Here is a 230,686-nt window from a genome sequence, read left to right on the forward strand (position 1 = left end):
CCCTTACAGAGGGATAGCCTCGGGAAACCGGGATTAAAACCTCATAACACATCATAAACACATGTTTGAGATGTCAAAGATTTATCGGTAAGGGATGGGCCTGCGTCTGATTAGCTAGTTGGTAGGGTAACGGCCTACCAAGGCAACGATCAGTAGCCGACCTGAGAGGGTAATCGGCCACATTGGAACTGAGACACGGTCCAAACTCCTACGGGAGGCAGCAGTGGGGAATATTGCACAATGGGCGAAAGCCTGATGCAGCAACGCCGCGTGAGCGAAGAAGGCCTTTGGGTCGTAAAGCTCTGTCGGAAGGGAAGAAACAAATGACGGTACCTTCTGAGGAAGCCCCGGCTAACTACGTGCCAGCAGCCGCGGTAATACGTAGGGGGCAAGCGTTATCCGGAATTATTGGGCGTAAAGAGTGCGTAGGTGGTCTTGTAAGCGTGGGGTGAAAGGCAGTGGCTTAACCATTGTAAGCCCTGCGAACTGTGAGACTTGAGTGCAGGAGAGGAAAGCGGAATTCCTAGTGTAGCGGTGAAATGCGTAGATATTAGGAGGAACACCAGTGGCGAAGGCGGCTTTCTGGACTGTAACTGACACTGAGGCACGAAAGCGTGGGGAGCAAACAGGATTAGATACCCTGGTAGTCCACGCCGTAAACGATGAGCACTAGGTGTCGGGGCCGCAAGGCTTCGGTGCCGCAGTTAACGCATTAAGTGCTCCGCCTGGGGAGTACGCACGCAAGTGTGAAACTCAAAGGAATTGACGGGGACCCGCACAAGCAGCGGAGCATGTGGTTTAATTCGAAGCAACGCGAAGAACCTTACCAGGACTTGACATCCCTCTGACAGGACTTTAACAGGTCCCTCCTTCGGGCAGAGGAGACAGGTGGTGCATGGTTGTCGTCAGCTCGTGTCGTGAGATGTTGGGTTAAGTCCCGCAACGAGCGCAACCCTTGTCAATAGTTGCCAGCAGTAAGATGGGCACTCTATTGAGACTGCCGTGGATAACACGGAGGAAGGTGGGGATGACGTCAAATCATCATGCCCCTTATGTTCTGGGCTACACACGTGCTACAATGGCTGGTACAGAGAGACGCAAGACCGTGAGGTGGAGCAAATCTCCAAAACCAGTCCCAGTTCGGATTGTAGGCTGCAACTCGCCTACATGAAGTTGGAGTTGCTAGTAATCGCAGATCAGAATGCTGCGGTGAATGCGTTCCCGGGTCTTGTACACACCGCCCGTCACACCATGGAAGTTGGGGGTGCCCAAAGTTGGCCAGCAAATAGGCTGCCTAAGGCAAAACCAATGACTGGGGTGAAGTCGTAACAAGGTAGCCGTATCGGAAGGTGCGGCTGGATCACCTCCTTTCTAAGGAGACTATAACTTTTGCACTATGAGTTTATATGGGCTTGTAGCTCAGGTGGTTAGAGCGCACGCCTGATAAGCGTGAGGTCGGAGGTTCGAGTCCTCCCAAGCCCACCAGAACTTTTAAAAGGGTTCTAAATGTACTTTGAAAACTGGATAATATGCAAAATATCAGAAAGTGTTAAAAAACACAAATATGACAACGAAATCGAGGTTATCGAAAGATAACAAACAGTTATAGAACTAAGACAAAAGTCTTTTCGGACAGAGATGTCTAAAAGAATGATGTCGGGTGTAAAATAACTACGATTTCAACCGAGAAACCAGAGAATTACGAGTTAATTAACAAGTAAGTCTAAAAAATATAAGTCTTATCTAACGCTAGATAAGCAAAACGCTTATGGTCAAGCGAATAAGAGCATAAGGTGAATGCCTTGGCACTAGGAGCCGAAGAAGGACGTGGCAAGCTGCGATAAGCTGCGGTTAGGAGCAAACATCCGTCAACCCGCAGATGTCCGAATGGGGAAACCCACTTATGGTAATGCGTAAGTATCCTGTGATGAATAAAATAGTCACAGAGAAGGTAACCCGGGGAACTGAAACATCTAAGTACCCGGAGGAAGAGAAAGAAACATCGATTTCCTAAGTAGCGGCGAGCGAACGGGAAAGAGGCCAAACCATAGTTTACTATGGGGTTGAGGACACTCATCACGTATGGCGTGTATAGTCGAAGCTGTTTGGAAAGGCAGACCGAAGAAGGTAAAAGTCCTGTAGACGAAATGCACAAAATGCAGAGTGGATCCAGAGTACCACCGGACACGTGAAACCCGGTGGGAAGCCGGGGGCCCACCCCCAAGCCTAAATACTACCTAGTGACCGATAGAGAATAGTACCGTGAGGGAAAGGTGAAAAGAACCCCGGGAGGGGAGTGAAAAAGAACCTGAAACCTTATGCTTACAAGCAAAGGGAGCGCAAGTGACCTTGTACTTTTTGTAGAACGGGCCAACGAGTTATGGTATGTAGCAAGGTTAAGGTGCTGGAGCACTGGAGCCGAAGCGAAAGCGAGTCTGAACAGGGCGTCAAGTTATATGCTGTAGACCCGAAACCGGGTGACCTATCCATGTGCAGGTTGAAGCGAGAGTAAAATCTCGTGGAGGACCGAACTCATGTCTGTTGAAAAAGGCTGGGATGACGTGTGGATAGCGGTGAAATTCCAATCGAACCCGGATATAGCTGGTTCTCCTCGAAATAGCTTTAGGGCTAGCCTCAAGATTGAGATACTCGGAGGTAGAGCACTGAATGTTCTAGGGGCCTTCACCGGTTACCGAAAACTATCAAACTCCGAATGCCGAAGTATTATACTTGGGAGTCAGACTATGTGAGATAAGTTTCATAGTCGAAAGGGAAACAGCCCAGACCAACAGCTAAGGTCCCAAAATGTAAGTTAAGTGGAAAAGGATGTGGAGCTGCATAAACAGCTAGGATGTTGGCTTAGAAGCAGCCACTCATTTAAAGAGTGCGTAATAGCTCACTAGTCGAGTGGCTCTGCGCCGAAGATAAACGGGGCTAAAACTTACTACCGAAGCTTTGGAATTACAGTAATGTAATTGGTAGAGGAGCATCGTATACGGGCAGAAGCTGAGATGGAAGTCTTGGTGGACTGTATACGAGAGAGAATGTTGGCATGAGTAGCGTAAGGCAGGTGAGAATCCTGTCCACCGAAAATCTAAGGTTTCCTGAGGAAGGTTCGTCCACTCAGGGTTAGTCGGGGCCTAAGCCGAGAGCGAGAGCTGTAGGCGATGGACAACTGGTTGAGATTCCAGTACCACCGAAATTCGTTTGAGCGAAGTGGGGACACAGAAGGATAAGCTGAGCGCACCGTTGGTTGAGTGCGTCTAAGCGTCAAGGGAGAACAGGCAGGCAAATCCGCCGGTTCAATTCTGAGGCGTGATGGGGAGGGAAATTAAAGTACCGAAGCAGCTGATTTCACACTGTCAAGAAAAGCCGCTAGTGAGAATGTAGGTGCCCGTACCGTAAACCGACACAGGTAGATGAGGAGAGAATCCTAAGGTGAGCGAGAGAACTATTGTTAAGGAACTCGGCAAAATAACCCCGTAACTTCGGGAGAAGGGGTGCCTGCGAAAGCAGGCCGCAGTGAAAAGGCCCAGGCGACTGTTTACCAAAAACACAGGTCTCTGCTAAAGCGAAAGCTGAAGTATAGGGGCTGACGCCTGCCCGGTGCTGGAAGGTTAAGGGGAAGTGTTAGGGCAACCGAAGCACAGAACTTAAGCCCCAGTAAACGGCGGCCGTAACTATAACGGTCCTAAGGTAGCGAAATTCCTTGTCGGGTAAGTTCCGACCCGCACGAAAGGCGTAACGATCTGGGCACTGTCTCAACAATAGACTCGGTGAAATTGTAGTACCGGTAAAGATGCCGGTTACCCGCAGCAGGACGGAAAGACCCCATGGAGCTTTACTGCAGCTTGATATTGGATTTCGGCGTTGCATGTACAGGATAGGTGGGAGGCTACGAACCCAGTACGCCAGTATTGGGGGAGCCACCGTTGGGATACCACTCTTGTAACGTTGAAGTTCTAACCATGTACCGTGAACCGGTACTGGGACAGTGTCAGGCGGGCAGTTTGACTGGGGCGGTCGCCTCCTAAAGAGTAACGGAGGCGCCCAAAGGTTCCCTCAGCGCGGTCGGAAATCGCGCGAAGAGTGTAAAGGCAGAAGGGAGCTTGACTGCGAGACAAACAGGTCGAGCAGGGACGAAAGTCGGGCTTAGTGATCCGGTGGTTCCGAGTGGAAGGGCCATCGCTCAACGGATAAAAGCTACCCTGGGGATAACAGGCTGATACCGCCCAAGAGTCCACATCGACGGCGGTGTTTGGCACCTCGATGTCGGCTCGTCTCATCCTGGGGCTGAAGTAGGTCCCAAGGGTTGGGCTGTTCGCCCATTAAAGAGGTACGCGAGCTGGGTTCAGAACGTCGTGAGACAGTTCGGTCCCTATCCGCTGTGGGCGTTGGAAATTTGAGTGGAGCTGTCCTTAGTACGAGAGGACCGGGATGGACATACCTCTGGTGCACCAGTTGTTCTGCCAAGAGCATAGCTGGGTAGCCACGTATGGACGGGATAAGCGCTGAAAGCATCTAAGTGCGAAGCCCCCCACAAGAATAGATTTCCTCCAGAAATGGTAAGACCCGTGAGAGACTATCACGTTGATAGGTCGGAGGTGTAAGTGCAGTAATGTATTGAGCTGACCGATACTAATAGGTCGAACGCTTGACCAAAATGGTTTCAAGAAGGAATAAAACTGATAGAAAAGTATGTTATCCAGTTTTGAGAGTACACTCTCAAAAAAAGAATAGACAAAATCCGGTGACAATAGCGAGGAGGCTCCACCTGTTCCCATCTCGAACACAGTAGTTAAGCTCCTTAGCGCCGATGATACTTGGCGGGCAGCTGCCTGGGAAAGTAGGACGTCGCCGGTTTAAGACTTCAGTTTTTACTGGAGTCTTTTTTTATTGCTGATTGCGGTATGTTCTTTCTCTGGCAGATGCTTTTATTAAGTCTGAATGGTAAATTGTTTTGTAAAAGCCTTATGAAATATGCTATAATATTATAGTTAAATGATAAAAAATATTTGAGGTAAGAGTATAAGTAAGGGAGGAAAGTACAATGACTTTTTTGAAGATTATTTTTATAGCATTGCTATGCTTTCCTATATTTTGCGTGTCTGTTTTACTTACATCTAAGCTGATGTTGGAGATCGTTAAAAAAAAATAGTTTAGGAGTTTTAAATGATGAAAAGGGGACTGTTTATATCAATTGAGGGACCAGATGGATCAGGAAAATCCACTCAGATTAGATTATTAAAAGAGTATTTAAGTAAAAATGGCAGACAGGCAATATTGACAAGAGAACCTGGCGGAACAATTATAAGTGAAAAAATCAGAGAAATTATCTTAGATAAAAAATATATTGAAATGGATCCAATGACAGAGGCACTCTTATATGCGGCTTCAAGGTGTCAACATGTAGCTGAAGTAATCAAGCCGGCATTAGAAGAAGGAAAAACAGTAATTTGTGACAGGTTTGTTGACTCAAGTATCGCTTATCAAGGGTATGGCAGGCAGCTGGGTGAGGCTGTAAGAATTATAAATGAATATGCAGTTGCAGGGTGTATGCCAGATATTACTTTTCTACTGAAGGTAGAACCTAGTGTAGGAAAAAAGCGTATCAGAGAAGAAGAACAGGACAGACTGGAAAAAGAAAAACTTGAATTTCACAATGCTGTATTTACAGGATATTTAGAACTTGAAAAATTATATAAAGATAGAATAATAGGGATAGATGCATCAAAAGGCATTGATGAAATCAGCAATGAGATAATACTACAAATACAGAACTTTATAGAAGGCTGAGTTGAGAGAAAATGGTTTTAGGGGAAATAGATAACAATAATAAACTTGTAGAAAGATTAAGATATTTATCTGCTTCAGAGAATCTATTTCATGCTTATGTGTTTGAAGGAGATTCTTGTGTAAATAAAGCTTTGTTGGCGGATTGTTTTATAAAGGCCATTCTCTGCGAGAATCATAGGGGCATGGATGTGAAGAGTGCGTTACCTGCAATAAAATAAATCATGGTAATCATGAAGATATCATATATGTTGAAGCAGATGGCAAGAGTATAAAGGATGAGGCGGTAGAAGAGCTTCAGACTAAAATAAAGAAGAAACCTTTTTTTGGGAATAGGAATATTGCGGTTATCAAGCACGCAGATACAATGACTATCCGGGCACAGAACCGTTTATTAAAAACGTTAGAAGAACCTCCTGAAGGGACAATTATCATTTTATTATCAGAGAATGTTGAAAATTTAGTTTCTACTATTTTGTCCAGATGTGTGGTATTCAGAGTAAATCCGTTTGAAACACCTGAGTATGGTGAGATTAAAGAACATGCACAGATGTTAGTCAGAATGTTATTAAATAAAGAGCCCTTTTATTCATTGAAAAGTAAATTGAGTGAGTTCGCTGACGACAGGGAAAATGCAATGAAACTGTTAGACTCTATGGAACTAATTTATAGAGATCTGTCAATAATAAATAATAAGGAAAGTAGAAATTATACAAAGGATTACATTTACAGGGCAGTTGTGTTGATTGAAGAAGCAAGAAGAGATTTACAGCGTGGAATTAACACAGGCTATGCCATGAGAAATTTAATCATAAAAATTGGAGGATAAATGATGGTAAAAGTAGCAGGAGTGCGTTTTAAAAGGGCAGGCAAAGTATATTACTTTGATCCGGATGATTTAGACGTAAAACAGGATACAAATGTAATAGTCGAAACTGCTCGGGGATGGAGTATGGGACTGTTACTTCAGATATAAAGAGTGTAAGTGAAAAAGAGATTGTAGCACCTCTGAAAAAAATTGTTCGTATAGCCAATGAACAGGATACAGAACAGCATAAGGAAAATTTAAAGAAAAAGGAAAAAGCAATTGCACTGTGCCAGGAAAAGGTAGACAAACATAAATTGGAAATGAAACTAATTGACGTGGAATATACTTTTGATAACAGTAAGATTATCTTTTATTTTACTGCAGATGGCCGGGTTGATTTCAGAGAATTGGTAAAGGATCTGGCTGGAGTATTTAAAATGAGGATAGAACTTCGGCAGATTGGAGTAAGAGATGAAGCTAAAATGGTGGGAGGCATAGGAAGCTGTGGAAGAGGCCTTTGCTGCCATACTTGGTTGCCTGAGTTTGAGCCAGTCTCCATTAAGATGGCAAAAGTTCAGAATCTGTCTTTAAATCCAACTAAGATTTCTGGAATTTGTGGAAGATTAATGTGTTGTCTGAAATATGAGAATGATGTTTATATGCAATTAAGAAAGGGAATGCCTGAAGTTGGAGAAAGAATAAAAACAGAGGATGGCATTGGAATTGTCTTCGATTCAAATATATTAGAAAACAAAATTAAAGTTCGTCTGGTTCTGGAGGAAAAAACGGAAGATAAGCCAGAAAAACTCAGTGTAGATTTTTATACTTACAAAAAAGAAGACATAAAGAGGCTGGAAAGTCATCGTAAGAAGGAAAGCAACAGGGATATCTTAGATGATCTGGATGAAGAACTATTAGATGAAATAAAGAACCTGCTGAAGGAGTAAATGTCTTGATGGAAGAAAACTTACTAATGCAGGGGGAGCGGATGGATGAAATTGGGTTTGGTAATTTGAAACTAATTCAAAAACCTGAAGAGTTTTGTTACGGTGTGGATGCGGTAATCCTTGCAGATTTTGCATCAAAAGCTGTTCAGAGAAACGGCAGCAGGTATAAAAGGGCTATGGATTTAGGCACGGGAACCGGGATTATACCACTCATATTGAGTCACAAGACTCTGCTGGAAGAAATTTATGCAGTAGAAGTGCAACCGGACTCATTTAACAGGGCATGTCGAAATATTCAATTGAATAAACTCCAAGGCAGAATTTCTATTATAAATGAAGATGTTTCAAAAATTGAAGTCAATTTGTCCGATTTAGAGGGATCTTTTGATCTGGTTACCGCCAACCCACCTTACATGATTGGAGGAGCCGGACTGATAAATGAAAACAAGGCGAAAAGAATCGCAAGGCATGAGACAACGGCTGATTTAGCTGCATTTATAAGAGCATCTGCAGTCCTGCTAAGAGAAAAAGGAGAGCTATTTATGGTTCACAGACCCAGTAGACTAGTGGATATTTGTGAAGCATGCCGCAAATATAAAATAGAACCAAAAGAATTAAGGTTCGTATCACCAAATAAAAATGCAAAACCTAATATTCTGTTAATCCACTGTGTTAAATCAGGAGGACCAGAATTAAAAATGCTTGACCCATTATATGTATATGAAGACAATGGAAATTCTTATACCGATGAATTAATGAAAATATATGAGAGATAATAAAAAATATTCTGCCTGCATAGATTAATGCTGCAGAATATTTTTTAATTTTATAGTTATACTAAATATATTGGTTTACATAAATTTACATATATACACAGAAGCAAGGACACTGACTATATATCCTATCATGCCAGCAGCAAAAGCATGTCGCATTTTTTTCACTGCAGTAACACCAAAATATAAAGCTAAGACATAAAAAATGGTTTCACATGTGCCAACCATTATAGCAGAACATTTACCAACAAAAGTATCCACTCCATTATCCGACATGATACGTTCCATGAGCACCAGAGATCCACTGCCAGAAACCGGACGTAAGAGTATTAGGGAAATAAGTTCTTTTGGTATATGTAAAACAGAAAATACTGGAGAAAAAATGGTCTCAAAAAATTTCATGGCACCTGAAGAAACTAATGCCTCAATTCCTATAAAAATAGCTATAATAAATGGCATTATTTCTACTGCAGATTTTAACCCATCTTTTGCTCCTTCAATAAAACAGTCGTAAATTGAAACATGTTTATATAATCCGTAGAGAATAACTAAGCTGATTATACCTGGAATAAAAGCATAGGAAATGGTACTTAACAATTGCGACATTTCTGGCCCTCCGTTTCTTAATCTTATGGTTTTGATTGCTTTCTCTCAAAATATTTGCATGCGATGACTGATGCAACCATTGAAATCAGGCCAACGATAATGGATGGTATAATGATAGAAGCGGAGTCCGTTGAACCCAATTGAGATCGTATTTTTATTACAGTAATAGGGACAAGCTGAATCATAGACATATTTAGTGCTAAAAACATACACATAGTATCACTGGCGGTATCACTATAATGATTTTCTATATCCAGCCTTTCCATGGCTTTTAATGAAAAGACAGTTGCACTGTTGCCAGCTCCAAATATGTTAGCCATAAAACTCATAAGCATAATTGCAATTGTTTCAGAGTTTCTTTCTTTTGGGAAAAGAAATTTGATGAGAGGCATGACTTTATGAGCTGCGGCATCAATAAGTCCAGATTTTTCAGCTATTTTCATGATTCCACACCATACGGCCATAATGCCTGATAAACCAATTACAAATTCAACAGCTTCGCTGCAGCTGTTTAAGAGACCATCTGTGAAGGCAGAAAGGTTATTGTTTATGATTGAAAAAAATACACCCACAAAAATCATTCCGGCCCATATGTAGTTCATCAATGTATATCACCCCAGTTATTATAATATTCAGTAATTGAAAATAAATGTTGAAATTTTACAAATTTGGGTAGATAATATACATACTGGAGTGGAGGTGAAAGCTTTGGAAATAACGTTGACCTTGAAGGATTTAGGGTTAATTTTAATAGGGGCTGGCATTATTGTATTGCTGGTATATTGCATAAGCTTTGTTAGAAGTTTAATAGTGACTGTCAGACATACCAATAAAATCCTGGAAGATACGCAGGTCATAACGGCTATAGCTGCTGCAAGGGCACAGGATGTTGATTTGGCAGTAGGAGATGTTGCGGAATCTGTGAGCAAAATTTCAGAGGCACTTAAAGGGAACCAAAGTACGATTGCGGCTTTATCCTCAATTGTGAATTCGTTAGTATCCCTGAAGAGTATCTTTACAAAGAAGGAAAAATAGGGGTTTTTAAATTAAAATTCTTACGTTGACATTGTATAACTTGAATGTTAAAATTAGGAAGTATAAAATGAGATGTAAAGAGAGAAGAGCTTTGCAGAGAGAGGAGGAGTGAAAAATGAAGGCTACGGGAATAGTTAGAAAAGTTGATGAGCTGGGGCGTATTGTGTTGCCAATTGAATTAAGAAGAACGCTCAATATTGAGATTAAGGATCCGATTGAAATCTTTGTTGAAGGGGAATATATTCTGTTAAAGAAGTATGAACCGGCCTGCGTTTTTTGTGGAAATGCAAAGAATGTTAAGCATATTAAGGACAAGAACATTTGTGAGGATTGTATCAAGAAAATTAAAGAATTGTAGTCACTAATTTTAACCGATTAAAATGGCATCTTATGATTATAATATAATTGTAAGATGCTTTTTTTACCACAAAATTGTAAGTGAATTTCACAAAACAAAAGCAAAATCTTACAGTTATGTTACAAATACCTTTTTTCTAACAAAGACCGGATTTTATGTGCTATTATCATATAAAGTAAATAATTAAATATATTTTGTATTGTATATTACTAAGAAGAAGGGGATTAAAATGAAGACAACTAAAACAATTGTGTGTGTTGGATTGATTTTTGTATTAATTGTTGTAACGTTACTGGTAGGATGCGGAGATAAGAATCGAAGCGGGTCTACTATTGATGAGCCCGAAATCACAGTGGAATATCTGGAAGGTGATTATGTAAAACAATTGTTGCGTGATGGAGCTGAGCATGTGTTTGGAAGCATTGAACTTTCTAAAGGTCAAGATGACTCAGTCTTAGTGAATATTGAGGCAAAAGAATATGTGGAAGACTCTGAACAGCCAAAGGGTTTTTACATTGAAGATAAAAATTATAGTTTATCCTCTGTGCTTGCCCCTGATGCAAGATGCACATTTATGACAGGAGGAGTAAGTCTGCCACAGATTATGACAACTGAACAATTTATAGACGCTTATAAAAAAGATGTGGATGAGTACAGTAAAAATAATCCCGATTATCAGAATCATAAATTATATGATATATATATTATGGGAGACCAGATTGAGCTTATTCTTGAAAGATATATCCCATAGTATATAAGCGATATTCAATTAGAGATATCTGAAATAAATTTTTATAGGGAAAATTGTAAAAAGGTGTGGCGGATGCTGCACCTTTTTGTATATAATATAATATTGGTGGGTGAGAGATGATTTAGAATTTATTTTGAAGATTAATGCTTACTTACTATTAAGTTTTGACACTATTTAAATAATAGAAATAAGGAGGAAATTAAATGCCGGTTCCAAATCCAATTGCATTTACAATTTTTAACATAGATATAAGGTGGTATGGAATTTTAATTGCTTTAGGCATTATTCTTGCCACATTACTGGTATATAAGAGGGCTCCCCAGCATGGGATAGAATCAGAGCGTTCTTTGGATTTTATTTTGATTTGTGTCCCTATAGGGATAATAGGTGCAAGATTATACTATGTTTTGTTTAACTGGGGATATTACGCAGGAGATTTCTTTAAGATTATTAATCTCAGAGCAGGAGGCTTAGCTATACATGGCGGACTAATATTTGGATTGCTGACTGCGGCAATACTATGTAAGATATGGAACTATAAGCCTCTTAATCTTTTAGATTTGGCTATGCCTGCTGTGGCTTTGGCCCAGGCTATAGGAAGATGGGGAAACTATTTTAATTCTGAAGCACATGGGGGGCCAACTAATCTGCCGTGGGGTATTCTTGTGAATGGACAAACTGTACATCCTACATTTCTGTATGAATCAATATGGTGTTTAATTATGTTTGGCATTCTCCTGATTATTGATAATAACATAAAATTTACAGGTCAGGTATTCTTATTATATGGTATACTATATTCTTTGGAGAGATTTTTTGTAGAATATTTAAGAACAGACAGCTTAATGCTATTTGGCGTAATCAAGCAGGCAATGCTTCTTAGCGCTATAGTATTTATAGTATGTATTGTGGCATATATTATTTTAGGCAGAAATTCTAAACGTGCAGGAAAAATATTTTATGGTGGCTACAGTAAATATACTGGAAAGTTCAAACAATAGATAAGGAGAATAAAATGAAATTAGGAATAGTTGGATTACCCAATGTAGGAAAAAGTACATTATTCAATGCTATAACCAAGGCTGGTGCAGAAGCAGCGAATTATCCTTTTTGTACCATAGAACCCAATGTAGGTGTTGTAGCAGTACCTGATGAGAGATTAAAGGTACTTACAGAAATGTATAATGCTAAAAAGACTGTTTATACATCCATTGAATTCTATGATATTGCAGGCCTTGTAAAAGGTGCATCTAAAGGAGAAGGGCTTGGAAACAAGTTCTTGGGACATATTCGTGAAGTTGCTGCAATAGTACATGTGGTAAGGTGTTTTGATGATCCCAATGTGGTTCATGTTGATGGTAAAATCAATCCGCTTTCTGATATTGAAACGATTAATATGGAGCTGATACTTTCCGATATGGAAGTAGTAGAAAGAAAAATCCAGAGAACCCAGAAAAATTTAAAGGGAGATAAATCTCTTCAAAGTGAATTAGATATGCTTCAAAAGGTTATGGATACTTTAGAAAAAGGTTTATCCGTAAGAACCATGGAAATGACAGAAGAAGAGGAAGACTATGTAAAATCACTGGATTTGCTTTCCTTTAAGCCTGTTATATATGCAGCAAACGTGTCAGAGCAGGAAATTGCAGATGGCAGTGAAAATGAGTATGTTAAACAGGTAAGAGAATTCGCGGAGACAGAGGGTTCAGAAGTTGTTGTTATCTGCGCAAAAGTTGAAGCAGAAATTTCTGAACTGGAAGAGGATGAGAAAGCTATGTTTCTGGAAGAATTGGGCATTAGTGAATCGGGCCTGGATAAACTTATAAAATCTTCATATCATTTACTTGACCTGATTTCATACCTGACAGCAGGTGAGCCTGAAGTGCGGGCGTGGACAATCAAAAGAGGTACAAAAGCGCCTGGAGCAGCAGGTAAAATTCATACGGATTTTGAAAGAGGATTTATCAGAGCAGAGACTATTGCATATGATAAATTGATAGATTGCGGTGGAAATCTTGCGACGGCTAAAGAGAAAGGTCTGATTCGTTCTGAAGGAAAAGAGTATGAAGTTAAAGATGGAGATGTCATTCATTTCTTATTTAATGTATAGATAAAATAAGAAAGATAAAAAAGTCGATTCTTTATCTGTGAAGGAGGATAAAAATGGAAGATATAAAAAAATTAAATAACTATTTTGACCATACCTTATTGAAAGCCGAGGCAACTGAAGCAGATATAAAAAAACTGTGTGCTCAAGCAAAAGAATATGATTTTTACTCTGTTTGCGTAAATGGATGCTATGTTCCACTTGCTGTAGAAGAATTAAAGGACACAGATGTGAAGGTTGCTGTTGTTGTTGGGTTCCCTTTGGGAGCTGTATCTACTGAAGTGAAAGCTTTTGAAACAGACTGGGTTTGTGGACAGGGAGCAAAAGAAGTGGACATGGTTATTAATGTGGGAGCTTTAAAAGAGGCAAGATATGAATATGTAAAAGATGATATCTGTGCAGTTGTTGCTCTGGCAGATGAGCATGACGCAATTGTGAAGGTGATTCTTGAAACATGTCTTCTTACAGATGAAGAGATAATCAAGGCTTGTGAACTGTCTATGGAGGCAGGGGCACAGTTCGTGAAAACTTCAACTGGATTTTCAACAGGTGGTGCAACGGAACAACATGTGGCGCTTATGAGAAAAACGGTTGGTAGTCGTGCTAAAGTGAAAGCGTCTGGTGCCATCAGGGATTTGGAAACAACTCTTAAAATGATTGAAGCCGGTGCAGACAGAATTGGTGCAAGCGCATCAGTAGCTATTATGAATGATTATTTAAAAAAATAAATTGTCTTAATATACGGGAAATTTCATTTTGCAAGCTTTTCAAGTTTTAAAAATTGTAGGATTCAGGAATTTTCCGTATTCAATTTAAAACGGAAAAAAGAGATTAATTTTACCCTAAAAACCTACTAAAACTATAGAATATATATGAAAAGGAATGATTAATATGTTAAATCAGTTCTCAAGAACTCAATTATTACTTGGACAAAATGTCATGGAGAAATTGAAGCAGGCAAATGTTGCAATCTTCGGAATAGGAGGGGTAGGTGGTTATACCGTAGAAGCATTGGCAAGAAGCGGGGTCGGTTCATTCCATTTAATTGATGATGATAAAGTATGCCTTACCAATCTTAACAGGCAGATTATTGCAACCACAAAAACTGTAGGTAAATATAAAGTTGATGTCATGAAAGAGAGAATATTGGATATTAATCCTGAAGCGGAGGTAAATGTGTACAAGTGTTTTTATCTGCCTGATACTTCTGATGAATTTGATTTTTCCCAGTATTCCTATGTAGTAGATGCTATCGACACCGTTGCAGCTAAAATCCTCATCATTATGAAGGCTAAGCAGGCGGGGATTCCGGTTATCAGCTGCATGGGAGCAGGAAATAAGCTGGATCCTTTCAAATTAAAAATTGATGATATTCATAAGACTTCTATGTGCCCATTGGCAAAAGTCATGCGACAGGAATTGAAAAAACGAAATGTGAAAAATGTGAAGGTTATATATTCCACAGAAAAGCCTGTTAAACCAGTGGAAGATGTGTCAAGCAGCTGCAGAATACATTGTATATGTCCACCTGGGACACAGCATAAATGTACAGAAAGAAGAAATATACCTGGCAGTGTATCTTTCGTACCATCGGTAGCTGGGTTAATGATAGCAGGAGAGGTAATAACAGATTTATCGGATATAAATAATATAAGGTAGTAGCTAGGTGCTTCATCTGGTTATAAGTATGACTTATAACCAGATGAAGTTTTTTCATATTTGCTCTTTCAGAACTAAGATTGGTATAATATAATAAGTTTAATATTATTTAGGAGAATGCTATGAAAATTAAAGAGATTTATGAGAAAAAACAGGTATTATCATTTGAGATATTTCCACCCAAAAGGGATATAGCCCTGCAAAATATAGATGAGACATTAGAGGTGTTGTGTTCCCTTAACCCTGATTTCATCAGTGTTACTTTTGGTGCAGGAGGAAGTTCAAATAATAATAGAACCATAGAACTGGCTAAGAGAATCAAAAAAGATTATCACATTGAACCTTTGGTTCATTTAACTTGTCTTACATACGGTAAAAATGAAATTGATGAATTTATTTATCAATTGAATGAAAACGGAATAGAAAATATTTTAGCCTTAAGAGGGGATAGAAACCCAGAACTTAAAGAAAAAGAAGAATTTTTGCATGCATCGGATTTAACAGGTTATTTAAAGAAAAAAACCAATGTATGCATTGCAGGGGCCTGTTATCCTGAGTGTCATCCTGAATCAGAAAATCGGATAGAAGATATCAAAAATCTGAGGACAAAGGTCTCTGCCGGGGCAGATTTCATGGTAACGCAGTTGTTTTTAGATAATAATCGGTTTTACTCTTTTTATGAAGATACTAGAATAGCTGGAATAGATATTCCAATTTCTGCGGGGATTATGCCTGTTATCAACAAAGCACAAATTGAAAAAATGATTTCATTATGCGGAGTATCTCTTCCGGAAAAGTTCCGAAGAATAATGAATAAGTATGAGCATAACAAGGAGGCTCTTTTTGATGCAGGTATGTCATATGCCATAGGCCAGGTCATTGATCTTCTGGCTAGTGAAGTAGATGGCATACACCTGTATACAATGAATAATCCTAAAGTGGCAAAAAAGTTATGCGATGGAATAAAGACATTTATTTAAATAGTTTACTGGGAATTAAGATAAGGGCGATAGTCTTATGAGAAAGACTATCGCCCTTGAATTTTGCTTTGAACAGTAGTTAGTCTGCAGACATTTGTTGAAAGTATCTTATTATTTTATTGATTTACTTTGCTGAATTTAAATTCCTCTGAGGCATCTGGAGCAAGTTGAGTTTGTTCCAAGAGCTATTGTATTTCCACAGTTAAAGTTGTTTGATGCAGATTCAACATCATTATTGGTGCCACAATGGCATTCCTGATCTAATTCCGCTTCTTCTTCTTCCTCTTCAACAGCACTTTCTGTACCTTCACAAGGGAATATGGCTTCACAGGCATTGATACATAAAAGAGCTTGCTTAATGACCTGAACATCCACAGTAGGTTCTACTACAACTGGTGTAGAGAGTACCAGGAATAAAGAATCCTCATCCGTATCGGATACTACTGTAAGAACAGGGTTAAGAAGACTCATATTAGCGCCAAAACTGAAGACGATTCTAGGTGACATGCCACCTGAAACGCAAGGAACACTGATTTTATCAACAGCAATATTGCTTACCGGGATATTAGCGCATATTGGAGAAGTTGAAAGTGTTCTGAATATTGCTCTGAAACAGCAAATGTTGCCGTTTGTATTGACAGTTCCTTCAATAACGAATTCAGCCTGGAATACCCAAGGCCCTACACAGGAAATCAAGAAGAATGCTTTAGTAGGTAGACCATTTTCTGCGCAAGGAGGTTTAATAATATTTGGCAGACTGGAGTTTAGCGTAGCTTCAAATGAACCATCTAAGTTGAACAAGCTATCAACTGGAAAGCCGTCAACCGTTACCTGATTAGGTGAAAGACCTGACGGATTGGCAAGATTAAAAGCTGTTACTCTTACGTGGCTTTTTAATACTTCAAATACTGCGTTTTCATCCAGCTGGCAAGTGGATGCCCCTAACACGTTATTACAGTTACAATTGCAATTACAACCAGTGTTTCCTACACAATTTTGTGTATCCTGATCCCAGGAGTGATCGTGATTGTGACAACGGCAACTAGTACCCAGTACTTCTTCACAAAGATTTTCAGCAGCAGGAGAAGTTAAAGGGGACAATAATAACTGAGTCTGAAATTTGGCTGGTGAAGTTGTCAGATTAAAAACTAATGGGCTAGCTGTACCCTGACCTTTTGAAAATACTTTATTTACATATACTAAATGGTTTCTTGACTGTGCAAAATTCAGGTCGTCAAGATCTATGGATGTGCCACAGATGCTTGCAAGACCGTTTGTGCATCCTGTATGACAAGAATGGTTTTTCATAATACATACCTCGCTATATTTAGTTTTATAGCAAAATTGAATTATATTTTGCTATGTATATTTCAAACAGACCAGTAACCCAGATTGCCATATTTCAATATATGAGAGTAATTTATGAATGGTTACATATATAGGAACTTCTATAGATAAATAACTTATATTAAAATATAAGGCTTGGACAATATATGGAGCAGAATGATAGTTACGCATACTAGATATTGTTACAATAACAAAATTCAAGCAATAATTATTTAATAATTTGTTAAGAAGTGGATGTATACAAGCAATTTTTGCATGTATTTTGTTGCGAAGTGGAGCGTAGTGGAGTATAGTGGAAGAAGCTATAAAATAGGGTGGAGAAGATTCTTTAAGTTGTAATTTGTAGGTGCGCATATGTTGATGGGAAAATACCAAAACTCAATAGATGCTAAGGGCAGAATGATAGTCCCTTCAAAATATCGGGAGGAATTGGGATACCGGTGTGTACTTACAAGAGGTATCGATAAGTGCCTGTATATTTATCCCATGCCTCAATGGGAAAAATTTATGGAAAAACTAGCAGCACTACCGACAACAGACCCGAATGCCAGAGCATTTGTTCGTCATTTTTATGCCAATGCGGTGGAATGTGATATAGACAAGCAAGGCAGGATGGGAATACCACAGGAACTTAGAGACTATGCAAATATTGAAAAGGAACTGGTAACTGTTGGATTATTAGACAAAATAGAAATATGGAGCAGAGAAGAATGGACAGAAGCTGAAACAATTGCTGAGCTCACTCCAAATGATTTTGCAGCAAAGATGGCTGAATATGGCATTTAATTAAGGAGGATGGAACATGGAATTTAAACATGTATCTGTTCTGTACGACGAATGCATGAGTGGTCTTAAAATCAGGCCTGATGGGATTTATGCAGATGGCACGCTGGGAGGCGGTGGACATGCTTCCGGAATATGCAGTCTGCTAAATACAGAAGGAACATTGATAGGAATTGATAAAGATCGGGATGCTTTGGATGCCGCAGAAAAACGGCTGCAGAAGTTTAATTGCAGAAAACAGTTCGTACAGGACAATTATTCAAACATTGAAGAGGTGTTGGACAGGCTTGGAGTTCCTGGGATAGATGGAGCATTACTGGATTTGGGTGTTTCTTCTTTCCAGCTTGACAATTTTGAGCGGGGATTTTCATATATGCAGACAGCCCCTTGGATATGAGAATGAACGCAGAGGATACCCTGACTGCGGAAGAAGTAGTGAATAGCTATTCACAGGAAGAACTCACAGAGATCATACGAAAATATGGTGAAGAAAGATGGGCTTCAAGAATTAGTGATTTTATAGTAAAGGCGAGAAAAAGTAAACCAATAAAAGATACTACAGAATTAGTGGATATTATTAAGGCCGCCATACCCGCCTCTGCAAGAAGAGACGGACCACATCCGGCTAAAAGAACCTTTCAGGCAATAAGGATTGAAGTGAATGACGAACTGGGACATCTTGAAAAAGCGGTGGAAGCATTTTGCAACGTCCTTAATCCTGGAGGAAGACTTTGTATTATAACTTTTCATTCCCTGGAAGACAGAATTGTTAAAGAGTATTTCAATCGTAGATTGAACCCTTGTACGTGTCCAAAGGAATTTCCAATCTGTACTTGTGGAAAAGTTACAGATGTAGTTAAAGTGACGGGGAAACCAATTGTTTCTACAAAAGAAGAACTGGAGGCTAACCCCAGAGCCAGAAGCGCAAAGCTTAGAATCATTGAGAAAAAGAGGTAAAGAAATATGATGCCTGCTGAACAGTGGTACGAATACCAGGATAGTTATAAAAAGTATGGTTTCGATATGAAGCCTAAAAAAGTACGTACAGTTAAACAGAAGAAGAAATCAAGTGTAACGTCCAAGGACCGGGTTGCTATGATATTTCTTACAATTGTTATTGGTGCTCTTTGTGTGTCAGTTATTATTACGACTGCGTATGCTGCAAGTATAAAATATAATATTAATGATATTATTAAGAAAAATGAAGTAATAACCGGGGAAATTGAAAACTTAACGGTACAATTAAACCAGGCAAATAATATTCAGGCTATAGAGTATAAAGCTACTACACAATTAGGGATGGTTAATCCCGATCCAAACGATTTTATATATGTTACACCGAAGGAAAAACCGGCTAAGGATTTTGCATTACTTCTGAAAGAAGAAGCATATAATTAGCTTAAATTGGAATAATAGTTTTTAATATTAAATATAATAAATTGAAATCTTTTAACTGCATATTGAATATAACCGGACAATTAAATTAACAAAAATTTTTGAGTCCGGTTTAGTTTTTATATGTGGCAAATACCACTTTGTGGTAATAATCAGATATGATGGTCAATGGGACCGGATGGAAGCTAGAAGAATATTGAAGAGGACTTAGGAAGGAATAAATGAATAATCCAACACCAAACAGCGTTAAAAAAAGAATAATAATAGGGTTTTTGATTATCTGTCTTACTACTGTGGGGCTATCTTTCAGAGTCGGCTGGGTTCAGATTGTTGATGGAGGAGAGCTTTCAAAAAAGGCAATAGAATCACAAACCAGAGACGTACCGATTCCGGCTAAAAGGGGAGCTATTTATGATAGAAATGGTAAAGAACTGGCTGTTAGTGCAGTTACCTTTTCAGTATGGGCCAGACCAGATAAAGTAAGATATGGCAGCAAAAAACATACCCCGGAAGAAAATATAGATAAAACTGCTGAGTTTCTGGCTCAGAAGCTCAATATGAAAAAGGCTGATGTAAAAGATATAATAAGTGAAAATAAGGCTTTAGTAAAAGTGGCTAAATATGTCCAGAAAAACGTAGCTGACACCATAAGGCAGGAGGATTACCTGGGGTTGAAATTGCAGAGGATGTTAAACGTTATTATCCTCTGGGCAGTTTCGCTTCGCAAGTTCTTGGAAGTGTAACGGATGATAATAACGGCCTTGCAGGCCTGGAACTTAAATATAATCAATATTTAAGCGGAGTTCCCGGCAGGTGGATAAAAAACACGGATGTAAATGGAAATGGTTTAGCTTATGGTATGGAAAAATATTATAAGGCAGAAGATGGTCTCAATCTGGTTCTTACCATAGATGAGGTTATACAGCACTATGTGGAAAAGGCACTGGATACCGTTCAAAAAAATACCATGGCTGATCGTGTGCTGTGTATTATGATGGACCCTAAAACAGGGGATATTTTAGCTATGGCTATGACTCCTGATTATGATCCCAATAATCCGAGAGTACCGACAGACCCGGAAAAAGCAGCTTATGTAGAAACATTATCCGACAGCGAGAAACTGGAATATTGGAATGCAATGTGGAGAAATCCAATGGTCAGCGACTCATACGAACCAGGTTCTACTTTTAAGCTTCTAACTACATCTATGGCGTTAGAGGAACAGCTTACAACATTGAATGAGCACTTTGTCTGCAAGGGGAAATATTCCATTGCAGGGACACCTTTAAAGTGCTGGCGTTGGTATAATCCCCATGGGGATGAAACTCTTGTTCAGGCAGTAGGTAACTCATGTAATCCGGTATTTGCTACCCTGGCTACAAGATTGGGAATTGAAAAGTATTATCAATACTTGGAGCTCTTTGGGATAAAAGATAAAACAGGAATTGATTATCCGGGAGAAGGCAATGCAATACTACAGAATAAAGAGACTGCAGGCCCAGTGGGAATTGCAACTATGGGATATGGTCAGGGAATTGCTGTAACACCAATCCAGTTGGTCACAGCAGTATCCTGTTTTGGTAATGATGGTAAACTAATGCAGCCGAGACTGGTAAAAGAGCTTACAGACAGTGATGGAAATGTTGTAGAAAAGTTTGATACGAAGGTAGTGAGACAGGTAGTCTCTAAAAAAACTGCTGAAGAAATGCGATTAATCATGGAAAGCGTAGTTTCAAAAGGCGGAGGCGGAACAGCAAAAATCCCTGGTTACAGAATAGGAGGGAAAACCGGTACTGCAAATAAAGCAAAGAATGGAGGCTATAGTCAGGAGACCTACTCATCATTCATTGGTATGGCGCCAATGGATGATCCAAAGGTTGCTATTCTGCTAATTGTAGATAACCCTAAAGGGGTAAAATTCGGAAGCCAGACTGCTGCTCCCGGTGTTAAACTGATTTTGGAGGATACCCTCAGATATTTAAATATACAGCCTTCTTACACACAGGAAGAAGCAGCAGAGATGAATAGTGGAAAAACTACGGTACCTGATTTAACTGGCAAAAATTTTGATGAGGCTATAGGTATTTTGGGAGGAGCGTCACTGACATATACTATATCACCTGCTTTGGGAGAAGGAGAAAATTTAGGAGAGGCCGCTGTAGTTGACCAGTATCCTAAGGCTGGCGAGAAGATAAGCGCAGGAGGAAGAGTATATTTATATAGGGAGTGATAATGGGTGACCATAGAAGTTTTCGGCATTACGGGAACTAACGGAAAAACCACAGTATCATACATGCTGAAAAGCATATTAGAAGAAGCCGGCAGAGAATGCGGCTTAATAGGAACCATAACCCACACCATAGGTCAGACAAAATATGATGCATTAAATACCACACCATCCAGGGAAGTTTTAGATAAATATTTTAATGAGCTGGAACAACAAAATATAGGAACCTGTATTATGGAAGTTTCTTCCCATGGCCTGGATCAGGGAAGGATTGATAATGTAGATATCCATTATTCAGGTTTCACTAATTTAACCCAGGATCATCTTGATTACCACATAACAATGGAAAATTATTTTAATGCCAAGACAAAATTATTTTATAAGACTCAAAAGGGAATGTGTATTAATGTTGATGACCCTTATGGTAAAAGGCTTTATGATAAAATGAAAGAAGAGCAGGCTGCAGGAGGAGTTCTAGCCCGTGATATAAAAATAAGTTCATTCTCTTTCAAAGAAGAGGATGCAGAATATTTCGGAAAGATAATAAAAACTCTATACATGGAATTGTACTTGAACCTTTTGAAGCTGGTGAATCATGGGGAGAAATTGAAATAGAACTGCCTGGCAGGACTACTGCATATAATGGACTTCTTGCACTGGCCATGGCAAGGTTAGCAGGAATTGAAAAAAAATCTGTCATAAAAGGCCTAAAAAAACTAAAGGGTGTTCCAGGTCGATTCCAGAAAGTCCAAAACAGTAAAAATATTGATGTAGTAATTGATTTTGCACATACTCCTGATGCACTTGAAAATCTTTTGAAGACTGCTGATGAATTGAAAACTGGAAGGCTCATATGTGTATTTGGATGCGGTGGCAACCGGGATAAGGAAAAAAGAGGAATTATGGGCAGAATCGCAGGCCAATACAGCGATTTTTGTATCATAACTTCGGATAACCCAAGGTTTGAAGAACCAGAATCCATAACAGCAGAAATTGAAAAAGGAATGTTACAGACAGATTGTGAATATCTGGTAGAGATTGACAGGCATGAGGCAATAAAAAAATCTATTGATATTTTTAAAAAAGGTGATTTAATTGTAATAGCAGGTAAAGGTCATGAAAAATACCAGCTTGTTAATGGTAAAAAGCTGCCGTTTGATGATTATATGGCAGTTAAAGATATAATCGATATGAGAGAGTGATAAGATGAAAAAACTAAGGATGAAAGAAATCTGCCAGGAACTGAATGGCAAATTCGTTTTAGGAAAAGAAGAAAGTTATATTCAGAGAGTATGTACAGATTCAAGAAACGCCAAGGAGGGGGATTTATTTTTCCCCCTTTTAGGCGAAACTCATGATGCGCATAAATTTATTCCCATGGCCATTGATCAGGGTTGCAGAGACTTTGTTGTTTCAGATCAGAAAGAAATAATGAATCACCCGCTTAAAGAACAGTTAACTGTAATTTTGGTGGAGGATACTACATGGGCATTACAAAGACTGGCGTCTTACTATCTTTCCACTTTTGATATAAAAAAGATAGGGGTCACAGGAAGTACAGGAAAAACCACAACAAAAGATATGCTGTACTATATCTGCAGTGAAAAATTTAAAACTGCAAGAAATGTAGGAAATTTTAATAACCACATCGGATTACCTCTTACTGTTTTGGGATTTGAAGAAGGGACAGAGGTTGGAATCCTGGAAATGGGTATGAGTGAGTTTGGAGAGATAAATTTGCTGGCTGACATTGTAAGACCAGACATCGGGATTATAACAAACATAGGAACTTCTCACATAGAAAATCTGGGAAGTAGGGAAGGTATACTTAAAGCAAAGCTGGAAATAACAAATTTCTTTCATGAGAATAATGTACTGGTAGTAAATGAAATAAATGATCTTCTCACCAGGGAAAACACAGAAGGTGTATATAAGAGACTATCCGTAGGCAATAATGGTAAAAGTGATTTTATTATTTCGGATATAACAGACAGGGGAGAAGAAGGGATTGCTTTTACGGTTGAGCACAATTTAGATACCCAGAGGTTTGAACTTACCATTCCAGGCAGACATAATGCTATAAATGGAACTCTGGCTGTAGCAGCGGCCATGGAACTAGGTATAACTATGGAAGAGGCTGCAAGAGGCCTTAAAAAAATGGAATTGACTGATAAAAGACTAAGTATAAAAGGTAAAAATGGTGTAAAAGTTATTGATGACACCTACAACGCCAGTCCTGATTCCATGAAAGCAGGTCTGGATGTTCTTATGTCAACGAAAGGCTTACGAAAAATTGCTATTTTGGCTGATATGCTGGAAATGGGCAAAGAAAGCCCTAGATATCATGGTGAAGTGGGAGAGTATGCAGCCAGTCAAAAGGTGGATCTGTTAATAGCTGTAGGGATAATGCAAAATATATAGCGGAATCAGCCAAAAAATACTAGGAGAAGAAAAAGTCTTATATTATAATGACAAAGAAGAATTAATGAGTGAAATAAGAACTATGATACAACTGGGGGATATTATCCTGGTTAAGGGTTCCAGGGGGATGGCTATGGATCAGGTAGTTAAGAAAATTATGGAATAGTTTTAGGAGTGGTTATGAGTTATTTACAAATTGGAATTTTAATTATAGTGGCATTTTTCATAAGTTTAGTACTTACCTATGTAGAAATACCCATTTTACAGAATTTAAAGGCAGGGCAGAACATCAGAGAAGAAGGTCCTAAATCTCATAAAGTTAAAGCGGGGACTCCTTCTATGGGCGGACTTGCAATAATAGCTGCAACTACTATAACCTGTCTGACCTCTGGAGGAATATCCAAAGATATGGGAGTAATTCTGGCAGCATTTATTCTCTTTGGATTATTAGGTTTTTTAGATGATTATTTGAAAGTAGCCAAAAAACAAAATCTGGGGTTAAGAGCATGGCAGAAGCTGGTACTTCAGATTATAATTTCAGCTGCAGTAGCTGCATATCAATCCAGTGTTTCTGTTTATGGAACTTCAGTATATATACCATTTATAGACCAGCATTGGAACTTTGGAATCTGGTATATACCTTTTGTGGCTTTTGTAGTGGTGGCAATGGTAAACAGTGTAAATCTTACGGATGGACTGGATGGCCTGGCATCAGGGGTCACTACTCTGGTAGCTTTGTTCTTTGCTATTATTGCTGTAGATTTTGGCATGAATGCCGGAGGAATCTTTAATTCGGCTTTAGCGGGTGGATGCATGGGATTTTTGATGTTTAACAAAAATCCGGCCAAGGTTTTTATGGGAGATACAGGGTCTCTGGCTTTAGGAGGCGGATTAGCCGCAGCAGCAATCATTATGAATATGGAATTGATGCTTCCCATTGCAGGATTATTATTTGTTATTGAGGCGCTTTCTGTGATGATACAGGTAGTAAGTTTTAAAACTACAGGAAAAAGAGTTTTTAAAATGGCACCACTGCACCATCATTTTGAGCTATGTGGTTTGAAGGAAACACAAGTTGTGGCATTATTCTGGGCATTTACACTGATTTGTTGTGTAATTGGATTATTAATTCTGTAGAGGTGAAATAATGAAAAATGATATAGAAAATAAAAAAGTTTTAATTGTAGGAATGGGAAAATCAGGAGTTGCAGCCACGCAGGCTCTTCTGCGTCTTGGGGCAAAAGTTTATGTCCAGGATTCAAAATCTGTTTCAGATATGGAGCCTCAGTTAGTTAATTTTTACTCAGCCGAGATGTGAAATGTTATTTTGGTGAGGAGCCATCATGCATTGATGAAATTGATATGATGGTGTTAAGTCCAGGAGTTCCAACGGAACTGGGTTTTGTAAGAAAAGCTGTGGAAAAAGGTGTTGAAGTAATAGGTGAATTAGAAATAGCTTACAGAGTAGGAAATGGAAATTATGTAGCCATTACTGGAACAAATGGAAAAACTACCACCACCACACTGGTCGGAGAGATCTTTAAAAACTCAAAGAGAAAGACTTATGTAGTGGGTAATATTGGTGTTGCGGTTATATCAATGGCTATCAGTGCAGAATTAGATTCATGGCTTATAACTGAAACAAGCAGTTTTCAGCTGGAGACGATTAAATATTTTAAACCTAAGATTTCTGCTATTCTAAATCTGACGCCAGACCATTTAAACAGGCATCACACTATGGAAAATTATGCAGCAGCAAAAGCTAAGGTTTTCCAAAACCAGGATGAAGAGGGATATTATATTGCTAATTATGATGATCCTGCCAGCTTTGCTTTGAGCAAGGAGTGTAAAAGAGCCAGAGTAGTTCCTTTCAGTGTGAAACAAAAGCTTTCATATGGGGCGTTTATTGCAGACGGACATATAGTAATTATTAATGATGCTGGAGATCTGATAACCCTGTGCAGGGCAGATGAACTGCAAATTCCGGGGACTCATAATCTGGAGAATGCCCTTGCAGCAGCAGCAATTTCTTATTTTGCAGGAATTGACCCGGCTGTTATTACAGAGACTCTAAGGAATTTTCAGGGAGTAGAGCACAGACTTGAATACTGCGGACAGGTAGATGGGGTAAAATTTGTAAACGACTCCAAAGGAACCAATCCTGATGCATCCATGAAGGCCATTGATGCTATGAAAAACAATATTATCTTAATTGCTGGAGGATATGATAAAGGCTCTGATTTTACAGAATTTATAAAGGCCTTCCATGGAAGAGTAAAGCATATGGTGCTACTGGGAAAAACTGCTCCCATAATTAAGGAGCAGGCTGAAGCTGTAGGATTTACCAGCATAACCATGGCCAAAAATATGGAGGAATGTGTAGGGTCAGCATTTAAACTTGCAGTACCTGGAGATACCGTATTGCTGTCTCCTGCATGTGCAAGCTGGGATATGTATACTTGCTTTGAACAGAGGGGTGAACATTTTAAAAATTGTGTTCATGGTCTGGAAAAATAATTTACTGAGGTTGGAAATGTAAATGGCAAAAATAAAAAGAAGAATGAAATCTGGAGACTTTGTTCTGGTACTGATTACTCTGGCACTTGTGATTTTTGGAATAATCATGGTGTTTAGTGCCAGTTATTATACTTCAATAAATACAAGCGGCAATCCTTATTCCTATCTGGTTAAGGATACTGTATGGGCTATGCTTGGGCTTGGTGCCATGCTGATTACCGCATCTGTTGATTACAGGTTCTACGCTAAAATTGCAAAGCCTGTAATGATTATAAGTATTATACTTTTATTACTGCTTTTCACTCCACTGGGGATAGAATTAAACTATGCAAAAAGGTGGCTTGGAGTCGGAGGTATAACCATCATGCCCGGAGAGCTGGCAAAACCGGCAGCTATCGTATTTACTTCGTGGTTTTTAAGTAAAAATCCTAAAATAATAAAATCACTGACAAAGGGAGTTGCACCATTGTTTGTGCTATGCGGAATTTATGGGGGCCTAATCATTCTACAGCCTAATTTGTCTACGGCAATTACTGTCTGCATCATCATCATAGGCATAATGTTTGCAGCAGGTCTTAACTATGTTTATCTGGGTGGACTGATAGGAGTAGGTGCTTTTGGCATATGCGCATTGATTATTACTAATCCTGAAAGTCACTGGATGAAACGTCTTACAAGTTTTATGGACCCTTTTGCAGATCCGTTAAATACTGGATATCAAGTTGTCCAATCCTTATTGGCACTGGGATCCGGAGGCCTGTTTGGATTGGGCCTGGGTAAAAGTATACAGAAAAACCTGTATTTACCGGAACCACAGAATGATTTTATTTTTGCAATAATAGGGGAAGAACTGGGATATATCGGATGCCTTATTTTGATTGTTGCCTATATCATTCTCGTGTGGAGAGGAATCCATATAGCCATTAATGCAGCAGATTTATTTGGAACGCTGCTTGCAGCAGGAATATCTATAATGATTGGGGTCCAGGTCATATTAAACATTGCTGTTGTTACTTCTTCGATGCCACCTACAGGTGTTACCCTTCCCTTTGTCAGCTATGGAGGAAATGCATTAATGATTTTCATGGCTTCAATAGGAGTATTGCTGAACATATCACGGCATACGGCTGCAGTAGAATAAGAAAACTGATAATATGTCATTTGAAGAGAGGTAGTAAGTTATGAAAGTTATTATGACAGGCGGAGGAACCGGAGGTCATATTTACCCGGCTATAGCCATAGCAGAAAAGATCAGAGAAAAGAATCCTGAAGCAGAAATACTTTTTGTGGGCACAAAAAGAGGACTGGAAAAGGATTTAGTACCACAGAATGGGTATCCGATTAAATTTATAACAGTCAGTGGATTTAACAGAAGAAATATGCTGAAAAATGTAAAGGTTGTAAAAGATCTTCTAAAGGGTAACAAAGAAGCAAAAAAAATTATTAAGGATTTTAATCCAGATATAGTAATAGGCACTGGAGGCTATGTATGCGGACCAGTGGTAAGAGCAGCTCATAAACTGGGAATAAAAACATTTATACATGAACAGAATGCTTTTCCGGGAATGACCAATAAAATGCTTGAAAAATACGTTGACCATGTATTTATCAGTTTTACAGACGCAGAAAAGTATTTCAAAAATAAGGATAAACTCGTATTGTCTGGAAACCCTGTGAGACAGGCATTCTTTAATGCAGATAAAATGAATTCTAGAAGTTTTATAGGTGAAAGTGAAAATAACTTTGTTATTTTGTGCTTTGGAGGAAGTCAGGGCGCTGGGAAGATAAACGATGTCATGCTGGAAGTAGCAGAAAGTTTAAGTGGAGTCAAAGATATTTCATTATACTTTGTAACAGGTAATGCATATTATGACAATATAACAAAAACCATGAATGACAAGGGCCTGACAAGTGGGGGCAATATACACATAAAAAAATATATAAATAACATGCAGGATTATTTAAGTGCTGCAGATCTGGTTATAAGCAGGTCTGGTGCATTGACTGTTTCTGAAATAACCGTATGTGGGAAAGCCTCTGTTTTAATTCCTTCACCAAACGTTACAGGGAATCATCAGTTTCACAATGCCAAGGCTGTGGCAGATAAGGGCGGAGCAGTAATTATTGAGGAAAAAGATTTAACTGCAGAATCTCTTCTGAAGGTTATTTCAAATTTCAAATCAAATCCAGAAAAACTAAAGGATATGGAACTGGCTAGTCTGAAGACTGCACCCAGTGATGCAACTAAAATTATTTATGATCATCTAGGAATATAAGAAACTAAATTGTAACAAAACTGACACCTTTTCATATTATATATTAATAATAGTGGAGGTGTATCTGTTTTGGAATCATATCATATACGGGGCGGCAACAAGATTAGTGGTGAATACAGTGTAAAAGGAGCTAAAAATGCAGCACTGCCGATTTTGGCGGCCACCATATTGAGTGGGGCTGAATGTCAACTTTCCAATATTCCGCAAATAACTGATGTTTGTAGCATGAAAAAAATATTAAATGAATTGGGATGTAAGATAGACACAGGCGACGAGACTATAACCGTGGATTCAAGGGAGCTGGTGGCTGACACCATTTCCTTGAAGCGGATGCGAGAAATGAGGTCATCCGTTTTTTTGTTGGGTGCGTTGCTTGGCAGGTGCGGGAGCGCAGTAATCAGTCAGCCCGGGGGCTGTAATATAGGCAGCAGGCCAATCGATTTGCATTTATACGCATTAAGAAAGTTAGGGGTCGAAATAACAGAAGAGGATGATGTGATTACCTGCAAAGCAAATAAACTTAGAGGTGCAGTAATTGATTTGTCCTTTCCCAGCGTAGGGGCCACTGAAAATGCAATCATGGCAGCAGTAACCGCTGAGGGCCATACAGAATTGAATAATTGTGCCATGGAACCTGAAATATGTGACCTGCAGGATTTTTTAAATTCCTGTGGTGCTGATATTAATGGCGCAGGAACAAAAACCATACATATTAACGGCTGTTCCTCCTTACATGGAGGAAATCACCGAATTATACCAGACAGAATAGAATGTGGAACCTATCTGGTTGCAGCAGCAGCTACTGGGGGAGAAATTACAATAAATAACGTTAAAAGCCAGCATCTGAAAAGTATTTTGGAAAAGCTTATAGAAACAGGTTGCGAAGTAGGGGTAAAAAGAGATAAAATATATCTTAAAGCGTGTAGCAAGCTAAATGCTTTAGACCGTATTATTACGGGACCTTACCCAGAGTTTCCTACTGATTTACAGTCACCATTTTTAACGATGTTAACTTTGGCTGAAGGTAAGAGTTATGTTGAAGAAACCATTTTTGAAAACCGCTTTGCTTTTACCAATGAACTGAGGAAGATGGGGGCAGATATACAGGTTGAAAACAATCGTGCTTTTGTAACTGGTGTAGGAACGTTGCAGGGCTGCAGAGTAGCAGCAACGGATTTAAGAGGAGGGGCTTCACTGGCAATCGCAGGGCTTATGGCTCAGGGCGAGACTATTATAGAAGGTGTAGAACACATAGAGAGAGGATATGCAGATTTTTCCCAGACACTAAAAAGTCTGGGTGCAGATATTAGGAAAACGAATGACTGATAAACTTAGAAAGAAGAAAAAACGAAAGAAAAAGAACTATCTCCTAAGGTTATTAGTAATAATAGCTATAGGAGTTGGTTTGTATTTTTTGATTACCTCAGAATTGTTTGATATTGATTCAGTAAAGATAAAAAACAATAATTACTATACTGTTGAGCAGGTAAAGGACAAATCTGGGATAAAAATCGGAGAAAATATTTTTAAACTAAAGAAGAATGAAATCAAGGACAAGCTGCTGAAGGACCCTTATTTTGCAAACGTTATCATAAAAAGAAAACTCCCAGCAACTGTAGTGGTGGAAGTGACAGAAAGAACCGAAAAGGCTGCAGTTATTTATAATGGGGCGTATATTATAATTGATTCGGATGGGATGGTACTTAGAAAAGCAAGTGCGGAACCTAAGATTACTGTTATACAGGGACTTACAGTTAAAAAAGCAAAGGAGGGGAAACCTCTTGAGGTAGAAGAAAATTCCATATTGGCAGATACACTGAGGATGCTGAAATCTATGGAAAGTTCGGACTTGTTCTTTAAAAAAATAGATATTTCGAATGTAATAATCAAAGCACACATTTATGATGAGCTCATTTGTGAGGGTACTCCTGAGAATTTATCACAGAACATCAAAAATGGAAATCTTGAAACTGCACTTTATGAAATGTATAGTAAAGGCATAAAAAGAGGAATTATAAAAGTGGGAACTGATAATTATTGTTCTTTTGATCCAAATGTTGAGTAGGAGAGTAAATATGAAGAAGTACAGTGGATTAATTGTTTTGGGATTGTTAGCTTTGTTTATAGGGCTGGTTTTATCAATTCAGTTAAGGATGACTGCTGGCAGTGATCAGGGCGGTCTTGTTCCTTTAGCAAAAGTTAGGGGCTATGAAGCAGAGCTAAAGAATGTCAAAGACGAAAAAGAGATTGTTGTGCAGCAACTGATGGATTTAGAAGCAAGGCTGAATTCCATAGAAGGGGATAAGGCCAAAGAGGACGGATTTATAAACGGACTTGTTTCAGATCTGGAGAAATATAAAATGTCTTCCGGTGTTCTGGATGTACAGGGGCCTGGAGTTCTGGTCACTATTAAAGATCCCGTAGTAACAGATGAGTATGAAAAGGACTTTAGTACAATTATGTATAACTACGAGCTGCTGCTAAGTCTGGTGAATAAATTAAAAGAAGCTGGTGCAGAGGGCATATCTATCAATGAACAAAGAATTGTTGGAACTTCAGAAGTGAGTAAGGCTGGTAGTAACGTTAATATCAATGGGACACCTACGGCTCCGCCATATTATGTGAAAGCTATTGGAAATCCTGACACTCTTAATGATGCAATCAATATAAGAAGTGGAATTATTGATACCATGAAAATGAAATACAATTTGATTGTAACTACAGAAAAAAAGCAGAACATCGTAATACCTAGATACACGGGAACCATAAATTTCAAATATGCGAAGCCTGTTGCTGAAGAAAAATCTGAGTAACAGTCAGAGGTGTATGATGAATAAGAGAATGATTTTGATTACATTTGTCGTGTGCACAATCATAGGACTTGGACTTGCCTGCCAAATGAAAATCAGTGACGGAGACCGGTTATATGTGTCTCCTAAAACAATTAAGGACTATAGTACTACCATTAACAGCGAAAAAGAAGAAATAAAAAAGTATCAGAACATGATTGAAGACGCCAAAGCTAAGCTTCAGAATTATGAAAAGGCTGACCATTCTGACGGACAGTCAGATAAAGAGTTCCAGCAGAGCCTTACAGCAGATTTGGAAAAATATAAAGTTTCCAGTGGTAAAGAGGCAGTCAGAGGTGCCGGTGTGGAAGTAGTGATTGATGATGGGACCCGTGAACTTTATGATGGGGAAGATATTAATAACTTACTGGTGCATGATTCAGACATTATTATGATTGTAAACGAACTTAACCGCTGTGGTGCAGAAGCAGTTTCAGTTAACGGCCAGAGAATTACGGCCAATACCGCAATATCCTGTTCCGGTTACACGGTCCGGATTAATGGCGAAGTTTATGCCAGACCTTTTAAAATTAAAGCCATTGGAGATGGTAAAAGAATGGCTGCAGCACTTGTGGATCCCGATGGATATGGCACATCTCTGAAAAACTGGGGGGTGCAGTTTGAAGTCAGGTTAAAGGATGATATTACGATAGATGCTGTTTCCAAGAATTACGTATATAAATATATGAACAAGCTTCAAAAGGAGGGAACAAATTGATTTTTGCAGTTGTGATAGGCCTGGCACTTGGCCTGGCATTGGGATTTGGACTTGATATTTCGTATCCTGCCAATTATTCTTTTTATATTACTATGGGACTTTTGGCTGCAATGGATTCAATCGTGGGGGCAGCCCGTTCCATGATGGAAGAAAAATATAATAATTTAATTTTCATATCAGGTTTTGTCACAAACGCTTTGCTGGCAATGCTTTTAACCTATGTGGGAGACAAATTGGGGGTACCACTTTATTACGCTGCCATCCTTGTTTTTGGGGGAAGACTGTTTAATAATCTTGCAGTTTTAAGAAGGCTTGCTATTGAGAGGTACTTTGAAAGAAAAAATCGAAAAAACGAGTTAAAAAATAAACAAAATATTGAGGAATAGTAGTGCAAACATACATTATTTATGATATAATTAAGCATTAATATGTATTTTAATTTTGTGCTATAGTGACAGGAGGTTACTTGATAATGCTGCAGTTTGAGGTAAATGAACAAAATGCTGCCCAGATAAAGGTTATAGGTGTTGGCGGCGGTGGCTGCAATGCTGTAAATCGAATGATTGAAAAAGGCCTGAAGGGCGTTACTTATATGGCTGTTAATACGGACAAGCAGGCGTTAGCCGGAAGCTTGGCAGAAACAAAAATTCAGATTGGTGAAAAGCTTACCAAAGGACTGGGAGCAGGAGCTAATCCGGAAATAGGTCAAAAAGCCGCAGAAGAAAATATTGAAGATATTTCAAAGTTTATCCAGGGTTCTGACATGGTATTCATTACAGCTGGTATGGGCGGAGGGACAGGTACTGGTGCTGCACCGGTTATTGCTAAAATAGCAAAAGACATGGACATACTTACAGTAGGGGTTGTTACAAAACCTTTTACTTTTGAAGGAAAAAGAAGAAGACAGCATGCTGAGTTAGGTATAAGCCTGTTAAAAAAATATGTGGACTCTCTTGTAGTAGTACCTAATGACAGATTACTTCAGGTGGCAGAGAAAAATACTTCTATGCTTCAAGCATTCAGTATGGCTGATGAAGTTTTAAAACAGGGTGTTCAGGGTATTTCAGACTTAATTGCTGAAGCAGGTCTGATTAATCTGGATTTTGCGGACGTGAAGACTGTTATGAGTGACAGAGGAATTGCACATATGGGTGTGGGCAGAGCATCTGGTGATAACCGGGTTGAAGAAGCAGTTAAAAATGCCATTGAAAGTCCGCTTCTTGAAACTTCCATTGATGGAGCGAAGGCTATTATCCTTAATATCATGGGAGGCTATGATATGGGTATGCTTGAAGTCAGTCAGGCAGCAGCTCAGATTGAAGATGCTGCAGGGGAAGATGCTATTGTTATCTTTGGTGCCTCTATTAAGGAAGACCTTCAGGATGAAATACTGGTTACAGTTATTGCAACAGGCTTTGAACAACGGCCTAGTGAAGCAGCAGCTGGTATATTTAAACCTGCCACTCAGACTGCGGAGCAGGATAATCCGGCAGAAGATACTGCTGTGACTGATAATAAGGATGATGACTTGTTGTCAGGAGGCAATTCTGACTTTGTAATACCGTCTTTTTTGAATAGAGAAAGAAATGGTTTTTAGAATAATTAACAGAAAGCCGGTACGATAACCGGCTTTTTCTTTCATTAAAGGAACAAGAAAAAAGTTTAATGCTTGCGGTGGTTTATGATAAAAATTACTTCCCCAGACAATAAAATATTTAAAATGTGTTTACAGCTGGAAAACAGAAAACATAGAGAAAAGCTGGGAAGATATATTATTGAAGGCCCCAATCTCATAGAGGAGGCCTTAAAAAATAACCGGATACCTGATTTTCTTATATTAGCGGAAGAAGACAAACAAAAGTCAGAAATTGTAGCACTTTGTGAAAGGTATGCAGCTATTGCTGGTAAATCGGGAAATGAAAAAGTACTGGTTTTTGAAGAAAACTTATTCGCAAGGATAACACAAACAGAAAATTCCCAGGGGATTCTGGGAATCGTTCAGAAAGCTTTTTATGATGAGAAAGATTTTTTTTGTGGTAAAAAACAGGGAAATGGCAATGTTGTAGTGCTTGACAGGCTACAGGATCCAGGCAATGTGGGAACAATTATCAGAACAGCTGATGCTGCAGGATATGATGGGATTATGATACTAAAAGGCACCGTAGATGTATTTTCAGCTAAAGTAGTGAGAGCCTGTACGGGTTCCCTTTTCAGAATGCCCATGTTGTTTGTAGATTCCCCGGAGCAGGCTATTGACCTGTTAAAAAAACACCATAAACGGGTAGTGAGTACAGGATTTGAAACAGATAAATATTACTATGAGACAGACTTAAGGACAAACATAGGATTGGTTATAGGCAATGAGGGAAATGGTATATGTGAAGAGTTTAAGCTACACGCAGATACCGTAATAAAGATTCCTATGTCAGGATCCATTGAATCGCTAAATGCATCGGTGGCAGCAGCAATACTAATGTATGAAGCTATGAGACACTGATTGATATATATATATAGATATTATTAAAATCAAGATATAGAGAGGATTATAAAATGCAGACTCAGTTAAGTAGGATTTTGCAGGAAGCCAGAGAACAGATAAAAAAAGCTTCCTCACAAGTTGAAACAGAAGAAATCAGAGTTAAAGTTCTTGGTAAGAAGGGTGAATTGACTGACATTCTTAAATCCATGGGAAAACTTGCTCCAGAAGAAAGAAAATCGCTTGGAGCAGCAGCAAACAGTGTGAGAGCAGAAATAGAAGCTTTACTGGAAGAAAAATTTGCTATGGTTAAAGAAGCAGCAAGACAGGAGAAGTTCAGACTGGAAACAATTGATGTAACGGAACCTGGTGTGAAGTATAATCTGGGGGTTAAACATCCTCTTACTATAACCATAGAAGAGATTTCAAGAGTGTTTATGTCCATGGGATTTTCCATTGCTGAGGGCCCTGAGGTTGAAACGGTATTCAACAACTTTGATGCTTTAAACGCAGGTCCAAATCATCCTTCAAGGGATTTTTCTGATACTTTCTATATTTCAGAAGATATATTACTTAGAACACAAACATCACCGGTACAGGCCAGAACTCTTATGAAGCAGAAACCGCCTATTAAGATTATTTCACCGGGAAGATGTTTCAGGTGTGATACTCCTGATGCAACACATTCACCAATGTTCCACCAGGTTGAGGGACTTGTAGTAGATGAAGGAATAACCATGGCGGACCTAAAAGGTACTTTAGACAGCTTTGCAAAACAACTTTTTGGCTCTGATTCTAAAACTAAATTCAGGCCACATCATTTCCCGTTTACTGAGCCGAGTGCGGAAATGGACGTTTCATGCTTTAAATGTGGTGGAAAAGGTTGTAATGTATGCAAGGGAAGCGGCTGGATTGAAATCCTGGGCTGTGGTATGGTGCATCCAAATGTGCTTAAGGTAGGAAAGATTGATACCGAAAAGTACACAGGCTTTGCTTTTGGTATGGGTGTAGAGAGAATTGCAATGCTTAAATATGGAGTTGATGATATCAGAAATTTCTATGAAAATGATATGCGATTCATCAACCAGTTCAAATAGGAGGTGCCATAAATGTTAGTTCCAGTAGAATGGCTAAAAGATTATACAGATGTGAATGTAAGCGTAGACGAGTTCTGCGATAAAATGATTATGTCAGGCTCAAATCTTGAGACTGTTGAATATTTTGGAGAAAATATTGATAAAGTAGTTGTAGGAAAGATTTTAAAGATTGAAAGGCATCCGGACGCAGATAAGCTGGTGGTATGCCAGATTGATGCAGGTCAGGAAGAGCCAGTACAAATTGTTACTGGGGCCTCCAATGTCTTTGAAGGAGCTTTTGTTCCGGTAGCCCTTCATGGCAGTACTATACCAGGACCCCTTCACGGACAACCTAAGCAGGAAGGCGGAGTAAAGATTAAGAAGGGGAAGCTTCGAGGGGTTGAATCTTTCGGAATGCTCTGTTCTGCAGGAGAACTTGGTTTTGAAGATAAAGTCATTCCGGTAGCACATAAAGAAGGTATCTGGATACTTGGAGAAGGATATACGGTAGGACAGGAAATCACAGAAGCATTAGGACTTAAGATGGCCGTAGTGGATTTTGAAATAACACCGAATCGTCCTGATTGCCTTTCCATGATAGGAATGGCCAGAGAAACCGCTGCTACTTTCAGGGAAGAACTTCGCTATCCGGATACAATCTGCGTAAATGAAAAAGGAAATGCCAAAGATTATATTAAGGTTGAAATAAAAAAACCAGAACTTTGCAAACGATATGCAGCAAGAATTGTAACAGATGTAAAAATAGAGCAGTCTCCTTGGTGGCTTCAGAAAAGACTGATAGCTTCAGGGATGAGACCAATTAACAATATTGTAGATATTACAAACTTTGTTATGCTTGAATACGGACAACCTTTACATGCTTTTGATATCAGAAGAGTGGAAGAGGACAGAATTGTTGTAGATACAGCAGAAGAAGGTGAAATGTTTACCACTCTTGACGGAACGGAAAGAAAGCTCACAAAAGACATGCTTTTAATCAGAGATGGGAAAAAAGCAGTAGCTATAGCCGGAGTTATGGGTGGAATGAATTCGGAGATTGAACCAGATACTACTACAATTCTCATAGAATCTGCAAACTTTTGCGGGGATAGCATACGAGCAACTTCAAAAAAACTTGGGCTTCGTACAGAAGCATCTTCACGATTTGAGAAAGGAATAGATCCCAATCTCTGTGAGGCTGCTGCAGACAGAGTATGCCGACTGATAGAAATATTAGGTGCAGGAACAGTTTGCTCGGGAAGTGTGGATGTTTACCCTTCCGTTGAAAAGGCCAGAACTTTAGACGTCAGAGTGGATCGGATCAATAAGGTACTGGGTATTGAATTGAGCAGAGATGCTATGGCAGAGATGCTTGAGAGACTGGAAATGAAAGTGGCCGGCCAAGGCAATATTATTACCGTTACACCGCCAACTATCCGCCAGGATCTTGAAATAGAAGAAGATTACGTTGAAGAGATTGCCAGAATTTATGGATATGACAAACTTCCGGTAACATTGCCAAAAGGCGATACAGAGGCATGCAAATCCTGGAAAAGAACCCTCAAAGATCTGGCAAGGGATACTATGTGCTCCCTTGGAGCCAACGAAATTCAGACTTATTCTTTCTGCAGCCCTAAGAGCGTGGACAATGTAAGAATCGATGAGGATTCATGGGAAAGAAGCTTTGTAAGACTACTAAATCCTTTAGGTGAGGAAACTTCTGTAATGCGTACAATTCTTACCCCAAATATGATGGAAGTTCTAGGTACCAATTTTAGAAGAAATATAGACGCAGTAAGAGCGTTTGAATTAGGTAATACATTTATGGCTAATTTAGCAGACCCTAACCAGCTGCCGGAAGAATCTGATTCCATGTGTATTGGTATATATGGAAAAGAAGAATCTTTCTTCACATTGAAGGGCATGGTGGAGGAACTCTTAAATGTATTAGGAATAAGAGATATAACTTTTGAGAGCGAAAGCGAGTATGGTGTATACCACCCAGGCAGATGTGCAAGAATACTAATGGATGATATGGAGCTTGGAATTATGGGAGAAGTTCATCCAGAAGTTACTGAGAAATATGGAATTGCAACCCGCTGCTATGTTTGTGAATTATTCTTTGATAATGTCTTAAGTAAGGCTGACAGGGAAGTAATCTATAAGCCATTGCCAAAATATCCTTCTACGTCAAGAGATATTGCGCTTCTTGTAGGTGAGGCTGTTCCGGTTGGAAAAATCAGAGCAATAATAAAGGCCAACGGCGGAAAAATCTTAGAAAAAGTTGAGCTGTTTGATGTATACAGAGGTAAGCAGGTAGCAGAAGGAAAGAAAAGTGCTGCATTTAATCTGACTTACCGTTCTGAAGAAATGACTTTAACTGATGATGATGTAGCAAAAGTTCACAATAAAGTATTAGAAGCTTTAAAGAATGAACTGGATGCTGTACTGAGAGAAATGTAGTTTTAGTTGCAAGGGGGAAAATAAAAATGGATAATAACAAAGTAACCGTTAAGATTTTCGGTCAGGAATATACTATTATGGGCAGTAAGTCCAGAGAACATATTATGAAGGTTGCGGATTATGTTGACGTTAAGATGAAGGAAATCTCCCAAGCACTAAATTCAGGTCCATTATCCTCCATAGCGGTGCTTGCTGCAGTAAACATGGCCGATGATTATTTTAGTGCCTTAGAAAGATTCCAGCATTTAGAGGTGACCAATGCTCAGGCTGAAAAGGATACAGAGCATTACGTTCAGCTTTGGGAAGAAGCAAAGAAGAGTCACATTCAGCAGCAGGAGGAAATAAAGGAACTAAACAGTCAGAGATCAGAATTAAAAGATAGTTTTGATAACCAGCTGGCAGACCTGCAGAAATTAGTTGAAGAAAAAGATGCTGAGATAAAAAAACTAAAGGAAGATTCGGCTAAAACTGAAGTGCAGCTTATGGAATCTTCAAGTGACATGGTTAATGAACTTGAAGCAAAATACAAGGATCTGGAGAGCAGTTTCTTTGACATTCAGATGGAAAATATTCAGTTAAAGGGAGAACTCGATCGCTATAAAAAGAAGATGGAATAAAAACCAATGAATGAAAAAACATACAGAGTACTTGAATATAATAAAATAATTGAGAAACTGAAAGCTGAGGCTGCTTCTGAAATGACCCAGAAAATCATTTCAGAGCTCAGGCCTTTAGTTGATGTGTGCTTAATTGAAGAACGATTAGCGGAAACCTCGGAAGCGGTTTCCGTTATTGTGCATAAAGGAACATTGCCTCTTGGCAGCTTTTATGATATTGAAAACAGTCTTTATCTGGCACATAAGGGGGCACCCTGACCATGAAACAACTATTGGAAGTGCTTTACAATCTTCATGTGGCCAGAAATGCAGTTACTTTTTTAAAGGCAGATTTGCCAAAACTTCCGATTATTCATGAAATGGCAGAACTCCTTTCTGTCCAGAAAAGACTGGAAGAAAATATTGACCGATGTATAATATCCGAAGATGAAATGTCAGACAATGCCAGTCCAGAGCTGAGGCAGATAAGAAGAAGTATTGCAAGACAAAATGAAGCCGTTAAAGTCAAGCTGAATCATATACTGAATTCTTCTGACAACAAGGCCCTTTTACAGGATGCCATTGTAACCATGCGGCAGGGAAGATATGTAATTCCCGTTAAACTGGAACATAAGAATCGGTTTCCAGGGATTGTCCACGATCAGTCTGCAACAGGTGCAACCTTGTTTATTGAACCACAGCCAATTGTTACTTTAAATAATGAACTCAGAGAACTGGAACTGGCAGAAAAAAAAGAAGTTCAGCGAATTCTTGCGGAACTATCTGGTAATGTTGCAGAGCATTTTCATGAACTGTTAAACAATCAGGGATTATTGGTAAAATTGGACTTTATTTTTGCAAAAGGCAGACTAAGTGTTAAATACAGGGGAACAGATGCCCAGATTAGTGAAGAAGGCATTCTGGATATAAAAAGGGAAGACATCCTTTACTAGATGCAGAGAAAGTTGTCCCTATAAACGTGTCTCTTGGCAAAGACTATGATACACTGGTTATCACAGGCCCAAATACAGGGGGAAAGACGGTAACATTAAAAACTGTGGGATTGCTTGCTATGATGACACAAAGTGGTTTGCATATTCCTGTAGGCTCAGGCACGGTAATGCCGGTGTTTGAAAAGATTTATGCAGATATAGGAGATGAACAAAGCATAGAGCAGAGTTTGAGTACATTTTCATCCCATATGAATAATATCGTAGATATCGTTTCAGGTGCAGACCGGAACACTCTGGTACTTGTGGATGAACTGGGGCAGGAACCGATCCTACAGAAGGAGCAGCTCTTGCCATTGCAGTGCTGGAGGATTTATATCAGAAAGGTGCTCACACTATTGCAACTACCCATTATACAGAGCTTAAGAAGTATGCTATTGAAACCCATGGAGTACAGAATGCTTCCATGGAATTCAATGTAGAAACATTAAGCCCTACGTATAAACTGACTATCGGTATCCCGGGGAAATCAAATGCTTTTGAAATATCAGAAAAACTTGGACTTCCGGGCAGAATCATAGATAAAGCACGGACCCTGCTGGATAAAGGCGATATTGAATTTGAAAATGTTATAAGTTCTATTGAAGAAGACAAAAAAATGGCTGAAGCCGAAAGGGACGAAGCCATATTTATAAACCTTGAAATGAAACGGCAAAAACAAGAGCTGGATAAAAAGATAAAGAAGCTGGAAGAGCAAAAAGAAAAAATTCTTGCTAAGGCAAAAGAAGAAGCCAGAGACATATTAAAAGATGCAAAAAACGTTGCGGAAGAAACCCAGAAACAACTAAAAGATATAGACAAAATGGATTCCATGGCAGAAAGACATGCCAGACTTTCAGAAAGTAAGCGCAGAATTAAAGAAGCAGATTCCAGATATAGAGAAACCATTCAGGTACCTGAAAACTATAATCCCGTTACTATTGATCAGCTGAAAATCGGGGACAGGGTGAAAGTCTTAACTCTGGGACAGAATGGTGAGATCCTTTCACTGCCTGACGATAAAGGGATATGTTCGTTCAGATTGGGATGCTTAAAGCCAATGTAAATGTAAAAAACCTAATGTTGATTAATGATGGCACGAAGGCTAAAAAAACACCTGCTGCCAGAACGAAGTATGGAAGCTTATATAAATCAAAGGCTCAGAATATTTCATTATCTGTAAATGTCCGGGGAAGAAATCTGGATGATGCACTCATGGATGTGGACAAATATCTGGATGATGCATATATGGCAGGATTGAAAGAAGTCACTGTTATACACGGACGGGGAGAGGGTATTCTCAGAAACGGACTGCAGGATATGTTTAAAAAACATAAGCATGTAGAATCCTTTAGAAAAGGCGCTTTTAATGAAGGCGGTGATGGTGTTACCGTAGTAACACTTAAGTGATATATCGTTCATAAATTGTAAGAGGGATAAAGATATGTATATAATAAGCGGATGTCTGTTAGGTCAGAATTGCAGATATAATGGCGGGAATAACTTTATCGACTGGGTAAAGGCATTCTCCAGAAAACATAACTATATTCCGGTCTGCCCAGAGGTAGAAGGTGGGTTGGAAACCCCAAGACCACCTGTAGAAATAAGAGATGGCAGAGCGGTTAATCGTGAAGGATCAGATGTTACAGAATTTTTCCGGCGGGGCTGTGAAATGGTATGGGAAAATAGTTGCCGGAGAGCCCAGGAGCTGGGCGAAGAAATAGAAGGGGCAATTTTAAAAGCCAATAGTCCATCTTGTGGAAGCGGAATGATTTATGATGGTACGTTTTCACGTCAGTTAACGGAAGGGGATGGATTTCTTACAGCTTTTTAAGAGAAAAAGGTATAAAAGTCATAAGCGAATTGGAAATAAATCTGGAGGATTAAAAAATGATAAATTATAAGAAAAAGATTGCAGAAATAATCTGTGAAGCAGTAGAAGGACTTACCCTTGAAGAAGTAATGTCAATGGTAGAAGTTCCAACAGACACAAAAATGGGAGATTATGCATTTCCTTGTTTTAAGTTTGCAAAGACACTGAGAAAAGCACCACCTTTAATTGCCAAGGATGTTGCTGGCAAACTTGAGGGAAATGAAGCTTTTGCAAAAGTGGAAAATGTAAATGCCTATGTGAATATGTTTCTGTCAAGAAAAGGATTCATGGAGGAAGTTGTTAAAGAAGCTGTTGCTGAAGGGGATAATTATGGCAGAAGCACTATAGGAAAAGATAAGAAGGTTATCGTAGAATTTTCTTCTCCTAATATTGCAAAACCATTCCATATTGGACATATCAGAAGTACGGTTATCGGAAACTCTATTTATAAAATATATGATTTTCTTGGTTATGATACGGTTAGGATTAACCATCTGGGTGACTATGGAACTCAGTTTGGTAAAATGATTGTTGCCTACAGAAAATGGGGCAACAAAGAAGACGTTATTAAGTCTCCAATTAAAACATTACTGGAGTATTACACTAAATTTCATGTGGAAGTTGAAACGGATCCTACTCTTGATGATGAGGCCAGAGCTGTATTTACAAAGCTTGAAAATGGCTCACCAGAAGAAGTTGAACTTTGGCAGTGGTTCAGGGATGAGAGTCTGAAAGAATTTCATCGTGTTTATGATTTGCTGGGAATCGCTTTTGATTCTTATGCAGGGGAAAGTTTCTACTCTGACAAAATGGGCAGGATTGTTGACTGGCTGAAGGAAAAAAAATTACTTCTGGAGTCAGAAGGTGCACAGATTGTTGATCTTGAAGAATACGGCATGTCACCAGCCCTTATAACAAAGAAAGATGGTTCAACTTTGTATATTACCAGAGATATTGCTGCGGCTGTTTACAGAAAAGAACATTATAACTTCTATAAGAATCTGTATATTGTTGCATCACAGCAAAACCTTCATTTCCAGCAGTGGTTTAAAATCGTTGAACTGATGGGCTGCGAGTGGGCTAAGGACTGCGTACACATTCCTTTTGGTCTGGTAAGCCTTGAAGAAGGAACCATGTCTACAAGGCACGGGAGAGTAGTGTTCCTTGAAGACGTTTTGAACAAGGCTGTAGAGCAGACGAAGGAAATCATAAAAGAGAAAAATGTTGCCACAGATAATATTGATGAAACAGCAAAAATGGTAGGCATTGGTGCTGTAATGTTCCAGGAATTATCCAATAACCGAATTAAGGATTATGTTTTCTCCTGGGAGAAGGTCCTGAATTTTGAAGGAGAAACTGGCCCTTATGTACAATATACTCATGCAAGAGCAGCAAGTGTTTTAAGAAAAGCAGACGCTGAGTCAGTGGAAAAAGCAAAGAAAGTACCGGCACTGGATATGTCACATGTTCTTTCAGACAGCGCTTATGATCTTGCAAAGCTGATTTATGAATTCCCGCAGGTTATTGCAGAAGCTGGAGATAAATATGAGCCATCTGTTGTTACAAGACATATTGTTGACATTGCACAGAGCTTCAACAGATTCTATCACGATGAATACATTTTAGTGGATGATGAGGCTGAAAAACTTGCAAAACTGGCACTTGTAATGGCCGCTAAAAATACTCTTAAGAACGGATTATATCTGTTGGGAATCCGTGCACCGGAAAAAATGTAAACGGTTAGGTTTAAGGAGGTTTTATGAGATACGAAGGAAATATATTCAGACCCCCTAGTGAAGCGTACAGCCTGATAGTTCAGGTAACTATTGGCTGTACTCATAATAAATGTACTTTCTGCAGCATGTTTAAAGACAAAGAATTCAGGGTCAGAAATGTGCAGGAAGTACTGGAAGACCTGGACATGGCCAGAAAATATTACAGGCATGTGGAAAAGATTTTTCTGGCAGACGGAGATGCACTTTGTCTCTCCACCCATAAACTTCTGACTATTCTGGAACATATAAAAAAGGTATTTCCTGAATGTAAAAGAGTAGGAGCCTATGGAACTCCTCAGGATGTGCTTATAAAAAGCCCTGAGGAGCTGATACAGCTTCGTAAACGTGGATTAGGTATCATTTATATAGGAGCCGAATCAGGAAGCCAGAAAGTGTTGGAATCGGTAAATAAAGGGGTTACAAGAGAACAAATCATTGAAGCAGTAAAAAAGATAGAGGCGGTAGGAATCAAAGCTTCCGTTACATTTATTTCCGGGCTTGCAGGGCCTGAAAATATGGAGGAGCACGCTTTGGAGACGGCCAGCATGATTTCACAGATGGAACCATCCTATGTGGGGCTTCTGACTCTAATGGTGGAACCGGCTGCACCTATATACAAGGAAATACAGGAAGGCCGGTTTAAAATACTTTCTGCGGAAGAAGTCCTGGGTGAAACTGCCTTGATGTTGAAAAATATAAATGTAACCAAAAACTGTGTTTTCAGGAGCAATCATGCTTCCAACTATGTTTCCTTAAAGGGGGATTTACCTCAGGATAAGGAAAGAATGATGAATCAGCTTAAACGAGCTATGGAAAATACAAACCTTATTAAGGATGAGAGATTCAGAGCACTATAAACAAAATTGATTATAAGTAGGGGAAACTTTGTATGAAAATATTACTTACAACATTAAATGCTAAATATATTCATTCAAATCTGGCTCTAAAATATCTGTATATGTCGGCCATTGAGAATAGACGTTCTATTGATATAAGAGAATTTACTATCAATAATGATGATGACTATATTTATACAGAGATTATCAGAGGCGGATATAGTGTGATATGTTTTTCCTGCTACATTTGGAACATTACAAGGACCGTATATTTGGCTGAGAATATAAAAAAAGCTAGACCTGATATAAAAGTTTTGTTAGGTGGTCCTGAAGTCAGTTATGATTCCATAGAGTTTTTAAGAAAACATAAATATATAGACTATATCATAGTTGGAGAAGGGGAAGAAGTTTTCAGGGATTTTGCCAAAATCTATCTATCAGGAGTAAATTCATTTGAAAAAATCAAAGGACTGATTTACAGATCCAATGGGAAGATTTATGTAAATCCCCCAGCAGATTTACAGGATTTTGACCTTGTCCCTTTTCCATACAGTTTTTTACTCCCAAATGACGATCGCATAGTGTATTATGAGTCAGTCAGAGGATGTCCTTTCCGGTGCAGCTATTGCCTTTCATCAATAGAAAAGCATGTGAGGCCGCTTCCTATGGAAAGGGTGAAAAAGGAACTGGGATATTTTCTTTTTAAGCATGTAAAACAAGTGAAGTTTATTGACAGAACCTTTAACTATGATAGGGACAGATGCAACCAGATTGTTAAATATATTCTTAATAATGACAATGGAATTACAAACTTTCATTTTGAAATCTGCGGAGACCTTATTGATGAAGAGTTTATAAGTTTGCTGGGAAGTGCAAGAAAAGGATTATTTCAGGTAGAGATTGGTATCCAAAGTCTTAACCCACTAACCCTGGAAACGGTAAACAGAAATCAAAATACAGAGTTACTGTTACCTAATATAAGAAAAATAGTAGCACTGGGAAATGTACATACTCATGTGGATTTAATTGCTGGATTGCCTTTTGAAGATTATTTATCCTTTGTGAACTCTTTTAATGGAGTATATGAACTTGGAGCAGATCAGTTTCAGTTAGGATTTCTGAAATTGCTTAAAGGAACAAAGATCAGAGATGAAAAAAATATATATGAATATGTATTTCGTGATGTAGCACCGTATGAAGTTATATCAAACCGGTTCATTTCTGCAGAGGGTATAGCAAGACTTAAAATGGTTGAAAACCTTTTAGATTTATATTATAACAGAGGTGGATTTTTTTATACTTTAGAATATGCTATAGCAAAACTTAATAAAACTGCTTTTGATTTTTACGAAGAACTGGCATATTTCTTTTATTTAAAGGGATACCAGAACCGTTCTCATAAGAAAGAAGATTTATATCGCATTTTTTATGAATATGCAGGCTGGAAAGACAGAAGCATTCCAGGGGTTGCGGAAGAGATAAAAGATCTGCTAATGATGGATATGAGCAGCACGTTAAATCCAGAGGCAGTTAAGAAATTCAACAAAAAAGGCTGGACTATGCTATAGGAGAAAGTTATGAGCAAAATTACAGATAATGAAAATCAGGTTAAGAGATCAGATGCGGAGACGGATATCCGAAAAAGGCATGACCGGGTTGGTTGTTATTTAAAAAAATACTTAGATGATTTTGTGTTTGTGGAATTATCAGATGCTTTTTTAGAAAAAGCGGATGTAAAAAACTTAATGAAGAATATCCCAATCCCCCTAAGAAAAACGGATGCTGAACATTTTAAAGACGAACAGGGGGTAAATACTTCCCTTATTGCAGAGAATATGATATGGGTTGTGGGTATTGACCCGAAATTTACGTATACGGAGCATTATATAGCGTTTTTACTGAAGCTTTATAATCAGAAAATAATAGAAGGAATTCTAATGGAAGGCCAGAATGCAGCAGAGAAAGAAGACTTTGATAATGCCTGTATTCATTTCAGGGCCTGCCTTTGCTTGAAACCGGATTACCTGAATGGCATGTATGGCTATGCTATGGCTTGCAGGGAAATGTATTTAAAAGGCGGAACTGAAGATTATGTAGGCAATTTTAAGGCAGAATCTATTGATTTTTTTGAACTGCTGACAGAAGAACACCCTGAATTTGCCCAAGGGTATTATTATCTGGGTTTTGCATATTTGAACCTTGGCCTTTATACAAAGGCTGAGATAACCTGGAGACAGTTTGTTGATAGAGCCACCGATTCAAAGGATAAAAATGAAATAATTGAAAGGCTGCAGCAATTAGAAGCACCAGTTAAAATAGAAGCAGGTTGTAACCACATTCTGGCAGGAAGATATGAAGAGGGAATTTATAAATTAGAGCCCTATTTAAACGGTCAGTTTAAGACCTGGTGGCCCCTTTCCTATTATCTGGGCATGGCCTATTCCAGGACTGGAGAGTTGGAGAAAGCCGTTCAATGTTTTAAGAACGTACTGACCCTTCATCCAAGCCATATTGAAACCATGGTGGAACTGGCGGCTCTTTATAAAGAAGCAGGTGATCAGGAGAATGAGCAGAAATACAGCAAAAAGATTGAACTCATCCGTTCACAAATTTATGATGGCCAGTTAAATTAAATTGATATTCACAGAGATCAGCAATTTATTTTTCACAGTATTTGGCTACGGATTTAATCAAAATGTCGTTTTCTATAATATTTTTTATAGAGATTTAGTATAAAAGGGTAGAAAACATTGGATACTAAAGATAAAAACGGCAGAATTTCAATGGATTTACAACTCTTATAAAAAATATAAAAAAAATGAAAAAACATGTTGACAAACATAGCTGATTTGGCTTATAATTAATCTTGTCGTCAGCGAGAACTGATTGAAAAATAAATGTTCCAAGGTAGCTCAATGGTGGAGCACTCGGCTGTTAACCGATAGGCTGTGGGTTCGAGCCCCACCCTTGGAGCCAATTTAATAAACAATGCAGTTTGATGACAATGGTGCGCCGGAGTGGCGGAATTGGCAGACGCACAGGACTTAAAATCCTGCGATCCTTACCGATCGTACCGGTTCGACCCCGGTCTCCGGCACCAATATAAATTTAAAATGGGTTGTTTAAACCCTACACATCGCGGGATAGAGCAGTTGGTAGCTCGTCGGGCTCATAACCCGGAGGCCGTAGGTTCAAGTCCTACTCCCGCAACCACGTAAGTTACTTGCAATTTCAACGATTGCAAGTTTTTTTATTGCCTAAAATCTTTTCTGAAAAAGTGTCTTTTCTAACGGTTTTCTAACCGATTGTTTTTTGAGCTGAAAAATTGATCTTGTAAGGGTTTTATCCGCGGTTAGAGTAGCAGCAAATTTAAACCATATTGACTCTGAAATTCTAAGCTGTATATGATCGTGATATAATTATGGAGGGCTTACGTATGATAACTATAGATGATATAAAAAGGCTATTCGCAGTAGTAGTACAAGTTTGGTAAAAAAGTAGACCTATTTGAATCATATGCTGCCGAAAATAATAACAAAAATAGTGATATCGATTTATTAGTAGAATTTGATTCGCCATTTACTTATTTGATTACGCTTTCCAGTTGAAAATATTTGGAAGAGAAATCCGACACAAAAAGTTGATACTAAAACGCTACCTATAAGGCAGCAATCCATATTAGAAATTGATAAGGTGCTATATATTTATCAAGCATAGTGATAATATATTTATCTAGGAATTTAATAGTAGGCAAGCCGCTTTTGCTTTCTTAAGTACTTCGTGAATAATAAATTAATTGCTTTCAGAATATCTGAAGGCTTTTTATTTTGTGTTTATTTATATCATTAAATTCTAATTGATTTGAGTAATTGTTTTTGAAGAGTGATGCTTAAACTAGAATAATTTGTTTGTGTAAATTTAGAGTTTTATAATGTAGAGAGCGTTTTTCTCTCAAGAATAAAAAAGGCACCTTATTAAGGAAATTAAGAGAAAGCTAAAATCTTAATTTGATAAATTCTCTGCTAAGTTATATACTGATGAAAGCAGGATATTGTTTTAATAAAAGCAAAAATAAATATATGTCGTATTCCTTTTCTAAAATGAAAAAGATACAATTGTGTAGAATTCATTTCCAAATTGGTTTTGGAAATGAAATAAATACTACAGATATTTAGGAGAGAAAGCTTGAAATTCATGGGCTCTAAGCTCTTGTATAATTCCAAAGCACTTTTGGAAACAAAAATCGTAAATTAATCGAGGAATTTCTTAAAGAGTTAGATTTATTGGTTTGTAGACTTTTCCATTTTTCCATTCATTTTTGCAAATTATTTCGTTATAATACATATAATAATTTTTCTAACTATATTTAGAATTCTGATTATATGTATTAGCATAATGTATAAAGTTAATTTAAATAATATTTAATAGGAGATTTAATAAAATGGATACTAATGAACTTTTCGAATCTATATCAGAAAGTCTTTCTAGGCATGGTTATGAATGGCAGGTTAATAAAAAAGGATTATTTAAAGTAAATTACGAAAAGGGTCAAGAAACTTTAATATGTAATTTTATTGTTGTGCCTAAATTTATAGAAAAGGGTTCAGGAAGAAAAGAAAGATATATCGGAGGGGAAATATATTCAGATAATAAAAGAATAGAGAAATTTTATGCACAAGATGATGAATATTCAAATGGCCATTTTATAGATGCGTTTATTTCTAAAAATCATAAAGAGTTCTATATTGCTCATGGTAAAAGAAACGAATTTTCTAGCTATCTAAAAAATATCTTAAATGTTTTATCACCTAAATTAGAAAATAATGTAATAGTATTTAAGACATCGTTATGGAAAGTTACTTCAGATGATAGTGGATATTATAGTATTAGTTTTTCTAAAAATAAAGAAAGCTACAAAGCAAAGGGCATATTAATAAACAATTTCTTTTATAGTTTAACGGAAAACTATAAATTTATTTTTGCTTATATGCTTTATTGTAAAATGAACTCACTTGTATACGCTATAAGTAAGGAACCAGGTAAAAATCTGAATATCGTAGCAGATTTTGAAAACCCAAATTTTGATAATTTTTTTAGTGTTATGAAAATTTTATTGAGCCTTTTTAAGTTTGAAGATGAACCTATCCTCGTAGATGTAGAATATCCTAATGACTTAATACGAAAATTATTTGCAGGAAAATACGATAGAATAATCTGTTTTGCTGAAAAAATAAATCAGTATAGTAATAAAGATCTATATAAGGTGCTTAATAATGAACTTAAAACTAATGGTTGTAACTATAGATATATTTCTATATCAGATTTTGATAAAGATGATAAAACTTTCATTAATATTAATTTGAAATCGGAAGATTATGGAACAATTTTTACTAATGAACTTGATGGTATAACTTACTTTGATGAACAGGAAGAAGCAATAACTTTTCATGGGATGGACGACGAAGAGGTTTCTAAAATGAAATATAGAAATATTGATTTTTTTAGGAAGATTTTTGATAAAGAGGGCAATGCATATCCTGATGAATCTAAAGTATTTCTTGAAAAGATTGTTAATACATGTGATAAAAGTAGACTAAAAGAAAAGGATTATGAGTTATATGCACACATATATCTGATTATGAGCACGTATTTAGAATATATAGCTACTGAGTGCTTAGAAAATAGCTTACTAACCGGAATTGATTTTCTTGAGTGGAAACAAGATTTTTATGATATTTTAAGAGCAAGGATGTATAAACCTATTAACGAAAATATTCTTATAATAAATAAGTTCCTTAAACAAATTCATGACAAATTATCGATAATTTTAACGGTTGATGAAATTACGGAAGACAAAAAAGATAGTATAGATATGTTTATTTGCAAAAGATTTGGACGAGAAAAAATTGGTATTGTTAGGACAAAAAGAACTGAAGAAAAAGTTGATTTTTTAAGAAGTATTCAAACTGGGGATATAAAAGATTTATTCGAGCTAGACAGATCTAATAATAAAGTTATATATAAAAGATATATAGGTGATGTTATTGATACTCCAGCATTTTTTTTAGATATTGAAAAACTAGATCAGTATATAAAATCTTTAGAAATAGAATAAGCCTAGGCTTATTCTATTTCATATAATCAGACTATTCCCAAGTTCATCAATCATATTTTGCTTATTTTTCGGGTCAACGTGAGCATAGATATTAGCGGTGGTTTGGAAGTTGGAATGACCTAGCCACTCTTGCACATCTTTCATGCTGTAACCTAGACTGAGAAGAAGAGAAGCACAGCTATGACGTAAATCATGGAAACGGATAGGCTTTAAATCATGTTTCAAAATGATTTTATGGAAAGCACGGCTGATATAATCAGGCTTAAGCAGTTCACCTCTAGAATCTATGCAAATATAGTCATCTAAATTTTTATTAGGTCGAATAAATGTAACTTTACTATACGTCAATTGCCGCAATCGTAAATCACCTAAATAGTTGCATATTGTATCATTAAGAGGAAGGGTTCTGTAACTGGAATCCGTCTTTAAATCATCTGAACATTGAATTGTGCATTTACCATCCACATAAGCTCGAACAACTTTATGCTGGATGGTAATTGTTTTATTTGAAAAATCAATGGCACCCCATTTTAAACCTAATATTTCTGATCGCCTTAATCCAAAGTAGCAAGCTAAAAAGACAGGTAACTCAATAGAAGTATTTTTTGTAAATGAAAGTAGAGTATTAATCTCTTCCTGGTTATAAAATTGAGCAAGGTATTTTTTCCGTTTGGGTTTCTCAACTAAATCAGCAACATTTTCTTTGATAAGTTTCTGTTTTACAGCATATTGCAATACACTTCGTATTATTGCAAGGTGTTTTATTACAGTATTCGGGTTTAATCCTTCATCCAATTTGTCGTTAATATATTTGGATAAATGAATTGGCGTAACTTCCTGTAAATAAATATTCTTTGTTTTGAAGTATGGTATAAGATGCCTTCTCAGCATGTGAGTATATCCGTCAAAAGTTGTAACTTGAAGATTTGATTTATTCACCTCTAACCAAAATTTTATATAATCAGAAAATAGTACTTTAGATTTTGAAATATAGGTATCATCTTGATTTTCTGCAAGTAAATCAGTTAGCATCTTTTCGGCTTTTCTACGATTACCCCTTATTGCTAAACCTGTCTTAATCCACTTTTGTCTTCTTTTGTTATTTTCGTCTTTGTAATTCACTACGATATATAACATACCGTTTTTTTCTTGTACACTCCCTGTCATGGTATCAGTCCTTTCTTAGTATTTGATTTATTCCAATAGAAAAAGGCACTTCAAATGAAATGCCTTTAACTAATTAACTATTGATATGCTGTTTTAAGAAGAGTGGTTTTTAAAAGAGGTTTCAAATACCTGTATAAAATTATCAATATCCTTTTTTGAAACATTTGCTTTTTTGTGGCTTGAGATTAACTCATGTTGTTTGCAGTAACAAAAATGTGACACAGCTTGTCCATAAGCATAGGTCAGTGAACCTGCCACAGCAGCGTTTATTATTCCACCACCAATAGTACCAATAAATGGAAGTAATTTTAACAATTGATCTGTAGCATATAAAGAGGCTTTTTTAGCCATAGAGGAGGTAAATGTACCAATGCCTACATTACCTATTAAAACAGCAACTAATTCACTTAGATCCGACATATTGTAGATATTTAGGATTCTTTCAATTAAAGCCGTTTGGTTTGCTAAAAGTATAGGTGCATCAGAAAATGGAATGGGTGTAAATCCTATAATAAAACTTCCAGTGACATGTAAATTAATAACCTTATCAACTTTGAGTTTTTGGTTTTCTAGAGTTATAAGTTTTTGTTCTATAGATAAATCTAATTCAAGATTTTTATTTATCGGCATCAGTACCTCCTAGTATTGTATATTAAGTATTTTTCATGTTGGTTTTTCTAGAGTTCAAATATTCATGGATAGATTCCTTTGAGATTCTCCATTGATGACCTATCCGATAAGCTGTAATAAGTTTCTTATTAATTAAGTTATAGGCCGTATTTTTCCCTATTTGCAGGAATTCACATAACTCATCTACTGTTATTAGTTCTTTTGTGTTCATTTTTCTTCACTCCTTATGGTTAGATTTTATTTAAAAATATGTTAATAACATTAAATTAAATTTATAGCAGCAAGAATTATTTTATATCTTGTCTTTAACCTTTTAATAAAGTTAATAGTTTTGAGGTTAATGTAAATTGAATTAAGGATACATATATATCATTAAAATGGATCACTATCTTTATCAAAAATAGTAATGAATCTATATAGAAAGGTATCTTTAGAATAAGGTTTATAGAACCAGTAAAGAAAGGAGTGCTTATTATGATGCACACAGTAGAAACAACTTACGAATTATCAAGAGAGCAATTTGAAAAAACAAAGGATAGACTTTATGAATTTAGCACAGAAAATAAATTACGTTGTATTTCGGATGAGAAAAATCTTACATATACAAAATTTTATGAAAGGGTAGATGAAATGACACATAAAAACACCTGGGGCTTAAAATTAAAGAATGGGATGCAGATCGTTTTGGGGGAAAATATGTTTAAGGTAAATGGGAAGATTAGTAAAACATTTGAGTTGAATTACATAATAAATTTAGCAAAAGTAATAGGAGGAAATTATACGAATTTATATAACTCCTATACGCATGATTATGAAAAGGTTATACAGGAAATAAATAAAACATTGGAATTAGTGTCCCCAGAGTTCCCCAATATAAATAGTGTAAAAATTAGAAGAGTAGACTTTAGCTGTAATATAAAACTAAGAAAGAATCAGTTAGCAAGTTACTTGAAGATTGCCAAAAGTGGTAAATTTGCTTCTAGAATTGAAGCTACAGCAAAAGATGAAAACGAGAAAAGATATAAGCCTAAAAATAGTGTGAAAATCAGAAATCGTAAAGATGGAAGCATTAAAGTATATCTATACGATAAACGCAGCCAAATGGAAAAGAATTCTTTAGGAGATTTCAAAAATGATACCAATGCTGAAGAAATTTTACGGGTCGAAGTACAGATTAGTAATCCTAAGATTGAAAACTTATTGAGCAAATATAAAATAGGAAATTTAGAAGAACTACTAAAAACATCTAATAGAATGGCTCTTGTAGTTTTTGAAAAATATCTTTACAAAAACTTTTGCGCTGGAAGATATTATAAATATAATGATGCTATGGAAGTTATCCAAAGAAGCCATTTCAATAAGTCGATAAAGGTAAGAATGATCAGATTTCTTGAGTGTGTTAAAAAGGGAAAGAGCATCGAAATTGGCATAGAAAAATTCAAAAGCGATGGCAACACATCACAAGATGTAAGAAGAATCAGAGAGAAATTGAAAGATTTAAATATAAATCCATATACACTGGGGAAACGAGAAAATGTTGAGAAATTGGATAATTTGTATAGTTGCATTTTATATGCAATGACAGAAAATTTTTGATAGCATGGTTATAAGAATAGGATGGAGTAATTAATGAGAGCGATATACAAGAACACATATATGATTGCATGTTACTAACTTGCCATATAGATTTATAATATATCAATCATTTTTAGGAGATTTCAATGTAAAAGTAGTTACCTTCTTATTTTCTAAAAAGAAGGTAACGAGCTTTTTAACTTTATAGCAAAGAAATTTGGGATCTTTCAAGTGCGATATTTTCGACTTACCAATTAATGGGGGATTAGCTTTAAGTAAGAAGAGAGTTTCTGCATGTAAATTTAGCTTTTTATCGCTGAAAATGAAAGAATATCTCATTTTATTATGGTATAATAAAAGTTAGAATTTTTGTTCATGAGAAATCAATTGGGATAGTTAGAATGCTACAAAACTAACTACAGATAAGATTATGCAAATTGATGATTGGAGACAGAAGGACAAAACTCAATAAATAATAGCAGCAACTTTATAAAATGATTTGAAATAAAATAATTCAATTTAAACAATAATGAAGATATGCGTAGAAGTTGGTATTGATATTGGATATATTATTGGACTTAACAGATAAGGAGCTTGGAGGAGTAAATAGTGATTACATCAGAAGAAATTAAACGCAGATTATGGGATGGAGCAAACGAGCTACGTGGTTCTATGGATGCAAGCCGATACAAGGACTATATGCTAGGCTTAATGTTCTATAAATTTTTAAGTGATAAAACTTTAGAAATATTCAAAGCAAGCGCAGTTAAGGGACCAGTAACAGAAGCTCAACTAGTGGAGGAGTATACTAAATCAAGAGAAGAATATGGCGAAGATTTAGACTTAATGATTCAAAAGGTGCTTGGCTACTATGTAAAACCAGAATATCTTTATCATACATGGCTGAAAGATATAAACTCAGGTAATTTTGAAGTTCAGAGAGTAACAGATAGCTTGAATTATTTTGAACGAACCCTTGCTGTATCTGGTGATTCAAATGATTTTAAAGGGTTATTTTCAAGTTCTACGCTTGACTTAACCGACACCGCATTAGGGAGCAATCTAAATGAGCGTAGCAAGAATATAAGGGCGTTAATTTTGTTATTCGCAGATTTGAATATGGTGGCTTTACAAAAGGGTGATGTTCTTGGTGATGCCTACGAATATCTAATCGGACAATTCGCGATGGAATCTGGCAAAAAGGCAGGAGAGTTCTATACGCCTAGACAAGTCAGTGAGGTTATGGCACAAATCGTTGCCAAAACATCAAATATTGAATCTATATACGACCCTACAGTTGGATCCGGTTCTCTACTTCTTACGGTTAAAAAACATTTGAGTCAAGAGGTTCAAAAGAGTCTAAGTTATTATGGGCAGGAAAAAAATACGGCGACATATAACTTAACGCGTATGAACTTGCTACTTCATGGCGTTCGACCTGAAAAAATGACCATTAAAAATGGAGATACGCTATCACATGATTGGCCCGAAGATCCAGACCGCCCAAATGAAGGTGTATTGTTCGATGCGGTGGTAATGAACCCGCCTTACTCTGCGAAGAATTGGAATAAAGCAGGCTTGAAAGGCAGCGAACCAAGGTTCGAAATTGTAGATGGCATACTCCCTCCAGATTCAAAGGGCGATTTTGCATTTTTATTGCATGGATTATATCACTTAGGACAAAACGGGACAATGGCTATTGTATTACCTCACGGTGTTCTGTTTCGTGGTTCGTCTGAGAGTGAAATCCGCAAGAGATTGTTGGAGAAAAATCGCATTGATGCCATTATCGGCTTACCTAGTAACCTATTTACTAATACAGGTATCCCGGTATGTATTCTCATTCTGAAAAAAAACAGAGAAGTTGGGGAGCCTGTTCTTGTGATTGATGCATCAAAGAATTTTATCAAGAACGGAAAGCAAAATATACTACAAGAAAAAGATATTGCTAAAATTGTCGATGCTTATATTAACCGTGCTGAGATAAAGGGATATAGCCATTTGGCTACTCGAGAAGAGATCATCGAAAACGATTTTAACATGAATATCCCAAGATATGTTGAAGTGGTTGATAGTGAAATTGCACATGATGTAGATGGGCATTTATATGGCGGTATTCCGCAGAAAAATATTGATGATTTAATAGTTCTACAAAAAACAGTAAAAGATATTATAGATAGTTGCCTAGCGCCAATTAGAGATGGATACTTTGTACTAATAAAACCTATAAGTGAACTGACAGCTACGGTATTGAGCGATAGTCGTGTCATTCAAAAGTCACAGGAAATAAAGGCAAAAACAGAAGACTTCATTGCGACATACTGGGAAGCCTTACGTAAAATTGATGATGTATTAGAAATAAATCCGTTGATGGAAGAAATGTTATCTCACATCAAGGAGCTTTTATCAGGTGTTGAATTCATTGATGTCTATGATGGATATCAGATAGTGGCTGAAATTTGGAAGAATGCTTTAACTCATGATACCGAGTTGATTGCAGGAAGTGATTTCTATACAGCGGGTCGTACTCGTGAACCGAACATGGTAACAAAGGGCACGGGAAGTAACAAACGTGAAGAGCAAGATGGTTGGATTGGAGCAATTGTTCCTAATGATTTGATAGCTAAGAGGTTATATAGCAAGGAGCTTCAGGCAATAGAAGACAAAAAAACTCATGTAAGTGAAATTGAATCAGAGCTTACCGAATTAGTTGAAGCTGCTAAAGTTGAAGATAGTGACGAAAATGACGCTTTATATGATGCTCTAAAGAAAAATGAAGACGACGAACCCCAAGATTCATTTGAAAATAAATTGGTTAAAGCAGAGCTCAAAAAGGCAATAAAGAAAACCACAAAGTATGATTTACTTAAGAAAGTTGATAATTTAATAGAGGAAAAGTCTGATTTAGGCAAAAAAATCAAATACGAAGAGAAAAAACTCAAAGAGGCTATTTATGAAAGAATCCTTGTACTGACTGATGAAGAAATCGATAAACTTATATTTGAAAAATGGTTTGGTACTACGGTTGCTGATTTAGTCAAATTGGTTGAAATACCGCTAAAAGAGGAAATTGCTACTTTGGAAATGCTAAACAATCGTTATGCGAATAAACTATCTGATATTGATGATGAGATTAATAAGCTAGAAAGTGATTTGGAACTCTTGATGAGTGAATTGGTGGTGCTGTAGATGGACGAAAATAAAAAATTAGTACCCAGAAGACGTTTCAAGGAATTTCAAAATACTAATGATTGGGAACAGCGTAAGTTAGAGGATATATACGATAAGATAAGAAATGCATTCGTTGGTACAGCGACACCATATTACATACCTCAAGGTAATTTTTATTTAGAATCAAACAATGTTAAAGATGGTCAGATTAATAGAAATAGTGAAATTTTTATAAATGACGAGTTTTATTTACGACAAAAGGACAATTGGTTACGAACTGGTGATATGGTTATGGTTCAGTCTGGACATGTTGGACATGCAGCTGTAATTCCGCCTGAACTCAATAACTCTGCAGCTCATGCGTTAATCATCTTTTCAAATCCAAAAGAAATTGTTGACCCATATTTTCTGAATTATCAGTATCAGACTTCAAACTATAAGAAAGCAATTGATAATATTACCACAGGTAATACTATTAAGCACATTCTTTCATCTGAAATGAAAAAGTTCACAGTTTTTTTGACCAAAATCGAAGAACAAAATAAAATTAGTGAGTTTTTTATAGGCCTCGACAACCTTATCACCCTTCATCAGCGTAAGTTAGAAAAGACAAAAGCATTAAAATCTGCATTTTTATCAGAAATGTTCCCAGCGCAAGGAGAGCTGGTGCCGAAACGCCGATTTGCAGAGTTTACTGGCGATTGGGAACAGCATAAGGTTTCCGAATTAATAAAGGATATTGCTGATGGACCATTTGGAAGTAATCTGAAAGTAGTACATTATACAGATGAAAAAGAGGCTCGAATTATACAACTAAGCAACATTGGAGAAGGTGGTTGGCAAGACGAAAATGTACGTTATACAACATTTGAACATGCCAAGGAAATTAAGAGATGTATAGTTGAACCGGGTGAACTTGTAATGGCAAAAATGATGCCATCAGGGCTTACAATTGAGCGACCAAACACTGATAAAATGTACGTTCTTTCATCAGATGCAGTTAGAATAAAAATTAATGAAATGCTGATTGATACAAAATACTTTGTTTACATGACAAAGTGTGAATATTTTCTTAATCAAATTAATAACGATGCTCAAGGAAGCACACGTACAAGAACAAGTATTAGTAAAATAAGAATGATGGATATTCCAGTTCCGTCTATACAAGAACAAAAAAGAATCGGCCTGTGCTTTCAACAACTAGACAACCTTATCAACCTTCATCAGCGTAAGTTAGAAAAATTGCAAAATATTAAAAAGGCATACTTGAATGAGTTGCTTATATAGGAAGGAGCTTAAGTCATGAGCAATGCACCAAAGAATGCTTCTGAAAAAGCATTTCAAGAAAACTTTGTTAAAGAACTTACTAAGTACAAATGGGAAAGTCCTGATTTTCTTAATGGCAATAAGCAAAAGGTTACAGTAGATGATTTGACTAAGCACTGGCGAACAGAACTGAATCGTATGAATTCGGATCAGCTTGAAGGTATCCCTCTGACAGATGGTGAGTTCAATCAAGTTATGGTAAAGGTTAAGCAAATCAGCAACAGCTATGAAGCCGCTAAAATTCTAGCAATTGAAGAGTCAAAAGGAAAGATTGACGGCATTTATAGAGAGGATAATCCGAAGATAACCAGAAGACAAATTACATTGACAATCTTCAAAAAAGCAGAAGTACGAGGCGGAGATTCAAGTTATAGAATAGCTCGTGAAGTTGTAACGCCAAATGATAACCGCTTTGATATTGTCTTGCTAATTAATGGCTTACCTTTAATTAATATTGAACAAAAACGTACAGACAAATCTCTAGATGAAGCATTTGGACAGTTTGTTAGATATTTCCGTGATGGGGAGTACACAAATTGTTTCATGGCATTTTCTCAGATGATGGTTATTACGTCTGAAATAGAGACTCGTTATTTTGCTACACCAAAATCGCTAGCTGATTTTAATACTAGCTTTGTATTTCATTGGTCAGATAAGAAAAATAAACAAATTAACAATTGGAAACAGGTCGTAGAACATTTTCTTATGATTCCTATGGCGCATCAAATGGTTGGTGATTATCTCGTTATTGATGAAGCAAAGGAAGAAGAAAATAGACGTCATATGCTGATGCGTCCTTATCAAGTATATGCCCTTCAAGCAGTTGAAGGTGCTGCTTTCGGGTGGGACAATGAGGAGAGGGTTCCGCATGGTGGTTTTATATGGCATACAACCGGTTCAGGTAAAACCATTACAAGTTTTAAGACCGCACTCTTTTTATCAACACGGGCAGGGTTCGATAAAGTGGTTTTTTTAGTAGACAGACGTGAGCTTGATACCAAAACGAGTGACAATTTTAAAGCCTATGCTGAATATGAGCCTGTTTCGGTAGATGAGACGAAGCATACATATAATCTAAAAAAACAATTAAAGTCACCTAAAAACGGTATTATCGTAACGACCACGTTTAAGTTGAATGGTCTTGTAAAAGAGATGGAAGAGGCTCATGATAATAGTTTGGCAGATAAAAAAATGGTGTTTATTATTGATGAAGCCCATCGGACCACTATGGGCCAAATGATGGGAACAATAAAAAACTATTTTAAGAAAAATGGCCTATTCTTTGGATTTACGGGAACACCACTTTTTGATGAAAATAAGGTCAAAGGAAAAGTAAATGAGAAGAGTGAGGTCATTAACACAACTGAAAAACTCTTTGGACCGAGCTTACATGACTATACAATTGATCAAGCTATTTCTGATGGTAATGTTTTAGGTTTTAACGTGGACTATATCAACACGGGAGAGTTTAAAAATTACGAAGATTTACGTGATCAACTTATAGAGAAAATTCAAGAAGAAGAGCCGGATGAGACAAGGAGAGATATTGAACGTTTGGTGCAAAGCTGGTCCGAAGCAGAGGTGGAATCCCAAGCGAAGAAACGAAATATCCTTAAATACCAAGATGAAACGCATATTCCTAGAGTTGCAGAAGAAATCCTTGCTAATTGGGGGAAGCAATCACAAAACCGCGAGTTCAATGCAATCTTAACAGTTGCTTATAAAAATCGTGTAATTGCATATTATAATGAGTTTAAGAAACAACTGAAAGAACGTGATGCGAAGTTAAATATAGCGATGACGTTTAGTTTTGGAAATGAGAATGACCCGGATAACATAGATCCTGAAATCATAAAAGGGATGTTTAAGGACTATTCTGATTTTACAGGAATTGAATTTATCGTAGGGGATAAAAGGCACGGTGAAGATGCTTATTTTGAGGATGTTGTAGAACGAGCGACTCGTGGTGGAAGTGGAAGAAATGAAAAAAATATAGACTTAGTAATTGTTGCTGACCAACTTTTGACGGGATATGATTCGAAGCGACTTAACACGTTGTATGTTGACCGAAATTTGGAACTGCAAGGGCTAATTCAAGCCTATTCCCGTACAAATCGAGTGTTTGGTAAAACTAAGGAATTCGGGAGTATTGTTAATTTTCAATATCCAAAAATGACAGAGAAAATCGTGAACAAAGCGTTGGAACTTTACGGTAGTGGTGGAAAGAGTAGTCCTGCAATTGTTGACCTCTACTCAACAGCAGTTAAGAAGTTCAAAATTAAGATTGGAGAGATGATTCTAACACTGCCAGACCCCACAGAATGGGCAACTCTTAAAAATGATGAAAGGAAAAAACAAAATTTTATTCTTACCTTTAAAGAGTCTGCCGATCAATTGAATCTAGTGATGCAATATTATGAGTTTCACTGGGACGATAGTACTTTTGGCATAACAGAGCACATTTGGATGCAGTATATTGGTGCATATAAGAATCTGACGCATAAACCTGGCACTTCAACACCATCACAGGTTATCGTTAGGCCGCTTGTAGGTAAAACAAAATTGGCAGGGACTCAAGTGATAGATGCTGCTCATATTTTAAGCTTGATTGGCTCCAAGGTTGGAAATGTGGACGGTATTCAAACTGTTGATGATGAAACTTTGAGGATTATTCATGAGCAAATACAGGAACTTAGTAATATGGGTGAAGATGAGCAAGCGTTGCTTTTAAAAGAGTTTGTTAATACAGAGTTGGTTCCGGGGAATTTATCTAGTAATTTGAACTTTGATGAAGCCTTTGAAGCATGGAAAAAATCAGACAAAAGAAGAGTGTTGAGATTTTTGCTGAAAAGTGGGGAGTAGATGCCGAGTTGCTTAGTAAATCTTTATCTTCCTATTCTGATTCTCAGCCAGATTTTGTTCCGTATATTGATGAACTCATGAAAACTGCTGACTTTGATAAAGCCACAAATCAATCTGCGGGAAATAGGTTAGGACACATAATCAGATTGACTAAGGAACTTCCTATATGGATAGCACGAACTAAGCAGAAATATAGCTAATACTGTCAAATGCCATGTGACTGTATTTTGTGAGGTTAAAAATGTATAGTTACATATTTTGCTTATATATTATATCTCTAATAAAGAACAATTAAATCTTGAAAGGAGATATTTTATTATGAGTGCAAATGTAGAAAGTATGTTTTATGTAGGAAGGACGGCTCCATGGCACGGACTTGGAGTCAGTGTAGAAGAGGCTTTAGATTCAAAGAAAGCAATAAAAATGGCAGGTCTTGACTGGACGGTAAGGCAGGAAGAAATAATGACTGCAGATTTTAAGGACATATCTGGGTTTAAGGCAAATGTGAGGTCTGACAATGGAAGTATCTTAGGAGTAGTATCTGACAGATACAAGGTGGTTCAAAATGAAAAAGCTTTCAGCTTTACTGACAGCCTTATTGGAAACGGTGTAACTTATGAGACTGCCGGAAGTTTAAATGATGGTAAAAGGATTTGGCTCTTAGCAAAATTGCCTGAGAAATATACTCTGGCAGATGAAGCAGTAGAGCCATTTTTAGTGTTTTCAAACAGCCATGATGGAACAGGAGCAATTAAAGTTGCTATGACACCCGTAAGAGTTGTATGCCAGAACACTTTAAATCTTGCATTAGATAATGCAAAACGTATTTGGTCAACAATTCACATGGGAGACATGAAAAATAAGCTGGAAGATGCAAGAAATACCCTGCTTATGGCAGACAGGTATATGATGGCACTTCAGGATAGGTCAGAAAACTTAAGTCTAATAAAATTAACAGATAAAAAGGTAATACAGAACATTGAAGAGCTTATTAAAATGCCTGATAATCCAACTGAACTGCAGAAAAACAATGTAACCAGAATGAGAAGTGACATAACACATAGATATTTTGAAGCGCCAGATTTAAAGGTATTACCTAAAAATGCATGGCGCTTTATTAATGCTATATCAGATTTTGCAACACATGCTGAGCCACTTAGAAAAACATCAAATTATACTGAGAATCTATTTGCAAAGACAATAGATGGACACCCACTGATAGACAGAGCCGTTCAGATGGTAGCAGCATGAGAAAAGAGTATAAGGTGCGCATAACAGAAACTCTTTCAAGAACTGTAACTGTAAAAGCTGAAAGTAGTGAAGATGCTTATAAAATAGTAAAACAAAAGTATGATAAATCAGTGATTATTCTTGATTCAGGTGATTATGTGGAAACTGAAATTGATGTTTTAATTAGGTAGGAGAAAAACAAAATGAATAAGATAAAACTAGAAGAAAATATGCCACGAGATAAATGGCTGGCACTTAGAAGAAGAGGCATCGGAGGTTCCGATGCCTCTGTTGTTTGTGGAATCAATAAGTATAAATCAGTAGTTGAACTTTGGATGGATAAAACGGAGCAGCTTCCATTTGAAGAAGGAGATTCAGAAGCAGCATACTGGGGACATACTTTGGAATCAGTTGTAAGAGAAGAATTCTCCAAAAGGTCAGGACTTACAGTCAACACCGTTCCGTGTATGTATCAACATGAAGAGCATCGTTTTATGCTCGCTAACCTTGATGGTGAAGTCTACGATCCGAAATACGGAACCTGTGTATTTGAAGCAAAGACAGCAAGTGCATTTAAACATGCTGAGTGGAATGTTGAAATACCTGAAGAATATTACCTGCAAGTACAGCATTACATGGCAGTAACAGGATATAAAGGTGCATATATAGCAGCACTAATAGGCGGCAATCAGTTTGTATGGAAGTTTATTGAGCGTGATGATGAAGTCATAAATCTGCTTATAAGGCTTGAAGGCGCATTCTGGAATTATGTTAAAACTAAGCAAGTGCCGCCTATTGACGGAAGCAAAGCTTCAACAGCACTTCTTGATAAAATATATCCAAGAGCAGTACAAGATAAAGAGCTTGAACTTGGAGAAGAAGGCCTTGTATATATTGAACAGTACCTTGAAGCACAGGAGCAAGAGAAGAGAATAAAAGAAATAAAAGATTTAGCAGGAAATAAACTTAAGGAAATGCTTGGAGATAGTGAAATAGGAATTGTAGGCGAAAGAAAGGTAGTTTGGAGCAATATTAGTTCTGCCAGATTTAATGATAAATCTTTTAAAGAAAAAGAGCCGGAAAAATATAATCAGTATATTAAGCAGATCGAATATAGAAAACTGGCGGTAAAATAGGAGATGAAAATGGAATCAGTTAAAGAAAAATTAAGTGACAAAGTCATAAGCCTTAATGAGCAAATCCCAGATAACCCATGTGGTCAAGAAATGAAGTCATACCAAGAAAACGGTATGGCTTTTTCTTTGCATGAAGTCAAGCAAAGACTGGAAATGCTGCAAAACTTTATATCGGAAATAATGGTTGAGGGAACAGATTACGGATATCTTCCTAAGACAGATAAAAAGTGCTTGTTTAAATCGGGAGCAGAAAAACTTTGTGATGTTTTTGGACTTTCTAAAAGAATCGAAATTGTAAGCAGAATGGAGGACTTTGATAAAGGTATATTTCATTATGAAGTTAAAGCCATAGTAATTGATAAAAAGACGGGTGTTATTGAAGCAGAGGGAGTCGGTTCCTGTAACAGCATGGAAAAGAAGTATAGAAGTCAGGATGCATATAACCTTACAAATACAATCCTAAAGATGGCAAAGAAAAGAGCCTTTGTAGATGCAGTCCTTTCAGCAACAAGGAGTAGTGATATATTTACTCAAGATGTTGAGGACAATCTTTTAGGAGATGGAGCTGAAGGAAAACCCAGAAATATGAAGGATAAAAGTCGTGATAAGAAGAATACAGTGCAAGATCAAAATGGAAAAGCGGGCAAAGAAGAGTCAGCAAGCAATAAGCAACTTTCATATATTTATACAATTCTTTCCGATTCAAGAATACCTGTAGAAACGGCCAGAAGTGACATGGAAAAAATGTATGGGGTAACTGAAAGCAGAAATTTAAGCAAGAAACAGGCAAGTGAGTTTATTGAATATCTGAAGAACTATAAAAAGGCAGGTTAGAAGAATATGAAGTGCAGTAAGAGAGTGGATGTTGTAAAAGTTCAGATTGTAAAAGAAACCTCAATAAAGTATATGGACAGAGTAATTAAAAGTCCTGATGAAGCAGGTAGTCTGATTAAAAACTTTATTGGAAAACCAGACAGAGAACAGTTTGGAGTAATGTGTATTGATACAAAAGGTCAGCCAACCAATATCAGTATAGTTGCAGTTGGTGATTTAAACTGTACTATCGTGCATCCGAGGGAAGTATTTAAGACTGCAATTTTGAGTAACGCAGCTTCTGTAATTCTTTTTCATAATCATCCATCCGGAATAGAATCACCTTCAATGGAAGATAAGAATATTACAAAAAGGTTATGTGATGCTGGTCTGATACTTGGAATAAAAGTGTTAGACCATGTTATTCTTGGAGACATGAAAACCTTTAGTTTTAAAAACAATGGTCTAGTATTGGAGGAATAAATATGTTGCTGATAAACCTGGAAAAAGAAAGGGAAAGAAGTACAGATGAATTAATTCCATATCCCTTGGGAGCATTATGTTTTGTATTAGACTGTTTAAATGAAGGGGAGAGTATGGAAACGGCAATAGAAAGCTTAAAGAAGTATAAGCTTGCAGAATCAAGTATGAAACTTGTAGTAGAGAATAAACAACTACTTCTATTCTTAAAACAGAGACATTCGGAATTTAAGGACATTAGAGATGTAATGAAAATACTTTATATGATGGTATTTAAGAGTTTGCCTGAAAATATGAAAAAGGCAGTTTAACTAATTATGGAGGAAAAAACAAATGGATAATCTAAATATGGAAAGTTTTAAAAATCAGCTTATATCAGAAGTATCAAAGCTTATGGGTGATGGCTTTAACGTAGACCTTAAAAATATAAAAAAGAATAATGGTTTAACCCTAGAAGCTTTAAATATAGTTGAAAAAGGCAGTAATGTGGGTCCACTATTTTATCTAAATGGTTATGATGAAAAGTATAAAGATAGAACAGTGGAAGAAATAGCTAAAGACATTATAGGCAAATATATGGGAAGTAAAAATATAAGTTTTACTTTAGGAAGCTTTATGGAGTTTAACAATGTAAAGGACAAGATTACCTTTAAGTTAATTAATGCTGAAATGAATAAAGAACTGCTAAAGAATGTGCCACATTCAGATTATCTGGATTTGACACTAGTGTACCAGGTGCAGCTTGATATCAAAGACGATGGCAACCCTACTATATTAGTTAGCAATACTCTTTTAGAAAGCTGGAAAATATCAAAAGGTAAATTACATGAATATGCAGAACAAAATACCTCAAAGCTTTTACCATATGAAATACAAAGCATGGAAGACTTAATAGGGGAAATGGTAGGAATGCTAGAAGAAGATGTACAAGCTCTAAAGGACGAAAACAGTAATGTCATGTATGTACTTACCAATAAAAAGAAGATAAATGGAGCAGCGTGTCTTTTGTATGACGATGTACTTAAAAATTTTGCTGAAAAGCATAATTGTGACTTTTATATGCTCCCATCTTCAACTCATGAAGTCTTGCTTATTCCTGATAATAATTTAGTAAATTCTAAGGAATTGCAGGCAATGGTGAAGGAAGTTAATGCGACAGAAGTAGCACCCGATGAAGTGCTTTCTAATAATGTATATTATTACAGCAGAAAAACTAGTGAGCTGAGTTTAGTCAACTAATGCTACAAATAAAAGAGTATATTTTCTTAGACGTTAAAATAGTGAATTATTCCATGAATAATTCACTATTTTGTCTCTTAGACTCTTCACAAGAAAAAAGTTAAACTATGAAAATAATCTATTTTCATGGAGGTGATAGCATTAAAGGTAAGCTAAGAATGGAATGTTTAAATGATATTTATAAAGAATTGGCTTCCCTGGTGGGAATAGAGAATATGGAAAAAATCTATGAACATTATAGGGGCAGGAGCTAAACTTCCCATCAAAAATATACAGTAAGGAATACATACGAATCGTAATTAAGGAAGAGTATGATGGCACAAACACAAAAGATATAGCAAGAAAAACTGGATATTCAGAAAGATGGATTAAAAAACTTATTAAAGAATGTGAGAAAGATAGACTTAAATAGCAAAGTGCATAAAAAATTTATTTTATACTTATTTTTCGTGAACCCAAAAATGTGTCCGTTATAGTGAGTAGAATATATACATGTTTAAGGAAGTAGAAGAATGTTAGGAATAGTAGCTTACAGAAATGAATGTTAAGAATGATAGAATAGAAAACCTTATAAAAATTGTCATAGAGATATGTTCATCTTCGCAAGGAAAATAAAAGAATTTAAGGAGGATAAAGAAATGTTAAATCAATTTATGGTGTGCATGGTTGTATTAATGTTACCATTCGGAAATGTAACTGACAAAGGTGGAAACAATGTGGTTATTCATGACTGTCAAGCCCCAGCTATATATTGTCAATATATGGACACTTATCTGGACAATGTCTATGATCCGTATGACGTTCCAAAGAGAACAACCGGTGCCATGGAATTAATGGCTGAGTATTACCCTGATTGGGAAGCTAGCTATCAATTCAATGAGTTTGATTGTACTGAGATGTCAGCATATCTATCATATTATCTAAAGGCTTGTGGCATTCCTAATACTATTGTTGTAGGTACTGCTGCTAATGGTGAATCTCATTCTTGGATTGAAGTACCATATAAAACAGCATATGGTACTACTAGTAAACTTATAGTTGAATCTACTACATTTGATGTATTGAATCCATCTGATACTACAGTAAATCAGTTCTATTCGAAGTATAAGAAATTTAATTTAAAGGAACTAAAGAGTACTGAATTGGATTGGTGGAATTCAAAATATTTCCTTAATAAGTATTTAGACCTTAGAACGGACTTTACTTATATGAATTTTATGGATGAGACCGAATAAGCCAGTAAAAATATAGTGCACAAAAATGCACTATATTTTTGGTATATAGAAAATGACGCGTTGGACGCGTAGCTCCGTAATAAGAAAATTTAATTTATATAGGGAAACAGGGTATTTAAGATATAATGAAGCCCAAATATTGAGACTTGCCCATTTTCATAAGTAAAATAAAAACATTTCAGGAATGAGGATATTCTAATGGTAAAATTTATATTTTATAAAAGCTTATCAAAAAAAATGAAAAGCATAGCGTTTAAGAAAAATATTGTCATAGTATTTATTATTACTAGTATAATATGTAGTTGCTTAACTGCTTGTTCACCATCTAGTCAAGACATTGATGGATTTTTATATAAAAGTGATTATCATCTATACAAAGATTACTATGATTCTTTAGATTTAAGCGGGAAGATATATATGATGGATCAATGCGAAAAGAAAATCATAGATGAAATTAAAAAAAATAAAGAATCATTATTAAATAAAGATTATGATTATGCTCAAAATTCTTTAAGTTACGTTTTAAAAATATTATCAGATTTTGATTATGAAGAGGATTCTCGAATGGGAAAACTTTGTAAAAATGCTTTGGAATTTAGGGCGACATATAAAAAATTAGAGGATACAAATTATTTTAAACTTCAAGATGCATTAGTTCAAAGTATATATATATCTGATAGGATAAAGTCTCAAGATGAAAAGTCTTATCTTGATGAATACTATAGTACAAGTTATGATTACAATGAATTTGGTATTTATTCTACAGAGGATTGGGAAGGGGTTATTGAAAGTAGTGAACCACTAAAAAAAGGAGCCATGGAGGAAGTTTATCTTAAAAAAAACGGACAAACGTCAGTTATTGATGATTCTGGATTTGAATCCACTTATAATAAGTATGAAATTATACCCGAAGAAGAAGTTAATACATATCTTTCATCATCTCAAGAAATAGAGAAGCTAACCAGTGAGTTAGATAACTATATGTCAAAATTTTTATTGATTTCAAAGGTGATTACAATACCGTCTGATACGAATACTTCCAATAAGGCTAAAGAAAATGAACTTATTAATTCCAATAGTACTAAAGAAGATAGTAACACTGATTATGGTGAAGAAGAGAGTTATATACAAGGGTGGGACGATGATATTAAACGGATAGAAGACAATATGGGTGATAAGACATTTGTAGTATCTGATGTTATAATGGCAGATCCTTATAGTGCTGGATCAATAAGTACAAGTAATGAACTTTCTTTTGAGCTATTGGTATATAGAAACTTAGATAGTGACTCTTTATATTTTGTAAGTTCTTTAAATGGTGAAGATGTTTTCTTCGTCAAATCATTTACATATACGGGGGCAAATATATACGTAACGCTTGAAGATTTTAATGGAATAGAATCTAGTCTTATATTTGATACAGAAACCCAAGAGTGTACAATTACATCTGGTGGCACAACAGATACATATGTTGCCATAGGGTATTAGTATTAAAGAGGGAAAATTGTTAAAATTTTATGAAGGGTATAAAGATAGTCAAGAATGTGTTACTTTAATAGTGGACCACTTTTTAGGTGATTTTTACTTGGAAAGGGTCCACTATTTATTTATACCTTCTTTTTTCTATCTAACTCCCAAAGAAATTATACAATTAGAAAATCCTGAGCTTAATAATAAATTTGGAAATTTTATTAAAACTGAAAATTAGAGTTTACAACAATTGTACAACTTCATGGTGACTTGCAACTATATAATGACTTTATTATAAATCAATCTCCAAAGGTATGGGGAATGATATTATATTTCAAATAGTGTGCTGTTATCCAAATAAGTAGGATTTTTTATAGGCAAGGTAGAAAAAAGTTTAATAAATGTTGAATGCTGTCAAATTTTGTCGAATGTTGTGTGCAAAAACATAGTAGCATATGGTGAACATTGGAAATATGTAAGTTATAATAAAGATATTGAAACTAATAACTAGTAAAAGAATATGCTATTGGAGTAATAAAAATATATTAGAATCCCAAAATGTGTCATCATCTTAAGTAAAATAGAATGAAGGAACATAAGTGGAGGAATTTTAATGAAAATGTAACAGATTTTACTTCCAACGGTTATAAATATTATGTACGGATTTATTCATTAATGGAGAAAAAGTTTTAATGGATGTAAAAGCTCAAGTTATAAATGGTTAAACAATGATTCCGCTTCGATTTGTGGCAGAGAATTTAGGAAGAATGGTAATTATTATAATACAAAGAATCTTTTTTATCACTCTTTTATATTTGAATTATATTTTTGAAAGTATGGAGGTAGGAAAATGGCTGTGAATAGCTTGCATTTTATGAAATTTCACATGAGTGAACCATGGTCCATAAAAGATTTATGTGAAAAGATTTTTAATTCATTAAGTGAAGAAGGGGAGAGGTTTATTTTAAATGAAGAGACAGCTTCAATCATTGATGGCTATTATGTAACTTATTTCTATGCCAAAGAAATGATTTATAATGAAGACATAAACTCTTTAGAGACTATTGTAGTTAAAAAAAGCCTAGTAATTCCTTTTTCTATTGACTTAAAAAATCAAATTATTGACGTTTGGAGTAGTAAGTCTAATGCAAATAAATTAGTTACTCAACTTGGAATTAGATTAGATCATAAAGTTAGCATAGAATCAATTGATATTAACCTTGAAAACATTGCCAATGATCTTCAAGGGAGGAATATAAAAATAGGAAGAATTAAAATCCAAAATTTTTTAATTGAAAAAGATATTGTCGCAAATTGTACATTTGACTTATCAAATCATAATAATCCAAGCAATACATTAAAGAAATATTCTAAGGATTTAGTTCAGATGGCGATTATAATATCTGAAGAACAAAATGAAGTAGTATCTATGATGATATATAAGAGTGGCAGTGTGGTAGTTTATAAATCAAAAGAAGAGATTTCATTGAAAACGTTAGAACTCGTTAGAAAAATTTGTGTAAGATAGGAGAAAATATATGGGCGAGCAGGCTAAAAAAATAGGGGATAAATTGGAAGGATTCGGTGAGAAGATTTATGAACGGTTCAATTGGGAAGAACTAACTAGAGATCAGGAAATTAAATGCACGAAAAGTAGCCATAGAACGGAAAAAGGAAATCCTAAAAAGACTCATGGGATAGATCTATACCATAAATGCTTAGATCCGTATAAAAACCAGTATATATCAATAATTACAGAATGTAAGAATTATAAATGGGAAGCAATAAATCAAAAGAGTATACAAACGTGGTTTGAACAGCTTGAATGGACTATGGAGTGTGCCCAAAATGCGGAAGAGTTGCTAGAATATAATAAAAATGTGATGTACATAAAAACGGGATATTACTTATTCATGCGAATGATGGGAACTATGATGATCTTGCGTTTAGAGAATACTTAAGAAGTTTAAAATATAAAAATAAAAGAAATCCATTAAATATATTTGTTGCAGGAAATAAAGAAATTGAAAAATGGGATGCTATGTTTTCTTTCATTGAGTCTAAATTTAATAAAGAAAATAGCGAATTTAACTTTTACTATCCAAGCATAATGAATTCTAAGCTGATTCTGATGCCACAAATTTCATTAACTCATTTGTTTTCTAGTTTTGTTTTTGCAGAGTATAAAGAAGAAGTTACCATCACGGAACATGTTAGAAAGATTACAGAACTAAAAACTAAAAAAGTAGTATTTTCTTTTGATTCCTTGATAGATCAATCTTTTCCATATTTGTTTAGTATGTTTAAAGCTCTACAAATGGAAAATGCAGATGAATATATTTTTTGTTTTTTCCCAGAAACACCAGAGGATGTAAATCTTGTTAATCAAAAATTTATTTTGTATGCAAAAGAAGAATTGTTTGATATTGATAAAATTAAAATTGAGTTTTTGAGGAATCCTAGAATATCACCAGTAAATAACATTTAATTCATAATTTATTATCAGTAAGGAGAGAAGAGGTATTATGATAAAATCGTTTGCGCCAAATAGTCAAATTAAAATGATAATTTCTGAAAAAGAAATTTCAACAACACAGATTAAATGGTTTTTAAGTCAAAAAGGAATTTTTTCTATGGTGCAAAACTCAGAAGAGCTATCGAATGAGATATATCCTATATTTTTTGGATGCAGTGATATAGAAAAATTGCAAGAAATGCTACAAAGTGATAAGAATTATCAAAAATCTTCAATTATGATTTTAGAACCTTGTGAAAAAGACATGGGAATAAATGAATTTCAAGATTTTATCACGGATGAGCTAAATAGATATAAGAGCAAAAATGAAAAATATCGAATTGAGTCTGTACAGAAAAATAAAGAGGGAAATATTCTTTTTAAAATTCTTTATACCAAAAAAGTAAAAGGCAAAATAGAGCTGTTAAAAGATAAAGTTAAAGAAATAAATGTTAAAATTGAAAAAAGAAGCTTAGATAATAAATTAATTGTTGATATTAGACAAAATGACAATTCAGATTTGAAGGAATTAGACATATTTATACATCAATTGAGTTTTGGCGAGAATAAAGAAAATCTTTTTAATGTTGAATATATTACTTTAGATAAGTTAAATAATGATAATAAAATTAAATTTTTTGATGATTTAATTGCTTATAAATATAAAGAGTGGAGACTTGAAGATATAAAAGGGGTAGATGTAAATAAAACTGAAAACTTAGACGAAGATGAAGATGGAGAAGAAAGTATAACGAAAGATGAGTTGGCTGGAATAAATAGTGCAGTATTTAAGGGTAATAGTATTCGAGAAACTGGAATAGTTCAAAAATTTCTAAAGCAAGGCTTCTATTTTACCTCCATGAAATTTAAATATGAATATCAGAGTAGTTTTGAAAGTTTTGTAATTGATGTTAATTTTAAAAGCACAGAAAATATAAAAATTGAAATAATTAAAACTTATGATAAAGATGATCACATTGATAGAGATTTAATTTGCGTGCTCCCTTTTAGCAAACAAGAAGAAATCCTTGTAGCATTTCAAAATGTTGCATATGAAATATATAATAACTTATTAGAAAGTCAAGGACAAAATATTTAGAAACTTCAACAGAAATGCTGCTATTTTATATAATGGTAGCCTAAATGGTGGAGAGATATTAAGAAAAATGTTGCAGCAAGTTCGACCTAGCTGATTTAATCGGCTAACTCTAGTTCTAGAGTGAAATAATTCTAACCACTTTTCTAATTAAATGAAGTTTAATTAAATCGACTAAGGAGATATATTTATATGATGCAGTTTTCACAAAAAAGCATAAAAGGTTTATTTGATAGTTCGGAGAAAATGATGATAATTCCGGTTTATCAAAGAGCTTATTCCTGGGATGAAAAGGAAAGAAAAGTATTCCTAGAAGATCTAAAAGAACAACAAGCGGGTGGAAACATTTATTGCTATGGTAATTTACTTCTAGAAACAATACAAAAGATTCTGAGTACGAAATTATTGATGGGCAACAAAGACTCACTACTGTCACTATATTTGTGAGAGCTTTATTGAACGTTTTACATAGTAGATTAGATAAGGAACCTGAAATTGTAAGGCAAGTAAATTTCAAGAAAAAAGAAAAAATTTACTTTAAAGATGATGGTGTAATTAAACTTAGGCCTGTTGATTATGATAGAGGATGCTATGATACACTAATTGTAGAAAATAAGGATGAATATAGCATTTCTACGCCATCACAAAAAAGAATGAGGGATGCAAAGGAGTATTTTACAAAAGAATTATCACTTATACAAACTAAAGAGTTAATAAAAATATTTTCAATATTAGAAGAGGCGCAGGTAAATTGTATAGAACTAGAAGGAAAAAAGGATTCTGCGTTAATGTTTGAATTACAAAATAATAGAGGGAAGGAACTCTCTGATTTAGAAAAACTGAAATCTTTTTTATGTATCAACTCTATGTAGTAAGTAATATAAAAGAAACTGACTCTAACATTGAATATGTTGCAAACAAATTCGACCCAATATATAGGCTTATAAATGATCTTAAGGAGAATAATGAATCTGAAGATGTAAGAGAATTAACTGAGGATAGAATTTTCATGTACCATTGTTATGCATATACAGCTAAAGGTTTTGGATATAGAAGTATTGCTGATATAGCAGATGAATACAAGAAAATAAAGTCAGATAGAGTAAAATGGATTAAAGATTTCACTGATGAGTTACATACAACCTTTTCAAACATGAAATTTTTACAAGGGATTAATAATAAATACTTAATGAAGCTTAATCAAATTGGTATGCCTTATTTTGTGTATGCATTTATAATTAAAGGTTTAAAATATTTCAAGGAAGATTCTTCAAAATTAGAGCAGCTTTTTAAGACAATGGAGATCTTAAGTTTTAGGTATAAACTTATAAACAGTAGATCGGATATTGTTAGTAAGCTATATCCAGCACTCAGAAATTTTAAAGGTAATGTTATTGAATTAAATTCAGAAATAAAAAAGACATTAAATGATAACTGGTATTGGAGCGATGACAGAATAGAGGAATACTTAAATAGTAATATGTATGAAAACAAAATGATCAATTATGTGCTTTGGGAATATGAACATAGTATTCAACTTAAAGGTTATGACACTAATAAAATTAAAATAGAAAAAGAGCAAATTGAACATATTTCCCCTAAAACCCCTGACGAAGGATGGATTGCGTCTGGATATGAAGTTGATAAGAATAATATGTATTCAGAGCAATTCATAGAAGACTGGTTAAATTCACTGGGAAACCTTATGCTTATTTCGGGGTCGCATAATGCATCCATTGGAAATAAACCTTTTGCAGAAAAATTAAAAACTTATAAGAGTAATCCAGTCTTAAAACAGCAAGAAGAAATTGTGACTTTTTTGAATGAAACAAGAAAGAAACCAAAATGGGATTCTCATGCAATTGAAAAAAGGCATGAAAAAATATTGGAATTTGCGATAAATAGGTGGAGTTTTGATTAAAAAAGGAGTAATGACAAACTTATAAAGGTAATTTTCACAGATTAAAACTGATGCTATTGATTTGCATTGAAAAGTATTTATTGTAGATGGTAACAATGAAATTAGTCATGAAGCCCTTGAGACATTGAGAACTTATAATCTTATATAACAATGTTTTCAAATAGTATAGGAGTGGTGATGGAAATATGAAAATAACAAATGAAATGACTCATAGAGCCTATGAAATTGTAAAAATGGTTTATCATGGAGCTATAGGATGAAATGAGGGGAAATATAAGATAGCAGATGAAACTGGAATGAATGTGAGTTCGTCAGGAGACTATATTTCTAGTTTCCTTTCTATGATGGAGGGTCAACGATATACACGTACTTTCAATTCTTATGCGACTCGTTATATACTAGAAAATATAAAGAAAGATTATGGGGACAAGCAGTTTCAAAAGGCATTAGAAGCGGTTCAAGAGCACGGCAACTATTATAATGGATTAAATAATGGAAATTTAAGAAGCATACAAAATATAATAAATGAGTTAAGATAAAGAAAAGTGAAATGCCGTTTTATTTTGTAGCAATTGGTAGAGGTAGTATAAAAGCAAATAGGATGGGTTAGGATTTAGAACACTCATTATTTTATTTTTTTAATGTTAGTACAAAAAATTGATTGCGTGGAAAAAATATAATACAAATACTGTAAAAAGAAAAAACATAATAAATAATATGCGAGGTAGAATTTATGGTTAAAGAACAAATTATTTTGGCGCTATTAACCTCACTTCTTAGTGGTGGTATTGGATCCGTAGTAGGTTTTTTAATTAGCTCAAATCAACGGAGAAAAGATAGAAATGATGAGATAAAATTTTATTCAACCATTTTAAAAAATGATTTAGAGAGCATATGTAATTATTTTTCAAACGAGAGAGGTTCGGTTAATTTAAGATATTTTGCAGATTGGCAAAAAAATATTGCAAAGTGTGCTTATTTATGTCAAGATGAAGTGGCTCTCCTTTATGAGATATATGATAAATGTTTCAATTATTCATACCATTATATCTTAAAGGAGAAAACAGGAAGCGTATGTAAAGACAATATAAACGAATATAAACAACTTAATCAGATATTCGCTGGAAATAAATATTTGAAGCTTAAAGCAAATTTAATATGCCATGAAACTAAGAAATGATATTTCCTAAATAGTTAAAAAATATTAAGTAGTTGATATTCAGTTGCTTTTATAGTAGTAGCAAGAACATCGTTGGAATTTAGAGTTACCGTTCATGTGGTTACGCCGTAACCGCTGATATAACAGCAATTTTTGAATTCGTTTATCTAATCGGCTAGCTCTAATTTTAGAGTGAAATAATTCTAACCATTTTTCTAACCAAACTACAAAAAACGTAATAAAGGCTATTTCCGTAGCAAAAATAAAAAAACAGTATAAATGTTGGTAATTCAACATTTATACTGTTTTAAACAAAGGCAAAGTAAGGGCAAAAAAACATATGCACTGCCCTCATAACCCGGAGGCCGTAGGTTCAAGTCCTACTCCCGCAACCACGTAAGTTACTTGCAATTTCAACAATTGCAAGTTTTTTTATTTTTTGTAAATTTAGTTTTAAATGCGGGATTGGGGACAGACGCTATTTGTCTGATTCTGGACTAGATTTAACAATACTTTCTAAGGAATAGCTTTGAGTTAAGGAGATTAAGAATTCTTTGATTTTGGAATATTCGTCTGTTTGAACTGGAGAAGAATTTTTATTTGCCTTCTTCTCCAAATGAGAAGCTATATCCTGATTAAATAATTTACAATCAAGTAGATTCTATGGAAACATTTTTTAGGTGAGGTATTTAGTATAAAATTAGATTAGAATCACATTTCATGCAGCTGAGACAACATTTCACACGGAAGATATTGACAATATTTATTAATGGAATATTATATGTATGGAATTAGCAAGAGAAGCGTTTTATATGCAGAAAGAATTATAGTAATTAACTCAACTTTCCCAGTCTAAAAGACTGGGTGCACCTAGAAAAATAAATATGATTATGCACACCTAATACCAAATAAGAAGCTACCAATTGTCCTTAAATTAGAAGAGTTCCTTGCTTCAGTCAACAGCATAATATAACTAAGAAATACGATTACAGTATCTAACATATTTAGTGATAATACAGTATTTTGAAAGGAGATTTATTATGGATTATTTAAAAATAATGTTTTATGGCGTAATAAGTGCCATAATTTTTACGATCTTTACTCTAGTAATTGGGAATTGGATTGGAATGATTATATTTAAAGGAGACCAATATGAGCTTTCGTATCATATATTTACTAGAATGGGTTTAATTGCACTCAGTGGAATAATTATTACCTGTACAATAATTATTGTAAAAAAACTTAATCAGGTTAATGAGGTCCTAAAAAATTCCAAATAAATTAATTCAAAAAGGGGGGTAGTCATAATTATAGTATTTGGTTTTTTAGTAATTTAAATTTGTACAAAAGAGAGGTATTATTATGAAAAAAAAAGTATTTAGTATTTTTTTAACTTTAGCATTATCACTTTCAATGGGGGTTACATCATTTGCATCAAGCAATGATTTAAGTAGTGATAGTGATGTTTGTAAAAGTTTTAGTATTAACGAATATGATGTAGTTACAGAATTAAGAAGTAATTCAGATCAGGATTTAGAAGAAAAAGGCTATAGCGAAGATGAAATTAAAGAAATTAGATCTGATGAATATGAGCAAGACCTATTAAAAAGAAGCCAATTATCAGACTCTGAATTAAAATCAGAATTTAATTATAATGAAGAACAAATAGAAGTTTTAAAAAATTACGAAGGTGAGCCAATCCAAGAAGTACCAGAAATGAGAGCAGTAGCAGCAACCTGTAATGGAACTGTAAGCTGTCCAACAGCTAGTAGCGAATTTATTTATATTAAACTAAATTGGAAATGGACAACAGCACCATCTTTTAGGACAGTTGACGCAGCAGCAGTTAGATGGAAAGGTACCGATACAGGCGGTAATCCTTTAAATGTTGCTTTAAATAACAATGCTTCGAATTCATACTGTACAGTTAATTATGTATATTTTGCAGGTGAGAAGCCTTCTACATCTGTAAAAAAAGCTTTAACTGTAACAGATTCTTATGGCAAAGCATATTCTGATTTTGCAATGACAAAAATTTCTAACGGAGACATTAACCAGTGGGCTAAGTCAGGAGAATTACAAATTAAGGTAGATAAAACAGGGACAAAGCCAATAAAAGAAGTGGCTGTTTGTTTTTCGTATGGCCATTCAACTGTATCAGCTAGTGGTGTATCAGTATCCTGGCCTGCAGGATTTTCTATTTCCTTTTCCTCAGGCGTTACTACTATGTTTACAGAACCAAGAAGAGTTTCCAATACTGGTTCAATAACTAGTTATTAATTACATACTATAAAATGTTACACAGATGTATATTTAGGATCTGCAAACAAAATAAGACTTACAGATTACCTTGAAGCCTATGGATTATTAGGTCATCTGTGTAGAAAAAGTATATGGGGTCAGTGCTGGTACTAGATATGAAACAAAAGATTGGGAAATAATATGAAAAAATAATATACAGCAGTTCTTTGTATATACACCACAATATATATTTCTACGGATGTGAAAAATCAAAGGGAATTTACTGTAAGTTCTTCAGTATTTAAAATCAGAAGCATTTGATTAATTTAAAAATAAGTTAGATAGTTATATCTAACTTATTTTTGTTATACAGTTTTAAATTTACTAAACCTGCTAATTAAAGCCAAGCTTTGGGAAGGTTATTGCCTTAAATATTTCTACTGATATGGAGGCCATGGACAAATTAAAAAGTAGGTGGAATGACCTAAATACGGGTATGGTATTGGTTTCAAAATATTCTCCATACAGAGCTGTAGTAACACCATTGTTAGATAATATTTAGCAGATTGCAGAGGCTGCGGAAGAGGAAGACTAAAAGATAACGGTAATCGTACCTCAGTTTCTGACACGTGGAACTCTGACTAGTATCTTGCACAATCATACCGGTCTATTTATTCGTGAAAGCCTTTTAAAGAAGGGAAACATCATTGTAGCCACTTATCTAGTGGGGTTTTCTATTCCATACTTAAGCAATTATCAAGAATAGGTTAAAACATCCCCAAATGACATCATTGGAACGAAATACAATCATTGATAAACATCTAAATTTGAATGAAAACCACAAATAACCAAAAGGAATCCCGCAGGTAGTTCAGGGGTTTTTAGTTTTTGATTTGAGGGGAGAAAAATGGATTTGACTACAACAGTACTACAACTGGAGAATATTTGTATTTATAAAAATTGCCATATATGATAATCTAAAAGTAATTATTAACGACGATGAAATGTTTATAGAAAAGAAATTTGGGGGTAATATTGCTTGAGTGAATTTTCAGAGCTGATTAAGAAATTTGATAAGATTAGAGACTACATGCGAGAGTTCTATGTATATGGCTTTAAATCTCGCGAGGATTATGATAAAAAGAGCCTTCGCAGTTATGATAACGAAAAACGCAGGATAGAAAGTTACCTTTCTGATTATATGTCATTTCGTCACGATGAAAATAATAAAAATATTTTTATATCGATAGATAGTTCTGATATACCGACCAATCCTCTTTATCGTGCTTTTAAAGCTAAATCATTTACTAAAAATGATATTACTTTAAATTTTATAATTCTTGATATTCTTGATGGTGGAGAGAGACATTCTGCAAATGAGGTAGCTGATAAAATTGCAGATGAATATCTAACGTACTTTGAAAACCCAGTGATATGGGATTTATCAACGGTAAGGAACAAGCTTTCTGAATATGTTAATCTTGGAATACTACAAACGGAAAAAGATGGGAAAAGGTTACTATACTCACTGAAAAAAACAGACATTAATTTAGATGAACTTTGCGACGCACTGGCGTTTTTCAGCGAGATCTCTCCTCTAGGAGTTGTTGGGAGTTTTTTACTTGACAAATGCAATTATAATAATAGCATTTTATCTTTTAAGCACCATTATATTATGCATGCATTAGAAAGCGAAATTGTTTATACACTCCTTCATGCAATTCATAATAAAGAAAAAGTGGAAATCAAAAACCATAGCCCTCGCTCTGATAGGGATATAATCCTTGAAATCATACCGCTCAAATTTCTTATAAGCGCCCAAGGAGGGAGAAGATATCTTTGTGCCTACAGTTCAAAATTTAGAGCGATTGTAGATTTCAGATTAGATTACATAATGTCTGTTAAAGTATTGGGAAAAGCAAATAATTATACTGAGCATTACGAAAAGCTAGAACGGATACTTTCATGTACATGGAGTGCTTCCTTTGGCAATGCTAAAAGACTCGAATGGTTAAAGATGAAGCTTAGTATTCCGCATAATGAACGGTTCATTGTAAATCGCATTGAGCGTGAGGGTAGGCACGGCAAGCTTACGCAAATTGATGAAACAACATATGAATATTTTATTGAAGTATTTGACACAATGGAAATGATGCCTTGGATCAGAACCTTTATTGGCAGGATTATTTCCATTGAGAGTAGCAATATAGAAGTAACACAGACCTTTTATTCTGATTTGGAGAAGATGTATCAATTATACAATGGAGGTGATGGGAATGCTGTTCAGTGAAATTTATAGTGCCTACTACAATGCTGTTGCTCATCTTATAAGCAAAGCTATTGACGGAGATCTTAATGAAAAAACGGCAAGTGATCTTATTCGAGATTCAGCATTCTCGGAAAGCTTTGTATATATTCTTAATGCAATTAAAAATGAGGAATGGCAGGTTATAAACAAAGAGCTCAAAACTCCTATCAAACATAAACCATCTATGCCACTAACTACACTTCAGCTTAGCTTTTTAAAAGCAATCAGTCTGGATGCTAGGTTTGCACTGTTTTCAGAAGGGATTAAAGGGCTTGAAGGCATAGCACCTCTGTATGTTGACAAGGACTTTTATTACACAGACATAATTAAAGATGGTGACCCTTATGAAAGCGATGAATATAGAAAAAATTTTAAAACAGTTCTGCAGGCCTTAACGGATAAAAGAAAGCTGCTGGTTTCCTTTAAAAGTGGGAAAGGACATACACACAAGAATACATATGTGCCAAGAAAACTGGAATACTCTCAAAAGGATGATAAGTTTAGGCTGATATGCAAAGGAAATTATAAGATGGTGGTAATAAACTTAGCAAGAATTACCAACTGCCAACTAGGAGAGCACTTTGAAGAAGCTGCAATAAAACCATATAATAGAAAGAAAAGCTCAGTTGTATTGGAAATTATAGACGAACGGAATGCACTTGAACGTTCAATGCTCCATTTCGCTAACTTTGAAAAGGAAACGAAGCAAATAGAAAAAGATATATACCAAATGAAAATTATATACAATGGGGAGGATGAAACAGAGGTCTTAATCAGGGTATTATCCTTCGGGCCGATGCTAAAAGTATTAGAGCCGAAAGCTTTTACAGATCAAATTAAACAAAGATTATCAAATCAAGAAAAGTTGCGAGTTTTATAAAGTTCGCAACTTTTTTTCCATGATAAAGGATAAATTTTCCTGTAATATTAGTTTGCAAGGTTGCTTTTGCGGGAAGATAAAAATATTCTTCTGCGGTGCCCGAGGTGTTACCAGAGGGTATACCAAGTAAGGCTTGCCCGAAATGCAGGTTCAATTCCTGCTCTAAGCAAAAAGCTTAGCCATGGTTTGGAAACTTCTACGTGAGTTCGAATCTCACCGGAACAAAATTGTTCTGCTAGCGGTTTAGTGAAGTTGTAAAATCTATTAAGAAGATAGGTTAAATGGAAAAGGAAAGTGAGCAGATTATCCGGCTGAACAACCAGCGAGCGTGACTTTGCCTTGCCGAAGAGTGGATACCGATGATGTTTATATAAGCCCAAAGCTTTGCTTCCGGTTTATATATAATACATCTTAAACTCTTTGCCGCAAAAGTAATGCGGATAATTTGCAACTACACAAAAACAAAATACCCTATATGGAGGTAAATAATATGAAAATGATAATTAATGAAAACCAAAGAGGATTGCTTTTTAAGGATGGAAAATTTCTAAAAATGCTTGTACCAGGTAAGTATACATTTTTTAATAAGCAGAAAAAGGTAGTGGTTGTAAATACTTCGGAAGAGTTTAAGCTTACGGGATATGACTTGTCTATTTTCCTAAAGAATGAAGAGCTTGCAAAACAGCTTGCTGTTGTGGACGTAAAAGATGAAACACTTGTACTTCATTATATAAATGGTAAGTTTAGTGATTGTCTGCAAAGTGGCAAATATGCCTATTGGACAATATTTGATCAACATGAGTTTAAGGAAATTGATATTAAAAACCCAGAAGTGGATGAGAGTATTTCAAAGTTTATTTTTACGTTTATCCCAAGAAAGTATTTTTTCAAGATTGAGGTAGCTCAATATCAGAAGGCAAGACTTTATTTTGATCAAAAGTATGTCAAGCTACTTGATGAGGGTACCTATTATTTCTGGAATAATGGCACTAAAATTGAGGTTGGCTTTGCTGACACAAGACTTATGCAGATGGATATTGCGGGACAAGAAATTTTAACCCTTGATAAAGTTGCATTGAGAATCAACTTCGTCTGCCATTATAAAATTATGGACTATGTGAAAATTTACACCGAAATTGAAGATTTTGAACAGCAGATGCATGTTACCTTGCAGCTTGCTCTTCGTGAATATATAGGCAAGTACCGTTTAGATGAGATTCTTGAAAATAAAGAGCAAATATCAAAATTGGCATATCAAAAACTCAAAGAGAAGGAAGGAGATTATTTTATCAAGGTTGTAGACGCAGGTGTCAAGGATGTCATTCTTCCTGGAGAAATACGTGATATAATGAATACTGTGCTTATCGCAGAGAAAAAAGCGCAGGCAAATGTAATCACAAGACGCGAGGAAGTTGCATCAACAAGAAGCTTGCTTAACACTGCAAAGCTTATGGAAGAAAATCAAACTTTGTATAAGCTTAAAGAACTAGAATATCTTGAAAAAATATGTGAGAATGTAGGCAGTATCAGCGTAAGTGGTGGAACAGATCTACTCTCACAATTGACCAAAATACTTAGAGGTGCTTAATGTTCAGGGGGAGAACATAGGATGTTCAGCAAATCCCTCAAAAAGAAGGTGAAAATAATGTTTGAAATAAAGGGTGAATTTACTACCGCGAAAGTGTTCACAGAAAATATAGAAGAGATTGCAATTGCACAAATTAAACAGTTGTGTGATATGGAATATACATATAAAAGTAAAGTCCGTATTATGCCGGATGTACACGCAGGTGCAGGTTGTACGATTGGTACGACCATGACCATTTTCGATAAGGTTGTACCTAATCTTGTTGGTGTGGATATCGGCTGTGGGATGGAGACAATCCAGATTGCAGAGAAACATATTGAACTTACCAAACTGGATAAGCTGATTTATGAAAAAATACCATCTGGAATGAACATCAGGGATACTATCCATAAATACAATGATGAAATAGACTTTAATGAGCTTAAATGCAAGGATAAAGTGAATCTTGACAGGGCAACAAGAAGCATAGGTACTCTTGGCGGAGGAAATCATTTTATAGAGGTTGATAAGGATTCTGAAGGAAATTTATATGTGGTTGTTCATTCTGGCAGCCGCCATTTAGGAAATGAGGTAGCAAAACTGTATCAGGATTTAGGTTATCAAAGATTGAATGGAAATGACCAAAGAGCACTTAATAGCTTGATTGCCCAATATAAGGCGCAAGGCAGAGAAAAGGAAATTCAGTCAGCTATAAAGGAACTTAAAAAACAAGTAATTAGCAGCATTCCTCATTCGCTTGCTTATGTCAGTGAGGATTTGTTTAATGACTATATCCATGATATGCAAATCATCCAATACTTTGCTGAGCTTAACCGCAAGGCGATGGTAAATGAAATTATAAAAGGTATGAAACTTGAGGTGATAGATCAATTTACGACAACACACAACTACATTGATACCAATGCAATGATTTTGCGTAAGGGTGCAGTTTCTGCAAAATTAGGTGAAAAACTTTTAATACCTATCAATATGCGTGACGGAAGTCTAATCTGTGTTGGAAAAGGTAATGAAGACTGGAATTGTTCTGCACCACACGGAGCAGGTAGACTGATGAGCAGGACCCAGGCACGAAACACCTTTACCGTATCTGAATTTAAAAATCAGATGAAGGATATTTATACAACTTCGGTAAACAAGAATACACTTGATGAATGCCCTATGGCATATAAAGATATGAAAGACATCGTGGATAACATTGGTCCCACTGCAGATATCATTGGAATAATAAAACCTATATATAATTTCAAGGCGGGAGAATAATGAAAGAAGAAATAATAAAAAGATTAGAACAAATTGAAGAAAAAGAAAAAGTGAAAATACTGTATGCTGTTGAGTCTGGAAGTAGAGCTTGGGGATTTGCGTCACCTGACAGTGACTATGATGTACGTTTTATCTATTTAAGGCAAAAAGAGTTTTATTTGAAGTTAGAAAAAACCCGCGATGTTATTGAAGTGCCAATAAATGATATTCTTGATATCAATGGGTGGGATTTTCAAAAAGCGTTAAGACTCTTACATACTTCAAATCCTACGCTTTTTGAATGGACCAACTCACCCGTTATATACAAAACTACACGATTTTTTGAAGAATTTAAGGATCATATCAATGATTACTTTAAAGCAAAATCAGGGCTTTACCATTATCTTAATACTGCAGCGAGTAATTACAGAGAATACTTAAAGGGGGATTTTGTAAAAGCAAAGAAGTATTTTTATGTAATAAGGCCAATTCTGGCGTGCAAGTGGATATTAAAAGAGAACACGCCACCTCCTATGCTCTTTACAGATTTGGCGGAAAGTGTACTTGATGAGGAGTTAAAGCCAGTTATTGAAAAACTTCTTGAAATGAAAATGTCATTGCCTGAGATTGGCCAAATACCAAAGATTAATCAACTTAATCAGTATATTGAGAAGAATTTAATTCAATTAAAAGAAGAAATTGATAGTTTACTAAGAAATGATAGCAATGATTTTGAACAGCTAAATCGTATTTTTTTAGAAGCATTGGAGTTGATATAGATATGTAATATCTGAGAGGAACATATAGATGATAAAACAGGTAATAAAGGATGCTTTTTTCTTAAATCAGAAATCAGAACCTGCTACAAAAGCTGATATGCAGGTAGTTCAGGACTTACTCGATACACTAAATGCAAATGCGTCAGACTGTGTGGGTATGGCAGCGAACATGATAGGCGTAAGGAAAAGAATCATTGCAGTAAATATGGGGTTTTTAAATGTAACAATGATAAATCCAGTAATTGTGAAAAAATCTGGAGAATATGAAACAGAGGAAGGCTGCTTATCCTTAATTGGAGTGAGAAAAACTACCAGATATAGAGATATTGAGGTGGAGTTTCTAAATTCTAATTGGGAGAAACAATCTAAGAAATATTCTGGATGGATTGCGCAGATTATACAGCATGAAATTGATCATTGTGATGGGATAGTGATATAACGCTTCTTCATTGACAATTTGCTAGATGAAATTTTAGCAGCAGTTATGATTATGCATCCCAATATTTATTTTGAAATCATGTAAGTTACTTGAAATTTTAATGATTACAAGCTTTTCTGTTGCCTGAAATCTTTTTTGAGAAATATAGCTGTTAATGGGCCTACGGTTGTATTCCAGATTTCTTTTGCTGTCATAAAGGCTTCATGAGAAAAGATATTGAAAAAGCCCAGAATGATATTGTAAATGCTTCTTATTTTAATAGATGTAGTATATAATAATGGAAAATAGAAATTATTATTTAGGAGGGTTTCATGAAAATATCACTTAGAGATAAATTCCCTGAATTGCAGGTGGAAACAACTAAAGGACCTATTAATTTGCCTAATGATTATAAGGGGAAATGGTTCATATTATTTAGTCATCCAGCAGATTTTACTCCAGTTTGTACTACTGAATTTGTTTCTTTTCAAAAGAAAAAGAAGCAATTTAATGAATTAGGAGTGGAACTAATTGGTTTGAGTGTGGATAGCTTAGAATCACATTTCAAGTGGATTGAATGGATTAAAGAAAAGATACATGTTCAAATAGAATTTCCTGTAATAGATGATGAAAACAGAAAAGTTTCTGAAACTCTTGGACTGATTCATCCTAATGAAGATGATACTGCTGCAGTAAGAGCAGTAATAATAGTTGATCATAATGGCAAGGTAAGGACTATGCTTGAATACCCTAAAGAAATAGGCAGAAACATTGATGAAATATTGAGAACTGTAAAAGCATTAAAAATGGCATCAATTAAAAAAGTTTTTGCTCCAGCAAATTGGCCGTGTAATGAAATCATAGGAGACAAGGTTTTGTTCCACAGAGGAGAAGGGGAAGATCCATCATTAGATGAGAAACGCGGAATATATAGTTTATCAAATTGGTTTATATATAAGAATATGGACGAATAGAAATATTATTTGACTAAGAACTGAAAGGTAAAACTTTTGGTTCTTTTTTATAATAGTGGTTTATATCTATAGAAATCAAAAAATATAGTTCCCATATCTCATAAACCCGGAGGCCGTAGGTTCAAGCCCTACTGCCGCAACCACGAAATAACCTCTGAACTTTAATTAGTTCACTATATTTCATGGCCATATCTTACAAAAGCATTAGTTTTACTGTCAAATCCTTATTTTTTTTCATATTATATTATGTTATAGATTTATTATAAGGAGTTTGTATTTATGAAATATTTAATTACAGGTGGAAATGGCTTTATTGGGTCGCACCTTACATTAAGATTGTTAAGTAAAGGGCACGAAGTTACAGTTTTAGATAATTTCAGAACCAGTCCCCCGATAGATTAGTTAATACTGATGCAAAAGTAATTGAAGGAAGTGTTACAGATTTTAAATTAGTAGAAAAATTAGTGCTTGAAAATGACTATATAATTCATCTTGCAGCTATAGTTGGTGTTAGATTAGCTATGGAAAATGGGATAGAAGGACTAAAAGTAAGCTGTATGGGAACTGAAAATGTACTAAATTGCGTGGCAAAGTACAATAAAAAATTGCTGGCTGCTTCGTCTTCTGCCATATACGGGAAGATATCTAAGACGCCAGTATCAGAGGACACAGACAGTATAGTAGGTTGCAGCGCAAAATCAAGCTGGCTATATTCCATTGCTAAACTGGCAGAAGAACATTTCTGCTTAGCGTATCACCGTGAATTAGGATGTGATGTTAAAGTATGCCGCTTTTTTAATGCAGTTGGCCCAAATCAATCTAAGAGCTATGGCATGGTCATGCCTAATTTCATTAGTAACGCACTAAGCCACCGGACTTTACAAATATATGGTGACGGAAATCAGTCCAGGACTTTTGTCTATATTGAAGATCTTTTAGATGGAATTGAACTAGTTATTGAAAAGGGAACTACAGGAGAAGTATATAATATTGGAGGAACAGAGGAAATAAAAATAGCAGACCTTGCGAGAAAGATTATTGATATTACCGAATCTGGCTCTGATATAGAATTTATCCCATTTGAAAAAGTATTCGGGCCGGACTATGAAGAAACCATGCAGCGGATGCCTGATATAACAAAGCTAAAGGCACTCGGATACAATCCCCAATATACCCTTGAAAAATCAATCAGTTCTCTTATTAAGCACCTTAAATTAAGGAAGGATATATAAAAAGATGGATATCAAGTCAAAAGATTGTAAGGTAGGGATTATAGGACTTGGCTACGTGGGATTACCATTGGCTATACTATGTGCAAAAAAAGGTCTGCAAGTAATTGGATTTGAAAATAACAAAGAGAAATGCAATCTCTTACTCTCTGGAAAAAGTTATATTACGGATATTGACGATGAGGAAATAATGAGAGTAATTGCAGATCATCATCAACTGAATGTAGCTTATAACTATGATCTTATGCCGCAATGCGATATTATTATTATTTGCGTACCAACTCCTTTAGATGAAAACAAAGATCCTGATTACTCATTTTTATACAAAGCAATTGATACCATAAAGCATTTTATTAGAAAAGAGCAACTTATTATTGTAGAAAGCACATTAGTTCCCACAACTTCCAGGAATATCATATTGCCTATATTAGAAGAAAGCGGACTTAAAGCTGGAAAGGATTTTTTCTTTTCTTTTTCTCCTGAGCGAATTGATCCGGGAAATGAATTTTATAAAATAGAAAAAACTCCTAAATTAGTGTCCGGATATTCTAAACTATGTACTGAAAAAGCTTGCCAATTTTACAATGAGATTGGTGTCACTCCTTATCCAGTTTCATCCCTTGAAGTTGCTGAAATGTCAAAAATCCTTGAGAACACTTACAGAGATGTTAACATTGCACTAATTAATGAAATGGCTCAAATATGCAAGTTGTATGATATTAATATATGGAATGTTATTGAGGCAGCAGCTTCAAAACCTTTTGGATTTAATGCATTTTATCCTGGCCCAGGAGTAGGAGGACACTGCATTCCAAAAGATTGTACTTTCTATACCTGCCTTGCAAGAGAAAAAGATGTTAAAGCCTCATTAGCTGAATGTGCCCGCTGGATTAATGACCAAATGCCAGACTATATCGTATCCAGAATAAAAATGCTGCTATCCAATGTTAACAAAAGTATTAAAGATAGTAGTATTTTAATATTAGGGATAACTTATAAAAAAGATGTTAATGATGTTCGTGAATCACCATCCATTAAGATAATAAATTTACTTTTAGAGCTTGGGGCAAAAGTATCGTATCATGATCCATTTATTAAAAAACTTAATACAGATTATAAACAGCTTAACAGTGTAGTTTTTGAGGATATATGTATAAGTGATGCAGATTGTATTGTTTTATCTGTTGCACACAACTGCTATAAGGATCTTAATTATCCCGAGGGGAAAATTGTTTTTGACCTGACTAATTCTATACAAAACTTATCGGTAGGGCTGAATAAATTATGAAATTAGAGGAGTAGATTAAAAATGGCATATTATAAATGCTATCTAATGCTAGTTGAAATACTGGAACAAATAAAATTTTCACTGAAACATCATAAGCCATATTCATTGGTACGTTTGGGTCACGGTGAAATGCATGTTGTGAGTTATAAAATTTGTCCCAATCACAAGATTAACCGCTATTTTGATCATTATCATCAATATGCAGGGATAACAGAGTTAAATGATGAAATTGCAGCAAGTATGATTAATGCTTTGAAAAAAGCGGATTTAGTGGGTTTGGGAAATCATACCCCATACAATGAGGAACTACTGAACCAAATTATTCAATACTATGGTTTAGAGTTCCCCGCAGTGTGTAATGCCTGGATTTGTGTTGAGATGATTAATTCGCCTGAATTTTTTAATATTCTCAGAGCACATAGGGTCTTGGTTGTAGGCAGAAGATCGGCAGAGGGTGCAGATAAATTGCGAAAATTAGGAATTACTGTTACAGGAGCCATTGGACATGAGGGATTGGAAGCAATGGCTCAAACAATTAAAGAAATCTCATCAATGGAAAATTTTGATATAGCCTTAGTTTCTGCAGGTGTACCAGCAACAATAATGTGTCCTGAAATTGCAGAAAAGACAGGGAAAGTAATAATCGATTTTGGCCATGCGCTGGACATTTTAATTGAGGGTGAAAACTTTGATCATGAAAAACAGGTTAACGATTTTAATAATAAATTAAACAAAGGAGTTTGAAAAATGGATAGTGAAATTACCGTTGTGATACCTTCTTACAATCCTGGGAAATTGTTGATAGATGCGCTAAAAAGTGTTTATGCTCAAACCTATTCCAATTGGAAATTAATACTCGTTGATGATGCTTCTGATGATAATAGTCTAAAGATGGCAGAAGAATTGTTAAACGATCCTAGGGTAACAGTAATTAGGAATAATATAAATCTTGGACAGTCAAAAGCTCAGAACAAAGCGTTAGATATAGTGGATACTGAATATTTTGTTCAATTAGACAGCGATGACTGGTTCTTACCTTATACGTTAGAAACTCTTTTAAAGGAATTTAAACAGCAACCCAGTGATATCGCTGTAGTCAGTGGAAATATTAAAACTATCATTGAGACAACAGAATATATGTTAAAGCACCATAATCAAGCGGCTGAACATATACGTAAAGGACGGAATTTTAAAGATCGTTATGATTTTTTGCTTTCTAATATGTCAGTATGGCCCAGATGCTACAAAACAAGTGCTGTTCGGGAAGTAGGAGGGTGGCCTACTGATGATCCGTATAAAGGACGTAATATGGAAGATCGGATGATACTTTTAAAGTTAATCGAAAAATACCGATTTCACTGGATTGATGAAGTTCTTTATGTTCACAGACGACATGATTATAACAATACAAATAAGCTTGCGGAATATAACTATATTATAGAATGGTATACTAAAAAAATATTAAAGCAATGGGGTGACGAATATATACCTGTTTTTCAAATCAATGCTTATGGTTGGAAAGATATTGTACGGCTTAAACCAAAAACTAGATAATTTTAATAAGTTTAAAGAAGCATTTACAGAAGAATGCCTAAACAAGTAAGGCCCTGGGAATAGAACTCAACAGGGCCTTGTGAGTTGATTTGTTTCAGTTGTTAATTAATGACATCTGAATGAATGGAATAATAGACTTACAGAATTTCACATGATATAATATTTTTTATACTTTTATAATAACTAGGGTTATCCTTAAAAATTTAACTGATAGATACTCTTTAAGGAGGTGTACCATGCTGCAAATCGCCATATGTGATGATCAGCCACAGGAGTTGGAAACCATCAACTCATACATAAAAGAATATCTTGCTGCTCATATGTTAGAAGCTGATGTTCGCCTGTTTTCCCACCCTGACGAACTACTTTCTGCCATGGAAGGTGAGAATTTTCATCTTTATATACTTGATATTGTCATGCCTATGATAAGCGGATTGGAACTTGGCAAAGAAATTCGCCGCTTTGACCATGAGACGCAAATCATTTACGCCACCACTGAGCCGCAATTTGCTTTGCAGGCATATGCTGCAAGTCCTATCAATTATTTGACTAAACCCATAAACAAAAAGCAGCTGTTTGATACGCTGGACTTGGCCATCTCCAAAGCAGACCTTACTCAGGAGCAGACATTTACCTTTAAAACTGCAGATAGCCTGAGGGTAATCAAACTGTTGGATATCGTCTGCTGTGAATATCGTAGCCATGCTGTCATTTTCAGTTTTACAGATGGACAGGAAGTGATTAGCCGTACCATTCGGGAGAGTTTTTCTGAATATTGTGCAGCAATCTTGAAGGACAGGCATTTTTTGCAATGTCACGCCTCCTTTCTGGTCAATATGCGACGAGTAGAACGTTTTAGTAAGGACAGCTTTACATTGTCTGGGGGAAAGATAGTCCCCATTGCAGAAAAGCAGTATCCAGCGGTGAGAGATACATATATGGATTACCTGATGTCAAAGGGGGGGAACAGATGAGCCAGTTTCTTCCTGATTTCTTACGGGCCGCAGTTTCTACCACTGCAAATGTTCTACTGATGATGACTCTTTTGCAGCCAAAATATTCTAAAAAAATAACATTGCTGACCATGCTTGGCATTCTTGCTGCTGATTTGGGCACGGCAGTTTACTGCTATCTTAGTGGGAACCTGACATTGCTTTCTAAACTTGACATTATTTTATTTGCTGTACTGTGTTTTGCGGTGCGGCCACTGTTCAAAGATACCTTCATGCAATGGCTGTTTTCCTATCTCACTGTTCAAAACATTAGTGATATGGTGATTATTCTCAGTTTTATTGGTTCAAGGCACTTGCCATACCCTGTCTATGCCAATTCGGTCCTGCGAATAATCCTGTTTGGTGCTTTTCTGCTAATTTTATCACGTTATGTGAGACCACTGTATCGGCAGGCGGTGGAGCATTGGACGGCATATTTTGCCGTGGCTGTGGGGATTTATATTACCTTTAATTATTACGTTTTGTCTTCCGACGATATTGTTGCTACCCTGACGGAACAGGCCTTTCCGCTGCTCCTGGTGATTTTCATCGGACTCGCCGCCTATGGCTCCATTTTTCTCTCCCTAAAAAATCTTCAGCGAGAGTTTTGGATAAAAGAGGAAAACCAGAAAATGTTATCAGAACGAGAATATTTGCATCTGGCTGCCGATAACATGACGAAACAGCTTGAACTGATGGAGGAGGTTTCGGGGCAGAACAGCCGTGCTGCTCATGACCGCCGCCATTTTAACAATATGCTGCTGGGGCTTTTGGAACAGGGGGAAATCAGCCAGGCCGCTGCGCTTTTAAAAAAGCAAAATCAAGTCGTTCCCCAAATAAGCAAGGTATACTGTGAAAATCCAGCTGTTAATGCCGCTGTATGTCATTATGCTGCACTTGCAGAGCAATCGGGCGTTGATACAGCAATTGAGCTGGACATTCCCAGCGAACTGACTGTGGATTCTCTGGAGCTTTCCATGGCAGTTTCAAACCTGATGGAGAATGCCATTCAAGCTTGTGGAAAGCTGGCCTCAAATTCTGAGCCATATCTCCGGTTTACCTGTCGTAATGTTGGGCGGCTGCTCCTGGAAATTGAAAATCCCTGCGCTGAAAATACCACACTTGATGAAAACGGCTATCCCATTGCTCATGAAGATGGACATGGTGTGGGAAGTAAGAGCGTTATCACCTTTGCAAAGAAGTATGATGGTGAGTTGATATACCACATGGAATGCGGCGTTTTTCGGGTGCGCCTGTTAGTGTAACAAAATAAGAAATTTCATTTGTCAATAGAAAATTTAAACGAAAATAAAGTTTTTAAGTGTAAAAATGAGTCTTTTAAGTGTAAAGACTCATTTTTTCTTTTTTGTGTGCTATTGTTTTGACAGAAAATAGTAAATAAAAATGTTTTTTAAGATTACTTTCTTATTTCGCAGGTGATGCTTGCATAAGAATGTACTTTTAATGGATGGTATGAATATGAAAAATTATGGGTTAAATAAAAAACAACTGGATTTTCTACTGTTGATAGTAGCAGCAATTGCAGCTTTTATTGCCTTTGGCATCATTTTGTACAAAAGTTATATGCAGTTAAGTTTCTATCTTCTATCAATAGCTTTTTTTGTGCTTATTATTATTAAAATATTTAAGTCTATGAACAATTCAATCATACAACTCAGATTAAATGAGGAAAGATACAAGGTTACTTTGCAACATGTAAACAATGTACTTTTTGATAATATATTAGAAGCTAATATAACAAAGGATTGTTTAATTGGGGATAATGCAAAGGAACTAACAATGTTATTAGGTATACCAGAGAATTCATCCTATTCAGATACAATTCTGGCTATTTCAGAACAATTAGTTAAAGAGGAATTTTCACAGGAATATAAAGAAGTGTTGTCTGTTTCAAATATTTTAAATACTTTAAAAAATAAAGCCCATATATTGGAATACGAATGTATTGAACGATCAGATGGTGTGAATTATGCATGGATTCGTATACATTATTGTATTTACTATTCGGATGCAGCTAATTCAGTATGCATTATTTCATATGTCAAAAATATTGAGGAAGAAAAAAGAACATTTAATATATTGCTTGAAAAGGCCAATACGGATTCTCTTACTGGGTTATATAATAAAGCCTCTACCGGTGAATCTATAACAAATTTATTAGAAGAATATCCAGAAGGTGGACATGCAATGATGATGATAGATATTGATGATTTTAAAAGAATCAATGATACCTATGGGCATGATTTTGGAGATAAAGTAATCCTTAGCATAGCAGAACAGATGAAAAAGTTTTTAAGAATACCGATATTATTGGAAGAATTGGCGGAGATGAATTTTTAATATATATGACAGGAATTTCTGATATGGCAAAGGCAGTTGAAAGATTTGCAGCCCTTAATGAAAGTGTATCCCTATTTTGCTCAAATCATTTTGAAGAAAATTTTAAAATTTCTTTAAGTGGAGGTATAGTAATGATATATGGAACACATGAATTTTATGAATTATATCATTATGCCGATATGGCGCTATATTGTGCAAAAAAAAATGGTAAAAATCAATATTATATATATAATTACTATAAAAATGAGATGAAATAAATCCAAAATTGTAGGTTCAAAAATACCAGAGAAGCTTTTATGCTTTCTGGTATTTTTTATTTACACCTTAAATTTGCAGAATTACATCTAAGTAATTAATTACTTAGACAGCATTGTTTCTTAATTGAAATCTGCTTACAAGTACCTTTAGTGTCTGTGCCTGCCCAGATAGTTCTTCACTGGCTGCAGCACTTTCCTCAGCTGTAGCAGCGTTGGTCTGAACAACACTTGAAATTTGATCGACGCCCAAGGTGACTTCATTTATGGCACTTGACTGCCTGTTTGAAATATCTGAAATATTTTCAACAATGCTGGCAACATCTTTTGCTCTTTCCACAACCTTAAGAAGTGAACTTGCAGTTTCGTCCGCAATTTTAGTGCCATTTTCCACTTGATTCATTGAGTTCTCAATTAAAGTCGTTGTATCTTTTGCTGCCTCCGCACTTTTTGTTGCCAGATTTCTTACTTCATCTGCCACCACAGCAAATCCTTTTCCTGCGGCACCTGCACGAGCTGCTTCAACTGCAGCATTAAGAGCAAGGATATTTGTCTGAAAAGCAATATCTTCAATGGTTTTAATGATTTTTCCAATTTGACTGGAAGAGTCATTGATTTGTGTCATGGCAGAAACCATTTCAGTCATATGCAGGTTACTTACTTCTATTTCTTCACTTACCAGATTTACATTTTCGCTGGCTTTTGTTGCGTGACCCGCATTTTTCTTTATATGGTCAGATATCTCCAGTATGGATGCAGACAACTCTTCCACTGCACTGGCTTGTTCAGTAGCCCCCTGAGCCAGTTCCTGGGAACCATCAGACACCTGATCTGAACCTGTAGCAACCTGTTCTGCTGCCTGATTTATTTTAGTAAGTGCATCATTAAGGGAAGCAACGATACTATGAATTGAATTTTTAAGTTCAATAAATTCCCCTTTATAATCTTGCTGAATATTAATATTCAAATCGCCCAGGGCCATTTTTCCAAGATTTTCTTTAATATCAGTTATATACGCTCGTATCATCTGGTTAGACTTAACAAAGGCTGTACCTAACTGACCAATTTCATCTTTAGAGTGTATGTCAATTTCTACGCTTAAATCTCCTTCGGACATTCTTTCTGCCGCATAAGCCATTTCTGTTACAGGTTTACTGATGCCTCTAGAAATAATCAGGGCTATGATAAGTGAAACGGCTAAAGAAATAGACATTACAACAAGAATTAAAATGGATGCTAAATTACCCTGAGCCGATAATTTAGTGGCTAGAGAATCTCCTGTAGTGGTTTTCTCGTCCATTATCGATTCTGTAGATGTTCGAATTGTATTTGCAAGAGGTGTAGCTTGATTCACTAAAATTGCATAGGCTTCAGTATTTTTATTTTGCATGGCAAGTTCAACTTCCTGATTGGCAACCTCAATGAAGTTTCCCATATTATTCTTGATATTATCATATTCTTTTTTCTCTTTGTCAGAGTCTAACTTTTTACCTACTTGTGATAAATATGTATCAAGTTTGTCAAAGGATTTTGTTATTTCATTACGATCATTCTCCATTTTTGCCATATCAGTATCAATAATCACGTTTCTAAGTAGTACCCTTACATTATTGAGTTCAGTACTAAAGCGACCAATATCTCCTTGTGCAAAACCGTAGTTTTCCAAAGCTGCACCATATTTGGAATTCATATTAGTCATAACATAAAGGCCCATTACACTTCCGATACTGGAGATAATTGTAACTAAAATAAAAGTGATAATTAATTTCTTTCCAATTTTCATGTTTTTTAACATACTGCACTTCTCCTTTTCAAACATTCATAAATTTAGTAGCTTAAATCCCTGTGCAATTAAATTGGTTTTAAAGAATAGTATTTATCCACCAAGATTTCGGCTAATTATGCGAATATTCTAACATTTATATCGTCAATATTCAAGCATCTTTAACATTTTATGTCATTTTATGAACTATTATGGATAAAGGTAGATTTATAGTCATATTTAAGAGTTGGTTTAGGGATGATTAAATAAATTGCATTGAATATATGTTCTTAAGAATTGAAAGATATGCTAAAATATAACAAGAAGCAATCTGCAGAATAAATAGAAGATTTATAAGGAGGAAACATGATAGGAAAGTTGATTGAAGATATTTCTCAGTTTGGAAGAGAAACATCAGGTGGAGTAACAAGATTGCCATTCAGTAAAGAGTCATATGCTGCACAGAAATACCTGGTTGATTATATGAACAATTTAGGCTTAAACGGACAAGTTGACTCATATGGAACCGTTTGGGGTCATCTTGAGGGGAAAGTAAAAGAAAGCATTATCATATCATCGCACTATGATACAGTGCCTAATGGTGGTAAGTATGATGGAATCGTCGGTATAATAGTTGGTCTTGAAGTAGCAAGATATTATGTTGAAAGAAATGAAAAACCTTATTATTCTATTGACATTCTGGCCATGAATGATGAAGAAGGGGTTCGGTTTTCACAGGGCTTTTTATCATCTCATGGGGTATGTGGATTGGAGACAGATCAGCTACTTGAAGAAACCAGGGACATTAATACAGGAGAAACGTTAAAAAATATAATCACTAACGGGATTCATGGGGATGCTGGCGTTATATCAAAGGAAAGACAACTAGCAAACGTAAAAAGAACAATCGAAGTTCATGTTGAGCAGGGAACCGTGCTTGAAAGCGCAGATTGCCCAATTGGTCTTGTTCACTCTATCGTTGGTTTAAACTATTATTATTTTACAATCAAAGGAGAAGCAAACCATGCGGGGGGAACAAGTATGAACTCTCGAAAAGATGCTCTGGTTACAGCTTGTAAGATTATTTCACAAATTCCTGAGATTGCAATGAAATATCCAGAGGCTGTTGCTACAGTTGGAAAGTTGGATGTCTTACCCAATGCGGCAAATGTAATACCAGGTGAAGTTAATTTTTCTGTTGATATGCGGACCTGTATTGACAAGGATCTCAAAGCCCTTGGAGAAGATGTTGAACGTTTAGTAAAAATTGAAGTGGAAAAAAATCCGGGGATTACTTATGAAGTAACATATGGGACTATAGACAATCCAGCTCATATGAATGAGAAGATGCTTAAGGATTTAGAGGCTATTGTTATAGAACAGGGACTGAAATACCTGAAACTGTCAAGTAAAGCCGGGCATGATTCACAAATATTATCGGATTATTTTAAATCAGCCATGTTATTTGTTCCAAGTAAAAATGGAGTTAGCCATAGTCCGTTAGAATATACCGATACAAAGTATATAGAAAACGCTGTAAAAGTACTTGTTAAATATGTTAACAAGGTAGAATGAAAAATAAGATATAAATCCTTAAAAACTAAGTATGAAGAGGAATAATGATTTTTTTAGCGTTGCAATAGGTATTTAAAATTATTTTTAAATACCTATTGCTTTTTTATTCACAAAGAGTACAATCTATTTAAAATATTTTTTAAATAGATTGGTTGCTATTCTAAAATCTTAAAAAGGGAGGCATTATGGGCTTAGCAGATTCATTTAAAGCCGTATCTGATTCTCAACGAAGAGAAATTCTGCTTATGCTTAGAGAGGGCAGACTTACAGCTGGAGAAATAGCGGAAAAACTGAATATATCCCAGGCGGCATTGTCATATCATTTGACACAGCTGAAAAAAGCAGATATGGTACTTGAATACAGACAGAAGAATTATATATATTACGAACTGAATACAACCCTGTTCGATGAAATGCTTGTATGGATTGAACAGTTTAAGGAGGATAAACATAAATGAAAAATAAAATGGGCAGGCTCATGTTATTACTGTTGAGCATAGCACCCTTTGTACTTACAGCAATGGCATTAAAGTATTTCCCGGAGAAAATTCCCACCCACTATGATTTCTCGGGAAATATAGATGCTTTTGGATCAAAGAACTCTCAATATGTACTTGCAGCAGTATTTTCGATATCTGGATTAGTAATGTTTATCATAAGTGAATGCGTGAGAAAAATCCATAACAAAGAAGAAGAGGATACTGTTAAAGCACAAAATAATGCTAATATAATCAATAAAATCGGAATTGGTCTTATGATTCTCTTTATTGTTATGCAAGGCAGCGAACTGCTGAATGTATATTATTATATTAACAATAAAGGGGACTTTCCCGATCTTAAGATAACAAATATTGCATTAATGAGTTTGATGGTATATGCTGGAAATGTTATAGCAAAATCAAAAATGAATTCTGCTCTGGGAATCAGAACATCCTGGAGCTTTAAAAGTGAGAAGGCATGGAGTGTTAGCCAGAGAAGTGGTGGGAAAGCAATGATAATAACCTCCATACTGATGATTATCGCTGCTCTGATTTTACCGGAAGCATATCAGATTATCCTTTTATTTTCAGGAGTGATACTGGTAACTGGCTCATCCCTAATCGTTTCATACAGGGCAGTAAAGAAAATGGATGATTAAATAAATATTGCTGAAAGAAAAAGCTGTTTCAAACTAGTAAACGATTCTGCAAAGGGAAGCTTATTTGAAACAGCTTTTGATTTATTATGATTTATTTGCCTGCGGGAAAGTATGGTCGCAGGGAATCCGCAACTGAATTTACAGGAAGTGTCTGAAGTATAATTTTACCTGGACCCCTTACCACTGTGTTGAAAATTCCTTCCCCGCCGAATAACATATTTTTTACGCCTGGTACTGTTACAATATCCAGGGAGCAGGTATCGCTCATGGCGGCAAGGTAGCCCGTGTCTATAATCATGGATTCACCAGATCCCAGATTATATTCAACAGTATGCCCGTCTATTTCAATAAAGGCTTTACCATTTCCAGAGATTTTCTGCATAATAAATCCCTCGCCCCAAAGAAACCAGCACCAATTTTCTTCTGAAAGAAGACCGATAAACTTACAGTTGACTCTGCTGCAAGGAATCCTGATTTCTGTACAATAAGGGAATTCTGGGGTGTGATGTCAAATGCCATGATAGATCCTGGAAAACTGGAAGCAAATGCAATTAAACCTTTTCCACCCTGGGAAGTATAACGATTTTGAAAAAGTGATTCACCAGCAAACATTCGGCCTAATGCTTTGCCCATTCCACCATTACTGCTGGTCTCCATTTTCATATTTGGCGACATCCAGCTCATAGAGCCTTTTTCAGTGATCATACTTTCTCCTTGCTCTAAAGTGCAGATAAGAACAGGAAGAGGAGTTCCTTCAATTTTATATTCCATAATAACCTCCATTTTTTATTGTTTTTTACAATGGTAGTGGTATAATATATAAGGAAATCATATAAGGATGGATTTGGAAAGTCAAGTAAAGATAAAAAATAAGAACTATCCATATAAGATAAAAGAATTTTTTTATCCGAAAGTTTAAAATGCATATTTAAAATAGCCGGAAAGTGTTGGAAAATACACACTTTATAAAAAGTGAAAAAATAATAATAATATGTAAAAAAATGTGTTGACATAACGAATCGGAAATGGTAAGATATTAAATGTTGACGGCGCAAAACGTTGGAAACATCATGTGGCGGTGTAGCTTAGTTGGCTAGAGCGTCCGGTTCATACCCGGAAGGTCGGTGGTTCGAATCCACTCGCCGCTACCATTAAAATGGGCGTTTAGCTCAGCTGGGAGAGCATCTGCCTTACAAGCAGAGGGTCATAGGTTCGAGCCCTATAACGCCCACCATTTTAATAATATGGCCTGGTAGTTCAGTTGGTTAGAATGCCAGCCTGTCACGCTGGAGGTCGTCGGTTCGAGCCCGATCCAGGTCGCCATTTTTATTAAAATAAAATTTAATAAAAAGCCATTATATGGTGGGTATCGTCAAGTGGTTAAGACACAGGGTTGTGGCTCCTGTATACGTGGGTTCGACTCCCACTATCCACCCCATATAAAAACTTTGTTGTTGGGGTATCGCCAAGCGGTAAGGCAATGGATTCTGATTCCATCATGCGCAGGTTCGAATCCTGCTACCCTAGCCAATTTATTTGCTGGTCGTAAGGCTGGCTTGCGGCGACATAGCCAAGTGGTAAGGCAGAGGTCTGCAAAACCTTTATCCCCCAGTTCAAATCTGGGTGTCGCCTCCATGAGAATAACTCTAAACTCGTTGAAATTGATGGGTTTAGAGTTTTTTATTTGTCTTGATTTATGTATAGAGCTGGTTGCACTATCCTAAAACAGATGTCTTTGTTTTAGCAACTTTTCTTGTGTTGTGCAGTGTTAATTGTTATAATTCTACTGTGACAAATTTTAGACAAAATTTTTTAGAAAAGAGGATAACAAAAATGATTCAAGTGGAAAAACTTTCCTATGGTTTTCCTGCAAAAGATTTATATAAAGAGGTTTCATTTACATTGAAAATGGGGCAGCATTGCGCTTTTATTGGAAGCAATGGTGCTGGAAAATCAACTCTTGTTGATATGATTATTCATCCGGATAAATATTTGTATGATGGAAAGATAATCAAAGATGAAAGTTGTCGAATTGGTTATGCTAGCCAGTTTGCTGTGAGAGATAAAGAGCAGGAATGCACTGTTTTTGAATATCTAAGTGAGAGATTCGTGGAAAATCAGCAAGCGACAATTGCTGTGTGTGAAGAAATGGCAGTGGCTGAGGATGCATCGCCGTTATTTGAGAAATATCAGGCTCTTTTAGATGCCTTTGAGGCCATGGATGGCGATAATTATGCAAACAATATCCGTAAACAGTTATATGTAGCCGGTATGCGTGAATTGGAAGAAACAAAGTTATCACAACTTAGTGGTGGAGAATATAAATTACTTCAGATTATGAGGGAAATGTTATTATCTCCAAATCTTCTTGTGTTGGACGAACCAGATGTATTTCTTGATTTCAGCAACTTAAATAGACTTTGTCAGTTGATTAATGGTTATAATGCCACATTATTAGTTATTACACATAACAGATATTTATTGAATCACTGTTTTAACAAGATTTTACACTTAGAGAACGGTGACATTCAGGAATATGATGGTAATTATACAGAATATCGTTGTTCCCAGCTAAAGGAAAAATTAAAACTTAAACTTCAGAGTATTGAAGAACAGGAAGAAATTGAACGTACTGAGAAAATGGTTGATATTCTGCGCACAAGAGCTACGATACTTGTCAATCCTGTTATTGGAAGTGCTGTAAATGCAAAGCAAACACAACTTGACCGTTTACGTGCAAGAGAAATTAAGGCACCTTTTATTGAACTTCGAGAGCCAAAGATTGAACTTCCCGCAATAGAAGTTGAAGCAGATCATACAGTTTTAAGCATTACAGACTACAATGTTTCATTTGATGAAAGCTTATTGGAAAATATCAATTTTGAACTGCTAGCTGGGGAAAAAGTAGCCATCGTTGGTGCAAATGGTACAGGAAAAACTACTTTAATGCGTGATATCTTAAAGAATAACCATCCTTCCATCCATATCCATGAGCATACAAGCTATGGGTGTTTATCTCAGCTTCAAGGGGAGAATATGGATGAAACAAAAACGGTATATGAGGTTATGGAAAGTTTGGGTTTTGAGACAAGGGAAAGTATCCGCGAGTATCTGGGGAAATATTGTTTGGAAAGTGATACCTTAAAGCAGAAGGTAGGTCAGTTGTCCGGTGGAGAAAAGAATTTGCTCCAAATTGCAATGATTGCAAATACAAAGGCAGAACTTCTTATTCTTGATGAACCCACTAGCCATTTGGATATTTACGCACAAATGGCACTGGAAAAAGCCATTTCCGAATATAAAGGGGCTGTACTCATGGTAAGTCACGATTTCTATCTTGTAGCTAATTGTGCGGATTACGTTTTGCTTATAGAAGACAATACCATTAGACGTATGCGTACGCGTTCTTTCCGTAAAATGGTATATGATAAATATTTCAATCAGAAGTATTTAGAAATAGACAAGAAAAAACAAGAATTAGAAGCGGATATTACATTAGCCTTTAAAAAGGATGAACTGAAAACTGTAGAAAAGCTTTGCAACCAGTTAGAAGCGCTTAGCGCAGAATAGTGAGTAGTATGGAGGAAAAAATGACTGAATTATTAGCTCCAGCAGGGAATATGGAAGCTTTAAAGGCCGCAATTTCTAATGGTTGTGATGCAATATACTTAGGCATGCAAAAATTTGGTGCACGTGCATACTCGTGCAATTTTGATTTAGAATCATTAAAAGAGGCTGTTGATTATGCGCACCTGAGAAATATTAAAATCTATGTAACCATGAATACCATCGTTTTCGAAAACGAAGTTGAAGAGATGAAGGCGCAGATGAACGAATTAAATGAAATCGGTGTGGATGGAATTATCGTTCAGGACTTGGTTGCTTTGGATTATATAGTTAAAAACTTTCTTGATATGGAAGCACATTGTTCAACTCAGATGGGAATAGACGATTTAGAAGGAACTTTATTATTTAAGGAGCTTGGTGCTAAACGAGTTGTTTTGGCCCGTGAGGTTCCGATTGAAAAAGTAAAAGAGATAAAAAGAATAGCTAAAATACCTTTAGAAATTTTTGCTCACGGTGCTTTATGTGTATCTTATTCTGGAAACTGTCTAATGTCTGGATTAATCGGCTATCGAAGCGGAAATCGGGGAAGATGTGTTGGTTCATGTCGTAAAGAGTATGAACTACTTGATAAGACAACAGATACATCTTTAGGAAAAAACTATATTTTATCTACTAAGGATTTAAACACTATCGATTATATTAATGATTTAAAAGAAATAGATTCTTTAAAAATAGAGGGCCGAATGAAAGAGCCTGCCTATGTTGCCAATGTTGTATCAAAATATCGCATGGCCTTAGATGATAAAATAGCCCAAGAAGATAAAGAGAATCTGAACAAAACATTCAATAGAACATTTACTAAAGGATATTTGTTTCACGAAGATCAGAAAGATATTACAAACATTTTAAGGCCGAATAATTTTGGCTATGAAATTGGCAGAATTAGCAAAATGGTTAAAGACATGTATGAAATAACACTTACACGTACTTTAAATCAAAACGATATAATCAGAATAAGTCATAATAATGAAGATGTAAATTTAACTGTTGTAAAACTGTACGATAAAGATGGCAATTTAATTAACAAGGCACATGATGTCTGCTATATCAAAATCAAAGAAAAGTTGTCTAAGGGCGATTTAGTATATATAACGAAGGATTATTTTTATTACAAAGAGTTAGAGTCATCACTGGAAAAAGAATTTAAGCGCTTTAACCTAGATATAAGAGTGTATGCATATCCAGATTCAAAGCTTATCATTGATGCTGAGGGTTTAGGCTTCAATTATTTATATGAAAGCCAGGAAATACTAGGGGTCGCAATTAACAATCCAACAACAAAAGATCAGCTAATAAAGCAATTTTCAAGATTAAATGATACTATATTTGAACTTAATCATGTAGATTTTGAGGAATGCAATGCATTTATTCCAGCTAAACTGTTAAATGCAGCAAGAAGAGATATTGTACAGGGCTTATACGACTTAAAGCTTAACAGCCAAAAGAAAAGAACCAAGGCTTTAAAAGCAAAAGAAAAAATAAGTTTTGCCCCTGAAAAACCATACCTTACGGCCTCTGTAACGACTAAGGAACAGTATGATGCTTGCGTGAACTGTGGAATTAAGGAAATCTATTTTGAAAACGTTGTTAGAAGAAACCAGAATGATTATAAGGAAAAAGAAGGGCAGCTACTAATCGGAGGATATGGCGGAATTTATCACTACAGAAAAACTAATCCTTTTGTTACGGACTACTCTCTAAATGTTGTTAATTCTACTAGTTGCTATGAATTATATAGATTAGGTGCGAAACGTGTAACGTTATCTTATGAATTGAATAAGAGCCAAATTGAAGAGCTAATCAATGCTTATTATGAAGAAAATGGCGGCTATCCTGCGCTGGAGATGATTGTATATGGTAAGGCTCCTTTGATGTTTACAAAATATTGTCCGCTGAAAAAAATGAACCAATGCGGTATTTGTAGAACAAAGAGCTATGAGTTGAAAGATGATTACGGAACCTTCCCAATCATTTGTCATGATGATTGTACAACGACTATTCTTAATGGCAAGACACTTAATCTTTTAGATGAGCTTCCAAGCATAAAAAGAATTGATGCATTCAGATTGAACTTTACAGTTGAGTCCAAAGAGCAGGTTGTGACAACCATTAATAAGGCCTTAAACAAATTAAATGGCGGAATGGATAAAGCTGTCTTTAATAAGGAAACAGACACAAGAGGACATTTTAATAAAGAAATTTTGTAGGGAAATTCCAGCTCAAATCAGGCTGGCGCCTTCAAAGATTGAGGTTTCAATATTTTAAAAATGTTGGAACTTCTTTTTTATTGTTTTTTACTTTGAACGAAAAGGTCTGTAAAAAATCTTTTAGGGACTATAATCATAGAAAATGTTGTTATTTATTTAGAGAAGGACTATATTTATATAAAAAATAACAATAAAAGAAGGTGAGTGGTTTTGGTAAAAGTTGATGTTAATCCAGGGGCATGCGGATTAAAAACAAGTTTGAGGATGGAAGTAGACGGTAATCAATCGCTTAAAATTGATATACAGTCAGAATGCCCACAAATTATGGCAATGGAGGCAGATTTAACAGAATTAGCTGGTTATAAGGAGTGCTTTGAAAAGTATAGTAAGTCAATGATTTACAAGATTGCTGACAAACATTGCCGGCATTTGGCATGTCCTGTTCCAACAGCCATCATCAAGGGAATGGAAGTTGCTTATGGTTTTAACGTGTGCAAGGACGTAACCATACATATTGAGAAAGAATAATACATTCATCTAAATCAAAATGTTTTTTTAGAATTCAGCTGTGAGCCTACAATATAAAATATTGTAGGTTTTTTCTTTAATAATTGCCAAAAAAATTGGAGTATAACCCAAAGAAACTATTTTGAATATTGATTGTTATTAGAATATTCTACATATATTTAGAATGTTTTTCATAACTGTTTAGTGGAATTATAAACCATTTTAATGCATTTTAATACTAAATATCTTAGCAAATGTGTATTTTTCAACATTTATTTTGCATGTGTAATTCGGACTTGCTTAAAAAATAAATATAAACTATGCCCTAAGGTATTGATTTTTATTTAATCGATGTTATAATTTAATTGAATTTACAGAATACTTCGTAAAATCAATATATTGTGAAAGACTATATTGCATTTATGTATTTATTTTGAATTCTGATTCGGAGGTGGTAAGAAGCGCGGATAGATATTATCCGATATACGAAAGAGGACTTTTAAAAATGGGTAAGCGTCAAACGTAATTAGGCAATACTTTAATGTTTGACCATAGCAGTTGACTGTACCACATGGAAGTTTTCCTGTGGCGGACAGATTTCTGGCAGATTTATAATAAACACTTGTTTTATGCAACTGCTATTCTATGAAATTATTATGTTTTTTTAAGGTAAGGAGGATTTATTATGAGTTCAGAAAAACATGGCGAAGGTACTAAACTGAGTCGTGGAATAAGGTCCAGACAGCTTACTATGATAGCTATCGGCGGAGCTATCGGTACAGGATTGTTTTTTGCAAGTGGAAGTGCAGTTTCATCTTCCGGTCCAGGAGGCGCAATGGTTGCCTATGGATTAATGGGTCTTATAGTATTTTTTATGATGTCATCACTTGGTGAAATGGCAACTCAGTTACCACTTGTTGGATCTTTCGAAGCGTATGCTAACAGATTTATCGATCCGGCTTTCGGCTTTGCTGTTGGTTGGAACTACTGGTTCTCTTGGGCTATTACTGTTGCAGCTGAATTCGTTGCAGCAGGTCTGATTGTTAAGTTCTGGATACCAGAAGTACCTGGTACTTTGGTAGCAATTATAGCATTCACGTTATTAATGGGTTTGAACCTGATTTCCACCAAATCATATGCAGAAGCAGAATATTGGTTTGCTGGTATTAAAGTAATCGCTGTTATTATTTTCCTGATTGCTGGTGTTCTTTGTATCTTCGGCATCATGGGTAATCATACAACAGGATTCCAGAACTGGACACTGGATGCAGGTGATGGAGGAAAGGCTCCATTTGTTGGCGGATTTGCTGCAATGATGAGTGTATTTGCTGTAGCTGGATTCTCTTTCCAGGGAACTGAAATCGTAGGTCTTGCTGCTGCAGAAACAGCAGATCCTGAAAAGAATGTTCCAAAGGCAATCAATACAGTATTCTGGCGAATCTTAATTTTCTACATAGGCAGTATCTTTGTAATCGGTACATTGATTCCGTTTACAGAACCTGACTTATTAAACGGAAGTGCTACAAACGTAGCAGCATCTCCATTTGTTCTGGTATTTAAAAATGTAGGTTTTGCAGCAGCAGCATCTGTTTTAAACGCTGTAATCCTGACATCCGTATTATCATGTGGTAACTCCGGTCTTTATACTTCTTCAAGAATGTTGCATGCAATGGCAACAAGAGGAAATGCACCAAAGTTCTTTGCAAAGACAAATAAACATGGTGTTCCTGTTTATGCAGTATGGGCAACTGGCGGTATCGCAGCACTTTCCTTCTTTGCTTCAATGGTAGGAGAAGGTAAGATTTATACAATTTTCTATAATGCATCAGCATTAAGCGGATTCTTTATCTGGCTTGGTATTTCAATCTGCCACTACAGATTCAGAAAAGCATGGGTTGCACAGGGCCACAGCATTTCAGAACTGAAATACAAATCATTATTGTATCCATTTGGACCAATCTTTGCAGGAGTTATGATTACAGTAATCATTTTCTTAGCAAATATGTGGGTATTCCAGGCAGATACTTTCAGCTGGTTTGACTTCATTTCTAACTATGCACTGATTCCTGTATTCCCTATTCTAATCATTGCATATAAGCTTAAGAAAAAGACTAAGCTTGTTCCTTTGACTGAATGTGACTTTACTATTCCTGATGAAACAGTTGATGATCCAACTATAGCAGCAGCTGCTAACAAATAAAATCGGAATATTTAATTAAATAAAACAATAAAAAGGTAGCAGATAATAATAGTCTGCTACCTTTTTTATAGAAATAAATCTAAATGGGGAGAACTTTTGCCAGCCTGAATAAAGTGTAAAAGAAAAAAACAGTAAGATACAAATAAAATTAAATATTTGTCCCTCATAAGATTGACACATCTTGTATAATAAAATATGTTTTTTGTTAATTATAACCTTTTTTAATTAAATTTTTATTTTTTTTTACTAAAATTGATAATTTTTATTGGACTTCTTTGTTAACGTGGTATAAAATATTTAGCGAGCATTCCGTTTAATTCTCCTAATTATTTCCGAATTTTTAAATTTTTATAAAGAATAAAATGAATTGATTGCAGCGGAAAAGGGTAGAATTGCTATGAACACGGTATAAGTATGCAATGCTTCATTGATATAGATGTTTCATTCTATTATTAATGCAGCAAATTTTTAAATTTAAAGGGAGAGACTAAAATGACTAATCTTATTTTGGCAGCATCTATTTTAGCATTAATATTTGCGGCTTATTTATCCAAGTCAGTTCTTAAAGAAGACATGGGAACTGACAAAATGATTGAGATTTCAGAATCAATCCAACAGGGTGCAATGGCCTTTTTAAACAGACAGTATAAGACCTTGCTTCCAATTGCAATTATTATTTTTATCATCTTGGGATTATTAACTGAACACAAATGGTCATCTGCAATAGCATTTGGTGTTGGTGCATTCTTTTCTGCACTAGCAGGTTACCTGGGTATGTACATCGCAACCAGAGCAAATGCCAGAACAACACATGCTGCAAAAAGCAGTTTGAAAAAGGCACTTGGAATTGCTTTCAAGGGCGGTTCTGTTATGGGTATGGGTGTTGTAGGTCTTGGATTACTTGGCGTATCATTGTTATATATATTTGTAGCTAAGCAGAATCCAGAATCTATAGCAGCAATCGACAGTTTCGCTTTCGGAGCTTCATTAATTGCTCTTTTTGCACGTATTGGCGGAGGTATTTTTACAAAGGCCGCTGACGTTGGTGCAGACCTGGTTGGTAAAGTAGAAGCTGGAATACCTGAAGATGACCCTAGAAACCCTGCAGTTATTGCTGACAATGTAGGGGATAACGTTGGTGACGTTGCAGGTATGGGTGCTGACCTGTTTGAATCTTATGCAGCAACATCCATTGCAGCAATGCTATTAGGTACATTCATGCCTGGACAGACAGGTGTAATACTTCCGCTATTATTGGGTGCAGCAGGAATTATTGCCTCTATTATCGGAACTCTTTTCATTTACACAGGTAATGATGGAAATCCACAGTCCGGACTTAACAGAAGTCTTTATACATCTTTCATTTTGTCTGCAGTTGCAGCATTTTTCCTGACCAGATATTTATTGCCAGACCATCAGATTCAATTTTTCATTGCAATTATGGGTGGTTTAATCGCAAACATTTTAATCGGACTGGTAACAGAGTACTTTACAGCACAAAATTATTCACCGGTTCAGAATATTGCAAAATCCTCTCAGACAGGAGCTGCAACAAATGCCATTTATGGTTTCTCCGTAGGACTTGAAAGTACTGCACTTCCAATTGTAATTATTATTGCAACTGTTGCAGTAGCTTATGTAGTTCCAGGAGGCGGTGTTTATGGATTCTATGGAATCGCATTAGCAGCAATGGGTATGTTATCCATGGCAGGTACCATTGTAGCTATCGATGCTTATGGACCAATTGCAGACAATGCTGGTGGTATTGCTGAAATGGCTGGTCTTGAACCAGAAGTTCGTCAGGTTACGGACAAGCTTGATGCTGTTGGAAACACTACAGCAGCTATCGCAAAGGGATTTGCTATCGGATCTGCTGCAATTACTGCAATTGCATTATTCTCTGCGTTTGCTCAGAGAGCAGGTTTAGCTTCACTTGATATATTAAATCCAATGATTATGCTTGGTTTATTGTTTGGTGCAATGATTCCATTCCTGTTCTGTGCATACGCTATGAGAGCCGTTGGAACTGCAGCCTTTGAAATGATTGAAGAAGTAAGAAGACAGTTCAGAGAAATCCCAGGACTTTTACAAGGAACAGCAAAGGCAGATTATAAGAAGTGCGTAGATATTTCTACAAAAGCTGCTATAAAGAGAATGATTAAGCCAGGACTGATTGCTCCTTTAAGCATAATTGTTATAGGTTTCGGTATTGCTGCATTTAATCCTACCGTTGCATTAAACGTTCTTGGCGGTATGCTGGTTGGCGGTACTGCAAGTGGTGTACTACTTGCTCTTACTATGTCAAATGCAGGTGGTGCATGGGATAATGCTAAGAAATACATTGAAACTGGTGCACTTGGTGGAAAAGGTTCAGAAGCGCATAAAGCTGCAGTTGTTGGAGATACCATCGGCGATCCGTTTAAAGATACAGCCGGTCCTTCACTAAATGCAGTAATCAAGGTTATGGGTACTATCTCATTAATCGTTGCTCCTATTATTGCAGCAATGATAAAATAAAAGTGCCTGTAGAACAAATTTTTAAATAAATAAATACAAATTTTAATAAAATGGAAATTGAGACTGTGCTTAAAACTTTTAGCACAGTCTTTTTTTAGGTATTTATAAAAATTGCTGAATTTCACAAAATATGTTATAATAATTATTACGTTAAAAAATAAACTAACAGAATAAACGGCATAAAAGTTAAAGAAAAGAGATGAAGAAAAAGATGGATATAAGAGATTTGCTACCAGAAGATTCAGAAGGAAGACTAAGAATTATACAGGAAAGTGTTCCTGGAAAACAGATTTCCCTGGCTCATATAATAGGTGGACCCAGACCAATTGTATATAAAAAGTTAGGATTAAACCCTGATATTGATTTCAATAATTCTGCAATTGGAATCCTCAACGTAACGCCTCCCGAATCAGCAGTAATTGCAAGTGATGTAGCAATTAAAGCAGGGGATGTATATTTAGGATTTGTAGACAGATTCAGCGGAACACTGATTATAACAGGGAGGCTGTCGGAAGTAGAAACGGCTATACAGGAAATTGTTTCTTACTTTAAAAATGAACTGGAATTTGCTGTGTGCAGAATAACAAGAAGGTAATAATCATGAGGAAGATTATGCTTCTTGGGCGTAGTGAGGCCGGAAAGACTACGCTGACACAGGCTTTAAAGGGAGAAAAAATTACCTATCATAAAACCCAGTATGTCAACTATTATGATGTTATTATTGATACACCGGGAGAATATGCGGAAACCAATACGCTGGCAGGTGCCCTGGCGATTTATTCTTACGAAGCAGATGTAATAGGTATGCTGCTGAGTGCTATTGAGCCTTATTCCCTGTATCCCCCATGTGTATGTGCCATCGCAACAAGAGAGGTAATAGGTATTGTTACAAAGATAGATCATAAGGAAGCTGATGTGGAACAGGCTAAAGAATGGCTGAGATTAGCAGGCTGTGAAAAAATATTTTGTATCAGTGCTTACACTGGAGAGGGAATTTCAGATATTTTAGAATATTTAAAGGAAGATGGAGATATACTTCCATGGGAGGAAGCTAAAGCAAAAGACGATATTTTGATATAGCAAAGTCATGTAATTATGTAGAAAGAATCACGATTTATTTACCTATATTTTGTTAAAAAAAACAAATTTCAAATAATTCAACATATTTTTTCCAAAAACCATTGAACAAACTCCTAAAAATGTATAAAATACTAAATGCACTAGCTATAATTTTATATATAACTTTAAGGAGAGAAAAAATGGAGGAAAAAAATGTAATGGAGCAGGGAACTCCAGCGAAGAAAAAGCGCCAATTCCCATCTGCCTTTACGGTATTATTTATTATCCTGATTATTGCGGCTATTGGAACAAACTTTATGCCAACAGGAGCATACTCAAAACTACTTTACAATGCAGATACAAACAAGTTTGACATTACTGCTCCAGACGGAAGTATTAATTCCATGGATGCAGACCAACAGTCACTGGACACCCTACATATCAAGGCTAAATTAGATTTATTTTTAGATGGCAGTATTAATAAGCCGATTGGTATTCCTGGAAGCTATGAAGCGATTGAACCTAATCCACAGGGATTTACTGATGGTGTTTTAGCTTTGGTTAATGGTGTATATGACACCATTGATATCAGTTTATTTATCTTTGTACTGGGAGGTATGCTTGCTTATTTAAATAAGTCAGGTGCTTTCGCAGCTGGAATGGGAGCCTTATCAAGAGTAACTAGAGGGAAGGAATACATACTTATTATACTTATTACTGTATTAATCTCTCTTGGTGGCACTACTTTCGGCATGTGCGAAGAAACAGTTGCACTTTATGCAGTAGTTATTCCAATCTTTGTAATTGCAGGTTATGATGCTTTAGTAGGTATAGCAGCAGTTTATCTGGGTTCATCTATTGGTACTATGTGTTCCACAGTTAATCCTTTTTCAGTTGTAATCGCATCCAATGCTGCTGGTATCAACTTTATGGAAGGATTCGGAATCAGAATCTCTGCACTGGTTGTAGGTACTATTATCTGTATCTTATATGTAATCAGATATGGTAATATGGTTAGAAAGAATCCTGAAAAATCACTTATCTTAGAAAGTAAGGCATATATTGATGAAAAGTACTGCAGCGAAGCTGAAGTACCTGTACTGACTCTGAGATTTAAGATTATATTAGCTCAGTTCTTCCTGACTTTTGTAGTTATGGTTTATGGAGTAGTTAAACTTCAATGGTGGTTTGGCGAAATGACGGGTCTATTCCTGGTTTCTGCTATCATCATGGGAATCATTTTACGTATGAGCGAAACTGAAATGGTTAATGAATTCCTGGCAGGTGCAGGAGATATGATTGGTGTTGCTCTTATCTGTGGTGTTGCAAGATCCATCAACGTAATATTAGAAAATGGTTTAGTATCAGATGCATTGCTTAACACAATGTCCGGATGGATAAATGGCATGAGTCCTTATGCTTTCGCCATTATGATGTATTTCATTTATATCATCTTAGGATTTTTCATTAATTCATCATCTGGTCTTGCTGTACTTTCAATGCCAATCATGGCACCTCTTGCAGATGCAGTTGGCCTTCCTAGAGAAGTTGTTATTACAGCATACATGTTTGGTCAGGGTACAATGGGCTTCATTACTCCAACTGGATTAGTACTGGTAGTCCTTCAGCTAGTTCATGTAAACTACGACAAATACTTAAAATTTGTTATGCCGCTAATGGGAATATTAGTAGCATTTTCAATAGCATTCCTTTGCATTGAAGTTGCAACGGTATAAGTACTATTTCAAAGGAAACTGTCTATAGATATAAAGAGAGTTTTATCAATGACTAAATAGAGAAAAGGCTATTCCAATAGGATATATTGGGATAGCCTTTTTTGATAGCCAGGAAACACTTCTAAAAACCAGATATGAAAATCCAGGATGCTAGAATTATCTGTCGCAATAAGGGATAAAATTGGGTACGTAAATGGTTGAATAATAACAGGTGGGTACTCCATAATTGTAAGTGGGGCTTTCAACAGCCAAATAGTTAGGGGGTACGGCCATGACAAGAATGAAATTTGAAAAAAAATACAGGTTTATGTGTCTGTTTATAGCAGCCATTATATGTATTGTTCTTACTGGTGCAGGTCGTGGACATGTGATTTCAAATGAAAGGATTGATAAAACACTAGATAAAACCATGTTACTGTCAATTGAAGACAAGAAAGAAATTGATCTGGATGCTTTGATTTCACAGAAATGGATATTGAGAATCAACTATGATTTAAAGAAACAAAGTAAAGAAAATCTGGGGGTTCTGCAGGGTTATACAGGAAAAAACAGCTTACTTGGAACAAAGCTTCCGGAAGCGGTTGCGTTTATTACCCAAGATGGTGAAACCCAGGAGTGGTTTCCAAGTTTGTATTTTGATGCTTACGACTGGTTTGATGAGGAAAAAGGTATCGGCATAGTAAGTCTGGTATTAACAAAGGAAAGTTTACTGGCTTTTGGACAGCTGCAAGATACCACATTATTTAATGAAATGCCAGACTATGCCAAGAGTAATCTAAAAGACTGTGATTCCAGGAGCATTCAGAAAACACAGGTATATACAAAATATGACTTACAGATGCCCATTCATGGGGTAAAATCAATTATTAAACTATCAGTACCAATAGAAATGACCAGAAATATAAACGTTATTATGCCTGAAATTATACAATAAAATATCAATTTATAAATCAACTGCAGAAATTATCCTCTGCAGTTTTTTTATTTCTGAAAATGTGGTAAAATATATAGATTAAAGAAAATTAATTAAAGGAGATTAATATGGCCTTTACACATCTTCATGTACATACTGAATACAGTCTGCTGGACGGAGCAGCCAGGATAAAGGACTTAATAGCAAGAGTCAAGGAACTTGGCATGGATTCTGTTGCTATAACCGACCATGGAGTGATGTTTGGTGTAATTGATTTTTATAGAGAGGCATTAAAGAACGGTATCAAACCTATCATTGGTTGTGAAGTTTATACCGCAGCCAGAACAATGTTGGACAAGGATGCGGATAAAGATAAATATCAGGGACATTTAGTTCTTTTGGCAAAAAATCAGGAAGGGTACCAGAACCTTATAAAAATAGTATCTGAGGGATTTACCAAGGGATACTATTACAAGCCCAGAATTGATAAAAACGTTCTTAGAAAGTATAACAAAGGTATCATTGCATTATCTGCGTGTCTGGCTGGAAATATCCAGAGAAAGTTGAGCAACAGAGATTATAGTGGAGCGAAAGAAGAAGCTTTGGAATTACTGGATATATTTGGGGAAGGTAACTTCTATTTAGAATTGCAGGATCAGGGTCTGGAAGAAGAGTATGCTATTTTAGATGATATGAAAAGACTCAGAGCAGAAACAGGAATCCCTTTTGTTGCTACAAATGATGTGCATTATGTAAAACAGGAGGATGCTGCAGCACATGACATTTTGCTGTGTATACAGACCGCTACCAATGTGGATGATGAAAAGCGTATGCGCTTCCCTAATGATCAGTTTTATCTGAAGTCCGAACAGGAAATGAGAGTGATATTTTCAGGTATTCCTGAGGCAATAGAAAACACACAGAAAATAGCGGACCAGTGTGATGTGAATTTTACTTTTGGTGAGCTTCATTTACCTGAGTTTAAGGCTCCTGATGGCAAAAACAATGCAATCTATCTCCGAGAACTATGTGAAGCAGGACTGAAAGACAGATATGGAGAAGGGTCACCTGAAATACGGGAGCGGTTTGAATATGAACTTTCCGTAATTGAAAAAATGGGATATATTGAATACTTTCTTATCGTCTGGGATTTTATAAATTATGCCAAAAAAAATAAAATAATGGTTGGCCCCGGGAGGGGATCTGCAGCTGGGAGCATCGTGGCATATGCCCTTAAAATTACAGATATAGATCCTATCAGGTATTCCTTGATTTTTGAACGATTTTTAAATCCGGAAAGAGTCAGTATGCCTGATATTGATATAGACTTCTGTTATGAGAGAAGGCAGGAAGTTATAAACTATGTGATAGAAAAGTATGGTGAAGACAAAGTTGCCCAGATTATAACCTTTGGAACCATGAAGGCAAAAGCTGCCATTCGGGACGTGGGAAGGGCTTTAAATATGAGTTATGCGGAAACCGATGCTATTGCCAAGGCAGTGCCTTTTGATTTAAAAATGACTATAGGTAAAGCTCTGGAAATGAACCCGGAATTAAAAGCAGCCTATGACAGGGATAAACGGGTTGCTCAGGTAATAGATACGGCAAAAGCTATTGAAGGAATGCCCAGACATGCTTCTACCCACGCCGCAGGTGTTGTAATATCCAAAAAAAGTATTGATGAGTATGTTCCTTTATATCTGGCAGAAAAAGGTATTTCCACTCAGTTTACCATGACTACTATTGAGGAATTGGGACTGCTGAAAATGGACTTTTTAGGGCTTAGGACTTTAACGGTTATCCGCGACGCTCTTGAGATGATTGAATCAAACTATGGGGTACAGATTGACTTTTCCAGAATGACGTACGATGATCCCAAACCTTATGATATGATATCAAGTGGCAATACCCAGGGGGTGTTCCAGCTTGAAAGTGGTGGAATGACCCAGTTCATGAAAAACCTAAGACCCGATTGCTTTGAAGATATTGTGGCCGGCATTTCTTTGTATAGACCGGGTCCTATGGCTTCTATTCCCACTTACATTGCAAATAAGAAGAATCCGGAAGAAATCCTATATCTTCATGAAAGTCTGGAACCGGTTCTATCTGTTACTTACGGATGTCTGGTTTATCAGGAACAGGTTATGCAGATTGTACGTGACTTGGCGGGCTATACTTATGGACGAAGTGACCTTGTACGCAGAGCCATGGGTAAAAAGAAAATGGATGTCATGCTAAAGGAAAAAGAATATTTTATTCACGGCAAAGAGGATGAAGAAGGCAACATTGAAATAATGGGCTGTGTGAGAAATGGAATACCGGAGAACATTGCTGGAGAAATTTTTAACCAGATGGTAAGCTTCGCAGAGTATGCTTTTAATAAATCTCATGCAGCAGCGTATGCAGTTGTTGCTTATGAAACGGCATATTTAAAGGCGTATTACCCAGTAGAATTTATGGCGGCCCTGATGACCAGTGTTATTGGTGATGGTGTACAAATTGCAAAATATATCCGCAACTGCAATGAAATGGGCATTGAAGTACTGCCCCCAAGCATTATTGACAGCAGTAAAAAATTTACTGTTGTGGATGGAAAGATACATTTTGGACTGTTGGGAGTAAAAAATGTCGGGGCAGGAGTTATTGACGAAATAATCAAATCCAGGGAAGACAAGGGGATACCCAAAGATATTTTTCAGTTTATTTCTAATGTAAATATTCATGAAATTAATAAGAAAGCTGTTGAGAGCTTAATAAAGGCAGGTGCTTTTGACTGTCTCAATGACAACAGAGCACAGCATCTTGCCGTATATGAAAGCTTGCTGGAATCTGCACAGAATAATTCCAAGAAAAACATAGAAGGACAAATGTCTTTATTCCAGCTTAACAGTGATGAAATGGAAGTGGAATCTGTATCTGGTAAGCTGCCGGACATCGCTAATTTCTCACAGTCTGTTCTAATGGCAATGGAAAAAGAAATGCTTGGTGTATATCTGACAGGACATCCCTTAAAGGACTATGAAGAACAGATTGTCAGGCTTGTGTCCGTAACTGCTGAAGATTTAGCCCATGCTGACACAAATGATAATATAAAAGACGGAATGAAGGCCACTATTGCAGGTATTGTAAGTGGGAAAAAAATACTGGTCACGAAAAGTAATAAGCAAATGGCCTTTCTTGATCTGGAAGACCTTTATGGGGAAATAGAAGTTGTGGTATTTCCAAACGTGTATGAAAAATATCTGCAATTAATTAAGGAAGAAAGTATACTGGTGATAAAGGGAACTGTGAATTTCAAAGAAGATGAAAATCCTAAAATATTGGCAGATAAGATTATTGACTTAGGAACTTTAAATAACGTAAAAAATGATGATCCTTTAAAAATTAAGATACCTGAAAATCTGGAAGAAGGAAAATGCTTTAATATTATTAAAGAATTGATTCTGGCTAACAAAGGGGAAAAACCAGTCATGATTTACATAGAGCAGTCTGGTAAAAAATTCAAAACCAATCGTGATTTATGGGTTAATCCAAATGAAGCTTTCATCAGTGCAATAGAGGTACTGGTTGGAAAAGAAAATGTAAAGCTATGAAACTCTTAAAATAGGGAATAGAGAAATGGCTATACTAAATAGAATTGGAGGTAATGGTTATGAAAAAAATTGGTGTATTGACAAGTGGCGGGGATTCTCCAGGTATGAATGCAGCTATTCGTGCAGCAGTCAGGGGAGCTATTTATTTAGGCATGGATGTGTACGGAATTGATAAAGGATACGAAGGACTTATTGATGGAGATATCAGCCAAATGAACATTTCATCTGTTTCAGATATACTCCATAAAGGCGGTACGATACTAAGGACTGCAAGAAGTGAACGGTTTATGACTATTGAAGGTCAGAAGAGAGCAAAACAGATGCTGGAAAGCTTTGGTATAGAAGGATTAGTGATTATCGGAGGAGACGGTTCGCTCCGAGGCGGACTGGATTTGTCAAAGCATGGAGTTACTGTTATGGGCCTTCCAGGCACCATTGATAATGATTTAGCGTATACAGATTACACTATAGGTTTTGATACTTCAGTAAATACGGTGCTTTCAGCCGTGAGTAATATTCGGGATACCTCATCCTCTCATGAAAGAACCACGGTTATAGAGGTAATGGGGAGACATTGCGGTGATATCGCTTTATATGCAGGACTTACAGGTGGTGCCGAGACCATTTTAATTCCGGAGGTTGGGGTAGATATAAATGCTATCTGCAGAAAGATGGTTCAGGGAAGAAATCGTGGAAAATTGCACAATATAATAATAAAGGCGGAAGGCGTTGATATGTCAACCCAGGAATTAGCAGAGACTTTAAAAGAAAGAACTGGAATGGAAACCAAGATTGTTGTTCTTGGCTATATCCAAAGAGGAGGATCTCCTACCGCAAGAGACAGGATGTTAGCCAGTCGCATGGCATATAAGGCGGTAGAGTTGCTTCAGGAGGGAAGCGAAAGCAGAGCTGTAGGTATAAATGGTGATGAGATTGTACATTATGAACTGGGCGATGCGTTAAAAATGAAACGGGATTACGATAAGCAGGTCATGGAACTTGCAGATATACTATCCATTTAGGAGATACTCTTATGACAGACAAAAATATAGTTCCTGAGATTCCACCAAACATGGTTTTTCGACCCAGGTTACAAAAAATATTTGAAGACAATTATAAATTGAGAAGAATCATTTACGTTTCTGCGTATATGGGATGGGGTAAAACGACAGCCGTAGTGGAATGGCTTACGGAGAAAAAGCGTGATGCAGTGTGGTTCTGTCTGGAGGATCAGATAAAACAGACGGTTATTAACAGTTTACTGACCGAAATGAACGGTAACTCATCAGACAGGATCATTGTTATCGATAATTATAATCTGCTTGATGAAAAAGAACTGGAATATATGAATCTGATAATTACACAGTCTAACCGCAGGTTCATTATCATTTCAAGAGCTGAATTGCCTAAAATGCTATCCGTATATGTGGGTTTGTCCGTACATTTAATTGGAATAGACCAGCTGCGATTTTACGAATCAGAGATAGTGGAGTATTTTGAAAAATGGAATGTTTCTCTTTCTGATCAGGAAATTTCGCAATTGAATTCTAATCAAAAAGGATGGGTAGGCAGTTATCGATATACAGCGTCACTGATGCAGGCCATGGGGGAATCCTACAACAGAAAAATCCAGTTAAAGGCTTTAGAATGTATTTATCAGTATCTTGATGTTGAGCTCCTGGATAAACTGGACAGGGTGGAAAAAAAGGTTATGTTAACAGTAGGCTGCTTTGACAGGCTGACAGGGGAGCAGGCAGATTTACTTTTAGATTCACCGAATGCTCACAAAATATTAGAAAGGTTTACGAGAAGAGGATGTTTCTTTACTTTTCTCCTGCCTGATGTTTACGTGCAGCATCCATTTTTTAAAGAGTACCTTACATATACCAGAAGCAGGTTTTTAGCAGAAGATGAGATAGCTGAAATTTATAAAACAGCAGCAAGATATTTTGAAAAGAAGAAGGATACTGCAAGAGCTCTTGAATGTTATATGAATGCTAAAGAATATGACGGGGTTATACGTATTTTAATTCAGCTTTCAAAGTATGAAGTAGGGCAGACTGATTTATGGAAAAACAGAAGTTACTATTACAGACTACCAGAAGAACTGATAAAAAAAGAGCCTGCCTTATGTTGTGGTATGGCCATGTTAGGGATTATTAGTTTTCATTTAGAACAGGCTAATAAGTGGCAGGCTTATCTTGAGGAACAATTAAAAATCTTACCAGAAAATACTCCTGAAAGAACAGAAGTATATGAAAAACTGGCATATTTATCTATAGCTATGCCTAATACCAGTATGGTTAATTTTTTAAATACCATGAAAAACTGGGCTAAAAAAGTTAAATATGAAGATCTACAGATGCAGAAAGCTAATATTACCTGGAACAGTCCCAGTGTAGCAAATGGAGGCAGAGATTTCACCCCTTGGCTTAAAAAGGCTAAATGGATTAAAAGACCTATGGATGCAGTGGTGATAGCACTTTATGGGGACTATGGAATTGGTGTTTTAGATGTTGCGGTGGCAGAATGCTATTATCAGCAGGATAAAATCCAGGAAGCATTAGTGCAGGTTATCAGCGCAGTATCCTACATAGAGCAAAAAGGCAGCATCATTATCTTGTTTGCTGCTATGACTGTACAAATGATGATAATGATGCTTCTGGGGGAGATTGCTACAGCCAAGCCTATGTTAGAGAACATGAGAGATAAAATAACATCGGCAAAAGCTTATTTCTTATATCCGAGTCTGGAGGCTGTATGCGCATGGGTAGCCATGTATGAAAACAATTATGAAAGGGTTGAATATTGGCTGAAAAATGATGCCCCTGATGAAAATGCTACATTTTCTACTCTGGATATCTTCAGATATAATGTAAAATTAAGAGGCTATATTTTATTCGAGAAATATTATCTGGCCATAGGACTGGCAGAAAAGCTCCGGACTGTATGTATAGCATTTCATAGAAATATGGATCTGGCACAACTGGATATGCTTTTAGCTATTGTTTATCATCGGATGGGGCAAAAAGACAAGGCGGAAGAATATCTTACGGAGGCCTTGATTAGAGGCGAAAAATATGGATATATACGACTTTTTGCGGATGAGGGTGAATCTTTATATAAAATACTAAAGAATTTTAAGGAAAGGCCTTCTATTTCAAAAAAATACTTAAAGCAAGTAAAAGAAGCCACAAAAAAAATTGCGGTATTATATCCATCTTATATGATACTTCCTAATAACCAGGATAAATTGTCAGCTTCCGAAACAGAAGTACTTAATTTAATGGCTCTGGGAAAGGCAAATAATGAAATTGCTGACTACTTAAATATATCTTTAAACACGGTTAAATTCCATATAAAGAATATATATAGCAAACTGGGAGTGAATAATCGTTTTCAGGCGGTGCATACAGCCAGAGACAAAAGGATTATAAAATAAAAGAAAATGAGCTGTCAATCAGCTCATTTTATCATTTTCTCCTGTTTTATCTTATAATCAATAATGTGACGGGAGGCCAGTTCTTTGTAAATCTCATCCAGACTGATACCTAGTTCAATCATGAGAACCATTACGTGATAGGTGAGATCTGCTATTTCATAAATGGTTTCTTTTTTGTCACCAGCCTTTGCTGCAATAATGACTTCAGTAGATTCTTCACCAACCTTTTTCAATATTTTATCAATACCTTTTTCAAAAAGGTAGGTAGTATATGATCCTTCTTTTTTTTGTGATTTTCTGTTTTCAATAAGTGAAATAAGGCTTTCAAGGCTAAAAGGCATTCTTTCAGTTTCATTTATATAAATGGTGTTATTAAAACATGAATCGGTTCCTAAATGACAGGCAGGACCGTCTTTTTTTACATATACGGCCAGAGCATCTCTGTCACAGTCTGTTTCTATTTTTAAAATGTGTTGGAAATTTCCTGAAGTTTCACCTTTAAGCCATAGTGCTTTTCTGGATCGGCTCCAGAAACAAGTCAAACCCTTTTCCATAGATATTTCCAAACTAGTTTTATTCATATAAGCTAAGGTTAATATTTCTTTTGTCTCTGCATCAATGACGACAGCAGGGATTAAACCCTTTTCGTCAAATTTAAGTTCGTCTGCGTTAATCATAAAAATTCTCCTTTGAAGCCCTGCCCATATGTACCATGTGGCTTGCAGGTTTTTATACAGAAATTTCTGCAGCTGTAGCTGCTGAAGTTTTTTTCAGTTATCGAACGATAATTCCGTTTTTTTGAAGTTCTGATTTTAAGTCTTTGATTTTAACCTCACCAAAATGGAATATAGAGGCGGCAAGTCCGGCATCTACCTGAGGAAGACATTTAAAAAGTCTGGTAAAATCATTTGTGGATCCAGCTCCTCCCGAGGCAATGACCGGAACGTTAACAGCATTACAGACTGCTTCCAGCATTTCCAAATCAAAACCCTTTTTTACTCCATCCGTGTCAATGCTGTTTACAACCACTTCGCCTACTCCTTGAGAAACACAATTTTTTATCCATTGAATGGCGTCCATTCCGGTGTTCTCACGTCCTCCCTTTGAAAATACTGTCAGTTTGCCATTTACACGCTTTATGTCGACAGAAAGAACTACACATTGATTACCGTATTTAAGTGCTGCTTCACCAATAAGGCCTGGATTTTTAATGGCCCCGGAATTAACACTTACTTTATCAGCACCGCATTTTAAGACTCGGTCGAAGTCAGCTATACTGTCAATACCACCACCTACTGTCAGTGGTATAAAAATGCACTTGGCAACCTGGCGTAAGATGTCCGTAAAAAGTTTTCGGTTTTCGGAAGAAGCCGTGATATCGTAAAATACCAGTTCATCAGCTCCATTATCTGAATAGTATTTTGCAAGTTCTACAGGTGAAGAAACATCTGTGAGTCCTGAAAAATTAATTCCCTTTACCACACGGCCATTTTTTACATCAAGGCAGGGAATTATTCGTTTTGTTATCATAGGGCTGCTCCTTTCATATTTTTGATGCTTCAATAGCAGCAGATAAATCAATGGCACCTGTGTATAGCGCTTTCCCCAGTATGGCTCCGTGAAGTTTCATCTGAGAAAGTGATTTAATATCTTCCATTGTGGAAATCCCCCCCGAAGCAATGATCTGAATGGAGTAGTCCTGGGAAAGTCTTCGGTAAAGCTCCAGATTGGTTCCCTTCATAGCCCCGTCTTTTGAAATATCTGTACAAATAATTGTTTTGACTCCCATGTCCTGCATTTCCTGACAAAATTCATGGCAGCTGCAATTGGAAAGTTCAGTCCAGCCATTTATGGCCACTCTGTCATCTTTTATATCTACGCCAACAGCAATCTGCTCTTTATAATTTTTTATAGCTTCTTTAAGAAACTTTTTATCTGTAATGGCAGCAGTACCTATAATAACCCGGTTAACCCCTATAGAAAGGTATTTTTCTATAGTTTGCATGTCCCGGATGCCGCCCCCCAGCTGGGTAAACAGGTTTACATTTTCAACAATTCTTTTGATAACGGATAGATTTGAAGTTATCCCGTTTTTTGCCCCCTCCAGATCAACAAGATGCAGGAAAGAACTGCCCTGAGATTCAAAATATCGGGCAGTGTGCAAGGGATCTTTGTCGTATACGGTCATCTGGTTATAATCCCCTTTAAATAAACGTACTGCAGCACCTTCGTATAAATCTATAGCAGGATATATATTCATATTAATCTCCAATCTCACAAAATGCTTTTAAAATATTAAGACCCACAATACCGCTCTTTTCGGGATGAAACTGGCATCCATAGATATTCTTATAAGCTACAGCTGCCGTTAATTCTGTTCCATACTCCGTAGTAGCTGCAACTGAATCGGCACAGTCAGAAGCGTAATAGGAGTGGACAAAATATACACAGTCATTTTCCTTTGTATACTTAAAAATAGGATTTATTTCTTTCTTTTTAGGGAAGTGCAATGCGTTCCACCCAATATGGGGAATTTTCAACCCTTCAGGAATGACTTCGGCAATAGGTTTAACATGGCCCTTAATTAGTCCCAATCCATTGTGCTGACCATATTCGTAACTACTTTCAAAAAGAAGCTGCATTCCCAGACAGATGCCCATTATTGGTTTACCTTTTTTCACTTCTTCTTTTATAACTATATCTAATTGATTTTCTTTCAATTTTTTAGCAGCATCACAGAAGGCACCTACACCAGGCAGCAAAATTTTATCAGCGGACTGTATTACACTTCTTACTCCGCTTATAGTAACTTCTTTTCCGATAGCTTCCAAAGAGCTTTTAAGAGAAAACAGATTTCCTACACCATAATCTATAATTACTATCATATTAATACTCCTTTGGTAGAGGGAATGGTATCCTTAAAATCTTCATTAATCTTAACAGCCTGGGCAAGAACTCTGGCAAAGGCTTTAAAGGCAGCTTCTATAATGTGGTGGGAGTTGTTTCCTGAAAGTTGTCTGACATGCAACGTGATATTTGCCTTTCTTGTAAATGCCAGAAAAAATTCTTCTGTTAGTTCCGTATCAAATGTGCCTACCTTTTCTGATGGAATCTGAAATTCATAAGAAAGAAAACTCCTTCCGGACAGGTCTGCAGCGCATAATATAAGAGCTTCATCCATTGGGAGGATAATATCCCCATAACGGTTTATTCCCCGCATTTCTCCAAGTGCCTGTGAAAAGGCAGTTCCCAGACATATTCCCATGTCTTCCACCGTATGATGGTCGTCTACATAGGTGTCGCCAGTACATTTAACATTTAAGTCAAAGCAGCCATGACGGGCAAACAGTGTAAGCATGTGGTCCAAAAAACCACATCCTGTTGAAATACTGCTCTCACCCGTTCCATCCAGATTGAGTTCAAGCTGGATAGCGGTTTCAGTTGTCCTTCGATTTATTTCACTTTTTCTCATATGATTTATCCTTCACTTACTATTTTATTTACTTCTCTTAGGAATACATTCATTTGCTCTTTTGTTCCAATGGTAATCCGGTTATAATCCTTTATCCGGAAAGTTGAAAAGTGACGAATCAGAATACCGCTTTTTTTTAGTTGCTCATAGATGAATTTTCCTTCGATTCCTTCATATTTCACCAATATGAAATTTGCTTTTGAAGGAAGGACTTTAAATCCTTGTTTTTCAAGTTCTTTGGTGGTGTAATCCCTGTTTTGGGCTATAACTTTACACTTCTCCAGATAATAGTCATTGGCATCTATGGTTGCTTCGCCGGCTAAAAGGGTCATTCGATTGACGTTATAGGGGTTTGTGGAATATTTGATTTTGTTCAGGTCAGCAATCAGTTCTTTAGGTCCTAAAGCAAATCCTAACCGGGCTCCTGCCATTGAACGGGACTTTGAAAAAGTCTGCACTACCAGAAGATTTTCATATCGGTTAATCAGCGGATAGCAGGATTCAGCGCCGAAATCTACATAGGCCTCATCAATGACCACCACATGATTGGGATTGCTTTTTAAAATTCTTTCAATTTCAGAAATTGACAGGGTCAGTCCTGTGGGAGCGTTTGGGTTGGCAATGACAATAAATTTGTCCAGATTGCAGTATTCCTGATAGTCGATGGAGAAATCCTCTTTTAATGGTATTTCTGTATATTGTGTGCCCTGGAGGTTGGCAAAGACTTTATAAAACCCATAGCTTATATCAGGAAATGCAGCCTGTGTACCGTTTCCGGAAAAAGCCATAAAAGCAAAATTTAATATGTCATCGGAGCCGTTGGAAAGGTATACCTGGTCAGAACTTACACCATATAGTCCGGCAAGCTTCTCCCTTAAGTTTTGACATTCAGGATCTGAATATAAACGAAGATTCTCTATCTCCCTGCTGTTTATAGCTTTAAGAACATTGGGAGCAGGAGGAAAAGGGGATTCATTTGTATTCAGTTTTATATACTGCATATCCTGAGGTTGTTCTCCAGGCGTATAAGTGTCAAGTGTGAGGTACTTATTATTCAGAAATTTGCTCATTACATCACATCCTTACTCATCAAATCGAACCGTAACGCTTCTTGCATGTGCCAAAAGACCTTCCTGTTCAGCAAAATAGGCTATATCATCAGCTACTTTGGAAAGAGCAGATTTTGTATAATAGGTATACTGGTATTTCTTTACAAAATCATCTACAGAAAGGGGGCTTGAAAATCTGGCCGTACCATTTGTAGGAAGAGTGTGATTGGGACCAGCAAAATAATCTCCCAAAGCTTCAGGGCAGTTTTTACCCATGAATACTGAACCTGCGTGACGTATGCGGTCTAAGTAATCAAATGGGTTATCCAGACAAAGTTCCAGGTGTTCCGGAGCAATTTCATTGGCCATGTCAATGGCGGTTTCAATATCCCGGGTGATAATGATTTTACCGTTGTTCTCTATAGAACAGCGGGCAATTTCTTCCCGGGGCAGGAGAGAAAGCTGATTTTCCAGTTCCAGGCTGACGGTTTGGGCCAGTTCTGGGCTATCCGTTATTAAAACAGCGCTGGCCATCTTATCATGCTCTGCCTGAGACAGCATGTCAGCGGCAATATAGTGAGCATTACAGGTCTGATCAGCTACAATGAGGATTTCACTGGGACCTGCAATCATGTCAATATCTACAACACCAAACACCTGTTTTTTGGCTTCAGCTACAAAGGCATTGCCAGGACCTACAATTTTGTCTACTTTTGGTATGGTTTCAGTGCCGTAGGCTAGTGCTGCTATGGCCTGAGCTCCCCCTGCCTTAAATATCCTGTCCACCCCTGCAATTTTTGCAGCTACCAGTATAATAGGGTTAATTTTTCCGTACTTTGCAGGTGTTACCATGATGATTTCTTTTACTCCTGCAATTTTTGCAGGGAGACAGTTCATGAGTACGGAGGAGGGGTATGTGGCGGTACCTCCTGGAACATATAGTCCTACCTTATCCAGGGGAACAACTTTCTGACCTGTAATGACTCCTTTACATTCATTAAGGATAAAGCTGTTACGAACCTGGCAACTATGGAAAGTCGTGATGTTTTCGGAAGCTTTTTTTAGGATATTAACAAATTTATTATCAACAGCTGCAAAGGCTTCTTGAATCTCTTCAGGGGAAACTTCCAGTGCTTCTGGTGCTGTGCCATCAAATTGTGCACAGTAGTCAAGCAAGGCAGCATCCTTTTTTTCTTTTACATTTCTCAGTATTTCAGAAACAATGTCTTCCACACCTGAAGAGGAGGTTTCTCTGGAAAAAATGTTTGCACCGTTGATTTCACTATAATTCAAAATTTTAATCATTGCTTATCTCCTTATTCTGATTAGGGGCATTGGGGTTTTATTTTCCGGCAGATATTTTCAATCTGACTGCATTTGAATTTAAAGCTGGCCTTGTTGGCAATCAGCCTTGCGCTGATTGGAATGATTGTTTCAACAGCCTCCAGATTGTTTTCTTTTAAAGTAGTTCCTGTTTCAACGATATCAACAATAACATCAGAAAGGTTTAAAATAGGGGCCAGTTCAATAGATCCATTTAGTTTGATGACGTCAATATCACGGCTGCGTCTACGATAAAAGTCCTGAGCTATATTTTTAAATTTTGTAGCAACTCGGAGGGTTTTATTGGTATTATCCCGAAACCCTGTTTTAGCGGCTACTGCCATATGGCATTTACCAATATTCAGATCCAGAAGCTCATATACATCAGGGGTGTATTCCAACAGGATATCCTTTCCGGCAACCCCCAGATCAGCAGCACCTCTTTCTACGTAAATAGCTACATCAGAAGGTTTCACCCAGAAATACCGGATGCCAGCTTCTTTGTTTTCGAAGATGAGTTTTCTGTTATTGTCATCAATAGAAGGGCAGGGGTACCCAGCCTTCTCGAACATTTTATATACTTTTTCCCCAAGCCTGCCTTTTGGCAGGGCTATATTAATCATTTGATTCAAGAATCTCAAGCCTCCCGTCTTTTATTTGAACTAATTTTTTATATTTAAGATTTTGCGGAATTGTTTTTTGTACCTGTACACTCTGCCCGCCACGGTGAAGTTCTTTTACTGCTTCTGTGAGAACTTTTACATCTGTAAGGGTGCTATATAGTAGCAGAACATCTATATCATAAGGTTCCCTGGAATAGCTCAGATATTGAAGAAGGTTTAAGTAAACAGCAAACCCAATTGCCCCAGATTGTTTTCCCATCTTCTTCATAAGTATGTCGTATCTTCCGCCGGAAAGTACTGCAGAGGGGATCCCGTTAATAAATCCCTGAAAAACGATTCCATTGTAGTAATTCATACCATTAACTACAGAGAAATCAATCTGTATATTTTCATAATTATTTAGTTTGAGGATCTGGAATATGCTTTCCATTTCAGAAATATATTCATTCATTTTTTCATTGATACTAATGACTTTTAGTTTGTCTAGTACAGTTTCTGCCGGCCCATAAGTGGAAATGAGCGTAATCAGAATTTCAGATAATTTATTGTCTTTGCCGGTTTGTTTACAAATTCTTTCTATGCCGTGTGTATTTTTTTCGCCAATAAATTGAAAAATTTGTTTTTTCTGCTCTTCATCCAGGTTCAACGCTTCAAGAATAGAGGAGACTACTCCAATATGGGAGAGAGCAAAAATATAATGGTTACTAAGGGCTTCAAGACTTTTAGCAGCCAGTAAAATAACTTCGCATATATGATAAAGGTCAATATTTCCAATACATTCAAGGCCAGTCTGCATCAATTCCTTATAGGTGTGGGTATCTTTTGAAACCCGGTAAACATTTTCGCTGTAATAAACTTTTTGTATGCAGTCTGTATCTTCTTTTATGTTCTTTATTATGGAAAGTGTTACATCGGGCTTAAGAGCCATAAGTTTACCATTGGTGTCTGTAAAAGTTATGATATTATCACTGATTAAAAAATCCTTGTTGCGTACATATAAGTCATATTCTTCAAATTTACTCATCTTAAACTGGGAATAGCCATAACTTTCATATAGTTTTCTCAGGCGTAAAACTGCTCTTTCCTCATTTCTTAAAATACTTTCTGTTGTATCCATTTTCATTCTCCATATCTAATCGGTTTACCGATATATTACTGTAATAATATATCACGTTAATGTGTTAAAGTAAAGAGCAAAAAATAAAATTTTGTGATTAAAAACAAAAAATCGATGAGACATAGTGAAATGCCACATCGATTAAGTACGTTTATACTTTATAAAAATGAGGAAATGTGTTCCAAAGTCCTTACTAACTGACAAACGTAACTGCTTTCATTGTCATACCAGGCAACAACTCTGACCTCGTAAACGCCTGTTCCACTTCTTGCAACAAGAGTTTGTGTTGCATCAAATAGTGAACCGTAGCCCATTCCGATAACGTCACTGGAAACCAACTCTTCTTCCGTATAACCAAAGGATGGAGTCGCAGCTTTTTTCATAGCTGAATGAATACCTTCAACAGAAACTGTTTCGGAAGAATCTTTCAGGACTGCATCAAGAATAGTAATAGAACCACTGGCAACAGGAACTCTCTGGGCAGAACCAATAAGTTTTCCATCCAGTTCAGGAATTACAAGTCCGATGGCTTTAGCTGCACCAGTGCTATTTGGAACAATGTTGATTGCCCCAGCTCTGGCACGACGGAAGTCATTTTTACGGTGAGGACCGTCAAGAATCATCTGATCACCAGTGTAGGCGTGAATGGTGGTCATGAATCCAGTACGTATTTCCTTGTAATCATTAAGAGCCTTTGCCATAGGAGCAAGACAGTTGGTGGTACAAGATGCGGCTGAAATAATATTGTCTTCTTTTTTAATGTCTTTTCATTAACACCGTAAACGATAGTAGGAAGGTCATTTCCTGCAGGAGCAGAAATAAGAACTTTTTTAGCACCTGCATCAATATGTGCCTGTGATTTGGCTTTTGAAGTAAAGAATCCTGTACATTCAAGTACGATATCAATATCTAAGGCTTTCCAAGGCAGGTTAGACGGATCTGTCTCTTTATAAACTCTTATCCTTTGGCTACCTACAGTTATTGATTCCTCATCGCTTTCAATATGATATTTTGTGTATTGGCCCTGTATGCTGTCATGTTTAAGCAGATATGCCAACATTTCTGGCTTAGCTAAATCATTAATAGCTACAACCTCCAAGTTTTCCTCCTCAAAAAGATGTCTGAAAGTCAGCCTTCCAATTCTTCCAAATCCATTAATCGCAATCTTTCTTTTCATATTACATGTACCTCCTTTTATTTTAAATGACTAGTGCATTATTATTGTGGTTACGCAAGTGTAAAGCTATACATCGTTTTGACATTACTTTGACCGGGACATGGAACTTTCCATATGTATTTTCATGGCTAAAGTACCTGCTTCAATATCTTTATTTTTAAATGCCTCAAAAATTGCACGGTGTTCTTCTAAAACTTCTGTCAGATAATTGTCTGGATAAGGGGAAGGCCTTCTGCTATGCTTGATATATATCTGATAGGAAGAAAGCACATGTTGCAGCATCCTGTTGTGAGAAGCTGTATAAATTAACTGATGGAATCCAGTATTTATATTTAACATTTTATCAATATCATTTTTTTGGGTATAAAATTCCATGAATTCAAAAGTTTCTTCCAAATCTTCCATTTCCTCATCTGTAATGCGCTCAATAGCCCATTTTACAGCCTGGACTTCGTAAGCTTTACGAAGCTCGTACATATCCGCCATATCCTGAGGGGAAAAACCTATTACAAAAGCACCCCGGTTAGGAATGGTTTCTATAAGACCTTCCATTTCCAGTTGTCTTAATGCTTCCCTCACCGGAGTTCTACTAACTTTATATTGATCACAAATACTTTGTTCTGTTAATTTTTCTCCTGAACGCATTTTTCCCTGAAGTATATCTCTTTGGAGTTTTGAAAAAAGATTATTGGAAATAGGAAGGTTCTGAGATTTTGCATTTTCATTATGCTGATAAAGTACCATTTTTTAAGCCTCCAATAATGACCTGTCTCAATTTGCCACACAAACTGAGGTAGGCCAGATGCTAAAAATCACAAAATTTAATTTATAGATTTTATAGTATTAGAATTTAATTCTGATTTTATATCCGGGAAAGGACGCAATCAGCGAAAGCTGTTGCAGTCTCTCCGGAAGAATCACCAGTCATACGCTTATTTGCCTGAGCATAGTTTAATGCAACTGATAACTTGTCCGCTTTTTCTGTATAACCTATATGACGAAGCATCATTTCTGAAGCTTTTAATATACTGGAAGGGTTGGCATAATCAGCAATACCATCGGATACCATTCTTGGAGCGCTGCCGTGAATGGCTTCAAACATAGCATATCGTGCACCAACATTTGCACTTCCGGCAGTGCCGACTCCGCCCTGAATCTGAGCTGCTTCATCCGTAATAATATCACCGTAAAGGTTCGGCAATATAAATACGTTGAAGTTAGAACGAATTTGTTCATTCACAAGATTTGCTGCCATAATATCCACATACCAGTCATCAACCTTAATATCTGGATAATCTTTTGCTACCTGATAACATAAATCTAAAAACTTACCATCCGTTTTTTTCATAATGTTAGCTTTGGTTACAATAGATACATTTTTATTTCCATTTGATTTTGCGTATTCAAATGCTGCTTTTGCAATTCTTTTTGTTCCATCGGTTGTAGTTACTTTAAAATCGATGGAAATATCATCACTGATTTCTACTCCTCTGCTGCCCAGAGCATATTCTCCTTCAGTATTTTCTCTGTAAAATACCCAGTCAATATTTTTTTCTGGAATATAAACAGGTCGTACATTAGCAAATAAATCAAGCTCACGTCTTAGTGTAACATTGGCACTTTCAATGTTAGGAACATTGTCCGCTTTGCTTGGAGTAGTTGTAGGCCCTTTTAAGAGTATATGGCATTTTTTTATTTCTTCCAGCACATCTGCTGGTACAGTAGCATTCCGGGCAATTCTATTTTCTATAGTAAGTCCGTCAATATTACGTAATTCAATTTTACATGAAGCAAGCTCATCTTTCAATAACTCATTTAAAACTCGTTTAGCTTCTTTTACGATAACAGGGCCGATTCCATCACCATCTATGATACCAATTATTATTTTATCGGTTTTCTCAAAATCAACAAACTCATCAGAGATTTTCATTCTTTCTACTCTTGCAATCTGCTCTGCAACAATTTTTTCAAAGTCCTTTATATATTCCATGATTACTCTCCTTTAATTGAATTAATCTTACCGCCGCATATAATCATGTTGATTTCTAAATCGGAGAAGTTGGTAAGAGTTCTGTATTCTTTACCATTATCTATATTTTTAATAACGATGACATTTTCTTTAACCTGTTGTTTTGCGTTTTCTATGACAAGTTTCTGACCAATAGCAAAGTCATCATAATCAGCAGGATTTTCAAAAACAAGAGGCATGATACCGCTGTTTATCAGATTTGAACGATGAATTCTTGCAAATGATTTTGCTAAAACAAATTTTACACCAAGATAAAGAGGGGCAAGTGCTGCATGTTCACGGCTGCTGCCCTGTCCGTAGTTTTCTCCACCAATAATGGCACAATTTCCGGCTTCTTTGCAGCGTGCAGAGAAGTTGCTGTCGATTTTTTCAAAACAATAGTTGGCCAGGTGAGGCACATTGGAGCGATATGGAAGCAGTCTGGAATCAGAAGGCATGATATCGTCTGTTGTAATGTTATTTCCTGCATGGAGAACCACTGTTGCATTGATAACGTCATTTAATGCAGTATTCCTTGGGAAAGGCTTAATGTTTGGACCCATTTCCACTTCAGTATTTTGTTTATTGGTTCCTTCAGGATAAATAATGAAGTTATCATTAAAGGAAAAATCAACAGATTGAATTTCAGGAAGCTCTTTTCCACACTCCATTCCATCTGTAAGAACACCAGTAATAGCAGAAATGGCCGCTGTTTCAGGGCTTACCAGATAAACATCTGCATCTAATGTACCGCTTCTTCCCTTAAAGTTTCTGTTAAATGTTCTTAGAGAAACAGCACCTGATTTAGGGGATTGTCCCATACCAATACAAGGTCCACATGCATTTTCAATAATTCTGGCACCTGCATTAATCATGTCAGCTAAAGCACCATTTTGAGCAAGTTTGGATAATATCTTACTTGATCCCGGTGAGATAACCAGGCTTACGTCTTGATGGATTTTATTTCCTTTTAAAATAGCCGCTACTTTCATTAAATCTGTGTATGAAGCGTTTGTGCAGCTGCCAATAGCTACCTGGTCAACTTTTATCTTTCCTATGTTTTTAATGGTATCTACATTGTCTGGACTGTGAGGCATAGCAGCCAGAGGGGTGAGCTCTGATAAATTTACTTTCAGGGTCTCATCATAGACTGCATCTGGATCAGCAGCCAGTGGTATAAAGTCATCCGGACGTCCCTGGTCTTTAAGATAATTTTGTGTATTTTCATCGCTAGGGAATATAGAGGTGGTTGCGCCAAGTTCTGCACCCATATTGGTTATTGTTGCTCTGTCAGTAACAGACAGGGACTTTACTCCATCACCAGTGTATTCAACGATTTTACCTACGCCGCCTTTTACTGTCAGCTTTTGCAGTACATATAAAATAACATCTTTAGCAGATACCCATGGCCTTAATTTGCCAGTAAGTTCAACATTGATTACTTTTGGTACGGTAAGGCTGTATGTACCTTTTGCCATGGCCATAGCCACATCCAGTCCGCCTGCTCCAATAGCAATCATACCCAGGCCTCCACCGGTAGGGGTGTGGCTATCTGAACCAAGTAACGTTTTACCTGGTTTGCCGTAATTCTCCAGGTGTAATTGGTGGCATATGCCATTTCCAGGCTTTGAAAACAAAACCCCGTGCCTTTGAGCAACACTTTTTATAAAAGCATGATCATCTGCATTTTCAAAACCTGTCTGAAGGGTGTTGTGATCTATATAAGCAACAGAAAGTTCAGTCTGGATTTTATCAACATTCATAGCTTCAAGCTGAAGATAAACCATAGTTCCAGTTGAATCCTGAGTTAAAGTCTGGTCCATTTTTATTGTTATTTCATTTCCGGGGGAAAGTGTACCATCCAGCAGATGGTTCTGTAAAATTTTATAAGCTAAAGTATTTCCCATTTAAGTCCTCCTGTGTTACATTTAAAACATTGTATTTATGTATACAATTATACAATTGTAAGGGGGTAAGTGTCAAGCTTACACTATAAAAATAATACAAAAAAATTAGTGCGAAAAACATTTACGCACTAATTACTTTAGGAATTGAAAGTCTTACAGTATTGGGATATTGCACAGTTCTCACATTTTGGCTTTTTCGCATCGCAGCAATATCTTCCGTGAAAGATAAGGCTATGATGGCTTCTGGACCATCTGTTTTCAGGTATAATCTTCATAAGGGCAAGTTCAGTTTTTAATACATCTTTTTCGTCTACCAGGCCAATACGGTTGGATACTCTGAAAACATGTGTGTCTACCGCAATTCTCTGGTGGCCAAAACCTACAGAAAGGACTACATTAGCAGTTTTACGGCCTACTCCTGGCAATTGAATCAGTTTATCATAATCATTCGGAACTTGTCCGTCATACTGTTCATTTAAGGTTGTACACAAAGCCAGAACATTTTTAGTTTTGGTTTTATACATCCCTATTCTTTTTATGATGTTCTGGACATCTTCAGGGCTTGCCTGAGCTAATGAGAAAGAATCAGGATATTTGCTGAACAATTCTTCGGTGACTAAATTGACACTTTTATCAGTTGTCTGTGCAGAAAGAACCACTGCCACCAAAAGCTGAAACACGGAATGATGGTTTAACGCACAATCGGCATCTGGATACATTTCCTCCAGTTTATCTAATAGTTCATTTATTTTCTGTTTCGTTAATCTCATATACATAACCTCCATGTATTTTATTATATACCCATTTTTAATTATAATCTAACAGGAAAAGTCCGACCCATGGGTCAAGGAATTATTGACATTACCAGATTTTTGAATTATTATAATAAAGTCTGACCGATGGGTCAGTTTAGTCTTTCAAAGACAGATTATTTTAGGGGGTAAAAGTTTGAACAATATGAAAGAAGTAACAGAAAACAATCAAGTAGAAAAAATAACAGAAACAAAACCTAAGAAGAAAAAAACAAATAAAATTATTACAATTGTAGTTGCAGCTCTAGTGATAGGTCTTGTGATTTTTAGAATTGCATCCTCCATGGCAGGGCCAGAACCGGAACAAGAGTCCATAGTAACAGTTAAAACCGCTTTAGCTGAAAAAATGTCTATAAATACAACTTCTCCTATTACTGGAAGAGTTGAACCTATAGATGAAGTGAGCATTATTCCTCTGGCTTCTGGAAAGATAACGGCTGTTTATGCTGATATTGGAGATAAGGTTTCCAAGGGAGCTACTCTTTTCCAGATAGATGGAACACAGCTTTCTACAACGTACAATCAGGCAAAAGAAGGCCTTAATGTAGCTAAGTCATCTTATGACAGATTAAGTGCTTTGTATAAAGAAGGCGCCGTAGCCTATCAGGATTATGAGAAGGCCCAGTCAGCCTATCTGAATGCACAGCAGACTCTTACAGCAGCTAGTGATGCTTTGGGGAATTGTACGGTAACCTCCCCTATAAATGGCTATATTACTTCAAAACAAGTAGAGGTAGGGGGCATTGCATCCCCTGCGGCACCAGCTATGACCGTTGCGGACGTCAGCAAACTCCAAATTAATACAAATGTTGCAGAATACATAGTAAATGATTTAAAAGTGGGTGATACGGTGGATGTATACATAGCATCTTTGGGAAAACAAGCCTATAAAGGTGTTATTGACGCTATTTCTCCTGCACCAGCATCAGGAAATCTAACTTATCCTGTAAAAATTTCCATCAGCGATAATACTGGTGCAATTAAAGCAGGTATGTTTGCTGAAATAAGAATCATTTCAGAAGAAAAAAATAATACCCTTTGCGTTCCTTCAGACAGTGTTATTATGAAAGAAGGCACGGCTGTGGTAGTGACCCTGGGAAAGGGAAATACCCCAAAATATAACAAAGTCAAAACAGGAATAGATAATGGTGATTATGTGGAAATCCTTTCAGGTCTGAAAGAAGGCGACACCATCGTTATATCTGGACAGCAGTATGTTACAGAGGGTACCCCTGTTCATGTTTCAAAAAAATAGAATAGGGGTGTAAATATGACTTTATCAAGTATATCGATAAAACGGCCAATTGCAACCATTATGCTTATGCTGATGGTTGTCGTATTAGGTGTGGCTTCTTTAATGGGTTTACCACAGGACTTATTCCCAAAGATTGAGTATCCCGTGGCTCTCGTTATGACTACATATGGAAATGCTTCTCCTGAAGAAGTAGAAAAAATGGTTACCGAACCTTTGGAACAATCTCTTGCTTCAGTTGAAGGTCTGGATGAAATGATGTCTATGAGCATGCCTGGAAAATCCATTGTTATGGTACAGTTTCAAATGGACACCGATATGAACTTTGCAACCTTAAACATGCGTGAAAAGATTGCAATGGTAGAAAGCTATCTGCCTGATGACGCTGGGGACCCAATGGTTATGAAAATGGACATGGATGCTATTCCTATCACTCAGATCTATGTATCAGGGAACATGCCATTGAGTCAGTTAAACAGCCAGGTTGAAGACAATGTGGTAAACTATTTTGAAAGAGTTGCTGGTGTAGCATCTGTTAATGTAATGGGCGGCGTGGATAAAGAGGTTTCGGTTAAAGTAAGACAGGATAAATTGTCTGGTTACGATTTGACTTTGGCACAGCTTGCACAGATTCTTGCTGCAGAAAATATTAACATGCCAAGTGGTGACGTATCCAAAGGGGACACGGAAATCGTTGTACGAACCATGGGTGAATTCAAATCTGTAGATGATATCAGGAATTTACCTGTTACATTAAAGGACAGGAGCATAGTAAGGCTTTCTGATATAGCTTCCATTTCTGATACGTATCAGGAACAGGAGTCGGTCAGCAGAATTGATGGAAAAACTGCTGTGGGTATATTTGTAACAAAGCAGTCTGATGCCAATACTGTTTCAACGTCCAAGGAAGTAATAAAAGAAATGAAGGAACTTCAGAAAAAGTTCCCGAACTTAACATTTACAGTGGGATTTAATCAGGCAGATTTTATACAGCAATCCATACATTCCGTATCGGAATCTGCTATTTCAGGAGCAATACTGGCTGTATTGGTAGTATTCATGTTCCTGAAAAACATACGATCGACTATGGTAATTGCCTTATCTATCCCTACTTCCCTATTAACAACCTTTGCGCTCATGAAAGCAATGGGAATGACATTAAATATGATTACTTTATGCTCTCTGACTATTGCGGTTGGTATGCTGGTAGATGACTCGATTGTAGTTCTGGAAAATATATTCAGGGTAAGGCAGGATAGTAGTGGCGCGGAAGAAGCCGCAGAGAAGGGCAGTAAGGAAATTTTTCTTGCGGTTGTATCTTCTACCCTGGCTAAAGTAGTGGTATTTTTACCTATTGCACTTAGTGGGGGCATTACAGGGATGATGTTTAAAGATTTTTGCTTTACCATTATCATAGCACTGATGGCTTCTCTGATAGTATCCCTGACTGTTGTGCCGATGCTTTGCTCCAAGCTGTTGACAAAAGGTTTGTCCACGGATTATATACGATTTGGAAAACATAGATATAAGTTCAGGTATTTACATAAATTTACACAGTTTATTGAAGATTTGAAGGAATCTTATGGTCAATTCATGAAAAAAGCTTTAAATATGCGTAAACGTGTAATTGCTGTGTGCATAGCAGTATTTGTGGTATCCATTGCTTTGGTTGGAGTCGTTGGGACGGAGCTGATGCCAGAGTCTGACGAAGGTACTTTTACCATAAACGTAGATGTACCTTATGGTACTTCACTAAAGGATAAAGATAAAATTTTGACCAAGATTGAGGACTATGTAATGAATATTCCGGAAATGGAGCATTGCACAGTAGATATAGGGCAGACCAGTATGATGTCTTTTGGAGACAATTGCAGTTTAAGTGTTACTCTTGTTAACAAGCAGGACAGAAAGCGTAGTACGAAAGATGTTGTAAGGCAGGCTAAAAAAGACCTGGCTTATTTCACAGGTGCGGAGCTTGATATAAAAGAGTCTTCCTCTCTGTCCTTTGGAATGGGTACACAATCTGATTTAGCTATAGATATAAAGGGCAAGGAACTTGACCAGCTGGATAAGATTGGAAGCGAACTTTGCAAAAAGATTGAAAAAGTAGATAACGTAGTATCTGCAAAAGTAGACAGTTCAGAAGGAGATCCGGAGGTAAAAGTAGTGCTGAACAGAAGCACGGCAGCTTACTATGGTATAACTGCCTCACAGCTTGCCAATGGGCTTTCCGGGGCACTTTCTGGTTCCACTGCCACTAAATTGAAGATTGATGGGGAAGAAATTGAAATTAATCTTTCTTTACCGAAAGAATACAGCAAATCCATTGAAAACATGAAACAGATTACCATTACAGGAAGTACAGGATTGTCTGTTCCAGTAGGTCAGATTGCGGATTTGGAATTTGATAACTCTCCAAGCAGTGTTAACCGGATGAATCAGCAAAGATACATAACCATTGCAGTAGATATTCAGGGCAATGACTTAGGAAAGGTTTCCAAGGATGTACTAAAAATCGTGAATAATTATCAGTTCCCTGACGGATATATTTATGAAGCTGGGGTCAGCAGGAGCAAATGATGGATTCGTTCAAGAGTTTAGGCCTGGCATTACTGGTTGCTCTTGCGCTGGTATATCTGGTGTTCGCAGCACAGTTTGAATCGATTACACTGCCTATTATGGTTATGATGTCTATACCATTTGCCATGTCCGGAGCATTTTTGGCATTATTTATAACAGGTACCTCCTTGTCGATGGTTTCCTTCTTAGGGTTAATCATGCTGGCGGGAATCGTAGTTAACAATGCCATACTTCTTCTTGAATTCATCAATCAGAATAAACAAAAGATGGGTAGAGATGAGGCTCTGATAGAGGCTGGTAAAATAAGGATGAGGCCGATAATTATGGGTGCAGGAACTACAGTTATGGGTATGGTACCGATGGCTATAGGATCAGGAGAAGGGGGAGAAACTTTAGCGCCTATGGCAATTTCTATCATAGGCGGACTTATTGCTTCCACTATAGTAACCTTAGTTCTGATTCCTGTTTTATATGCAATTTTTGATGACAGAAAAGCAAAAAAAGATGAAAAGCATAAAGCTCACGACCGAATGGTTTTAGAGCTGGAAGCAAAATGGCGTGAAGAGGATTGCAGAAATGTATAGGGGAAAAGAGATAAAAAAACAAAAAATTTTAGAGGCTGCTTATCAGCTATTTAGCGAAAATGGATATAAAAAAACTAAAATAGCGGATATTGCAGCAGCAGCAGGCATCGGAAAAGGTACTGTTTATGAATACTTTGACAGCAAAGAAACATTACTGATCAGCATTTTTTCCAGTGGTGTGGAGGAACACTTAGACAGCTTTAAAAAAGTAACAGAATGTGAAATGACACAGACAGAAAAGCTGATAGAACTGGTAAATCTTGAAACAACCTGTACTAGAGAACACGGTGCACGAATGATGAAGATGTCACAGATGATTTTAGATAACAGTGATGGATTGTCTGCAGATTTTATCAAAAGAATGAATGAGGTCTGGAACAGAAAATACAAATTTGTTCATCAGATACTGGCAAAAGGCATTGAAACTGGTGAATTCCGTAACATGAATGCTGATATGGCTACAGTGGCTATAATGGGGGCTGTGGGAAGCTATTTGAATCTAAAATATGGGGTAAGTATTTTACCGGATGTAGTGCTGCCCTTTGATGCAAAATCTTTTAATATAGAGGAACTCATAGGGTTCCTTTTAGAAGGAATCCGCATATAAAAAGAGCTCCTGACATTTATTTTAAGTGTCAGGAGCTTTTTTATATATTATATCTTTTTCAATCTTTACTTATTTGCACCGCAGCATTTTTTATATTTTTTGCCGCTGCCGCAAGGGCATGGATCATTTCTGCCAGGTTCTTTTTCTTTAACTACAGTTTTTGATTTTTTGAATTCCTTTACAATGCCTTCTCTTTTTTCCAAAGGAAGTACTTTGTCCCAAGCTGGTATGGAGTATAAATAATCAGCTTCAGCTCCCAGCATGTTGAAGAAAAGTTTTTCAAAGTCAATGTCCAGTTTGATTTTAGAATTTTCATCATACTCTTCAATTTTCATTTCGTCTTTTAGGCTTGTGTTGATCCCGTCAAGAAATCCCATGAAAATAACTGGGTCTGCATCATATTTATCTTTTAGTTCCTGAAAAGTCCCAGAAATTATTTTTTCATGATTCTCTAAGATATCTGTATAAATCTTAGTTTCTGTTGAACTGTATTTTTCCCAGAAATCAGGGAAAGTATCATCTGTCTGGTTATTTATTAAATCCTGCCACTGTTCATATAAATTCATTTAATTCACCTCTGTTATTTATTATATATTTTTTTTGCAATTTCAAGAACATCTCCCATAACCGCGCTGCCCGTTGGAAGGGGACCTGCTCCTTTACCGTAAAACATTAATTCACCAACAGCATTACCTGTTACATAAACAGCATTAAATTCATTGCTGACAGATGCAAGAGGATGAGAATTCTTCAATAGCATAGGCTTTACACTGTATTCCAGTTTATCTCCCTCTTTATGTGCATAAGCGATTAATTTTATTTTACTGTCCTCGACTTTTGCAGCTTCGATATCTTGTTGTTTAATGTTACTTATGCCCTGGGTTGGTATATCCTTAGGAGCAATATAAGTATTGAACATAATGGATATTAAAATGGAAAGCTTATTAGCCACGTCAATACCTTCCACATCAGCTGTAGGATCCGATTCAGCAAAGCCTAACTCCTGAGATTTTTTTAGTACATCTTCATATTTTAAACCGAACTCGGTCATCTGTGTAAGAATATAGTTTGTAGTGCCATTTACAATCCCCTGGACTTCCACAAATTCATTGGCTTGAAGGACAGTTGTGAGAGCATTTATAATAGGAATTCCACCACCAACACTGGCTTCGTATCGAAACTCCACATGATTAGCTTTTGCAGTATCTGTCAGTTTCTGAAAATTAGCAGCTACTGCGGCTTTGTTGGCTGTAACAACGCTCTTCTTATTTTTCATAGCTTCAAGCATAAATGTAGTTGCAGGTTCTACGCCACCTAAAAGTTCAATTACAATGTCAATCTCAGGATCTTTAAATATCTCATCAGGATCTTGTGTGAATTGTTCCTGACAAACTGTAATATCTCTTTCTCTAGTTGTATCTTTTTCAAGAATTTTACTGATTTCAAGATTAAGACCGGTTGCCTTAGTAATTTGCACTTTATTCATTTCAAGAGTCTTGTAAGTGCCAGTTCCAATGTTACCTAAGCCTAGTAGTCCTATTTTGACTGTTTCCATTTCTATACCTCCTAGATAATTTCCTGCCGGCAACGCCGTTTTAAAATCGTAAAGAATATTATATACTATTTAAGAAGGTTTGTCTTTAATTTTTTAGAAAGTGGGGCCTTAAATAGTGTTTTTTTACATTGAATGTGCTAAAATATATTTGTATACAACATAATTTTAGAATGGAAGGTGAAAATATGGCAATTCACATTGTTTTTGTGGAACCTGAGATTCCGCCTAACACGGGGAATATAGCAAGGACCTGCGCTGCAACAGGTAGCGTACTTCATTTAGTAGAGCCGTTAGGATTTTCTATAGATGATAAGAGTGTAAAAAGAGCGGGGCTTGATTACTGGCCTTTTGTACAGTTGGAAATTCATAAGAGCCTTGAGGCTTTTATGGAAAAGTATGGGGACCGACAGCTTTATCTTGCAACTACCAAAGGCGGACATAAATATACTGATGTGCAGTTTAAAGATGGAGATATGATTTTATTTGGAAGAGAGACGGCAGGGCTTCCAAGGGAATTTATTGCTGAACATAAAGAGAAAGCTATAAGGATTCCCATGAGCGTGGATACAAGGTTAAGGTCGTTAAATCTGTCTAACTCTGCTAATATCATACTCTTTGAAGCATTAAGGCAGTTAGATTTCCCTGGATTAGAGTAATTTTTCTAATTATTATTAGTTTGGGGTAGAAATATTACTATTTTGTAGTATAATTATTTTGAATAAGTTTGCTTATATTGCGGTTGAGGTAAAATATGAGACTTGGGTACGATTTAACAATTGAACAGACACAGAAACTTGTAATGACTCCTGAGTTGATTCAGGCTATCCAGATATTGCAGTTTAATACACAGGATCTGGACAATTATGTCCAGGAGCAGCTTCTGGTCAATCCTGTGCTGGAACAGGCAAATCACTCTGATCCGGGTGAAATCAGTGAAAATACTGAAAATGCAAATGGGTTAAGTGAAAGAACCAGAGAACTTGACAGTGCCACTCTTGGCAGTAATGAATTGAGCAGTAATGAATGGGCTGAACATATAAAGGAAAGAGAATACGACGATATCAGTTACAAACAGGGGGAATATTCTAAAGACGATAAAGAATATTCTTTTGAGCAGTTTGTTACATCAGATGTTACCTTATCAGAGCATTTGATGTTTCAGTTACAGTTTGCACCGATAAAACAAAATTACAGAACTATTGGCAAATATATAATTGAATCTTTAGACGATAATGGGTATATGACCCTGACAGTGGAAGAGATAGCACGGGCATTAAATGTTACTGAAGAAAAAGTAAATACTGTACTCAGTGCAATTCAGGGGTTTGATCCAGCAGGGGTGGCGGCAAAGGACTTAAAGGAATGCCTGCTAATCCAGCTGGAAAACCGTAATGAGGCGGATGAGACAGTAAAGCGTGTTATAAATGGTTATCTGGAGGATATTGCCGCTAACAGATTGGCAACAATTGCTAAAGAACTGGGAATCACAGTCCAGGAAGTACAGGAAATCAGTGATCTTATCAGAAGTCTGGAACCAAAACCAGGCAGACAGTTTGCTTCACAGGTAACTACAAGATACATTGTTCCGGATATTATTGTTGAGAAGGTTAATGGGGAATATGTGGTTACTGTAAATGAAAGCAGCACACCTAAATTGATGGTAAGTTCTTATTATGAAAAGGTATTACAGGAATCTCACAATGATCCTAACCTTACCAAATTCCTTTCGGGAAGACTCAACTCAGCCATATGGCTTATCAGAAGTATCGAACAGCGAAAACAGACAATATATAATGTAGTCAGTGCTGTTGTAAAGTACCAGCAGGAATTCTTTGATAAGGGTTCAAAATATTTAAAAACGTTAACATTAAAGCAAATCGCCGAAGAGGTAGGAATACATGAATCCACGGTAAGTCGTTCTATAAATGGGAAATATATGCAGAGCCCAAGGGGTGTTTATGAAATTAAGTATTTCTTTACAAGCGGTGTTACTGGAAATCAGGGAGAAGGGATTTCTTCGCAAAGTATAAAAACATTTATTAAGGAAATAGTATCTGGAGAAGATTCCAAAGCACCTTACAGCGACCAGGATATGGTTAGACTTTTAGGAGAAAAGGGGATTGAAATCTCCAGACGTACAGTAGCAAAATACCGTGATGAATTAAACATTCTTTCATCTTCAAAGCGAAAAAGATATTGATTATTAATAACAGTTAATAATATATATAATTGAATTAAAAAGCGATTATGCAAATATGAAAATTTAGAAAATGTAAAGAGCAGAAAATGCTAGGAGGAGAAAAAAATGGCGATTAAAGTTGGCATTAGTGGGTTCGGTCGTATCGGACGTGTTGTAATACGTGCAGCAATGGATTTTGAGGACATTGATATCTGTGGAATTAATGTACGTAATGCAGATTTAGAGTATATGGTATATATGCTTAAGTACGATACAATTTTTGGAAGATTTCCAAAGAGCCTGGAAGTATACGATAAGGGAATAATTATCGATGGAAAAAAAGTCCCTGTATACAGTGAAAGTGATGCCGAAAATATTCCTTGGTCAGAATGTGGAGCAGAGTACATAGTCGAAGCTACAGGTGCTTATGTTACAACAGAAGCTTCCATGAAGCACATTAAGGCAGGAGCAAAGAAGGTTATTATATCAGCACCGGCAAAAGATAAAATGACTCCTACTTATGTAATGGGCGTAAACCATGAAAATTACAGCAAGGATATTCATGTGGTTTCCAACGCATCTTGTACAACAAACTGTTTAGCACCCCTTGTAAAAGTACTGGAAGATAACTGGGGAATTGAACAGGGACTAATGTCAACTATTCATGCTGCAACAGCAAAACAAAAAGTTGTTGATGCACGTTCCATGAAAGACTGGAGAACTGGAAGATCTTCTTTTGGCAATATTATTCCATCATCAACAGGAGCTGCTAAAGCAGTAGGACTTGTTATTCCTTCTGTACTGGGTAAAATGACAGGTATTTCATACAGGGTTCCTGTAGCAGATGTCTCTGTAATTGACCTGAATGTTCAGCTTAAGAAGTCTGCCACATACGAAGACATCTGTAAAAAGGTTAAAGAAGCATCTGAAGGAGCAATGAAGGACGTTATTGAATACATTGATGATGAAGTGGTATCAAGTGATTTTATCGGTGATCCACATACCTCTATTTTTGATGCGAGAGAAGGAATTATGCTAAATGAAAAGTTTGTAAAGCTTATTGCTTTCTACGATAATGAATATGGCTATTCCAGTAAAATCCTGATGCTGATTCAGCATATGCATAAGGTAGACAGAGCGTAATAGTAAAAAGTTTACTAATATAAGTACAGAATAGTTTTTAAGTATGGGGAGATTAGAACATGAAAAGAACTGTAAGAGATATTGAAGTTTCAGGCAAAAAGGTAATTGTCAGATGTGATTTTAATGTGCCTATGAAAGATGGAGTTATAACTGATGATATCAGGATTACTTCCGCTTTACCTACCATTAAATATTTGCTTGAAAAAGGTGCAAGTGTTATCCTTATGTCACATTTAGGAAGACCTGATGGGGAAGCAAATGTGAAGTATACGCTAAGGCCTGTTTCTGAAAGGCTTAATCAGCTTCTTAACCAGAAAGTCATATTTATCAGTACCCCTGAAGTTATAAATGAAGCGGTGAAAAGAACGGCTGCAGGATTAGAAGCAGGTGAAATTATGCTTCTTGAAAACGTCCGTTTCAGAAAAGAGGAGACGAAAAACGGCACTGAATTCTCCAAGGAACTGGCAGGACTGGCAGATATTTTTGTAAATGATGCTTTTGGAACTGCACACAGAGCTCATTCTTCTACTGCCGGAATAGCAGATTATCTTCCGGCTGTTTCAGGATTTTTAATTGAAAAGGAAGTTCAGTTCCTTGGCAGTGCAGTAGAAAATCCGGAAAGACCTTTTGTAGCTATCATGGGTGGCGCTAAAGTGGGGATAAGATACTGGTTATTGAAAATCTTTTAAAGAAGGTGGACACGCTTATTATAGGTGGAGGCATGGCATATACTTTTTATAAAGCCATGGGATATGAAATCGGTACTTCCATTCTGGATGCAGAAAATGTGGGACTTGCAGGAGAACTTCTAAAAAAAGCTGAGTCTTTAGGGGTTAAACTTCTTTTACCTGTAGATGTAAAAGTGGCAAAAGAATTTGCTAATGATTCTGTTGCAGCCTATTGTGATATGGACAAAATTCCTGCCGGCATGATGGGGCTGGATATAGGGCCGAAGTCACAGGTACTATTTGCAGATGCCGTTAAAAATGCCAAAACAGTTGTATGGAACGGACCTGTAGGGGTGTTTGAAATGTCTAATTTTGCAGAAGGAACGCTAGCTGTCGCAAAGGCTCTTGCAGAATGCAAAGGTATCACCGTGATAGGTGGTGGAGATTCTGCTGCTGCAGTAGAACAGTTTGGCCTGGCGGATAAGATGACTCATATTTCAACAGGTGGGGGCGCCTCTCTTGAATTTCTGGAAGGAAAGAAACTTCCAGGTATTGCCTGCCTGCAAGACAAATAAAACAGAGTATGTAGTGTTTCGTATAAGGAGGAGTTCATGATCAGAAAACCGTTAATAGCTGGTAATTGGAAGATGTTTAAAACTACTGCAGAGGCGAAAGATTTTGCAGAATCTTTTAAAAAGCTATATGTAAGTTCAGACATTCAGGTAGCAGTATGTGCACCATTTACCCAATTGAAGACCTTAAAGGAAGCTTTTCAGGGCACTGATATTAAAGTAGGGGCTCAGAACATGCATTTTGCAGAGGAGGGAGCTTATACTGGAGAAATATCAGCTGCTATGCTTAAGGAGATTGGAGTGGATTACTGCATCATAGGCCATTCTGAAAGAAGGCAGTTTTTTGCAGAAACCAATGATACAGTAAATAAAAAACTACATAAAGCATTTTCCACTGGTATTGTACCTATTATGTGCGTCGGTGAGAGTCTGGAGGAAAGAGATGCAGAGGCAGCTTTTGAAGTGGTAAAATCTCAGATGGCAGCAGGTCTTAAAGATATAACTGCTGAACAGGCACAGAGCCTGGTCATAGCATATGAGCCTGTCTGGGCTATTGGGACAGGAAGAACAGCATCACCAGAACAGGCTAATGAAATGTGTGGTTTTATCAGAGATATTATAGAAGAATTATACGATGATGATGTAGCAGATAAAATAGTCATTCAGTATGGAGGAAGTGTAAAATCATCTAATGCTGCAGATATAATGAATATGGAAGAAATTGATGGTGCATTGGTAGGTGGTGCCAGCCTTGTACCAGAAGAGTTTATCCAAATAGTAAATTTTTAAAATATGGAGGTAACTAAATGCCATTTATAGAAGAAGTAATAGCACGCGAGGTGCTTGATTCCAGAGGGAATCCAACCGTAGAAGTTGAAATCTATCTTGAAGATGGAAGCATGGGAAGAGCCATTGTTCCTTCCGGCGCTTCAACTGGTGTACATGAAGCCGTTGAACTAAGAGACGGTGACAAAGAAAGATATTTAGGTAAGGGAACTCTGAAGGCAGTAGATAATGTTAATGAGATTATTGCCGAGGAAATCATTGGCTATAATGTGCTTGACCAGGTTGGACTGGACAAGCTTCTGATTGAACTTGATGGTACTCCAAACAAGGGTAAACTAGGGGCGAATGCCATTCTGGCAGTATCCATGGCTGCTGCTGATGCAGCTGCAAACAGTTTAGGAATCCCACTATTCCAGTATCTTGGAGGCGTAAATGGAAAGACACTTCCTACTCCAATGATGAACATTCTGAATGGCGGATCCCATGCAGATAACACGGTTGACATCCAGGAATTCATGATCATGCCTGTAGGTGCCCCTACGTTCAGAGAAGCTTTAAGAATGGGAGCAGAAGTATTTCATAATCTGAAGTCTGTTCTTAAAGGAAAAGGAATGAATACCGCTGTTGGTGATGAAGGTGGTTTTGCACCTGATCTTGCAACCAATGAAGAAGCAATACAAGTTATTATTGAAGCCATTGAGAAAGCAGGATATAAACCAGGAGAAGATATTAAGATTGCTCTTGATGTGGCAGCAAGTGAGTTTTATGATGAAAAAACGAAAGCTTATAATCTGACAGGCGAAGGTGTGACAAGAACTGCTGAAGAAATGGTAGTTTATTACGAAATGCTAGCTTCCAAATACCCAGTTATTTCTATAGAGGACGGCCTTGCAGAAGATGACTGGGATGGCTGGAAGCTTTTGACAGAACGACTTGGAAAGAAGATTCAGCTAGTTGGGGATGATTTATTTGTAACCAATACTGAAAGACTTGCAGAAGGAATTAAAAAAGGAGTTGCAAACTCTATACTGATTAAAGTTAATCAGATTGGTACACTTACAGAAACTTTTGATGCTATTGAAATGGCTAAGAAAGCTGGATACACTGCTATTGTTTCTCACAGAAGCGGCGAAACAGAAGACGTAACAATTGCAGATATTGTAGTTGGATTAAATGCAGGACAGATTAAGACCGGATCACTGTCAAGAACAGATCGAATAGCAAAATACAATCAACTTCTTCGCATTGAAGAATTACTGGATACATCGGGACAATATGCTGGTATATCAGCGTTTTACAACCTAAGAGGTTAATCAACAAATTCAGGCTTTTTCTGACATAGTGGGAAAAAGCCTTGATTTTTTTTGGGACTTGTGGTAGACTTTAGAAGTTAATCATGTATAGGAGGTGCAGATATGAAAACATTTCTTATGATCGTGCTTGCAGCTGCCAGTATTGTTTTGATTGCAAGTATTTTATTGCAGTCTGGAAACAGTGCAGGGCTGTCTGGTTCAATCGGCGGTGGTGCTGAGCAGTTGTTCGGCAAGAAGAAGAGTAAGGGATATGAAGCTATTTTAAGTAGAATCGCTACAATAGCAGCAGTTTGCTTTATCGTTGTTTCACTAGCATTAGTTACTATTGAATAATAGATTAGATATAATCATTATTATATTGTTTCATTATTAAAATAAAATATTATTTTTGATTTAAGAGGTGTCCAGGACGCCTCTTAAATGTTGTTAAGGAGGGGGAGATGATTATGAGTATTTTTGCCTTTGCAGCAATGGCTGCAGCAATTATTGCTCTGGTTTTCGCTTATGCCCTTACAGCATGGATTAACAGAGTTAATGAAGGCAACGACAGGATGAAAAAAATCGCAGGCTATATCAGAGAGGGTGCGATGGCTTTTCTAAAAAGAGAGTACAAGACTATGATAATCGTGATTGTAGTATTGGCGTTACTTATTGGATTTTTTATTAACTGGGTTTCGGGCATCCTTTATGTAGTCGGGGCATTGCTTTCTGTACTTGCAGGGTACTGCGGTATGAATGTTGTTACAAGAGCTAATGTAAGAACTGCAAATGCAGCAATGGAATCAGGTATGAGTAAGGCACTTAAAGTTGCTTTTAGATCTGGTTCGGTAATGGGGCTTTGTGTAACAGGACTTGGCCTTTTGGGATTGAGTGTAATTTTTGTTATTTTAAATCTTGCAACTGTGGTACAGTGTATTACTGGATTTGGTCTGGGTGCATCTTCCATTGCCTTGTTCGGACGAGTGGGCGGTGGTATTTATACTAAGGCTGCAGATGTGGGAGCGGACTTGGTAGGAAAAATTGAAGCTGGCATTCCAGAAGATGATTCCAGAAATCCGGCTGTTATAGCGGACAATGTCGGGGATAATGTTGGTGACGTAGTTGGCATGGGATCGGATCTTTTTGAATCCTATGTGAGTTCAATTATTGCAGCTATTACCCTGGCAGCAGTAGCAGCAGCCCATTCAGGGGTACTTTCAGTGAAACTGCGGCTGCGTTGTTCCCTCTTGTTTTGTCGGCTGTCGGTATTCTTGCATCACTTATTGGAATTATGGGAGTCAGAACTAAAGAGAGTGGAAATCCTTCACAGGCTCTCAATATGGGCATGTACATATCTGGCATTGTTGTGGTTATTGCTTCCGTTATATTATCAAAGGTTATGCTGAATAGCTACCACTATGCTGTTGCTGTTATTGCAGGACTTGCAGGCGGTATTATAATTGGAAAAATTACAGAGATATATACTTCTAGTGACTATAAACATGTTAAAACTATTGCAGAGCAGTCACAGAATGGTGCAGCTACAACGATTATTTCAGGTTTAGGTGTTGGTATGTTATCAACAGTGTGGCCGGTTCTCTTTATTGTAGCAGGAATTTATGCTGCATTTCAGTTTGCAGGCCTATATGGAATTGCTCTTTTCGCAGTAGGTATGCTATCTACAACAGCTATGGCCGTTGCCGTGGCCGTATACGGTCCGGTATCTGACAATGCAGTAGGTATAGCTGAAATGAGTGAACTTCCACAGGAGGTCAGGGAAATTACAGACAAGCTGGATACTGTTGGCAACAAGACTGCGGCTGTTGGTGAAGGATTTGCAATTGCTTCATCGGCACTTACATCCCTTGCACTTTTTATATCTTATATCACTGTTACAGGACTTAAGGAAATCAGTTTACTTGATCCAAAAGTTATCATTGGTATGTTTATTGGTGCTATGCTTCCTTTCGCTTTTACGTCCATGACAATGAATTCTGTTGGTAAGGCGGCGAATCTGATTATTGGGGAAGTAAGAAGACAGTTTGGGGAAGATGAAGGAATCATGGAAGGAATATCAAAGCCTGATTACGCTACTTGTGTAGATATTTCAGCCAAGGTTGCCCTTAAGGAAATGGTTGCCCCAGGTTTGCTTGCAATTATTGCTCCTTTAGTAGTAGGTATTGTTTTTGGAACTGAAACTTTGGGTGGAATGCTTGTGGGAGCCCTTCCAGCAGGTATATTGCTTGCCATGATGATGGCTAATGCAGGCGGAGCATTAAATAATGCAAAGAAATATATTGAAGAAGGCCACTTTGGAGGTAAAGGGTCAGATATTCATAAAGCCGCTGTAGTCGGTGACACAGTCGGTGATCCATTAAAAGATACTTCCGGACCATCAATTAATATCTTAATTAAATTTATGACTATTGTAGCATTAGTCTTTTCGCCTCTGTTTGTAGCAATAGGTGGGCTAATTTAGTACTTAAATAGATTTTATTTTATACCGCTTCGGGAGAAGCGGTATTTTTCATTCGAAGCATAAGTACAAGGACATTAAGCAATAAAATTGTTAAATTTGATAAAAAATATATAAAATTTGGAATAACATGATATAATGTTATTAATTAAGCAATTACATCAATAAAAAGGGGGAAGAAATATTAAAAAAATAATTTTTATTTTTTCATATTAATTATTTTTATATTCATAACCGCAATATGTATTAAGACTAAGGATAAAGCAAAATTCAACGAATATACAATGGTAAAAGAAACTCAGGAATACACACTGAAATATAGAGATTTGACTCAACAACAAATTATACAAAGAATTGAAGAACTAAAAAATATAAACTATATACAAGCAAAAGAACTTTATTATAAAAATTATATGCCAAAAGAGAAAAAACTTAACACATTTAATAGAGAATATATAATTGATACAACAGTTGATCAAAAACAAAAGAATAAAATTAGAATCGTTTTACTATGCACAATGTTAGAAGATAAAAAAATTGAATTTTATTCTTTAAACAGTCAAAACATTTTAACATCTGCAGAGAATCACAAATGGGAAGAGACGTACACAGATACTCGCATAATAAGTCCTGAAAAGCTAAAAGTTAAGACTAGAGGTTCTTATATTATACCTACCCGAAATAATGAAAAAATCTACTATAATAGGATTAACACAACTTTTGAATATGAAATTACATTAATAGAAGATGGAAGGGGTTAAAAATGAAAAGAAATTCAATTATTTTATCATTTATACTTATTTTTATGCTTCTCTTTACAAGTTTAGCTTATGCAGACTCGGATCTAGATACATATGGAGAAAATTTGCCAGAATATAAGGTATTAGAAGATACAGATGAATATACAGTTGCTTATAGAGATTTATCACCAGAGCAAACAATTCAAAGGATTTCAGAAATTGATAATATTAATTTGGAAAAGGCAGAAGCTGTTTATCAAGCGGACTTTGCTAATGATCCAGAAATTTATAGGGGATCATATATTGACAGAGAGTATATAGTAACAAAAAAAGTTGCTTCTGTTTTGGGCATTTCTTACAAAGTTGAATTGGGTGCTTTATGTGAAATGTCTGTCGGTCAAGGTAGTAACTTTCATAAAATTAAGAAGACATGGAGTGTAGCGGAAAGTGGTTATCATACATGGGATGAAATATATAATAATTCTTCGCTTTCAGATTCGCTTACACTTAATCTTGTAGCAAGAGGTACATGCACAGTTGCAGTTGATTCTTCTGCAACTGCGGCTTATGAAAGAGCAGGATTTTCATTAAGTTATTCTACTGGTGGAACTTATTATTATAGAAAAAATGCAACATTGGAGCATGTTATAAAATTATCTCATCAGTAGCATGCATAAATATTACATTTTCTGCTTTATTTTATTGATGGATGCTTAAGAAAAAGCAAGTGTTTGATAAAGACACTTGCTTTTTTATATAATAAAACTGTAGTTATGATAATTGTAAAAAAATATATTCAGTTTAATAAAACTGCGATAAATATGCAAATGAAACCAAAACTGTATATAATAAAATTATTAAAATTGCGTATTTTAATAATATCAATAAAGCGTATAATGTTTAATATAAGGAAATGGTTTGTTACATGTTAGGAATAACCATATAAAATAAAGGAAGCCTTTCCTGGGATTTGCGCGAAACCCATAATAATTTTAAAATGAATGGAGAATAACAATGGGTGAAAACAGATATGAATTGAATAAACAATTGGCACAGATGTTAAAGGGTGGAGTAATTATGGATGTAACCACACCCCAGCAGGCACAGATAGCCCAGAAGGCTGGTGCATGCGCAGTTATGGCACTGGAAAGAATCCCTGCTGATATCAGAGCAGCCGGAGGTGTTTCAAGAATGAGTGACCCCAAAATGATTAAAGGCATACAAGAAGCCGTAACCATACCTGTTATGGCAAAATGCAGGATTGGTCATTTTGTGGAAGCACAGTTACTTGAAGCGATTGAAATTGATTACATAGATGAAAGTGAAGTACTTTCCCCTGCTGACGATGTTTATCATATTGATAAGACAAAGTTTGCCGTTCCCTTTGTATGTGGGGCCAAGGATTTAGGTGAGGCACTGAGGAGAATTAATGAGGGGGCCTCCATGATCAGGACAAAAGGAGAACCTGGAACGGGAGATGTGGTTCAGGCGGTAAGGCATATGCGTATGATGAACAGAGAAATTGCTAAGATACAGAGTACCAGAGAAGACGAATTGTTTAATATTGCAAAAGAACTACAGGTACCTTATGATTTAGTTCAATATGTTCATGAAAATGGCAAACTGCCAGTGGTTAATTTTGCTGCGGGAGGAGTAGCAACTCCTGCTGATGCAGCACTTATGATGCAGCTGGGTGCAGAAGGTGTTTTTGTAGGTTCTGGAATATTCAAATCTGGAAATCCTGAAAAACGTGCTGAGGCAATAGTAAAGGCAGTTACAAATTACAAGGATGCCAGGTTAATTGCAAATTTATCAGAAGATTTAGGGGAAGCAATGGTTGGTATAAACGAACAGGAAATAGAGCTACTGATGGCTGAGAGAGGTAAATAAATTGAAGATAGCCGTACTTGCTCTACAGGGAGCTTATGCAGAGCATGAATTGATTCTTAGACAATTAGGGATTGAATATTTTGAGATTCGTAAAAGGGATGATTTGAAACAATCTTTTGATGGATTGATTCTGCCTGGCGGTGAAAGCACTGTAATGGGTAAATTATTAAGAGAACTTGATTTAATGGAGCCTTTAAAAAGTAAAATAGAGCAGGACATGCCTGTTTTAGCAACTTGTGCGGGTCTGATTCTGCTTGCAGATAAAATTGAAAACGATTCTTCCGTTCATTTTCAGACACTACCAGTAACGGTTAAAAGGAATGCTTACGGAAGGCAGCTGGGTAGTTTTAAAACACAAGAGAATATGTTAGAAATTGGAAAAATTCCCATGACTTTTATCCGGGCACCATACATTATTGAGGCCGCTCCGGAAGTGAAAATTCTGGCAGAAGTAGATAAAAAGATAGTAGCAGTACGATATAAAAATCAACTGGCTATGTCTTTTCACCCTGAACTTACTGAGGATAGTTCTGTACATAAGTATTTTCTGGAAATAGTTCAAAATAGTATAGAATTATGTTAATATTTAAAACTGTACAGAAAAATTATTGCCCATAAGGATAGGATAAAGAAAATCTTAGCCGTTTAAGAGTTTTGAGAAAAATAATGATGAAAAGAAAAAAGAAAATCCTAGGGATAGAAAAAAATATTTTTTTCGTAGGGCTTACAAGCTTTTTTACAGATACTACAACAAAAATGGTTTATGCTGTAATGCCAATGTTTTTGTTAAGTCTGGGAGCCAGTAAGACCGAGCTGTCTTTTATTGAAGGTATAGCGGAAAGCACTGCATCTGTCATAAAAGCATTATCAGGTTGGTGGAGTGATAAAATCAGACGAAACAAACCCTTTATGATTATAGGATATGGTTTTACAGCGATCATTTCTCCGTTGTTTGCTTTTGCGGTATCCCCCATGCAAGTGCTTTTCATTCGGTTTACTGAAAGAGTAGGAAAGGGAATAAGAACAGCACCCAGAGACAGCTTGATAGCTGCCTCTGCAGATGGCCGTGAAAAAGGTAAAAGCTTTGGATTTCATAAAGCTATGGATAATAGCGGGGCTATATTAGGCCCGCTATTAGCATTTGCCATTTTATTCTTTTGTCCGGAACCTTACAGGAAAATTTTTCTCATATCAATTATACCGGGGATAATAGGCCTTTTCTGCATTATATTCTTTGTTGAAGAAGTTAAGCTGCAAAATGTTAATCCCCTTAGCAAAATTAAATTTAAAGATTTTTCAAGCAGATACTATGCTTTTTTAACCATAATCTTTATCTTTACACTGGGAAACTCTACGGATGCATTGCTTCTTGTAAAAGCCAGAGATGTAGGGGTTACAGACGAGTTCATTCCATTAATATATTTAATTTTTAATGCCGTATCCGTACTATTTGCCGTACCAGCTGGAATTCTTTCGGATAAGATAGGAAGAGAAAGAATTATCATTTTTGGCTATGTGCTTTATGCAATTATTTATTTTGGATTCGGCAGAACAAATTCCATCGGAATGCTGGCAGGACTGTTTGCATTATACGGGTTGTACAGCGCCGCCACTGATGGAGTTCAAAAGGCTTTAGTTTCTGATTTAATACCTAAAGACAAACGAGGTACTGGTTTAGGTATCTATAATTGTTTGGTGGGAATTACATTACTGCCTGCCAGTCTTATTGCAGGGATTATGTATGACCATATGGGCAATCAGGCACCTTTTTATTATGGAAGCATTATGTCAATAATAGCCGCTACCCTTTTGACTATTTTCTATATAACAAATAATAAGAAATGTGTTTAAAGGTCTACAATGTGGGTTGGATTTTTGTATAGAACGGGATGATTTGTATTACAAAAACAAAAAAATACAAAATATATTGTTTAAAATAACAAAAAATCATTGACTATTTAAAAATTAAGGATTATTATAATAGGGTAACAAAACAAATTTAAAATATTTAAATATATAGGGCAAGAGAGGAAGGATAGTCATGAAATATAATTTTCCAGTAACAAAAACCAATAATCCAAAGCAGAAACCAGATCCTGATACATTACGTTTCGGACAGGTATTTACAGACCATATGTTTATTATGGAGTATGATCCAGAAAAGGGCTGGCATAATGGTAGAGTTCAGCCTTATGCACCACTTCAGCTTGATCCAGCTGCAGCAGTTTTTCACTATGCGCAGGAAATGTTTGAAGGGTTAAAAGCATATAAGTCAAAAGATGGAAGAGTACTTTTATTCAGACCAGATATGAATGCGAAGAGAACTACAAATACAAACGAAAGAATGTGTATTCCACACATTGATGAAGAATTATTTGTGGAAGCAATTAAAGCTGTTGTGGATGTAGATAAAGACTGGATTCCTGATAAAAAAGGAACCTCACTATATATAAGACCGTTCATCATTGCAGATGAACCATTTCTTGGAGTAAGGCCGGCAGATCATTTTTTATTCATGGTTATACTGAGCCCTGTAGGGCCATATTATGCTGGAGGTCTTGCTCCTACTAAGATATATGTAGAAAATGAATTTGTAAGAGCTACACCAGGAGGTACAGGCTTTGCTAAAATAGGCGGTAACTATGCTGCAGGACTTAAGTCTCAGGAGAAAGCTCACGAAAGCGGCTATGAACAAGTGTTATGGCTTGATGGTGTAGAAAGAAAATATGTTGAAGAAATTGGTACTTCAAATGCTTTCTTTAAAATAGATGATGAGGTCATTACCGCACCTCTTACAGGAACCATTTTGCCTGGCATAACCAGAGATTCTGTAATAAATCTTTTGAAACAATGGGGCATTAAAGTGGCAGAAAGAAGAATGACCATCGATGAAGTCTTTGATGCAGGAAAAGAGGGTAAACTGGTTGAGATGTTTGCAACTGGTACTGCAGCAGTAATATCTCCAGTGGGAGAACTTTCATGGAAAGGCGAGAAGGTGGTAATAAATACTGGAGAGATTGGTGAATTATCTCAAAAACTATATGATGAGCTTTATGGACTTCAGATTGGTGAAGTAGAAGATAAACTTGGCTGGACCGTTGAGGTATAAATCCTCTCAGCGCATTTAATAAAAATACATAACAATATAAAAGCAAAGTCCCATCTCGGACTTTGCTTTTATATTGTTTATGATAAAGGAACCATTTATAGTGAAAGAACTACCATTTGATAGGAAGTATAGTACCGCAGTACTCTATTGATTTAATTTCAGCAGGATTTACTATTTTATTAAATTGAGCATCTACTACAATTTTAAAAGTGCTGGTATTTGTGCCACGACTGCCCTCATCTGCGTTTATGGTTTCACCATTTTTCATGTGAATTATTAGTGGCGCGTCATGAATATCATCGCTTCTTACCTCAGAAAAGGTATTTAAAGTCATACTGATGGATATGGGTGATAATCGGACTTCTTTAACTTTTAAAGAAATATGGTGATATTCTAACCTTTTATTTAGCTTATAGACAGCTGTATTGTCTCTATAATTCAGAGGAAAAGTTATTTCCCAGTTACCTGGTATTAATATATTATATACATCGTTTTCATCACCAGGAGTTCCTTCAAAACTTTCAGGCCGGCCTTTTAATTCTTCTTCTGTTTTATATCTGGAAAAATCTTTAAATCTAAAGGTCATATTCCTCCCTGCAAGTCTTTCACTGGAGCTAAAACTCAACATCATAGGTTTAATATTATCTTTTGGATTTGAATCTTCTAAACACTGGAAGCTATAGCCTGAGCCATGGTGCAGAGAAAAGTAATTATCAATATCCACAAACTGGCTCACAAAGGCGTATTGCTCCTGGTCTAATGGCATGTTTTTTGGGCCAATTAAATCAAAGAGCACATAAACTGCATTGCTGTCTCCAACCGCCTCTTTTACATCTATGGTAAGACCGTTTTCTGTAACCTGTTTATCAATTATTGTTCCTAAACTGTTTAATAAATCTGTTTCATTTTGGCCTTCAGGATGGAAGAAATTTAGAAGGCTGCCGTTTAATGTAGTAGCAGCAAAAGATACGGCACCTAGAGCAAAGATGGTTATACAGGCTGCTGCTAGCATAATCAATCTTTTTCTGTGTGCTTTTTTGGGGTTTTTTATTAATGCAGCTTTATCCAGGGTTCTTTGCAGAATTCTAGCTCTTTCATCAGCAGAAATGGGATTGTGTCCCTTGATATCTTCGCCCTTTAAGTTATAAAATCCCATAATATCCTCTAAACTTTTCATATGATAATCCCCCTTTCAATTAAGGAATCCCTAAGTACCTTTTTCCCGCGATACAACTTGTTTTCAACTGCTTTTGGGCTAAGACAAAGGGATTGGGCAATAGAATTTATTCGTTCATGAAAATAATATCTAAGGATGAATATTTCCCTGTCAGGCTCTGGGAGAGCATCCACAGCTTCCTGAAGAATCAGACAATTGGTTTGTTTTGCAAGTTCATCTGTAAAATCTACAGATAAACCAATATCATTTTCCTCAATAGGAATGATTTCAAAATGGAGTTTTGCTTTTCTTAGATAATCAATTGCTGTATGTCTTGCTATTCCACATAAATAGCTTTTTAAAGAGATGTTACTTTCAATTTTAAAATTATCTATATTCATCCATAATTTTACAAAAATATCCGATATGCATTCTTCTATATCCTGAGAATTCCAGTGGCCAATAATTTTTATTACAATCCATTTTATAGTACTTCCATACAAATCGATGGCAGCTGATAATCCTTCTTGTGGATTTTTTTTAATTAGTTGAATTAATTGATTGTCATCATTCATATTTACCTCACATAAAAAAAATATAATATTTTGTTTTGACGTCATTTAACTATATATTCGTATAAAAAAAGCATTTCACTCAGTAATTTATCATATTTTTTTAAAATTGACATTAAATAGTGATTTTTAACTTAAATTTTTATGTTTTATTTGGAGTAAAAAGCGGCATTTTGATAATACTAAGACTGAGAAAAAAGAGAGGAGTTGAAGCAATTGAGAAAAAGACGAATTTTTCTAGGACTTTTATTGGTTATCGCTTTAATGGCATTTGTAGCATGCAGTAACAAGGGAACAGGAACAGGGTTAAATCCAACTACACCTAATACTGTGACAGATAATAATGGTACTGATAACAATTTAAACAAAGCTGGTAATGATTTAAACAATGCTGCTGATAATGCGGGTAATGCTGCTAAAGATTTAGTGACAACAAATGGTGCTGTTAATAATAACAACACCGACAACAATAAAAATAATAACCTGTAACCAATAAAAGAAATAAAGGGTGGCTTACGCCATCCTTTATGTTTTATGTGAAAAATATAATATGCTATGAAAATAAAGGCATATATTTCTAAATTGTGGTATACTGAACTTATGAGTAAAAAGATATTTGATAAAAAGAAAAGAGAAGATACGAAACCGGAATTTATGAAGGTGGATAAACGAAAAAAAGTGTCTCATGCAAATATAGAGACCATTAAGGGTATATTGTCAAAACACAAAAAGGGCTTTGGATTTGTCACTCCTGAAGTCAATGAAGAAGAAAATCCTGTGGATGAAAAAGAAAGGCAGGATATATTCATTGCAGGTAAAAATTTAAATGGAGCTATGAATGGTGATTATGTTTTAGTGGCATTATTACCAAAAGACAGAGATAGCAAATCACGAGAAGGTATTATTGACAAAATAATCACCCATGGAGTAAAAGAAATAGTAGGAACTTTTGAAAAAAATAAGAGATTCGGCTTTGTGGTACCAGATGATAAACATTTTTATAATGAGGATGTTTTTGTAAAGAAAAGCGACTGGAAAAATGCTGAAACTGGAGATAAAGTTGTTGTACAGATCATTAAGTATCCAGAAGAAGGAAACAGTGCAGAAGGAAAAATCACTGAAGTAATCAGCAGATTTGGAGAAGCCGGCGGGGATATAAAAGCACTGATAAGACAGTACAATTTATTTCAGACTTTCCCAAGCAGAGTAAATGCAGAAGCAAAAGCTGTTTCTAAGGTAAAAGAACAAAAAGATGCAGAATTTGAGCCTATAACTGATGAAGAACGGAAGGGAAGAGTTGATCTTAGAAATAAAACAATAATAACCATAGATGGTGCTGATGCCAAAGATTTAGATGATGCTATATCAATAGAAAAGCTGGAAAATGGAAATTATCTACTAGGGGTGCATATTGCGGATGTCAGTCATTATGTAACAGAAGATGGAGCCATGGATAAAGAAGCTTTAAAGAGGGGCACCAGCGTATATCTTGTAGATCAGGTTATTCCGATGCTGCCAAAAGCCCTCTCAAATGGAATATGCAGTCTTAATCCTGATGTGGACAGACTGACGCTTTCAGTTTCCATGGAAATTGATTCTACTGGGGAAGTGGTTAGTCACGATATTTTTAAAAGTATCATTCATTCTGCACATCGCATGGTTTATGATGATGTATCAGATATGCTTGAAAAAAATGCTGTTGATCTGATTTCCAAATATGATGATATCTATAAAGACATTTTAACCATGAAATCACTTGCTGATATATTGCATAAAAAAAGAGATTTAAGAGGTAGTCTGGATTTTGATTTTGACGAAGCGTATATTACATTAGATGATGCTGGTATCCCGGTTACTGTGGAAACTGCAGAGAGACGTATTGCAAACCGCATCATAGAGGAATTCATGCTGATTGCCAATGAGACAGTAGCAGAACATTTTTTCTGGATGGAGGCACCTTTTGTTTATCGTGTACACGAAAAGCCTGCCACGGACAGAATAGATGAATTTAAAAGTTTTGTCAGAGGATTTGGCATTGTGATGAAAGGTAATACGGAAAATATTCATCCAAGAGTACTCAGCGATTTGCTTAAAGAAGTAAAAGGTCAGTCTTACGAGAATGTAGTAAATACTGTTATGCTTAGATCAATGAAAAAAGCCTTTTATGATGTTTCTTGTGATGGACATTTTGGATTAGGAGTAAAGTATTATTGTCATTTTACTTCTCCAATCAGAAGATATCCGGATTTAATTATACACAGGATAATTAAAGAAATAATTGATGGCGGTATCAGTGACAAGAGAAATAAGCAACTTCGAAAGAAAACGGAAACTGCTTCAGAACTTTCTTCCAAAGCGGAAAGGCATGCTCAGGAATTAGAACGTGAAGTTGAAAAACTGAAAAAGACCGAGTATATGTCTTATCATATTGGAGAATGTTTTGAAGGTGTTATAAGTGGAATTACTAATTATGGATTTTATGTTGAACTGCCTAATACAATAGAAGGTCTGGTAAGGGTGGAAAGCTTAAACGATGACTATTATGATTTTGAACAGACAAAATATAGATTTATAGGGCAGCGTACCAATAAGATCTACACTCTTGGAGATAAAGTCAGAATACGTGTATCAAGGGCCAACGTAGACGACAGGGAAATTGATTTTGTAATCGAAGAAGAATAAAAAAACGGCTTGAGATTTATCTCAGGCCGTTTGGTTTTGATATGGCAGAAAGGGCGTCACCTGCTTCATCTACCAGAATATTTTTTTGAGCTATGTCCCCAAGGGAAAGAATACCAACCAGTCTGTCATTAGAAATTACAGGTAAGCGTCTAATCTGATGGTTCGAGAACAGAAGTGCAGCATCATGGGCGTTCATACTAGGTGTTGCACAAGTAATATTCTGTGACATAATATCCTGGGCTTTTAAGCTGTTATCTCCTTCTGCAACGGAACGAAGGACGATATCCCTATCTGTAATGATTCCCAATACACGTCCTGAATCATTACAAACGGGAATAGAGCCAATGTTTTCCTGTTTCATTTGTTTAGCCACTTGTGAAACGGTGCTGTCAGGTTTCACACAACTGACACATGAGGTCATAATGTCTTTTACTAACATAAAAAAACTCCTTTCAAAATCTATAAGTTGATTTTAAGTATACAAATTAAAAACAAACTACTTTAGTAGTTTGCTTTTAATTTATTTTTTATTCAATTAATAGTTTTTAAATTTAGAAGGATTCCAGAAAGACGGCATAAACAGGGTTATAACTGTAAACAATTCCAATCTTCCTGCAATCATAAGGAAACATAATACCAGACGTAAAGGCCTGCAGTAAATACTGAAGTTCCCTGCTGCAACATCACCAAACCCAATTCCAACATTTGAAATCATAGCTAAGGACGAAGACAATGTTGTGATTAAATCAAGATTCTGCAGGGACAGGAGGATACTTCCTATGATTATAAGTATAAAATATACCATGATAAATACAGTAATATAGGATACTCTTAAAGCTGAAATAGGGCGACCTCCTACTTTTACAGCAACCACAGAACGTGGGTGGATTCGTCTGGTAAATCCTCTTGCAACTAGTTTGCACAAAACAAGAAATCTTATTACTTTAATTCCACCTCCAGTAGAAAAAGAGCAACTGCCAATAAGCATCAGTACGGTGAGAAGAACCAGGCTGAATGATGGCCAGCCACCATGCCCCTCTATTGAAAATCCAGAGGTGGTGGATATAGATATCACTTGAAAAATTCCATATCTTATGGCCTCTGAAAGTCCATATGTATTTGTTAAGTATAAATTTAAAATAACAAACAAAGAACTTAAAAAAATAATAACCAAAAAGGCTCTCAGTTCAATATTTGATATAATTGCCTTCCAGTTTCCATGAATAATCAGAAAATATAATGTAAAGTTCACAGAAGCAAGCAGTGAGAATGTGCCTATAACCGTATCATTATAGAAACTATTATAATGTGAAAAAGCATGGTTTATGCTACCCAGTCCGCTTGTGCTTACGCTTGCCATAGTGTTTATGATAGAATCAAAAATATTCATGGGCCCCAGTGACAGAAGGATAAATTCTGCTACTGTAAATGTAATATATACCACATACAGATATTTTGCTGAATCTGAAGTACGATTTGTTATCTTGCCTAAAATTTGTCCTGGCACTTCAGCCTGGGCTAATGTTTTTCCTTCAATTCCTAATGCAGGAAGAACCGATATACATAATATCAGGATTCCAATGCCTCCCAACCAGTTACAAACCCCTTTCCACATAAGCAGACTCTTTGGTATGGTGTCCAGATTAAAAAGAGTTGCACCGGTAGTGGTTAAAGAAGATATAGATTCGAAAAGAGAATCTATTATGGATGTAGTCTGACCGGATGCCAAATAAGGCAGGGCACCCAGCAGGCAGGCAGTTATGCCGCAAAGAGCAACCGTAAGGTAACCATCACGCATTCTTATTATCCCTGATGATCTTCTCAGGTAATGAAACAATAAGAACGGAATAATTATCATAATTGCTGCTAGTATTGAAAAAATTTTAAGTTCCTGCCATTCGTTATAATAGTAAGCAGTAAACATAGGTATAAACATAGAAATACCTAAAATAACGGGTATAATACTGACTGATTTAAATATAATACGATAATTAAATGACATAATAATTTCCCCTACTATTTATTCTGTTGCCAAAACCGAGGCATTAAAAGTACAATAAAAGCATAAAGTTCCAGCCGGCCGGCAAGCATTACAAAAGATAACAGAAACTTAACCGGGTCAGAAAAAATGCTAAAATTCATGGAAGGACCCACCAGACTGAATCCAGGCCCGATATTGCCAATACAGGTTAGAACTGCACTTAAATTCGTTATGATATCATAGCCATCCAGACTGACTAAAAGTGTAGAAACAGATACCACTAATATATGAAGAAATATAAAATTTGCAATTTCTGAAACAGTGTCAATACTTAATTTTTTATCGTTGATTTTTATTGAGATAATTGCATTTGGATGTAATCTAACCTGAATACTTCTTTTAATAAGTTTTAAGACTACAAGAAATCGTATAACTTTTACGCCTCCAGCAGTGGAAGAAGAGCAGGCACCTATAAGCATTAATGTAAATATCAGCATTTTGCTGAAAGTGGGCCAGAAATCGTAATCAGCTGATACAAATCCAGTAGTTGTCAATATAGATGCCGTCTGAAATACTGAAAATCTCAGAGACTGTCCCAAGTTTTCATAAGTATGGGATAACCATAGATTGAGGCTTATTAAAATTGTAATAACTGTTATAATGATTATGTATAATCTGAATTCTTCGTCTACCAGAAGTTTCCTGATTCCTCTTTTATTTTTAAAAGTATAGAAATAAAGGTTAAAGTTCACACCTGCAAGGATCATAAATACTGTTATAATCATTTCTATAGGAACACTGTTAAAATGGGCTATACTATTGTTATAATTAGAAAAACCTCCCGTACCAACAGAACCAAAGGTATGAGTGGATGCATCAAATAAATCCATTCCAGCCAGCATTAAAAGGATAATTTCTAAAAGTGTAAGTATAGTATAAATGGTATAAAGATTTTTTGCAGAATCAGAAATCTTAGGTGTTATTTTGTCCATGGTAGGGCCTGGAGCTTCTGTTGCAGCAAGGGTATTAGCACCGATTCCCAAGGAGGGAAGAAGAGCAACAGCAAAAACTAAGATTCCCATTCCACCAATCCAGTGAGTGAATGCGCGCCAGAACAGGATACCTTTTGATAAACTTTCGATATCCTTTAAAGCTGTAGCCCCAGTAGTTGTTAAACCAGAAGAACATTCAAAAAATGCATCAAAAATATTAGGAATAGATCCTGATAATACAAAAGGCATTGCACTTATAAATGAGGCAAGTATCCAGCAAACAGATACAGTTAAGAACCCGTCACGCACTGTAAGGGCTGTCTGAACTGGAACCACTTTGTAGTAAAGAACAAATCCTATGATGGATACCGGCACGATAGTGCTTATAAAAGATATAACAATGTCTTTTTCGTTATAAATGGCAGAAACAATAAGGGGCAATACCATTGCTGCCCCATAACCATCATAAGAACTCCTAAGGATCTGATAAATGCTTTAATATTTAAATTCATAACAATTATCTCCTGCTTAAAAATCCTATTTTATTATTGCTTAATAGCTTCTCCAAATCTGGCAGTTCAGATAAAAGACAAAGAATGATAACTTTGTCATCTTCCTGGATTTTTGTTTCCCCTGTAGGAATAATAACCTGCATTCCACGATGAATGGCTGCAATGATTACACCTTCAGGAAGTTTCAGGTTTTTGATGGGAATGCCAATAAGGGCCATCTGTTTAACCGCGATAATTTCCATGATTTCTGCCTGCCCCTGTATAAGCTGCGATGAAAGCACACGTTTAGAACCCTGAATAAATCTGAGAATACTTGCAGAAGTTATATTGAGTGGATTCAAGGCCATATCAATACCCATTTTTTCAATCAGACTTACATAACTTTCCCTGCTTACTTTGGCTATTACATCTTCAATATTGTGTTGTTTTGCCATAAGAGCCAGGAGAAGGTTTTCTTCATCGAACCCAGTTGCTGTAACTACTGCATCCATATCGTTAAGATTTTCCTCTTCCAGAAGATTAATATCTGTTGCATCCCCATGTAATATCATAACATCAGCCAAATGGGTGGACAGATAATGACATCGGGATTTGTCACGCTCAATAATTTTAACACTGATACCAAAATCAGAAAGCTTTTTCGCAAGATAAAGTCCTGTTTTGCCTCCGCCGAGAATCATAACTTTTTGCAGGTTAGTGTATTTGCCTTTTTCATGTACTTTAGAAGCCAGTTTCTGGATAGGCTGTCTTTCTCCTATAATATATAAACCATCGCCTTTTTGAATGGTTGTATCTCCGTGAGGGACAATAACCTTGCCGCTTCTGGATATACCCACCATGAGCATCCCCGGAAATATTTTTCCAATGTCAGCCATGGAAGTGCCAATAATATCAGGCATTTTTTTTACAGGGAATTCAAGAAGTGAAACTTTGCCACTTGAGAATATACCATTGCTAAGTGTGTATTTCTCTACAAGATATTTATATATTTCCACTGTAATTGCTAGATCCGGGTTTACTATGTAATCAATTTCCATAGTTTCTTTGATAAAATCTAATTGATTCATATGCTCTGGATCTCTTACTCTTGCTATTACCTTTGGGCAGCCCAGTTTTTTTGCAAAGCTTGCTATTACTATATTCTTTTCGTCCCGATCTGTTGCAGCAAGAAAATAATCATAGGTCTGAATATTTAATTCCTGTAGAATGCTGATTTGTTTGGCATTGGCAGTAACGGTTAATATGTCCATATGACTATTTAATTTACGTGTCACTTCTTCATTTTTATCAATAATTGTTATAGAATGGTTTCCCACCAGTAAGGATTCGGCAATTTTTAAGCCTAGTTTTCCTGCACCAGCTATAGCTATTTTCATTTAATTCCCTCTTTTATTTGTTTTATTTTTTACTTGTAATATCAAGTTGATTATTGCATATAAAGTACTACTGCTTGAGCAGTAGTAAGAACTATTTTATCACTTCTTTATATTTTGGCAACATATATTTGCAAGATATCCTAAAATAGTCTAGAATTAAGGGTGATTTTAGTATTAGTGTGCATATGAAGAGGTATAAGTATGAGAATTAAAAGAATTGTAGGGGGCAATTTAGAAAGTAATGGTTACATCATTTTTCAAAAAAATGGTGGAAATTGCTTTGTCATTGATCCGGGATACAATGCTGATAAATTTGTAAAGCAGATAAAAGAAGAAAAATTAAAGCTTACAGGAATCCTGTTAACACATCATCATTATGACCATACCGGGGCAGTAGAACGGTTAAGGGAATTGAAGGAGTGTCCTGTATATATGCATTGGGGTGATTTGGATATGTATAAGTCCAAAGTGGATGTTACCATGGAACATGGAATGACACTTGATCTGGATGGAGAAGAAATAATAGTTTTGCATACACCAGGCCATACAGAGGGCAGCGTTTGTTTTTATTCGGTAAAAAGCAGACTGGCATTTACCGGGGATACTGTATTTAATACGGATTTAGGAAGAACTGATTTAAAGGACGGTTCAGATTATAAAATGGAAAATTCCATAAAAGAGATTATTAATAAATGGGAAAATGATATAACTATATATCCAGGACATGGGGACTCCTGTAATATGAAGTTTATAAGAAGATATAACCGGGAATTTTTAGATATTATTGGGTGAGATTATGAGAATTGAACTTATAGCATTGGACTTAGATGGAACGACTTTAAACAGTGAGGGAAAAATGACTCTTTTCACCAAAGAGACTCTGAACAGAGCCACTGAAATGGGAATCCACGTAGTGATAGCAACAGGCAGAGTACAATCTGCTTTACCAGAAGATGTTTTAAGACTTCCAGGAATAGAATATATCATTACTTCCAATGGGGCGGCTATCACGGATTTAAGAAGGGAAAAATTGATATATGAAAATTGTATAGCCCTGAAGCGCTGGAACATGTATATAATCTGTTAAGCACTCATGAACTGATGGTGGAGGTTTTTGTAAAAGGAAAGGCTTATATTGAGAAACATATTTTTGAAAATTTAGATCAGGTTGGAATAACGGAAAGTCATATAAGATATGTTAGAAAAACAAGACAGCCGTATAAGAATGTGCTTAACATGATGATTAAAAATAAAGAAAATATAGAGAATATAAATATAAATTTTGCAAACAAGCAGGATAGAAAGTTAATAAAAGAAAAGCTCATGGAGCTAAAACACATCACCATAACCAGTTCATCAGACCATAACATAGAGATAGGCGGTGAAACTACCAGTAAAGCTTCTGCATTAAAAGTATTGTGTAATAAACTGGAAGTAAGTCCGGAATGTATCATGGCATGTGGAGACAGTACAAATGATGAAGACATGCTAAAGGTTGCTGGATTACCGGTGGCAATGGGTAATGCAAAAGACTCCGTTAAGGCCATGGCAAAATACATAACCAGTACAAATGATGAAGATGGTGTAGCAGCCGCTATAAAAAAGTTTGCATTTAAGTAAATAAATAGTCCGGTTTAAAAATCGGATTTTTTTTATAAATATTTGACAATTTATTACAATAAATATAAAATATAGAAAAGCTTACAAAATATACAAATATTGAAGGGGGTAAGGAAAAATGAGCCTGGGAGTACAGGGAGAAGAAGTTGCTGCAAACTACCTGAAAAATAAGGGGTATCAGGTATTAGAACGAAATTTCAGATGCAGGATGGGAGAAGTAGATATTATTGCATGCATAGACAGAACTTTAGTTTTTGTGGAAGTAAAAACTAGAAGAAGTTTAAGTTATGGATTGCCTTGTGAGTCTGTTACAAAAACAAAGCAGTTACATTTAAGAAGGGTGGCGGCATTTTATGTTATGAAAAATAACATTGGAAATATAAGCAGAAGAATAGATGTGGTGGAAATATTATATCGGGGAGAAAAGGCATATATACGTCATACAGAGAATGCATTTTAAAGGAGGAAATCAATGCTGTCAAAAGTATTTACAGGTGCGCTTCGTGGGCTGGAAGCAAATCTGGTTTCAGTAGAAACCGACTTGCTGCCAGGGCTTCCATCCCTTACAATGGTTGGACTGCCGGACATTACAGTGCGGGAGGCCAAAGAAAGAATAAGAAGCGCAATTATTAATTCAGGATATCAGTTCCCAGCAAAAAGAATTACGGTGAATTTATCACCGGCTAATACAAAAAAAGAAGGAAGCCATTTTGATCTGCCTATTGCCATAGGGCTCTTGGCTTCAGTTGGCCAAATACCTGGAAATGCAGTTAAAGAATATGCTTTTATGGGAGAATTATCTTTAGCGGGTAACATAAACAGAGTAGATGGCGCACTGCCATTAATTATAGGCATTCAGGCATGTGGCATTAACAAAATTGTTTTGCCAAGGCAAAATGTGGAAGAAGCTGCTCTTGTAAAAGGGGTAGAGTTATATACTGCAGGAAACCTCAGCGAACTAATTAAACACTTTGACGGAGAAGAACCCATTAAGCCTTACAGAGTAAAGAACAAGATACTATATGACCTGCCAAATTATTCTTTAGATTATTCAGAAGTTGTAGGACAGGAATCCGTAAAAAGAGCGGTAACTATCTGCTGTGCAGGGGACATGGAATGCTGATGACGGGACCGCCGGGGGTTGGCAAGTCCATGATAGCTAAAAGAATCCCTACAGTAATGCCCCGGATGACATATGAAGAATGTCTGGAGGTTACTAAAATTTACAGTATTGGAGGAAGACTATCGAAAAACTTACCTCTTGTAACGGAAAGGCCATTCCGTGCGCCACACCATACTATTTCAGGAGCAGCACTGGTTGGCGGGGGAAATAAGCCCATGCCAGGAGAATTATCTCTGGCACATCTGGGAGTACTGTTTTTGGACGAATTTCCTGAATTTAATAAAAAAGTGCTGGAGATGCTCAGGCAGCCTTTAGAGGATAAAATGGTAACCATAGACAGAGTAGGAGGAAAATTCAGTTTCCCTTGTCAGGTGATGCTTATAGCAGCCAGTAATCCCTGTCCATGTGGTTATTTGGGGAGTCAGTTTCATGAATGCTGCTGTTCACAGACACAAATTAATCATTACAAAAACAAAATTTCAGGACCGTTGATGGATCGGATTGATTTAAACATACAAGTTTTACCCGTAGATTATAAATATTTATCCCAAAGAGAGAAAATTAATTCTATAAGCTCTCTGGAAATGAGGGCAAAGGTAGAAAGTGCCAGAAAGAAGCAGCTTGACAGATATGATACACAATCTGTTTTATTTAATTCACAGCTTACCCCTTCTTTAATTAAGCAATATTGTAAATTAAATAAGGAGGGTGAAAAACTTATGAAATCTGCATTTAAAGCCTTATCTTTAAGTGCAAGGGCTTACAGCAGGGTAATAAAAATAGCACGTACTATTGCAGATTTGGAAGACAGTGAAAATATAGAAGCGATACATTTGGCAGAGGCTTTAAGTTACAGAATGACAGATGGGAATACTAAGGAAATTGGTGAATAAACATGAATATTATAAAATGTGTGAAGAAAGTTATGTTAAACTCTAAAGAGTATCCTGGTATGTTAAAGTATATAAAGGACCCGCCTGAACAGCTTTACTATATCGGCAACCTTGCGCTGGCTTCCCTGCCGGCAGTAGCAGTAGTTGGTTCAAGAAAGGCTTCCTCCTATGGACACTGGGCAGCAAATGAAATTGGAAAACGCCTGGGGGATAATGATATAGTAGTGGTAAGCGGAATGGCTGCAGGAATCGATTCTATAAGCCATAAAGGGGCACTTTCCGTTAATGGAAAAACCATTGCAGTGCTGGGGTGTGGAATTGATATCTGTTTCCCTGCGTTTAACCGGACATTAAGGGACAGAATAGCAGAAGAAGGCCTTTTATTATCTGAATATCCGCCAGGATATCCTGGAAGCAGGTTTACTTTTCCCCAACGAAACCGAATTATAAGCGGATTGTGTCTGGCAACTGTAGTGGTAGAAGCCGGATTGAACAGTGGATCACTTATCACGGCAGAAAGAGCGGCGGAACAGGGCAGAACGGTTTTTTCTGTACCGGGAAATATTAATAGTTTCTATTCCATCGGAACAAATAAATTAATTCAGGATGGAGCATATCCTTTGGCGGTGATTGACGATATATTTGATATTATAGGAATAAATAAAAAAGATACAGCGAATATTATAAAACAGCTTGGAAAAGATGAACAAAAGGTTCTGAAAATAGTTAATCAGTCAGGAGAAGTCACAGCTGATTACATCTGTAGAGAGACGAATATGAAGATTTCAGAAGTAAATGCAATCGTTACAATTCTGGAGATGAAAGGGATCGTTTATTCGGCACTGGGCAAAATTTTTATTGCAAACTGATGAAAATAGAAATATAATCATTTTTTGTATAGAGATAATAATATAGTAGATAAAATTTCCCTTAGGAGGATTAATATATGGCAAGCTCTAAGAATCTGGTGATAGTGGAATCACCATCTAAGGCAAAGACAATAGGAAAATTTTTAGGTAGCAAATACAAAGTGGTTGCTTCGGTTGGCCATGTCAGGGATTTGCCAAAAAGTAAACTGGGTATCGATTTAGAAAATAATTTTGAACCTCAGTACATAGCCATAAGAGGAAAAGGCGATGTAATCAAAGCTATGAGACAAGAGGCCAAAAATGCTGATAAAGTTTATTTAGCAACTGACCCGGACCGGGAAGGAGAAGCTATTTCCTGGCACATTGCCCATCTTTTGGGAATTGATCCTACAAAAGCCTGCAGAATCGTTTTTAATGAAATAACTAAAAATGCAATTCAGACTGCAGTAAAAAATCCAAGAACTATTGATACAAAATTAGTTGATGCACAACAGGCTCGCAGAGTGTTAGACAGACTTGTTGGGTATCAGATCAGTCCATTATTATGGAGGAAGATAAGGCGTGGACTAAGTGCTGGCCGTGTTCAATCGGCAGCCCTTAAACTGATTTGTGACAGGGAAAATCTGATAAAAGATTTTAAACCTGTAGAATACTGGAATATTGCTGCTATGCTTTCTGAGATGCAGGATGAAAAAGGAAAATCTACTGAAAAAAAGAAATTTACTGCTAAGCTGATTGAATATCTGGGTAAGAAAATAACTGTTGACAATAAAGAAGCAGCAGATACCATTGTTGCTGCCCTAAAAAAGAATGACTACATTGTTAAAAAAGTAGAGAAAAAGGAAAGAAACAAAAGAGCGTATGCTCCTTTTACTACCAGCAGCCTGCAGCAGGATGCTGCGAATAAATTAGGGTTTTACACGAAAAAAACCATGATGATTGCACAGCAGCTTTATGAAGGCGTAGAAGTAAAGGGACATGGGACAATTGGTCTGGTAACCTATATCAGAACAGATTCAGTAAGAATTTCAGAAGAGGCTAAATCAGCAGCTAAAGTCTTTATCAATGAAAGATATGGGGAACAGTATCATTCAAATAATATTTTTTCAAATAAAAAGAGGGATGTGCAGGACGCCCATGAGGCAATCAGGCCCAGTTATATAGATTTAGTTCCAGATGAAATAAAAGAGTCTTTAACCAAAGACCAATATAACTTATATAAGCTTATCTGGTCAAGATTTATGGCAAGCCAGATGACTGCAGCAGTATATGATTCCATGGCTGTTGAAATTGAAAACGGCGACTATACATTAAAGGCAAATGGTTCAAAACTTAAGTTTGATGGATATTTAAGAGTTTATCAGGATGCTGGTGAAGAGAATAATGAAAAAATGCTGCCTGAACTTCAGGTGGGGCATAAATTGAATCTGCTGGATTTACAGTGTGATCAGAATTTTACACAGCCTCCAGCCAGATATACAGAAGCCAGTCTGGTAAAAGATCTGGAAGAAAAAAATATTGGAAGGCCAAGTACTTATGCACCAATTATAGCCACATTGATGGAAAGAAAATATGTATCAAGAGAAAAGAAATCTTTGCTTCCAACAGATTTAGGCTTTATTGTTACTGAACTAATGGAAAAATATTTTAAGGAAATTGTTGATGTTGGCTTTACAGCAGAACTTGAAGACCGCCTTGATGATATTGAAGTGGAAAATCTGAACTGGAAGAAGATTGTCAGCGATTTTTATGAAATCTTAAAGGATGAACTTGAAATTGCAGATAAAGAGATAGAAAAAGTTAAATTAGAGGATGAACTGACAGGTGAAATGTGTGAACTCTGTGGCAAGCCTATGGCAAGGAAAAGTGGCAGATTCGGAGATTTTATTGCTTGTACCGGTTATCCTGAATGTAAGAATACAAAACCAATTATCACAAAGGTGGATGCAAAGTGTCCAAAATGCGGAAGTGATATTGTAGCCAGAAGAGGAAAAAACGGAAGAATGTTTTATGGATGCAGCGGATATCCTGAGTGTAATCAAGTATTCTGGAGCAAACCAACTGATAAAAAGTGCCCGGAATGTGGCTCAATATTAGTTGAGAAAAAAACAAAAAACAGTACTTTAGCGTGTTCAAACAGCGAATGTGGGTATAAAGAATAGAATATGAAAGAGAGGTAATGGTAGATGATACAATTTCATGCAACTACTATAGTAGCAGTTAGAAGAGGTGAAAACGACATTTGCATCGGGGGCGATGGACAGGTTACTATGGGTGAAACTACAGTAATGAAACATAAAGCGAAAAAAGTGAGAAAGATTTATAAAAATTCAGTAATTACAGGGTTTGCAGGCTCTGTTTCCGATGCCTTCTCCTTAACGGAGAAGTTTGAAAAAAAGCTTGAAGAGCATTCAGGCAATTTAAAAAAAGCGGCGGTGGCTTTAGCCCAGATGTGGCGTTCAGACAAAGCTATGAGAAACCTGGAAGCTTTAATGATTGCGGTGGATAAAGAGAATATGCTTCTTATATCTGGGAATGGTGAAGTAATTGAACCTGATCAGGATTTTATAGCTATTGGATCAGGTGGAAATTATGCTTATGCTGCAGCGAATGCACTATTTAACCACACAGAGATGAATGCAGAACAGATTGTCAGAGAATCATTAAAAATAGCATCTTCTATTTGCGTTTATACAAACGATAACATTTCTGTTGAAAAACTGTAGGAGGGAGTAAAAAATGGGAGAATTATACAATATGACGCCAAAACAGATTGTGGCGGAACTTGATAAATATATAATTGGGCAGGATGATGCAAAGAAATCTGTAGCGATTGCCTTAAGAAACCGTTACAGGAGAAGTCTTCTTCCGGATGAAATGAGAGAAGAAATTACTCCTAAAAACATTTTAATGATTGGGCCTACAGGCTGTGGTAAAACTGAGATAGCCAGAAGGCTTGCAAAGCTTATGGATGCCCCTTTTGTAAAAGTTGAGGCGACAAAATTTACTGAAGTAGGCTATGTGGGAAGAGATGTAGATTCAATGGTAAGGGACTTGGTTGAAGCCTCTATCCGAATAACAAAACAGAAAAGATTACAGGAAAAATATTCAATAGCAGAAGAAATAGCAGAAGAAAAAATTATTGAGGCTATTATTCCGGGAAAGAAAAAAACTGTTTCATCCGGTACAAATAATTTAAAAACACCCTTTGATTTCATCTTAGGTGGTGGGTATCAGCAGACCCAGAGACCTCAGCTTGAACAAGAGGACAAGGATACCGGTAATACAGATAAAAGTGATATAGAGCTGGCAAGAGAACAGGTAAGGCAGCAGTTCAGAGATGGTATGCTGGAAGAGCAATACATTGAGATACAGGTTAATGAAGTGCCTAAAAATAATTCATTAGACCTGGGAAATGAAGGCATGAGCATTGCTATCGGAAATATCTTTGGGGATATGATGCCACCCAAGAAGAAAAAGAAAAAAGTTAAAGTAAAGGATGCAAAAAAGATTTTAAGAGAACAGGAAGCACAGAATCTGATTGATATGGATCAGGTTACTGAAGAGGCTTTAGAAATTGCTGAACAGAATGGGATTATTTTCATTGATGAAATCGACAAGATTGCATCTGGTTCCAGTTATAAATCAGGAGCAGACGTTTCAAGAGAAGGGGTTCAGCGAGATATTCTTCCTATCGTTGAAGGAAGTGTTGTAAATACAAAATATGGCCCTGTTAAGACAGATCATGTGTTGTTTATAGGAGCTGGAGCATTTCATACCTCTAAGCCTACCGATTTAATCCCGGAACTGCAGGGAAGATTCCCAATCAGAGTGGAACTGGAAAATTTAACGAAAGATTCTTTTGTTAAGATTCTGACCATTCCTGAAAATGCTTTATTAAAACAGCATAAGATGCTTCTGGAAACAGAAGGTATCAAAATAACCTTTACAGATGATTCTGTTGAAGAAATTGCCACTATGGCTTTTCTAATGAATGAACAGACCGAAAATATAGGAGCAAGAAGACTTCATACCATTATGGAAAAGCTTCTTGAAGATATTTCCTTTAACATTCCGGAAATGGAACAGGAGGAGATTGTCATAGACAAATCCTATGTGAAAGAAAAGTTTGTTGAGAAAATACATGAAGATGATATAGACAAATTTATTCTTTAATCTTGACAAAAATGAGCAGGTTGGTATATCTTTTATATTACCAACCTGTTTTTTGGTAGAATAATGACGAATTTTAGCGTAATTGTTTGTAAAATAAAAAGTTTTTAGAAAAATCAAAATAATGACTTGATTCTTTTCCAGAAAAGAGATAATATATATTAGCATAGAAAATAGGACAATTAGTCTTGAATTATAAATAAAGGAGAAAAAGGTAGTTATGGGAAAAGATATTTTAAGCAAAATTAGAAAATTGAACTGGGTTCTGCAGGAGAGTCCTACAGGAGCTTTTTCTTTTGATGAACTTTGCAACATATTAAGTGATATGATGGATGCCAATGTATATATTGCTAATCTAAGAGGTAAAGTTATTGGCGTGCATTATAAAATTAAATCAGACAGCTCAACTATTACAGACCCTGAAACCGGAATTGAAAAATTTCCTAATGAGTATAATGAGGCTTTGTTGAAGGTTACGTCCACAGAGGCTAATCTTAAAGCGGAAGACGCATTGGAGATTTTTAAGTATGATTATGATACTTATGACAAACTTCATACAATTATTCCTATTCTGGGTGGCGGACAGAGATGGGGTACCCTTATCTGTACAAGATATGAGCCTGAATTTAGTAATGAGGATTTAGTTTTAGGAGAATATGGGGCAACAGTAGTAGGACTTGAAATTCAGAGAAGAAAAACTCTTGAATTTGAAGAAGAAGAAAGAATGAGATCCATTGTTCAAATGGCTATTGGCACATTATCCTATTCAGAAATCGAGGCAGTTCAACAAATCTTTGCCGAATTGAACGGTAATGAAGGGTTGTTAGTTGCAAGTAAGATAGCAGACAGATCAGGAATCACCAGATCTGTTATCGTTAATGCTCTTCGAAAACTTGAAAGTGCTGGTGTTATTGAATCCCGCTCACTGGGTATGAAAGGAACACACATTAAGATTTTGAACTCTAAGTTCTACGAAGAACTGGAAAAAATGGATATGTAATCAATTAATTTGACACAGTCTGCCCCCGTTCAGCATATAATGATATATCTGTTCGGGGTGTTTTTATGCTTTGGTTTGGCTCAACAAAAAGATTTAAAGCATGTGAAAATAAAAAAAGTAAGTGGATAAAATTTGTAATAGCTATTATAATAATGACAATTGCAGCAGGTGGCTCTGGTTGGAGAATGATTAAAGTAGTACGGCCATCCATAGAATCGCTGGCCGAAATAAAAGCAAAAGAAATGGTGACTTACGCCATAAATGAAGCTACATGTAAACAATTTTTTAAGGAAGCTACTAACGTTGAAGATTTGCTTATAATAAATACGGATAAAGAGGGAAGCATAGAGCTAGTACAATCTAATACCGTGGCCATGAATATTTTAGCAGCAGAACTTGGTAAAGAAATAAAACAGATGTACAGAAATATGAAACCCACTGTTATGAAGGTACCCCTGGGAACGATTTTAGGAAGCCAGTTACTATCACAGACAAATTTAAATGTAAATATGAAGGTTATGCCTATCAGCGTAGCAAATATAGAGTTTTTAAGTGAATTTGAAACTCAGGGAATAAATCAGACTAAATATAAGGTATATTTATCTTTAACCAGTAAAGTGAGAGTGATGGCACCTTTTTCATCTAAGACATTGGAAGTACATAATGTAGTGCTGGTTTCCGAAGCAGTTATATTAGGGAAAGTTCCTAATAGTTACGTTAATGTACCTAAAGAAAATTTATTAGATGGAGTGAATTCGGGTCAGTAATTGTTTAATGAAAAAGGATATGGTAAAATACAGATTATGTTAAGATTTAATGAGAATAATGAAGTGATACAAAATGAAGAATACAAAGCAATTCTTGTTGGCCTTCAGATTAACGAAGACATCAGGTATTCAATGGAAGAGCTGGAGGGCCTTGCAGAAGCAGCAGGGGTTGAGGTTATAGGAACCATGACTCAGAGTCTGGAAAGAGCTAATAGCGCTACGTTCATAGGTAAAGGCAAAGTAGAAGAGCTTGCAGAAATGTGCAGGAATATGGAAGCAGATACGGTTATCTTTAATGATGAGTTGTCAGGAATGCAGCTAAGAAATATCGAAGAAGCTGTTGGAATCAGAATTATTGACCGAACCATACTGATTCTTGATATCTTTGCGTCCAGAGCTGTATCCCGTGAAGGAAAGCTTCAGGTTGAACTTGCGCAGCTTCAATACAGAATGCCACGGCTGCTTGGATTTGGCAAGAGTCTGTCAAGGCTTGGTGGAGGAATTGGAACAAGAGGCCCTGGAGAAAAAAAGCTGGAAACGGACAGAAGACACATTCAAAGAAGGATGGATGATATAAAGGCAGAGATCGTTGAAATTAAAGGTAACAGAAATGTGCAGAGGGCAAAAAGAGAAAAAGCCGAGCTGCCTATTGTTGCGCTTGTGGGGTATACCAATGCAGGAAAATCTGCTATTATGAACAGGCTTTTAGAGGGCGTAGACAGACAGGACAAAGTTGTTCTGGAAAAGGACATGCTCTTTGCTACACTGGATACAGCTCAGAGAAGTATTAAACTGGATACAAACTATGAATTTATATTAATCGATACGGTTGGGTTCGTCAGCAAACTTCCCCATTCTCTTGTAAATGCTTTTAAAGCTACTCTAGAAGAAGTAATGTATGCAGACTTGCTTTTACACGTAGTAGATGCATCCTATGAGGCGAATGAATTTCATATAGATGTTACAAATAAAGTTTTGAAGGAAATTGGAGCAGGGAACAAAGAAAGAGTATTGGTATTCAATAAGACCGACTTGCTGGAAAATGATGCATTACCCACCACAGATGAAGAATATATCTGTATTTCTGCAAAACGTGGCGATAATTTTGATCAGGTTATTGACGTTATCAAGAAGAAACTGTTTTCGGATCGAATCATCGCAAAATTACTTATACCTTATGACAGGGGCGATGTTTCTTCCTATTTGTGCGAAAAGGCTAAAGTTATATCCATGGAATATGTTGAATCAGGTACAGCATTTGAGGTTGAACTTACAACGGCAGATTATAGCAGGTTAAAAGAATATGATACTTTTTAATACAATACAAAAACAGGGTCAGGCAGAGCAAATCATTGAAAAATCAAGATTTATAGCATATGCCTCTCCTGTCAGCTCCCGAGAAGAGGCGGATTCATTTATTTCAGGGATTAAAGCACGTCACAAGGACGCTACACATAATGTACCGGCAATGGTTATAGGGGATAAATTTCAGATTCAATGGGCCAGTGATGATGGAGAACCTCAGGGAACCTCTGGGGCTCCCGTTGTTCAGATGTTAGTAAAGGAAGGCCTGACCAATCTGGCAGTAGTGGTAACCAGGTATTTTGGCGGTATTAAATTAGGAACAGGTGGGCTGGTAAGGGCATATACAGGTTCTGCAAAGCTGGCAATTGAGCGGGCTGGAATCTGCGCTGTAAAGGATATGTATGTTTTTACTGTAAAATTAGACTATACATATTTTAATAAATTGCAGAATTTATCTCAATCTGGTACATTTGGAATAAATGAAATTGTTTATGAAGATTCTGTTAAGTTATTTTTATCGGTAGAACCAGAGAAAAAAGAAGAATTAAGACAAGTAGTAGCAAATGTAACTAACGGTACTGGAATTATCCTGGAAGAGAGGATTGACCAAATCAGGGTACCTGTATTGGACTAAGATTACTGAAATTGTAAGGAGTTCCAAAAAAATAACAGAAAATCAAAAGAAAATGTAAAAAAGTGTTTGACATATCAGGGGTGCTATGCTAAGATAAATATCGTCGCTGATGCATATTATATGTGTTTGTCAGGTTGTTCCAAGGTAGCTCAATGGTGGAGCACTCGGCTGTTAACCGATAGGCTGTGGGTTCGAGCCCCACCCTTGGAGCCAGATTTACTAAAAAGTAATTCAGTTAGTTGAATAAAAAAAGTATTGACAAACAATGACAAATAGTGTAACATTAATAAATGTGTCAAGTAGATAAAACACTGAAACAGCAAGTGATTTGGGCGTTTAGCTCAGCTGGGAGAGCATCTGCCTTACAAGCAGAGGGTCATAGGTTCGAGCCCTATAACGCCCACCAAATTACAAAATGGCCTGGTAGTTCAGTTGGTTAGAATGCCAGCCTGTCACGCTGGAGGTCGTCGGTTCGAGCCCGATCCAGGTCGCCAATTTTATTGAAAGCACAGAAAATATGCTGGTGTGGCTCAACGGTAGAGCAGCTGATTTGTAATCAGCAGGTTGGGGGTTCGATTCCCTCCACCAGCTCCAATTAAAAATGGTAAGTGATTTATACAATTACAAGTAGATATTTCGAGGGTTTCCCGAGTGGCCAAAGGGGGCGGACTGTAAATCCGTTAGCTGAGCTTTCGGTGGTTCGAATCCACCACCCTCGACCAATAAACATGCGGAAGTGGCTCAGGGGTAGAGCATCGCCTTGCCAAGGCGAGGGTCGCGAGTTCGAATCTCGTCTTCCGCTCCAGATATGCGGGTGTAGTTCAATGGTAGAACCTCAGCCTTCCAAGCTGATGGCGTGAGTTCGATTCTCATCACCCGCTCCATAATACTAACTTGTAATGTGGGCTCATAGCTCAGCTGGATAGAGCAACGGCCTTCTAAGCCGTGTGTCTGGGGTTCAAATCCCTATGGGCTCACCATTTTTTTTAGTCATATGACCCATTAGCTCAGTCGGCAGAGCACTTGACTTTTAATCAAGGTGTCCGGGGTTCGAGTCTCCGATGGGTCACCAATTTAATTTTATAAGTAGTAGAACTCATAGATGGAGAGGTGTCCGAGTGGTTTAAGGAGCTGGTCTTGAAAACCAGTGATTCCGAAAGGGACCGTGGGTTCGAATCCCACCCTCTCCGCCATAAAAATGTATGGAGAAGTACTCAAGTAGGCTGAAGAGGACGGTTTGCTAAACCGTTAGGGTTCGTAAGGGCCGCATGGGTTCGAATCCCATCTTCTCCGCCATATATTTTATAGGGGTATAGCTCAGTTGGTAGAGCGATAGTCTCCAAAACTATGCGCCGTGGGTTCAAGTCCTACTACCCCTGCCATTTAATTTAATATTTCGGGGTGTAGCGCAGTTTGGTAGCGCAACTGGTTTGGGACCAGTGGGCCGCGGGTTCAAATCCTGCCACCCCGACCATAAAACAGACTGGGGCCATTAGCTCAGTTGGTCAGAGCGTCCGGCTCATAACCGGCAGGTCCGGGGTTCAAGTCCCTGATGGCCCACCATGAATTTGTAAAATTTGCCCAGATAGCTCAGTAGGTAGAGCAGAGGACTGAAAATCCTCGTGTCCTTGGTTCGATTCCGAGTCTGGGCACCATTATCAAAAAGTAGTTTCTTGCAGACTTTTGTCCGAGGGGCTATTTTTTTCCTTGATAATACGGTTTTAAAAAAATAAAAAACTAAAAATATAAAAAGTATTGACAAACAATGACAAATAGTGTAACATTAATAAATGTGTCAAGTAGATAAAACACTGAAACAGCAAGTGATTTGGGCGTTTAGCTCAGCTGGGAGAGCATCTGCCTTACAAGCAGAGGGTCATAGGTTCGAGCCCTATAACGCCCACCAAATTACAAAATGGCCTGGTAGTTCAGTTGGTTAGAATGCCAGCCTGTCACGCTGGAGGTCGTCGGTTCGAGCCCGATCCAGGTCGCCAATTTTATTGAAAGCACAGAAAATATGCTGGTGTGGCTCAACGGTAGAGCAGCTGATTTGTAATCAGCAGGTTGGGGGTTCGATTCCCTCCACCAGCTCCAATTAAACAAAATCAGAGGGGAATCGAACCCGAAAGGGCTCGAGCGTAATGCGAAAAAGTCTTTTAGACTTTTAAGTAGCGAGAGGTTCAAGCTGACTGAAAAAGGAAGCGTAGAACGGCAGGTGCGGAGCAACTGTAAATTCCCTCCACCAGCTCCAATTAAAAATGGTAAGTGATTTATACAATTACAAGTAGATATTTCGAGGGTTTCCCGAGTGGCCAAAGGGGGCGGACTGTAAATCCGTTAGCTGAGCTTTCGGTGGTTCGAATCCACCACCCTCGACCAATAAACATGCGGAAGTGGCTCAGGGGTAGAGCATCGCCTTGCCAAGGCGAGGGTCGCGAGTTCGAATCTCGTCTTCCGCTCCAGATATGCGGGTGTAGTTCAATGGTAGAACCTCAGCCTTCCAAGCTGATGGCGTGAGTTCGATTCTCATCACCCGCTCCATAATACTAACTTGTAATGTGGGCTCATAGCTCAGCTGGATAGAGCAACGGCCTTCTAAGCCGTGTGTCTGGGGTTCAAATCCCTATGGGCTCACCATTTTTTTATCTAAAATCTGCCGTGATTCAAGCTATGCATTGGGTTAGGGCTTTAAGAGTGGGGTATAGCCAAGCGGTAAGGCAACGGACTTTGACTCCGTCATTCGTAGGTTCAAATCCTGCTACCCCAGCCATATGACCCATTAGCTCAGTCGGCAGAGCACTTGACTTTTAATCAAGGTGTCCGGGGTTCGAGTCTCCGATGGGTCACCAATTTAATTTTATAAGTAGTAGAACTCATAGATGGAGAGGTGTCCGAGTGGTTTAAGGAGCTGGTCTTGAAAACCAGTGATTCCGAAAGGGACCGTGGGTTCGAATCCCACCCTCTCCGCCACAAAGTTTAAACATATTATAGGTATCGGGGTGTAGCGCAGTTTGGTAGCGCAACTGGTTTGGGACCAGTGGGCCGCGGGTTCAAATCCTGCCACCCCGACCATTTTTTTAAAAGTCATTGCAGATAGAACATAGCAATACTTTTTACCCTATATGCCCAGATAGCTCAGTAGGTAGAGCAGAGGACTGAAAATCCTCGTGTCCTTGGTTCGATTCCGAGTCTGGGCACCAAAAAAACCGTTTCATTGAAACGGTTTTTTTCATATCTTTTTTCAAATAGTATTATTGTTTTGTGTTCTGAATATTTAATTCTATTATTCCGCGATAAATAAAAATCTTTCTTTATAGAATATGTACACTGCTAAAAAATAAGACGGTGACCAGATATGACAATCCTGCAATGACACAGGAAAAAGCAATAATTTTAGATTTAGCCTTTGATTCTTTTTCAAAAACTGCCATAGATGAAATAAAGGATATGACGAGGGCAACCAGAGCGATAAGCGTCATGGTATTAATAAGAGCATTATAGCCTCTGAAAAAGAAACACAGGGCCGCTGCAATGCATACGGTAAGGATATACTTAATAGCTCCACCATTGTTAAAAATAACAGGGATTAAAAGTGCAGCCCATATGATCCCGATAAGAATGCATTTAGCAATTAACCATAATAATTCCATATTAAATTTTAATCCTTCCTTGTAAAACAATTTATCAATTATAATTATATTTGATTTTCCATTGAATTTCAATTACAATGATAGATGTATTTAAACATGCATAAGATAAACATAGGAGGGCAGATTGTGGCACAGCTTTATTACAGATATAGTACAATGAATGCGGGTAAGTCAATTGAACTGATAAAAGTTGCATACAATTATGAAGAAAGAGGCAAGCGGGTTTTAACTTTAGTTCCAAGTGTTGATGACCGCTATGGGGCCGGAGTCATTACTTCAAGGGTAGGTATACAGCGGGAAGCCATAATTGTTGCAGACGATACAAATATTCTGGAATTGTTTTTATCTGAAAATGCTAAAGAAAAAATAGATTGTGTACTGGTGGATGAATGTCAGTTTTTAAAGAAACACCATGTCCAGGAACTGGTGGAGATTGTAGACAGCTGTGATGTTCCGGTGTTGGCCTATGGCTTAAAAAATGATTTTAGAAATGAGCTATTTGAAGGCTCATACTATATGTTAGTCTATGCAGATAAAATAGAAGAAATTAAGACCATATGCTGGTGCGGCCGAAAAGCAACAATGGTTGCAAGGGTTGTGGATGGAAAGTTTGTGAAACAGGGAGAGCAAGTGGTTGTAGGAGGAAACGACATGTACGTATCACTTTGCAGAAAACATTATAACGACGGAAGATTAGAGCCTTAGGCGTTTATTAGCAAAGGGGAATGGTTAGCCATTCCCCTTTTGATTGTAGATATTTTTATAGACATTTTTTCCCCTGCCAGCTGTTCCTGCTCTTTAACTCTTTGTGTATACCATTTAAAATGGTTCGTTTTTTATAACTCCAGTCCGGGGAGATTAGTATGGGTCTTGGTGCATCAGCGCTCATACGATGAATTGTGATATCCGCAGGTATTATTTCCAATGCATCTACCACTAAACTGACATATTCTTCTATGCTGCAGAAGGAGACGTAGTCCGGATATAGTTTTTCCATTTGTGAACCCTTCACCACATTGAGCATATGTATTTTTAAACCAAATATTTTATCTTTACAAACGTATCGGACGGAATCAAGCATATCTTGTTTTGATTCACCGGGGAGACCAAAGATAAGATGTACCACAGTTCGTATATTCAGTTCTTTTAATCTTTTTACGGCCTCATCATAAACTTTTAAGGGGTAACATCGATTAATTAATTCTGCTGTTTCCTGATGAATGGTCTGAAGCCCCAGTTCTACCCATAAAAATGTTTTTTTGTTTATTTCATCAAGCAGTTCATATATTTCCTCAGAGAAACAATCTGGGCGTGTGGCAATCGCAATACCTGAAATTTCAGGATTATTCAAAACAGCATAATATTTTTGCCGAAGCTCTGAAACAGAGGCATAAGTATTGGTATGGTTCTGAAAATAGGCTAAATGATTACTGTCAGGCCATTTATCAGAAAGCAGCTTTATCTGCCCGGGAATATTGCTTGCAAAATCTCCAGACCCGTCAGCAGAGCAGAATATGCATCCACCGACCCCTTTACTGCCATCTCTGTTAGGACAGGTAAAACCACCATCCAGAGAAAGTTTAACTGTTTTTTTACCAAAATAATTTTTTAAATATAAGCCGATGCTGTTTATTGGGTTTTCAGCATTACATTGAATCGTATTCATGAAAGCTCCTTGTATTAAATATCTTATTGATTTTTTATTATATCATAAATCTAAAACATTATTTTATGATATAATAATTTCATATATCTATTTTTATATCTTTTGGAGGAAATGATGAACGATAAAAGACAGATTAAGCCTACAGGAGAGTTGGCAGAGGAATATTTTAACAGCGAAAAAATAGTAATACTTGATGATATAAAAGACAGAATTAAAGAGAAGCCGAAATTATTGCTTCATAGTTGCTGTGGTCCTTGCAGTACAGCAGTTGTAGAAAGACTAACAGGTAATTATGATATTACAGTCTTTTTTACAACCCTAATATTACGGATAAAGAAGAATATGAAAAAAGAAAGTCCGTGCAGCTGGAATTTATTGAAGCGTACAACCAGAACGTAATGGAGAATGAGAAGATTGCGTTTATTGAGGGGGAATTTTATCCAGAGGAGTTCTTCAGAATGGTAAAAGGCCTGGAACAGGAACCTGAAGGAGGAAAGCGCTGCACAGAATGTTTTAAACTAAGACTGGAAAGAACTGCAGCAGAGGCTAAATTAAATTGTTTTGAAGTGTTTGGCACCACATTAACGGTGAGCCCTCATAAAAATTATCTGCTGATATCTAAAATTGGAAGAGACCTGGCTTTAAATTACGGGCTTTCATTTCTGGATATGGATTTTAAGAAAAAGGCAGGATATCAGAGGAGCGTAGAATTGTCAAAGGAATATGGGCTGTACAGGCAGAATTATTGTGGGTGCAGCTTCTCGAAATGGGATGAAGATTGAATTGGAGATATATGAAATACGTAAATGTTGCTATAGACAATAACAATGATAATACAGACAATTTATACACTTATGGCTCGGATTTCGAAGATATTAAAGTTGGAAGCAAGGTATTAGTACCATTTGCCAAGGGCAACAGACTTAAAACGGCATATGTTTTTGATGTGATGGATTCAGTCAGGGAAGAAATAAAAGGACTTAAATATATAGAAAGTGTTGATCCTGAAATTTCTCTTTCTGCAGAAATGATAGATACCTGCAGATGGATGAGAAAAAGGTACTTATGCAGGTATATAGATGGAATTAGTTGCTTTACTCCTGCAGGCAGTCCATCGAAGCGGGGGAAAAAGAGAGTACCTTATCAGGATATGGAAGGAGAAACCAACCAGATAAAGCAGCTTACTGCAGAGCAGGACAATGCTATCCAAGTAATTACTCCATATGTGAAGAATCAGCAGCATGATATATTTTTAATACATGGGGTCACAGGAAGTGGAAAAACAGAGATTTACATCAGGCTGATTACTTCTGTACTGGAAAGTGGAAGAAATGCTATTGTGATGGTGCCAGAGATATCTCTTACAACCCAGGTTATTGAAAGATTTATAGGAAGATTTGGGCAGGAAAAATAGCGGTACTTCACAGCCGACTGTCTCTGGGAGAAAGATATGATGAGTGGACACGAATCAGGAATGGACAAGTGCGAATAGTTATAGGCGCCAGATCAGCGGTATTTGCTCCTTTAGAAGATATAGGCATCATTATAATGGATGAAGAACATGAATCTACCTATAAGTCTGACATGTCACCTAAATATGACACAGTGGAAGTTGCCATAAAAAGAGCAAAGACCTTTAATGGTCTGATTATATTAGGAAGTGCAACTCCGTCGGTTGTATCCACATACAGGTCTGAACAGGGAATATATAAAAGAATTGAATTAAAAGAGCGTTATAACCAGATTGCTTTGCCCAAAATAGAAATAGTTGATATGAGAGAAGAGTTGAAGCTGGGAAATAAGTCCATTTTCAGCAGATTATTATATGATGAAATGCAGAAATGTCTGGAAGAAAAGCAGCAGGTAATCTTATTTCTTAACAGAAGAGGGTACTCAACTTTTGTATCCTGCAGAGAATGTGGTTATGTGATGAAATGTCCGGAATGTGGGATTTCACTGACTTATCATAAAGCAGAAAATGCAGCGGTTTGTCACTACTGCGGAAAAATGGAACCACTTCCTAAAATGTGTCCTGAGTGTGGCAGTAAATACATAAGGCATTTTGGCACAGGAACAGAAAAAGTGGAGGAACTTACCTCCAGCATGTTTCCAGATTATCCTATAGCAAGGCTGGATTTAGATACCATAAAGCTAAAGGGAAGTGTGGATAAAATAATAAATGATTTCAGAAAAGAAAAAACCAGAATTCTTATAGGAACTCAGTTAGTCGCAAAAGGACTGGACTTTAAAAATGTTGGACTGGTAGGGATTATTTCGGCTGATGTAATATTGAATATTCCGGATTATCGTTCAGCAGAGACTACTTTTCAGCTGGTAACCCAGGCCGCCGGGAGAGCAGGCAGAGGTCATAAAGAGGGAAAGGTTGTTATCCAGACTTATAATTCAGATCATTACAGCATCCAGGCTTCTTCAGAGCAAAATTATAAAGCTTTTTATGATACTGAACTTTTATTAAGGAGAAGCCTGATGTACCCACCTTTCAGCGACATTGTACAGGTCATCGTAATCGCTAAAGATGAACAGGTGTGTAAAGATGGGGCACAAAATGTAATGGAAGCAGTCCGGGGACATTTAGGTAAAGAATTTCAAAATAATATATTTGAACCCCAGCCACTGTTAATAAACAGCAGGAAAGAACATTACCGGTATTATATTTTAATAAAATGCCCCAAGGGTAAGCGGGGAAAATGTTTATCTGCAGTAGAAAAAGTAAAAAAACATATTAATACTGGGAAAAAATATCAATATTCTGTCTCAGTAGATGTAAATCCATATTAAAATTTTATGAAGAATACAGAAAATGTTGACTAATCTGTTTATATGAAATGGTTTTTATGATATAATTTAATGCTATTGTATCGAAGTTTTGGAGGTTAAAAATGGCTTTAAGAAATATTATAGTTGAAGGCGACGAAATTTTAAGAAAAAAATGCCGTGAAGTTACAGAAATAGATGATAGAATAAGAATTATTTTAGATGATATGCTTGAAACAATGAGAGCACATAATGGTGTTGGAATTGCAGCGCCACAGGTAGGCATCATGAGAAGGATGTTTCTTATTGAGGTTGAAGAAGGCGATGTAATAGAAATGATAAATCCTGAGATAATAGAAACGAGAGGGTCTGCCTGGGAAGATGAAGGCTGTCTGAGCGTACCAGGGATGATTGGTACGGTGGAACGCCCTGAATATATAAAAATCAGAGGGCTGGACCGGTTTGGAAATCCAGTGGTTCACGAAGCAGAAGGCTTTAAAGCTGTTGCTTTCTGCCATGAGAACGACCATCTGGATGGTATTTTGTATATTGACAAAGCAAAGGATATAAGGGATGCAGATGAAGAATAAATTGAAAACAATTTATATGGGAACTCCTGAATTTGCAGTGCCTGGCTTAGAAGCTTTATATAACAGCGGGCATGAAATAGGATACGTTGTGACTCAGCCAGATAAAGCCAGAGACAGGGGAAAAAAGGTTCAGTTTACAGCGGTGAAGGAAAAAGCTGTGCAATTAGGACTTTCAGTGCTGCAGCCAGAAAAAATAAAGGGAAATGAAGAATTTTTTAAAATCCTGAAGGCGTATAATCCGGATTTAATTGTAGTGGCTGCTTACGGAAAGCTTCTGCCTCCTGAGATTATTCACCTGCCAAGGCTTGGGTGCGTAAATATACATGCATCCCTGCTTCCTCGTTGGAGGGGTGCGGCACCAATGCAAAGAGCAATTATGGCAGGGGATGAATATACAGGGGTTACGCTCATGTACATGGCGGAAGGTCTTGACACAGGAGATATGATTGCAAAAAAAACTACTCCAATCCTCAGAAAAACTGCTGCAGAGCTTCATGATGAAATAGCAGAGCTGGGGGAAGTCTGCTTTCCGAACAGCTTCCAAATCTGGAGTCAGGGCATATTGTCAGAGAAAAACAAGAGGATAGCCTATCTACTTATGCTGCAATGATTTTTAAGAAGGATGGAGAAATTGATTTTTCCAGGAAACCAGAGGAAATCGAAAGGCTTATCAGGGGACTGGATTCCTGGCCTGGTGCATACAGTTATTATAAAGGACAGCTTATAAAAATATGGGGAGCAGAGATACTGGATAAATCCTGCCAAGCTCCTGATGGAACTATTGTAAGCGTATCTGATAAAGGCATAGACGTATCTGCAGGGGGCAGTATGTTACGTATAACAATCATTCAGATGCCAGGAAAAAAGAGAATGGCAGTTTCAGATTATTTGAAAGGAAATAAAATTTATATTGGGGAATTATTTGAGAAAGCAGATTAGAGGTGTATAATATGTGGTATTTTGATTCGACTATCGTTTTACTGATACCGGCAATGATATTTGCTATGTTTGCTCAAGGCAGTGTAAGATCTGCCTATAGAAAATTTGCAGATATCCGAAACAGAAGGAATATAACAGGTGCGCAGGCAGCACGGATGATTCTGGATAATAATGGACTTCAGGACGTAAGCATTGAAATGGTAAATGGGACTCTTTCAGATCATTATGATCCAAGAACAAGGGTCTTGAGATTATCTCCAAGGGTTTACAATGAACCGTCTATTGCTTCCGTAAGTATTGCAGCCCATGAATCTGGTCACGCCATTCAGCATGCTGAATTTTACGTACCACTCAAGCTTCGTAATACCATTGTTCCTGTAGCTAATTTCGCTTCTATGCTATCATGGCCGTTGATGATTATTGGTATCCTGATAGCTAATGGAGGCAATTATGTGAAAGGCAATTTTATAATGGATATTGGTATATTGTTTTTTGCTTCCGTTGTTTTATTTCATGCTGTTACATTACCAGTTGAGTTTAATGCAAGCAGCAGAGCAGTAAGACAAATGGAAAGTTTAGGAATTGTGTACGATGAGGAAAAGTCTGGTGCTAAAAAAGTATTGTCTGCCGCTGCAATGACTTACGTTGCTGCTCTCGCTACATCAGTTGCAAACTTATTAAGATTACTCATGTTAAGAGAAAGGAATTAATAATATGGATGCAAACCGAAAAACTGCTTATTATGCATTAATGGATGTAGAGTCCAGAAAGTCTTATTCTAATATTGCACTTAATCATCAGATTATTTGTGGGAGACCAAGTTCCCCTTCTTTTGTGAGAGGGCTGGTTTATGGGGTTCTGGAAAATAAAATGCTGCTGGATCATATCATAGGACATTTTATTACCAATGATATTGAAAAACTTAAGACCAGTGATTTGGTAGTCCTTAGAATGGGGATTTATCAGCTTGGATATATGAAATCCGTTCCTGAATATGCAGCAGTAAATGAAAGTGTCGTACTGGCAAAAAAGTTCTGCAGAGGCAGAGAGGGCTTTATAAACGGAGTATTACGTGCTTATATCAGGAATAAGCATTCTGTTAAACTTCCTGACCGAAGCATTGATCTGATAAAATATTTATCCATTAAGTATTCTTGCTCTGAATGGATTGTAGAAATGTGGATTGATCAGTATGGAGTGGATACAACGGAAGAAATATTGAAGAATTCTCAGGGAAATCCAGGTTTATGTATCAGAGTTAATACCTTGAAAACAGGGAAAGAAGATTTAATAAGAAGACTAACGGAAAGAAGTTTTGAAGTAAAAGAAAGTCAGGTCTGTGACAGCGGATTACTGGTGACAAAAGGAAATGGGATATTAGAGGATCAGCTGTATAAAAGTGGATTATTTTCTGTTCAGGATGAAAGCTCCATGAAGACCATAGAAATATTAGATCCACAGCCAGGTGAAATGATTGTTGATGTCTGTGCAGCACCGGGAGGAAAAACTCTGGCTGCAGCAGAAAGAATGAGCAACCGGGGCCAGATTATTGCTACTGATATTTATTTGAGAAAGCTGGCACTGGTAAATAAAGAAGCTTCAAGATTAGGTGTTTCCATTGTAAAAACATGGCCTTGGGATGCTACAAAAGTGGATTCAGAGCTTTTGGAAAAAGCGGACCGGGTTATTGCCGATGTACCTTGTTCTGGTCTTGGGGTAATCCGAAGAAAACCAGAGATAAAATATAAAAAGAAGCTTAGTGAATTTAACAGCTTACCAGTAAAACAATTAGAAATTCTTTCTGTTGCTTCAAAATATGTAAAAAGAGGAGGAGTCCTTCAATACAGTACTTGTACAATTAATAAACAGGAAAATCAGAATGTAATAAAAGAATTTTTAAGAAAGAACAAAAATTTTAGTATTGTTGAAGAACGCCAGTTTATGCCCCATATAGATCTGACAGATGGTTTTTATGTGTGCAAAATGGTTAGAAGTGACAGCTTAATTTAGCTTAAGATGGAGAAACAATGGTTCAAGTGGGTTTTAAGAGTGACCGGGGACTGAAAAGAAAAAATAATGAGGATTCTTGCTTTGTAATACCTGAAGACAAGATTTATATTGTTGCTGATGGCGTAGGCGGCAGCAATTCAGGGGAAGTAGCAAGCCGAAGTGCGGTAAGCTTTGTGGCGGACTATGTAAAGAAGAATCCTGTTAAATTAGTTAAAGGCCGGGAAGAAATAAAGAATTATTTTATTAAATGTATAGAGGAAGCCAACACTTTAATCTGTAATTTATCTAGTGAAAATACAGAAAATAAAGGAATGGCCACAACCTTAGTTTTGGCGTATGTAATCAGGCGAAAAGCCTATATAGTCAATATAGGTGATAGCAGGGCATATTTAATGAGAAACGGTAATCTGATACAGATTACCGAGGATCATACATACGTTAACACTTTAATTAGGTCTGGAGCCCTTACCGAGGACGCAGCTAGAAATCATTCCAAAAGACATATTATTACAAGAGCACTTGGTGGAGATGATACAGTAGAACCAGATATTTTTGAAGTAAAGCTTATGAAAGATGATATTTTGCTGTTATGCACAGATGGGCTTCATGGAGAGGTGGAGGATAGCAGAATTTGCGAAATCCTTACATCAGGGCAGCAGATGTCAGAATTATGTAATCAACTCATAACAAGAGCAAACCGCTCAGGCGGAAATGATAATATCACAGTAGTCTGTGTAAAGATGTAAGGGGGAAAATTCATATGAGCAGAGTTTTAGCAGGCAGATATGAATTGCTGGAGCAGATTGGCGAAGGCGGTATGGCCGTTGTTTATAAAGCAAGATGCAAACTTCTAAATAGATATGTAGCAATTAAAATCTTAAAGCCTGAATTTACAAAGGATTTAAAGTTAGTTGAGAGTTTTAAAAAAGAGTCCCAGGCAGCTGCAAGTCTGGTTCATCCCAATATAGTTGGTGTTTATGATGTTGGAAAAGAAGGAAATATCAATTATATTGTAATGGAACTGGTGGAAGGCAAAATCCTGAGTGACATAATCAGGGAGGAAGGCCCCTTGATTACAAAAGAGCAATAGACATTGGACAACAGATTGCATCAGGTCTTTCGTGTGCCCATAGAAACCATATAATACATAAAGATGTAAAGCCTCACAATGTGCTGGTGACAAATGACGGAGTAGCTAAGATTACAGATTTTGGTATAGCTAAATTTGTTGATAATGCCACTATTGTAGGCAATGCGGATACGGTTATGGGATCCGTTCACTATTTCTCACCAGAACAGGCCAGAGGCGGTTATGTGGATGAAAAGTCCGACATCTATTCTCTTGGTATCGTCATGTATGAAATGATTACAGGAAAAGTGCCATTTGACGGAGATAATCCTGTAACGGTAGCTTTAATGCATATTAATAATGAAATTGTTCCACCCTCAAAAATTGTTAGTGGAGTACCACCAGTTTTAGAGCAGATTATTATGAAAGCTACCAATAAGATTCAGGTAAACAGATTTAAATCTGCAGATGAAATGATGGAAGCGCTAAAAAATGTAGATTTAATATCAAGCATAGTAGGGGATGCTGTTTATTTACATGGAGGTACGGCTGAAAGTGGTTTAGTTAAAATGCCTTCAGAGCCTGAAGAGAATAACGACATTATTTCTGTTGAAGGGGAAGTAGTATACATGGGAAAAAAAGATAAAAAGAAGAATGGAAAAAAGAAAATCCGGCTAAATAAAGTAAAAGTTACAGCTATAGTTATTGCCCTTATCTGTGCAATCCCAGTAAGCGGATTAATTTACCATCTGGTTTCAAATTTTGGTGCAGCAAGTGAAATAACGGTTCCTGATGTATCAGGTAAGACGGTTAAAGAAGCCACAACGACCCTGGAAAAATTAGGATTAACCCTGGAAGAGGGAGATGAGGTCTATGATAATGAATTCGATAAAGGCCAGATTGTATCCCAGACTCCTGAAGCAGATTCAAAGGTTAAAAAGGGAAAAATAGTAACGGTAAACATTAGCAAGGGTGCTAAAGAGGGTACGGTTCCTAACCTGGTCGGGAAGTCTTATGAAGATGCAGTATATATGATTGGAAAATATGGCTATAAGGTTGGAGATGTAACAATCGGGGAAAGTGATATGCCAAAAGATACGGTTATCAGCCAGACCCCGGAGGCAGGAAAAGATTCAAAGCCAGGGAAGGCCATCAGTTTTGTAGTCAGCCAGGGGGGAGAAGAAGGTAAAGTCACCATGCCAAAACTGCTGGGACTGACCCTGGATAAGGCAAAGGCACAACTGAAAGCGTCTGGATTGGAAGCAGGTACTGTAGAAGAAGGTACCAGTGATGCTTACAGTAAAGGTCAGATTATGTGGCAGCAGGTAGGTGCAGGAGAATCAGTAGATAAAGGTTCTACTGTTAATCTAAAGGTAAGTACAGGAACAGAATCATCTGGTCCAAAGTCAGTAGCTCTTGATATTGATTACAGTCAGGCGAAGAATTTAGTGTTCTTCTTAACGGTTACAGTTTCAGATGCATCAGGCACAACAAATATATTTACCAGAGAACAAAGGCTAAAGGAAGATGGCAGTGAAGTAGTTTCTTTAACAGGAACCGGACAGGGAACTGTTACTGTATTGTTTGACAACGATGTAGTCATGAAGAAGAATGTAAACTTCGATACTGGAGAAATTAATTAATGGAAGGAATAGTAGTAAAAGGAATCGCTGGGTTTTATTATGTAAAAGCCAAGGATTCTGTTTATCAGTGTAAGGCCAGAGGCATCTTTAAGAAAGATGGGATAAAAGTTGCAGTAGGCGATATTGTGGAAATCCAGTTGAATGAGGGCAGTGATGCCCTCATTACTGAAATTAAGCAGAGAAAGAATTTTTTCATCAGACCTCCTATTGTAAATGTAGACTGCTTTGCTGTTGTTTTTGCCATAGTAAATCCTGAACCAAATTTCGCTATCATCGACAGATTTTTAGTTATGGCAGAAAAAAGTAATATGGACATTATATTATGTGTAAACAAAGTAGATTTAGCAGAACAGGCCCAGGTGGATAAACTGAAACAAATCTATGAAAGTATTTATCCAATGGTATTTCTCAGTGGCAAAACCGGACAGGGAATTGAAGAATTGAAGACGCTGCTTCAGGGGAAAAAGTGTGCCCTGGCAGGACCATCTGGTGTGGGAAAATCAACGATTTTAAACGCTCTTGAACCTATGGTATCTGTGGAAACAGGAGAAATAAGCGAGAAAACCAAGAGAGGCAAACATACCACCAGACATGTGGAAATTTTTGATACAGCTTTTGGGGCAATGATTTTTGATACCCCTGGGTTTACTTCTTTTGAAGTCTTAGACGCAGATGAAGAGGAACTGGCACTTTTATATCCTGAAATGCAGGAATACCTGGGCCAGTGCAGATATGACAACTGCAGGCATATAAAGGAGCCAGACTGTTGTATAAGGGAAGCTGTAGCAGAGGGAAAAATAAGTAAAAGCAGATATAACTCATATGTAGAGCAGATAAAAGAAATAAGGGAGAAAAGTAGAAAATGGTAAGATTAGCACCTTCAATATTGTCGGCAGACTTTTCAAAACTGGGAGAACAGGTGAATCTCATAGAAAAAGCAGGCGCCCAGGTTATTCATGTGGACGTTATGGATGGTCATTTTGTTCCTAATATCAGTTATGGTGCCACCGTAATGAAGAGCCTTTGTGGCAAAACAAAACTACCTTTTGATGTTCACCTTATGATTGAAAATCCAGATAAATATGTTGAAGATTTCATTACAGACCAAACTGAATTTATAGTGGTTCATCAGGAGGCATGTCCTCATCTTCATAGAACCATCCAGCATATTAAATCTCTGGGGGTTAAAGCGGGGGTGGCTATTAATCCGGCAACTTCCTTAAGCACACTGGATTTTATTCTGGAAGAAGTTGATTTAGTCCTTGTTATGTCAGTGAATCCAGGCTTTGGAGGGCAGAAGTTCATTCAGTCGTCTCTTGCAAAGGTAGAGGCTTTAAAGCAGATTAAGGATATGCACGGACTGAGTTATGAAATTGAGATAGACGGTGGTATTGGACTTGATAATGTGAGTGCAGTGGTTGATGCAGGTGTTGAACTGGTAGTAGCGGGTTCTGCTGTATTTGGAGCACCTGATATTGATGCACGGGTGAAAGAATTTTTAACTATTATAAAAAAATAAAAAACAAAAATGATGGAGGAAGATTTTGTGTCAGATAGGCTTCAAGGTTGTAGCTTACCAGAATTTGTAGGAACTGCAATAGGAGATACAGTAGGTATAGTAATAGCGAATCTTGATGAAACTTTACGAGAAAAGATTCAGCTGGAGCAAAGGTTTAAATCAATTGGGATCGTCAGCGCCAGAACAGGAGGAGGAACTCATGCCATGGCTGCAGACACAGCAGTTAAAGCAACCAATACTGAGATTGCTTTGATTGAGTTATGTAGAGACACTAAAGGCGGTGCAGGTCATGGAATCACTGTTATTTTTGCATCGGAAGATGTAATGGATTCAAGAAGGGCTGTTGAAATTATGCTGGAAGAATTGCAGGGTTGCTTTGGCAATGTATATACCTGTGATGCAGGCCATGTAGAAGTTCACTATACAGCCAGAGCAAGTTATGCTTTGAATCAATCTTTTGATGCTCCTTTAGGAAAGGCTTTTGGAATCACAGTAGGAGCACCTGCGGCGGTTGGAATGATTATGGCGGATGTAGCAATGAAAACTGCAAATGTGGAGATGAATAAATTTGCCAGTTCAACTCATGGGACTTGTTTTACCAATGAAATAATCATTACTTTCTCTGGAGACGCTGACGCTGTTAAACAATCTCTTGTGGCTGCAAGAGAAGCGGGGTTAAGTGTTCTTCGAGGAATGGGACAAAATCCCATACCCATGGGGGAACCCACATGGTAACTAATTAATATAGGAAATATAAAAGGCTGTTGAAATGTTTCAACAGCCTTTGTTTTTTATCTTATACGATTTTTAGTGTCCAGTCTTCTACATTCCATATATCTGTTACCCAGTCTTCATAGAACATGGGCTCGTGACAAACCAGAAGGATAGAACCTTTGTATTCTATAAGAGCCTTTTTTAGTTCATCTTTTGCTTCTACATCCAAATGGTTAGTAGGTTCGTCTAAGATTAACCAGTTGGCTTCCTTCTGCATCAATTCGCAAAGGCGTACTTTAGCGTTTTCTCCCCCGCTTAAAACTCTCATCTGGCTGGTGATATGTTCTGTAGTTAAGGCGCATTTTGCCAGTGCAGCACGTACCTCACCATTGGTATAGGAAGGAAACCTTTCCCAGATATAGTCCAGTGCTGTAATTTCTGAGTCTCTTCCTGCTTCCTGTTCAAAATAACCAGGAGCAAGATAATCACCAAGTTCTACTGCGCCACCTAATGATTTAATTTTTCCTAATATAGTTTTCAGAAGTGTAGTTTTTCCAAGGCCATTTGTTCCGGTGATGGCAAGCTTCATACCTCGTTCGATTTCAAAATTAAGAGGTTTGGTCAAAGGCTCATTATAACCAATGATAAGATTTTCAGCTTGAACCAGGTATCTGCTAGGAGTTCGGGCCTCCTTAAACTGGAAAGATGGTTTTGGTTTTTCCCGGGGTTTCTCAATAATGTCGATTTTATCCAGCATTTTCTGTCTGCTGTTTGCCATACCTCTTGTTGCAACACGGGCCTTATTTCTTGCAATGAAGTCTTCCATTTTCTCAATTTCAGCCTGTTGGCGCTCATAGGCACGCTCCTGCTGTTTCTGTTTTATCTCATGCATGTGTAAAAAGTTGTTATAGTCTCCTGTATAACGGGTAAGTTCACCGTTATTCACGTGATAAATCACATTTACTACAGAATTAAGAAATTCAACATCATGGGAAATCAGGATAAATGCATTTTCATATTCCTGAAGATATCTTTTCAGCCATTCTATATGTTCAAAGTCCAGATAGTTAGTAGGTTCGTCCAATAAAAGAATAGACGGATCCTCCAATAAAAGCTTTGTTAACAGTACTTTGGTTCTCTGCCCGCCGGAAAGCTCGGAAACATCCTTTTCAAGACCGATGGAGGCAAGCCCCAGACCGCTGGCTACTTCATTAATCTTGGCATCAATGGTATAAAAGCCACTATGATCTAAAATCTGTTGAATTTCTCCGGCATCTTCCATCAATGCCTCTACATCAGCATTTTCATCAGCCATCTGGTCATACATAGTCAGCATCTTTTTTTCAAGTTCAAACATATTTTTAAATGCATCACGAAGGACATCCCGGATAGTCATTCCCGATTTCAGAGAAGAGTGCTGATCAAGATAACCAACTGTAACATTTTTAGACCACTCCACTTTTCCTTCATCGGGCTGTATATTACCTATGATAATGTTTAAGAAAGTGGATTTTCCCTCACCGTTTGCTCCAATCAGGCCAACATGCTCACCTTTTAGCAGGCGAAAGGAAGCATCCTCTAAAATTGTTCTGCCGCCAAAACCGTGGGATACATTTTCTACTATTAATAAACTCATAATTAACTCCATTCTTTTTAAGATTCAGCCATAAACAAATATGGCGAACTCATATTATTCTATTGGTAAAATGGCTAAAAGTCAATGTAATTCTAGGATTTTACAGCTTTTTTATTATATTTTATCTTAGGCAGATTACTAATGCACTTTAGTAGATGCAGCTTTGTTTTAGTTTGTATCTTTTAAATCGCAAAAACTGAAGTTTTTATATAAATAAAGAAATTAATTGAAATAATGTAAAAAAATGGTTGACATGTATGGCGATTTGAGTATAATAAAACTAAACAGACATATGGAAAATAATGTAAGTGAAAGGGGGAATAAATGAAAGCTAAAATACTCAGACCACTGTTTGGTATGTTGCTAATTATAATATCTATATTAGCCATGGTATGGTGGGAGAAATCAGGGAGAGAGCAGTTGATTATGGATAGCGTGTTGATTACGAAAGAAAATATTATAAGCGGTACAGTCATAGGTAAAAATGATTTTATTGAGATAAAGAATATTCCACAAAGTACCATACCAGGAGCCATAACACCGGAGAGTTTTTATAAGATAAATGGTTTAGTAGCAAAACAGGATATACCTAAGATGGCTCAGGTAATCCCGGGAATGTTTATGCGAAAAGATAAAATATTAATGGAAGGAAGCTCTATTTTTCCTGTGAAGGATACCTGGATTGATTGTAGAAGCAGTTCTGTCAGAAAAGGGATATTATTGATATCTTTGATGATACTGGTGAATTTTATGTAGGCACTTTTAGAATTGCATATGTTAAAGATGCCAATGAGCAAGAAGTTGTAGGAACAGAGGAGAACCTTAGCGAAGAAATTCTGCAGAGGGATTTTAGCAGTTCTGTTATATCTCATGTGGAGATTATTACATCTCTTGAGAAATATAAAATAATCAGAAACATGGCAGAAGAGCAAGGTATGAAATTTTTATTAATACAGAAGGGGGAAAAACTCATATGAATAATGTGTTTGCATTTCATGGGATTGATCATAAGTCGGGAGTTACTATGATATCGCAATCTGTTGCAGAATTAATTGCGTCACAGAACAGTAATGTTAATGTATTATTTATATCTTTAAATGGAAGAAAAAACGGTGAATATATCCAGGAAGATGTAAAGACCATCGATGACTTCAAATTGCAGATGGACAGTAAACTTATTATTAGTAAGGACTTCGTTAGAGACTGCAAATTTAAAAATAACTTATATATTCTGGGAGGATTGTCAAATGAGCAGGATGAAAGATACTATTTTCCGGATTCTGCTACGTATTTACTAGAATCTGTATCCGAAAGCTTCGGATTGATTATTGCAGATACAGGAAGTGACCTTGATAACGGTCTGGCATTGGGAGCAATCACTGCCGCATCAAATAAATATTTAATAATGACTCAGATGGAATCCAGTTTAAGCAGATATGAGAAAATGTTACCCTGGTTTGAAAAAACACAAATTAAATTTAACAGATTTATTATTAATAAGTTTAGTGAGGAAGATCCCTACACCTTAAAATATATTTTAGAAAGGCTTTATTTAGAGAAGGAGAGAACGGATAAAATTCAGGAGGCAGGGGATTATCGTCAGGCAGAGCAGGAGCACAGGACCCTTATGAGATTAAAAACAGACAATTATCTGGAGGATATTTCTACTATTGCCAATCATGTTTCAGAGGTCATAGGGCTACCTCCCACAAAATTGCAAAGGAAAAATAAATTATGGAAAAATTTTATTTAGACAGCTATATATCCCGGGAAATAAAAAAGAAGCCGGGAAGTTTATTCAGTTTTGAGACTCTGTGTAAACTCATAAATCTGGAATTCCAGCAGGAATGGGAAGAAGATAATAAAGATATACAAAGAATGCTATCCATACAAAAAAATGCAATTATTGGTTTTAATAAAGAAGTGATTTTTTTCAAAAGTAAAATAAAATACTTTGTAAAAAAACACAATGCAGGAGGTACGGAATTTCCCAAGTGGTACAAAAATTTGGAGGAAGCCATATATCATGAAAATTGGGGATTAGCAGGAATTGCTGAGTGGTTTTCAAAAGAGTATTCAGAAAGTAGTTCCTGCAAGGTGATTGGCGACCGGATTTATTTTCAGGAGAAGGGAAAAATGGTATTAAAACCACAGAAGATTAGACAAGAACGGAGGGAACAGTTAGTGAGGGCATTTCTGCTTTTGACTCCGGAAGAACGGCTGGATAAAGATTTTCATGAATTATATACTTTGGATGGCACAAGAATAACTGTGTTCAGGGGGACTCAGTAAAATCTGGACAAGATGTAATTATATTCAGAAGGTATATAATACCCAATTACACCTTTGAAGAACAAGCAAAAAGAGGAACCATTCCATGGAGTAGCATTCCATTATTCAAGGAGATGGTTAAGCTAGGATATTCAGTAGCAGTTACTGGTGCCATGAAAAGCGGTAAAACTTCTTTTCTGGCAACTTTGCAGAGCTATGAAGACGAAAGCCTGGAAGGCGTGATGCTTGAAACGGATCCGGAGATTAGCCTGCATAAATTAATTCCCAAGGCTCCAATTGTCCAGGTATTAGCAAAAGATGAAAAGCTTAAAACCATTACAAAACATTTACTCAGAAGCGATGCAGATTATCTGATTATGGCAGAGGCCAGAGATGGAACTGCACTGGATACGGTCCTCAGGATAGCAAGTAAAGGCACCAGAAGGCTGAAACTTACTTTTCATGAGAGAAACCCCATGAATTTCCCTTATGATGTGGCGGCAGAAATCATTTTAAGTATGGGAGGTGATATGGAGCTTATTGCAAGGAGAGCAGCTGAAAGTTTTGATTATATCTTTCACTTTGTTCAATTAAAAGATAAAGGACAAAAGCGTCTGAAAGGTATCTATGAGATGTTTGTGGATAAGGAAACCGGTAAAATTATGATTACCCAAATATGTGCCTACGATTATAAGGCAGATGACTGGAGATGGCGTTACAAAATAAGCAGAGACAAAGCCCTAGCGGGGATGAAGAAAATCCGGAAAGTTTTCTGCTTTTTTCCCGGTGGCTAAAAGAACTGGCACACAAAAATCCAATGAAACCGGAGGAGTTAGGTTATGAAGCTGGCTATGAATATTTTAATTGAAATTGTAATTTATTTGGTGTTTCTGGCTGGAATAAGTTTTACTTATCGAAAGGATCTGGCCCAATATACTGCAAAGCTGAAAACCAGGCATCGACTCAGGGAAAGAAGAAAGCAGTTACAAGAACAATCCAGAATAGAGAAACATTTTGACTGCATAACAAAAGCTACATTAAACGTAAAAGGTACATACCTGATGACATGTATGATTGGCATTTATTTGTTAGTAATGTTTGTAGCCAGCCGGAATTTAACAGTAGTAAACGCCATGATTCTATCTGCATCAATGGCCCTGGCTCCATATCTGATACTAAGAATAAAATTTGAAGGAATCAGGAGAAAAAGCAGTTTTGAAGGGGAAATCCTTGTAAGTAATTTCCTGAATCAATATAGAATTGCAAATTTTAATGTTTATGAAGCGTTGGAAAGATTATTGCAGGAAAGCAAAAATACTAAGTCGAGCAATCCCTTCGTATTAAAAATGCTTCTACAGTTAAGAAATGCTGGAAATCCAAAAGAAATCAGGGATGCTGTTAACAAATTTGCCAATATAATTAATACAAATTGGAGCAGAATGTTTGCTTACAACATACAGATTGCCTCAGAAAAAGGCATCAATGTTTCTCTGGCAATTGAAGATATTATGGCTCAGCTAAGGGATGCAAGAACGATTTTCGAAGAACGAAAAAGGCTTAATTCAGAAGCTGTAAGAATTGTAGTATACATGATTCCTTTCCTATATGTTTTTACCATTGTAATATCCATTAAATATATAGGGATGAGCGTAACAAATTATTTCAGGAATCAGCTATTCACAAAAGAAGGATTTTTATTCTTTACAGTCAGTAGTGTAATGTTTCTTATGAACATTGCCATAATTGAAATTGTCAGCAGGCAGAAATTTGATTATTAAATAATTGGAATAGGGGGAAATGAGGGAGCATATGACAGTATATGCATTTTATACATTTACAATTTTACTTTTCAGCGTAGGTAGTTATTTAACTTTATGCAAGGAAAAAACTTATTTAAAAAGGGGATTAATTAGGCCCTTGCAGCATCAGATTCAAAAGTCTGGATTAAGAGATAACCTGATTTTCAGGCTGGGAGCATGGAAACGTGAAAGGAATAAAAGGCTGGCGGACAAAGAGATTTATGAGGGAATATCATTTCTGAGAAATATTATTTCTATAGAAAAGGGGAAACAGGTAAGTACGGATTTTATAATAGAACAGCTGGCAGATAGGGAAGGGGTGCTACAGAATATTTATATCAGGATGTTAAGTCTTTTAAGGTTAAACAGGAAAACGGAAGCACAGAAAATAATGGCAGATTATATGGAAACGCCTATAGGAAAAGAGTTTGCCGGGCTATTATTGCGGTGGGATGAGGTGAACCCGTTGGAGCTTACAGAAATTCTGTTGTCACATCAAAGAAGTATAAAGGAAATAAGAATGACAGAGCAGCGGAGAAGAGATGAGATTATCAGTGATCTTTTGTATTTCCCGGTCATTATTAATGTGGTTTTGATTTTTATTAATTTTATCTATGTGGGGTATTTTATCAATCAGAAGGAGATATTACAGATGCTTTTTTAGGAATATCAAAGAGGAGAAAAAAATGAAACAGATTATTGTTTTAGCGGCATTTATTGCATTGGGAATTTTTATTGCAGGTATAGTCATGGGGTTTAAGGACGATGTAAAAGGTATCGGGGAAAAATCCAGTAAGGCTATAACAAATATATCAAATAGTATGACAGCAGATAGTAATGTTGTCACCAGACTGATATGAAACAGTATGTGGTTTTGATAAGCATGATTATGCTTGGGATATATATTTTAATATGATAGCAGGCACTGGTGAGGAGAGTATTTATTCTTCCCTGCAGCATTTATGGCAGCAGGGGTTACTATAAGGACGTATTCTCCTTAAAGTATTTCAGAAAAGTGGTATACAATGAAACAATTTATAGTATTAATGGGCGTACTTCCTATTCTAATTCTTTTTATGATGCAAATGGGATTGGATCAGAAGAACAGTCAGATTACATCTATCATACAGGCTTCTGTTTATGCAGCAAAAGAGGATGCTAAGCAGGAAGGATACTTTTCCAAAGAAATAAAACAAAAACTAAAAAATGATATAACAAGGCTTACAGGTATTTCTTCGGATAAGATAAATATACAAGCAGACAGCAAGGTTAAGTACAGGTACAGTCTGGGAGAAGAAAGACTGATTTACTACAGAGTTTCAGTAAAAATTGGACAATTGATGGCGGCACCTGGAATGCATGGAATTTCCCAGGAGGAAAATAGCTATAACTATGTAATAGATAGTTATACTGCCAGTGAAAAGGTTTAATTTTTTTAAACTTTTGATTCCTTTGGCATAGAAGTATTGAAGGTGGGTAAAATATGAAAGTGTTTATTGTGTTTCTTGGAATTCTCATGGTAAGTGTTTCTGCAATGGTATATCAGGGAGATTTGGGAGCTTATGGACATGAACAATTACTATTAAAAGAAGCAGCGGAGGAATGTGCAGCAGGAGCAGCGTTGTTTCTGGATGAAGATGCATACTCAAAAGGCCTTGTGGTTTTTAATTATGAACAGGGAGAAACCTATATAAAAAATTATCTGGCATACATAAAAAGAAATTCAAAAGCTTTGTCAAAAGGAATAATACGTTATAAAACGGAATTTGAAGATGAAAACAAGGGATATTCCCCGTCTAACAGGGAGAAAACACCAGCAGTTACAGTAGAAATAAAAGTATCTACTGAAGACTTATTCCGAGGGCCCTTTGTGGAAGTGACAAGCTTGGAAAGAAGAGCGCGATATGAATTGCCGGAGGAAAAACAGAAAAGCTTTTTTTATGCAGGCGACAGTTAGTGCAATTGTCGCTTTTTCTATTCTTTGGATTGCCATTGATGAAGCAGATCAGAATCCTGTTTATAGGCCAGATTATAAAAAGGATTCTTTAAACTACATTTTTGAAGATATAAGAACCACAGGAAAGTTTGGACAGGACCAAAATAATAAACTGGAATTAACTGAAGATGAATATAAAGAAATATTCAGGCAAACTGGTTTAGGAAAGCCAGCAGTTGATTATATGATTGAAAATGATAAAAATTATGAAAAGGAAATGAAGTCTTTTCAAAAAATATTTTTTAACGGTTATCCTTATACTTGTGCTAAAATAGGAGTGTTAACATATAACGAGCGAATGCGGGATAAAAATGGTGAATATATAAAAGGACATGAGATTGTTGATCTGGAGCCGGGAGACGTCCTTGTGAATCTTTCTACTCATACAATGGGGTATCGCCATGGACACTGCGCAATAGTCGTGACGAAACCCAAAAAAGGGGAAGAAGCCAGAACTATTGAAGCAATTTACATGGGTGAACCCACAGAGTATCAGACTACCAGTAAATGGCGGTCATGTCCGACCCTTGTGCATTTGAGAATTTCAAAAGAAGCAGCGGAATCAAAGGGGTATACCCAGGAAGAGCTGGGACGATTAATTGCCCAATACGCAGAAGAAAACTGTTTAAATATAAATTATGGTATGCTTCCGGAAATAACAAATATCAGAGGTGATAAGATTCGAAACACCAATTGCTCGCATTTAATATGGTATATATTTAAACAATTTGACTATGATGTTGACAGTGATGGGGGAGTAATTGTAACTCCTGCAGATATCGCTGCAAGTGATGTATTTGAAATTGTACAGATATACGGAATTAATCCAGACATTAAGGAGGAAAGCAGATGAAAACATTAGAAGAAGTTTTAAAAGGAATGAAAGGTGCAGATGAAAAAGCCATAGAGGAAGCACAGAAACACATGGACAGTTTGATTAAGCCTCTTGGCAGCCTGGGGAAACTTGAAACAATGGCAGTTAAAATGGCAGGTATTACTGGAAAAGTAAATAATAGTGTAGAAAAGAAATGCTCCATAGTGATGGTAGCTGATAACGGAATATGCGCTGAAGGTGTTGCAGGTACCCCCAGGACATCACATTAATTCAGGGAATGAATATGACAAAGGGCATCTGCGGAATGGGTGTCTTATCTGCCCACGCAGGAGCAGACATTAAAGTTGTGGATATTGGTATTATGTCTGATTATAATAATGATAAAGTATATAATAGAAAAATAAAATATGGTACAGATAATTTTGCTAAAGGCCCCGCCATGAGTCGTGAAGAAGCTATAAAGGCTATGGAAGTAGGTATAGAAATGGTGGAGATGGCTGTTTCAGAAGGTTATCAAATTTTAGGTACTGGTGAAATGGGGATTGGAAATACCAGCTCAACAAGTGCTGTCTTTATGGCAATAACAGGAGAATCTGCAGAAAATGCAGTAGGCAAAGGGGCGGACTTACAGATGAAGCTCTTATACATAAAAAGCAGGTAATCAGTGACGCTATAAAATTAAACAATCCCAATCCAAAAGATCCCGTTGATGTAATTGCAAAAGTAGGCGGACTGGATATAGCCGGAATGGCAGGCTGTTTTCTGGGAGCAGCTTATTTCAGGGTTCCAATTATCATTGATGGGGTAATCTCCGCACTTTCGGCTTATGTGGCAGCTCAGATGAACCCTCTTGTGAAAGATTTTATTTTTTCAAGTCATAAGTCAAAAGAACCTGTTTATGATTTAATCTTTAAAGAATTGGGTATGGAACCGATTTTAGAGATGGATATGAGGCTGGGAGAGGGTACTGGATGTGCACTTGCTTTTCATATCATATCAGCAGCATGCGCGGTAATGAATAATATGGCTACATTTGATGATATAAAATATGACCATTCATATCGAATTGATATTAGAAAATAAAGAATATTTTAGGGGTTGAAAAAAAATACCCAAGTGGTATAATTAAGTTTAATTTAATATTATTAACGCGTTGATGAGAAGAGTAGGATGGGAAGCATTTACAGAAAGAAGCCGGCAGATGGAAAGGCTTTAATAGGAACCATTTGAAAACTAACTCGGAGTGGCCCTAATCCGGTCCGGTGATTCCGTTATAATCAAGAAGAGTGGTTTTGTAAAAATCTTAGAGTGTATGTCATGAATTTCTGGCATACAGGATAGGAAATTACTTAGCAATTAGGGTGGAACCGCGAGAACAGATAACTCGTCCCTTTCTGCAATTCAAGCAGGAAGGGATTTTTTTATTCCAAAGCCCCCTGCTGAATTGGAAAAAAATATTGATACAGGAGGAATTAGTTAAATGAAGATTACTTTAAAAGATGGCTCTGTTAAAGAGTACAGTGAACCAAAATCGGTGATAGACATAGCTGCAGATATTAGTGAGGGGCTGGCCAGAATGGCCTGTGCAGGCGAAGTGAATGGTCAGGTAGTTGATTTAAGAACTGTAATTGATAAGGATTGTGAGTTAAGTATTCTAACAGCAAATGATCCAAAAGGCCTTGCGGCTTACAGACATACCTGCTCACATGTTCTTGCTGAAGCAGTAAAGAGACTATATCCAGAAGCCAAGCTTGCCATTGGTCCTTCTATAGATACAGGATATTATTATGATTTTGAGCATGATCCGTTTTCCAGAGAAGACTTGGATAAAATCGAAGCAGAGATGAAGAAAATTATTAAAGAAGGCAACAAACTTGAAATGTTTACCCTTCCAAGAACAGAAGCAATCAAGCTCATGGAAGAAAAAGGAGAACCATACAAGGTTGAACTGATTCAAGATTTACCGGAAGATGCAGTGATTTCTTTCTATAGCCAGGGAGATTTTGTAGATTTATGTGCAGGCCCCATCTTATGACGACAAAACCTATCAAAGCCTTTAAACTTATATCTTCTTCAGGAGCTTACTGGAGAGGCAGCGAAAAGAACAAGATGCTTACAAGAATTTATGGTACTGCATTTACGAAAAAAGAAGAATTAAATGAATATTTAGTTTATCTTGAAGATATAAAAAAGCGTGATCACAATAAGCTGGGCCGTGAAATGGAACTGTTTGCAACTGTTGACGTCATTGGACAGGGACTTCCTTTATTAATGCCAAAAGGCGCCAAGATGATTCAGACCTTACAGAGATGGATAGAGGATGAAGAAGAAAAAAGGGGGTATGTGAGAACAAAGACTCCTTTAATGGCCAAGAGAGATTTATATATTATTTCCGACCATTGGGCACATTATAAGGAAGGCATGTTTGTTCTTGGTGATGATGATGATGAAAATGCAGAAGTTTTTGCTCTTCGTCCTATGACATGTCCATTCCAGTATTATGTATATAAACAGAGTCAGAAATCATATAGAGATTTACCTCTTCGTTATGGTGAAACTTCAACCTTATTTAGAAATGAAGATTCAGGAGAAATGCATGGTCTGACTCGTGTTCGTCAGTTTACTATATCTGAGGGACACTTAATTGTAAGACCTGACCAGATTGAAGAGGAATTCAAAGGATGCGTGGATCTGGCTAAATATTGTCTGACTACATTGGGACTGGAAAAGGATGTAACTTATCGTATGTCCAAATGGGATCCGAATAATAAAGAGAAGTATCTTGGAACTGAGGAAACGTGGAATCAGGTACAGGACATGATGAGACAAATATTAAATCATATAGGCATTGAATTTACTGAAGAAGAAGGGGAAGCTGCTTTCTATGGACCTAAGCTGGATATTCAGGCAAAGAATGTTTATGGTAAGGAAGATACAATGATTACAATCCAGCTGGATATGTTCCTTGCAGAACGATTTGATATGTCCTATGTGGATAAGGACGGAGAAAAGAAGAGACCTTATATCATTCACAGAACTTCCATGGGTTGTTATGAACGAACTCTTGCCTGGTTAATTGAGAAATATGCTGGTAAGTTCCCAACCTGGCTTTGCCCTGAACAGGTTCGTATTCTTCCTATTTCTGAAAAGTACCATGACTATGCAAAGATAGTTAAAGAGGAACTTCAGAAAAATGGTATACTTGTAACCATTGATGAACGAAGTGAAAAGATTGGTTATAAAATTCGTGAAACCAGACTTGCAAGAGTTCCTTATATGCTTGTTGTAGGTCAGAAAGAAGCAGAAGAAGGGGGTGTATCTGTAAGAAGTCGTTTCAATGGAGATGAAGGACAGAAGCCACTTCAGCAGTTTATCAATGAAATCTGTGAAGAAATTAGAACCAAAGAAATAAAGACTATCAATGTAGAAGAAGAATAAAAATCATTTAATTAAAGGACTGATGCAAAAATAATAAGTAGCTTAGGGTTACAAATTATGTATGCTTTAGTCCTTTTTAAATAAGAGTATATATGGAAAAATGAAAAGGATGTTTTTGGAGCAGGTTGTGGTATACTTCATAATAATTGACTTAGTTTTAAAATGTACAAAAGTAATATATAATAACCATTACATGAGAAAAAGGAGGAACAGCAGATGTTTGGAAAAAAAGAGAAAAAAGAATGGCGCAGCGGAGTTTATCTATGTACAGCAAAAGACAGTTTTGAGGCAGACCTGTTAGAATCAAAGCTTCGCAGTGAAAATATTCCCTGTGAGAAAAAATATCAGGGAGCCAGTAATTTCCTGGAAATCGCCATGGGAGCCAGCAGCGCTTTCCCTATAGATATATATGTACCGGAAGAAACCATTGAAGACGCAAAGAATATAATTATTGCTGTACCTTTAGAAGAATGTGATATAGAAGATATTGATTTTAAGTAAAAACTGGTATATGATATAGTCAGATAAGGTAAATTCATTTTGTTAAATAATTATAAAAAGAAGGTGTATGATTATGGATGGAATTTTATCTTCGTATACGGGTTTGCAGGCACAGCAGCTGCAGCAAAATGTATCCATGTCTGTTCTTAACATGGCCATGGATTCTCAGAGTCAGGCTGCGCAACAAATGATTGCAGATATGCCACCGGCCCCAGCTGCTCAGGGCGTACCAGTTGCTAAAGGAGAACTTGGCTTCAATATAGACGTTTATGCATAGATACAGATTTAGATTTAGATTTGTATGCAGCGGCTACATATAAAGAATTTTTGATTCTGATATGTGGTCGTTTTTTTGATTATAAAGAAAATTTTTGTGTGAATTGAAAGGGAGATTCATGAAAGCAATTATTCCTGAATTTGATGAGAATTCAACGAGACCGCTTTATTTACAGCTGTATGATTATATAAAAAAACAGATATTGTCAAATGAAATGAACCCAAATGAAAAACTACCTTCACTCCGGAGTCTGGCAGAAAGGTTGAATCTCAGTATTACTACTGTTAACCTTGCTTACAGCCAGCTTAATGTGGAGGGTTACATATATAGTAAACCCCAGTCCGGGTACTATGTGTGTAACATCCTGCATAGGGGGGAAAAGTCTGCAATTGATAGTAAGACAGAATTGTACGACAAAAGTGGCATGGAATATTCTTTATTTCCAGTAGATGTGGAAAAGACAGATGAATCTTCGGTTTTCCAGTATGATCTTTCATGCTTTGATTTTAATAAATGGAAAAAATGTATGAATAAAGTTTTGACGGAGTATCCTCATCTGCTTATGTTTGAAAGTGATCCTCAGGGAGAACTGGCTTTAAGATATGAAATTTCTAAATATATTTACCGCTCAAGAGGAGTTGTATGCAATCCGGAACAGATTGTAATAGGTGCAGGAACCCAGCAGATAACAAGCCATTTATGCCTGATACTGTCTAAACTTGGCATTAACCATGTGGCGGTTGAAGAGCCGGGATATTTACCGGTTAAAAACATGTTCAGAGACAGAGGCTTTGTTATAACACCAGTTGATGTGGACAAAGATGGTATTAAAATTCACAGGCTGCCGGCAAACATAAAGTCAGCTGTATATGTAAGTCCTTCCAATCAATTCCCTACGGGTGCAGTAATGCCTATTGCAAAAAGATATCAGCTGCTGGAATGGGCAAATCACAACAACAGTATTATCATTGAAGATGATTACGATAGTGAGCTCAGGTATTTCGGGAAACCCATACCTGCACTACAGGGCCTTGACAATGATCAGAGAGTAGTTTATCTGGGGTCCTTTTCATCTACTTTATTTTCTTCCATAAAAATCAGTTATATGGTATTGCCAGAGAAAATGGCTGATATATTTAAAGAAATAGGGCACGGATATACGCAGACCTGCTCTAAAACAGAACAACTTACCCTGGCTTTATTTATGGAACAGGGATTATATCAGACCAATATAAAGAAGTTGAGACATTTGTATTCGCGGAAACTACAGAAAGTCATAGGAGCTATCCATAAATACGGGAACGGAATAATAAAACCTACAAATACTTCGTCTGGAATTAATATGATTATCAATGTAAACAGTAAGAAAAGTGCTGGGAAACTTTGCAGCGAGGCCAAAGCATTAGGGGTGTCGGCTACACCAGTTTCCATATATGCGGATGATCCCACCGGGCATCAGTTAACCATGCTGGTTTTTTATTACAATCAGATTCCTATTAATCAGATTGAAAATACCATCCAATCATTGATAAAAATATGGACCACAGTTAAGTAAGAAAAAGAAAGGGCATAGTATTGGCAGACAAGAATATTTATGATGTAATAATAGTAGGAGGAGGGGCCTCTGGGCTTTTTTGTGCTGCCTCCTATGGAAGGCCTGTAAAGGGACTGATTCTGGAACAATCAGATTCCGGAGGTAAAAAACTGCTTATGTCTGGCAGTGGACAGTGTAACATCACTCATAGTGGTGATATAAAAGAATTTATTAAATATTATGGAGAAAACGGAAAGAAAATCCGCAGTATTTTATATCGATTCAATAATAAATCTGTTGTTGATTTTTTTGAATCAAGGGGCGTGCCTCTTCTGGAAAGAGAGGATGGAAAAGTTTTCCCAAAATCATTAGATGCAAAGGACATTTTAAATATACTCAAAGCCTCCGGTAGCCAAAATGGATTTCAGATTAATTATAAACAGAAGGTCTGCAAAATAGAGATTTCTGATGGGAAATATGTGGTTATATGCGAAGATTTAAAGGATAAGAAACAGGTGAAATATACTGCATTAAAATTAGTAATAGCTGCAGGTGGGTGTTCGTATCCCTCCACAGGCTCAGATGGCAGCATTTTTCCTGTTCTGGAGGAATTAGGTATCCAAATTATCAAATTAAAACCTGCTCTGGCTCCAGTTTATGTACAGGAGTATCCCTATACTCAGCTATCCGGAATATCTTTCTCTCCTGCATCTGTAAAGGTAAACCGGAGAGAGAATCAGGATGCACTGTTACTTACTCACACTGGTTTTTCAGGGCCTGCAGTAATAAATATTTCCCGGTATGTACACACAGGTGATCAATTGGTCATAAATTATTTCCCGGGAAAAAGCTTTGAGGAAATATTTTCCGAAATTAAGCAAAATGTTCCAAAAAGTAGTAAACAGACAGTCAATTTTCTGATAGAATATTTAGGTACAGCAATTTCAAAACGGTTTATTGAAAAGGTTTGCGAACGTGCTGGAATTGAAAGCAGCCGAAAAGTATCCAGTCTAACAGGCGGCCAGATTAAAAGTCTGGCGGAGCTATTGACAAGGGATACCTTTTCTGTCAGTGGAACAGGCGGTTTTAATGGGGCTATGGTAACGGCAGGTGGAGTTGCTTTAACAGAAGTAGACTTGAAAACCATGGAATGCAGGAAATATCCGGGGCTTTTCTTTGTGGGAGAAGTACTGGACGTGGATGGAGATACAGGTGGATATAATTTACAGTTCGCATGGTCCAGCGGATATTTAGCAGCTAATGTAAGTTATTAAAAAATATTTTATATGATATGGGGAGGATTAAAAATGAAACCTATTTTAAAAAGATTTATTGATTATGTAAAGATTGATACCGAATCTGCAGAAGATGCAGGTGTTGTACCAAGTACCAAAGGGCAGTTTGACCTGGCTAATAAATTAGCGGAAGAGTTGAAAAGCCTGGGTGCAGCTAATATAAAAGTTGACGAACATGCCTGTGTGACTGCAAAGGTACCAGGTAATCTGGAAGATGGGAAAAAAGTACCAAGTATCGGATTTATTGCCCATTTAGATACGGCTCCAGATTGTTCAGGTAAAAATGTTAAGCCACAGATTTTCGAAAATTATGATGGCGGTGAAATCATTATTAATAAAGAAAAAAATATAGTTTTAACCCCTGGCATGAATCCTGAACTTTTAGACTATGTTGGAAACACTATTGTAACTTCTGACGGAACTACTCTTTTAGGGGCAGATAACAAAGCAGGGATCGCCATTATTATGGATTCCCTTGAGCAGATTAAAAATCATCCGGAAATAAAACACGGGGATATTTGTGTGGCATTTACCCCAGACGAAGAAGTGCAGGGCGGTGCCGAATTATTTGATATTGAAGGGTTTGGGGCTGATTTTGCTTTTACAATCGATGGAGATGGTGTTGGCGAATTTAATTACGAGACTTTTAATGCCGCTGATGCACATATTGAGTGTAAGGGGGTGTGTATACATCCAGGCACGGCTAAAGACAAACTGATAAATCCAATTGTTCTTGCCAATGAATTTTTATCTGCATTACCAAGAAATGAAGCACCTGAAACAACGGAAGGAAGAGAAGGCTTTTATTATGTATATGAGATTTCTGGAGACACAGATGTTGCCAAGATTGATCTTCTGTTAAGAGATTTTGAAAGAGACAGCATGGAAAGAAGGATGACATTCCTTAAGGAAGTTGTTTCCAGGATCAATGAAAAATGGGGAAAAGAATATGTTTCTATTGATATAAAGACACAGTATTACAACATGAATGATTTCCTGAAAGATCAGGAACATATTATTAATACTGCATTAGAAGCATACAGACAGTGTAATCTTGAGCCTAAAATTGTTGCTGTCAGAGGAGGTACAGATGGCTCCACTTTATCAAGAAGAGGACTTCCTACTCCGAACTTATTTGTAGGGGGACACAATTATCACAGTGTGTCAGAATTTGCTTCCATAGAAGCTATGGAAAAAGCCAGAGAAGTTGTCATTAAAATATTAGAACTATATGCGTCAAAAGCTTAGTCATATGCAAGTTTATAGTTAAGGAAAAACAAAGCTAAGATGTATTTATGGTTTAAAGAATATAGAGGAGCTATTTAAATATACAGTATGAATAATCAAAATGGAATAACAAGCTTTTTACTTCAGCACAGAGAAAGTAAACCTGTTTCTTTTCATATGCCGGGACATAAAGGGGCAGATATTTATAGAAGATTTGGGTATGATCAGTTCCTTGAGAACATGATGGACTGTGACGTCACAGAAATCCACGGAGCAGATAACTTATTTCAGGCGGAAAGTATTATAAAGTGTGCTATGGAAAAGTACAGAGAGCTTTATGAAGTCAGGAAATCTTATTTACTTGTAAATGGCACCAGCTGTGGGCTGATAGCAGCGATTATGTCTTCTGTAAAATCAGAAGGCAGGCTGATTATGGCCAGAAACTGCCATAAATCTATTTTTAATGCGCTCACCCTGGGAAATATTTCACCAATATATGCATATCCGGAATTAATTGAAGAATTCGGAATCAGCGGGGAAATATTACCAGAAGAGATTGAACGGTTAATAAAAGAAAATCCTGATGCTGAAGCAGTAATTATTCCAAGCCCTAATTATTACGGCATCTGCAGTGACATAAAAAGTATCGGAAAAATCGTACATGATGCAGGAAAAATACTGATTGTGGATCAGGCCCATGGTGCACATTTGAAGTTTTTCAGCAGATTTTTATGTGATGAAAAGGATACGGATAACCAGTGGTATTCACTGCCAGAGTCGGCCGAAGAATGCGGGGCAGATATTGTAGTTAACAGCATTCATAAGACCTTAGCCTCTTTTACCCAGAGTGCAGTAATGAATGTGGTTACAGATAAAATTGATTTAAACGTACTGGAGGATAAGCTTCAATTAGTGGAAAGTACAAGTCCCTCTTACTTACTCATGAGTTCCCTGGATATAAATGCTGATTTACTAAATTCAAGAGGGAAAGATTTAATCCGTGAATGGTGGAGTAATGTGACTTCATTTTACAAAGAAGCTAAAAACATCAATGGTTTAAAGATTATCAATACAGGCATTAATATGGATTGGACAAAAATTAATCTGGATATGAGCCAGTGTGGCATAGCAGGCCATAAACTGGAGCAGCTTCTGATGGACAAAAATATCTTTACGGAGCTGGTAACCGGGAACATTGTTATGTGCATGACGGGTATTGGCAATGTAAAGCAGGATTTTGACAGGCTGCTGTGTGCTCTGAGAGAAATCAGCAGTCAAAATAATGAGAGGCAGAAAAAAGAAACCTCTGGCGCAGATGACCATCTGGCAGAACTGGCAAAGGCTATACCTAAACAGGAAAGCCTTCATGCTCTGCCTAAGAACAAACAGTGTGTCAGTCTGGAGGTTTCTGTGGGTCGCATTTGTGCCAGTTCTATTATTCCATATCCCCCAGGGATTCCTCTGATCTGCCCAGGTGAAATAATTACTGAAGAAGCAGTACACTACATAGAAGCACTCAGGGATTCTGGAGAAAAAGTCATGGGAATTAATGAAGAAAATCAAGTAGTTGTGGGGATGTAAAGCAATTTAAAAGGCAGTTGGATATATTACAACTGCCTTTTTATGTTTAGTTTTTATTTAAAGTAATCTGATATGAAGTCTGGAACAGCATTAAAATCATAATAGATATTATTTGAATATTTTTCTGTAATTCCATCAATTTGTTTGTAAACAATATAACCCTGATAATATTTATCATAATTATTTTGCATAGAACAATAGGTGTTAAGGATTTCCTGTATCTGATTTTTATCCGTAATGATAAACTCCTTTTGGTTCTCCCCAATCCCCATATCTTTAGAATCTTCCATAGTTGCAAAGTTTTCCTTGGTTAAAGGAGAAGATTCCTGTGTATTATTCTTAACATCTTGTTTGGTAAATACTATTTTTTCAACCATATCTGCGGTACATTCCAGGTATTTGGAATAACCGTTGTCTTTTAGCCACTTAATGGTGTTGCTGTCCGTTAAAAGAACATTTACATTTAATGTGGATGTTTGAAGTTTTTGATTATCGTCTAAATACTTATAGTCCATAAATAAACTGCAGTAGGCGTGTCTGTTACTTAAATTTTCTTCATAAGTCCTTTTTTGGAAATCCTCTTCCGCTGATTTTAACAAACCGGCTAATTTATCTTTGTCTGTTATAATCAGGTGGGAGGCTGTATTGTCATCATAAAAATACAGATTCCCTAAGGTAATACGTGTCATTTCTTTGCAGTTTAAGTGGTTAAATGAAAAATATTTTTTAAATTCATGGGACTCATAGAGTTGTTTAAGATATGGATTATTTTCCATTCTTTTATAAGTTAGCGTATAGACTCTTTGCAATCCCAGAGGATTTGATATATCGTAATAAAAATCAATAGGGTAAGTCTGTACATTTAACTTTTGCTCTTTTTCTATTTCATTCTTATGGTTCACGATTTCCTGATGTAATCCAATCAACGCTTTAATGTTCTCCGGGTTTTTATAATAAAAATCTCCTGTATTGGAATTGGCAGAAGAACGCTTAAAGAAATCAATGGTGTATCTGTCACTGTTATTTGAAAAATTAAAGCTGGTCGAAGAAGCTCCTTGGACTTTGTCAAAACTTGGAACCCTGCTTTCAAAACCCATCAGGTCTAAAGTTATTGAGCATATAAACAAAGACGCCATAAGAGCAAAAACACCAAAACTTTTTAACATCTGTCTGTTAAAAACACGGGGGGTTTTTAACACAATCATTCTTCCAATGATGAAAAATATAATGGCTCCGGCAATTAACCCTGAATAGAAATAGATATCGCTGTTCTGCGTGTTATTATTGTTGTTGCTGCTTGCTAAAGTGGTAAAATAATATCCCATTAAGGACATACCAAAATATGCGATTAGATAGCATATAACCGGTATCATAAAATTAAATACAATAGAATCTCCGGCTTTTTCCATTTCACGCTTCTGATATAGAATACCAGAGATTATCAGTACAGCAATAATTAATACGATATAGTATAGCTGAAAGGGAATAGAAAATGCCTTATCGCCAGTGAATACCTGCACGTAAGGGGATAAGCCCATCAGTATTTTTTCATGAATACCAGAAGATGTAAATCCAAACAGGTAACTTGAACAATAGGTTATAAATGTAAGATACAAAGCTGGCGCAAGGAAATTAAAACCAAAAGCAAGAGCCAGATGCATCACTGTATTTCCTGTTACCATTCCGGCTAAAACAGATATTGCATATACAACCAGTACAATTAATAAGGAATGCCAGAACCACTGGAAAACATTTGCTCTGGTAAATATGTTGACTGCACTTTCCAGCAAGGTGGTCATCTTATTGGAATCTTGGTACATAGTGCTGTCATAAGCAGGTTTTGCCATCATTTGAAGTATCAGTTCATTTGCCAGAAGGGGTAGTACAATCAGGATTAGTCCTGAAAGCAGACTGCTGTTAAAAAGCTGGGCTCTGGTAAAAGGCATGGAATGCATGGCCGTTACAGAACTTGAATTTTGAAGATACCTGTATATAATAACCGCAGTGACGATAGGAAGTATCAAATTAATAGCAACAAAAAAAGGCTGCTTATTTGACAGGCACATCTCGATGTAAGAGTATATATTATTGATATTGTCATAGCTCATGAGTATAGGAAATATACCAGACAGAAAATAAGCTAAAAACCCTAAAACAGGTATTGCCCAGAATCTTCTGAGATTTTCTTTTACCAGAGAGATGGAAACACTAAAATATGATGTTTTGAATTTCATTGTCAGCACCTCCTAATTCATAAATAAAAATTTCTTCCAGTGAAAGGGGCAGTATGTCAAACAGTACTGGATTACTTTCCAGTATTACCTGTTCTACCAACTGTCTTTTATCTTTGACAATCAGTAAATCTACCGTTCCCCGTGACTCCTGATGAAGAATATTCAAATGTTTATATGGGTTTTTGGGTTTATTTTTATAAGCTATCTGTATCTTATGTACATCCGATTTTAATTCATCCAGATCTCGTTCCATAACCATATGGCCCTTGGAGATAATGCCTATGGAATCACAGATGCCTTCCAGTTCTTTTAAATTGTGAGAGGAAACCAGAACGGTCATTTCTCTTTCAGCCACGTCTTCTACAATATATTTCCAGACTAACTTACGCACAATGGGGTCAAGACCGTCAATAGGTTCATCCAGAATGAGATACTCTGGCATAGACGCCATAGTTAATACAAATGCCGCCTGTTTTTGCATACCCTTTGAAAACTTTGCCAGTTTGTTTCGTTCACTAAGACCAAACTGGGTCACCATATGATTGTATCTTTCCTCATTCCAGTGCGGATAAAGGGACTTATAAAATTTGGACATTTCCTTCAGGTTATAGGTAGAGAAGAAAAACAGATCATCAGGGATGAATCCCATTTTCTGCTTTATATTTTTATTGTCAAAAACATCTTCGCCATCAATGGTAATCTGACCGGAGTCTGGTCGTATAATACCGGTTATATGCTTTATGATAGTAGTTTTCCCTGCGCCATTGGTGCCCACCAGACCATAAATAGATCCTTTGTTTACGTTAATATTTAAATCATTCAGGGCTTTAAACTGGTCAAAGTTTTTATTTACATCTATAACTTTAATCACTTATTGTCACCTCTTTCTTCAACGATCTGAAGAACCATTTTTTCTATTTCTTCTAAGTTTAAACCCAGAAAATATAATTCTCTGATATCATTTTTAATTCTCATCATAATTTCTTCTAACTGGACGGGATTAATAAAAGTTTCCCTTGGGGCGGCAACGAAAGTACCAAGTCCGGTAACGGTATAGATATAGCCTTGATATTCAAGCTCCCGATATGCCTTTTGAATTGTATTTGGGTTTACAGTCAGTACCTTAGACAATTCCCTGACTGAAGGCAATTTTTCTTCAGGCTTTAAAACTTCTGCGATAATTAGTTCTTTGAGGTTATCAACAACTTGTTCGTATATTGTTTTTCGGCTTTTTAAATCTAGTTGGAACATACAAAACACCTCCTTTTATAATACTACAGTGTACTATGCAAAATAGTACACTGTCAATTAGGAATCTTATTTATACTTGATTTTATTTTCATTACGTAATACAATAAAAAGTGAGTTTTTGTACATAAAGGAAAAAATGCAGTTTAACTGTATTAAAAAATATATTTAGCGCAAAAGGAGAAGGAGTTTATGTCAAAGTTAATAATCCCTGAGGGTTATACCCCGGTTATTGATTATATGGAGAGTCAGAGAGCTATTAAGAAGATTAAGGACTTTTTCCAGCAGGAACTGGCTTATGGCCTGAGCCTGAGAAGAGTTTCTGCACCACTTTTTGTTACACCAGAAAGTGGTCTGAACGATAACCTGAATGGAATTGAGAGAATCGTGAGTTTTACCCTGAAAGATATGGATGAAGCTGAAGTTGAAGTGGTTCAGTCATTGGCCAAGTGGAAGAGAATGGCCCTTGGAAAATACAACATTACACCTGGCAATGGTATTTATACAGATATGAATGCTATCCGAAGAGATGAAGAACTTGATAATCTTCATTCCGTATATGTTGACCAGTGGGACTGGGAGAAAACCATAACAAAAGAGCAGAGAACAGAAGCCTATCTGGAAGAAACCGTGGTAATAATTTATAATGCACTGAAGAACCTGGGCGACTACGTAAACAGATTATACAGAGGATTACAGACTGAGCTTCCAAATGAGATAACATTCATTAGTACACAGGAACTGGAAGACAGATGGCCTGACAAAACCCCTAAAGAAAGAGAAAATCTCATAGCTGAAGAAAAGAGAGCAGTCTTTATTAAGAAAATTGGAGGAAACCTGAAATCAGGCGAAAGGCATGATGGAAGAGCCCCAGACTATGATGACTGGGAATTAAATGGAGATATTATCCTATGGGATGAGGTCCTTAATATGGCTTTTGAGATTTCATCAATGGGCATCAGAGTAGATGAAGAAGCCATGGAAAGACAGCTGAAACTGGCAAATGCAGAAAACAGAAAAGAATTAGCTTTTCATAAAGCCATTTTAAATAAAGAAATGCCATATTCCATCGGTGGTGGTATAGGACAGAGCAGGCTGTGTATGTTCTTTTTAAGAAAAGCTCATATCGGAGAAGTTCAGGTATCTGTATGGCCTGAGGACATGATTAAGGAATGTAAGGAAAATAACATTTTCTTGTTATAGTCTTTTCCTTTATTTAAGAATAATAAGAATTTTTACAACCGTGATTTTAAAAGTGCAGTACTTTTAAAATCGCGGTTCCTTTTTTTGGTAATATATTCAGGATGTATATTTTGTCAGAATATGTTACAATTAAGTAGATTATAGAATAAAAAGAAAAGGTAGGAAAAGAGATGAAAATAAAGGGGAAAAGGGCAGCAGCAATATGTACCATGGTAGCATTAGCTATAAACATGATTCCATATACAGCATGTGCAGATGATAACATGAGTTATACAGACATAAGTGAAAATTTCACTACCGCGGGCTATTACAATCCACAGAACATTATTATTTCCCAGCCATATAACGGCTATAGCACAACCAGCAGTAAAGTCAGTATATTAGGTGCGGCGGATTATAACTATCCTGTTTATATGAATGGAACACAAATCGGAATGACGGAGCATGGATTTTTTGCAGTTTATACTAATTTAAAGATAGGAAATAATACTTTTACTTTTTCGAATAATGGAAAAAGTAAAAGTATAAACATAATAAGAAAAGCAGCGGCAAGTAACAGTGGTACCAGTACTGCAGGAAAGGGTGTTTCTTACTGGCCAAAAAGTCATAAGGCAAAATATGCGGTGGTAAAGGGACAAAATATATCCAGAATGAACACACCTGGTGGTGACAGTAAGAGTCTGATGATTCCTCTTGCTACGGGGACAACAGCACAAATCATAGGAGAAACCAGTAGTTTATACTGCTTATCAGATTATTCTTTGGTATATAAAAGCAATGTCACTGTAAGTGATGGTACTTTAGGCAAAAACGCAATCACAGCCATGAATTTAGTGGATGATAATGGTCATAATTGCACAGAATTGCAGTTTTCCATGAATCAGAAGGCACTATATAATCTGGAAATGGGGCAGCAAAGTGCCATTCTCACTGTATATAATACAAACCAGTCCGTAAAGAGTGAACTTCCTCCGAACCAGATGGTAAAAGATGTTCAGGTTCTGGAAAATGGCAGTAAGGGATACGCAAAATATCAGATAAACTTTCAGAAAAATGCACCTGTAAATGGTTATTATGTAGAGTTTTCGGATGGAAAAATGCTGGTTGGATTTAAGAAACTGCCAGCCATAACCGGCGACAGACTGGATGGAGTCCGTATACACATTGATGCAGGACATGGTGGTACGGATACTGGTGCCACAGGCCCAATGGCAGCCTTCGGCCCTCAGGAAAAGGACATTAATTTAGGGATTGCTTTATATGCAAAAAAGTATCTGGAGAACAAAGGCGCAACGGTAATAATGACAAGGACGGATGATTCTACCAAAGAACTTTCTGACCGTGCTGCAACGGTAGCGGCTGTCAAACCAGATTTCTCTTTGTCCATACATTGCAATTCAATGCCTGTAACAGCAGATTACAATAATGCAAAAGGATTTCTTACTTTCTATTCTTTTAATAGTAGTGGAGCCGCAGAATTTATCAATACTTATATAACAAATAAAGTCGGGATACAGAAATCAAGTGCAAGATACAGCAATCTGGCTATGACCCGTATGACTGGGTACCCGGCCGTTTTATTTGAAACTTCATTCATGTCAAATCCTTCAGACTATGAATGGATGATTAAGCCTGAAACTCAGAGACAATTTGGAATTGCTGCTGGGGAGGCAGTGGAAAACTTTATTAAACAACAAGCTAAACAAAATATAAATACCAGTGTATAGCAATATTGAGTAAATGATAAATCTATGGTATAATACATCGTATTGCCCAGAATCTGCTAAAAAAATAAGATAGGGAACAAATTGGAAAGGGGAATTTTTAACTAATGGATGAAGAGAACAATGGAGCAAATGGAACATTTTACAACCAGCAAAATCAAAATGGTGTAAGATTTTATTCAATGGATGCAGCAGGAGTACCAAATAAAAAATCAAGAACAAAAAAAGCATTAATTGTTTTTGGGATTATTTTAGCAGTAATCGCTGTAATTGCTGTAATCGTCAGTCATTTTGATAATGGTTCATCAAGCAGCAGCAGCGGAAACGTTTATCCGGATGATCCGTATATTGCAAAGCTAAGTGTTGAAGGAACTATTGCATCAAATAACAGCAGTGACTATTTTGGCACACCAGCAGGATATCAGCATCAATGGACGCTAGACACCATTGATGACTTAATAAAAGATGAGAACAACAAAGGTATTATCTTATTTGTAAACAGTCCTGGTGGCGGAGTGTATGAGAGCGATGAACTGTATTTTAAGATTAAGGAATATCAGAAAAAGACAGGCAGACCAGTATATTCAGCTATGGGAACCATGGCAGCATCAGGTGGATATTATATCTCAGTTCCGTGCGATAAAATAATTGCCAACAGGAATTGCTGGACCGGTTCAATCGGCGTTACCATAGGAACAATTTATGATTTTTCAGGACTCCTTGAGAAATATGGAGTGAGGACCAATACCATTACATCTGGGGCTAACAAAGCCATGGGAAATCCGGTAGAACCAATGACAGATGAACAAAAGCAGATTTTCCAGTCCCTGGTTAATGAAGCCTATGATCAGTTTGTAGGACTTGTGGCTGAGGGCCGGCACATGGATGTGGAAAAAGTAAGAAAAATAGCAGATGGAAGAATATATACGGCAAAGCAGGCATTAGCATTAGGTCTGATTGATAAAATCGGAACCTATCAGGAAGCAGTAGCGGATATGCAAAAGACATATAAACTGGGAGACTGCGAAGTGGCAGAGTTGAGTGATGATGATACATCATTCCTTGGGTCCCTGTTTGGCAAAATAAATATCCCAAAAATGACTTCTAAAAGCGATGTGGCTGCTATTGTGGAATTAATGAAAGATGAAAACGAATTCCCAGTAAGCTATATGTGTGATGCTTTAAAAAAATATTAATTTAAAAGAAGAGACAGTGTCAAGAAAATATACTTGACACTGTTTTTTATTTATGGTAAATTTATTAAGGTGTCAAGTAAAGATACTTGGCAGTATAAAAGGAAAGAGGAATTGGTAATGTTTGATAAAATTGCAGAAGTAAGCTTATTATATGATTTTTATGGTGAGCTGCTTACAAACAGGCAGAGAGATGCAATGCAGCTTTATCATGAAGAAAACCTATCTCTTTCAGAAATTGCACAGGAATTTTCTATTAGCAGACAGGGTGTTCATGATGCTTTGAAAAATGCTGAAAAAGCATTGCACGAATATGAACAGAAGCTTGGCCTGGTCAGGAAGTTTACTAAAACCCGCGAGGCCGTATTACAGATTGACAGCAGACTGGACATGCTTATAAGAGAAAATAAGAATAATAAAGATTTAATAAATAAATTAGAGGACATCAAAGGGATCATCGACGGACTTGATGAATAATGGAATTGGAGGTCCAAATGGCATTTGAAAGTTTATCAGATAAGCTACAGGGCGTATTTAAAAAGTTAAAAGGAAAAGGCGTACTTACAGAAGCTGATATAAATGAAGCAATGCGAGAAGTAAAGCTTGCACTTTTAGAGGCGGATGTAAACTTTAAAGTTGTTAAAGACTTTGTGTCAGCTGTTAAAGAAAAATCTTTAGGCAGTGATGTACTTGAGAGTCTGACTCCTGGGCAACAGGTAATAAAAATTGTTAATGACGAATTAGTTGGCCTTATGGGTGGTGCTAACAGTAAACTTACTTATTCACCCAGAGGATTTACCATACTTCTTATGGTAGGTCTGCAGGGTACTGGTAAAACAACTACCTGCGGTAAGCTCGCCAATTATCTCAAGAAAAATGGCAAAAAGCCTATGCTTTGTGCCTGTGATATATACAGACCAGCTGCCATAGACCAGCTAGAAGTAGTCGGAAAAACGGTTGATGTTCCTGTATTTACCATGAGAGACTGTAAAGAACCAGAAGTAATTGCTGAAACAGCAGTGAAAGAGGCTGAACTTAAAGGCTTTGATGTACTTATTGTGGATACAGCCGGAAGACTCCAAATAGATGAAGCACTCATGGAAGAACTGGTCAGGGTAAAAAAAGCTATAAAACCCCATGAGATTCTGTTAGTAGTAGATGCTATGACAGGTCAGGATGCTGTAAACGCTGCAGCTGGTTTTGATGATAAGCTGGGGATTGATGGAGTCATCATGACCAAGCTTGATGGTGATGCCAGAGGTGGTGCTGCACTTTCCGTTAAGCAGGTAACAGGAAAACCAATAAAATTCATTGGTGTTGGAGAAAAGTTTGATGCACTGGAGCCTTTCCACCCGGAAAGAATGGCCAGCAGAATCTTAGGCATGGGTGATATGCTCAGCCTGATAGAAAAAGCACAGGAAAACTTTGATGAATCCAAAGCTGAAGAACTGGAAAAAAAGATAAAGAAAAATGAGTTTACATTAGATGACTTCTTAGAGCAGATGGGACAGATAAAGAAAATGGGTGGCCTGGCTAAAATTCTGGATATGATTCCTGGGGCAAATACAAAGGCAATGAAAGATGTCAATCTTGATGAAAGCCAGAAGGAATTTGCGCAAATGGAGGCAATCATTTTATCCATGACTAAGGCCGAAAGAAAAGATCCATCGATTTTAAATGCCAGCAGAAGAAAGAGAATTGCGGCAGGTTCCGGACAGCCTGTAAGTAAGATTAATACGCTGATTAAGAGATATGATGAAGCAAGAAAAATGATGAAACAGTTTGCAAATGCTTCAGGAAATAAGAGAAAAAGAATGTTCAGAGGTTTTTAAATTCAGCAATTCGGACTGAGTTTAGATATATATATTTAAAATGCATATTTTAGGAGGAATAATTAAATGGTAAAGATTAGATTAAAGAGAATGGGAGCAAATAAGAAACCTTTCTACAGAGTAGTAATTGCAGATTCAAGAGCACCAAGAGATGGTAAATTTATTGAAGAAGTTGGAACATATAATCCACTTACAGATCCTGCTACTATTAATATTGATGGAGAAAAAGTAAAGACTTGGTTAGGTAATGGAGCACAGCCTACAGAAACAGTAAGAGCTCTTCTAAAAAAATCAGGAATCATTGAATAAGAAAGCGGTGAACTTTAATGGTAAAACTCGTTGAAGCAATTGCAAAGTCACTTGTAGACGACCCAGATGCCGTTGAGGTCAAAGAGGTTGAGGGCAAGCAGGCTGTTGTAATAGAACTTAGAGTTGCACCCAATGATATGGGAAAGGTAATTGGCAAGCAGGGAAGAATTGCAAAGGCTCTTCGTACTGTTGTCAAGGCTGCCGCAACAAAAGCAAATAAGAAGGTAGTTGTAGAAATTGTACAGTAAACATTCTGCGATATAAGACATAAGAGGGTATTTCAGGAATTGAAATTCCCTCTTATTTGAATTTTGAAGATACTAAATAAGTATTAAAATATTTGAGGAAATTCTAAAGATGGAAAAAATTAAAATTGGTCAGATTGTAAATGCTGTGGCCCTTAAGGGGGAAGTTAAAATTTATAACTATTCAGATTACAAAGAAAGATTTGAAGAGTTAGAATGTATTTACGTTGAAGATAAGAAGATAAACATTGAAAAAGTGCGATACATGAAAGAAATGGTCATTCTGAAGCTGGAAGGTATCAATGACAGAAATGCTGCAGAAGCACTAAAAGGCAGGGCTGTTTATATTGGAGAAAACCAGCTTAGAGTGCTTCCTGAAGGTACGTATTATATAAGAGATATAATTGGGATGGAAGTCCGTGACCAGGATGACAACAGGATTGGAAAACTTAAAGATGTAATACAGAACAGCGCTCAGGATTTATATGAAATTGAACTGGAAAATAAAAAGACAACTCTGATTCCCGCAGTAGAAGAGTTTATTTTGGATATAAATATAGAACAGAAATATATTAAAGTCAAACTTATAGAAGGCATTTTAGATTTGTAGGTACAAATAATGAAAATAAATATACTTACCCTTTTTCCGGAGATGTTCGAGCCGGTTATAGGCGGCAGCATATTAGGAAGAGCCAGGAAAAAAGGAATATTAGAGGTAAACCTTATAAATATAAGGGATTTTAGTCAGGACAAGCATAAAAAAGCAGATGACTATCCTTTTGGCGGTGGTGTTGGCATGGTCATGCTGGCAGATCCGGTTTTTCGTGCTATGGAATCCATAAATGCCCAGGGGAAGAAGGCTTTATATATGTCCCCCAGAGGAAAAGTCATTGATCAAGATAAGATACAGCAGATTTCAAAAGAAGAGGAAATAGTCATACTATGCGGGCACTATGAAGGGATAGATGAAAGAATACTGGAGTATTGGAATATGGAAGAGGTTTCCATAGGGGATTATGTCCTTACTGGAGGGGAACTTCCTGCTATGGTGCTGATAGATTCTGTTGCCAGATTCATTCCAGAAGTTCTTGCAGGAGAAGAATCTGCCCAGGAAGAATCCATTTATTCAGGTCTTTTGGAGTATCCCCAATATACAAAACCACGAGAATACAGAGGAATGATGGTACCAGAAGTACTCTTTAACGGAAACCATAAACTGATTGCCCTGTGGAAGTATGAAAAGTCTTTGGAAATGACCAGGGACAGGCGACCGGACTTATTTCAGCGGTATTTAAAGGAACATGGGGACTTGTCCAAAGAAGAACTTAAAATATTAAAGAAAGTTGAAAGTACAGTGAAAAAGGTGTAAAATAACAAAGGTGAGTATTTTGACTAAAGGAAAAAAAAGAGGCTTACTGCTTTATATGATAGTGCTCATATCTTTGGGCATAATAACACAGTTAGTACCTGAAGTTACAGGGGCACTTACGAAAACGGAGATTCTCCAATATGAGAATATGCAGATTACAGATGAAGTAAAGTGTTATATTGTCAGAAATGAAACTGTACATCTTGCCGCAAATGCAGGAACGATTAATTATTACATTGAAAATGGTGTTAAAGTAAGAAAAAATACAAAAATTCTTGATATAACACCTCATTCTGCCAGCAGTGAAACTTCTGAATATGCAGATATTGTTACCAGGCTCGGCAAGACCAATGTTACACTTACTCAAATGAATTGCGCTCAGACTGGTATAGTCAGTTATTATGTTGATGGTTATGAAGGCTATTTTACCCCTGAAAAAATGGCGACTTTAAAATATAAAGACGTGGAAGGGTTGAAAATTAAGCCTGTAAATCTTACGAGAAAGAACACTTTGGCAGGAGAGCCTTTATTTAAAATATGTGAAAACAATTACTGGTATATGATAGCATGGGTTGACCCCAGCAATATTGCTAAGTATGAGGTGGGAAATTCGGTAAAGGTAGATTTACCCATGGGCCAGGTGAAAGCTAATGTGGAGCAGATGGTAGACCAGGGAGAAAAATGGCTTGTCATAATGAAAACTACCATGTTTTATGAGGATTTTACAAAAATAAGGAGCACGAAAGCCAACATAATTACTCAGGATTACTCAGGAATTAAAGTCAGAAACTCCAGTATTACAACTGATAAAGGTGTTGTAGGTGTATACATAAAATCTAAAAACGGAGATTTTGTTTTTAAACCAGTAAAAATCATAACAAGTGATGGGATTACTCTCTTGTTAATGTTTCCAGCTTTTATGATAAGGATGGGAAAGAAGTCAGTACTGTAGAGATTTATGATGAAATATTAAAAAATCCCAAGCAGGATTTTAAAAGCCCTCAAAATCCTAAAAGTCCCCAGAATCCTAAAAGTTCTGGGAAAACTGTAGAAGAATAAACGTCATAGGTAAAAGAAAAAGAGGTGAATTCTTTATGTCAATTAAGGAAAATATCAGAGAAATAAATGAGATTAAAAATGAGGCAGCTGCAAAAGCAGGTAGAAATGGAGATGATATTCTTCTTGTTGCGGTAACAAAAACCAGACCTTATGAAGATCTTAATGAAGCCATTGATGCAGGAATTACGGATATCGGTGAGAACAAGGTTCAGGAAATCATGGACAAGTATGATTTTGTTAAACCTGTAAGATGGCATTTAATAGGTCATCTGCAGACAAACAAAGTAAAATATATTATTGATAAAGTATCCATGATTCATTCCGTTGATTCCATAAAGCTTGCCGAGGAAATCAATAAAAGGGCAGCACAGCATAACTTAACAATGGACATACTTATTCAGGTAAATGCAGCGCAGGAAGAAAGTAAATTTGGTATAACAACCGATGAAACGGAAAATATGATTCATTATATTCTGAAAAACTGTCCAAATATAAACATAAGAGGCTTGATGTGCATAGCACCGTTTGAAGATAATCCTGAGGATGTAAGGATTTTCTTCGCTCAGGTAAAAGAGCAATACGACAGGTTCTCAAAAATACAGCATGAACGATTAGATTTTAAGTATTTATCCATGGGAATGTCACATGATTTTGAAGTTGCTATTGCAGAAGGTTCAAACCTTATCAGAGTAGGAACTGCGATTTTTGGGGCAAGAAACTACAATAAAACCGTATAGGAGGTTAATATGGGACTTTTTGGAATGTTTAAAGATTTAGTAGGTATAGAAGATGTGGATGACGACATTCAAGAAGAAGAAATTCAGGCTGCAGCTGCAGAGCTTGAAAGAAAATCTGTAGAAACAAGGAATTCATTTACAACACCAAGACCGGAAATAAGGGAACCTAAAGTGGTACCAATGCAAAGTAAACCAATGACAGCGAACACTGTTCCGTTTAAAATGGTAGTTATTGAACCTAAGGGTTTTGACGAATGCCCTAAATTAGTAGATAACTTAAAAGCAAAGAAACCGATTATAATAAATCTTGAAAAAATAGAATCAGATACTGCAAGAAAGATTTTCGACTTTTTAAGTGGTGCTACATATGCTGTAAATGGTAATGTACAGAAAATTGCCAATAACATCTTTGTTTTTGCCCCTGAAAATGTAGACATTTCAGCTAATGTTGACCATAAGGGTATAGATTTTAGTGGAAACGTAAAAAGCCCCTGGAGGTAATAGAATATGAAATTTTTATTAATTAATGCAGTTGGTTGGTTTTGTGATATCCTGATATTTCTGCTTTTAGCCAGAGCTGTTTTAAGCTGGTTTGTTATGGGACAATATAATAACCTGTATAGAGTTTACGAGATTATTTGCAATATCACAGAACCCATTGTTGCTCCGTGCAGAAGACTTTCTATGAGATTAAATACAGGGATGCTGGATTTATCCGTGTTTTTTGCATTTTTTCTTGTATCTATTGTCAGAAAAATCATTATTACAATACTGATAATCATTATGTAGGGTAGTACTAATATAAAATTTGGGAAGGACTTAAAATATGATTACTCCATTAGATATACAAAATAAAGAATTTTCAAAAGGTGTCAGAGGATATAAAGAAGAAGAAGTAGATAGCTTCTTAGATATACTGACCATTGATCTTGAAAAGATAATCGGCGAAAATGCAGCCCTTAAGGAAGAAGTAAAGCACCTGGGGGAAGAACTTGAAAAATACAGAGGTTCAGAAACGGCCGTAGTGGAAACCCTGGAAGCTGCAAAAGCCTTGATGCGGGATATTGCTGTCAGTTCAGAGAAAAGAGCTGAGATTTTGTTAAAAAATGCAGAACTGGATGCACAGCTGATTACCAGAGAAGCAAAAGAATCTGTAGAAAGACTGACGGAAGAGAGTGCTAACCTGAGAAACAGATTTGTAACTTTTAAATCAAAATATAAGAATCTCTTGGAATCTGAGCTGGAAAGATTTGATGCACTGAGCAATGAGATTTTTACAGAATTCGGTGATTTAGGAGTTAGAACTAACCCTTCACAGAAAAACAGTGTCCAGGAAGCAAAAAATGAAAATGCAGAACATAGCACCAAGATTATTTCAGAGATTGAATCTGGCGTAGATGATTTAAAAAAGACAATGATAAATTTAAGAGTAGGAGATGGGGCACATTAATTGCCACATAAAATTTTATATGTACTATATTGTAATTATTGCGGCTGTAATGCTGGATCAGCTGGTTAAATATATAATCAGGGTTAATATGGATTTATATGAGACGATTCCTATTATTAATGGTGTATTTCATATAACTTATATACAAAATACAGGGGCAGCATTCAGCATGTTCAGTGGACATACAGGGATACTTGCGCTTATAACAGTTATTATTACTATAGGTATACTGGTTTATTTGTTTAAACTCAGAAGAGGCGGCCATCGGATGCTGATGCTGTCATTATCTCTGATTGCGGCAGGTGGCCTGGGTAATATTGTAGACCGGGTAATGTTAAAGTATGTGGTAGATTTTTTTGATCTAAGAATCTGGCCTATTTTTAATCTGGCTGATGTTTATGTGTGTTGCGGCTGTGGGCTTTTAGTGATTTATATATTTTTTATAGAACCAAAATTAAATGCACAAAGGGACATATAAGATGTGTGAAGAAAATTCATTTGAAATAATAATTAATGAAACATTAGAAGGGACCAGAATTGATTTGGCCCTTTCTTTGGCATATAAAGAAAAATCCAGAAGCTTTTTTCAAAAACTTCTGGAATCCGGAAATGTAGAAATAAATGGACAGATAAATGACTCCAAGAAATACAAAGTAAAATCTGGAGATGTTATTCGTGCTATAATTCCTGAGCCTCGATTACTTACGGTTGAACCGGAAAATATACCTTTAGATATTTTTTATGAAGATCAGGATGTATTGGTAGTGAATAAACCTAAGGGCATGGTGGTCCATCCAGCTAATGGAAATGAATCAGGAACCCTGGTAAACGCTGTCATGTACCATTGCGGGGATAGCCTCTCTTCCATAAACGGAGTCATCAGACCGGGAATTGTGCATAGAATAGATAAGGATACCAGTGGGCTTCTGATGATAGCAAAGAATGACCGGGCACATAACTGCCTGGCGGAACAGCTGGCAGAACATAGTATAACAAGAGCTTATCGGGCAATTGTATATCATAATTTCTCAGAGGATGAAGGAATGGTAAACAAACCCATAGGGAGAGATCCCCATGACAGACTGCGGCAGGCAGTTACTGACATTAACAGTAAACGTGCGGTTACTCATTACAGGGTACTGGAAAGGTTTGGAGCATTTACGCTGATTGAAGCACGGTTGGAAACTGGGAGAACTCATCAGATAAGAGTTCATATGGCATATATAAAACATCCTCTTTTAGGTGATATGGTTTATGGACCTAGGAAAAAAGTCCTGGGGGTAGACACTCAGATGCTTCATGCTAAAATTCTGGGATTTAAGCATCCCACTACAGGTGAGTATATGGAATTTGAAAGCCCTTTGCCAGAGGAATTTGAAACAGTATTAAGAAAGTTAAGGAAGGAATAAGATGGAAAAAGTTTCATTTAAACCGGGAACAATGCTGAATCCAGTACCGGTGGTCATGGTTTCCTGTGGTGCAGATTCTTCACAGCACAATATCATTACCATCGCGTGGACTGGTATAATAAATTCAGAACCGCCAATGACCTACGTATCTGTAAGAAAGTCAAGATATTCCCATGCGATTATAAAAGAAACCGGAGAATTTGTCATTAATTTATGCGACGAAAAACTGGCTTTTGCTACGGATTACTGTGGCGTCAAATCTGGAAGAGATGTAAATAAATTTAAGGAACAGAAACTTACTCCTGTAAAAGCGGAAATAGTTAACTGCCCCATGATTGGGGAATCTCCAGTAAATTTGGAATGCAAAGTTACTCAGGTGTTAGAACTTCCTACTCATGATATGTTTATAGCAGAAATTGTTAAAGTTCATGCAGATAAAGGGATTATTAATGATAAAGGAAAGATTCAATTAGAGAAGGCAGATTTAATCTGCTACAATCATGGGGAATATTTTGGGATAAAGCGAAAACCTATTGGTAAATTCGGTTATTCCATTATGAAATCAAAAACCAGAAGACGCATTCACAAAGAGAAACTGGAGGAACGAAAAAAAGTCAAGGACGGTAAAAACAAAAAATACCGGAGCTAGTTCATTGTGCCATAGGGACAATTGGAGAGAAAATTTCCGCTTGTCAAGAGAAAATTTTAACTGAATATAAGTTTTTAAGTGTAAAAATGGGTCTTTTAAGTGTAGAAGCCCATTTTTTCTTATTTTGTGATATTATTTAGACAAAAGGGTGCCAATTTATTTTTTGTACAAGGAGGGAAAGAGATATGAAAAATCAAAGGCAGGAGGACCTTCCTCTTTCTGCCCCAAATTCAGAGGGGAATGTTTGGCCAAAACAGGTTTGTCCAGTTTTTGAGCCGAGGGTGGATACGCCGGAGGAAGTTAGGCAGTGCTGGTATTGTCGATTCGCCGATTTTCATTTAGACAAGCCTCGCTCATTGGATGTGGGTGTATGCTACTGGCCCAGAAAGATAATAAAATGATTTATGGAAAAATACTTCTAAAAAATCAATAGAAGTAGCATTAGAAGTAAAAGGCAGAGAGGGAATACTCCCTGTCTGCCTTTACATGCCGCCTATATTCACCACAGTTTAAGAAATATTTCTAGGACTCCCTGGAGAAATAGTCTGGCGTTTTTATGTAAATAAAGCGCAAATAATTTTCGAATATTGGGATTAAAAATAGTGGCGTCATTATAACTGAAATTTTTATGTTGTATTTAATTAAATAAAATGATTAATCATTTGTTTCATATTTTAGCCGAACTGATATAGCCAATGCAATCTTCGCAAATATATCCCCCATATAAGCAATATTATTGTAGCTTTTGCCACAAATGGTGCATTTGTTTTTAGTGTTTTCTTTCATCATCTCTAAACTTCCTTTCCATTTAAAACTTAGGTACACTTTTAATGGATAATTTAATATTAAAATTAGCTTTATTTACATTATCAGTGTAATTTACTCATAACAAAATATCAAGAAAAAAGTAGTTAAATGTAATAAATAGTACCAAAAATGTAATATTTTGGACAAAGCGAGCTGCTTAGTCTAAAAATGACTTTATCAATTGTTTGCTGTCATAACTTGATTTAATATAGAAATTTGTGTATTATTAATTCTTAGATAGATGTTGATGAACTTTAGGAGAGTAAACAGATGAAACGTTTTTTAATATTATTAATGATAACAGTTTTGTTGGGAACCACTGCATGTATGAATGTCTATGCAGACACTAAATATAATCAGAGTGCCGCGGAAAATATAGTAACCAGAATTGACGAATACGTTGAACCGTATCTTGGAACCGATACTCTGAACAATTATGATAACGGAAGAGCTATCCAGTGTCATGCTTTTACAAATTATGTATGGCGTAATGTGTTCGGCTATGATGTATATAGCAGTAAATGCCACAGGACTGAGGCTAGTAATGATTACGATAAGCTGGGAGAATACATAAACAATTATGCAAGACCGGGAGATATGCTCAGAGTGGACGGTAAGCACTCCATGGTAATAACAAGTTTTGATGAAGATACCGTAAGTGGTTATGACTGGCTTTATAATAAGAAAGAACGAAAATGTACATATACCTGGCAGGGCGTTAAAGACTGGGGGGATGGTACGCAGAAATACTGGCTGTATCAGATTGATGACAGTGTATATAACCTGTTTGAAGACTCCGGATATAAAGTGGACAAGCTATTTGGACCAAAACCTGGTGAAAAAATGGATTCATCTGATTCTGGCAGTTCTAAGGATTCAGATACAGGGCAGGATGTACAACAGCCAGATCGAGGTGATGTAAATAGGAATAATTATGGAAAAATTATTGTTCAGATAAATAATCCAGTGATGACTGCAAACGGCACATACCAGAACATAGATTCCCTAGGGACAGTGCCTGTTATTGTAAATGAGCGGACTCTTTTGCCAGTCAGGGCCATTGTGGAAGCTATGGGCGGAACCGTAGGCTGGAATAACGATACAAGAACAGTCAGCTTAAAATATAAGAATACAAATATGGAAATGACCATTGACAGTACCACCATGAAAGTCAATGGAAAGCAAGTCAAAATGGATGTTGCACCAATGATAATAAATGATAGAACACTTCTCCCTATTAGATACATTACGGAAAATATGGGGGGAAGGTTGAATGGTTTGATACCATTCAAGCCGTAGCTATAACCTATGAGATGTAAAAAAAGACCTGTCAGATTTTGAACTGACAGGCCTTTTTTATTGAAATGATGACTGGTCCTGAGGAAGAGCGGGATTTACATATACAGTCCGGTTATTAGTGAATATCACCATACCAGGTTTTGCACCTGCCAGTTTTTTTACATATTTAACCTGTACATAATCCACTGGAACATTTTCTGAATCCTTACCCTTACTGTGATAAGCGGCAATAGCAGCAGCTTCAAAAATAGCTGATTCCGAGATTTCTCTGCCATCTGTAAAAAGTATTACATGGGAACCGGGGATGTCTTTTGTATGAAACCACACATCTTTGGAAGAGGCCATTTTAAAAGTAAGATAATCGTTTTCCTTGTTATTTCGTCCAACCAGAATTCTAAAACCTTCACTTGTGGAATATGGACG

At 36.6% G+C, this 230,686-nt stretch carries 212 protein-coding genes, 37 tRNA genes, 3 rRNA genes, 16 pseudogenes and 1 other annotated feature (2 of these 269 running past the window's edge); of the genes and pseudogenes, 230 read left to right on the plus strand and 38 right to left on the minus strand.

Features of this window, described 5'->3' with window-relative positions; genetic code table 11:
- From Ami3637_RS12000 to Ami3637_RS12045, 9 genes and pseudogenes are all read left to right on the plus strand, one after another.
- Positions 1 to 1,371 (plus strand): 16S ribosomal RNA (locus Ami3637_RS12000) (it extends 146 nt beyond the left edge of the window).
- A 37-nt stretch (positions 1,372 to 1,408) separates the two neighbouring features.
- Positions 1,409 to 1,485, plus strand: a tRNA-Ile gene (locus Ami3637_RS12005).
- Between the two features lie 285 nt (positions 1,486 to 1,770).
- A 23S ribosomal RNA gene (locus Ami3637_RS12010) occupies positions 1,771 to 4,662 on the plus strand.
- 84 nt (positions 4,663 to 4,746) lie between these two features.
- Positions 4,747 to 4,863, plus strand: a 5S ribosomal RNA gene (rrf, locus tag Ami3637_RS12020).
- Together the 16S, 23S and 5S rRNA genes with 1 tRNA gene alongside form the textbook arrangement of a ribosomal RNA operon.
- A 309-nt stretch (positions 4,864 to 5,172) precedes the next feature.
- Complete coding sequence (gene tmk / locus Ami3637_RS12025) at positions 5,173 to 5,796, plus strand: dTMP kinase (RefSeq protein WP_330586626.1); 624 nt, start codon at positions 5,173 to 5,175, stop codon at positions 5,794 to 5,796.
- Positions 5,797 to 5,807: 11 nt separating this feature from the next.
- Positions 5,808 to 6,014, plus strand: a complete 207-nt coding sequence (locus Ami3637_RS17970) for a hypothetical protein (protein WP_162362795.1) — start codon at positions 5,808 to 5,810, stop codon at positions 6,012 to 6,014.
- A 23-nt stretch (positions 6,015 to 6,037) separates the two neighbouring features.
- Positions 6,038 to 6,622 (plus strand): hypothetical protein, encoded by a 585-nt coding sequence (locus Ami3637_RS12035; protein ID WP_279286698.1) that lies wholly within the window; start codon positions 6,038 to 6,040, stop codon positions 6,620 to 6,622.
- A gap of 3 nt (positions 6,623 to 6,625) precedes the next feature.
- Positions 6,626 to 7,548, plus strand: a pseudogene (locus Ami3637_RS12040) (PSP1 domain-containing protein).
- Between the two features lie 41 nt (positions 7,549 to 7,589).
- Complete coding sequence (locus Ami3637_RS12045; protein WP_243158006.1) at positions 7,590 to 8,324, plus strand: tRNA1(Val) (adenine(37)-N6)-methyltransferase; 735 nt, start codon at positions 7,590 to 7,592, stop codon at positions 8,322 to 8,324.
- A 75-nt stretch (positions 8,325 to 8,399) separates the two neighbouring features.
- Here Ami3637_RS12045 and Ami3637_RS12050 read toward each other — a convergent pair whose 3' ends face one another.
- Both Ami3637_RS12050 and Ami3637_RS12055 read right to left on the minus strand, forming a co-directional pair.
- On the minus strand, positions 8,400 to 8,927 hold the full coding sequence (locus Ami3637_RS12050; protein WP_162362796.1) for a spore maturation protein: 528 nt from the start codon (positions 8,925 to 8,927) through the stop codon (positions 8,400 to 8,402).
- Positions 8,928 to 8,950: 23 nt separating this feature from the next.
- On the minus strand, positions 8,951 to 9,529 hold the full coding sequence (locus tag Ami3637_RS12055) for a nucleoside recognition domain-containing protein (RefSeq protein ID WP_243158178.1): 579 nt from the start codon (positions 9,527 to 9,529) through the stop codon (positions 8,951 to 8,953).
- 106 nt (positions 9,530 to 9,635) lie between these two features.
- On the opposite strand from Ami3637_RS12055, the gene Ami3637_RS12060 reads away from it, so the two are divergent.
- The 8 genes from Ami3637_RS12060 to metF all read left to right on the plus strand — a co-directional run bounded on the left by Ami3637_RS12060 (position 9,636) and on the right by metF (position 15,817).
- A complete protein-coding gene (locus Ami3637_RS12060; protein ID WP_162362798.1) occupies positions 9,636 to 9,962 on the plus strand; it encodes a hypothetical protein in 327 nt (108 codons plus the stop codon).
- Between the two features lie 115 nt (positions 9,963 to 10,077).
- Positions 10,078 to 10,320: an AbrB/MazE/SpoVT family DNA-binding domain-containing protein gene (locus tag Ami3637_RS12065; protein WP_162362799.1), complete on the plus strand. Its 243-nt coding sequence runs from the start codon at positions 10,078 to 10,080 to the stop codon at positions 10,318 to 10,320.
- Positions 10,321 to 10,549: 229 nt separating this feature from the next.
- Positions 10,550 to 11,071 carry a hypothetical protein gene (locus Ami3637_RS12070; RefSeq protein WP_162362800.1) on the plus strand — a complete coding sequence of 174 codons (522 nt, stop codon included), beginning with the start codon at positions 10,550 to 10,552 and terminating at the stop codon, positions 11,069 to 11,071.
- A 203-nt stretch (positions 11,072 to 11,274) separates the two neighbouring features.
- Positions 11,275 to 12,072: a prolipoprotein diacylglyceryl transferase gene (lgt, locus tag Ami3637_RS12075; RefSeq protein ID WP_162362801.1), complete on the plus strand. Its 798-nt coding sequence runs from the start codon at positions 11,275 to 11,277 to the stop codon at positions 12,070 to 12,072.
- Positions 12,073 to 12,086: 14 nt separating this feature from the next.
- Positions 12,087 to 13,181 carry a redox-regulated ATPase YchF gene (gene ychF / locus Ami3637_RS12080; RefSeq protein ID WP_162362802.1) on the plus strand — a complete coding sequence of 365 codons (1,095 nt, stop codon included), beginning with the start codon at positions 12,087 to 12,089 and terminating at the stop codon, positions 13,179 to 13,181.
- A gap of 53 nt (positions 13,182 to 13,234) precedes the next feature.
- A complete protein-coding gene (gene deoC / locus Ami3637_RS12085; RefSeq protein WP_162362803.1) occupies positions 13,235 to 13,906 on the plus strand; it encodes a deoxyribose-phosphate aldolase in 672 nt (223 codons plus the stop codon).
- A gap of 154 nt (positions 13,907 to 14,060) precedes the next feature.
- A complete protein-coding gene (locus tag Ami3637_RS12090; protein WP_330586627.1) occupies positions 14,061 to 14,837 on the plus strand; it encodes a tRNA threonylcarbamoyladenosine dehydratase in 777 nt (258 codons plus the stop codon).
- A gap of 122 nt (positions 14,838 to 14,959) precedes the next feature.
- Positions 14,960 to 15,817 carry a methylenetetrahydrofolate reductase [NAD(P)H] gene (gene metF / locus Ami3637_RS12095; RefSeq protein WP_162362804.1) on the plus strand — a complete coding sequence of 286 codons (858 nt, stop codon included), beginning with the start codon at positions 14,960 to 14,962 and terminating at the stop codon, positions 15,815 to 15,817.
- 138 nt (positions 15,818 to 15,955) lie between these two features.
- Here the strand turns inward: metF and Ami3637_RS12100 are convergent, their stop codons facing one another.
- Positions 15,956 to 17,125, minus strand: a complete 1,170-nt coding sequence (locus tag Ami3637_RS12100) for a hypothetical protein (protein WP_162362805.1) — start codon at positions 17,123 to 17,125, stop codon at positions 15,956 to 15,958.
- 393 nt (positions 17,126 to 17,518) lie between these two features.
- Between Ami3637_RS12100 and mraZ the strand changes: the two genes are divergently transcribed.
- The 38 genes and pseudogenes from mraZ to Ami3637_RS12270 all read left to right on the plus strand — a co-directional run bounded on the left by mraZ (position 17,519) and on the right by Ami3637_RS12270 (position 50,549).
- The gene (gene mraZ / locus Ami3637_RS12105) at positions 17,519 to 17,950 is read left to right on the plus strand and encodes a division/cell wall cluster transcriptional repressor MraZ (protein ID WP_162362806.1); all 432 of its coding nucleotides are present in this window, start codon (positions 17,519 to 17,521) and stop codon (positions 17,948 to 17,950) included.
- 16 nt (positions 17,951 to 17,966) lie between these two features.
- A pseudogene (gene rsmH / locus Ami3637_RS18980) lies at positions 17,967 to 18,904 on the plus strand (16S rRNA (cytosine(1402)-N(4))-methyltransferase RsmH).
- Positions 18,905 to 18,910: 6 nt separating this feature from the next.
- The gene (locus Ami3637_RS12115; protein ID WP_162362807.1) at positions 18,911 to 19,345 is read left to right on the plus strand and encodes a cell division protein FtsL; all 435 of its coding nucleotides are present in this window, start codon (positions 18,911 to 18,913) and stop codon (positions 19,343 to 19,345) included.
- Between the two features lie 218 nt (positions 19,346 to 19,563).
- Positions 19,564 to 20,126 (plus strand): annotated as a pseudogene (locus tag Ami3637_RS12120) (stage V sporulation protein D); the annotation flags it as partial.
- Positions 20,127 to 20,201: 75 nt separating this feature from the next.
- Positions 20,202 to 21,572 (plus strand): penicillin-binding transpeptidase domain-containing protein, encoded by a 1,371-nt coding sequence (locus tag Ami3637_RS12130; RefSeq protein WP_162362809.1) that lies wholly within the window; start codon positions 20,202 to 20,204, stop codon positions 21,570 to 21,572.
- A gap of 6 nt (positions 21,573 to 21,578) precedes the next feature.
- Complete coding sequence (locus tag Ami3637_RS12135) at positions 21,579 to 22,184, plus strand: Mur ligase family protein (RefSeq protein WP_162362810.1); 606 nt, start codon at positions 21,579 to 21,581, stop codon at positions 22,182 to 22,184.
- Positions 22,185 to 22,231: 47 nt separating this feature from the next.
- On the plus strand, positions 22,232 to 22,771 hold the full coding sequence (locus Ami3637_RS12140; protein WP_162362811.1) for a Mur ligase family protein: 540 nt from the start codon (positions 22,232 to 22,234) through the stop codon (positions 22,769 to 22,771).
- A 4-nt stretch (positions 22,772 to 22,775) separates the two neighbouring features.
- Positions 22,776 to 23,990, plus strand: coding sequence for a UDP-N-acetylmuramoyl-tripeptide--D-alanyl-D-alanine ligase (locus Ami3637_RS12145; RefSeq protein WP_162362812.1), 1,215 nt, complete (start codon positions 22,776 to 22,778; stop codon positions 23,988 to 23,990).
- A gap of 180 nt (positions 23,991 to 24,170) precedes the next feature.
- Positions 24,171 to 25,127, plus strand: a complete 957-nt coding sequence (mraY, locus tag Ami3637_RS12150; RefSeq protein WP_162362813.1) for a phospho-N-acetylmuramoyl-pentapeptide-transferase — start codon at positions 24,171 to 24,173, stop codon at positions 25,125 to 25,127.
- A gap of 10 nt (positions 25,128 to 25,137) precedes the next feature.
- Positions 25,138 to 25,308, plus strand: a complete 171-nt coding sequence (locus Ami3637_RS17115) for an NAD(P)-dependent oxidoreductase (protein WP_202931051.1) — start codon at positions 25,138 to 25,140, stop codon at positions 25,306 to 25,308.
- Positions 25,305 to 26,507, plus strand: coding sequence for a UDP-N-acetylmuramoyl-L-alanine--D-glutamate ligase (murD, locus tag Ami3637_RS12155; protein ID WP_202931052.1), 1,203 nt, complete (start codon positions 25,305 to 25,307; stop codon positions 26,505 to 26,507). Before Ami3637_RS17115 ends, murD begins: the two co-directional genes overlap by 4 nt.
- 22 nt (positions 26,508 to 26,529) lie before the next feature.
- Positions 26,530 to 27,648 (plus strand): putative lipid II flippase FtsW, encoded by a 1,119-nt coding sequence (gene ftsW / locus Ami3637_RS12160; RefSeq protein WP_162362814.1) that lies wholly within the window; start codon positions 26,530 to 26,532, stop codon positions 27,646 to 27,648.
- A gap of 40 nt (positions 27,649 to 27,688) precedes the next feature.
- A complete protein-coding gene (gene murG / locus Ami3637_RS12165; protein ID WP_162362815.1) occupies positions 27,689 to 28,783 on the plus strand; it encodes an undecaprenyldiphospho-muramoylpentapeptide beta-N-acetylglucosaminyltransferase in 1,095 nt (364 codons plus the stop codon).
- 69 nt (positions 28,784 to 28,852) lie between these two features.
- Entirely contained in the window at positions 28,853 to 30,109 is a 1,257-nt protein-coding gene (gene murA, locus Ami3637_RS12170) for a UDP-N-acetylglucosamine 1-carboxyvinyltransferase (RefSeq protein ID WP_162362816.1), read from the plus strand.
- The gene (locus tag Ami3637_RS12175; protein ID WP_162362817.1) at positions 30,102 to 30,848 is read left to right on the plus strand and encodes a cell division protein FtsQ/DivIB; all 747 of its coding nucleotides are present in this window, start codon (positions 30,102 to 30,104) and stop codon (positions 30,846 to 30,848) included. Before murA ends, Ami3637_RS12175 begins: the two co-directional genes overlap by 8 nt.
- A gap of 10 nt (positions 30,849 to 30,858) precedes the next feature.
- The gene (locus Ami3637_RS12180; RefSeq protein WP_162362818.1) at positions 30,859 to 31,596 is read left to right on the plus strand and encodes a DUF881 domain-containing protein; all 738 of its coding nucleotides are present in this window, start codon (positions 30,859 to 30,861) and stop codon (positions 31,594 to 31,596) included.
- Between the two features lie 13 nt (positions 31,597 to 31,609).
- The gene (locus tag Ami3637_RS12185) at positions 31,610 to 32,350 is read left to right on the plus strand and encodes a DUF881 domain-containing protein (RefSeq protein WP_162362819.1); all 741 of its coding nucleotides are present in this window, start codon (positions 31,610 to 31,612) and stop codon (positions 32,348 to 32,350) included.
- A complete protein-coding gene (locus Ami3637_RS12190; RefSeq protein ID WP_162362820.1) occupies positions 32,347 to 32,736 on the plus strand; it encodes a small basic family protein in 390 nt (129 codons plus the stop codon). Before Ami3637_RS12185 ends, Ami3637_RS12190 begins: the two co-directional genes overlap by 4 nt.
- A gap of 86 nt (positions 32,737 to 32,822) precedes the next feature.
- Positions 32,823 to 33,947 carry a cell division protein FtsZ gene (gene ftsZ, locus Ami3637_RS12195; RefSeq protein ID WP_162362821.1) on the plus strand — a complete coding sequence of 375 codons (1,125 nt, stop codon included), beginning with the start codon at positions 32,823 to 32,825 and terminating at the stop codon, positions 33,945 to 33,947.
- Positions 33,948 to 34,031: 84 nt separating this feature from the next.
- Complete coding sequence (locus tag Ami3637_RS12200) at positions 34,032 to 34,847, plus strand: TrmH family RNA methyltransferase (RefSeq protein WP_162362822.1); 816 nt, start codon at positions 34,032 to 34,034, stop codon at positions 34,845 to 34,847.
- A 53-nt stretch (positions 34,848 to 34,900) separates the two neighbouring features.
- Entirely contained in the window at positions 34,901 to 35,923 is a 1,023-nt protein-coding gene (pheS, locus tag Ami3637_RS12205; protein ID WP_162362823.1) for a phenylalanine--tRNA ligase subunit alpha, read from the plus strand.
- Positions 35,924 to 35,935: 12 nt separating this feature from the next.
- Complete coding sequence (pheT, locus tag Ami3637_RS12210) at positions 35,936 to 38,365, plus strand: phenylalanine--tRNA ligase subunit beta (protein WP_162362824.1); 2,430 nt, start codon at positions 35,936 to 35,938, stop codon at positions 38,363 to 38,365.
- A gap of 26 nt (positions 38,366 to 38,391) precedes the next feature.
- Entirely contained in the window at positions 38,392 to 38,982 is a 591-nt protein-coding gene (gene zapA, locus Ami3637_RS12215; protein WP_162362825.1) for a cell division protein ZapA, read from the plus strand.
- Positions 38,983 to 38,988: 6 nt separating this feature from the next.
- Positions 38,989 to 39,240: a hypothetical protein gene (locus tag Ami3637_RS17570; protein WP_243158007.1), complete on the plus strand. Its 252-nt coding sequence runs from the start codon at positions 38,989 to 38,991 to the stop codon at positions 39,238 to 39,240.
- Positions 39,241 to 39,242: 2 nt separating this feature from the next.
- A complete protein-coding gene (locus Ami3637_RS17575) occupies positions 39,243 to 39,914 on the plus strand; it encodes a MutS2 family protein (protein WP_243158008.1) in 672 nt (223 codons plus the stop codon).
- 104 nt (positions 39,915 to 40,018) lie between these two features.
- Positions 40,019 to 40,455: pseudogene (locus tag Ami3637_RS18675) on the plus strand (MutS-related protein); the annotation flags it as partial.
- 327 nt (positions 40,456 to 40,782) lie between these two features.
- The gene (locus tag Ami3637_RS18680; protein ID WP_330586938.1) at positions 40,783 to 41,016 is read left to right on the plus strand and encodes a MutS2/Smr-associated SH3 domain-containing protein; all 234 of its coding nucleotides are present in this window, start codon (positions 40,783 to 40,785) and stop codon (positions 41,014 to 41,016) included.
- The gene (locus tag Ami3637_RS17585; RefSeq protein ID WP_243158009.1) at positions 40,980 to 41,360 is read left to right on the plus strand and encodes a Smr/MutS family protein; all 381 of its coding nucleotides are present in this window, start codon (positions 40,980 to 40,982) and stop codon (positions 41,358 to 41,360) included. Before Ami3637_RS18680 ends, Ami3637_RS17585 begins: the two co-directional genes overlap by 37 nt.
- Before the next feature lie 34 nt (positions 41,361 to 41,394).
- Positions 41,395 to 41,784: a DUF523 domain-containing protein gene (locus Ami3637_RS12225; RefSeq protein ID WP_202931053.1), complete on the plus strand. Its 390-nt coding sequence runs from the start codon at positions 41,395 to 41,397 to the stop codon at positions 41,782 to 41,784.
- Positions 41,785 to 41,840: 56 nt separating this feature from the next.
- Entirely contained in the window at positions 41,841 to 43,559 is a 1,719-nt protein-coding gene (gene argS, locus Ami3637_RS12230) for an arginine--tRNA ligase (RefSeq protein ID WP_162362826.1), read from the plus strand.
- Positions 43,560 to 43,582: 23 nt separating this feature from the next.
- Complete coding sequence (locus tag Ami3637_RS12235) at positions 43,583 to 44,455, plus strand: radical SAM protein (RefSeq protein ID WP_162362827.1); 873 nt, start codon at positions 43,583 to 43,585, stop codon at positions 44,453 to 44,455.
- A gap of 32 nt (positions 44,456 to 44,487) precedes the next feature.
- The gene (locus Ami3637_RS12240) at positions 44,488 to 46,002 is read left to right on the plus strand and encodes a B12-binding domain-containing radical SAM protein (RefSeq protein ID WP_162362828.1); all 1,515 of its coding nucleotides are present in this window, start codon (positions 44,488 to 44,490) and stop codon (positions 46,000 to 46,002) included.
- A gap of 9 nt (positions 46,003 to 46,011) precedes the next feature.
- On the plus strand, positions 46,012 to 47,067 hold the full coding sequence (locus Ami3637_RS12245) for a tetratricopeptide repeat protein (RefSeq protein WP_162362829.1): 1,056 nt from the start codon (positions 46,012 to 46,014) through the stop codon (positions 47,065 to 47,067).
- Between the two features lie 268 nt (positions 47,068 to 47,335).
- Positions 47,336 to 47,410 (plus strand) — tRNA-Asn (locus tag Ami3637_RS12250).
- A gap of 35 nt (positions 47,411 to 47,445) precedes the next feature.
- Positions 47,446 to 47,534: transfer RNA gene (locus tag Ami3637_RS12255), tRNA-Leu, on the plus strand.
- Between the two features lie 37 nt (positions 47,535 to 47,571).
- Positions 47,572 to 47,647 (plus strand) — tRNA-Met (locus Ami3637_RS12260).
- 287 nt (positions 47,648 to 47,934) lie between these two features.
- Positions 47,935 to 48,042 (plus strand): annotated as a pseudogene (locus tag Ami3637_RS19155) (nucleotidyltransferase domain-containing protein); the annotation flags it as partial.
- Between the two features lie 833 nt (positions 48,043 to 48,875).
- The gene (locus tag Ami3637_RS12270) at positions 48,876 to 50,549 is read left to right on the plus strand and encodes a hypothetical protein (protein ID WP_162362830.1); all 1,674 of its coding nucleotides are present in this window, start codon (positions 48,876 to 48,878) and stop codon (positions 50,547 to 50,549) included.
- 18 nt (positions 50,550 to 50,567) lie between these two features.
- Here the strand turns inward: Ami3637_RS12270 and Ami3637_RS12275 are convergent, their stop codons facing one another.
- The 3 genes from Ami3637_RS12275 to Ami3637_RS12285 form a co-directional block, all read right to left on the minus strand.
- A complete protein-coding gene (locus Ami3637_RS12275) occupies positions 50,568 to 51,716 on the minus strand; it encodes a tyrosine-type recombinase/integrase (protein WP_162362831.1) in 1,149 nt (382 codons plus the stop codon).
- Positions 51,717 to 51,809: 93 nt separating this feature from the next.
- Positions 51,810 to 52,346 (minus strand): DUF697 domain-containing protein, encoded by a 537-nt coding sequence (locus tag Ami3637_RS12280; RefSeq protein WP_162362832.1) that lies wholly within the window; start codon positions 52,344 to 52,346, stop codon positions 51,810 to 51,812.
- Positions 52,347 to 52,368: 22 nt separating this feature from the next.
- Positions 52,369 to 52,557 carry a helix-turn-helix domain-containing protein gene (locus tag Ami3637_RS12285; RefSeq protein WP_162362833.1) on the minus strand — a complete coding sequence of 63 codons (189 nt, stop codon included), beginning with the start codon at positions 52,555 to 52,557 and terminating at the stop codon, positions 52,369 to 52,371.
- A 266-nt stretch (positions 52,558 to 52,823) separates the two neighbouring features.
- Between Ami3637_RS12285 and Ami3637_RS12290 the strand changes: the two genes are divergently transcribed.
- The 41 genes and pseudogenes from Ami3637_RS12290 (at position 52,824) to Ami3637_RS17595 (ending at position 93,682) form a co-directional block, all read left to right on the plus strand.
- Entirely contained in the window at positions 52,824 to 53,942 is a 1,119-nt protein-coding gene (locus Ami3637_RS12290) for a hypothetical protein (protein ID WP_162362834.1), read from the plus strand.
- A 588-nt stretch (positions 53,943 to 54,530) separates the two neighbouring features.
- Entirely contained in the window at positions 54,531 to 57,110 is a 2,580-nt protein-coding gene (locus Ami3637_RS12295; protein WP_162362835.1) for a type I restriction-modification system subunit M, read from the plus strand.
- Positions 57,111 to 58,379, plus strand: a complete 1,269-nt coding sequence (locus Ami3637_RS12300) for a restriction endonuclease subunit S (protein WP_162362836.1) — start codon at positions 57,111 to 57,113, stop codon at positions 58,377 to 58,379.
- A 15-nt stretch (positions 58,380 to 58,394) separates the two neighbouring features.
- Positions 58,395 to 61,280 (plus strand): type I restriction endonuclease subunit R, EcoR124 family, encoded by a 2,886-nt coding sequence (locus tag Ami3637_RS12305; RefSeq protein ID WP_162362837.1) that lies wholly within the window; start codon positions 58,395 to 58,397, stop codon positions 61,278 to 61,280.
- A complete protein-coding gene (locus tag Ami3637_RS12310; RefSeq protein ID WP_162362838.1) occupies positions 61,223 to 61,480 on the plus strand; it encodes a restriction endonuclease subunit R in 258 nt (85 codons plus the stop codon). Before Ami3637_RS12305 ends, Ami3637_RS12310 begins: the two co-directional genes overlap by 58 nt.
- Positions 61,481 to 61,598: 118 nt before the next feature.
- Positions 61,599 to 62,531 carry a DUF932 domain-containing protein gene (locus tag Ami3637_RS12315; RefSeq protein WP_162362839.1) on the plus strand — a complete coding sequence of 311 codons (933 nt, stop codon included), beginning with the start codon at positions 61,599 to 61,601 and terminating at the stop codon, positions 62,529 to 62,531.
- Complete coding sequence (locus tag Ami3637_RS12320; RefSeq protein ID WP_162362840.1) at positions 62,528 to 62,701, plus strand: DpnD/PcfM family protein; 174 nt, start codon at positions 62,528 to 62,530, stop codon at positions 62,699 to 62,701. Before Ami3637_RS12315 ends, Ami3637_RS12320 begins: the two co-directional genes overlap by 4 nt.
- A gap of 12 nt (positions 62,702 to 62,713) precedes the next feature.
- Entirely contained in the window at positions 62,714 to 63,646 is a 933-nt protein-coding gene (locus Ami3637_RS12325) for a YqaJ viral recombinase family nuclease (RefSeq protein ID WP_162362841.1), read from the plus strand.
- Between the two features lie 9 nt (positions 63,647 to 63,655).
- Entirely contained in the window at positions 63,656 to 64,480 is an 825-nt protein-coding gene (locus Ami3637_RS12330) for a hypothetical protein (protein WP_162362842.1), read from the plus strand.
- A 6-nt stretch (positions 64,481 to 64,486) separates the two neighbouring features.
- Positions 64,487 to 64,942 (plus strand): JAB domain-containing protein, encoded by a 456-nt coding sequence (locus Ami3637_RS12335; protein ID WP_162362843.1) that lies wholly within the window; start codon positions 64,487 to 64,489, stop codon positions 64,940 to 64,942.
- 2 nt (positions 64,943 to 64,944) lie between these two features.
- A complete protein-coding gene (locus Ami3637_RS12340) occupies positions 64,945 to 65,250 on the plus strand; it encodes a hypothetical protein (RefSeq protein WP_162362844.1) in 306 nt (101 codons plus the stop codon).
- A 22-nt stretch (positions 65,251 to 65,272) separates the two neighbouring features.
- The gene (locus tag Ami3637_RS12345; RefSeq protein ID WP_162362845.1) at positions 65,273 to 66,178 is read left to right on the plus strand and encodes a DUF5688 family protein; all 906 of its coding nucleotides are present in this window, start codon (positions 65,273 to 65,275) and stop codon (positions 66,176 to 66,178) included.
- A 107-nt stretch (positions 66,179 to 66,285) separates the two neighbouring features.
- Complete coding sequence (locus tag Ami3637_RS17120) at positions 66,286 to 66,432, plus strand: hypothetical protein (RefSeq protein WP_202931054.1); 147 nt, start codon at positions 66,286 to 66,288, stop codon at positions 66,430 to 66,432.
- A 44-nt stretch (positions 66,433 to 66,476) separates the two neighbouring features.
- A complete protein-coding gene (locus Ami3637_RS19160) occupies positions 66,477 to 66,590 on the plus strand; it encodes a hypothetical protein (protein ID WP_408609072.1) in 114 nt (37 codons plus the stop codon).
- A gap of 178 nt (positions 66,591 to 66,768) precedes the next feature.
- Complete coding sequence (locus tag Ami3637_RS12355) at positions 66,769 to 67,413, plus strand: lasso peptide biosynthesis protein (RefSeq protein ID WP_162362846.1); 645 nt, start codon at positions 66,769 to 66,771, stop codon at positions 67,411 to 67,413.
- Between the two features lie 198 nt (positions 67,414 to 67,611).
- Complete coding sequence (locus Ami3637_RS12360) at positions 67,612 to 68,901, plus strand: hypothetical protein (protein ID WP_162362847.1); 1,290 nt, start codon at positions 67,612 to 67,614, stop codon at positions 68,899 to 68,901.
- Between the two features lie 832 nt (positions 68,902 to 69,733).
- A complete protein-coding gene (locus tag Ami3637_RS12365) occupies positions 69,734 to 70,411 on the plus strand; it encodes a hypothetical protein (protein WP_162362848.1) in 678 nt (225 codons plus the stop codon).
- 10 nt (positions 70,412 to 70,421) lie between these two features.
- Entirely contained in the window at positions 70,422 to 70,844 is a 423-nt protein-coding gene (locus tag Ami3637_RS12370; RefSeq protein WP_162362849.1) for a hypothetical protein, read from the plus strand.
- Positions 70,845 to 70,993: 149 nt separating this feature from the next.
- On the plus strand, positions 70,994 to 71,371 hold the full coding sequence (locus tag Ami3637_RS12375; RefSeq protein WP_162362850.1) for a hypothetical protein: 378 nt from the start codon (positions 70,994 to 70,996) through the stop codon (positions 71,369 to 71,371).
- A 37-nt stretch (positions 71,372 to 71,408) separates the two neighbouring features.
- Positions 71,409 to 72,497 (plus strand): hypothetical protein, encoded by a 1,089-nt coding sequence (locus Ami3637_RS12380; RefSeq protein ID WP_162362851.1) that lies wholly within the window; start codon positions 71,409 to 71,411, stop codon positions 72,495 to 72,497.
- 246 nt (positions 72,498 to 72,743) lie between these two features.
- Positions 72,744 to 73,366, plus strand: a pseudogene (locus Ami3637_RS12390) (DUF262 domain-containing protein).
- Positions 73,348 to 74,415 carry an HNH endonuclease family protein gene (locus tag Ami3637_RS12395; RefSeq protein ID WP_162362853.1) on the plus strand — a complete coding sequence of 356 codons (1,068 nt, stop codon included), beginning with the start codon at positions 73,348 to 73,350 and terminating at the stop codon, positions 74,413 to 74,415. The pseudogene Ami3637_RS12390 and the gene Ami3637_RS12395 overlap by 19 nt, the downstream one beginning before the upstream one ends.
- Positions 74,416 to 74,711: 296 nt before the next feature.
- Positions 74,712 to 74,954: a hypothetical protein gene (locus Ami3637_RS12400; RefSeq protein WP_162362854.1), complete on the plus strand. Its 243-nt coding sequence runs from the start codon at positions 74,712 to 74,714 to the stop codon at positions 74,952 to 74,954.
- 194 nt (positions 74,955 to 75,148) lie between these two features.
- Positions 75,149 to 75,595, plus strand: coding sequence for a hypothetical protein (locus Ami3637_RS12405; protein ID WP_162362855.1), 447 nt, complete (start codon positions 75,149 to 75,151; stop codon positions 75,593 to 75,595).
- A 1,019-nt stretch (positions 75,596 to 76,614) separates the two neighbouring features.
- Complete coding sequence (locus tag Ami3637_RS12410; RefSeq protein WP_162362856.1) at positions 76,615 to 76,854, plus strand: hypothetical protein; 240 nt, start codon at positions 76,615 to 76,617, stop codon at positions 76,852 to 76,854.
- Positions 76,855 to 76,936: 82 nt separating this feature from the next.
- Entirely contained in the window at positions 76,937 to 77,854 is a 918-nt protein-coding gene (locus Ami3637_RS12415) for a pre-mRNA-splicing factor CWC21 (RefSeq protein WP_162362857.1), read from the plus strand.
- Positions 77,855 to 78,854: 1,000 nt separating this feature from the next.
- Complete coding sequence (locus tag Ami3637_RS12420; protein ID WP_162362858.1) at positions 78,855 to 80,105, plus strand: WYL domain-containing protein; 1,251 nt, start codon at positions 78,855 to 78,857, stop codon at positions 80,103 to 80,105.
- A complete protein-coding gene (locus Ami3637_RS12425; RefSeq protein WP_162362859.1) occupies positions 80,092 to 81,003 on the plus strand; it encodes a WYL domain-containing protein in 912 nt (303 codons plus the stop codon). Before Ami3637_RS12420 ends, Ami3637_RS12425 begins: the two co-directional genes overlap by 14 nt.
- A gap of 490 nt (positions 81,004 to 81,493) precedes the next feature.
- Complete coding sequence (locus tag Ami3637_RS12430; protein ID WP_162362860.1) at positions 81,494 to 82,591, plus strand: slipin family protein; 1,098 nt, start codon at positions 81,494 to 81,496, stop codon at positions 82,589 to 82,591.
- Positions 82,592 to 82,648: 57 nt separating this feature from the next.
- Positions 82,649 to 83,851 (plus strand): RtcB family protein, encoded by a 1,203-nt coding sequence (locus Ami3637_RS12435; RefSeq protein WP_162362861.1) that lies wholly within the window; start codon positions 82,649 to 82,651, stop codon positions 83,849 to 83,851.
- Positions 83,851 to 84,609: a nucleotidyltransferase domain-containing protein gene (locus tag Ami3637_RS12440; protein WP_162362862.1), complete on the plus strand. Its 759-nt coding sequence runs from the start codon at positions 83,851 to 83,853 to the stop codon at positions 84,607 to 84,609. The genes Ami3637_RS12435 and Ami3637_RS12440 overlap by 1 nt, the downstream gene beginning before the upstream one ends.
- Positions 84,610 to 84,637: 28 nt before the next feature.
- Positions 84,638 to 85,048 (plus strand): peptide deformylase, encoded by a 411-nt coding sequence (locus Ami3637_RS12445; RefSeq protein WP_162362863.1) that lies wholly within the window; start codon positions 84,638 to 84,640, stop codon positions 85,046 to 85,048.
- A 311-nt stretch (positions 85,049 to 85,359) separates the two neighbouring features.
- The gene (locus Ami3637_RS12450; protein WP_162362864.1) at positions 85,360 to 86,001 is read left to right on the plus strand and encodes a peroxiredoxin; all 642 of its coding nucleotides are present in this window, start codon (positions 85,360 to 85,362) and stop codon (positions 85,999 to 86,001) included.
- Between the two features lie 279 nt (positions 86,002 to 86,280).
- Positions 86,281 to 86,403: an NAD-dependent epimerase/dehydratase family protein gene (locus Ami3637_RS19165; RefSeq protein WP_279286670.1), complete on the plus strand. Its 123-nt coding sequence runs from the start codon at positions 86,281 to 86,283 to the stop codon at positions 86,401 to 86,403.
- 5 nt (positions 86,404 to 86,408) lie between these two features.
- A pseudogene (locus Ami3637_RS12455) lies at positions 86,409 to 87,233 on the plus strand (NAD-dependent epimerase/dehydratase family protein); the annotation flags it as partial.
- Between the two features lie 4 nt (positions 87,234 to 87,237).
- Complete coding sequence (locus tag Ami3637_RS12460) at positions 87,238 to 88,518, plus strand: nucleotide sugar dehydrogenase (protein WP_162362865.1); 1,281 nt, start codon at positions 87,238 to 87,240, stop codon at positions 88,516 to 88,518.
- A gap of 21 nt (positions 88,519 to 88,539) precedes the next feature.
- Entirely contained in the window at positions 88,540 to 89,262 is a 723-nt protein-coding gene (locus Ami3637_RS12465) for a GT-D fold domain-containing protein (RefSeq protein WP_162362866.1), read from the plus strand.
- 3 nt (positions 89,263 to 89,265) lie between these two features.
- Positions 89,266 to 90,072 (plus strand): glycosyltransferase family 2 protein, encoded by an 807-nt coding sequence (locus tag Ami3637_RS12470; RefSeq protein WP_162362867.1) that lies wholly within the window; start codon positions 89,266 to 89,268, stop codon positions 90,070 to 90,072.
- Positions 90,073 to 90,308: 236 nt separating this feature from the next.
- Positions 90,309 to 91,046, plus strand: coding sequence for a LytR/AlgR family response regulator transcription factor (locus tag Ami3637_RS12475; protein WP_162362868.1), 738 nt, complete (start codon positions 90,309 to 90,311; stop codon positions 91,044 to 91,046).
- A complete protein-coding gene (locus Ami3637_RS12480) occupies positions 91,043 to 92,329 on the plus strand; it encodes a sensor histidine kinase (RefSeq protein ID WP_162362869.1) in 1,287 nt (428 codons plus the stop codon). Before Ami3637_RS12475 ends, Ami3637_RS12480 begins: the two co-directional genes overlap by 4 nt.
- 535 nt (positions 92,330 to 92,864) lie before the next feature.
- Positions 92,865 to 93,682 (plus strand): annotated as a pseudogene (locus Ami3637_RS17595) (GGDEF domain-containing protein).
- A 103-nt stretch (positions 93,683 to 93,785) separates the two neighbouring features.
- Here the strand turns inward: Ami3637_RS17595 and Ami3637_RS12495 are convergent.
- Positions 93,786 to 95,474: a methyl-accepting chemotaxis protein gene (locus Ami3637_RS12495; RefSeq protein WP_162362871.1), complete on the minus strand. Its 1,689-nt coding sequence runs from the start codon at positions 95,472 to 95,474 to the stop codon at positions 93,786 to 93,788.
- Between the two features lie 333 nt (positions 95,475 to 95,807).
- Between Ami3637_RS12495 and Ami3637_RS12500 the strand changes: the two genes are divergently transcribed.
- The 3 genes from Ami3637_RS12500 (at position 95,808) to Ami3637_RS12510 (ending at position 98,154) form a co-directional block, all read left to right on the plus strand.
- Positions 95,808 to 97,016, plus strand: a complete 1,209-nt coding sequence (locus Ami3637_RS12500; protein WP_162362872.1) for a M20 family metallo-hydrolase — start codon at positions 95,808 to 95,810, stop codon at positions 97,014 to 97,016.
- Positions 97,017 to 97,201: 185 nt separating this feature from the next.
- Entirely contained in the window at positions 97,202 to 97,474 is a 273-nt protein-coding gene (locus tag Ami3637_RS12505; protein ID WP_162362873.1) for an autorepressor SdpR family transcription factor, read from the plus strand.
- Entirely contained in the window at positions 97,471 to 98,154 is a 684-nt protein-coding gene (locus Ami3637_RS12510) for an SdpI family protein (protein ID WP_162362874.1), read from the plus strand. Before Ami3637_RS12505 ends, Ami3637_RS12510 begins: the two co-directional genes overlap by 4 nt.
- A 91-nt stretch (positions 98,155 to 98,245) precedes the next feature.
- On the opposite strand, the pseudogene Ami3637_RS19170 reads toward Ami3637_RS12510, so the two are convergent.
- Positions 98,246 to 98,937 (minus strand): annotated as a pseudogene (locus tag Ami3637_RS19170) (TIGR00266 family protein).
- A gap of 291 nt (positions 98,938 to 99,228) precedes the next feature.
- Between Ami3637_RS19170 and Ami3637_RS12520 the strand changes: the two are divergent.
- The 18 genes from Ami3637_RS12520 (at position 99,229) to Ami3637_RS12605 (ending at position 119,955) form a co-directional block, all read left to right on the plus strand.
- Positions 99,229 to 99,305, plus strand: a tRNA-Met gene (locus tag Ami3637_RS12520).
- A 7-nt stretch (positions 99,306 to 99,312) separates the two neighbouring features.
- Positions 99,313 to 99,388, plus strand: a tRNA-Val gene (locus Ami3637_RS12525).
- A gap of 12 nt (positions 99,389 to 99,400) precedes the next feature.
- Positions 99,401 to 99,477: transfer RNA gene (locus Ami3637_RS12530), tRNA-Asp, on the plus strand.
- 39 nt (positions 99,478 to 99,516) lie between these two features.
- Positions 99,517 to 99,592: transfer RNA gene (locus Ami3637_RS12535), tRNA-His, on the plus strand.
- A gap of 17 nt (positions 99,593 to 99,609) precedes the next feature.
- Positions 99,610 to 99,684 (plus strand) — tRNA-Gln (locus tag Ami3637_RS12540).
- A 30-nt stretch (positions 99,685 to 99,714) separates the two neighbouring features.
- Positions 99,715 to 99,789: transfer RNA gene (locus Ami3637_RS12545), tRNA-Cys, on the plus strand.
- Positions 99,790 to 99,987: 198 nt separating this feature from the next.
- Entirely contained in the window at positions 99,988 to 101,724 is a 1,737-nt protein-coding gene (locus tag Ami3637_RS12550) for an ABC-F family ATP-binding cassette domain-containing protein (RefSeq protein ID WP_162362875.1), read from the plus strand.
- A 20-nt stretch (positions 101,725 to 101,744) separates the two neighbouring features.
- On the plus strand, positions 101,745 to 103,988 hold the full coding sequence (locus tag Ami3637_RS12555; RefSeq protein ID WP_162362876.1) for a U32 family peptidase: 2,244 nt from the start codon (positions 101,745 to 101,747) through the stop codon (positions 103,986 to 103,988).
- Between the two features lie 210 nt (positions 103,989 to 104,198).
- Complete coding sequence (locus Ami3637_RS12560; RefSeq protein WP_162362877.1) at positions 104,199 to 104,516, plus strand: DUF6951 family protein; 318 nt, start codon at positions 104,199 to 104,201, stop codon at positions 104,514 to 104,516.
- Between the two features lie 664 nt (positions 104,517 to 105,180).
- Complete coding sequence (locus tag Ami3637_RS12565) at positions 105,181 to 106,695, plus strand: amino acid permease (protein WP_162362878.1); 1,515 nt, start codon at positions 105,181 to 105,183, stop codon at positions 106,693 to 106,695.
- 492 nt (positions 106,696 to 107,187) lie between these two features.
- Complete coding sequence (locus tag Ami3637_RS12570; protein ID WP_162362879.1) at positions 107,188 to 109,212, plus strand: sodium-translocating pyrophosphatase; 2,025 nt, start codon at positions 107,188 to 107,190, stop codon at positions 109,210 to 109,212.
- A gap of 199 nt (positions 109,213 to 109,411) precedes the next feature.
- Complete coding sequence (locus tag Ami3637_RS12575; protein WP_243158010.1) at positions 109,412 to 109,807, plus strand: BMC domain-containing protein; 396 nt, start codon at positions 109,412 to 109,414, stop codon at positions 109,805 to 109,807.
- A gap of 5 nt (positions 109,808 to 109,812) precedes the next feature.
- Positions 109,813 to 110,292 (plus strand): EutP/PduV family microcompartment system protein, encoded by a 480-nt coding sequence (locus tag Ami3637_RS12580; protein WP_162362880.1) that lies wholly within the window; start codon positions 109,813 to 109,815, stop codon positions 110,290 to 110,292.
- A 179-nt stretch (positions 110,293 to 110,471) separates the two neighbouring features.
- Positions 110,472 to 112,007 carry a YfcC family protein gene (locus tag Ami3637_RS12585; RefSeq protein ID WP_243158011.1) on the plus strand — a complete coding sequence of 512 codons (1,536 nt, stop codon included), beginning with the start codon at positions 110,472 to 110,474 and terminating at the stop codon, positions 112,005 to 112,007.
- Between the two features lie 271 nt (positions 112,008 to 112,278).
- Positions 112,279 to 112,941 carry a hypothetical protein gene (locus tag Ami3637_RS12590; protein ID WP_162362881.1) on the plus strand — a complete coding sequence of 221 codons (663 nt, stop codon included), beginning with the start codon at positions 112,279 to 112,281 and terminating at the stop codon, positions 112,939 to 112,941.
- Between the two features lie 107 nt (positions 112,942 to 113,048).
- Positions 113,049 to 116,513 carry a DNA polymerase III subunit alpha gene (locus Ami3637_RS12595; protein WP_162362882.1) on the plus strand — a complete coding sequence of 1,155 codons (3,465 nt, stop codon included), beginning with the start codon at positions 113,049 to 113,051 and terminating at the stop codon, positions 116,511 to 116,513.
- A 59-nt stretch (positions 116,514 to 116,572) separates the two neighbouring features.
- Positions 116,573 to 117,535 (plus strand): 6-phosphofructokinase, encoded by a 963-nt coding sequence (gene pfkA, locus Ami3637_RS12600; protein ID WP_162362883.1) that lies wholly within the window; start codon positions 116,573 to 116,575, stop codon positions 117,533 to 117,535.
- An 11-nt stretch (positions 117,536 to 117,546) separates the two neighbouring features.
- Entirely contained in the window at positions 117,547 to 119,955 is a 2,409-nt protein-coding gene (locus Ami3637_RS12605; protein WP_162362884.1) for a LuxR C-terminal-related transcriptional regulator, read from the plus strand.
- Between the two features lie 23 nt (positions 119,956 to 119,978).
- Here the strand turns inward: Ami3637_RS12605 and hisIE are convergent, their stop codons facing one another.
- The 14 genes and pseudogenes from hisIE to nth all read right to left on the minus strand — a co-directional run bounded on the left by hisIE (position 119,979) and on the right by nth (position 133,401).
- Positions 119,979 to 120,632 carry a bifunctional phosphoribosyl-AMP cyclohydrolase/phosphoribosyl-ATP diphosphatase HisIE gene (gene hisIE / locus Ami3637_RS12610; RefSeq protein ID WP_162362885.1) on the minus strand — a complete coding sequence of 218 codons (654 nt, stop codon included), beginning with the start codon at positions 120,630 to 120,632 and terminating at the stop codon, positions 119,979 to 119,981.
- Between the two features lie 97 nt (positions 120,633 to 120,729).
- Positions 120,730 to 121,485 carry an imidazole glycerol phosphate synthase subunit HisF gene (hisF, locus tag Ami3637_RS12615; RefSeq protein WP_162362886.1) on the minus strand — a complete coding sequence of 252 codons (756 nt, stop codon included), beginning with the start codon at positions 121,483 to 121,485 and terminating at the stop codon, positions 120,730 to 120,732.
- 13 nt (positions 121,486 to 121,498) lie between these two features.
- Complete coding sequence (gene hisA / locus Ami3637_RS12620) at positions 121,499 to 122,215, minus strand: 1-(5-phosphoribosyl)-5-[(5-phosphoribosylamino)methylideneamino]imidazole-4-carboxamide isomerase (protein ID WP_162362887.1); 717 nt, start codon at positions 122,213 to 122,215, stop codon at positions 121,499 to 121,501.
- Between the two features lies 1 nt (position 122,216).
- Positions 122,217 to 122,840 carry an imidazole glycerol phosphate synthase subunit HisH gene (gene hisH / locus Ami3637_RS12625; protein ID WP_162362888.1) on the minus strand — a complete coding sequence of 208 codons (624 nt, stop codon included), beginning with the start codon at positions 122,838 to 122,840 and terminating at the stop codon, positions 122,217 to 122,219.
- On the minus strand, positions 122,837 to 123,427 hold the full coding sequence (gene hisB, locus Ami3637_RS12630; RefSeq protein WP_162362889.1) for an imidazoleglycerol-phosphate dehydratase HisB: 591 nt from the start codon (positions 123,425 to 123,427) through the stop codon (positions 122,837 to 122,839). The genes hisH and hisB overlap by 4 nt, the downstream gene beginning before the upstream one ends.
- A 5-nt stretch (positions 123,428 to 123,432) precedes the next feature.
- Positions 123,433 to 124,497: a histidinol-phosphate transaminase gene (gene hisC / locus Ami3637_RS12635; RefSeq protein WP_162362890.1), complete on the minus strand. Its 1,065-nt coding sequence runs from the start codon at positions 124,495 to 124,497 to the stop codon at positions 123,433 to 123,435.
- 12 nt (positions 124,498 to 124,509) lie between these two features.
- On the minus strand, positions 124,510 to 125,781 hold the full coding sequence (gene hisD / locus Ami3637_RS12640; RefSeq protein ID WP_162362891.1) for a histidinol dehydrogenase: 1,272 nt from the start codon (positions 125,779 to 125,781) through the stop codon (positions 124,510 to 124,512).
- 20 nt (positions 125,782 to 125,801) lie between these two features.
- On the minus strand, positions 125,802 to 126,422 hold the full coding sequence (gene hisG / locus Ami3637_RS12645; protein WP_162363761.1) for an ATP phosphoribosyltransferase: 621 nt from the start codon (positions 126,420 to 126,422) through the stop codon (positions 125,802 to 125,804).
- The gene (locus Ami3637_RS12650) at positions 126,415 to 127,539 is read right to left on the minus strand and encodes an ATP phosphoribosyltransferase regulatory subunit (protein WP_162362892.1); all 1,125 of its coding nucleotides are present in this window, start codon (positions 127,537 to 127,539) and stop codon (positions 126,415 to 126,417) included. Before Ami3637_RS12650 ends, hisG begins: the two co-directional genes overlap by 8 nt.
- Before the next feature lie 158 nt (positions 127,540 to 127,697).
- A pseudogene (gene gap, locus Ami3637_RS12655) lies at positions 127,698 to 128,716 on the minus strand (type I glyceraldehyde-3-phosphate dehydrogenase).
- Between the two features lie 84 nt (positions 128,717 to 128,800).
- The gene (locus Ami3637_RS12660; protein ID WP_162362893.1) at positions 128,801 to 129,460 is read right to left on the minus strand and encodes a GntR family transcriptional regulator; all 660 of its coding nucleotides are present in this window, start codon (positions 129,458 to 129,460) and stop codon (positions 128,801 to 128,803) included.
- Between the two features lie 118 nt (positions 129,461 to 129,578).
- Positions 129,579 to 130,706 (minus strand): isocitrate/isopropylmalate family dehydrogenase, encoded by a 1,128-nt coding sequence (locus Ami3637_RS12665; RefSeq protein ID WP_162362894.1) that lies wholly within the window; start codon positions 130,704 to 130,706, stop codon positions 129,579 to 129,581.
- A 2-nt stretch (positions 130,707 to 130,708) separates the two neighbouring features.
- Complete coding sequence (locus Ami3637_RS12670) at positions 130,709 to 132,631, minus strand: aconitate hydratase (protein ID WP_162362895.1); 1,923 nt, start codon at positions 132,629 to 132,631, stop codon at positions 130,709 to 130,711.
- Between the two features lie 137 nt (positions 132,632 to 132,768).
- Positions 132,769 to 133,401, minus strand: a complete 633-nt coding sequence (nth, locus tag Ami3637_RS12675; protein WP_162362896.1) for an endonuclease III — start codon at positions 133,399 to 133,401, stop codon at positions 132,769 to 132,771.
- A 187-nt stretch (positions 133,402 to 133,588) separates the two neighbouring features.
- On the opposite strand from nth, the gene Ami3637_RS12680 reads away from it, so the two are divergent.
- From Ami3637_RS12680 to Ami3637_RS12695, 4 genes are read left to right on the plus strand one after another with little or no spacing between them, the layout of a single operon-like run.
- On the plus strand, positions 133,589 to 134,698 hold the full coding sequence (locus Ami3637_RS12680; protein ID WP_243158179.1) for an efflux RND transporter periplasmic adaptor subunit: 1,110 nt from the start codon (positions 133,589 to 133,591) through the stop codon (positions 134,696 to 134,698).
- A 15-nt stretch (positions 134,699 to 134,713) separates the two neighbouring features.
- Entirely contained in the window at positions 134,714 to 137,275 is a 2,562-nt protein-coding gene (locus tag Ami3637_RS12685; RefSeq protein ID WP_162362898.1) for an efflux RND transporter permease subunit, read from the plus strand.
- Positions 137,272 to 137,859 (plus strand): efflux RND transporter permease subunit, encoded by a 588-nt coding sequence (locus Ami3637_RS17980; RefSeq protein WP_162362899.1) that lies wholly within the window; start codon positions 137,272 to 137,274, stop codon positions 137,857 to 137,859. The genes Ami3637_RS12685 and Ami3637_RS17980 overlap by 4 nt, the downstream gene beginning before the upstream one ends.
- Positions 137,852 to 138,466: a TetR/AcrR family transcriptional regulator gene (locus tag Ami3637_RS12695; RefSeq protein ID WP_162362900.1), complete on the plus strand. Its 615-nt coding sequence runs from the start codon at positions 137,852 to 137,854 to the stop codon at positions 138,464 to 138,466. Before Ami3637_RS17980 ends, Ami3637_RS12695 begins: the two co-directional genes overlap by 8 nt.
- Positions 138,467 to 138,531: 65 nt before the next feature.
- Here Ami3637_RS12695 and Ami3637_RS12700 read toward each other — a convergent pair whose 3' ends face one another.
- Together Ami3637_RS12700 and Ami3637_RS12705 are read right to left on the minus strand one after the other, a co-directional pair.
- A complete protein-coding gene (locus Ami3637_RS12700) occupies positions 138,532 to 139,032 on the minus strand; it encodes an SEC-C metal-binding domain-containing protein (RefSeq protein ID WP_162362901.1) in 501 nt (166 codons plus the stop codon).
- Positions 139,033 to 139,046: 14 nt separating this feature from the next.
- A complete protein-coding gene (locus tag Ami3637_RS12705) occupies positions 139,047 to 140,021 on the minus strand; it encodes a homoserine dehydrogenase (RefSeq protein ID WP_162362902.1) in 975 nt (324 codons plus the stop codon).
- A 185-nt stretch (positions 140,022 to 140,206) separates the two neighbouring features.
- On the opposite strand from Ami3637_RS12705, the gene trmL reads away from it, so the two are divergent.
- The 15 genes and pseudogenes from trmL to Ami3637_RS12775 all read left to right on the plus strand — a co-directional run bounded on the left by trmL (position 140,207) and on the right by Ami3637_RS12775 (position 154,876).
- Positions 140,207 to 140,677, plus strand: a complete 471-nt coding sequence (trmL, locus tag Ami3637_RS12710; protein ID WP_162363762.1) for a tRNA (uridine(34)/cytosine(34)/5-carboxymethylaminomethyluridine(34)-2'-O)-methyltransferase TrmL — start codon at positions 140,207 to 140,209, stop codon at positions 140,675 to 140,677.
- A 95-nt stretch (positions 140,678 to 140,772) separates the two neighbouring features.
- A complete protein-coding gene (gene rpoN / locus Ami3637_RS12715) occupies positions 140,773 to 142,221 on the plus strand; it encodes an RNA polymerase factor sigma-54 (protein ID WP_162362903.1) in 1,449 nt (482 codons plus the stop codon).
- 105 nt (positions 142,222 to 142,326) lie between these two features.
- Positions 142,327 to 143,343, plus strand: a complete 1,017-nt coding sequence (gap, locus tag Ami3637_RS12720) for a type I glyceraldehyde-3-phosphate dehydrogenase (protein ID WP_162362904.1) — start codon at positions 142,327 to 142,329, stop codon at positions 143,341 to 143,343.
- A gap of 59 nt (positions 143,344 to 143,402) precedes the next feature.
- A pseudogene (locus Ami3637_RS12725) lies at positions 143,403 to 144,586 on the plus strand (phosphoglycerate kinase).
- A 39-nt stretch (positions 144,587 to 144,625) separates the two neighbouring features.
- Positions 144,626 to 145,372 carry a triose-phosphate isomerase gene (gene tpiA, locus Ami3637_RS12730; RefSeq protein ID WP_162363763.1) on the plus strand — a complete coding sequence of 249 codons (747 nt, stop codon included), beginning with the start codon at positions 144,626 to 144,628 and terminating at the stop codon, positions 145,370 to 145,372.
- A gap of 17 nt (positions 145,373 to 145,389) precedes the next feature.
- Positions 145,390 to 146,682 (plus strand): phosphopyruvate hydratase, encoded by a 1,293-nt coding sequence (gene eno / locus Ami3637_RS12735; RefSeq protein WP_162362905.1) that lies wholly within the window; start codon positions 145,390 to 145,392, stop codon positions 146,680 to 146,682.
- A gap of 102 nt (positions 146,683 to 146,784) precedes the next feature.
- Positions 146,785 to 147,015 (plus strand): preprotein translocase subunit SecG, encoded by a 231-nt coding sequence (secG, locus tag Ami3637_RS12740; RefSeq protein ID WP_162362906.1) that lies wholly within the window; start codon positions 146,785 to 146,787, stop codon positions 147,013 to 147,015.
- A gap of 137 nt (positions 147,016 to 147,152) precedes the next feature.
- Positions 147,153 to 147,800: pseudogene (locus Ami3637_RS18695) on the plus strand (sodium/proton-translocating pyrophosphatase); the annotation flags it as partial.
- 113 nt (positions 147,801 to 147,913) lie between these two features.
- Positions 147,914 to 149,140 carry a sodium-translocating pyrophosphatase gene (locus tag Ami3637_RS18700; RefSeq protein WP_330586634.1) on the plus strand — a complete coding sequence of 409 codons (1,227 nt, stop codon included), beginning with the start codon at positions 147,914 to 147,916 and terminating at the stop codon, positions 149,138 to 149,140.
- A gap of 281 nt (positions 149,141 to 149,421) precedes the next feature.
- Positions 149,422 to 149,898, plus strand: a complete 477-nt coding sequence (locus tag Ami3637_RS12750) for a hypothetical protein (RefSeq protein WP_162362907.1) — start codon at positions 149,422 to 149,424, stop codon at positions 149,896 to 149,898.
- Positions 149,899 to 149,900: 2 nt separating this feature from the next.
- Positions 149,901 to 150,545 carry a hypothetical protein gene (locus Ami3637_RS12755; RefSeq protein ID WP_162362908.1) on the plus strand — a complete coding sequence of 215 codons (645 nt, stop codon included), beginning with the start codon at positions 149,901 to 149,903 and terminating at the stop codon, positions 150,543 to 150,545.
- Positions 150,546 to 150,891: 346 nt separating this feature from the next.
- Positions 150,892 to 151,767: a pyridoxal 5'-phosphate synthase lyase subunit PdxS gene (gene pdxS, locus Ami3637_RS12760; RefSeq protein WP_162362909.1), complete on the plus strand. Its 876-nt coding sequence runs from the start codon at positions 150,892 to 150,894 to the stop codon at positions 151,765 to 151,767.
- 1 nt (position 151,768) lies between these two features.
- The gene (gene pdxT / locus Ami3637_RS12765) at positions 151,769 to 152,350 is read left to right on the plus strand and encodes a pyridoxal 5'-phosphate synthase glutaminase subunit PdxT (RefSeq protein WP_162362910.1); all 582 of its coding nucleotides are present in this window, start codon (positions 151,769 to 151,771) and stop codon (positions 152,348 to 152,350) included.
- Between the two features lie 83 nt (positions 152,351 to 152,433).
- Complete coding sequence (locus tag Ami3637_RS12770; RefSeq protein ID WP_162362911.1) at positions 152,434 to 153,618, plus strand: MFS transporter; 1,185 nt, start codon at positions 152,434 to 152,436, stop codon at positions 153,616 to 153,618.
- A gap of 190 nt (positions 153,619 to 153,808) precedes the next feature.
- Positions 153,809 to 154,876, plus strand: coding sequence for a branched-chain amino acid aminotransferase (locus Ami3637_RS12775; RefSeq protein ID WP_162362912.1), 1,068 nt, complete (start codon positions 153,809 to 153,811; stop codon positions 154,874 to 154,876).
- A gap of 109 nt (positions 154,877 to 154,985) precedes the next feature.
- Here Ami3637_RS12775 and Ami3637_RS12780 read toward each other — a convergent pair whose 3' ends face one another.
- Both Ami3637_RS12780 and Ami3637_RS12785 read right to left on the minus strand, forming a co-directional pair.
- Complete coding sequence (locus Ami3637_RS12780; RefSeq protein ID WP_162362913.1) at positions 154,986 to 156,053, minus strand: DUF4179 domain-containing protein; 1,068 nt, start codon at positions 156,051 to 156,053, stop codon at positions 154,986 to 154,988.
- Positions 156,050 to 156,607 carry an RNA polymerase sigma factor gene (locus tag Ami3637_RS12785; RefSeq protein ID WP_162362914.1) on the minus strand — a complete coding sequence of 186 codons (558 nt, stop codon included), beginning with the start codon at positions 156,605 to 156,607 and terminating at the stop codon, positions 156,050 to 156,052. The genes Ami3637_RS12780 and Ami3637_RS12785 overlap by 4 nt, the downstream gene beginning before the upstream one ends.
- 213 nt (positions 156,608 to 156,820) lie before the next feature.
- On the opposite strand from Ami3637_RS12785, the gene Ami3637_RS12790 reads away from it, so the two are divergent.
- Together Ami3637_RS12790 and rnr are read left to right on the plus strand one after the other, a co-directional pair.
- Positions 156,821 to 157,093: a hypothetical protein gene (locus tag Ami3637_RS12790; RefSeq protein ID WP_162362915.1), complete on the plus strand. Its 273-nt coding sequence runs from the start codon at positions 156,821 to 156,823 to the stop codon at positions 157,091 to 157,093.
- Positions 157,094 to 157,159: 66 nt separating this feature from the next.
- Positions 157,160 to 159,286 carry a ribonuclease R gene (gene rnr, locus Ami3637_RS12795; RefSeq protein ID WP_330586635.1) on the plus strand — a complete coding sequence of 709 codons (2,127 nt, stop codon included), beginning with the start codon at positions 157,160 to 157,162 and terminating at the stop codon, positions 159,284 to 159,286.
- A gap of 16 nt (positions 159,287 to 159,302) precedes the next feature.
- Here the strand turns inward: rnr and Ami3637_RS12800 are convergent, their stop codons facing one another.
- The 4 genes from Ami3637_RS12800 to trkA form a co-directional block, all read right to left on the minus strand.
- Positions 159,303 to 159,725, minus strand: coding sequence for a CBS domain-containing protein (locus Ami3637_RS12800; protein ID WP_162362917.1), 423 nt, complete (start codon positions 159,723 to 159,725; stop codon positions 159,303 to 159,305).
- Between the two features lie 96 nt (positions 159,726 to 159,821).
- Positions 159,822 to 161,288 (minus strand): TrkH family potassium uptake protein, encoded by a 1,467-nt coding sequence (locus Ami3637_RS12805; protein ID WP_162362918.1) that lies wholly within the window; start codon positions 161,286 to 161,288, stop codon positions 159,822 to 159,824.
- Between the two features lie 14 nt (positions 161,289 to 161,302).
- Positions 161,303 to 162,706 carry a TrkH family potassium uptake protein gene (locus Ami3637_RS12810; protein WP_162362919.1) on the minus strand — a complete coding sequence of 468 codons (1,404 nt, stop codon included), beginning with the start codon at positions 162,704 to 162,706 and terminating at the stop codon, positions 161,303 to 161,305.
- A 70-nt stretch (positions 162,707 to 162,776) separates the two neighbouring features.
- Complete coding sequence (gene trkA / locus Ami3637_RS12815) at positions 162,777 to 164,147, minus strand: Trk system potassium transporter TrkA (RefSeq protein WP_162362920.1); 1,371 nt, start codon at positions 164,145 to 164,147, stop codon at positions 162,777 to 162,779.
- A gap of 201 nt (positions 164,148 to 164,348) precedes the next feature.
- Between trkA and Ami3637_RS12820 the strand changes: the two genes are divergently transcribed.
- The 40 genes and pseudogenes from Ami3637_RS12820 to Ami3637_RS13015 all read left to right on the plus strand — a co-directional run bounded on the left by Ami3637_RS12820 (position 164,349) and on the right by Ami3637_RS13015 (position 179,731).
- Positions 164,349 to 164,939: an MBL fold metallo-hydrolase gene (locus Ami3637_RS12820; RefSeq protein WP_162362921.1), complete on the plus strand. Its 591-nt coding sequence runs from the start codon at positions 164,349 to 164,351 to the stop codon at positions 164,937 to 164,939.
- Positions 164,940 to 165,015: 76 nt separating this feature from the next.
- Positions 165,016 to 165,767 (plus strand): annotated as a pseudogene (locus tag Ami3637_RS12830) (Cof-type HAD-IIB family hydrolase); the annotation flags it as partial.
- A 118-nt stretch (positions 165,768 to 165,885) separates the two neighbouring features.
- Complete coding sequence (locus tag Ami3637_RS12835) at positions 165,886 to 166,227, plus strand: YraN family protein (protein ID WP_162362924.1); 342 nt, start codon at positions 165,886 to 165,888, stop codon at positions 166,225 to 166,227.
- 12 nt (positions 166,228 to 166,239) lie between these two features.
- Complete coding sequence (locus Ami3637_RS17600) at positions 166,240 to 166,890, plus strand: magnesium chelatase domain-containing protein (RefSeq protein ID WP_243158012.1); 651 nt, start codon at positions 166,240 to 166,242, stop codon at positions 166,888 to 166,890.
- The gene (locus Ami3637_RS17605) at positions 166,884 to 167,783 is read left to right on the plus strand and encodes a YifB family Mg chelatase-like AAA ATPase (protein ID WP_243158013.1); all 900 of its coding nucleotides are present in this window, start codon (positions 166,884 to 166,886) and stop codon (positions 167,781 to 167,783) included. The genes Ami3637_RS17600 and Ami3637_RS17605 overlap by 7 nt, the downstream gene beginning before the upstream one ends.
- Positions 167,784 to 167,785: 2 nt before the next feature.
- A complete protein-coding gene (gene dprA / locus Ami3637_RS12845; RefSeq protein ID WP_162362925.1) occupies positions 167,786 to 168,652 on the plus strand; it encodes a DNA-processing protein DprA in 867 nt (288 codons plus the stop codon).
- A gap of 77 nt (positions 168,653 to 168,729) precedes the next feature.
- Positions 168,730 to 170,814, plus strand: coding sequence for a type I DNA topoisomerase (gene topA / locus Ami3637_RS12850; protein ID WP_162362926.1), 2,085 nt, complete (start codon positions 168,730 to 168,732; stop codon positions 170,812 to 170,814).
- 24 nt (positions 170,815 to 170,838) lie between these two features.
- On the plus strand, positions 170,839 to 171,378 hold the full coding sequence (gene hslV, locus Ami3637_RS12855; protein WP_162362927.1) for an ATP-dependent protease subunit HslV: 540 nt from the start codon (positions 170,839 to 170,841) through the stop codon (positions 171,376 to 171,378).
- A gap of 13 nt (positions 171,379 to 171,391) precedes the next feature.
- Positions 171,392 to 172,828, plus strand: a complete 1,437-nt coding sequence (gene hslU / locus Ami3637_RS12860) for an ATP-dependent protease ATPase subunit HslU (RefSeq protein WP_162362928.1) — start codon at positions 171,392 to 171,394, stop codon at positions 172,826 to 172,828.
- Between the two features lie 217 nt (positions 172,829 to 173,045).
- Positions 173,046 to 173,825 carry a GTP-sensing pleiotropic transcriptional regulator CodY gene (codY, locus tag Ami3637_RS12865; RefSeq protein ID WP_162362929.1) on the plus strand — a complete coding sequence of 260 codons (780 nt, stop codon included), beginning with the start codon at positions 173,046 to 173,048 and terminating at the stop codon, positions 173,823 to 173,825.
- A 65-nt stretch (positions 173,826 to 173,890) separates the two neighbouring features.
- The gene (gene yunB, locus Ami3637_RS12870) at positions 173,891 to 174,592 is read left to right on the plus strand and encodes a sporulation protein YunB (protein WP_162362930.1); all 702 of its coding nucleotides are present in this window, start codon (positions 173,891 to 173,893) and stop codon (positions 174,590 to 174,592) included.
- Between the two features lie 36 nt (positions 174,593 to 174,628).
- Positions 174,629 to 175,909, plus strand: a complete 1,281-nt coding sequence (gene hflX / locus Ami3637_RS12875) for a GTPase HflX (protein ID WP_243158014.1) — start codon at positions 174,629 to 174,631, stop codon at positions 175,907 to 175,909.
- The gene (locus Ami3637_RS12880; protein ID WP_162362931.1) at positions 175,896 to 176,531 is read left to right on the plus strand and encodes a YigZ family protein; all 636 of its coding nucleotides are present in this window, start codon (positions 175,896 to 175,898) and stop codon (positions 176,529 to 176,531) included. Before hflX ends, Ami3637_RS12880 begins: the two co-directional genes overlap by 14 nt.
- A gap of 138 nt (positions 176,532 to 176,669) precedes the next feature.
- Positions 176,670 to 176,744, plus strand: a tRNA-Asn gene (locus Ami3637_RS12885).
- A 117-nt stretch (positions 176,745 to 176,861) separates the two neighbouring features.
- Positions 176,862 to 176,937 (plus strand) — tRNA-Val (locus tag Ami3637_RS12890).
- A gap of 11 nt (positions 176,938 to 176,948) precedes the next feature.
- A tRNA-Asp gene (locus Ami3637_RS12895) sits at positions 176,949 to 177,025 on the plus strand.
- A 25-nt stretch (positions 177,026 to 177,050) separates the two neighbouring features.
- Positions 177,051 to 177,125 (plus strand) — tRNA-Thr (locus Ami3637_RS12900).
- 43 nt (positions 177,126 to 177,168) lie between these two features.
- A tRNA-Tyr gene (locus tag Ami3637_RS12905) sits at positions 177,169 to 177,253 on the plus strand.
- Positions 177,254 to 177,261: 8 nt separating this feature from the next.
- A tRNA-Gly gene (locus tag Ami3637_RS12910) sits at positions 177,262 to 177,336 on the plus strand.
- Between the two features lie 5 nt (positions 177,337 to 177,341).
- Positions 177,342 to 177,415: transfer RNA gene (locus Ami3637_RS12915), tRNA-Gly, on the plus strand.
- Between the two features lie 19 nt (positions 177,416 to 177,434).
- A tRNA-Arg gene (locus Ami3637_RS12920) sits at positions 177,435 to 177,511 on the plus strand.
- Positions 177,512 to 177,527: 16 nt separating this feature from the next.
- Positions 177,528 to 177,603: transfer RNA gene (locus Ami3637_RS12925), tRNA-Lys, on the plus strand.
- Positions 177,604 to 177,635: 32 nt separating this feature from the next.
- A tRNA-Ser gene (locus Ami3637_RS12930) sits at positions 177,636 to 177,724 on the plus strand.
- Positions 177,725 to 177,735: 11 nt separating this feature from the next.
- Positions 177,736 to 177,827 (plus strand) — tRNA-Ser (locus Ami3637_RS12935).
- A 10-nt stretch (positions 177,828 to 177,837) separates the two neighbouring features.
- Positions 177,838 to 177,913, plus strand: a tRNA-Trp gene (locus Ami3637_RS12940).
- Positions 177,914 to 177,928: 15 nt separating this feature from the next.
- Positions 177,929 to 178,005 (plus strand) — tRNA-Pro (locus Ami3637_RS12945).
- Positions 178,006 to 178,017: 12 nt separating this feature from the next.
- Positions 178,018 to 178,094: transfer RNA gene (locus Ami3637_RS12950), tRNA-Ile, on the plus strand.
- A gap of 16 nt (positions 178,095 to 178,110) precedes the next feature.
- A tRNA-Phe gene (locus Ami3637_RS12955) sits at positions 178,111 to 178,186 on the plus strand.
- A 175-nt stretch (positions 178,187 to 178,361) separates the two neighbouring features.
- Positions 178,362 to 178,437, plus strand: a tRNA-Val gene (locus tag Ami3637_RS12960).
- 11 nt (positions 178,438 to 178,448) lie between these two features.
- Positions 178,449 to 178,525: transfer RNA gene (locus Ami3637_RS12965), tRNA-Asp, on the plus strand.
- A 25-nt stretch (positions 178,526 to 178,550) separates the two neighbouring features.
- Positions 178,551 to 178,625, plus strand: a tRNA-Thr gene (locus Ami3637_RS12970).
- 200 nt (positions 178,626 to 178,825) lie between these two features.
- Positions 178,826 to 178,910 (plus strand) — tRNA-Tyr (locus Ami3637_RS12975).
- A gap of 8 nt (positions 178,911 to 178,918) precedes the next feature.
- Positions 178,919 to 178,993, plus strand: a tRNA-Gly gene (locus tag Ami3637_RS12980).
- Between the two features lie 5 nt (positions 178,994 to 178,998).
- Positions 178,999 to 179,072 (plus strand) — tRNA-Gly (locus Ami3637_RS12985).
- 19 nt (positions 179,073 to 179,091) lie between these two features.
- Positions 179,092 to 179,168, plus strand: a tRNA-Arg gene (locus tag Ami3637_RS12990).
- Between the two features lie 58 nt (positions 179,169 to 179,226).
- A tRNA-Gln gene (locus tag Ami3637_RS12995) sits at positions 179,227 to 179,301 on the plus strand.
- Positions 179,302 to 179,304: 3 nt separating this feature from the next.
- A tRNA-Lys gene (locus Ami3637_RS13000) sits at positions 179,305 to 179,380 on the plus strand.
- Positions 179,381 to 179,412: 32 nt separating this feature from the next.
- Positions 179,413 to 179,501, plus strand: a tRNA-Ser gene (locus tag Ami3637_RS13005).
- A 25-nt stretch (positions 179,502 to 179,526) separates the two neighbouring features.
- Positions 179,527 to 179,603, plus strand: a tRNA-Pro gene (locus tag Ami3637_RS13010).
- Positions 179,604 to 179,655: 52 nt separating this feature from the next.
- Positions 179,656 to 179,731, plus strand: a tRNA-Phe gene (locus tag Ami3637_RS13015).
- A gap of 111 nt (positions 179,732 to 179,842) precedes the next feature.
- Here Ami3637_RS13015 and Ami3637_RS13020 read toward each other — a convergent pair.
- Positions 179,843 to 180,181 (minus strand): hypothetical protein, encoded by a 339-nt coding sequence (locus Ami3637_RS13020; RefSeq protein WP_162362932.1) that lies wholly within the window; start codon positions 180,179 to 180,181, stop codon positions 179,843 to 179,845.
- Positions 180,182 to 180,307: 126 nt separating this feature from the next.
- Here Ami3637_RS13020 and Ami3637_RS13025 point away from each other — a divergent pair, with 126 nt between their 5' ends.
- Positions 180,308 to 180,886, plus strand: coding sequence for a thymidine kinase (locus Ami3637_RS13025; RefSeq protein WP_162362933.1), 579 nt, complete (start codon positions 180,308 to 180,310; stop codon positions 180,884 to 180,886).
- Positions 180,887 to 180,941: 55 nt separating this feature from the next.
- Here Ami3637_RS13025 and Ami3637_RS13030 read toward each other — a convergent pair whose 3' ends face one another.
- Entirely contained in the window at positions 180,942 to 181,847 is a 906-nt protein-coding gene (locus tag Ami3637_RS13030; RefSeq protein WP_162362934.1) for a TIGR01212 family radical SAM protein, read from the minus strand.
- Between the two features lie 114 nt (positions 181,848 to 181,961).
- On the opposite strand from Ami3637_RS13030, the pseudogene Ami3637_RS13035 reads away from it, so the two are divergent.
- The 14 genes and pseudogenes from Ami3637_RS13035 (at position 181,962) to pduB (ending at position 193,127) form a co-directional block, all read left to right on the plus strand.
- Positions 181,962 to 182,629: pseudogene (locus tag Ami3637_RS13035) on the plus strand (epoxyqueuosine reductase QueH).
- An 11-nt stretch (positions 182,630 to 182,640) separates the two neighbouring features.
- Positions 182,641 to 183,261: a primosomal protein N' family DNA-binding protein gene (locus Ami3637_RS13040; protein WP_162362935.1), complete on the plus strand. Its 621-nt coding sequence runs from the start codon at positions 182,641 to 182,643 to the stop codon at positions 183,259 to 183,261.
- 23 nt (positions 183,262 to 183,284) lie between these two features.
- Positions 183,285 to 184,646 (plus strand): replication restart helicase PriA, encoded by a 1,362-nt coding sequence (gene priA, locus Ami3637_RS13045; protein WP_243158180.1) that lies wholly within the window; start codon positions 183,285 to 183,287, stop codon positions 184,644 to 184,646.
- Positions 184,647 to 184,747: 101 nt separating this feature from the next.
- Positions 184,748 to 185,212, plus strand: a complete 465-nt coding sequence (def, locus tag Ami3637_RS13050) for a peptide deformylase (RefSeq protein WP_162362936.1) — start codon at positions 184,748 to 184,750, stop codon at positions 185,210 to 185,212.
- The gene (locus Ami3637_RS17610; protein WP_243158015.1) at positions 185,202 to 185,822 is read left to right on the plus strand and encodes a methionyl-tRNA formyltransferase; all 621 of its coding nucleotides are present in this window, start codon (positions 185,202 to 185,204) and stop codon (positions 185,820 to 185,822) included. Before def ends, Ami3637_RS17610 begins: the two co-directional genes overlap by 11 nt.
- Positions 185,819 to 186,151, plus strand: coding sequence for a methionyl-tRNA formyltransferase (locus Ami3637_RS17615; RefSeq protein WP_243158016.1), 333 nt, complete (start codon positions 185,819 to 185,821; stop codon positions 186,149 to 186,151). The genes Ami3637_RS17610 and Ami3637_RS17615 overlap by 4 nt, the downstream gene beginning before the upstream one ends.
- 11 nt (positions 186,152 to 186,162) lie before the next feature.
- Positions 186,163 to 186,861, plus strand: a complete 699-nt coding sequence (locus Ami3637_RS13060; RefSeq protein ID WP_162362937.1) for a zinc metallopeptidase — start codon at positions 186,163 to 186,165, stop codon at positions 186,859 to 186,861.
- Positions 186,862 to 186,865: 4 nt separating this feature from the next.
- A complete protein-coding gene (rsmB, locus tag Ami3637_RS13065; protein ID WP_162362938.1) occupies positions 186,866 to 188,161 on the plus strand; it encodes a 16S rRNA (cytosine(967)-C(5))-methyltransferase RsmB in 1,296 nt (431 codons plus the stop codon).
- 17 nt (positions 188,162 to 188,178) lie between these two features.
- Entirely contained in the window at positions 188,179 to 188,907 is a 729-nt protein-coding gene (locus tag Ami3637_RS13070) for a Stp1/IreP family PP2C-type Ser/Thr phosphatase (RefSeq protein WP_162362939.1), read from the plus strand.
- 71 nt (positions 188,908 to 188,978) lie between these two features.
- Positions 188,979 to 189,616, plus strand: a pseudogene (locus Ami3637_RS19175) (protein kinase domain-containing protein); the annotation flags it as partial.
- Positions 189,617 to 189,859: 243 nt separating this feature from the next.
- Positions 189,860 to 190,873 (plus strand): PASTA domain-containing protein, encoded by a 1,014-nt coding sequence (locus Ami3637_RS19180; RefSeq protein ID WP_408609073.1) that lies wholly within the window; start codon positions 189,860 to 189,862, stop codon positions 190,871 to 190,873.
- On the plus strand, positions 190,873 to 191,742 hold the full coding sequence (rsgA, locus tag Ami3637_RS13085; protein ID WP_162362942.1) for a ribosome small subunit-dependent GTPase A: 870 nt from the start codon (positions 190,873 to 190,875) through the stop codon (positions 191,740 to 191,742). Before Ami3637_RS19180 ends, rsgA begins: the two co-directional genes overlap by 1 nt.
- A complete protein-coding gene (gene rpe, locus Ami3637_RS13090; RefSeq protein ID WP_162362943.1) occupies positions 191,736 to 192,392 on the plus strand; it encodes a ribulose-phosphate 3-epimerase in 657 nt (218 codons plus the stop codon). Before rsgA ends, rpe begins: the two co-directional genes overlap by 7 nt.
- 27 nt (positions 192,393 to 192,419) lie before the next feature.
- Positions 192,420 to 193,127 carry a propanediol utilization microcompartment protein PduB gene (gene pduB / locus Ami3637_RS13095; protein ID WP_243158017.1) on the plus strand — a complete coding sequence of 236 codons (708 nt, stop codon included), beginning with the start codon at positions 192,420 to 192,422 and terminating at the stop codon, positions 193,125 to 193,127.
- Between the two features lie 61 nt (positions 193,128 to 193,188).
- Here pduB and Ami3637_RS13100 read toward each other — a convergent pair whose 3' ends face one another.
- Positions 193,189 to 194,742 (minus strand): ABC-F family ATP-binding cassette domain-containing protein, encoded by a 1,554-nt coding sequence (locus Ami3637_RS13100; RefSeq protein ID WP_162362944.1) that lies wholly within the window; start codon positions 194,740 to 194,742, stop codon positions 193,189 to 193,191.
- A gap of 324 nt (positions 194,743 to 195,066) precedes the next feature.
- Between Ami3637_RS13100 and Ami3637_RS13105 the strand changes: the two genes are divergently transcribed.
- From Ami3637_RS13105 to Ami3637_RS13190, 19 genes and pseudogenes are all read left to right on the plus strand, one after another.
- Complete coding sequence (locus Ami3637_RS13105) at positions 195,067 to 195,498, plus strand: hypothetical protein (protein ID WP_162362945.1); 432 nt, start codon at positions 195,067 to 195,069, stop codon at positions 195,496 to 195,498.
- 217 nt (positions 195,499 to 195,715) lie between these two features.
- A complete protein-coding gene (locus Ami3637_RS13110; protein ID WP_162362946.1) occupies positions 195,716 to 196,495 on the plus strand; it encodes a hypothetical protein in 780 nt (259 codons plus the stop codon).
- Positions 196,477 to 197,034, plus strand: a complete 558-nt coding sequence (locus Ami3637_RS13115; RefSeq protein WP_162362947.1) for a hypothetical protein — start codon at positions 196,477 to 196,479, stop codon at positions 197,032 to 197,034. The genes Ami3637_RS13110 and Ami3637_RS13115 overlap by 19 nt, the downstream gene beginning before the upstream one ends.
- 113 nt (positions 197,035 to 197,147) lie before the next feature.
- Entirely contained in the window at positions 197,148 to 197,807 is a 660-nt protein-coding gene (locus Ami3637_RS13120) for a P-loop NTPase family protein (RefSeq protein WP_162362948.1), read from the plus strand.
- Positions 197,808 to 197,852: 45 nt separating this feature from the next.
- Entirely contained in the window at positions 197,853 to 198,791 is a 939-nt protein-coding gene (locus Ami3637_RS13125) for a hypothetical protein (RefSeq protein ID WP_162362949.1), read from the plus strand.
- Between the two features lie 31 nt (positions 198,792 to 198,822).
- Positions 198,823 to 199,476: a hypothetical protein gene (locus Ami3637_RS13130; RefSeq protein ID WP_162362950.1), complete on the plus strand. Its 654-nt coding sequence runs from the start codon at positions 198,823 to 198,825 to the stop codon at positions 199,474 to 199,476.
- 22 nt (positions 199,477 to 199,498) lie between these two features.
- Entirely contained in the window at positions 199,499 to 199,672 is a 174-nt protein-coding gene (locus Ami3637_RS13135) for a hypothetical protein (RefSeq protein ID WP_162362951.1), read from the plus strand.
- Positions 199,673 to 199,837: 165 nt separating this feature from the next.
- Entirely contained in the window at positions 199,838 to 200,242 is a 405-nt protein-coding gene (locus Ami3637_RS13140; RefSeq protein WP_162362952.1) for a hypothetical protein, read from the plus strand.
- Positions 200,243 to 200,295: 53 nt separating this feature from the next.
- Complete coding sequence (locus tag Ami3637_RS13145) at positions 200,296 to 200,769, plus strand: hypothetical protein (RefSeq protein ID WP_162362953.1); 474 nt, start codon at positions 200,296 to 200,298, stop codon at positions 200,767 to 200,769.
- On the plus strand, positions 200,753 to 201,661 hold the full coding sequence (locus Ami3637_RS13150; protein ID WP_162362954.1) for a hypothetical protein: 909 nt from the start codon (positions 200,753 to 200,755) through the stop codon (positions 201,659 to 201,661). Before Ami3637_RS13145 ends, Ami3637_RS13150 begins: the two co-directional genes overlap by 17 nt.
- A 71-nt stretch (positions 201,662 to 201,732) precedes the next feature.
- A pseudogene (gene cobT, locus Ami3637_RS13155) lies at positions 201,733 to 202,726 on the plus strand (nicotinate-nucleotide--dimethylbenzimidazole phosphoribosyltransferase).
- Positions 202,727 to 202,787: 61 nt separating this feature from the next.
- Positions 202,788 to 203,038 (plus strand) — a binding site (T-box leader).
- An 85-nt stretch (positions 203,039 to 203,123) separates the two neighbouring features.
- Positions 203,124 to 203,678 (plus strand): TGS domain-containing protein, encoded by a 555-nt coding sequence (locus Ami3637_RS18705; RefSeq protein ID WP_330586636.1) that lies wholly within the window; start codon positions 203,124 to 203,126, stop codon positions 203,676 to 203,678.
- Positions 203,675 to 205,081 carry a threonine--tRNA ligase gene (gene thrS / locus Ami3637_RS13160; protein ID WP_330586637.1) on the plus strand — a complete coding sequence of 469 codons (1,407 nt, stop codon included), beginning with the start codon at positions 203,675 to 203,677 and terminating at the stop codon, positions 205,079 to 205,081. Before Ami3637_RS18705 ends, thrS begins: the two co-directional genes overlap by 4 nt.
- A 216-nt stretch (positions 205,082 to 205,297) precedes the next feature.
- The gene (locus tag Ami3637_RS13165; RefSeq protein ID WP_162362955.1) at positions 205,298 to 205,582 is read left to right on the plus strand and encodes a putative signal transducing protein; all 285 of its coding nucleotides are present in this window, start codon (positions 205,298 to 205,300) and stop codon (positions 205,580 to 205,582) included.
- Between the two features lie 73 nt (positions 205,583 to 205,655).
- Positions 205,656 to 205,859: a YjfB family protein gene (locus Ami3637_RS13170; protein WP_162362956.1), complete on the plus strand. Its 204-nt coding sequence runs from the start codon at positions 205,656 to 205,658 to the stop codon at positions 205,857 to 205,859.
- 118 nt (positions 205,860 to 205,977) lie between these two features.
- On the plus strand, positions 205,978 to 207,414 hold the full coding sequence (gene pdxR / locus Ami3637_RS13175; RefSeq protein ID WP_162362957.1) for a MocR-like pyridoxine biosynthesis transcription factor PdxR: 1,437 nt from the start codon (positions 205,978 to 205,980) through the stop codon (positions 207,412 to 207,414).
- 20 nt (positions 207,415 to 207,434) lie between these two features.
- Positions 207,435 to 208,667: a BaiN/RdsA family NAD(P)/FAD-dependent oxidoreductase gene (locus tag Ami3637_RS13180; protein ID WP_162362958.1), complete on the plus strand. Its 1,233-nt coding sequence runs from the start codon at positions 207,435 to 207,437 to the stop codon at positions 208,665 to 208,667.
- A 33-nt stretch (positions 208,668 to 208,700) separates the two neighbouring features.
- Entirely contained in the window at positions 208,701 to 209,936 is a 1,236-nt protein-coding gene (gene pepT, locus Ami3637_RS13185) for a peptidase T (RefSeq protein ID WP_162362959.1), read from the plus strand.
- Between the two features lie 87 nt (positions 209,937 to 210,023).
- Positions 210,024 to 211,496 (plus strand): aminotransferase class I/II-fold pyridoxal phosphate-dependent enzyme, encoded by a 1,473-nt coding sequence (locus Ami3637_RS13190; protein WP_162362960.1) that lies wholly within the window; start codon positions 210,024 to 210,026, stop codon positions 211,494 to 211,496.
- A 53-nt stretch (positions 211,497 to 211,549) separates the two neighbouring features.
- Here the strand turns inward: Ami3637_RS13190 and Ami3637_RS13195 are convergent, their stop codons facing one another.
- Genes Ami3637_RS13195 through Ami3637_RS13205 form a run of 3 tightly spaced genes read right to left on the minus strand, consistent with a single transcriptional unit; the run spans position 211,550 to position 214,981 of the window.
- A complete protein-coding gene (locus Ami3637_RS13195) occupies positions 211,550 to 213,730 on the minus strand; it encodes an ABC transporter permease family protein (protein WP_162362961.1) in 2,181 nt (726 codons plus the stop codon).
- Positions 213,705 to 214,601 (minus strand): ABC transporter ATP-binding protein, encoded by an 897-nt coding sequence (locus Ami3637_RS13200; RefSeq protein WP_162362962.1) that lies wholly within the window; start codon positions 214,599 to 214,601, stop codon positions 213,705 to 213,707. The genes Ami3637_RS13195 and Ami3637_RS13200 overlap by 26 nt, the downstream gene beginning before the upstream one ends.
- Positions 214,598 to 214,981, minus strand: a complete 384-nt coding sequence (locus Ami3637_RS13205; protein ID WP_162362963.1) for a GntR family transcriptional regulator — start codon at positions 214,979 to 214,981, stop codon at positions 214,598 to 214,600. Before Ami3637_RS13205 ends, Ami3637_RS13200 begins: the two co-directional genes overlap by 4 nt.
- 189 nt (positions 214,982 to 215,170) lie before the next feature.
- Here Ami3637_RS13205 and asnA point away from each other — a divergent pair, with 189 nt between their 5' ends.
- From asnA to Ami3637_RS13290, 17 genes are all read left to right on the plus strand, one after another.
- Positions 215,171 to 216,181, plus strand: a complete 1,011-nt coding sequence (gene asnA, locus Ami3637_RS13210; RefSeq protein WP_162362964.1) for an aspartate--ammonia ligase — start codon at positions 215,171 to 215,173, stop codon at positions 216,179 to 216,181.
- Positions 216,182 to 216,351: 170 nt separating this feature from the next.
- On the plus strand, positions 216,352 to 217,908 hold the full coding sequence (locus tag Ami3637_RS17985; protein ID WP_162362965.1) for an N-acetylmuramoyl-L-alanine amidase family protein: 1,557 nt from the start codon (positions 216,352 to 216,354) through the stop codon (positions 217,906 to 217,908).
- Positions 217,909 to 218,012: 104 nt separating this feature from the next.
- The gene (sppA, locus tag Ami3637_RS13220) at positions 218,013 to 219,101 is read left to right on the plus strand and encodes a signal peptide peptidase SppA (RefSeq protein WP_162362966.1); all 1,089 of its coding nucleotides are present in this window, start codon (positions 218,013 to 218,015) and stop codon (positions 219,099 to 219,101) included.
- 117 nt (positions 219,102 to 219,218) lie between these two features.
- Positions 219,219 to 219,575 carry a YlxM family DNA-binding protein gene (gene ylxM, locus Ami3637_RS13225; RefSeq protein ID WP_162362967.1) on the plus strand — a complete coding sequence of 119 codons (357 nt, stop codon included), beginning with the start codon at positions 219,219 to 219,221 and terminating at the stop codon, positions 219,573 to 219,575.
- 17 nt (positions 219,576 to 219,592) lie between these two features.
- Positions 219,593 to 220,930 (plus strand): signal recognition particle protein, encoded by a 1,338-nt coding sequence (ffh, locus tag Ami3637_RS13230; RefSeq protein ID WP_162362968.1) that lies wholly within the window; start codon positions 219,593 to 219,595, stop codon positions 220,928 to 220,930.
- Positions 220,931 to 220,996: 66 nt separating this feature from the next.
- Complete coding sequence (rpsP, locus tag Ami3637_RS13235; RefSeq protein ID WP_162362969.1) at positions 220,997 to 221,239, plus strand: 30S ribosomal protein S16; 243 nt, start codon at positions 220,997 to 220,999, stop codon at positions 221,237 to 221,239.
- A 17-nt stretch (positions 221,240 to 221,256) separates the two neighbouring features.
- Positions 221,257 to 221,487, plus strand: coding sequence for a KH domain-containing protein (locus tag Ami3637_RS13240; RefSeq protein WP_162362970.1), 231 nt, complete (start codon positions 221,257 to 221,259; stop codon positions 221,485 to 221,487).
- Between the two features lie 109 nt (positions 221,488 to 221,596).
- Positions 221,597 to 222,094, plus strand: a complete 498-nt coding sequence (rimM, locus tag Ami3637_RS13245; protein WP_162362971.1) for a ribosome maturation factor RimM — start codon at positions 221,597 to 221,599, stop codon at positions 222,092 to 222,094.
- Between the two features lie 9 nt (positions 222,095 to 222,103).
- A complete protein-coding gene (trmD, locus tag Ami3637_RS13250) occupies positions 222,104 to 222,853 on the plus strand; it encodes a tRNA (guanosine(37)-N1)-methyltransferase TrmD (RefSeq protein WP_162362972.1) in 750 nt (249 codons plus the stop codon).
- A 10-nt stretch (positions 222,854 to 222,863) separates the two neighbouring features.
- Positions 222,864 to 223,805, plus strand: a complete 942-nt coding sequence (locus tag Ami3637_RS13255; protein WP_330586638.1) for an HlyD family efflux transporter periplasmic adaptor subunit — start codon at positions 222,864 to 222,866, stop codon at positions 223,803 to 223,805.
- A 142-nt stretch (positions 223,806 to 223,947) separates the two neighbouring features.
- Positions 223,948 to 224,649 (plus strand): YggS family pyridoxal phosphate-dependent enzyme, encoded by a 702-nt coding sequence (locus Ami3637_RS13260; RefSeq protein WP_162362974.1) that lies wholly within the window; start codon positions 223,948 to 223,950, stop codon positions 224,647 to 224,649.
- Between the two features lie 9 nt (positions 224,650 to 224,658).
- A complete protein-coding gene (locus Ami3637_RS13265; RefSeq protein WP_243158019.1) occupies positions 224,659 to 225,150 on the plus strand; it encodes a cell division protein SepF in 492 nt (163 codons plus the stop codon).
- 6 nt (positions 225,151 to 225,156) lie between these two features.
- Positions 225,157 to 225,438 carry a YggT family protein gene (locus tag Ami3637_RS13270; protein WP_162362975.1) on the plus strand — a complete coding sequence of 94 codons (282 nt, stop codon included), beginning with the start codon at positions 225,157 to 225,159 and terminating at the stop codon, positions 225,436 to 225,438.
- Positions 225,439 to 225,475: 37 nt separating this feature from the next.
- Positions 225,476 to 226,099: a DivIVA domain-containing protein gene (locus Ami3637_RS13275; RefSeq protein WP_162362976.1), complete on the plus strand. Its 624-nt coding sequence runs from the start codon at positions 225,476 to 225,478 to the stop codon at positions 226,097 to 226,099.
- Between the two features lie 19 nt (positions 226,100 to 226,118).
- A complete protein-coding gene (lspA, locus tag Ami3637_RS13280; protein ID WP_162362977.1) occupies positions 226,119 to 226,577 on the plus strand; it encodes a signal peptidase II in 459 nt (152 codons plus the stop codon).
- A gap of 1 nt (position 226,578) precedes the next feature.
- Positions 226,579 to 227,508 (plus strand): RluA family pseudouridine synthase, encoded by a 930-nt coding sequence (locus tag Ami3637_RS13285; RefSeq protein WP_162362978.1) that lies wholly within the window; start codon positions 226,579 to 226,581, stop codon positions 227,506 to 227,508.
- A gap of 1 nt (position 227,509) precedes the next feature.
- Entirely contained in the window at positions 227,510 to 228,157 is a 648-nt protein-coding gene (locus tag Ami3637_RS13290) for a flavin reductase family protein (protein WP_162362979.1), read from the plus strand.
- A 654-nt stretch (positions 228,158 to 228,811) separates the two neighbouring features.
- On the opposite strand, the gene Ami3637_RS17990 is transcribed toward Ami3637_RS13290, so the two are convergent.
- On the minus strand, positions 228,812 to 228,946 hold the full coding sequence (locus Ami3637_RS17990) for a hypothetical protein (RefSeq protein WP_279286671.1): 135 nt from the start codon (positions 228,944 to 228,946) through the stop codon (positions 228,812 to 228,814).
- A gap of 288 nt (positions 228,947 to 229,234) precedes the next feature.
- Here Ami3637_RS17990 and Ami3637_RS13295 point away from each other — a divergent pair, with 288 nt between their 5' ends.
- On the plus strand, positions 229,235 to 230,263 hold the full coding sequence (locus Ami3637_RS13295) for a stalk domain-containing protein (protein ID WP_162362980.1): 1,029 nt from the start codon (positions 229,235 to 229,237) through the stop codon (positions 230,261 to 230,263).
- Between the two features lie 57 nt (positions 230,264 to 230,320).
- On the opposite strand, the gene Ami3637_RS13300 is transcribed toward Ami3637_RS13295, so the two are convergent.
- A protein-coding gene (locus Ami3637_RS13300; protein ID WP_162362981.1) for an Rqc2 family fibronectin-binding protein crosses the window boundary here: on the minus strand, positions 230,321 to 230,686 show its final stretch. Its footprint extends 1,389 nt past the window's final position; 366 of the gene's 1,755 nt are visible here — the last part of the coding sequence; its start codon lies beyond the right edge, outside the window; it ends in the stop codon at positions 230,321 to 230,323.

The organism is Aminipila terrae (assembly GCF_010120715.1).
In the GTDB taxonomy this organism is placed as follows: domain Bacteria; phylum Bacillota; class Clostridia; order Peptostreptococcales; family Anaerovoracaceae; genus Aminipila; species Aminipila terrae.

Coding starts and splice junctions, on each gene's coding strand:
- hisIE (WP_162362885.1), bottom strand. CDS start 120,632: ATGATTAACGCAGACGAACTTAAATTTGACGAAAAGGGTTTAATCCCT.
- Ami3637_RS17615 (WP_243158016.1), top strand. CDS start 185,819: ATGATTTTTAAGAAGGATGGAGAAATTGATTTTTCCAGGAAACCAGAG.
- Ami3637_RS13110 (WP_162362946.1), top strand. CDS start 195,716: ATGAATAATGTGTTTGCATTTCATGGGATTGATCATAAGTCGGGAGTT.
- Ami3637_RS13275 (WP_162362976.1), top strand. CDS start 225,476: ATGATTACTCCATTAGATATACAAAATAAAGAATTTTCAAAAGGTGTC.
- Ami3637_RS17970 (WP_162362795.1), top strand. CDS start 5,808: ATGGTTTTAGGGGAAATAGATAACAATAATAAACTTGTAGAAAGATTA.
- Ami3637_RS13260 (WP_162362974.1), top strand. CDS start 223,948: ATGTCAATTAAGGAAAATATCAGAGAAATAAATGAGATTAAAAATGAG.
- rpsP (WP_162362969.1), top strand. CDS start 220,997: ATGGTAAAGATTAGATTAAAGAGAATGGGAGCAAATAAGAAACCTTTC.
- def (WP_162362936.1), top strand. CDS start 184,748: ATGGCTTTAAGAAATATTATAGTTGAAGGCGACGAAATTTTAAGAAAA.
- Ami3637_RS13240 (WP_162362970.1), top strand. CDS start 221,257: ATGGTAAAACTCGTTGAAGCAATTGCAAAGTCACTTGTAGACGACCCA.
- Ami3637_RS12505 (WP_162362873.1), top strand. CDS start 97,202: ATGGGCTTAGCAGATTCATTTAAAGCCGTATCTGATTCTCAACGAAGA.
- Ami3637_RS12445 (WP_162362863.1), top strand. CDS start 84,638: ATGATAAAACAGGTAATAAAGGATGCTTTTTTCTTAAATCAGAAATCA.
- Ami3637_RS12345 (WP_162362845.1), top strand. CDS start 65,273: ATGGATAATCTAAATATGGAAAGTTTTAAAAATCAGCTTATATCAGAA.
- Ami3637_RS17600 (WP_243158012.1), top strand. CDS start 166,240: ATGCTGTCAAAAGTATTTACAGGTGCGCTTCGTGGGCTGGAAGCAAAT.
- Ami3637_RS17980 (WP_162362899.1), top strand. CDS start 137,272: ATGATGGATTCGTTCAAGAGTTTAGGCCTGGCATTACTGGTTGCTCTT.
- Ami3637_RS12700 (WP_162362901.1), bottom strand. CDS start 139,032: ATGAATTTATATGAACAGTGGCAGGATTTAATAAATAACCAGACAGAT.
- pheS (WP_162362823.1), top strand. CDS start 34,901: ATGCAGACTCAGTTAAGTAGGATTTTGCAGGAAGCCAGAGAACAGATA.
- Ami3637_RS12510 (WP_162362874.1), top strand. CDS start 97,471: ATGAAAAATAAAATGGGCAGGCTCATGTTATTACTGTTGAGCATAGCA.
- Ami3637_RS12685 (WP_162362898.1), top strand. CDS start 134,714: ATGACTTTATCAAGTATATCGATAAAACGGCCAATTGCAACCATTATG.
- Ami3637_RS12370 (WP_162362849.1), top strand. CDS start 70,422: ATGGGCGAGCAGGCTAAAAAAATAGGGGATAAATTGGAAGGATTCGGT.
- hisG (WP_162363761.1), bottom strand. CDS start 126,422: ATGATTAATATAGCCCTGCCAAAAGGCAGGCTTGGGGAAAAAGTATAT.
- Ami3637_RS12240 (WP_162362828.1), top strand. CDS start 44,488: ATGAAAATATTACTTACAACATTAAATGCTAAATATATTCATTCAAAT.
- codY (WP_162362929.1), top strand. CDS start 173,046: ATGGGAAAAGATATTTTAAGCAAAATTAGAAAATTGAACTGGGTTCTG.
- hflX (WP_243158014.1), top strand. CDS start 174,629: ATGTTAAGATTTAATGAGAATAATGAAGTGATACAAAATGAAGAATAC.
- hisH (WP_162362888.1), bottom strand. CDS start 122,840: ATGATAGTAATTATAGATTATGGTGTAGGAAATCTGTTTTCTCTTAAA.
- Ami3637_RS12090 (WP_330586627.1), top strand. CDS start 14,061: ATGATTAATATGTTAAATCAGTTCTCAAGAACTCAATTATTACTTGGA.
- Ami3637_RS12395 (WP_162362853.1), top strand. CDS start 73,348: ATGTATCAACTCTATGTAGTAAGTAATATAAAAGAAACTGACTCTAAC.
- Ami3637_RS12475 (WP_162362868.1), top strand. CDS start 90,309: ATGCTGCAAATCGCCATATGTGATGATCAGCCACAGGAGTTGGAAACC.
- gap (WP_162362904.1), top strand. CDS start 142,327: ATGGCGATTAAAGTTGGCATTAGTGGGTTCGGTCGTATCGGACGTGTT.
- yunB (WP_162362930.1), top strand. CDS start 173,891: ATGCTTTGGTTTGGCTCAACAAAAAGATTTAAAGCATGTGAAAATAAA.
- Ami3637_RS13115 (WP_162362947.1), top strand. CDS start 196,477: ATGGAAAAATTTTATTTAGACAGCTATATATCCCGGGAAATAAAAAAG.
- Ami3637_RS12245 (WP_162362829.1), top strand. CDS start 46,012: ATGAGCAAAATTACAGATAATGAAAATCAGGTTAAGAGATCAGATGCG.
- Ami3637_RS12465 (WP_162362866.1), top strand. CDS start 88,540: ATGGCATATTATAAATGCTATCTAATGCTAGTTGAAATACTGGAACAA.
- Ami3637_RS12065 (WP_162362799.1), top strand. CDS start 10,078: ATGAAGGCTACGGGAATAGTTAGAAAAGTTGATGAGCTGGGGCGTATT.
- Ami3637_RS17115 (WP_202931051.1), top strand. CDS start 25,138: ATGAAAAATGATATAGAAAATAAAAAAGTTTTAATTGTAGGAATGGGA.
- Ami3637_RS12585 (WP_243158011.1), top strand. CDS start 110,472: ATGGAGGAAAAAAATGTAATGGAGCAGGGAACTCCAGCGAAGAAAAAG.
- pdxR (WP_162362957.1), top strand. CDS start 205,978: ATGAAAGCAATTATTCCTGAATTTGATGAGAATTCAACGAGACCGCTT.
- Ami3637_RS12775 (WP_162362912.1), top strand. CDS start 153,809: ATGAAATATAATTTTCCAGTAACAAAAACCAATAATCCAAAGCAGAAA.
- Ami3637_RS12325 (WP_162362841.1), top strand. CDS start 62,714: ATGAATAAGATAAAACTAGAAGAAAATATGCCACGAGATAAATGGCTG.
- Ami3637_RS13165 (WP_162362955.1), top strand. CDS start 205,298: ATGTTTGGAAAAAAAGAGAAAAAAGAATGGCGCAGCGGAGTTTATCTA.
- Ami3637_RS12280 (WP_162362832.1), bottom strand. CDS start 52,346: ATGCCGATAAATAAAAATCTTGAATTAGATTTATCTATAGAACAAAAA.
- Ami3637_RS13295 (WP_162362980.1), top strand. CDS start 229,235: ATGAAACGTTTTTTAATATTATTAATGATAACAGTTTTGTTGGGAACC.
- hslV (WP_162362927.1), top strand. CDS start 170,839: ATGATACAATTTCATGCAACTACTATAGTAGCAGTTAGAAGAGGTGAA.
- Ami3637_RS13285 (WP_162362978.1), top strand. CDS start 226,579: ATGTGTGAAGAAAATTCATTTGAAATAATAATTAATGAAACATTAGAA.
- Ami3637_RS12300 (WP_162362836.1), top strand. CDS start 57,111: ATGGACGAAAATAAAAAATTAGTACCCAGAAGACGTTTCAAGGAATTT.
- Ami3637_RS12575 (WP_243158010.1), top strand. CDS start 109,412: ATGAAGAAAAAGATGGATATAAGAGATTTGCTACCAGAAGATTCAGAA.
- Ami3637_RS12380 (WP_162362851.1), top strand. CDS start 71,409: ATGATAAAATCGTTTGCGCCAAATAGTCAAATTAAAATGATAATTTCT.
- sppA (WP_162362966.1), top strand. CDS start 218,013: ATGGATGAAGAGAACAATGGAGCAAATGGAACATTTTACAACCAGCAA.
- Ami3637_RS13150 (WP_162362954.1), top strand. CDS start 200,753: ATGCAGGCGACAGTTAGTGCAATTGTCGCTTTTTCTATTCTTTGGATT.
- asnA (WP_162362964.1), top strand. CDS start 215,171: ATGTCAAAGTTAATAATCCCTGAGGGTTATACCCCGGTTATTGATTAT.
- Ami3637_RS12810 (WP_162362919.1), bottom strand. CDS start 162,706: ATGGTATTGCCCCTTATTGTTTCTGCCATTTATAACGAAAAAGACATT.
- Ami3637_RS13105 (WP_162362945.1), top strand. CDS start 195,067: ATGAAAGCTAAAATACTCAGACCACTGTTTGGTATGTTGCTAATTATA.
- Ami3637_RS12270 (WP_162362830.1), top strand. CDS start 48,876: ATGGATACTAATGAACTTTTCGAATCTATATCAGAAAGTCTTTCTAGG.
- eno (WP_162362905.1), top strand. CDS start 145,390: ATGCCATTTATAGAAGAAGTAATAGCACGCGAGGTGCTTGATTCCAGA.
- hisA (WP_162362887.1), bottom strand. CDS start 122,215: ATGAATATATATCCTGCTATAGATTTATACGAAGGTGCTGCAGTACGT.
- rsgA (WP_162362942.1), top strand. CDS start 190,873: ATGGAAGGAATAGTAGTAAAAGGAATCGCTGGGTTTTATTATGTAAAA.
- Ami3637_RS19165 (WP_279286670.1), top strand. CDS start 86,281: ATGAAATATTTAATTACAGGTGGAAATGGCTTTATTGGGTCGCACCTT.
- trmL (WP_162363762.1), top strand. CDS start 140,207: ATGGCAATTCACATTGTTTTTGTGGAACCTGAGATTCCGCCTAACACG.
- Ami3637_RS12290 (WP_162362834.1), top strand. CDS start 52,824: ATGCACACAGTAGAAACAACTTACGAATTATCAAGAGAGCAATTTGAA.
- rpoN (WP_162362903.1), top strand. CDS start 140,773: ATGAGACTTGGGTACGATTTAACAATTGAACAGACACAGAAACTTGTA.
- Ami3637_RS12500 (WP_162362872.1), top strand. CDS start 95,808: ATGATAGGAAAGTTGATTGAAGATATTTCTCAGTTTGGAAGAGAAACA.
- Ami3637_RS12355 (WP_162362846.1), top strand. CDS start 66,769: ATGTTCATCTTCGCAAGGAAAATAAAAGAATTTAAGGAGGATAAAGAA.
- Ami3637_RS12425 (WP_162362859.1), top strand. CDS start 80,092: ATGCTGTTCAGTGAAATTTATAGTGCCTACTACAATGCTGTTGCTCAT.
- dprA (WP_162362925.1), top strand. CDS start 167,786: ATGAATATTATAAAATGTGTGAAGAAAGTTATGTTAAACTCTAAAGAG.
- Ami3637_RS18680 (WP_330586938.1), top strand. CDS start 40,783: ATGGCAGAAAGACATGCCAGACTTTCAGAAAGTAAGCGCAGAATTAAA.
- Ami3637_RS12435 (WP_162362861.1), top strand. CDS start 82,649: ATGTTTGAAATAAAGGGTGAATTTACTACCGCGAAAGTGTTCACAGAA.
- Ami3637_RS12460 (WP_162362865.1), top strand. CDS start 87,238: ATGGATATCAAGTCAAAAGATTGTAAGGTAGGGATTATAGGACTTGGC.
- Ami3637_RS12450 (WP_162362864.1), top strand. CDS start 85,360: ATGAAAATATCACTTAGAGATAAATTCCCTGAATTGCAGGTGGAAACA.
- Ami3637_RS12180 (WP_162362818.1), top strand. CDS start 30,859: ATGAAGAAGTACAGTGGATTAATTGTTTTGGGATTGTTAGCTTTGTTT.
- Ami3637_RS13190 (WP_162362960.1), top strand. CDS start 210,024: ATGAATAATCAAAATGGAATAACAAGCTTTTTACTTCAGCACAGAGAA.
- Ami3637_RS12185 (WP_162362819.1), top strand. CDS start 31,610: ATGATGAATAAGAGAATGATTTTGATTACATTTGTCGTGTGCACAATC.
- Ami3637_RS13120 (WP_162362948.1), top strand. CDS start 197,148: ATGGTTAAGCTAGGATATTCAGTAGCAGTTACTGGTGCCATGAAAAGC.
- Ami3637_RS12800 (WP_162362917.1), bottom strand. CDS start 159,725: ATGTTAGTAAAAGACATTATGACCTCATGTGTCAGTTGTGTGAAACCT.
- Ami3637_RS12430 (WP_162362860.1), top strand. CDS start 81,494: ATGAAAATGATAATTAATGAAAACCAAAGAGGATTGCTTTTTAAGGAT.
- Ami3637_RS12570 (WP_162362879.1), top strand. CDS start 107,188: ATGACTAATCTTATTTTGGCAGCATCTATTTTAGCATTAATATTTGCG.
- rpe (WP_162362943.1), top strand. CDS start 191,736: ATGGTAAGATTAGCACCTTCAATATTGTCGGCAGACTTTTCAAAACTG.
- Ami3637_RS13070 (WP_162362939.1), top strand. CDS start 188,179: ATGGTTCAAGTGGGTTTTAAGAGTGACCGGGGACTGAAAAGAAAAAAT.
- Ami3637_RS12410 (WP_162362856.1), top strand. CDS start 76,615: ATGGATTATTTAAAAATAATGTTTTATGGCGTAATAAGTGCCATAATT.
- Ami3637_RS12315 (WP_162362839.1), top strand. CDS start 61,599: ATGAGTGCAAATGTAGAAAGTATGTTTTATGTAGGAAGGACGGCTCCA.
- Ami3637_RS12470 (WP_162362867.1), top strand. CDS start 89,266: ATGGATAGTGAAATTACCGTTGTGATACCTTCTTACAATCCTGGGAAA.
- Ami3637_RS12320 (WP_162362840.1), top strand. CDS start 62,528: ATGAGAAAAGAGTATAAGGTGCGCATAACAGAAACTCTTTCAAGAACT.
- Ami3637_RS12070 (WP_162362800.1), top strand. CDS start 10,550: ATGAAGACAACTAAAACAATTGTGTGTGTTGGATTGATTTTTGTATTA.
- mraZ (WP_162362806.1), top strand. CDS start 17,519: ATGTTGATGGGAAAATACCAAAACTCAATAGATGCTAAGGGCAGAATG.
- Ami3637_RS13100 (WP_162362944.1), bottom strand. CDS start 194,742: ATGAGTTTATTAATAGTAGAAAATGTATCCCACGGTTTTGGCGGCAGA.
- Ami3637_RS13170 (WP_162362956.1), top strand. CDS start 205,656: ATGGATGGAATTTTATCTTCGTATACGGGTTTGCAGGCACAGCAGCTG.
- Ami3637_RS12660 (WP_162362893.1), bottom strand. CDS start 129,460: ATGGTACTTTATCAGCATAATGAAAATGCAAAATCTCAGAACCTTCCT.
- Ami3637_RS13060 (WP_162362937.1), top strand. CDS start 186,163: ATGTGGTATTTTGATTCGACTATCGTTTTACTGATACCGGCAATGATA.
- Ami3637_RS12440 (WP_162362862.1), top strand. CDS start 83,851: ATGAAAGAAGAAATAATAAAAAGATTAGAACAAATTGAAGAAAAAGAA.
- Ami3637_RS12130 (WP_162362809.1), top strand. CDS start 20,202: ATGGAAAAATATTATAAGGCAGAAGATGGTCTCAATCTGGTTCTTACC.
- Ami3637_RS12275 (WP_162362831.1), bottom strand. CDS start 51,716: ATGACAGGGAGTGTACAAGAAAAAAACGGTATGTTATATATCGTAGTG.
- Ami3637_RS12145 (WP_162362812.1), top strand. CDS start 22,776: ATGAAAAAACTAAGGATGAAAGAAATCTGCCAGGAACTGAATGGCAAA.
- Ami3637_RS12590 (WP_162362881.1), top strand. CDS start 112,279: ATGACAAGAATGAAATTTGAAAAAAAATACAGGTTTATGTGTCTGTTT.
- Ami3637_RS12495 (WP_162362871.1), bottom strand. CDS start 95,474: ATGTTAAAAAACATGAAAATTGGAAAGAAATTAATTATCACTTTTATT.
- lspA (WP_162362977.1), top strand. CDS start 226,119: ATGTACTATATTGTAATTATTGCGGCTGTAATGCTGGATCAGCTGGTT.
- topA (WP_162362926.1), top strand. CDS start 168,730: ATGGCAAGCTCTAAGAATCTGGTGATAGTGGAATCACCATCTAAGGCA.
- Ami3637_RS17120 (WP_202931054.1), top strand. CDS start 66,286: ATGAAAATAATCTATTTTCATGGAGGTGATAGCATTAAAGGTAAGCTA.
- metF (WP_162362804.1), top strand. CDS start 14,960: ATGAAAATTAAAGAGATTTATGAGAAAAAACAGGTATTATCATTTGAG.
- Ami3637_RS19180 (WP_408609073.1), top strand. CDS start 189,860: ATGGGAAAAAAAGATAAAAAGAAGAATGGAAAAAAGAAAATCCGGCTA.
- ftsZ (WP_162362821.1), top strand. CDS start 32,823: ATGCTGCAGTTTGAGGTAAATGAACAAAATGCTGCCCAGATAAAGGTT.
- Ami3637_RS13125 (WP_162362949.1), top strand. CDS start 197,853: ATGAAGCTGGCTATGAATATTTTAATTGAAATTGTAATTTATTTGGTG.
- Ami3637_RS18705 (WP_330586636.1), top strand. CDS start 203,124: ATGAAGATTACTTTAAAAGATGGCTCTGTTAAAGAGTACAGTGAACCA.
- Ami3637_RS12665 (WP_162362894.1), bottom strand. CDS start 130,706: ATGGAATATATAAAGGACTTTGAAAAAATTGTTGCAGAGCAGATTGCA.
- rimM (WP_162362971.1), top strand. CDS start 221,597: ATGGAAAAAATTAAAATTGGTCAGATTGTAAATGCTGTGGCCCTTAAG.
- Ami3637_RS12835 (WP_162362924.1), top strand. CDS start 165,886: ATGAGCCTGGGAGTACAGGGAGAAGAAGTTGCTGCAAACTACCTGAAA.
- Ami3637_RS12480 (WP_162362869.1), top strand. CDS start 91,043: ATGAGCCAGTTTCTTCCTGATTTCTTACGGGCCGCAGTTTCTACCACT.
- Ami3637_RS12175 (WP_162362817.1), top strand. CDS start 30,102: ATGACTGATAAACTTAGAAAGAAGAAAAAACGAAAGAAAAAGAACTAT.
- hslU (WP_162362928.1), top strand. CDS start 171,392: ATGGGAGAATTATACAATATGACGCCAAAACAGATTGTGGCGGAACTT.
- Ami3637_RS17570 (WP_243158007.1), top strand. CDS start 38,989: ATGAATGAAAAAACATACAGAGTACTTGAATATAATAAAATAATTGAG.
- rsmB (WP_162362938.1), top strand. CDS start 186,866: ATGGATGCAAACCGAAAAACTGCTTATTATGCATTAATGGATGTAGAG.
- Ami3637_RS17585 (WP_243158009.1), top strand. CDS start 40,980: ATGTTCGTTCAGATTGGGATGCTTAAAGCCAATGTAAATGTAAAAAAC.
- Ami3637_RS12650 (WP_162362892.1), bottom strand. CDS start 127,539: ATGGATACAACAGAAAGTATTTTAAGAAATGAGGAAAGAGCAGTTTTA.
- Ami3637_RS12335 (WP_162362843.1), top strand. CDS start 64,487: ATGAAGTGCAGTAAGAGAGTGGATGTTGTAAAAGTTCAGATTGTAAAA.
- Ami3637_RS13270 (WP_162362975.1), top strand. CDS start 225,157: ATGAAATTTTTATTAATTAATGCAGTTGGTTGGTTTTGTGATATCCTG.
- Ami3637_RS17985 (WP_162362965.1), top strand. CDS start 216,352: ATGAAAATAAAGGGGAAAAGGGCAGCAGCAATATGTACCATGGTAGCA.
- Ami3637_RS12705 (WP_162362902.1), bottom strand. CDS start 140,021: ATGGAAACAGTCAAAATAGGACTACTAGGCTTAGGTAACATTGGAACT.
- hisD (WP_162362891.1), bottom strand. CDS start 125,781: ATGATTAAAATTTTGAATTATAGTGAAATCAACGGTGCAAACATTTTT.
- Ami3637_RS12375 (WP_162362850.1), top strand. CDS start 70,994: ATGAATTCTAAGCTGATTCTGATGCCACAAATTTCATTAACTCATTTG.
- pepT (WP_162362959.1), top strand. CDS start 208,701: ATGAAACCTATTTTAAAAAGATTTATTGATTATGTAAAGATTGATACC.
- Ami3637_RS17605 (WP_243158013.1), top strand. CDS start 166,884: ATGCTGATGACGGGACCGCCGGGGGTTGGCAAGTCCATGATAGCTAAA.
- Ami3637_RS12755 (WP_162362908.1), top strand. CDS start 149,901: ATGAAAAGAAATTCAATTATTTTATCATTTATACTTATTTTTATGCTT.
- Ami3637_RS12310 (WP_162362838.1), top strand. CDS start 61,223: ATGGAAAAAATCAGACAAAAGAAGAGTGTTGAGATTTTTGCTGAAAAG.
- nth (WP_162362896.1), bottom strand. CDS start 133,401: ATGAGATTAACGAAACAGAAAATAAATGAACTATTAGATAAACTGGAG.
- pdxS (WP_162362909.1), top strand. CDS start 150,892: ATGGGTGAAAACAGATATGAATTGAATAAACAATTGGCACAGATGTTA.
- Ami3637_RS12115 (WP_162362807.1), top strand. CDS start 18,911: ATGATGCCTGCTGAACAGTGGTACGAATACCAGGATAGTTATAAAAAG.
- Ami3637_RS12880 (WP_162362931.1), top strand. CDS start 175,896: ATGATACTTTTTAATACAATACAAAAACAGGGTCAGGCAGAGCAAATC.
- Ami3637_RS13040 (WP_162362935.1), top strand. CDS start 182,641: ATGAAATACGTAAATGTTGCTATAGACAATAACAATGATAATACAGAC.
- Ami3637_RS12140 (WP_162362811.1), top strand. CDS start 22,232: ATGGCAAGGTTAGCAGGAATTGAAAAAAAATCTGTCATAAAAGGCCTA.
- mraY (WP_162362813.1), top strand. CDS start 24,171: ATGAGTTATTTACAAATTGGAATTTTAATTATAGTGGCATTTTTCATA.
- Ami3637_RS12330 (WP_162362842.1), top strand. CDS start 63,656: ATGGAATCAGTTAAAGAAAAATTAAGTGACAAAGTCATAAGCCTTAAT.
- Ami3637_RS12770 (WP_162362911.1), top strand. CDS start 152,434: ATGATGAAAAGAAAAAAGAAAATCCTAGGGATAGAAAAAAATATTTTT.
- Ami3637_RS12805 (WP_162362918.1), bottom strand. CDS start 161,288: ATGTCATTTAATTATCGTATTATATTTAAATCAGTCAGTATTATACCC.
- hisB (WP_162362889.1), bottom strand. CDS start 123,427: ATGAGAAAAAGTGAAATAAATCGAAGGACAACTGAAACCGCTATCCAG.
- Ami3637_RS12680 (WP_243158179.1), top strand. CDS start 133,589: ATGAAAGAAGTAACAGAAAACAATCAAGTAGAAAAAATAACAGAAACA.
- Ami3637_RS13020 (WP_162362932.1), bottom strand. CDS start 180,181: ATGGAATTATTATGGTTAATTGCTAAATGCATTCTTATCGGGATCATA.
- Ami3637_RS12780 (WP_162362913.1), bottom strand. CDS start 156,053: ATGAAAAGTTTAGAGGATATTATGGGATTTTATAACTTAAAGGGCGAA.
- Ami3637_RS12200 (WP_162362822.1), top strand. CDS start 34,032: ATGATAAAAATTACTTCCCCAGACAATAAAATATTTAAAATGTGTTTA.
- Ami3637_RS12820 (WP_162362921.1), top strand. CDS start 164,349: ATGAGAATTAAAAGAATTGTAGGGGGCAATTTAGAAAGTAATGGTTAC.
- Ami3637_RS12045 (WP_243158006.1), top strand. CDS start 7,590: ATGGATGAAATTGGGTTTGGTAATTTGAAACTAATTCAAAAACCTGAA.
- ylxM (WP_162362967.1), top strand. CDS start 219,219: ATGTTTGATAAAATTGCAGAAGTAAGCTTATTATATGATTTTTATGGT.
- rnr (WP_330586635.1), top strand. CDS start 157,160: ATGAAAATAAAGGCATATATTTCTAAATTGTGGTATACTGAACTTATG.
- Ami3637_RS13135 (WP_162362951.1), top strand. CDS start 199,499: ATGAAACAGATTATTGTTTTAGCGGCATTTATTGCATTGGGAATTTTT.
- Ami3637_RS12580 (WP_162362880.1), top strand. CDS start 109,813: ATGAGGAAGATTATGCTTCTTGGGCGTAGTGAGGCCGGAAAGACTACG.
- murG (WP_162362815.1), top strand. CDS start 27,689: ATGAAAGTTATTATGACAGGCGGAGGAACCGGAGGTCATATTTACCCG.
- hisF (WP_162362886.1), bottom strand. CDS start 121,485: ATGATAACAAAACGAATAATTCCCTGCCTTGATGTAAAAAATGGCCGT.
- Ami3637_RS12055 (WP_243158178.1), bottom strand. CDS start 9,529: ATGAACTACATATGGGCCGGAATGATTTTTGTGGGTGTATTTTTTTCA.
- ffh (WP_162362968.1), top strand. CDS start 219,593: ATGGCATTTGAAAGTTTATCAGATAAGCTACAGGGCGTATTTAAAAAG.
- deoC (WP_162362803.1), top strand. CDS start 13,235: ATGGAAGATATAAAAAAATTAAATAACTATTTTGACCATACCTTATTG.
- trkA (WP_162362920.1), bottom strand. CDS start 164,147: ATGAAAATAGCTATAGCTGGTGCAGGAAAACTAGGCTTAAAAATTGCC.
- Ami3637_RS12235 (WP_162362827.1), top strand. CDS start 43,583: ATGAGATACGAAGGAAATATATTCAGACCCCCTAGTGAAGCGTACAGC.
- Ami3637_RS12285 (WP_162362833.1), bottom strand. CDS start 52,557: ATGAACACAAAAGAACTAATAACAGTAGATGAGTTATGTGAATTCCTG.
- Ami3637_RS13145 (WP_162362953.1), top strand. CDS start 200,296: ATGAAAGTGTTTATTGTGTTTCTTGGAATTCTCATGGTAAGTGTTTCT.
- ftsW (WP_162362814.1), top strand. CDS start 26,530: ATGGCAAAAATAAAAAGAAGAATGAAATCTGGAGACTTTGTTCTGGTA.
- Ami3637_RS12415 (WP_162362857.1), top strand. CDS start 76,937: ATGAAAAAAAAAGTATTTAGTATTTTTTTAACTTTAGCATTATCACTT.
- hisC (WP_162362890.1), bottom strand. CDS start 124,497: ATGAGCAAATTTCTGAATAATAAGTACCTCACACTTGACACTTATACG.
- Ami3637_RS17990 (WP_279286671.1), bottom strand. CDS start 228,946: ATGATGAAAGAAAACACTAAAAACAAATGCACCATTTGTGGCAAAAGC.
- lgt (WP_162362801.1), top strand. CDS start 11,275: ATGCCGGTTCCAAATCCAATTGCATTTACAATTTTTAACATAGATATA.
- Ami3637_RS12670 (WP_162362895.1), bottom strand. CDS start 132,631: ATGGGAAATACTTTAGCTTATAAAATTTTACAGAACCATCTGCTGGAT.
- Ami3637_RS12050 (WP_162362796.1), bottom strand. CDS start 8,927: ATGTCGCAATTGTTAAGTACCATTTCCTATGCTTTTATTCCAGGTATA.
- Ami3637_RS12405 (WP_162362855.1), top strand. CDS start 75,149: ATGGTTAAAGAACAAATTATTTTGGCGCTATTAACCTCACTTCTTAGT.
- trmD (WP_162362972.1), top strand. CDS start 222,104: ATGAAAATAAATATACTTACCCTTTTTCCGGAGATGTTCGAGCCGGTT.
- Ami3637_RS12400 (WP_162362854.1), top strand. CDS start 74,712: ATGAATGTGAGTTCGTCAGGAGACTATATTTCTAGTTTCCTTTCTATG.
- Ami3637_RS12100 (WP_162362805.1), bottom strand. CDS start 17,125: ATGAAAAACCATTCTTGTCATACAGGATGCACAAACGGTCTTGCAAGC.
- secG (WP_162362906.1), top strand. CDS start 146,785: ATGAAAACATTTCTTATGATCGTGCTTGCAGCTGCCAGTATTGTTTTG.
- Ami3637_RS13030 (WP_162362934.1), bottom strand. CDS start 181,847: ATGAATACGATTCAATGTAATGCTGAAAACCCAATAAACAGCATCGGC.
- Ami3637_RS13130 (WP_162362950.1), top strand. CDS start 198,823: ATGACAGTATATGCATTTTATACATTTACAATTTTACTTTTCAGCGTA.
- Ami3637_RS13290 (WP_162362979.1), top strand. CDS start 227,510: ATGGAAAAAGTTTCATTTAAACCGGGAACAATGCTGAATCCAGTACCG.
- Ami3637_RS13140 (WP_162362952.1), top strand. CDS start 199,838: ATGAAACAATTTATAGTATTAATGGGCGTACTTCCTATTCTAATTCTT.
- Ami3637_RS12750 (WP_162362907.1), top strand. CDS start 149,422: ATGGTAAAAGAAACTCAGGAATACACACTGAAATATAGAGATTTGACT.
- Ami3637_RS17610 (WP_243158015.1), top strand. CDS start 185,202: ATGAAGAATAAATTGAAAACAATTTATATGGGAACTCCTGAATTTGCA.
- Ami3637_RS12695 (WP_162362900.1), top strand. CDS start 137,852: ATGTATAGGGGAAAAGAGATAAAAAAACAAAAAATTTTAGAGGCTGCT.
- Ami3637_RS12225 (WP_202931053.1), top strand. CDS start 41,395: ATGTATATAATAAGCGGATGTCTGTTAGGTCAGAATTGCAGATATAAT.
- Ami3637_RS12605 (WP_162362884.1), top strand. CDS start 117,547: ATGACAGACAAAAATATAGTTCCTGAGATTCCACCAAACATGGTTTTT.
- pheT (WP_162362824.1), top strand. CDS start 35,936: ATGTTAGTTCCAGTAGAATGGCTAAAAGATTATACAGATGTGAATGTA.
- argS (WP_162362826.1), top strand. CDS start 41,841: ATGATAAATTATAAGAAAAAGATTGCAGAAATAATCTGTGAAGCAGTA.
- Ami3637_RS12555 (WP_162362876.1), top strand. CDS start 101,745: ATGACTGAATTATTAGCTCCAGCAGGGAATATGGAAGCTTTAAAGGCC.
- Ami3637_RS12550 (WP_162362875.1), top strand. CDS start 99,988: ATGATTCAAGTGGAAAAACTTTCCTATGGTTTTCCTGCAAAAGATTTA.
- ychF (WP_162362802.1), top strand. CDS start 12,087: ATGAAATTAGGAATAGTTGGATTACCCAATGTAGGAAAAAGTACATTA.
- thrS (WP_330586637.1), top strand. CDS start 203,675: ATGACGACAAAACCTATCAAAGCCTTTAAACTTATATCTTCTTCAGGA.
- Ami3637_RS12365 (WP_162362848.1), top strand. CDS start 69,734: ATGGCTGTGAATAGCTTGCATTTTATGAAATTTCACATGAGTGAACCA.
- Ami3637_RS12565 (WP_162362878.1), top strand. CDS start 105,181: ATGAGTTCAGAAAAACATGGCGAAGGTACTAAACTGAGTCGTGGAATA.
- Ami3637_RS13265 (WP_243158019.1), top strand. CDS start 224,659: ATGGGACTTTTTGGAATGTTTAAAGATTTAGTAGGTATAGAAGATGTG.
- Ami3637_RS17575 (WP_243158008.1), top strand. CDS start 39,243: ATGAAACAACTATTGGAAGTGCTTTACAATCTTCATGTGGCCAGAAAT.
- Ami3637_RS12360 (WP_162362847.1), top strand. CDS start 67,612: ATGGTAAAATTTATATTTTATAAAAGCTTATCAAAAAAAATGAAAAGC.
- Ami3637_RS13205 (WP_162362963.1), bottom strand. CDS start 214,981: ATGTTCCAACTAGATTTAAAAAGCCGAAAAACAATATACGAACAAGTT.
- Ami3637_RS12340 (WP_162362844.1), top strand. CDS start 64,945: ATGTTGCTGATAAACCTGGAAAAAGAAAGGGAAAGAAGTACAGATGAA.
- Ami3637_RS13195 (WP_162362961.1), bottom strand. CDS start 213,730: ATGAAATTCAAAACATCATATTTTAGTGTTTCCATCTCTCTGGTAAAA.
- Ami3637_RS12595 (WP_162362882.1), top strand. CDS start 113,049: ATGGCCTTTACACATCTTCATGTACATACTGAATACAGTCTGCTGGAC.
- Ami3637_RS12785 (WP_162362914.1), bottom strand. CDS start 156,607: ATGAATGATGACAATCAATTAATTCAACTAATTAAAAAAAATCCACAA.
- zapA (WP_162362825.1), top strand. CDS start 38,392: ATGGATAATAACAAAGTAACCGTTAAGATTTTCGGTCAGGAATATACT.
- pfkA (WP_162362883.1), top strand. CDS start 116,573: ATGAAAAAAATTGGTGTATTGACAAGTGGCGGGGATTCTCCAGGTATG.
- tmk (WP_330586626.1), top strand. CDS start 5,173: ATGATGAAAAGGGGACTGTTTATATCAATTGAGGGACCAGATGGATCA.
- Ami3637_RS12305 (WP_162362837.1), top strand. CDS start 58,395: ATGAGCAATGCACCAAAGAATGCTTCTGAAAAAGCATTTCAAGAAAAC.